Origin of the sequence: Bifidobacterium santillanense, from assembly GCF_018555385.1 — a bacterium.
Lineage (GTDB): Bacteria > Actinomycetota > Actinomycetes > Actinomycetales > Bifidobacteriaceae > Bifidobacterium > Bifidobacterium santillanense.
Map to the genome: position 1 here is coordinate 1 of NZ_JAFEJS010000001.1, position 230686 is coordinate 230686.

The window sequence follows — 230686 nt, forward strand, 5'->3', positions numbered from 1 at the left end:
CTCCACAAAAGCCTTGCGCCGCAAGGCCTCGCAGCCCATTGCGGACACACATTCTGGCCGGCCTTGAAAGTCCCGGCAACCACATTCAAACCAGCGAAACGCCAATCAGCACAAGGCCTCACAAGCCGAAACAGACACACATTTTGGCCTATAACCCGGAAGCGGCGAGGGGCGATGGCTCCCCTCGCTGAAGGGAAGCCGTCCGCGCATGTGGACCCGAGCGGAACTGCGTGTGGCGGCTCGGTGTCGCATGGCGCTTTATAGCTGTGGTAGCTTGTTGCGTGGTTTCCCCGAGGTGTTCGGGGGAGAGGGGAGAAGACCATGCAGCTGGCGTTGGAGAGCAACATGTTCTTCATGGGGGTGGAGTATCTCGCGGTGTTCTGCTGTGGACTGGTCGGAGGACTCGCGGCCGTGCACAAGGAGTACGACCTGTTCGCCATCCTCGTCACCGCGTGGCTGACCGCGTTGGGCGGCGGCGTGCTGCGTGACGTGCTGCTCGAGGTGCCGCCCGTCGGCATCACCGACCGGTGGTCCGTGATAGCCGCCCTCGTCTCGGGAATCGCCATCGCCGTGCTCCATCTCGAGGTCGACAAGCTCAAATGGTCGATGCTCACGCTCGACGCCTTGGCGTTGGGCCTGTTCGCCGTGATCGGCACGTCCAAGGCCATGTATCTGGGCTCCTCGGGCATGACGTCGGTCTTCCTCGGCATGGCCACGGCTCTGGGCGGCGGTCTCGTGCGCGACATGCTCCTCAACGACGTGCCGATGATCATCCGCGACAAGCACTGGTACGCCGTGCCCTCGGCAGTCGGATGCATCCTCGACGTCTTCGTGTGCAAGGGGCGCATGGCCGGGCTTCTCAACGTCGAGCAGGAGATCGCGCTCGATCTGGTCATCATCGCGCTGATCGTCGGCATGCGCCTGTCGTCGGTGATCTTCAACATCACGTTCCCCGGCGCGATGGAACGTCACAACGTCTACCTGCCCGGCGAGGCCCGATATCTCAGGCGTCCGGACATCACCCCGCACCGGTCGGGGCCTTCGACGGGAAGTCATGCCGGTGGGCGGGACCGTCGCGGCGACGGGAGCCGGGAGGACGAACACGTCTGATCCGTCCCGGAACGCGGGAGGCGCGGTCAGACGGTGTGCCCATGGTCCCGGTTCCGCATCGTCGGGTCGCTGCCGCCGGAAGACGGACACGCCCGGGCGGCCCCAGGCGCATCCGGGGAGGGGTTTATCCGCGCCGCGTGCTATCATCTACGTCTCGTATGTCCTTATAGCAAACGTCGTTTGGAGTTACATTGGCAAACATCAAGTCGCAGAAGAAGCGCGTCATCACCAACGAGAAGGCGCACCAGCGCAACGTGGCCGTCAAGTCCGCGCTGAAGACCGCGATCCGCAACACCCGCAAGGCCATCGAGTCCGGTGACAAGGCCGCCGCCGAGGCCGCCTTCAAGGTCGCCGCCCAGAAGCTCGACAAGGCCGCCGGCGCCGGCGTGATCCACAAGAACCAGGCCGCGAACCGCAAGTCCGGCCTCGCCGTCGCGATCAACGCCCTGTGATCATGAGTCGCCCGTAGACGGCGACGAATTCGCGTGAAGACCCCGTGAACCCGTTCGGTTCGCGGGGTCTTTCGCGTCGAGTACACTGGTTTCGTTTGACCTGAGTAAGTAGGAGGCACGTTCAGTGGTCAGCCCGCACAACCAGCCCGGTTCCACCGATCAGTCGTTGATTCGTAATTTCTGCATCATCGCGCACATCGACCACGGCAAGTCCACCGTGGCCGACCGCATCCTGCAGTTGAGCGGCATCGTGCCCGAACGCGAGATGCGCGACCGCTTCCTCGACCGCATGGACATCGAGCAGGAGCGCGGCATCACCATCAAGTCGCAGGCCGTACGCGTGCCGTGGACCTTCGACGGCACCGAGTACACGCTCGGCATGATCGACACCCCCGGCCACGTCGACTTCACCTACGAGGTGTCCCGTGCGCTGGCCGCATGCGAGGGCGCGGTCCTCCTCGTCGACGCCACGCAGGGCATCGAGGCGCAGACGCTGTCCAACCTGTACATGGCCATCGACCACAACCTCACCGTCATCCCGGTGCTCAACAAGATCGACCTGCCCTCCGCCGAACCGGAGAAGCACGCCGAGGAGATCGCGAACCTCATCGGCTGCGAGCCGAGTGATGTGCTGCGCGTCTCCGGCAAGACCGGCGAGGGCGTCGCCGACCTGCTCGACCGGATCGTCATGGAGGTGCCCGCGCCCCACGGCGATCCGGACGCCCCTGCGCGAGCGCTCATCTTCGACTCCGTGTACGACTCGTACCGCGGCATCGTCACCTACATCCGTATGGAGGACGGCGAGCTGCATGACCGCGAGAAGGTGCACATGATGGGCATCGGCATGACGCACGACCCCATCGAGATCGGCGTCATCAGCCCCGACATGACCCGCACCAAGGCGCTCGGCGCCGGCGAGGTCGGCTACATCATCACCGGCGCGAAGGACGTAAGCCAGTCCAAGGTCGGCGACACCCTGACCTCCGCCGTCCGCCCCGCCGCCGAGCCCCTGCCCGGATACCGCGACCCGAAGCCGATGGTGTACGCCGGTCTGTTCCCGATCGACAACGCCCAGTTCCCCGAACTGCGCGACGCTCTTGACAAGCTCAAGCTCAACGACGCCGCCCTCATCTACACCCCGGAGACGTCCGTCGCGCTGGGCTTCGGCTTCCGCTGCGGCTTCCTCGGCCTGCTGCACATGGAGATCGTCAACGAGCGACTCTCGCGCGAGTTCGGCCTCGACCTCATCCAGACCGCCCCGAACGTCACCTACGACGTGACCGCCGAGGACGGCTCCGAGCATCACGTCACCAACCCGAGCGAGTTCCCGGACGGCAAGATCAAGAAGATCGTCGAACCGATGGTCGCCGCCGACATCATCACCCCCAAGGAGTTCATCGGTGCGGTCATGGACCTGTGTCAGGACCATCGCGGACAGATGGGCACGATGGAGTACATCTCCACCGACCGCGTCGAGATGCACTACCGCATCCCGCTCGCCGAGATCGTCTTCGACTTCTTCGACCAGCTGAAGTCCCGCACCAAGGGCTACGCCTCGCTCGACTACCACGAGGACGGCGAGCAGTCCGCCGACCTCGTCAAGGTCGACATCCTCATCCAGGGCGAGAAGGTCGATGCGTTCAGCGCCATCGTGCACCGCGACAAGGCGTACTCGTACGGTGTGATGATGACGAAGAAGCTGCGCGAGCTCATCCCGCGCCAGCAGTTCGAGATCCCGATCCAGGCCGCGATCGGCTCGCGCATCATCGCCCGCGAGAACATCCGCGCCCTGCGCAAGGACGTGCTCGCCAAGTGCTACGGCGGCGACATCACCCGCAAGCGCAAGCTGCTCGAGAAGCAGAAGGCCGGCAAGAAGCGCATGAAGATGCTCGGCCACGTCGAGGTGCCGCAGGAGGCGTTCATCGCCGCCCTGTCCACCGGTGAGGACTCCAACGACCGCGACACCAAGGACAAGATCCGTGCCGCGCAGAAGACCGAAGGCTGATTGCATAAGGCTGAATTCACAACTTAGGCAGTTTTTTCGTTTCCTAGGCAGGTGCCGGTGGATAGCGGCGCCGGAATCATGGTTTCCTCATGTCGTTGACGGCAGGCACCTGCCTAGGAAATGCGGAATGTGCCTAGGAAATGCGGAAGGTATGCCCGAATGACCTACGAGCTCTACATCCATGTGCCGTTCTGCCTGCGGCGCTGCGGATACTGCGACTTCAACACCTATACGGCCGTGGACCTCGGCGCCGGCGCCTCTCGCGGCAACTACGCCAATATGGTCATCCGCGAGATGGGTCTCGTGCGTGAATGGCAGGAGACGCACGGCGTCGCCGAGCCACCGGTGGACACCGTGTTCTTCGGTGGCGGCACACCCACCATCCTGTCCGCGGACGACCTCGTCGCGATGCTTGACGCCATCCGTTCGACATGGGGCGTTGCGCCGGATGCCGAGATCACCACCGAGGCGAACCCGGACACCGTCAACGAGTACTACATCAACCGTCTGGCCGAAGGCGGCTTCACCCGCATCTCCTTCGGCATGCAGTCCGCCGTGCCGCATGTGCTGAAGACCCTCGACCGCACGCATACGCCCGAGAACGTCGTCGCCGGCGTCAAGGCGGCGGACAAGGCCGGACTGCGCTCCAGCGTCGACCTCATCTACGGCGCGCCGGGGGAAAGCCTCGACGACTGGCGCACCTCGGTGCGCACCGCTATCGACCTCGGCGTCAACCACATCTCCGCCTACGCCCTGACCGTCGAACCGACCACGAAGATGGGGCGTCGGATCGCCGCCGGCACGCTGCCCAGACCGGACGACGACGACGAGGCCGCCAAATACGAGATCGCCGACGACCTGCTCACGGCCGCCGGACTCTCATGGTACGAGGTCTCCAACTGGGCGAAGCCGGGATACGAGAGCCGGCACAACCTCGGCTACTGGAGGAACGTCGACTGGGCCGGTCTCGGTCCCGGCGCGCACTCGCACTACAACGCCGTCTCCTCCGGAGGCGACGCCGCGGCGCACGCCCTGCGCGCATGGGACATCGCCCACCCGCGTCTGTGGGGCGTCGCCCTCAACGAGGGCCGCATCCCGTGGGCGGGAAGCGAGGAGATCACCGCGGGGGAGAACCTCGAGGAGCTCATCATGCTCGGTCTGCGCATCCGCGAAGGCCTCGATCTGGACCGCATCAACCGAGTCATCGTCTCCGCGCGCGAATCGGACGGCTCCACCTCGCTGAGGCCCGTCGATGCCGCACGGCTGCGGCCGATGGCCGACGAGGGGCTCGTCGTCATCGAGACCGATTCCACGGGGCGCTCCCGCGTCGTCCCCACACGCAGGGGACGTCTGCTCAACGACGCCGTCATCGAACGCGTATTCGACCTCGCCGGCGTGTGAAGCACGATGACTTGCATTTTGCTAGGTACCTTGTATTATTTGCAAGGTGCCTAGCAAAATGTCGTGATGAAGGAGGCCGCGGCCATGCCGATGGACGACCGGGAACTGGTGGAACTGTTCCATGACGTGGCACGCGCCAGCCATCAGCGGGAGGTGCGCAGCAACGACGTTCTCGCGCATGGCAGCGGCCAGTCGCGCTGCCTGCTCACCCTCAGCGGTCTCGGACCGGTCAGCCAGCGTCGTCTCGCGGCGATCCTGGGCATACGATCGGCGTCGATGAGCGAACTGCTCGGCAAGATGGAGTCGCGCGGATGGGTCTCGCGCACCCCGCATCCCGAGGACGGGCGCACCTACATGGTCTCGCTCACGGGGGAGGGCATGGCCGAGGCGATGCGTCGGCGGTCCGCGGGCAACGACGCGTCCGGCGAACTGCTGGCGGCGCTCAGCGAGGATCAGCGGGAGCAATTCGGCGAGATCCTCACCGCAATCAGACGTCACTACCGCGAGCTCGACGAGCGTGGGGCCTAGTCCATCGTCGCGCAATGACCGGGACGGCCGGAGCCGATCCCATGACGTGCGATCGCACGACACCGGCATCACAGTGAATTCTCAGCAGGAAGAGACGTCTATCATGCGCAGCAACACCATGTCCACCGCGGAACCGGCCGCATTGAGCGACCGCCGACGCACGCTCATCTTCGTCAACATCATGCTCTCGTGCATCGCCACCACCGTCATGGCCACGGCGCTCACCACGGCCCTGCCGCCCATCGTGGCCGATCTGGGCGTCAGCATGCAGACCGGCCAGTGGCTCACCAGCGGCTATTCGCTCGCCATGGGCATCGTCATGCCTCTGACCGCGTTCCTCATCACCCGGTTCCCGACCAAGCCGCTGTACCTCGCCGGCGCCGCGTTGTTCATCGTCGGCTCGCTGATCTGCGTGGCGCCGGTGCCGTTCGCCGTCATCATGGTCGGCCGCGTCGTGCAGGCGTGCGGCAACGGACTGCTTATGGCGATGGCGCAGGTCGTGCTCATGACCATCTATCCGGACAGCCGAGGCACGATCATGGGTTGGTACGGGCTCGCGGTCGGCGTCACGCCGGTGATCGCGCCGACGTTGTCCGGACTGATGGTCGACGCGTTCGGCTGGCGGTCGGTCTTCTACCTGGTGGTCGGCGTGATGGCGGTGTCGCTGATCGCGGCGTGCCTCGTGTTCGACAACGTGCTGAGGACGTCGAGGCGCTCCTTCGACGTCCTGTCCTTCGCAGTGAGCATCGTCGCGTTCGGCGGCGTGACGCTCGGCATCGGCAACATCGGCTCCATGCCGTTCACGAGCATGGCGGTCCTGCCGCCGCTGGCGCTGGGCGTCGCGGCGTCCGTGTGGTTCGTGGCGCTGCAGCTCAGGCGCGAACGTCCGTTCCTCGACGTGCGCATCCTGCGCCGCCGCGGGTTCGCGCTGAGTGTGATCGGCAGCATGCTGCTGTACTTCGCGATGATGGGATCGTCGGTGATGCTGCCGCTGTACGTGCAGACCATCAAGGGCGGTTCGGCATCGATGGCCGGCCTGGTGAGCCTGCCCGGCTCGCTCGCCATGGCGGTCATCAGCCCGATGGCTGGCAGACTGTACGACCGGTTCGGCGTGCGGCGGCTGTTCCTCATCGGCGGCGTCTGTCTGACCGCCAGCAACCTGTGCATGGGGGTCCTGCCGCTGTCTGCCTCGATCTGGGCGGCCTCGGCGATCAACGTGGCGCGCTCGCTCGCGATCGGCTGCCTGATGATGCCGCTGGTCACCTGGGGCACCGGCGCCGCGGGGAAGGGGCGTCTCGCCGACGCGAACGCGCTGCTCACCGCGCTGCGCACCATCGCCGGCGCGATCGGCCAGGCCGTGTTCGTCGGGATGATGACCGCGCTGGCGGCGTCCGCGCACGCCGGCGGTATGACCATGGCGGCGGCGGACATGCACGGCCTGAACCTGACATATCTGGCCATGGGCGCGTGCGCTGTCCCGCTGATCGTCATCCCGCTGGTGTTCCTGCGCGGCGATGGTGAGCGTCGCGCGGCCTGACGGACCGCGGTACGTGGGCGGCCGTGACCATCACTCCACGCCGCCCAGCAGCGTGTGCGCGTAGGCATGGAGCTGCTCGCGGGTGAGCGTGTGGCCGCGCAGATACGCCCAGTCGAGGACGAGCATCACCGTATTCGCGTAATGGTCGGCGATGAGGTCGGCCGGCAGATCGAACCGATCGCGGTCGACGCAGGTGCGCATGATCTCGTGCGCCCGCCCCTCGATGAACATGTGCAGGCTGGAGAACAGCGGTCCCTCGGGCGGATTGTGCTCCAGTACCGCTCGCAGCAGCTCCGCGTTGGACTCCAGCAGATCGGCCATCGCGTCGAGCGCCGTGTCCACGCGATGCTCCGGTTCCGATGACGCCAGATCCGAGAGATTCGCCTGATCGGACAACGCCGTCCAACAGTAATTGAGCAGATCATCACGGTCCTCGAAGTAGTTGTAGAACGTGGCGCGCGGGTACCCGGCGCGCTCGCACAGCGCATTGACGCTGATGTCGGTGAACGACGTGGTCGCCAGCAGTCCGGTCGTCGCGTCGAAGAACGCATCGAGCGTGCGCTGCGCGCCCCTCGTGAGTTTGGCGTTGAGGTCCTTCTTCATGATTGTTCAGCATATCCCATCGTCCAGAATTTTGCAGTTGTCAAACTTTATGCTAATTTAGACAACTGTACAAACATGGACGTATGAAAAGGTAGAAATCATGACAAAGGACACGAAGACACCGTCGCTCGCCGAACCGCTGACCCTGCCCTGCGGGGTGACGGTCAGGAACCGGTTCTACAAATCCGCGATGAACGAGGCGCTCGCCGGCCGCGACTGCGCGCCGACCGAAGCCCACGTGCGCCTCTATCGTGCATGGGCGCAGGGAGGGGCCGGTGTGCTCGTCACTGGCAACGTGATGGTCGACCGCACCCAGCTCGGCGAGCCCGGCAACGTCGCCGTCGAGGACGAGCGCGACCTGAACATGCTGCGTCGATGGGCGGCGGCCGGCACCGGGAACGGCGCGCACTGCTGGATGCAGATCAACCACCCCGGCAGGCAGTCGCCCATCACCATCAATCCGCATCCGCTCGCCCCGAGCACCGGCAAGGTCGACGGCGACTACGGCAGGTTCTTCGCCGAGCCCACCGAGCTCACGTGCGAGCAGATCCGCGACATCGTCCGCCGGTTCGCCAACACCGCCCGTATCGCGAAGAAGGCGGGCTTCACCGGCGTGGAGATCCACGCGGCGCACGGCTACCTCATCAACCAGTTCCTCTCGCCGCTCGACAACCGGCGCACCGACGAATACGGCGGCGACATCGAGCACCGCGCCCGATTCCTGTTCGAGGTATTCGACGCGGTGCGCGAGGCCGTCGGCCCCGACTTCCCCGTGGCGGTCAAACTCAACTCGTCCGACGTGCCGATCGTCGTCAAGGTCAACGCGCGGGACGGCGTGCCGGGCGGCTTCAGCGAGGAGGAGTCCATCTGGGTCATGAAGCAGCTGGAACGGCGCGGCGTCGACCTCATCGATATCTCCGGCGGCACCTACGCCAAGCCGGTCATCCAGACCAACGGCGGCGCGGCCGAGGACCGCCGACGCGGCGTCTACTTCACCGACTTCGCCCGCCGGATCAAGGGCGAGCTGACCGTGCCGGTCGCCCTGACCGGCGGCTTCCGCAACGCGCGCGACATGGAACGGGCGCTCGACGAGGGCATCACACAGATGATCGGCATCGCGCGGCCGCTCGCGCTCGTACCCGACCTGCCGAACCGCATCATCCGCGACCGGTGGGACGGTTCCGTCGAACTGCCGCGCGTGACGACCGGCATCAAACCGCTCGACAAGGCGTTCGGCGGCATTCTCGTCATCAGCTGGTTCGAACTGCAGATGCGCCGCATCGCGCGCGGGCTCCGCCCCGACCCGCGCATCGGCGGCATGCGCGCGCTCCTGTTCGCCTTTGGGCAGCATGGTCCCGCGGCCCTCGCCCCGCGACGCCGCAAGGGGCGTCAGTGAGGCGACGGACCGTCCGTCATACATCTGATGATTCCGTCCCCGCCCTCACCACAGCACGTCGATGGGGGCGGTGGTCTTGTTGATCTCGATGATGCGGCAGATCTCCTCGGGCGTCTCCTTGCAGCCGCGGCGGATCCACAGCCAGATGATCGAGGAGACCGCCGAAACGAGGATCTCCATCGCGTAGTCGGCGGGGATGCCGTTGTATGAGGCCTGCGGGTCGGCGCCGAACCGCTTCGCCTGTGCGACGATCAGCTGCTTCAGCACCTTCTTGAGCTTGTCGTAGAGCTGCATGTCGTTGCCCGAACGGGAGACGGCGTTGAAGAACGCGTAGTCGTCGCGTACGTAGCGCAGCGCGGCGGAGATCGACTCGGCCTGGAAGGCGTCGCAGATGGCGCGCCCCGTGGCGCTCGACGTGATGCGTCCCTCCGGGTCGGCGTTGTCGATGAGGATCGTCGTCAGCTCCTCGATCGTGTCGTCGATGAGCTGCTGGCGCAGATCGAACTTGTCGAGGTAGTGCATGTAGAAGGTGCCGCGGTTGATGCCGGCCGTGCGCGCGAGGTCGCTCACCGTCATCGCGTCGAACCCCTTGGACTGCACCAGCGTCGTGAATGCCGCCTTGATCTTCGCCTCGGTCCTTGTGTTGCGTTTGCCGGCCATGGCCGATGCCTCCTTCGATGCCGTGTCTCGTTTCGTCATGCCTGCCACGATTATATCAACGTGTTGTTCGATTAACAGGCATAATCGCCACTTTCCGCCGATGTGTCCAAACTGAACGGAACGGGCGAAACCGTTCATTGACCGCCGTTTCGGCCTTTTCTACAATCGCAGGCAGTTAAATCAACATGTTGTTCATTATGAAAGGCAGTGACGATGGCGTACATCGAGATGATCCACAGTTTCAAGCGCTACCACATGGGCGACACCACGATCGTCGCCAACAACGATGTGAGCTTCGGCATCGAGAAGGGCGAGCTCGCCATCATCCTCGGCTCGTCCGGCGCCGGCAAATCGACCGTGCTCAACATCCTGGGCGGCATGGACGCCAACTCCGAGGGGCGGGTCGTCATCGACGGCAAGGACATCTCGAACTACACCGCCCGACAGCTCACCGACTACCGCCGCCACGACATCGGCTTCGTGTTCCAGTTCTACAACCTCGTCGCCAACCTCACCGCCAAGGAGAACGTCGAACTCGCCTCCGAGATCGTGCGCGACGCGCAGGACCCGGTGCAGGCGCTCGTCGACGTGGGGCTCAAGGACCGCATCGACAACTTCCCGGCGCAGCTCTCCGGCGGCGAGCAGCAGCGCGTCGCCATCGCGCGAGCCGTCGCCAAGAACCCCAAGATCCTGCTGTGCGACGAGCCGACCGGCGCGCTCGACTACAACACCGGCAAGCAGGTCCTGCGGATCCTGCAGGACCAGAGCCGCGTCAAGGGCGCGACCGTCGTCATCGTCACGCACAACTCGGCCATCGCGCCCATCGCCGACCGCGTCATCCACATGCACGACGCCCGCGTCAAATCCATCGAGACCAACGGGCATCCGATGGACATCGCGGATCTGGAGTGGTGAGCGAACATGACCGAACTCACCGACTTCACCGAACCGGCCGGAACGTCCGGACCGGACCGCCCGGTCTCCCGTACCCACGCCGCCGGGCGCACGCGCAACCGTCGTGGCGGACCGGTCCGCAAGCGCATGCTGTGGAAGGACATCCGCGTCACCCTCGCCAAATCGAAGGGCCGGTTCCTGTCGATCGTCAGCCTCATGACGCTCGGCTCGTTCGCGCTCGTCGGCCTGTTCGCCACCGGACCCGACATGCAGGCGACCGGCAGGGACTTCTACGGCGAGCACAACCTCGCCGACGTGACCGTCATCAGCGACTACGGTCTGAGCCGGGACGACCAGACGATCATCCGCTCGACCGAGGGCGTGCGCCAGGCCGAATTCGGCTACTTCAAGGACATCACCATCAAGGGCAGCAACCACAGTCTGCGCATCTACTCCAAACCCGACGCCGTCTCCAGATACCGCGTGATCGAAGGCCGACTGCCGGCCGAACCCGGCGAGATCGCGCTCGATTCCGCCGAACGCGACCGGTACGCGATCGACAGCACCGTCAACGTCACCGAACCGCCCGACATCGCCGGCGATACCATCCTCAGACGGACCGAATACACCGTGGTCGGCTTCGTCGACGCCAGCGAGATCGTCTCCGACCTCAACATGGGACAGTCCACGGCAGGCACCGGCGAACTCGACGGCTACGGTGTGGTCGTGCCGGCCACCTTCGACTCGGACGTGGCGATGATCGGCCGCGTGACCTTCGACGACACGAAGACGCTCGACTATTGGACGACCGACTACCGTGACCGGGTGCAGGCGCACAAGGAAGCGCTCGCCAAGCGTCTCGCCGGACGGCCCAAGGCGCGCGAGGCCTCCATCCGCGAGGACCGCCGCGCGCAGATCGACAAGGCGCAGGCCAAGGTCGACGACGCGAAACGGCAGCTTGCGGACTCCGAGCAGCAGCTCGCGGACGCGAAGACGCAGATCGAAGCCGCCAAGGACCGGATCACCCAGGGCGAACTCGACGCCGTCGACCAGGGATCGGCCGCCGCCGCGGAGCTCTCCGGCGCGCTCGCGCAGATCGCCGCCGCCGGCTCCCAGATCACCGCCGGGCAGACCCAGCTCATCGCCGGAACACAGCAGCTCGCGCAGGGCCAATCGCAGCTCGACTCGTCATGGCGGCAGCTCGCTCAAGCCAAGACGCAGCTCGACGCGGCACGCACCGTCCTCGAAACGGTCAAGCCGGTCCTCGACAGGACCGGCGCGCTCCTGACCCGCTGGGCGGCCAGCGGACTGACCGGCGGCGTATACGACACGGTCAACACCCAATACGACAAGGCCCTCGACGCCTACAACAATGCCGTCGCGCAATACAACACCCAGCTGAACGCCTACGACGCCGCCCTGAAGCAGTGGAACGACGGTGCCGCGCAGCTCGAGGAGGGCACGGAGGAATACCGGCGGAACGCGGCAGCGCTCGCCGAAGCCTCCCGTCAGCTCGCCGCCAAGCAGACCGAACTCGGCCAAGCCGTCTCCACCGCATCGTCCGGCGCATCATCCGGCAGCGCATCGTCCGGCGCCTCGCAGCTCATCCAAGGCCAACGCGACATCGACAAGGCCGAAGGGGAATACGAGGAGAAACTGCAGGAGTTCAACGACGCGAAACCCGCCGCCGAGAAGAAGATCAGGGATGCGGAGCACGACATCGCGCTCGCCCGCGAGAAGGTCGACACACTCGAGGTGCCCGCCTACTCGATCGACGGCCGGCGCGAGGGGCTCACGTCCAACGGCTACCGTGTGTACGAGATCATCGCGAACATCGTCGGCAAGCTCGCGATGATCTTCCCCGTGTTCCTCTACTTCGTGGCCGCGCTCGTCACGTTCTCCACGATGGGGCGCATGGTCGACGAGGAACGCGTCAACTCCGGCACCCTCAAGGCGCTCGGCTACGGCGATGCGGACATCCTCAAGAAGTTCACGGTCTACGGCTTCGCGGCGTCCACCGTCGGCACGATCCTCGGCGTCGCGGCCGGCCACACCGTCCTGCCGCTCATCGTCTACCACGCGTACAGCGACGGGTTCACCATGCCGGTCATCGAACTGAAGTTCCATCCGGTCGTCACCGCGGTCGCGTTCCTGCTCGCATGGGCGAGCTCCGTCGTGCCGGCCGTGCTCGCCGCCGCGCGCGAACTGAAGGACAAGCCGGCGGCGCTCCTGCTGCCCAAGCCCCCGGCGAACGGGTCGACGATCCTCCTCGAACGGTTCGGCTTCATCTGGAACCGGCTCAGCTTCACGCGCAAGGTCACCGCCCGCAACCTGTTCCGCTACAAGACGCGCGGCTTCATGACGATCTTCGGCGTGATGGGCGCGGTGTCGCTGCTCGTCGCCGGACTCGGCGTGCAGGGGTCGATCAACCAGATCAGCGAACGACAATTCGACGAGGTGATCCACTACGACATGATCGTCGCCGAGAAATCCGACGACAACGACGAGCAGCGCGCCGCCGTCGCCAAGGACATGGCCGACAAGGCCGTGGACCAGGCGATGTCGATCCGCTACGAGGAACTCACCAGGACCGCCGGCAGACAGGGCGACAAGCAGTCGATCACGCTGCTTGTCACCGACGACGCGTACAACCTCGGCGACTACGTGACCCTGCGTTCGCGCGTCGGGCACAAGCCGCAGATCCTCACCGACCGCGGCGCGGTCATCTCTGAGAGGATGGCCTCGATGCTCGGAGCGAAGACCGGCGACGTGATCCGCGTCACCGGCGAGGACGGCGCCGAACGTTCGGTGCGCGTCGACGGCGTGAGCGAGATGTACATCGGGCATCTCATGGTCATGTCGTCGGGCGGCTACGAGCACGTGTTCGGCGAGAGCTACCGGTCGAACGCGTACCTCGTGCGGCTCAAGGACGATTCGATCGAGAACGCCGAGCGGCAGGGCGCGCGGTTCATGGAGAACGACGGCGTCAGGGGAGTGGTGCAGAACACCACCATGAAGAACCAGGTCGCCACGATCGTCGACTCGCTCAACCAGATCATGGAGGTGCTCGTGCTCGTGGCCGGCATGCTCACCGTGGTCATCCTGTACAACCTCACCAACCTCAACGTGTCCGAACGCATCAGGGAGCTGTCGACCATCAAGGTGCTCGGCTTCCACTCGAACGAGACGACGATGTACATCTACCGCGAGACCATCGTCCTCTCCGCGCTCGGCATCCTCGCCGGATACGGCTTCGGTGCAGGGCTGCACCGGTACATCATCACCGAGGTTCCGCCGGACGAGGTCATGTTCGACCCCGCCCTCGGCTGGCCGGCGTTCGCGGCGCCCGCCGCACTCGTCGCCGCGGTGCTCTCCGCGCTCGGCGTGGTCGTCTACCGTCAGCTCAGGAACGTGGATATGCTCGCCGCCTTGAAGTCGGTGGAGTGAACGCCGGTCCGAAGTCGGCTGGGGAGTCCGGAGCCCGACCGCATCGGCGTCGACGGGCGACCATGCGGCCGGGATGTTGCCGATCACACATCTCATATGGTCCGACCCCAGCGCGTTCAGCGCGCCGGAGTCGGCGAGTTGCGTAAAATTGGGTCTTGACTTTTTGCTCGACTCGGTATATGGACAGCGAAACGTTCGTGACACACCGCGACGCTACGCTGTCAACAGCAACTGCCCAAGTGGCGCGGTTTTCGCGCGCCCGCTATCCAATTGAGGTGATTTCGGTGACATTCAAAGCCCCGCTTGATCTCACGGTCCATGCTCCGGACGGCATGTACGACCCTTCCAACGAGCATGACGCCTGCGGTGTGGGCATGGTCACCACGCTCAACAAGCGTCCGGAACACAAGATCGTCAAGGACGCCATCGAGGTGCTCGTCAACCTCGACCACCGCGGCGCCGTGGGCGCCGAGGAGAACACGGGCGACGGCGCCGGCATCCTCATGAGCATGCCGGACGAGTTCATGCGCGCCACCGTGCCCGCCGAACTGCCCGAGGCCGGCCACTACGCCGCCGGCATCGCATTCCTCGACCGCGACATCGAGACCTCCGGCCAGCAGGAGCAGGCCATCGCCAAGATCGTGCGCGAGGAGGGCCTCGAGGTCCTCGCATGGCGCGTCGTGCCGACCAACCCGGACGGCCTCGGACTGCAGGCGCTCGCCGCCATGCCGAGCTTCAAGACGCTCGTCGTGGCCGACCCGGAGGGCGGGCTGGCCGGTATCGAGCTGGACCGCAAGACCTTCCGCATCCGCAAGCGCGTCGAGCACGAGGTGGGCGTCTACTTCGCCTCCCTGTCCGCCCGCACCATCACCTACAAGGGCATGCTGACCACCATGCAGCTGACCCACTTCTTCCCGGATCTCGTGGACGAGAGCATGAAGGCCACCGTCGCCATCGTGCACTCCCGCTTCTCCACCAACACGTTCCCGAGCTGGCCGCTGGCCCAGCCGTTCCGTCTGCTCGCCCACAACGGCGAGATCAACACCATCCAGGGCAACCGCAACTGGCTGTCCGCCCGCGAGGGCCGCCTGAGCTCCGAGCTACTCGGCGAGTTCGAGCCGCTGCTGCCGATCACCACGCCCGGCTACTCCGACTCCGGCACCTTCGACGAGTGCCTCGAGCTGCTGCACCTCGCCGGCCGCTCCCTGCCGCACGCCATCTCGATGATGCTGCCGCCGGCATGGGAGAAGAACGACCAGCTTGACCCGGACCTCAAGGCCTTCTACGAGTACAACAACACGCTGATCGAGCCGTGGGACGGCCCGGCCGACATCGTCTTCACCGACGGCACCCAGGTCGGCGCGCTGCTCGACCGCAACGGCTTCCGCCCCGGCCGCTGGCAGCTCACCGACGACGGCTACCTCGTGCTCGCCTCCGAGGCGGGCGTCCTGCCTGAGATCGAGCAGGAGCACATCGTGTCCAAGGGCCGTCTCGAGCCGGGCAAGATGTTCCTCGTCGACACCGCCGAGGGCCGCATCATCCCGGACGAGGAGATCAAGAAGACCCTCGCCTCCCAGCACCCGTATCGCAAGTGGGTCGAGGGCAACTCCGTCGAGATGAGCGACCTGCCCGCCCGCGAGCACGTCAACCACTCCGGCCAGTCCGTCCAGCGCCGCCAGCGCGCCTTCGGCTACACCGAGGAGGACCTGAAGATCGTCCTCACCCCGATGGCCAACACCGGCAAGGAGCCGCTCGGCTCCATGGGCAACGACACCCCGCTGCCGGTGCTCTCCAAGCGTTCGCGCATGCTGTTCGACTACTTCCACCAGAAGTTCGCGCAGGTCACCAACCCGCCGCTCGACTGGGAGCGCGAGGAGATCGTCACCTGCCTCGAGTCCGCGATCGGCCCGGAGCCGAACCTGCTGACCGACTCCGAGCTGCACGCCAAGAAGATCCTCATCCCGCTGCCGGTCATCAACTCCGACGAGATGGCCCAGCTCAAGCGTCTCGACAAGGCGCGCATCCTCGGCGGCTACTACCGTCCGTACGTCGTCAAGGGCCTGTACCAGGTCGCCGGCGGCGGCGAGGCCCTCCAGCAGCGTCTTGACGAGATCTTCGCCGAGATCGACGAGGCGATCGACAACGGCAAGAACTTCATCGTGCTGTCCGACCGCGACTCCAACCACACGTGGGGCCCGATCCCGTCCCTGCTGCTCACCTCCGCCGTGCAGCACCACCTGCTGCGTCGCCACACCCGCACGCAGATCTCCATGGCCGTCGAGGCCGGTGACGTGCGCGAGATCCACCACGTGGCCCTCCTCATCGCCTACGGCGCGGCCTGCGTGAATCCGTACCTCGCGTTCGAGTCCGTCGAGAACCTCTCGCGCGAGGGCTACGTGAAGGTCGACCCGGCCACCGCCGTGAAGAACCTCACCAAGGCGCTCTCCGTCGGCGTGCTCAAGATCATGGCCAAGATGGGCGTCTCCACGATCATGAGCTACCGCGGCGCCCAGCTGTTCGAGGCCGTGGGCCTGAGCCAGGAGGTCGTCGACGAGTACTTCACCGGCACCACCACCCGCGTGGGCGGCGTCGGACTCGACGAGATCGCCGAGGAGGTCGCCTCCCGCCACCGAGTCGCCTACCCGAACCAGTGGACCGCCTCCCCGCACCGCAACCTGCGTACGGGCGGCATCTACAAGTGGCGTCGCACCGGTGAGGACCACCTCAACGACCCCGAGGCCATCTTCCTGCTGCAGCAGTCGACCCAGCGCGGCGACTACGACATGTTCAAGAAGTACTCGCACCACATCGACGACACCTCCAACCGTCTGATGACGCTGCGCGGTCTCATGAAGTTCACCAACGCCCGCAAGCCGATCGACATCTCCGAGGTCGAGCCGGCCTCCGAGATCGTCAAGCGCTTCTCCACCGGCGCGATGAGCTACGGCTCCATCTCCCAGGAGGCGCACGAGACGCTCGCCATCGCGATGAACCAGATCGGCGCGCGCTCCAACTCCGGCGAGGGCGGCGAGTCCGACGACCGCATCGAGGACCCGCTGCGCTACAGCCGCATCAAGCAGATCGCCTCGGCGCGATTCGGCGTCACCTCCGACTACCTGGTCCACGCCACCGACCTGCAGATCAAGCTCGCCCAGGGCGCCAAGCCGGGCGAGGGCGGCCACCTGCCGGGCGCCAAGGTCCCGCCGTGGATCGCCAAGGTCCGTCACGCCACCCCGGGCGTCGAGCTCATCTCCCCGCCGCCTCACCACGACATCTACTCCATCGAGGATCTCAAGCAGCTGATCAACGATGCGAAGATGGCGAATCCGAAGGCCCGCGTCCACGTCAAGCTCGTCTCCGAGTTCGGCGTCGGCACCATCGCGGCCGGCGTGGCCAAGTGCCATGCCGACGTGGTGCTGATCTCCGGCTACGACGGCGGCACCGGCGCGGCCCCGCTCAACGCGATCCGCCACGCGGGCACCCCGTGGGAGATCGGCCTGTCCGAGACGCAGCAGACTCTGATCCTCAACGGTCTGCGCTCCCGCATCGTCGTCCAGTGCGACGGCGAGCTCAAGACCGGCCGTGACGTCGTCATCGCCGCGCTGCTCGGCGCCGAGGAATTCGGCTTCGCGACCGCCGCGCTGATCGTCGAGGGCTGCGTCATGATGCGCGCCTGCCAGAAGAACACCTGCCCGCAGGGCATCGCCACCCAGGATCCGGAGCTCAGGGCCCGCTTCCGCGGCAAGCCCGAAAGCGTCGTGAACTTCTTCATGTTCATCGCCGAGGAGGTGCGCGAGATCCTCGCCCAGCTCGGCTTCCGCACGCTCGAGGAGGCCGTCGGCCACGTCGAGTGCCTGGATCAGGACGAGGCGATCAAGCGCTGGAAGTCCGACGGCATCGACCTGACCAACGTGCTCAAGCAGGCCGGTCCGGTCCCCGGCACCATCCTGCACAACACCGAGCCGCAGAACCACGAGCTGGAGAAGGCGCTCGACAACAAGCTCATCGAGCTCGCCGAGCCGGCACTCGACCACAAGGAGCCCGTGCGCATCGAGATGCCGATCCGCAACGTCAACCGCACGGTCGGCACGATGGTCGGCTACGAGATCACCCGCCGCTACGGCGCGCCCGGTCTGCCCGACGACACCATCGACATGACCCTGCACGGTTCCGGAGGCCAGTCCATCGGCGCGTTCATCCCGCGCGGCGAGACCATCCGCGTCTACGGCGAGGTCAACGACTACGCGGGCAAGGGCCTGTCCGGCGGTCGCCTCATCGTCCGCCCCGAGGCCGGAATCACCTTCGATCCGCATGAGGACGTCATCGCGGGCAACGTCACCGGCTTCGGCGCCACCTCCGGCGAGATGTTCGTCGCCGGCAAGGCGGGCGAGCGATTCGCCGTGCGCAACTCCGGCGCCACGTTCGTCGTCGAGGGAGTGGGCGACCACGGCTGCGAGTACATGACCGGCGGCACCGTCGTCGTGCTCGGCCCGACCGGCCGCAACTTCGGCGCCGGCTTCTCCGGAGGCAACACCTACGTGCTCGACCTCGACATGAAGCAGGTCAACCCGGAGGCCGTCGAATCCGGCGCGCTGCTCTTCGAGCCGCTCGACGCCGAAACCTCCGACCTCGTCAGGGGTCTGGTCAAGAAGCACGCCGAGGAGACCGGCTCCGCGTTCGCCGCGGGGCTGCTCGAGGACTGGGACGCGGCCGCCAAGCGCATCACGCACGTCGTGCCCAAGCACTTCCTCGCGATGACGAAGGCCATGACCGAGGCCGAAGCGGAACACATCGATTTCAATACGCCCGGCGCCTGGGAGCAGGTGTACGAGCACGTCATGGAAGGAGCGCGCTGAGATGGGCGACCCGAGAGGATTCCTGAAAGTCCGCACCCGTAGGGAGCTTGCGGAGCGTCCCGTCCAGGAGCGCATCAAGGACTGGTTCGACGTGCACGCCGAATCCGGCCTGCAGTCCTGGACCACCGAGCAGGCGGCCCGCTGCATGGACTGCGGCACCCCGTTCTGCATGACCGGCTGCCCGCTGGGCAACCTCATCCCGGAGTTCAACGATCTGGTCCGTCAGGAGCAGTGGGAGGACGCCTACCAGCGTTTGTCGCTGACCAACAACTTCCCGGAGGTCACCGGCCGCATCTGTCCGGCACTGTGCGAGCAGGCCTGCGTGCTGGGCATCCACCAGCCGCCGACGATGATCAAGAACGACGAGTGCACGATCATCGACCAGGCGTGGGACCTCGACTACGTCAAGCCGATGCCGCCGCAGCGTCTGACCGACCAGACCGTCGCCGTCGTCGGATCCGGCCCCGCCGGCCTCGCCGCCGCGCAGCAGCTCACGCGCGCCGGCCACACCGTCGTCGTCTACGAGAAGGACGACGCTCTGGGCGGCCTCATGCGCTACGGCATCCCGAACTTCAAGCTCGAGAAGACGCTCATCGACCGCCGCATCGAGCAGATGGAGGCCGAGGGCACCCGCTTCGAGACCAACGTCGAGATCGGCAAGGACATCAGCTGGGACGACCTGCGCGACCGTTACGACGCGGTCGTCGTCGCCATCGGCTCCCGCGTGCCGCGCGACATGAAGATCCCGGGCCGCGAGCTCGACGGCATCCACTTCGCCCTCGACTTCCTGCCCGACGCCACCCGCCGCATCTACGGCGTCAAGCCGGTCAACGACATCACCGCCAAGGACAAGCACGTCATCGTCATCGGCGGCGGCGACACCGGCTCCGACTGCCTCGGCACCTCGATCCGTCAGGGCGCGAAGGACGTCACCGTCCTGCAGATCATGCCGAAGGAGCCGACCGAGCGTCCGGACAACCAGCCGTGGCCGACCTTCGCCCGCACCTACCAGAAGACCACGTCGATGGCCGAGGGCGGCGAGTACCTGTACTCCACCGATTCGGTGAACTTCATCGGATCCGACGAGGAGCAGGAGCGCGTCCACATCGAGAACTCCACCACCGCGGAGGGCTTCGTCGCCGACGAGCACGGCCACGTGACCGGCCTCAAGGTCGTGTCCGTCGCCCCCGGCGAGAACGGTCCGTTCACCCGCCAGCCCGGCACCGAGCGCGTGCTGCCCGCCGACCTGGTCCTGATCTCCGTGGGCTTCCTGCACCCGGACACCGCCACCATCGTCGACCAGCTGCCCGTCGAACTCGACAAGCGCGGCAACATCGCCCGCAACGACAAGTTCGCCACCTCCCAGGACGGCGTCTTCGTGTGCGGCGACGCCGGCCGCGGCCAGAGCCTCGTCGTGTGGGCCATCGCCGAGGGCCGCTCCTGCGCGGCCGCCGTCGACGAGTACCTCTCCAGCGAGCACACGAGCGAGCTGCCGGCCCCGATCAAGGCCTCCGCCCGTCCGATGATGCTGCCCCGCTGAACGATCCGGTCCATCCGGACCGATGCACGGGGCGCGTAGCGTCACTTGCAACGGAGGGTTCCCTCCCGCGTATGCGGGGGAGAACCCTTCGTTTCCATATGTGATCCGTGCCGCCGTATGCCGCCGCCGATTGTCGGCGGATGATTACAGGAGATGCTCGCGCACGCAGATGCGAATCGCTTCGGCACGGCTGTGAACGCCCATCTTCCGATAGGCGTTGTTCATGTGCGTCTTGACCGTGCCCACGCTCATATGCATCAGACTCGCCGTGGCGGCCGTGGTGCGGCCCTTCAGATATTCGCGCAGTACGGCGATCTCCGTATCCGTCAGCATCATGCGTTGAAACGCCAGCGACCGCTCCTGCCACGTCGCGGCATGCTCGTTGCCCGTGATACGGCCGATCATCTGCACATACTCCTGAACCGCCGCCTCCTTGCGTATCACCGCATCCATGCCCGCCGCACTGAGCTCGTCGGAGGAGTGCATGAGCTGGAACGCGGTCATTCCCAGAATGCCGATCTCCGGGTGTGCGGAGTGCAGCTTCTCCGCCAGATCCCTGCCGTCCATGTCCGGCATCTGCAGGTCGGTCATCACCACACGCGGGCGCATGTCGGCGGTGTCACACAGCGACAGTGCCTCCCGCGCGGAGACGACGGTCCAGAGCACCCGCAGGGGAGTGGGACGGTCCCCGAACATCGTCTCCAGGGCGTGTGCCACCAGCGGATCGTTGTCCACTATGCCGATGGAGATGTAATCCGTTCCGTTCATGAATTCTCTCCATTGTCATGTCCGTGATTCGGCTCGTGGCCCGAATCGCCCGGTGCCGTCTGTCGGGGAATGAAGACGTACACGGACCACTCCCCGTCCTCTTTCCCGGTCGATATGGTTCCTCCGGCGTCGTGCAGTTCGCCGCGCAGCATCGTTAGTCCGCTTCCCGACGAGGTGATTCCGGCGTTCTCGACACCGTTTGCGGGACCGGCGTCGCGGCACGTGTTGGAGGAGATGACGGTCGTGCCGTCATCCGCGATCGACACGACGAGCGCATATTCGCCGGGACGGCCGTACTTGGCGATGTTGCCTCCGATCTCGCGTATGCACAGATTGAGTATCCGAGCGGTCCGACCGTCGATGCGCGTGGGGTCGCCGACGACCTGCGGTGTCCCGTAGAACCCCTGTTTGTCGAGTCGGCGTTTGATGAGTGTCAGGTTCCTGCCGAACTCCGGCGGCGCATCGGCGTCGCTCCCTGCGTCGTTGCTCCGTACGTCGCCGATCGTAGGATGTTCGTCGAGTTGATCCCTGACCGGCATGATGATCTGCTGCCTGATCTCCATGAGCGCGGATTCGAGTACGCCGATGATTTCCTCGAGGTCCTCGATCTCGTTGCGGCTTCGGAGCCTTGTGGCGAGGCTCCGGCTGCGGGAGACCGCGTAGACGAGGTCGTTGGCCACGGAGTCATGCAACACGTGCAGCATCTTCAATTGAGATTCGCGATGCCGCACCCGCTGCTCGGCGGCCACCTGTTCCCCCTGTGCCTGTGCGGCATACCGCATCAGTGTGCCGATCAGCCATGAGATCGCCATGGGCTCGAGCATGAACGTGATGCCCCGCAGTGGTTCGTTGGCCAGCAGGGTGCCGACCAACGACAGTATCTGGGTCAGTAGCACCGCCGGCAGTGCCGAGGCGTATCGCCCCCACCGTCGCCCCAGCAGAATGACCGCCAGCAGGAACGGATTGCATACCAGCCAGTAGGAATCGGCGCTCACGGCATACAGTACGGGGCAGAGCGCGGCGATGCCGAGACTCATCTGCAATGGCCATAACGGCAGCAGGGCGAGCAGCATGATCATCAGCGCGTTCTGCACATGCATGAGCGGGGTCAGTCCGACGCTGTTGACCCATTCGACGCATTCCGCTCCGATGCAGCAGACCGAGGCCACGATATAGAGCGCCTTCTCGAACCTCATCGGGTTCCTCAGCAGATCCTTCACGTTCTTCATCATCCTGCGGACATGATACTGCGCATACAGAGGGCCGAGGTGCCGTTCCACTCATGCGAATGGACAGTTCGATGGGTCAGGCGCTGGGGTAAAGTAGCACGCAGTGTCATTTCGCACAGAACGATAAGGAGTGGTTCCAATGCCGAATCGTGCAGAACGTCGCGCCAAGGCGAAGGCCGACCGCAGGGGAGTGCCGTCGCAGTACGACTCCACCCGTGGCCGCGGCCGCGCCGGAATGATCGATGAGTACCAGCTGCAGGAGCGTTCCCGCAGGCTGCAGGAGGGCGAGTCCCTCGGCCCGTGGAAGCCGACCGGCGGCAAGGTCGTCGAGTCCGACGTTACGCTGACCACGAACCCCGACTACAAGGATCCCAAGGCGTTCAAGGCGCCGCACTCCACGCGCCAGTGGTTCCGCGTGGGCAGCTGGACGCTGATCACGCTCGCGGTCATCGCGTTCTTCGTGGTCATGTGGCTGCCGAGCGCGATGCGCCCGATGTGGCTGGTCGCCACCGTCGCCGGCGTGTTCATCGTCGGCGTGGTGAGCCTGTTCTTCACCGCCGGCGATTCGAAGCACAACCCGAACCTCGACCAGAACGGCACGGCCGTCTGATCCGGTCGCGGACGACACGATTTTCTTGGAAGACGCACGACTCAGGTTGTGCGTTTTTCCGTATGTCGTGCCGTAGAGTGGGTATTGCTTGATTTTCCGTTCGGAAAGAGAGGTAGGAAACCAATGAAGGTTGACATTCTGACCCGCGAGTACCCGCCGCACGTCTACGGCGGCGCCGGCGTGCACGCCGAGCAGCTGTCCAAGGTGCTGGCCGAGCGCATCGACGTGACCGTGCGCGCCTTCGACGGCCCGCGCACCGAGGCCGACGTCCCGGCCATCCCGAACGCCGCCGAGGCGAAGGGCTCCCTGAAGGTCGTCGGCTACGACACCCCCGCCGAGCTCAAGGACGCCAACGGCGCGCTGAAGACCTTCGGCGTGGACCTGCAGATCGCCAACGACGTGGACGCCGACATCATCCACGCCCACACCTGGTACGCCTGCCTCGCCGGCTACATGGCCAAGATGCTGCACGGCACCCCGCTGGTCATCACGGCGCACAGCCTCGAGCCGTTCCGTCCGTGGAAGCGCGAGCAGCTCGGCGGCGGCTACAACCTGAGCTCCTGGGCAGAGAAGGACGCCTACGAGCACGCCGACCGCGTCATCGCCGTCTCCGGCGGCATGCGCAAGGACATCCTCACCGCCTACCCGAACCTCGATCCGGACAAGGTCGTCGTCGTGTACAACGGCATCACGATGTCCGAGTTCGCCACCCCGGCCGACGACGATCCGGGCTGGAAGGTCTTCGAGCGCTACAACATCGACCGCAGCAAGCCCACCCTGCTGTTCGTGGGCCGCATCACCCGCCAGAAGGGCCTGCCGTACCTGCTCAAGGCGCTGCACTTCGTCGACCCGGGCATCCAGATCGTCCTGTGCGCCGGCGCGCCCGACACCCCGGAGATCATGGAGGAGGTCAAGAACTCCTTCGCCGAGCTCGACAAGAAGCGCGGCAACATCGTCTGGATCGAGGAGATGCTGCCGAAGAACGAGCTGTCCGCGCTCGAGCACGGCTGCGACGCGTTCATCTGCCCGTCCATCTACGAGCCGCTCGGCATCGTCAACCTCGAGGCCATGGCCTGCGGCCTACCGGTCGTCGCCTCCGCCACCGGCGGCATCCCCGAGGTCGTCGTCGACGGCGAGACCGGCTTCCTGGTCCCGATCGACCAGCTGCACGACGGCACCGGCACCCCGACCGATCCCGACAAGTTCGTGCACGACATGGCCGACGCGATCAACAGGATCATGGCCGACCCCGAGCTGCGCAAGAAGATGGGGCAGGCCGGCTACGAGCGCGCCCGCGACGTCTTCAGCTGGGAGTCCATCGCCGACGAGACCGTCAAGGTCTACCAGTCGGTGCTCGACGAGCAGAAGTGACGATTCCGGTTCACCTCAGCCCGCTTTTCCCATTCGCCATCTGATCAACCCGGCTCCCCTCCGTCGAGGGGAGCCCTTCGTATTCCGTGAGGTTCCCCCATGAACGACAGCATCCAGTCCCCGTCACAGTCCGTCACCCCGTCCGACGACGTCGTACTCAAACTCGAGGACGTCGAATTCCGCCGCAACCGTCGCGTGATCATCGCCGACGTGAACCTGACCATCCGCGCGGGGGAGCGCTGGGTGCTGTTCGGCCCCAACGGCATCGGCAAGTCCACCGCCGTCGGCATGCTCGCCACGCGCACCTTCCCCTCCTGCGGACGCGTGTTCATCCTCGGCCATCAGCTCGGCAAATACGACGTGTTCAAACTGCGCACGCGCATCGGACTGGCCTCCGCCGATCTTGGCCGCCAGTTCCCCGAGTTCGAGGATCCGCTCGACGCGGTTGTCACGGGCCTGAGCGCCGTGACCGGACGCTGGCGCGACACCTACACCGAGGAGGAGTACGCGCGTGCCCGCGGACTGCTGCGCGACTTCCGCGTGAGCTACCTCGAAGGCAAGGAGATGTGGAGGCTCTCCGAGGGCGAACGCACCCGCGTGCTCATCGCGCGCGCGTTGATGGGCGACCCAGAACTGCTCATCATGGACGAGCCAACCACCGGCCTCGATCTGGGTGGACGCGAGCAGGTGATGCGCACGCTGAGCCGCATCGGCGAGGAGCGTTCCGACCGTGCGGTCGTGCTCGTCACGCACCGTCTGGAGGAGATTCCCGCCGGCTTCGACCACATCGCCATCATGGGCAGGAAGCCCATTCCTGTCGAGGACGCCACCGAGGAGGGTCTCGACTCCTCCGGCAACCCCGGTGCGGGCACCATCGTCTACACCGGTCCGCTCGAGGAGGGGCTGACGGACGAGCGTCTGTCCGACCTGTTCGGCATGCCGATCGAGGTCCAGCACGCCCACGGTCGCTGGTCCGCCTTCGCGGTGTGAGCGGAGGATTCCCGGCGATGTTCGCCGCGGCGATCTCTGCGATGGGCTGTCCGGACCGTACGTTCCGGACAGCCCTCGGTGCTTCTAGTACACGGAATAGCCGCCGTCGACCTGCAGGTTGGTGCCGGTGACGTACGAGGAGGCGTCGCTGGCGAGGAACAGCACGGCCGCGGCGATCTCCTCGTTGGTGCCGAATCGGCGCATCGGCACCGGTGCGGTCATCATGTCGTGTGCCTCGGGGACGATGCGTCCCTCGAAGATGCCGGACCACACGTATCCGGGCGAGACCGTGTTCGAGCGGATGCCGTACGGGGCCAGCGCGGCGGCGAGGTAGCGGGCATACTCGTAGATGCCGGCCTTGGAGGCGCCGTATGCGGCCACAGGCGAGGGGCCGCCGCCGATGAAGTTCGCGTTGTGTGCGGACAGCGACGACGTGAACACCAGGGAGCCGCCGTGGCCGTGCTCGCGCATGATGTGCTGCGCGATCCGCGCGGTCAGGTACGCGCCCGTCAGGTTGATGTCGATGGTCTTTTGCCACACCTCGTACGGTTCGTCGGCATCGTCGCCGGGCACGTTCACGCCGGCGTTGATGAACGCGACGTCCACCGTGCCGAGCCGCTCGATGAGCGACGTCTTCAGCATGTCGACCTGCTCCCGGTCCGACACGTCGCAGTAGAGCGGCACGACGTTCACGCCGTATCGCTCGGACAGTTCGGCGGCGAGCGGTTCGAGCGTCTCCCTGGTGCGAGGCAGGTCGACGATCGCCACGTCGGCGCCCGCCTCGGCCCATGCTGCCGCCACGTTGCGTCCGAGTCCGCCGGCGCCGCCGGTGACGAACCCCTTCTTCCCCTTCAGCGAGAACCGGTCCATGATGCGATGGTCCGGATCCTTCCACTGATCGAGCGGGTACTGGTCGAAGATCGAGTCGTCGGGCATGAGGTCCTCCATTCTGGATGGGACGGCATCGTCGCCGTCGTTGTCAGCGAGCCTATCACAGGAGACACGGTCGATTCGCGAGGACTCGCTCCTTCCCTCCGGTTCGCTGCGTGATACATGCATCGTCGGTGGAATATACTCTCGGGAGTGTAATCTGGAGTATTCCCATCGGGCGGATATGAGGAGTGCAGATGGCGGGAGCGTACGGTAATGAGACCATGAGGGGTGAGCGACGCTATCGCTTGCCATTCACGATTGGGGGACTATTCACTTCTCAGAGATGCATCCTCGCCTTGCTGTTTACAAGTGATGACGATCCGGATGGCGACGATTCCTCTCCAAGAAAACGGGGGAGCACGTTGTCCGGGTCCGGCAGCGAGCCATCGAGGTTCACAAGGGCGAGAGACTGCATACCGCTATCAAGGAATGCATCGACTGCGAGCGTGACCTTCCCATCAACCTCGATGACGGCATCCCTGTCGGCTATCTGCGTATGAGCAAGGCCGTACGCACCATCAAACCCATCGAAGCCAAACGTCCAATCTTGGACTTGGCCCGTCAACCCGCTGGAGGCATAAATTGACTGACGACTTGCATCTGACCGATCCTCTGACTGGATATATTATGCTGGGCGGGGAGCGTGAAGATGCAGTACCCGCAGTTCTTCGCGACACCGGAACGCGGATTGAACTCTCCGTGCCGTTTAGGGATATACGAACTGTTCCCGGATGTTGGTTCGTTTCCTCATGGAGAGATTCCAATGGTGGTCTAGTTGTCGGCAATCAAATTCCTGATTCGTTGCCGCATGAGCTGCTGTTCGTTTGCAATGCACGCAGTTTTGTGTTGGTGGGGTGTCGCAGCTCGGGTATGTCTATGTCTGTGGGCTTTGGCCCTGGTACTGGGAAAGTTATTCCTACGTATGTGGTTTGCGGTGGAAGGCATGGTCGCTATGCGGAAATAAATGGTTTGCGAACGCGGTGTTTGGATTCGGTTCGCTGGTTTGATTTATCATCAACATCGCTTCTTGTGACGAAAGATGAAGAAGGAAAATGTAAGAATGTGAAGGTTTGCTCTTCAGCAATTCCTCCTGTAGATATCGATAAGCAAGCAGGTTTGGTAATTCGTCCTGATTTTGAGGTAACTGAATCAGGTAAAACCGATTCAATTATTTCTCGTCAATCAGTTCTGATTGAGACAAAGAAGGATTGTGAGATGAAGTGGGAAGAGCATCTATCAGTTCACCATGCAATTAAAGATCTTATATCAATATCTGATTGGAATTCGCGAGAATTTACTGATATGTCAGTGATGAGATTGGATGATCCTAAATTAGTAATAGACGGTAAAATAGTTTATGAAGGGTGGTTCCCCGTTATTTCCTACTATCCGCTTGTACAAAGAAATGGGGTTGATAATATTCAAGATACTTTTATCTTTTCGTATCGTGATATAGGTATTTTTGGTATTAAAAAATGGTTGTCTCTTAGGCAGGCTTGCAGTCAAGGTATGACGTTACTATCTTATTTGGCTCGCGAACACCAACATCTTGCTTTGGAGACCTTGTCCATCCTTGTAGGAACGGCTCTTGAGTGTGTGGCTTGGTATGTTGCAACGACTGAGAGGGATGTTTATCTTTTTCAGAGAAACAAGAGAAATCGGATGTTGCGTTTTGTCTCTTATGAAAAAGCTCTTACTTGTGTAGTGGAAAAATTTGGAAGTTTCTTTCCTTTTAATGATTCAACTCGATGGAGATTTGAGGCTTGTAAAACTTTCATGGGCAATAAACATCCGGATGCGAAAAGTTCCGATTTTCAGACTATGTATCAAACCACTATGCAAAGTCTTATTATTCTACGAATGTGGCTAGGTATTCAACTTGGTGCAAATGTTGCGGAAATGAAGAAGAGGCTTTATCGGGATGAGATAGGTAAGAACATAAGGGATTTGCTTATTTGATGGAGTACGGCAGCTAAGGAAGAATGGGTGAAAAGATGAATTATCTATCCGGTGAATCCAAGAACGTTGAGTACAAAGTGGTGTTGCCGGATCGGAGCATCAAGTACACGAAGACGGCAGTGGCGTTCGCCAACGGTGAGGGCGGCCGCATCGTATTCGGCGTCGAGGACCAGACGCTCAACGTGGTCGGTGTGCCTGACGATCAGGTGTTCATCATCATGGACGCCATCTCCAACGCCATCGCCGACAGCTGCGAACCGCTCATCATCCCGGACATCTCCATGCGCGACATCGATGGCAAGACCGTCATTATCGCCGAGATCCTGCCCGGCGCCCAACGTCCGTACTTCATCAAGTCGATGGGACGCGAGCAGGGTACGTTCGTGCGTGTCGCCGGCACCACGCGGCAGGCCGACACGGCGACCATCAAGGAATTGCTGTTCGAGGGCAGCAACCGCAGCTTCGACCAGACCGTATGCCTTGGACTGGAGGCGACCAATGACGACATCACCGAATTGTGCGAGCGGATGACGACGGTCGCCAAAGCCAATGCGAAGTACGATGCCGGTCAGGTCAAGTCGGTGACCGTCAAGCAGCTCCAATCGTGGGGCGTGCTCGTCGAACGTGACGGCGAATTGAAGCCCACGAACGCGTACGCGATTCTGACCGGAACCAACGGTCCGGTGCGCTCCATCATCCAGTGCGGCGTGTTCAAGGGCTCCACCAAGGCCGTGTTCGTGGATCGGCGGGAGTTCACCGGTGTGCCGTGGGAACTCATCGAGCAGGCGTATCGGTACGTGCTGCGCAATATCCACATGGGAGCCCGGTTTGAAGGCGTGTACCGACAGGACGTATACGAAATCCCACCGGACGCAATCCGCGAGCTCATTGTCAATGCCGTTGTGCACCGCAGCTACATCGATCATTCCAGCATCCAGGTCGCCATCTACGATGATCGGCTCGAAATTACGTCGCCCGGACGGTTGCCGATGGGGCAGACCATCACGCGCATGAAGGAGGGATACTCGAAGATCCGCAACGAGGCGCTGGCCACTGCGTTCTCCTACATGCGTCTCATTGAACACTGGGGCAGCGGCATTCCGCGCATCATCGAGGAGGTACGTGAAGCGGGACTGCGCGAACCGGAGTTTCTCGGCGGTGATACCGACCTGCGCATCAACATCTACCGCAAGGCCGACGAGGCGGCGCGGGATGCCGGTGAAGCGGTGCCAGATGCCGCTGACACGGTTCGCGATACCGCTGGCGAGATGCCGGATGATCCTCAATCGGTTCGTGATAAGTTCGCGATAGATTCGCGATTGGTTCGCGATAGCATTGAATTAAGTGAGCAGGAACAACATGCCTATGCGTATGTCCGTGAGCATCGGGGGGTCCAATCGGATGAAATCGCTGCACTGCTGAATGTCGGCAAGCGGCAAGCGCAGAAGATTCTCACCGGTCTGGTGAACCGTGGATTGCTGCGTCGCATCGGTGCCGCGCGGTCCACCCGGTACGTCTGTGCAGACGGGGTCGCGGGAGAATGACTGATGACCGATTCGTACGTGTTGACCATACGGGGGTGGTGACGTTTTGCTGGACTTCGTTGTCCGGATGGTCGCTCGTCAGCGTATCGGATGTGTTCATGCGACGAGACCGAGTGGGATGCGCTTATCCATGATGTTCATTCTGTATTCGGTTGTGATGCGCTTGTCTCGCCGCATCGACGAGAACTCTCGCATGGCGTGAGGCCCGTACCGTCATGCGCGATGGCCGGTGGTGATTGGGGTGCGTCAGTGTATTATCGTGCGTTATGAGTGAGACCGAACCCAAGTTCCGTTACAACGCCGCTCTGGCGCAGGACATCGAAAACAAATGGCAGAAGAAGTGGGATGACGAGGGCACGTTCTGGGCCGCCAACGTCTCCGGTGATCTGAAGGACGGCAAGGGCCGCAACGCCGAGGGGCGCCCCTCCTACTTCGCGATGGACATGTTCCCCTACCCGTCCGGCAAGGGCCTGCACGTGGGCCACCCGCTCGGCTACCTCGCCTCCGACGTGGTCTCCCGCTACCACCGCATGAAGGGCGAGAACGTGCTGCACGCCATGGGCTACGACGCCTTCGGCCTGCCGGCCGAGCAGTACGCCGTCCAGACCGGCCAGCACCCGCGCATCACCACCGAGCAGAACATCGCCAACATGTCCCGCCAGCTGCACCGCATGGGCCTGAGCTTCGACAACCGCCGTTCGTTCGCCACCATCGACCCCGGCTACGTGCGCTGGACCCAGTGGATCTTCTCGCGCATCTACGAGTCCTGGTACGACGAGGACGCCACGAACCCGTCCGGCACGAAGGGCTCCGCCCGGCCGATCTCCAAGCTCGTCGCCAAGTTCGAGTCCGGCGAGAAGGCCATCCCGGGCCACGAGTCCGACGGCAAGGCGTGGGGCGACCTGACCGAGGCCGAGCAGCAGGACATCCTCAACGACTTCCGCCTCGCCTACATCTCCAAGTCCCCGGTCAACTGGTGCCCGGGCCTGGGCACGGTGCTCGCCAACGAGGAGGTCACCGCCGAGGGCAAGTCCGAGCGCGGCAACTTCCCGGTCTTCCAGCGCGAGCTGCGCCAGTGGTCGATGCGCATCACCAAGTACGGCCACCGCCTCATCGAGGACCTCGACGGCATCGACTGGCCGGAGAAGGTCAAGCTCATGCAGCGCAACTGGATCGGCGAGTCCCACGGCGCCTCCGTCCACTTCGAGGTCGACACCCCGAACGGCACGCGCGACATGGAGATCTACACCACCCGTCCCGACACCCTGTTCGGCACCACCTTCGCCGTCGTCTCCCCGGAGCACCACCTGCTCGAGGACGTGCCCGCCGAATGGCCGGCCGAGACCCCGGATGCCTGGAAGGGCGGCTACGCCACCCCGGTCGAGGCCGTCAAGGCCTACCGTCTGGCCGCCGAGTCGAAGACCGCGAAGGACCGCGTCGACGAGGCCGGCGAAAAGACCGGCCTGTTCACCGGCCTGTACGCGATCAACCCGATCACCGGCGCGAAGCTGCCGCTGTTCACCGCCGACTACGTCCTCATGGACTACGGCACCGGCGCGATCATGGCCGTGCCGGGCGGCGACCAGCGCGACTACGATTTCGCGACCAAGTTCGGTCTGCCGGTCATCTACACCGTCCAGCCGCTGCCGGAATCCGGTGACGACCTCGCCAACTACGAGGGCAAGGCGCCGTTCGTCTCCCACGACGGCATCGTCATCAACTCCAGTGTCGAGGCCACCAAGGCCAAGGGCGACGCCCTGAGCCTCAACGGCCTTCGCGTCGACGACGCCATCGCCAAGGTCAACGAGTGGCTCGAGTCCGCCGGTGTCGGCAAGGGCACCGTCTCCTACCGCCTGCGCGACTGGCTGTTCTCCCGCCAGCGCTACTGGGGCGAGCCGTTCCCGATCGTCTACGGCGAGGACGGCACCCCGCATCTGCTGCCGGACTCCGCGCTGCCGATCAACCTGCCCGACGTGCCGGACTACCAGCCGCGCACCTTCGATCCGATGGACGCCGAGTCCAACCCGGAGGCGCCGCTGAGCCGCAACGAGGACTGGGTCAAGGTCGAGCTCGATCTGGGCAACGGCGTGAAGACCTACTACCGCGACACCAACACGATGCCGAACTGGGCCGGCTCCTGCTGGTACTACATGCGCTACATCGACCCGACCGACACCAGGCACATGGTCGAGAAGGACGAGTTCGACTACTGGATGGGCCCGAAGCACAACAAGTACTCGGGCGCCGAGGGCGGTGTGGACCTGTACATCGGCGGCGTCGAGCATGCCGTGCTCCACCTGCTCTACTCCCGCTTCTGGCACAAGATCCTCTTCGATCTGGGCTACGTGGATTCGGCCGAGCCGTTCCACAAGCTGTTCAACCAGGGCATGATCCAGGCGTACGCCTACACCGACGACCGTGGCCAGTACGTGCCGGCCGACGAGGTCGTCGAGGGCCCCGCCGACGCCAACGGCGATCCGACGTTCACCTGGCACGGAGAGCACGCCAACCGCGAGTTCGGCAAGATGGGCAAGAGCCTCAAGAACATCATCACCCCGGACTACATGTACGAGAACTACGGCGCGGACACCTTCCGCCTGTACGAGATGAGCATGGGCCCGCTGGACGAGTCCCGCCCGTGGAACACGCGCAACGTGGTCGGCGGCATGCGCTTCCTGCAGCGTCTGTGGCGCAACGTCATCGACGAGGAGACCGGCGAGGCCCACGTGAGCGAGGACGCGCCGGACGCCAAGACCCTCAAGCTCCTGCACAACACGATCGCCGACGTGACCGTGGAGATGGAGAACATGCGTCCGAACACCGCCATCGCCAAGCTCATCGTGCTCAACAACCACCTGACCTCCCTGAAGGCCGTGCCGCGCGCCGCCGTCGAGCCGCTGATCCTCATGCTCGCCCCGATCGCGCCGCATATCTGCGAGGAGATGTGGTCCCGCCTCGGTCACGCGGAGTCGCTGTCCGCCGCTCCGTGGCCGGTCGCCGACGACAAGTACGTCGGCCAGGACACCGTCACCGCCGTCGTGCAGATCAAGGGCAAGGTGCGTGCCAAGCTCGAGGTCTCCCCGGACATCGACCCGGCCGAGCTCGAGAGGCTCGCGCTCGAGGCCGTCGCCGCGCGCCTGGGCGGCAAGGAGCCGCGCAAGGTCATCGTCAAGGCCCCGAAGATCGTGTCGATCGTACCGTCCGAGTGATGTTTCCGGACGGGGAATGTGAAGAAACCCGAGGGCTTCGTCCACATTCCCCGTCCGACTGGACTTCACGCCCATACCCGCCCACCGTGGTGGATATGGGCGTTCATCATATGAGGCCGGATGCCGATCCCCGGCCGTATCCGTACGACATTCCCGCGACTCCGCGACCGTCGATGGCCACGGTGCCGCTGCCTCCGCGACCATCGACGGCCGCGACCGGCATCATCGCCGCGAATCCGACGGCGGCCGACGACGAACCGGAGAGGGCCGGCATGGCCGGATCCTCAGTCCGGGCGCTGTCCGATCTGACGGGCGTACGCAGCGAGGACATGGACGACGATTTCGAACGTCGGGCGAAACACGGCAAGCCGAGGCTGAGACTCACCGCCACCCATGCGTTGGCGGCGGTCCTGATCATGACGTTCGTCACCTGCATGAGCCTGACACTGCTCATCCGGCAGTCGCTGAACTACGCGGCCCTCGAACGGGATCGCAGCGAGCAGTCGCTCACCGTGGATGACGGAACGTCGGGCGGCTCGACGGCCGGACCGGACGAATCGAACGGTGGCCGGACGACCCAATCACCGGACGGGCCGACCGACGACACCGGACGGACGGATGCGGACGGTTCGACGGATGGTTCACCGTCGGCCGGCTCGTCATCGGTCCCGGCTCCCGACCCGGCGGACACGCGCATCGACCTCAACACGGCCACACTGGAGGAACTCGACTCCGTCCCCGGCATCGGACCGGTCACGGCTCGGAAGATCCTCGAGCATCGCGAGCGGATCGGACGGTTCACCAGCGTCGACCAGCTGCTCGACGTGTCCGGCATCGGCGAGAAGACGCTCGAGAAGATACGCCCGGAGGTCAGGGTCTGATGCGCCGGCGAGACGCCGGGCCCCGCATCGAACGCGGCAGTCGGGACCATCGGCTCCTGCCTATCGCGGCGACGCTGTGGACGGCCTGTCTGGCGACGAACCGGCTGTTCGTCCTGCTCGCCGACGCGTCTTCGGGAAACGACGGCGAAACCGCGTGGGACATCCTCGCCGAATCATCGTGGCGGGAACCGGATGCTCTCCTCATCGCGGTCGCCATGCTGCTCGTCGCATGTGCCGCCGTCTGGCGGATATCGACGGCGCTCGTCCACATCGGCGTCGGACGGACGATCGTCACCGCGTGCGTGACCACGGCGCTGCTCGGCGCGTTGACGACGTGGGCCGTCTGCGCGACCACCTGGCATGATCCGGCCATGGCCAGGGCGCGGGAGGGATCCGGATACCTGAGCCTCGAGGGAACCGTCGTCGAACCGGTTCTGGTCTCATCCAACCGCAAGGCCGACTGTCAGGCGGAGATGCGCGTGCAGATCCTCGACGACGGACTCGTGCGCGTCCGTTCGAACGCCGACGTGCGCCTGTTCGCCTCGGGCGATGATTGCTCGCGCATCCATCGCGGCGCCGTTTACCGGGCGTCCGGCACGTTCGCCGAGGCCGTGATCGGCACGACCCCGCTATGGCTGACCGTGCACGGAGAGGACGGACTCGTCGTCTTGAAGGAACAGCCGTGGCCGGAACGATGTCGCGAACACATGCAGGAGTCCTTCTTCAGGGCCACGGAGGGACTGTCCGACCAGGGACGAGTGCTCGTGCCGGGACTGACGATGGGATTCCTCGGTCAGGACCATCCGTCGTCCTCGTACGATGCACGGCCGATCAACGACACCTACGCCAGCCAGCTCGAGGAACGGTTCCGCACGGCCGGAATAATGCACCTGATGGCCGTCTCCGGAGGGCATTTCGTCATCGTATCGGGGCTGATACGCCGGATATGCGCGCGGCTGCTCGTGCCGCGACGGATCGTCGCGGTGCTGATGGTCGGCTGCACGTCGCTGCTCGCCGCGCTGATGGCTCCCGGCGACAGCGTCTCGCGGGCGCTCGTCATGGGATGGATCGGCGCCGCCGCCCTGTATCTGGGCCGTCGGACTCAGGCGCTGAGCGCGCTGTGCGTGACCGTCATCGTCATGCTGCTGCTCGACCCGGCACTGGCGTGGAGCTACGGGTTCGCGTTGTCCTGCGCCTCCGTGCTCGGCATCGTGATGATGTCCCGGCCGATCTCGGGCGTGGCTGCGCTGATCCTGCCGGACCGGCTCGCCGACGCCGTCGCCATGACGATCGCCGCGCAGACGGCCACGCTGCCGATACAGGTGATGATGGAGCCGCAGCTGCCGTTGTGGTCGCTCGTCGCGAACGTCCTCGTCTCCCCAGTCGTGGACTTCGCCACCATGGCCGGGCTCGCGGGGCTCGCCGTCGCATGGGCGAACGTCGATGCGGCGGCGGTGCTCGCCTGGGTGGCCTCGTGGGGTACGCGCGTCATGGAGCGCGTCGCCATGTGGCTCGGCGGCGGCGAGCATGCGGTCGTGCCGTGGGCAGGGGGAGTGCGGGGCGCGATCCTGCTCGCGGCGATCGAGACCGCGGTCATCCTGACGATCGTGCGGATCGCGCGGCTCGCCGGCCCCTCGCGCGCGGAGCACGCGTTGCCGGGCGAGCCGTTCACCCGGAATCCGCGCAACCGTCTGCGCATATGGTGGGACGACACGATGCGCATGATGCGTGACCTCGACGCATACCGGGAGTGAGACGACGCGGCCGCCGCGGGACCGTCAGGCGAGCCTCCTCATCAACGACTCCACGTGCCCCTTCGCACGCACGTTGTAGCGGGCGAGTTCGATGCGCCCGTCCGTGCCGATCGCGAACGTGGAACGGATCACGCCCACATGCGTCCTGCCGTACAGCTTCTTCTCGCCGTATGCGGCGTAGCGCTTGTGTACCGTCAGATCGGGGTCGCTCAGCAGCGGGAACGTCAGGTGGTCGCGCTCGCGGAATCGCTCCAGCTTGGTGAGCGGGTCCTTGGAGACGCCCAGCACCGTGTAGCCGAGCGAGGCGAGGCGTGCGATGTTGTCGCGGAAGTCGCAGGCCTCGGTCGTGCATCCCGGGGTCATCGCCGCCGGATAGAAGTACAGGAGCACGCGTTCGCCCCGGCCGGTCAATGTGGACAGTGTGATTGTGGTCTTCTCGCCGTCGGTGTCGATCGCCGTCAGCGTGAAGTCGGGTGCAGGCTGGCCGGCCTCGAGCCGGACCGGCAGATCGTTCGCGGACGTGGTCTCATTGGGATTCGTTTCGCTCATACGGGACAATCGTAGTCGGTCGCGTCTCGCGTCGACCGTGTGGAACATGAAGCGGCACATCGCGCGCACCGGATTGCGATACAGTGGGATCCGGGGATTCGCGCGAGGAACGCACGAATCGGAGAACCGCGTATCCAAGGAGCCGACGATGCCGTTTGCCCATATCCCGATCACCACCAGGAGACAATGAGATGAAGGATGATCTGCATCTGTCCCTGCAGGCACGGTCCGTCTGGGGCAAGACGGACAGACAGAACGGGGACTACTGGCTGCCGCTGTACGTCCACATGGCCGACTCCCTCGCCGCGGCCGAGCGCATCTGGGACCATTGGGCGCCGGAGGGCACGAAGGACATCATTCGTCGCGATTGCGGCGGCGAAGAGAACGCGCGCATGGTGTATGCGTTCCTTGCCGGCATCCACGACATCGGCAAGGCGACGCCGATTTTCCAGAGCAAGCCCATCCGATTCGACCCGAACGCCGATCCCGCGGACAACACGCTCGCTTGGCTGCCCGAACGCGCGGGACTACCGGTCAGGACCGATTTCCGCCGAAAGAACGATCCTACGCATCCGGTCGCCGGACAGGTGATCCTCGAAAAGCATATGACCGACCGGTACGGATGGGATAACGACGTCGCTCGATCGTATGCCAGCGTGGTGGGAGGGCACCACGGCACCCCGCCGCCGGACAGCAGGGCCCTCAGGGACGCCGCTCTTGGAGAACCTGCGCGAATGGGCTGGGACGCCGCGTCGAACGGGGGTGACGATGGCATCGGTTGGCAAGCCGTCCAGACCGAACTAGTCGAATACGTCATGCGGATGGTCGGGCTGACCCGACTCGACATGGACCGCATGTCGAAGCGACGACTGAGCCCGCAGACCGAATCGCTGCTGACCGGACTGGTCATCATGGCCGACTGGATCGCCAGCAACAGCGACGACGACCTGTTCCCTCTCGTCCCAATCAACGGGTCGCTGGGGGATGGGCCGCTCGAGGACGGCAACGGCAACGATGTCCGCTCATGGAGGGGGTTGACGGCACGTGCGGAATCGGCGTGGCGACATCTGGGACTGTGCTCGCCGTGGAAGGCGCCCACGAACGATCTTGGACAGCTCGCCGATCCAAACGCATTGGGCGCGTGGTTCTCCTCCCGATTCCGCCTGCCGCAAGGCGCCTCCCCACGCCCGGTGCAACGTGAGGTCGCGCGTCTGGCCGCGACGGTGAACGAGCCGGGGCTGATGGTGATCGAGGCGCCCATGGGCGAGGGCAAGACCGAAGCCGCGCTCGCCGCCGCCGAGATTCTCGCGCAGCGCACCGGTCGCGGCGGCGTATGCATCGCACTGCCCACGATGGCCACCACCGATGCCATGTTCGGCAGGGTCCACGCCTGGCTGGATGCGTTGCCCCAGCCGGACGACGACATCGAGAAGACGATATGGCTCGCCCACGGCAAGGCGCAGCTCAACGAGGAGTTCAGAGGGGTGATCGCCGCCTCCCGCCGCGCGTTGTCGTCGGTCGACGTCGACGAATCGGTCCATGCGATGGAATCGGCGCGACGCAGCGTGAACCGGGTTCCGGTGGAATCGGTCGTGTCCAACTGGATGTGGGGACGGAAGAAGGGCGTACTGTCGAACTTCCTCATCTGCACCGTCGATCAGGTGTTGATGGGCTCCCTGCAGATGAAGCATGTGGTGCTGCGTCAGCTCGCGCTCGCCAACAAGGTGGTCGTCATCGACGAATGCCATGCCTACGACACCTACATGCAGGAGTATCTGAAGCGCATCCTCGAATGGTTGGGCGGATTCCGCGCGCCCGTGGTGCTGTTGTCCGCGACGTTGCCGGAATCGCAGCGTCGTGACATGGTCGACGCGTACATGCGTGGGCGTTCGGCAGCCGAATCGGTGAGGAGCGGTGCTGATGATGACTCCGCGGCGGATGGATCCCCCGAAGAGCAGAGCACGTTGCCGGCGTTCATGCGCAAATCCAGCAGGTTCTCGGGGAAGCGGAAGAGAACTCCCGCCCGGGGCGCTCATGACGTTGACCAGGTTCAGGGATACCCGTTGATCACCTACTCCGCAGGAGAGACGATGATGTCGCAGCCGTTGGAGCCTTCCGGACGGTCTCTGGACGTCTCATGCCGGTTGCGCGGCGATGACGATGCATCGCTGGTCGAGTTGCTTGATGAGCTGCTCGATGGCGGAGGATGCGTCGGCGTCATCTGCAGTACGGTGGACCGTGCGCAGCATGCCGCGACGCTGCTTCGGGAACGGTACGGCGACGGTGTGGCCCGACTGGCGCATTCCCGATTCGTGGACCTTGACCGTATGGACAACGAACGGGAACTACGTGACCTGTTGGGACCGCACAGCACCGTCGGCAACGGTCGTCGTCCCAGCCGATTGATCGTCGTCGGGACACAGGTGCTCGAGCAGTCGCTGGACGTCGATTTCGATGCGCTGGTCACCGACATCGCGCCCATCGATCTGGTGATGCAGCGGCTGGGCCGTGTGCACCGTCATCATCGTGGCGCAGACGAATGCGACCGACCGGTGCGACTGCGCGATGCGGTCTGTTATGTCCGGGGCATCGCATCCTGGACGGCGGATGGTCCCGAGTTCGACAGCGGTGTGAAGGCCGTCTACGAGGAGGCCTCCCTGATGGAATCGTTGGCGGTGATGGGACTGACGGATGGGGATTCGTCTCGGATGCTGCATCTTCCCGAAGACATCGCGAGCATGGTCCGTACTGCGTATGGCGATGCGGCTGCCGGATTGATTCCATCGGCCTGGCTTGAACGCTACGATGCCGCGGTGGGCAAGCGCGCACTGAACGGCGCCGAACAAAAAGACAAGGCCAGGTCGTACCTGCTGTGTTCGCTGAAGGACATGGCGGACAATGAGAAGACCCTGACCGGCTGGTTCGACAGGCACCAGATTGACGATGCGAATGACGACAAGGGACAACGTGCCGTGCGGGACACCCGGGAGACCGTCGAGGTCATGCTGCTGCGCGGTGATGATGGGGAAGCCGTGCGGCTGCTGCCATGGATCGGCGACGAGCATCATGGCGTCGACCTCGGCGATGCGGTTCCCGTCCATGAGACGCCATCCGATCGTCTCTCCATGGTCATGTCGCAGTGCTCCGTACGGTTGCCGGTCAGGATGAACGGCAGTGAGGGCATTGACTCTCTGATCGCCACGTTGGAGGACGGCTGCGGCGAGGAGACGATGATGTGGCAGGAATCGCCGTGGCTTGCCGGCAGGCTGGCCGTGATGCTGCGCGACGACGGGAGCGGGGGATTGCATGCGGAGATCAACGGTTTCGTGGTGAGGTATTCCAGGGAGGAGGGCCTGGTCGTGACGTCGGCGGATGAATAGGAGTCCTTGCTCGCGGGGATGATGGTGGTGTCCCCGTTTTGGGGATTCCGCCAGTTCGTGCACCGGGGCTGGAGGAGTCGTTTTTAAAGGTGTTCCCCGCATAGCTGTGGGGATGACCCTGTTGCGGTAGGAGGGTGCGTGGTGCTCCTCATTGTTGTGGGGATAGGAACTCACCCTCCAACTGCAACGTTGAGATTATAGATTTGTTTTGCTATCCTTTTCTGTAGGAGTTAAATCCTGCCGGCATCGGAGCCGGCGGAAAGGATGGGTATGAACGAAGACGTCAAACCCATATGGAACCTGATCGATAGACCATGGTTGCCATGCGTATGCGATGACGGGGGCGGCAAGTCGCTTTCCCTGCGTAACCTGTTCCATGAGGCGCCGCATATCCGGTCGTTCGCCGGCGACCTGCCGCAGCAGTCCGTCGCGTTGCTGCGTCTGGCGCTCGCCGTCCTATACCGGGCATACGCCCTGCGATACGACGGTGATATGAACGAGCGGGACCTGCGCGAGATGTGGTCGTACACATGGCAGCAGGGGCGGTTCGACACCGAGATCATCGACGAGTATCTCGACGGGTTCCATGACCGCTTCTATCTGATTCATCCGACCCGGCCGTTCTATCAGGTACCCGGGCTGTCCTACGCCGCGGGCAAGGACATGGACGCGGTCGGCGAGATGATCGCCGACGTGCCCAAACCGGACAAGTTCCTGTTCTCCATGCGTTCCCAGAAGGCCTTGGACGGCATCGACCTCGCCCAGGCCGCCAGATGGCTGGTCTTCCTTCAGGCGTTCGACACCGCCGGCATCAAATCCCCGGTCGTCGGCAACACGCATGTGAACAAGGGCAAGGTCTATGCGCCGAAGGGCGCGATCGGCACCGGTTGGCTGGGAGCCGTAGGTCCCGTGTTCGTCGAAGGCGGGAACCTGTTCGAGACGTTGATGCTGAACTGGTGCCTGTATGGCGGGCAGACGAGGATGTTCGGAGTTCCGGACGATCTGCCGCCATGGGAACTGGACGAACCGGCAGGAGACGATCTGGACATGCATCCGTCGCTGCATGGTCCGGTGGGCATGATGACGTTGCAATCCAGACGTATCCGATTGATCCCCGATGCCGATCGCACCCGCATCATCGGCCTCGTCGACTGCTACGGAGACATCGTCACTCCGATCAACAAGGACGACGTCGAGACCATGACCGCCTGGCGTGAGAGTCCGGCGCAGCAGAAGAAGCTGGGATTGTCCACGACGCCGCTGATGCCGGTGACCCATAATGCCGGTAGGGCGTTGTGGAGAGGGCTCGCCCCGATTCTCGAAGTGGATGGCGGCAAAGATCGACGTCCGGCCGTGATCCGATGGGTGGAGACACTGCAGGAGGCGAAAGTCCTCGAGAAGGACGCCCATATGCTGTCGCTGGGACTGTCCATCCATGCGCAGGGCATGACGTACGGCACCCAGAGCAGCGTCTACGAAACCGGCATTGATGACACGCTCGCGCTGGACATGGCATTCCTGCGCAAGGACTATCCGGCTATCGACGCCGTCACGAAGCTCGTCTCGGCGACGGATGATGCGGTGCGGGCGCTTGCGAACTACGTGCAGAACCTACGTGTGGTCGCCGGTGACAAATCCTCCGGAGGTCCGGCGCAGAGCGCCGCCGACCAGATCCGCGAGGAGACCTACGGCAGGCTCGACGGACTGTTCCGGGATCGAATCGCGGGATTCACTCCGGATGAGGACGTCGAATCATATGGCAATGCGTGGCGTGACGAGGTGTATCGAACGATCGTCGCCATCGGACGGAACTATGAGGATGATGACGACGTATCGGCGTTCTCCCAGCGCGATGCCGGACGAATGGGAACGATGAACGCCGACAGGGCGCGACGTCTGTTCTACGGCGCCCTCAACAAGGCACTGAAACGGTAAGGAGAAGCGACATGGGACGTTACTACTCACAGGACACGGCAAAGGCGCTTGCGGAATTCGTCGACAGAAAGATTCAGGGACTGCAGGATAAATACACCGGCAGGGACGGTGGCACTCCTGAATCCAGGGCGCGACTGGCGCGACTGCGACGCGGTTTGGATGGCGCGGAGCCGTCGTGGATGATGATCGGCGATGAACTGTTCACCGGATGGCCGGATTCCCTGCCGGATCCCGACGTTGCCGATGAGGAGATCCGTGCAGCCAAGGCCGCGTTGGAACTCTATGCCCTGCACCAGCAGTCCAGACGGGATCGCATGGCGCAGCGTCCGGGACAGGAGCCGAGCAAGCAGATGACGTTCGGAAGGGCGTGTCGTCTGATAGAGCCGCCCGACTCGGATTCAGGTCGAATGAATCCGGTGCTGTCCAAGCTCCGATTCATCGAGGGGGCTCCCGATTTCGACGGCGTTGTCAGAGGCATTCGCGGACTGGTCATGCTCATGCGCAGACCGGGGAAGCCGGTCTCCCTCAACTACCGTTCTCTGACGCGGGACCTGTACCGTCTGCAGTTCCCCGATTGCAGGGCACAGGTGTTCGAGCGCTGGAGTTCCGACTACTTCTCCGCCCCATCCACCCGGAACGATAACAACGTCTGACGGGGCGATCGAGTCGTTTCCCCAGTACCATGCGTCGTGAGACGACCCGCTGATTCCTCATCCCGTAATCGGGACATCAACACATCAACACTCATTCAAAGGAGAATCCATCATGTTCATCGACCTGTACGACCTGCAGAACGTTCCACCGAGCAACATCAACCGCGATGACACCGGCAGTCCGAAGGTGGCCCATTATGGCGGTGTGCTGCGCTCCCGCGTCTCCAGCCAGGCATGGAAGCGCGCCATGCGAGAGATGTTCCCGAGCCTGCTCGATAAGAGCAGACTCGGCGTGCGCACCAAGAACGCCATCGCCTTGATTCACGATGCCATCACGACCAAGCGCCCGGACCTCGATGAAGCCGCGGAAGATTTGGCGAAATGCGTATTGGGAGCCACCGGCGTCACGGTTGTGACGTCCGATCGTGCCGGCGCGGATAAGGGCACATCGGTCACGCAGTATCTGATCTTCATAGCGCGTAGGGAGATCGACGAGCTGACGGACATCGCCATCGCATGGCATGACGCCGGAACCGATATCGCGAAACCTAACGCCTCGATGAAGAAGGAGGTCGCCGCGGTCTTCCACGGCATCCAGGCCATCGACATCGCCCTGTTCGGGCGCATGCTCGCCGACGCCCCCAACCTCAACACCGATGCGTCGGCGCAGGTGGCGCACGCCATCTCGGTGGACCGAGTCACCCCGGAATACGACTACTTCACCGCCGTCGACGACTGCGCGTCCGACGACAACGCGGGTGCCGCGATGCTCGACACCATCGGATTCAACTCGTCGACCCTCTACCGCTACGCGACGCTGAACGTCGACTCCCTGCAGGAGCAGCTGCAGGACGCCTCCGCCACCGTCGAGGGAGCCGTCGCATTCGTCGAGGCGTTCATCCGATCCATGCCCACCGGCAAACAGAACACCTTCGCCAACCGTACCCTGCCCGGAACCTGCGTCGTGGCATTGCGCGAGACCCAGCCGGTCAACGTTGTCGACGCTTTTGAGGACCCGATCCGGTCCAAGGAAGGTGAATCCATCTCCCATCAGGCGGCGGTTCGCTTGGGCAGGAGGCTTGAGAACATCCAGTCGGCATACGGCGAGACGCCAGCCAAGGCATGGAACATCACCACCGACGGCCCAATCGAGGAGCTCGATGCCATCAGCGAGCACGTGTCCCTTCCGACTCTGAAGGACGAACTGAAGAACGCGCTCGCCCAGGCGCTCGCCGACGAGGGCTGACCGATGAGTGTTCTGCTGCTGCAACTCGCAGGGCCGTTACAATCATGGGGCGCATCCTCCCGGTTCATCCGCAGGGAGACCTGCACCGAACCCACCAAGAGCGGTGTACTCGGCATGCTTGCCTCGGCCCAAGGTCGAACCCGTGAGGATCCGATCGAGGATCTGCTGGGCTTGTCGTTCGGAGTGCGTGTCGAACAACGCGGTCGGGTCATCCGGGATTTTCAGACCGAGAAGTCGATGACCCGCAAACGTGGATCGAGGGACTACGACAAGGTCATGCCGCTGACCTACCGGTACTATCTCGCCGACGCCCGGTTCCTCGTGGCCGTCGGTGCGGAGAGCAGGGAGACGCTCGAGGCGTTGGACCATGCCATCCGTTCGCCCAAATGGCCACTGTATCTGGGGAGACGTTCCTGCCCGCCCGAGTATCCAGTCACCCTCGGCGTCCATGACGAGTACGCGGACGTACGACAGGCGTTGGAGAACGAATCGTGGAAGGCGTCGCCTTGGTATCGGCGTCGTTATCCGCATCCGCAATTGGAGATCGTCTGCGACGCCATCGAGGGGGAGCCCTCATCTGATCAGATGGATGCACCGGTGACGTTCAGCCAGCTCGGGAGACGGTACTCCGGTCGTGCCGTGCGTCGGTACCGTATCGACAATCCCGATACGAGAGCGGCCGAGACCGATGAACCGCCGTCTTTCGGGACGGTGGAAGACGATCCCATGAATTTCGCGTGAAGGATATTCCATGTACATTTCTCGAGTACCGTTGAATGTCGCGCGCGTCGGCGCGGTGCAGCTCATCGAGTCCCCGTATAGGATGCATGCCGCCGTCGAAGCGGCGTTCCCTCCGGATTCGGTCAGGGATGATGACGAAGGACGTATCCTGTGGCGTCTGGACTCACTGGACCAGGGACGGGGCATGTGGCTGTACGTTGTCAGCCCCGAGCCTCCCGACCTGACGCATGTCATCGAACAGGCCGGATGGCCGATGCGCATGGAATGGGAGAGCAAGGACTATACGCCGTTGCTGTCCCGCATCGCGGTCGGTCAATGCTGGCAGTTCCGTCTGCGCGCCAACCCCGTCCGCAGAGCGCGCGAGGACAAGGGACGGCGCCCCAAGGCCGATGCGTCGGCGATAGTAGGCAAACTACAGGGGCACGTCACAGCCAGCCAACAGGCGGAGTGGCTGATCGCCCGCGCTTCATCGCATGGGTTCGAAGTCATCGCCGATGATACGGGAGCCCCCTCCATGGTCGTCAAGCAGCGGCATAGGGAACGATTCGGCAGGAACGGAAAGACCGTCACGTTGAGCACCGCCGTGTTCGAGGGACAACTGCGCGTCACCGATGCGGATGAGTTCCGTCGCACCTTATGCCACGGGCTGGGACGGGCCAAGGGATTCGGATGCGGGCTGATGACGGTGACTCCCGTTCGTGAGGCATCGGCATGAGCACGATCCCCGGTTCGCGGCCTCCCGAGCTCGGCGAACTGGTCCGAGCCGAGGGCCGGCTGTCATTCGTCTACTTCGAGCACTGCAACGTCAATCGGGACGACAATGCCATCACCGTCTCGGACGTCACCGGTACCACTCACGTGCCGGCGGCAACCCTTGGCGTGCTGATGCTGGGGCCGGGAAGTACGGTCAGTCATCAGGCGATGACCGTGATAGGCGAGAATGGAGCGACTGTCATATGGGTCGGCGAACGGGGCGTGCGCATGTACGCCTTCGGCAAGCCGCTGACCCATTCATCGGCGCTGCTGCAGAATCAGGCCAGACTGGTGTCGAACACCCGGTCTCGACTTGCGGTGGCCCGCGCGATGTACCAGATGCGTTTCCCGGGCGAGGACGTGAGCCGTCTGACCATGCAGCAGCTGCGCGGTCGAGAAGGCGCGCGCATCCGACGCGTGTACCGCGAGTGTTCGGCACGCACCGGCGTCGACTGGGACAAGCGCACGTACGATCATGCCGACTTCGACGCGGGGACGGAGATCAACAAGGCACTGTCCGCGGCGCACACATGTCTGTACGGCATGGCCCATGCGGTCATCGTCGCGCTCGGATGTTCACCGGGATTGGGATTCGTGCACGTGGGACATGAGCGGTCGTTCGTCTACGATATCGCCGACCTGTACAAGGCGGAGCTCTCCATCCCCGTCGCATTCGAGACGGCCGCGATGCAGCCCGACGATATCGGCTCCGCCGTGAGACGCGCCATGCGGGATGCGGTCTACGATCTGTCCATCATGAAGCGCATGACCCGTGACATACGAATGCTGTTGCAGGGGGATGGCGGTGACGACGAGTCGGCCGAGATCGTCGATGTCGATCATGTCGGGCTCTGGGATGGGGGAGATGGGGAAGTTGCCGCCGGCGTCTCCTACGGTCTTGATGAGGCATACGACGTGGAGTGGTAGGAGAGAACCATGGTGGTGATTGTACTTACCGCTTGTCCGGTGGGACTGCGTGGCGACCTCACGCGATGGTTGCTGGAAATATCCGCTGGGGTGTTCGTCGGCCATGTGAGCGCCAAGGTGCGTGACCGTCTGTGGGAACGCATCGTCGGCATGGTAAAGGACGGTCGGGCCATCATGGTGTATTCCGCCCGCAACGAGCAGCATCTCGCATTCCGTGTGCATCGCTCTGATTGGAGACCGGTCGACTGCGAAGGTCTCGAGCTCATCACGAGGCCGGCTCCTGTTTCTGGAAGCCGTGCCGAGGAACCGAGGGGTTCCGCATCCGATGCCGATGCGTCGAGATCCTCGAACGGTGCCCGCCGTCGTGGCTGGAGCAACGCCAGCAAGTGGAGAAAAGCACGCCGCTACGGCTGATGACGCCAACATACGACCCCAATGAAACTGAATCAAAAAACCGATTCCCGTTTGCCATGTCTGTTGCAATTACTAGCCTTCCCAAGGTGTTCCCCGCTTACGCGGGGATGATCCCGTGACCGGCGTGGTGGAGAACGCGCCGACGCGGTGTTCCCCGCTTACGCGGGGATGATCCCCGGACAACACGCGGTTAGAACGGCTGATGTTGGTGTTCTCCGCTTACGCGGGGATGATCCCAGGCCGGCCCAATGCGGTCAATCCCGCGCCGTGTTCCCCGCTTACGCGGGGATGATCCCTGCTTATTCGTACAATCAGTCATCTAAGCGTTGTGTTCCCCGCTTACGCGGGGATGATCCCGGATAAGCCGTTATCTGTTACGCAATGCCGATGTGTTCCCCGCTTACGCGGGGATGATCCCCGATGGTCACGTCGTAGGTGACTCGAATCTTCGTGTTCTCCGCTTACGCGGGGATGATCCCGCTCGGACGGCAGCGACAAGGACGCCACGATGGTGTTCCCCGCTTACGCGGGGATGATCCCATCACCCCCAGCTTCACGAAGACCAACAAACAGTGTTCCCCGCTTACGCGGGGATGATCCCGCGCAGCCATGCGTGTAGGCGGATACCACGGTGTGTTCCCCGCTTACGCGGGGATGATCCCGACCGGCCGAGAAAGACCCTCGGGTTTGAAAGTGTTCCCCGCTTACGCGGGGATGATCCCCGTGAAGGCGAACCCCACATCCACGACCACCTGTGCTCCCCGCCCATGCGGGGATGATTCATCTACAATAACTGGGCTTTCACAATTGGAGCAGTGCTCCCCGCCCATCCAGATACGCGACCTTCGCCCTGAGGAACGCGATCTCCTCCTCGAGGATCTGCTCGCGCGTGGGGGCCGGCTTCGGTCTGGATCTCGCGCCCTTCGGCCTACCCTTCGGCTTCGGGTGCAGCGCCTCCGGGCCTCCCGCGCGGTACTCGCGGCACCAACGCTCCAACGGGGCGATGCTCGCGATCCCGTATCTGGCCATGACCTCGGCCTTCGTCAGGCCATGCTCCACATGGTCCCGCGCCGCCGCGAGCTTGGTCTCGTAGTCGTAGGTCCTGTTGCCCTTGCGTTCTCCCATGAGCGCCGCCTCCCCGCCGATCCGGTACAACAACACTCATCTTCCCGCGGTCGGCTGCGGCACACCAAGTCGTCCGGCGAGGGAACGATTCCCCGCACCCCGCCGGATCAGGTCGACAACGATCCGCATGAAATCATCACTGTAACGACGTCTGCGATCCCGTGACATGAGAAACCGCACCTCCGATCATCGAATCTGAATTACTTCAGTCCAACAATCGGGGTGCGGTTCAAACGCCTCAAATTAAGTGGATTGATTTGATAGCAAAAGAGCCTAGGTAGTGCTAGTACCTAGGCTCACTCATTCATCGATAATCCGGCGAAGACTCATAAGCAAGTCGTCTTTCGACTTGTACCTATGAATACCCGTCGGCAACCCATCGTCAAACAACCCACGTTCGAACCCGTCAAAGTCAGCGTCCGAACGTAGCACGGTATCCGTAGGCAGCGGAACCGGGAACTTATCCCAATCCACCGTCCCGAACACCGCATACTGATGCACGAACCGATTAACCTCAGTTCGCAGACGAACCCTATACCGTCGCCATACAAGACGTTCCAACCGTCGATACCGACGTTGAATCACCTCCGCACAACGACGCATCGCAAGATGCCCCATGAATCACACCGAAGCGAACTCACGGACAAGCGCGTGACGCATAACAGCATCGACGGAAACACCACGCCGCTTCGCCACAGCATCCAACATCGCCGACATGTCGGCACTCAAAGCAAACGTCCGATTAACCGGATCAGCCGGAGACACGTCGAACACAGGTCCCGAATACACCGGCCCCGCCGTACCACCGAAATCACCACGCTCGGCATCGTCCGCCCACTTGTCCAGCATGTCGTCAGTGACCACACGGCCACCCTTGGCAGTGAAAGCCATAACAAACCCCCCTTTTACAAAAGCCTTAACTCGTGCAGCACCTTGGGCGTGGCCTTCATGGCATGGAACACATGCCACCGGTCCGCTGCGTCCAGCACCGCGACCATTTCCAACAACCGACCTTGTTCGTCGTACCCCACTGCCACATACCGCAACGGGTCCGTTCCCTCGCGCGGCATGAACCGGACAACATCCGACCATGCCACCCGCACCGAATAATCGGACACATCGGGATGACGTTCATGGACCCGGGGATCGACGATAACATCGCCTAACGGCACGCCTCACCACCTTTCACTAGTAGTTTCCAGCGTATTCGCATGGACTGTGAACACGCTGTATCGTGCCCGACACCAGTCATGAAGACTGATGTGTCGGGCTTGACGGCATATCATGCCTACCGTCGGGCCACGCTTAGGGCACACACCTAACTACTCGTTAGTGTTTTCTTTCGGACCATCGTCCTCCAACAGCTTGCGAAGATTGGACACCCGTAACGCGTCACCGATCTTGACAGCCATTCCAAGTGACATGTTCTCAATCGGACGCGCCCCACGCTCCGTATCAGCAATACGACTGTATGGGACACCAGCCTTATCGGCCAGCTCGCGTTGCGTCCACCCTCGTTTCTGTCTTAATTCCCTTAAGCCCATGGTGTACCTCACTCTCTAGTGTGTACACCATTCTATTTGACAACATGTGGCTGGTTGCTATTAAGTGAGCCTAGGTACTAGCACTACCTAAGCTCTTTGCGGCGCCCGGATTCTCTTCATCGGCGACGAGGCGTCCGCGTCTGCGCGGTGATAATCCACACGCAGCGGGTAGGGTAGTGGGCATGAGCAATCTGCCCGAGATTTCGGAAACCGGCCTGACCGCCGACGAGGTCGATGCGCGCATCGCCGCGGGTGCGGTCAACAGGGTCAAGTCGTCGACGTCGCGTTCGGTCGGGGACATCGTGCGGGCCAACGTCTTCACGCTGTTCAACGGCATCATCCTCGCCGCGATGGTCATGGTCCTCGCCACCGGCTCCTGGAAGGACGCCGTGTTCGGGTTCGTGATCATCATCAACACCGGTATCGGCATCGTCACCGAGCTCAGGGCGAAGCACACGCTCGACAGGCTCTCCATCCTCGTCGCCTCCGACTACCTCGTACGGCGAGAAGGCCGCGACGTGGAGGTCCCGCACGACGGCATCGTCATGGACGACCTCCTGTGGATTCGCTCCGGCGAGCAGGTCCCCGCCGATGCCGACGTCGTCGCGAGCTGGGGACTGGAACTCGACGAGTCGATGCTCACCGGGGAATCCCGCACCGTGCGCAAGAAGGAGGGCGACGACGTCTACTCCGGCTCCACCGCTGTCTCGGGCATGGCCCTCGTGAAGGTGAGTGCGGTCGGCGCGCAATCCTATGCGGCCACGCTCACCGCGAAGGCCAAGGTATACAGGAAAACCGTGTCCGACCTCAACAAGGGCATCAACACCATCCTGAAGTTCATGACGTTCCTCGTCGTGCCGCTGTGCGTGCTGCTCATCCTCTCGCAGATCCGCACCGTTGGAGGATGGTCCGTCGCGATCGCGACCGGACAGTGGCGTCAGGCGGTCGTCTCCGCCGTGGCCGGCGTCGTGGGCATGATCCCCGAGGGGCTCGTGCTGCTCACCTCGCTCAACTTCGCGGTCGCCGCGATGCGACTCGCACGGCACGACACCCTCGTGCAGGAACTCGAATCCGTGGAGACGCTGGCACGCGTCGACTGTCTGAACCTCGACAAGACCGGCACCATCACCGACGGCGGCATCGCGTTCGACCGGATCGTCATGCTGGGGGAGAGCGGCGGACGGCAGTCCGCTGCTGAACACGAGATCCTGCAGGCACTCTACGATCTCGCGAACGAGGAACAGCCCAACGGCACCGGCAAAGCCGTTCTCGCCGGTCTCGGGGAGCGCGGATACGGGGCCGGGGCCATCGCCGTCCGCGTGCCATTCTCGTCCGCGCGCAAATGGAGCGCCATCGTACGAGCCGATTCCGCTTCAGGTCCCGCAAACGGCAGGGGCCGCGTCCCGAAGCGCGGAACCGTATGGTACATGGGTGCGCCGGAGGTCATCCTGTCCGCGATCGACGGAGACCATGCCGATGTCATCGATCAGGTCAACGCATACGCGAAGGCGGGGGACAGGGTCCTCCTCATCGCGCGTGCCGATTTCCCGGATGACGCCCCCGTGCACGCGGACGAAGGGCGACAGCCGCAGACATATTCGGACCGGTTCGTCGACTCGCCGTTCCTGAGCCAGGTCACCACACCCGTCGCACTCGTCCTGTGCTCCGAACGCATCCGCCCCGACGCGGAACGGACGCTCGCATGGTTCCGTGAACAGGGAGTGAGGTGTCGCATCATCTCCGGGGACAACCCAGTCACTGTCGGCGCCATCGCCCGCAAGGTCCGGCTCACCGGTGACCGCGAACCGTCGTATATGGATGCGCGCGAACTGCCCGACGACGTCAACGAACTCGGCCGTATTCTCGAGGATGTCGACGTCATCGGCCGCGTCCTGCCCGACCAGAAGAAGCTCATCGTCGACGCCCTGCACGCGCGTGACTACACGGTCGCGATGACCGGCGACGGCGTCAACGACGCGCTCGCCATCAAAGAGGCCGACCTCGGCATCGCGATGGGCAATGCGGCCCCCGCGACCAAGGCGGTGGCTCAGGTCGTGCTCGTCGACTCGAAGTTCAGCCATCTGCCGGATGTCGTGGCGCGCGGACGTCAGGTCATGGCCAACATGGAGCGCGTCGCAGGGCTCTTCCTCGTCAAGACCGTCTACTCCGCGCTGATCTCGCTTGGTGTGGTCCTCACACAGATCCCGTACCCGTATTTGCCCCGTCACATCACCTACATCGGCGCCCTGACGATCGGCATGCCGGCCTTCATCCTCGCACTCGCACCGAACACGCGCCGGTACATCCCCGGGTTCCTCGGACGCGTCGTACGCTTCGCCCTGCCCGGAGGCATCGCCACGGCGCTGTCCGTGCTGATTGCCGCATGGACCCTGCCCGGAATCATGGGATGGAACATCTTCGCCTCGACCGCGGACCTCGCGCGTCTGCGCGCCACCGAGGCGATCATCCTGTTCGTGATGGGCGTGTTCGTGCTCGCCCGCGTCGCCCGCCCCCTGAACGGCTGGCGCGGCGCGCTCGTCGCGGTCTTCGCTTCGGCCGGCGTCATCGGCATGCTCATCCCGTTCGTGTCGCGGTTCTTCGCCCTGATCATCCCGACCGGATCGACGCTCGTCGCCACCCTGATCGCCCTCGCCGGATCTGCCGTCATCTTCGCCGTGTGCCTGTTCGCCGTTCCGGCGCTGACCCACACGATGCTTGACCGCCGCCTTCATCGCTGAACCGAACCGATCGACTTCGGCGGCGAAAATCGCATATTGTCTCACGCCTCAAGCCGACACGCCAGAGGGAAAGTAACGTACCCGTACCATTCGAAGTGAATAATCAACGGCATCACAGCCGACTAATGATTTCGGAGGAAGTATGTCCGTACGTGACGACCAGCTGACGACGCTAAGCGTCGGCGGCAAGGACTTCGATTACTACAACATCGCCGATCTGAAGGGGATCGACCGCCTGCCCTACTCGCTGAAGGTGTTGGTGGAGAACCTCGTGCGCAACATCGACGGGGCCAACATCACCGACGAGCACGTCAGGGCGCTCCTCGACTGGGATCCGAACGCCCAGCCCAGCCACGAGATCCAGTTCACCCCGTCGCGCGTCGTCATGCAGGACTTCACCGGCGTGCCATGCATCGTGGACCTCGCCACCATGCGCGACGCCGTCAAGGACCTCGGGGGAGACCCCGAAGTCATCAACCCGCAGGTCCAGTCCGACATGGTCATCGACCACTCCGTGCAGATCGACAAGTACGGCGTCGCCGACGCGGTCGAACAGAACATGGACATCGAATACCAGCGCAACGGCGAACGCTACCAGTTCCTGCGCTGGGGCCAGCAGGCGTTCCGCAACTTCCGCGTCGTGCCTCCGGGAACCGGCATCATCCACCAGGTCAACATCGAGTATCTCGCCAAGGTCATCATGACCAAGACGGGGGAGCGTGGTCGTCAGCTCGCCTACCTCGACTCCTGCGTCGGCACCGACTCGCACACCACCACCGAAAACGGACTCGGCGTGCTCGGCTGGGGCGTCGGCGGCATCGAGGCCGAGGCCGCCATGCTCGGCCAGCCGATCTCCATGCTCGTGCCGCGCGTCGTCGGCTTCAAGCTCACCGGGTCCATCCCCGAGGGCGTCACCGCCACCGACGTGGTCCTGACCATCACCGACATGCTGCGCCAGCACGGCGTCGTCGGCAAGTTCGTCGAATTCTACGGCGAGGGCATCGCCTCCGTGCCGCTCGCCAACCGCGCCACCATCGGCAACATGAGCCCCGAATTCGGCTCCACCTGCGGCATCTTCCCGATCGACGACGTCACGCTCGACTACCTGCGCCTGACCGGCCGATCCGACGAGCAGGTCGCGCTCGTCGAGGCCTACGCCAAGGCCAACAAGCTGTGGGGCGACGCCAAGGACCCCAACTACGTCGAACCCGAATACTCCGAATACATGGAGCTTGACCTCGGCGACGTGGTGCCGTCCATCGCCGGACCGAAGCGTCCGCAGGACCGCATCAAACTGTCCGAGGCGAAGCGGATGTTCGAGAACACGCTGCCCGCATACGAGACCGAGAGGACCGTCCACGAATCCGTGCCGGTCTCCACCTCGTTCCGCGGCGACTTCGACCTCGACAACGGCGACGTGGCCATCGCCTCGATCACCTCCTGTACCAACACCTCCAACCCCTCCGTGATGATCGCCGCCGGTCTCATCGCCCGCAACGCGCACGCCCTCAGGCTCAAGCCCAAGCCGTGGGTCAAGACCTCCCTCGCCCCCGGCTCCCAGGTCGTCGCCGACTACCTCAAGGCCGCCGGGCTCCAGGACGACCTCGACGCGCTCGGCTATCAGCTCGTCGGCTTCGGCTGCGCCACCTGCATCGGCAACTCCGGACCGCTGCTGCCCGAGATCAGCGAGGCCATCAACGCCAACGACATGACCGTCACCGCGGTCCTGTCCGGCAACCGCAACTTCGAGGGACGCATCAGCCCCGACGTCAAGATGAACTACCTCGCCTCGCCGCCGCTCGTCATCGCCTACGCGCTCGCCGGCACGATGGACTTCGACTTCGAGACCCAGCCATTGGGCGTCGATCAGAACGGTAGGGACGTGTACCTCAAGGACATCTGGCCGACCAACGAAGAGGTTGCCGCCGTGGTGAACGGGACCGTCAACCGCGAGATGTTCCTCAAGGACTACGCCTCCGTGTTCGAGGGCGACCGCCGTTGGAAGGGACTCGACGTGCCCGAGGGCGAGCTGTTCGCCTGGGACCCGAAGTCCACCTACGTGCGCAAGCAGACGTTCTTCGACGGCATGAAGGCAACGCCCGATCCGGTCGCCGACATCCATGGCGCACGCGTGCTCGCCCTGCTCGGTGATTCCGTCACCACCGACCATATCTCCCCGGCGGGCGCGTTCAAGGCGTCCAGCCCGGCCGGAAAGTACCTGACCGAGCGTGGCGTCGAACCACGGAACTTCAACTCCTACGGCTCGCGTCGAGGCAACCACGAGATCATGGTGCGCGGCACGTTCGGCAACATCCGACTGCGCAACCAGCTGCTCGCCTCCATGGGCGAGGAGGTCACGCCCGGCGGATTCACCTACGACTTCACCACCGGCAAGCCGTCCACGATCTTCGACGCCTCGCTCAACTACAAGGCCGCGGGCACGCCGCTCGTGGTGCTGGCCGGCAAGGAATACGGCACCGGATCGTCGCGTGACTGGGCCGCGAAGGGCACGCTGATGCTCGGCGTCCGCGCGGTGATCACGGAGAGCTTCGAGCGCATCCATCGCTCCAACCTCATCGGCATGGGCGTGCTCCCGCTGCAGTTCCCCGAGGGCGAGTCCTACACGTCTCTGGGCCTCGACGGCACCGAGACCTACGACATCGCCGGCGTTGAACAGCTCAACGAGGGCGTGACCCCGAAGACGGTCCACGTCACCGCCACGCATCAGGACGGCTCCAAGACCGAGTTCGACGCAGTCGTGCGCATCGACACCCCCGGTGAGGCCGACTACTACCGCAACGGCGGCATCCTCCAGTACGTGCTGAGGAACCTCATGCGCAAGTGACGCTTACGTCCATACGGTCCATACGGTGCTTATCCTTGTGAGCCGCATAATGCGAGTGAGCGGATAATGAATGGATGGGCTGCGGACGGCCAATGGGATCTTTTTTCGTTGTCGTCCGCAGCCCATCCATGCTTCACTGGGTGCCGGCGTTTGATTTTCGGCATGAGCATCAGGACAGGCAGCGGGAAGAACGTTTCGCAAATCTATGTCTATTGTGATAGCCGCAGGGTCGCGATTGCCGTCGCCGCTGAGCTTCCGTTGCCAATGAAACCGAATCAAAATTAAGTTCTCCTCTGCCATGTCCTTTGCAATCATTAGCATTCCCAAGTGTGTTCCCCGCCTACGCGGGGATGATCCCAGGGCGAGCCCGCCGAACATGCCGTCCGACCAGTGTTCCCCGCCTACGCGGGGATGATCCCTGGAGGACGATGGGCACCGGCGCCGGCCTCGTGTGTTCCCCGCCTACGCGGGGATGATCCCCAACACGTACGGCGCGGAATATCGCCCGCCCGGTGTTCCCCGCCTACGCGGGGATGATCCCATCGCGCAGAAGGGCACACCGCTAGTACCGAAGTGTTCCCCGCCTACGCGGGGATGATCCCACGGCGATGTAGATGGCGGCGGCGTAGCGGGCGTGTTCCCCGCCTACGCGGGGATGATTCCTGCTCCGCACAGATACATGGCGGGCAGTCATTCTCGATGCTGCGTATCGCAGGCACCCAGAAAGCGTTTCGAGTGAAATTCGACGAAATCAAGACGGGTAGCGTTGCGGAACGGCGGCAGACGGCGCTTCGGCGGCTGTGCGGGGAAGTTCAGTCACAGTTGAGCGCTGACGGGAATTTATTCTATTCATGACATGTTCCAAGCAGGATTGGGAGCCGTGGCTATGAATTACGCGCAGATATCCCATTTCGGGCATGCGTGCAAGAACTACTTCGAGACAATCGGAGTCCGGGAGGGAGGGGCATTCGCGGAAATGACGGCCGCTCAGCTGACCGACGAGTATTCATGGGAGATAATGAAGCAGTATTTCCCCAACGCAACAGAAATGTTCGAAAAGATGGTTATGGAGGCACTGCATGGCCCTACCGTGGAGTAACGGTTTCGAAGGCCTACTCAATCGCTATTCGGATGTATTTCATGAGCCGTACTTCCATTTCGGCGAGGACTATTCAATGGACGAGAAGGAACTGACTGCCGATATCAAACATTGGCTTGATGCCGGACAACCAAGGCCTTGGGACGATTCTCCAGACGGATCTCTCGTCTAACATATTCTCAGCCATCCCGCATGTGGTGGTTTTGTGTTCCCGCCTACACGGGGATGATCACAACGCATTGCTGATATCGTCGATCGATGCCCACACATACGCCGCATCATCGGCCACTGTCCCGATTGCGGCCACGAGATTAACGCCGCCCGAAATGAGACCATCCGCCGATGCAACCACTGGGGACTGTCCCATTAAGTGTGCAACTGGTGGTTTGGTTATTGGTTCTCGCTGGCGGGCCAGCGGTCGGCGAAGGTGATGGCGAACGCGTTGAGCGCGGGTTTCCATCGTGCGGTCCATTTTATCTGGCCCTTGCCTGTCGGGTCCAATGACCTGGCGGTCAGATACAGGCACTTCAACGCGGCCCGCTCGTCGGGGAAGTGACCACGCGCCCTGATCGAACGGCGGAACCTCGCGTTGAGGCTCTCGATCGCGTTCGCCCGGGCGGATCACCCGGGATCTCCACGTCGTAGTCGAGGAACGGGACGTACCGGTCCCACGCGCCCATCCACAATCCCCGAATGGCCGGATACTTGCTGTCCCACTTGGCGAGCATCTCGTCTCGCGCCCGTTCCGCGGCCTTCTCGTTGACGGCGGTGTAGACGGGCTTCAGATCGCGTTTGAGCGCATCCCGGTCCTTCTTCGACGCGTACCTTAACGTGTTGCGCAGCAGATGGATGACGCAGGTCTGCACGACGGCGAGGGGCCAGGCCACCCCGACCGCGTCGGGGAGGCCCTTCAACCCATCGCAGACCAGGAAGAACACGTCCGCCACGCCCCGGTTCTTCAATTCGGTGAGCACCGCGAGCCGGTACTTCGAGCCCTCGGCCGCGGGCGAGCCCCAGATGTCCAGCACGTCCCGGTCGCCCTCCAGGTCCACTCCGATGGCCGCGTAGAACGCGCGGTTGGCGACCTGCCCGTCACGCACCTTGACCACGATCGCGTCGATGAACACGTCCGCGTACACGGCATCCAGGGGACGTGACGCCCACTCGTTCATCTCCGAGACGACCCGCTCGGTGATCCGGCTTATGGTTTCCTTGGAGACGGACGCGCCGTAGATCTGACTGAAATGGGCGCTGATCTCGCCCGTGGTCAGGCCCTTGACGTACAGGGAGAGCACCACCTCGTCCACATCGCCCAGGCGGCGCTGCCGTTTTCTGACGGCGACGGGGTCGAACGAGCCGTCCCGGTCGCGCGGCACCTCGATCGTGACCGGTCCGACCGCCTCCGTCGTCACGGTCTTGACGGTGGTGCCGTTGCGCGTGTTCGCGGCCCGGCCTTCCGCGCTTTTCTCGTGCTTTCCTCGGCCGAGGTGCTCGGTCATCTCCTCGTCGAGGGCGATCTCCGGCACGGTCTTGGTGAACTGCTTCAACAGGCCGTCGGGGCCGGTCAGGTCGAGTCCTTGCTCCTTGGCGCGGTGGATCATCTCCAACGCGAGTTCCCGCTCGGCCGTGGTTGATTCCGCGCCCTTGCGTTTACGGGGTTTCGCCGCGGCTTCCTTGCCGGCGGCAGTCTTCGCTGTCATGGTTTCCATTATCCCGGTCGGCATGCTCATCACAGGCTCCTTTCCCGCCGGCCTCACGACCGGCGATCAAAGCCAGTTACACACATTCCGAGACAGTCCCTTCGTTTTGCCGTCGGGGAGTCTGTGGATGATGGGGTTGTCCTCATTTTTTGGGGATGACCCTATGAAAATGGAAGGGTGTGTAGTGTTCCTCATTCTAGTGGGGATAAAAAACAAAACACAACCTTCCATATTCATGTTGAAATTTGTGAATCCACTACGTACAATGAGATGGAACGCTACGTCTCATCGATTCGGATTCGCGCCTCACCTAACTGTGCATATGTGCTCCGGATGAAGATGGGACTGACCAATCCGGCAAGGAGGACGGATATGATGAGGTATCCCAACCACTACACCTATCGACTTCGATGGTCCGATGAGGACGGGGAATACGTCGGTACGTGCGAGGAATTCCCTGGACTGTCCTGGCTGGACGGGTCGTCCTCGGCCGCTCTGGCTGGCATCCGCAAGGTCGTGGACGAAATCGTCATCTTAGACCATATGCAAATCCGAAAGCCAACATTGCGCAGATGGGAGGATTAGCCGATGAGGCTTGCATATCCAGCCGTTCTCATGCCGTTCGAGGACGAAAGCGACGGCTATGTCGTCCGTTTCCCCGACTTCGACAATGCCGTCACGGAAGGGCTCAATCTCGCCGATGCCCTGTATATGGCCCAGGACTTGGGCAACATTCTCGCGCTCGATGCTCTTGAAGCGGGCCAGGAGCTGCCCGAGGCGTCGTCATTGAACGATCTTCGGACCAAATCCGATGCGGACATCGTCACACTGGTTCTGCTGGATCCGACCGAGTATGCGAAGCGATTCGGAAACCATATGGTGACCAAGGAGGTCGAGGTCCCCGCTTGGCTGGCGACGTGGTCGGACAAGTACGGCATCGACTATTCGGATGTGCTGTGTCGACGACTGGAGGCCATGGCGCGGAGATTCAGTGATGCTCTCACGGACGACACCGACGGTGAGGCCGACGACCACAAGGCAAGTGGCAGTGCCTGACAAAATTGTGCACCGGGTGCCGTTCGAGCGGGCACTGCCGCCGCATCGTCGAGGATGACGAACATACGGTAGATGATGACCGGCGCCGTACGAACGTCATCGAGCTGCGTGAGTCGTAAGTGTTATGCGGTGAGGTGGTCGGGATGGCAGCCGGAGAATCATTGCTCCGGCCGCCATCCCGAACCAGGTCTCGCTCACTCCTCCACGGAGAGCACCTGACCCAGCGTGTGCGATTCTCCGGGGGAGAGGGTGATCAGGCGATCGCGGTTCGCGGCGGCCTCGACGCAGACGAAGCCGCGCCACTCGCCGTCCTCGAGGTCGCCGATCGCATTGCCCGCCTCCTCGCCGGGGTTCCACACGACCACCGCCTTCGCGCCGGGCGTGGCGACACGGATCGTGCGGTCCAGCGCATCGTCGCGCACGCGCAGACCGTCGTCGTTCCCGCGGTCATCCCCGGCGCTCGCGTCATCGGCCGAATCGCCGGTCAGATAGATGCGGTCCACCATCGAGCCGTCGAATCCGATCGGCCCGTCCTGCACACGCACCGGGAACCCGGGCAGCGTCGTATCCAGATACTCCGCGCCGTCAAGTCCGAGCACCTGTGCGCGCGCCACGTCGCCTACGTGCAGGTACGTGTGCAGGGCGGCCTCGTAGGAGAACGGCTCGTCGCCGTCGTTCGTGACGGTGAGCGCCATCGACAGCGAGTCGCCGACCGTCACATCGTACGTGGCGTGGAACCGCGGTTCGGGATTGCCGACGAACTGCGCGAGGATCGACGGGTCGATCTCGGAGGAGTCCATCGTGTAGCGCACGTGCGCGTCGTCGGACGATGCGGGGTCCGGCGTCCAGAAGCGTGTGCGTCCGAACCCGTGCTTCGGCTTCTTCGCGGGGGTGTCCTCGCCGGCCTCGGCGAGTGTCGGATCGTAGCCGGAGTTGAACCAGGGGAAGATGATCGGCACGCCGCCCCGGATGGCCTTGCCTTCCTGCAGATAGATCGTCCTCGGCTTCCAGACCACGTCCGGCATGCCGGACGGCGCCCAACGCAGCACGTGCGCGCCGTAGTCGCTGATCGATGCCGCGCCGTCCTCGTTGACGATGTCGCGGATCGCGAATGATGGTGTACCCATGGATCCTCCAAACTTCCTGGTTGATGAGTGCGCCGTACAATTATGCGCCGTACGTCGGCGCATTGTCCAACGGGTGTGGGGTGATGGGAGTCATGGCAAAACAGGCAGGGAACTCGGCGTTCCGCGTGGTGTTCGGCGGTGACGCGTACTTGAACGAACGAACCGCACGGGAGCTGTGCGACAAGGCGCTGAAGGACCGTCCGGATGCGGAGCTCATCGAACTGGACGCGGCCTCGGCCGACAGGTACGCCTTCGACGAGGCCGTCAGCCCGTCGCTGCTCGCCGAAACCGCCGTCGTGCGCGTGGACAACCTGCAGTCCGCCGACGAGAAGCTCGGCGAGGCCATGGTCGCATACGTGAGGGAGTCGAAGGACGACCCCAACGCCAGCATCGTCATCTGCCGCCACGAGGGAGGCAGCAAGGGAAAGCGACTGGCCGACCAGCTGTTCCGGGCCGGAGCGGTCAAGGAGGAGGTTCCGGATCTCAAGAAGCCGGAGGCCAAGCTCAACTTCGTGATCTCCCGCTTCGAACGTATGGGACGCCGCGTCGAACCGCTCGCCGCGCAGCAGCTGGTCGACGTGCTCGGCGAACGCACGGGCGAACTCGATGCGATGTGCCGCCAGCTGTGCTTCGACTTCGACGACGATCCGATCGGACTGAACCGGGTCAACCAGTACCTGACCGCCAACGCGCAGGTCACCGGGTTCGCCGTCGCCGACGCGGCCATGGAGGGGCGGACCGCCGACGCGATCGTCATGATGCGCTCCGCCGTCGAACAGGGCACGGCGCCGATCGCCCTGATCGGCGCGCTCGCGGCCAAACTGCGGAACGTGGCCAAGGCGTCCGCCGTCAAGACCGGCGCGATCTCCGCGTCCGAGGCCGGCATGCCGAGCTGGATGCTCAAACGCGTACGCCTCGGCGGATGGACGTCGCAGGGGCTGTCGAACTGCATCCGGACCCTCGCCTGGGCCGACGAGCAGAGCAAATCGAACGGCGGCGACCCGATGTACGCGCTCGAACGCAGCATCGAGACGATCGCCGCGAAGGGCCGTCGCTGACGAAGGACGACGGCGGACACGAACGAAAGCGAGGAGGAGAACGACATGAACGACACGACGGACGAGACGCGTACGTGGCGGATCGAGGTACCCACGGGGGAGGACATGCACGCGTTGGGCCGCCGCGTCGCGCATCTCGTGCGCGGCGGTGACGTGCTGCTGCTGTCCGGGCCGCTGGGCGCGGGCAAGACCACGTTCGCGCAGGGATTCGGCGAGGGACTCGGCATCGGCGAACCGATCGTCTCGCCCACGTTCACCATCGCCCGCGAACTCGACGGCCGATTCGCCGACGGGAGCCCCGCTCATCTCGTGCACGTGGACGCCTACCGTCTCGGCGGATCCGACTATGCGCCCGGTCAGGCCGCCGTCGACAGGCTCCTCGACGAACTGGAATCGCTGGGGCTCGACGAGGAGCTCGAGGACACGAGTGACGACACCGTCGTGCTCATGGAATGGGGCGAGCAGATGGTCGCCGCCCTCGCGCCCGAACGCCTCGAGATCCACATCGAGCGTCCGATCGACGTCGACGCCTCGGGAAGTCCGGCCGCGGCCCCAGATCCGGACGCCGAACTCACCGGCGACGGCACGCGCATCGTCACCCTCGTGCCGGTCGGCCCGCGCTGGGAGGGCTTCGCGCTGTAGACGATCCCTCCCGCTCCGGCCGTGGCATGCGCCAGTGGCGTTCGGTGTACACTCGCTAGAGGTCTAACGTGAGATTGACGGCGGGGCACGGGGTCGGACCGGTCCGCCCGCCGAGAGGTTCGGGAGGTTCCATGGGCTGCACATTGGTGATCGACACGTCATACGGTTCGACCGTCGGCGTACTGGGGCATGAGCCGATCGTCGAGACCGACTCGCGCACCCACGTGGAGCGTCTCCAAGTCAACATCGCCCGCGCCGTCTCCGATGCCGGATTCACGCCCGCCGACATCGAGACCATCGTCGTCGGCACCGGACCCGCACCGTTCACGGGCCTCAGAGCGGGCATCGTCACCGCCAAGGCGCTCGCCTTCGCCGCCGGCGCGAAGCTCATCGGTCAGGACATCCTCGAACCGCAGGCCGACCTTCTGTCCGGGATCATGACCGGCAACGGCGCGTTCGACGGTCTGGAGCTCCTCGCCGACGTGCCGCGCATCACGCCGGCGGGAGACGCCGTCACCCCCGACGACGCCCGTGAGATCGACCGCCACGTCACCCTGTGCGTCAACGATGCGAGACGCAGACAGCTGTACTTCACGCTCATCCACGGCACCACGTCCAACCCCGACGACGTGGCCGCGGCCGACCGCTGGATCGCCATGGACATCGACTATCCGGACGCCATCGTCGCCCGCGTCAACACCGCCCTCGCCGCACACGCCGCGGAACTGCCGGACGACGGGCGCTACATCGTGGATGTGATCGGCCACGGCGCCGCGAAATACGCCGCCCACTGGGAGGGATTCGGCGACGCTCTGGGCACCGTCGTGGACGGTTCGCTGCTCGATTGCGGCAGAGAGGGGCTCGCCATGTTCGCCGGTTGCGCGCTCGGACGCGAGACCCGCGGAGACAAGCCGCTGCCCGTCGAACCGCTCTACCTGCGCCGACCCGACGCGGAGGTGCCCGCGCCCCTCAAGCACGTCCTCGGCCACGAGGGCGCCACGCGCGGCGACGCGAAGGCACGACGATGACGGGGACGAACGCCACGCGCAGCGGGACGCCGGAGGAACGGCCCGCGCCCCTTACGGACGGTCTGCGCATCATCGGCATCGATGCGATCGATCGCGATGCGGTCGTCGACGCCATCGCCAGGCTCGAGAGGGAGCTCTTCGGACGCGGCGCATGGAGCGCGAACATGGTGCGTGAGGAACTCGATGCGCCCGCCCGCACGTACTACGCGTGCATCGACCGGAACGGCGACGACGGCGACGACATCGTCGGATACGCGGGATTCTGGTACGACGGCGACGACGCGGAGCTCATGACCATCGGCGTCGCCGAGTCGCATCGACGTCGCGGCATCGCGGCGCACCTGCTCGCGACGCTCGTCGACGAGGCCAAACGGCAGGGGGCCGCGCGCATGCTGCTCGAGGTGCGCGTCGACAACGATCCCGCGCTCGCGCTGTACGAACGCTTCGGCTTCGCCAGACTCGGACTGCGAAAGCGCTATTACCAGCCCGAGGGCATCGACGCCTACACGATGGCGCTTGATCTGGAGCCGCGCGTGGTCGGCTTCCGGTCGCCGTCCGAGACGGACGAGACGGACGCGAGCGGTCAACAGGAACTTCAGGAACGCAACGAACGGAAAGAGGACAACCGATGAGCGAACCCGTGGTGCTGGGCATCGAATCGACCTGCGACGAGACGGCTGCGGCCGTCGTGCGGGGACGCACGCTGATCTCCAACGTGGTCGCCTCCTCGATGGAGGAGCACGCGCGATACGGCGGCGTCATCCCCGAGATCGCCTCGCGCGCGCACGCCGAGGCATTCGTGCCGTGCGTCTCCAAGGCGCTCGCCGATGCGAACATGACGTTGTCCGACGTGGATGCGATCGCCGTGTCCGCCGGTCCGGGACTGGCCGGCTGCCTCGCCGTCGGCGTCTCCGGCGCCAAGGCCCTCGCATGGGCCTCCGGCAAGCCGCTCTACGGCATCAACCACGTGATCGGGCACATCGCCGTCACCCAGCTGCAGTTCGGCCCGTTCCCGGCCGATACGCTCGCCCTGATCGTCTCCGGCGGGCATACGTCGCTGCTGCATGTCGAGGATGTGGCGCGTCACATCGACGTGGTCGGCACCACGCTCGACGACGCGGCGGGGGAGTGCTTCGACAAGGTCGCGCGACTGCTCGGGTTCCCGTATCCGGGCGGTCCGCACATCGACCGTCACGCCCAGCATGGCAATCCGCACGCCATCAAGGTGCCGCAGGGCCTGACCCAGGGGCAGGCAGGCGCCAAGCATCCGTACGATTTCAGCTTCTCCGGAGTCAAGACCGCCGTCGCCCGGTGGGTGGAGGGCGAACAGGCGGCCGGACGCGAGATCCCGGTCGACGACGTGTGCGCGTCGCTCGCCGACTCCGTGGCGACCGTGCTCGCGAAGAAGGCCATGCGCGGCTGCCGCCAGTACGATTCGAACACGCTGATCGTCGGCGGCGGGTTCTCCGCGAACTCCCAGCTGCGCGCCAAACTGCTCGAGTTCGGCAGGTCCAACGGCGTCGAGGTGCGCATCCCCGAATTGAAGCTGTGCACCGACAACGGCGCGATGGTCGCCATGCTCGGCGTGAATCTCGTCGAGGCCGGGGTCGCCCCGAGCGCCCCCGACTTCGCAATCGATTCGGCGATGCCCCTGACCAAGGTGTCGATGTAGCCGATCGTTTCCGAAGGAGGATCTTTCGTCCGACGGGCGTCCACGCCGGGCGAAAAGCCTTGCGGCTGGCCGAGACACGCCGAATTTCCATTTTCGGTGATGTTCCTGTACAGTATCCGTCTTGTGCGAACGAGAGAGATCTTGTGAGCAAGCCATTCCTGCGTAGCTCAGTTGGCAGAGCATCCGACTGTTAATCGGACGGTCGCTGGTTCAAGCCCAGCCGCAGGAGCTTCTTCCGGTCGGGCGTGAGTCCGGTTGGTTGATAACTGAATATTCCTGCGTAGCTCAGTTGGCAGAGCATCCGACTGTTAATCGGACGGTCGCTGGTTCAAGCCCAGCCGCAGGAGCCCATCGAAAGCCGCTGGCGCATGCCCGCGGCTTTCTGCATGTCCGGGCGCAACGAAGCCGTTGCCGCAACCCCTCCGTGTGTCCGAACGGCGCGTCGTCCGCGGCGGCGCTAGCATCACAGGTAACGAACGGATGTACGGCAAGGAGGCCGGGATCATGGACGTGAGAATCATGAGGATAGAACGTGGCGTGTTCGCCGTGCTCCATGACGGCGTGGGGGCCGGCACGGTGCGCAAGCAGCGCTTCGGCATCAGACGCATGTGGCTGGCCGACGGAGCCAACGGCGCACAGGGCGTGTTCCCGTCGAAGAAGGTCGCCGCCGAGTGGCTGGTGCAGCGTGCCTGACGCGTCTGAACGGAGGGCCTCCCGCGAATGAACGTTGCGTGACCCATCCCGCCAACCCGTTCGCCAAGCGAACGCGGCTTGCGCATGTCGCCGTACGTGCCTATCGTGTTGCACTGTTGATTACACGGTCCAGGCCTGCCCATTGGTAACGCGGGCCCCGATAGCAAAGGACACATCATGGCGCAAAGCTCCATCTCCATCACGGTCAACGGCGAAGCGAAGGAGGTGGAAGCCACCACCACCGGCGTCGAGCTCTTCGCGGACGACAAGGACATCATCGCGGTCCGTCTCAACGGCGAACTGCGCGATCTGTACACCCCGCTCGCCGACGGCGACACGGTCGAGTCCGTCGCCCTCGATTCCGAGGACGGCCTCGGCATCATGCGCCACTCCGCGACGCACGTCATGGCTCAGGCCGTGCAGGAACTGTTCCCGAACGCCAAGCTCGGCGTCGGCCCGATCATCAAGGACGGCTTCTACTACGACTTCCAGGTTGACCAGCCCTTCACGCCGGACGATCTGAAGCAGATCGAGAAGCACATGCAGCGCATCATCAAGTCCTCCCAGTCGTTCCGCCGTCGTGTGGCGACCGAGGAGGAGGCCCTCGCCGAGGAGGCCGATCAGCCGTTCAAGATCGAGCTGATCCAGGACAAGGAGGCGCATCTCGACCCCTCCACCGCCACCGAGATCTCCGGCAAGGAGCTCAGCTTCTACGACAACGTCGACCGTGACGGCAACGTGGTGTGGAAGGACCTGTGCCGCGGACCCCACCTGCCGAACACCCGCTTCATCAAGGCGTTCAAGATCGAGCGTTCCGCCGCCGCCTACTGGCGCGGCAGCGAGAAGAACCCGACCATGCAGCGCATCTACGGCACCGCATGGGCCACCAAGGAGGACCTCAAGGCCTACCAGACCCGTCTGGAGGAGGCCGCCAAGCGCGATCACCGCAAGCTCGGCGCCGAGATGGATCTGTTCTCCTTCCCGGAGGAGATCGGACCGGGCCTGGCCGTCTTCCACCCGAAGGGCGCGGCCGTCATCAACGCGATGGAGGACTACTCCCGCGAGATGCACCGCAAGTACCACTACAGCTTCGTGCAGACCCCGCACATCACCAAGGGCGGCCTGTACGAGACCTCCGGCCACCTGCACTGGTACAAGGACTCCATGTACCCGGCGATGCGTCTGGACGAGGAGCGCGACGCCGACGGCAACATCACCAAGCAGGGCTTCGACTACTACCTCAAGCCGATGAACTGCCCGATGCACAACCTGATCTTCAAGTCCCGCCAGCGCTCCTACAAGGAGCTGCCGCTGCGACTGTTCGAGTTCGGCACCGTGTACCGCTACGAGAAGTCCGGCGAGGTCCACGGTCTGACCCGTGTGCGTGGCCTGACCCAGGACGATTCCCACATCTACTGCACCCGCGAGCAGATGAAGGGCGAGCTGACCAACCTGCTGACCTTCGTCCTGAAGGTCCTCAAGGACTTCGGCCTGAACGACTTCTACCTCGAGCTGTCCACCAAGGACGAGCACAAGTACGTCGGCTCCGACGAGATCTGGGAGGAGGCGACCAATACGCTCGCCGAGGTCGCCAAGGACTCCGGCTTGAGCCTCGTGGCCGATCCGGGCGGCGCCGCCTTCTACGGCCCGAAGATCTCCGTGCAGGCCCGCGACGCGATCGGCCGCACCTGGCAGGTGTCGACCATCCAGCTCGACTTCAACCTGCCCGAGCGCTTCAAGCTCGAGTACATCGCGGCCGACGGCACCCACCAGCGTCCGGTGATGATCCACCGCGCGCTGTTCGGCTCCATCGAGCGCTTCTTCGCCGTGCTGCTCGAGCACTACGCCGGCGCGTTCCCGGCGTGGCTCGCCCCGGTGCAGGTCCTCGGCGTCCCGGTCGCCGACGAGTTCGCCCCGCACCTGGCCGGCTTCGTCAAGAGCCTCGAGGACGAGATGGTCCGCTGTGAGATCGACTACTCCGACGACCGCTTCGGCAAGAAGATCCGCAACGCCTCCAAGTCCAAGGCGCCGTTCATCCTCATCGTCGGCGAGGAGGACATGAACAACAACGCGGTGAGCTTCCGCTTCCGCGACGGCAGCCAGCTCAACGGCGTCCCGGTCGACGAGGCCCGTGCGAAGATCCTCGAGGTCATCAAGAAGCGCGTCCAGGTCAACACGGCCGACGACTTCAAGGCCGCGACCGAGGACTGAACCTCCCCACGCCTCCCCATGCGGCGTGCGAGGCGCGCCGCGGCCGGTGCCGCTCCCGAACCGACGTGATTCGGCGTGACCGGCCGGCGTTCCCCGATGCGGGTTTTCCGCACCGGGGAACGCCGGTTGTCGGCGAACCGGCCTAAAATCGTCTCGTTTGTCAGTTATCCGTACATATAACCTGCTAGGAGCATTATGTCAGGTCATTCCAAGTGGGCGACCACCAAGCACAAGAAGGCCGCCATCGACGCCAAGCGCGGCAAGCTCTTCGCCAAGCTCATCAAGAACATCGAGATCGCGGCCCGCACCGGCGGCGGCGACCCGGACGGCAACCCGTCCCTGTACGACGCCATCTACAAGGCCAAGAAGGCCTCCATGCCGGCCGACAACATCAAGCGCGCCGTCAAGCGCGGCTCCGGTGAGGAAGCCGGCGGCGCCAACTACGAGGACATCGTCTACGAGGGCTACGCCCCCGCCGGCGTCGGCCTCATCATCGAGTGCCTGACCGACAACCGCAACCGCGCGGCCGCCGAGGTCCGTTCCACCCTGACCAAGGGCAACGGCTCCCTGGCCACCTCCGGTTCCGTCTCCTTCAACTTCGAGCGCAAGGGCCAGATCGAGGTCCCGTCCGAGGGCGTCGACTTCGACGACCTGTTCGAGAAGGCCGGCGACGCGGGCGCCGAGGACGTCGTCGACGACGGCGATGTCTTCACCGTGGTCACCGATCCGTCCGACCTGCACACCGTCCGCAAGGCCCTGCAGGATGCCGGCTTCGACTACGATTCCGCCGATATGGTCATGCGCCCGAAGAACGAGGTCGAGCTGACCCTCGAGGACGCGCGCAAGGTCTCCAAGCTCATCGACAACCTCGATGATCTGGACGACGTGCAGAACATCTACTCCAACTGGACCGCCTCCGATGAGGTCATGGCCCAGCTCGACGAGGAGTAAATCCTCGTGATCATCCTAGGCGTCGACCCCGGGCTCACACGCTGCGGGGTCGGCGTGATCGAAGCCGGCGCGCACCGCCGGCTTTCGTTTATCCACGTGGACGTCGTGCGCTCCTCGCCGGACGTCTCGCAGGATCTGCGACTGCTCGCCATCTACAACGGGCTGGTCGACAAGATCGAGACCTACGCGCCGGACGCCGTGTCCATCGAGCGCGTGTTCGCCCAGTCCAACCGCAACACCGTGCTCGGCACCGCGCAGGCCGCCGGCCTCGCCATGCTCGCCGCCGCGCAGCGCAACATCCCGGTCGCGCTGCATACGCCGACCGAGGCGAAGCTCGCCATCACCGGCAACGGCCAGGCGCAGAAGATCCAGGTCGAGCGCATGGTCACCCGCATCCTTAACCTGAACAGGATGCCCACGCCCGCCGATGCCGCCGACGCGCTGGCGCTGGCGATCTGCCACGCGCTGCGTCCGGCCGGCGCACTGCAGGGCGGGGAGCGCGAGGAGCACCTCACCCCGGCCCAACGGCAGTGGGCCGACGCCGCCAAGAAGGCGACGAAGCGGCGCATCAACGCCGATCGAGGCATGTGATACACTATCGAACAGTTGTTCGATAGGAGGTGTCGTGATCGGTTCGCTACACGGCATGGTAGAGACGGTGGACGCCTCGGCCATGCTCATCGAGGTCGGGGGAGTCGGGTACGAGGTGCGCATGCCCGCCGCCGACCTGTCGCGCGTCCATGGCGGCATGGAGACGAAGGTCTATACCTATCTCAACGTCTCGCAGGACGCGATCACGCTGTACGGGTTCCTCGAGCCCGCGGCAAAGCGCACGTTCCTGCAGCTGCTCAAGGTCTCCGGCATCGGTCCCAAGGTGGCGCTGTCGCTGCTGTCCACGTTGAATCCCACGCAGCTGGCCAAGGCCATCGCCGACAACGACGCGACCGCCCTCGCCAAGGCTCCGGGGCTTGGCAAGAAGGGTGCGCAGAAGATCATCCTCGAACTGAAGGGTTCCATCGATCTCGAAGCACTCGAGGAGACCGGCTCCGCGGTCACCACCGCCCGGCCCGAGGACAAGGGCGCGCTGCAGGTCGTCGAGGGGCTCATGTCCCTCGGCTGGCGCGAGCAGGACGCCGAACACGCGGTGCAGGTGGCCTGCGAGGCCAACGGCATCGCCACGCCGATCGCCGACGACGACGTGCCCAGGGTGCTGCGCCTCGCCCTGGCCTCGCTGGACAGGGGACGGTGATAGCGGCATATGAACGAACCGTACATCAACGGCGACTTCGCGCAGCCGGGAGGCAACGAGAACATCGGTGCGAACGAGGAGTCGCTGCGCATGGTTTCCTCGCAGCCGGTCGGCAACGAGCCGGTCAGCGACGAGGAGCTGCGTCCGCACGTCCTCGACGGATTCATCGGCCAGCCCCGGCTCAAGGCACAGCTCCAGCTGTTCCTCGACGCCGCGCGCAAGCGCGAGGTGCCGCCGGACCACATCCTGCTCGCCGGCCCTCCGGGACTGGGCAAGACCACGTTGGCGATGATCGTCGCCAACGAGCTCGGCGTGCCGATCCGCATCACCTCCGGTCCGGCCATCCAGCACGCGGGTGATCTCGCGTCGATCCTGAGCTCGCTGGACGCTGGGGAGGTGCTGTTCGTCGACGAGGTGCACCGTCTGCCGCGCGCCGCCGAGGAGCTGCTCTACATCGCGATGGAGGACTTCCGCGTCGACGTCATGGTCGGCAAGGGTCCCGGCGCATCGTCGATCCCGCTCACCCTGCCGCGCTTCACGATGATCGGCGCCACCACGCGCGAGGGCATGCTGCCATCGCCGCTGCGCGCCCGCTTCGGCTTCACCGCGCATCTCGACTTCTATCCGGTGGGGGAGCTGGAGAAGCTCGTCGAACGCTCGTCCGCGGTGCTCGGCGTCGCGCTCGACGAGGGCGCGTCGCATGAGCTCGCGTTGCGTTCGCGCGGCACGCCGCGTATCGCCAACCGTCTGCTGCGCCGCGTGCGTGATTGGGCGATCGTCCACGATCTGCCGTCGGTCGGTCCGGAGGATGTCAAGGAGGCCCTGGCGCTCTACCAGATCGACGCCGAAGGCCTCGACCGCCTCGACATCGCCGTGCTCAACGCCATCGTGCGCAACTTCAACGGCGGCCCCGTCGGCCTCAACACGCTCGCCGCGATGGTAGGCGAGGAGTCGGAGACCGTGGAGACCGTGTGCGAGCCGTATCTGGTGCGTGAGGGATTCCTCATCCGCACGCCCAAGGGCCGCGTCGCCACGGACAAGGCCTGGCGTCATCTCGGCATACGACCGGACGCCGACGGAGGGAAGTCCGATGTCAGCAAGCTTTTCTAAACTTGAGGTTTTGGACTAGTCATTTCCCGACCGGAAGGACCATTTTTCATGGATCAGATCGGATTTATCCTCCTGCTCGTCGTCGTCATGGGCGGCATGATGTGGTGGCAGTCGAAGAAGGCCAAGGAACAGCAGAAGAAGGTCAAGGACTTCCGCTCCAACCTGCAGCCCGGCACCGAGGTCATCACCATCGGCCAGATCATCGGCACGGTCGTCTCCGTGGACGAGCAGTACGAGGAGGTCGTCATCGACTCCGAGGGCTCGAAGCTGCGCGTCGGCTTCAACGCCATCTCCCGCGAGTACGTCCGTCCCGCGTACGTCTCCGACGACGAGGTGGACGAGAACGGCAACCCGCTGCCGAAGGATGATCAGGACGGCCAGAACGCCGAGGCCGAGTACGGCGAGGCCCAGGTGAACGTCGAGGAGTCCCTCGCCGCGAACAACGCCGAGACCGCCGGCGCCGCCGAGACCGAGAAGGAAGCCAAGTAACCCATGGCCGGCAGCGACATCACGATCAAGGACCTCGCCAAGGTCGGCGCCGAAGACGCCGAATACCTCGTCTCCCTGGTCCGCTCCATTCCGGGCTTCCCGAAGGAAGGCATCATCTTCCGCGACTTCATGCCGGTGCTGGCCGACGCCAGGGGCCTCGACGTGCTGATGCGCGCCCTCGAGGCGGCCCTGCCGCTGCCGGCCGACGAGTTCGACTCCATCGCCGGGCTCGAATCGCGCGGATTCCTGTTCGGCCCGGCGCTGGCCCACCATCTGGGCAAGGGATTCATCGCCATCCGCAAGGCGGGTAAGCTTCCGCCCGAGACGATCGGCGAGTCCTACGAGCTCGAATACGGCACCGCCACCGTCGAGATCGAGACCGCCGCGGTCGCACCCGGCGAACGGGTGCTCATCGTCGACGACCTCATCGCCACGGGCGGCACCGCCAAGGCGGGTGCAGACCTCATCGAGAAGGCCGGCGGCACGGTCGCCGGATTCAGCTTCGTCATGGGTCTCGACGGCCTCGACGGCCTCGACAGGCTCGGCGACGTCCCTGTGAGCACTCTGATCTCCATGCCGGCCTAGCCGACGGGATGATACGGGCGGACCACACAAAACGAAGAACGTAAGTTCAACCACACTACGGAAGAGCAATGGATCTTTACGAATACCAGGCGCGTCAGCTGCTCGAAGAACAGGGCATCCCCACGCCGAAAGCCATCTACGCACAGAACTCGCATGAAGTGGCCGAGGCCGCCGACCAGCTCGGCTACCCCTGCGTCGTCAAGGCCCAGGTCAAAATCGGCCACCGCGGCCAGGCCGGCGGCGTCAAGCTCGCCAAGAACCGCGACGAGGCCATCCTGGACTCCGAGGCCATCCTGCCGATGACCATCCACAAGCACAAGGTCAACGGCGTGCTCGTGGCCGAGGGCAAGAACATCCTGCACGAGTACTACGTGTCCATCTCCGTGGACCGCACCTCGCGCGACTACGACGTGCTCGCCACCGCCAACGGCGGCACCGAGGTCGAGGAGATCGCCAAGGAGCACCCCGAAGCGGTCAAGCGCCTGCACATCGAGGCCCTCGACGACTTCGACCTCGAGGCCGCGACCAAGATGGCCGAGAGCATCGGCTTCTATCACGCAGACGTCGATCAGGCTGCCCAGATCCTGCTCAAGATGTGGAAGTGCTTCAAGGAGAACGACGCCACGCTCGTCGAGATCAACCCGCTCGCCAAGATCGGCGATCCGGACGACGAATCCTCCAAGAGCCTGTGCGCGCTCGACGCGAAGATCTCCCTCGACGACAACGCCGCCTTCCGTCACGACGGATGGAAGCGCTTCTCCGATCCGCTGGCCAACGACGAGTTCGAGCGTCGCGCCAAGGACCACGGCCTGCACTATGTGCACCTCAAGGGCCAGGTCGGCGTCATCGGCAACGGCGCCGGTCTCGTGATGAGCTCCCTTGACGCCGTCTCCGGCGCCGGCGAGGAGCAGGGCACCGGCGTCAAGCCCGCCAACTTCCTCGACATCGGCGGCGGCGCCTCGGCCGAGGTCATGGCCGCCAGCCTCGAGATCGTGCTGTCCGACCCGCAGGTCGAGTCGGTGTTCATCAACGTGTACGGCGGCATCACCTCCTGCGAGCAGGTCGCCAAGGGCATCCTCGAGGCGGTCGACGCGCTCGGCGGCACCAAGCCGATCGTCGTGCGATTCGACGGCAACGCCGCGGCCGAGGGCCTCGCGATCCTCGCCGAATCGAACACCCCGAACGTGCACGTCGCGCAGACCATGGAAGAGGCCGCCAGCGAGGCCGCGCGCATCGCCGCGGCCGCCCAGAAGACCAAGGAGAACAACTGATGGTGCTGTTCATCGAAGACGACGCCCCCGTCATCGTGCAGGGCATGACCGGCCACCAGGGCATGACCCACACCGCACGCATGCTCAAGGCGGGCACCAACATCGTCGGCGGCGTCAACGCGCGCAAGGCCGGCCTCGACGTGACGTTCCCCGCCGCCAGGAACGGCGAGGACGCCACGGTCCACGTGTACGGCTCCTGCGCCGAGGCCCGCGAGGCCACCGGCGCCGAGGCGTCGGTCGTGTTCGTGCCGCCGCGCTTCGCCAGGGACGCGGTGGTCGAGGCCGTCGAGGCGGGCATCAAGCTCATCGTCGTCATCACCGAGGGCATCCCGGTCGCCGACTCCGCCTACTTCGTCGAACTCGCGCTGCGCAAGGGCGTGCGCATCGTCGGCCCCAACTGCCCGGGACTCATGACCCTCGCCTCCTCCGAGGAGACGCACGGCGTCAACCTCGGCATCATCCCCGACGGCATCGTCGGCCGCGGACCGCTGGGTCTGGTCTCCAAGTCCGGCACGCTCACCTACCAGCTGATGGGCGAGCTGAGCGACATCGGCTTCACCGCCTGCCTCGGTGCCGGCGGCGATCCGATCGTCGGCACCACGCTGCTCGAGGCCCTGCAGGCATTCGAGGCCGATCCGAACACCAAGGCCGTCATGATGATCGGCGAGATCGGCGGCAGCGCAGAACAGGACGCCGCCCAGTGGGCCGCCGAGCACATGACCAAGCCTGTCGTCGCGTACATCGCCGGCTTCACCGCCCCGGAGGGCAAGCAGATGGGCCACGCCGGCGCCATCGTCTCCGGCGGCAAGGGCACCGCCAAGGACAAGAAGGAGGCGCTCGAGGCCGTCGGCATCCGTGTCGGACGCACGCCCGGTCAGGCCGCCGACATCATGCGTGAGGTGCTCGCAGGTCTCCAGTGAAACTGAAACCAGGACGTCTCACCGCCATCATCAAGGGCGCCATCGCCTCCATCGGGGCGATGGCGCTCTATGCGATCTCGCTCGGCTGCTTCACCGCGCTGATGCTGCTGGTCATCTCGATGGAGGAGGGAGGGGAGAACCTGCCTTCCTCCGCGATCCGGCTGACCCAATCCATCATCCTGCTCAGCCAGGGCACCGGCTTCGTCATCGGCTCGGTCGATCTGACCATCACACCGTTGCTGCTCACCCTGCTGCTCATCCTGCTGATCGCCCAGTGCGTGCGCAAGGCCGGGGGAGACCTCATCAGCTGGGCCGTCGGCCTCGTCATATGGGTGGCCATCAATCTCATGTGCGCCGGCGGCGTTCCCGAGCTGATCGGCGGTTCGCCGCTGGCGATCATCGGTAAGACCGCATCGGTCTGGACCGTGGGCTTCCTCATCGGCGCCCTGCCCGGATCAGGCGTCATCGCAGCAGTGCGCGTCGCCGTCAGGGAACGCGTGAACAGACGTTTCTACGATTCCGTCCTGCTCGCCCTGCTGCTGACCGGAACCATGATCGCGGTGGCTCTTGTGGCCGGGCTCGTCGTCGTGATCGTGTGGATCGCGCGCGATTGGCAGGGCATGGCCACGCTGTTCGACATGGACGGCATGGAGAACGGCTCGCGCATCCTCACCACCGTCGCGTCGTGTGCATGGTTGCCGAACCTCATGATCTGGGCCGTCTCCTGGCTACTCGGCGCCGGATTCCATATCGGCGAGCTCGGTTCGTTCACCCTGTGGGTCGGACAGGCCGCGGGACTGCCGCCGCTGCCCGTGTTCGGGCTCATGCCCGAGGGCGTGGCCGATGACCGCGTCCGGTTGGGTCTGCAGTGCATCGTCCCCGCCATCTACGCGGTCATTGCGCTGCTCGCCATGTTGCTGCCCGGTCCGCTGAAGGTGCGCCCGGCGGCATTCGGCGACAAGGACGGCGTCAAATCCCTGATCGTCACCATGCTGTGCCATCTGGGCGCGTTCGTCGGATCCACCGTGGTCACGCTGGCGTTGTACGCCGGCGGCTTCGCCCTGTCGAACGGCGGTCTGGGCACGCAGCGCCTTGCCCATGTGGGAGTGGATGTCCTTCCCTCGCTGCAGGTGACGGCCCGTGCACTTGGATTCGGCCTGTTCGCGGCCTGGCTCGCCGTCACCGTGGTGTTGGCGGCCATTTACGGGATACACTGGATTGTCGAGTATCGGGCCGGGCGTCGTCCGTCGTCGCCCGCCGACGGCACTAAGGTGAAATCCGAGACGAAGGACTCCGGCAAGACGCGGGTCATGTCGCTGCGTTCCAAGGAACCCGACTCCCGTCCCAAGCCCAGATCGGCGGCCGGTTCGACCGGTCGCGGCAAGGATTCGGACCTGCCGGCCGGACCTGCCGGACCGGACAAGCCGTCGTCCGACGCGCCCGACGGCGAACGCAGGCCGCGCACCGTTCGCGGCGTCGAGGGCAAGGGCGGACGCGTCCCGCGCTCAGTTCGCGTCGTGCGTTCCGCCGGGGAACCCGTGAAGCCTGAACAACCATCAAAGGAGGAAAACAATGACAACAACCAACCGTCCGATTAAGAGGGCGCTGGTCTCCGTCTTCCATAAGGAAGGCATCGAGGTGCTTGCCGAGGCCTTCGTCAAAGCCGGCACCGAGGTCGTGTCCACCGGTTCGACCGCGAAGCGTCTGGCCGAGCTCGGCGTGCCCGTCACCGAGGTGAGCGAAGTCACCGGTTTCCCGGAGTGCCTCGACGGTCGCGTCAAGACCCTCGACCCGCACATCCACGCCGGCATCCTCGCCGACATGACCAACCCCGATCACGCTGCCCAGCTCGAGAAGTTCGGCATCAAGCCGTTCGATCTGGTCGTCGTGAACCTGTATCCGTTCGCCGACACCGTGCGCTCCGGCGCCGACGAGGCCGCGACGATCGAGAAGATCGACATCGGCGGCCCGTCCATGGTGCGCGGCGCCGCGAAGAACAGCGCCACCGTCGCCATCGTCACCGATCCGGCCGACTATGCGCTGGTTGCCGCCCGCGTCGAGAACGGCGAGGGCTTCTCCCTCGAGGAGCGCCGCTGGCTGGCCGGCAAGGCGTTCGCCCACACCGCCTCCTACGACGCGACGATCAACGAGTGGACCGCCAAGCACTGGCCCAAGCCCGCCACCATCGACGAGATCGATCGCGACGACGAGGACCAGCCGGTTAACGACGCCAAGTTCCCGGCCGCGTTCACCCGTACCTGGGACCGTGCGCACACGCTGCGCTACGGTGAGAACTCCCACCAGCAGGCCGCTCTGTACCTCGATCCGCTCGACCAGACCGGCTTCGCCCACGCCGAGCAGCTCGGCGGCAAGCCGATGAGCTACAACAACTACGTTGACGCTGACGCCGCCTGGCGTGCTGTGTGGGATCTCGCCCCCGCCATCGCCGTGGCCGTCGTCAAGCACAACAACCCGTGCGGCCTCGCCATCGGCGCGACCGCGGCCGAGGCCCATAAGAAGGCCCACGCCTGTGATCCGGTGAGCGCGTACGGCGGCGTCATCGCCTGCAACAGCACCGTCACCCTCGAGATGGCAGAAAGCGTGCGCCCGATCTTCACCGAAGTCATCGTGGCCCCGGCCTACGAGCCCGAGGCGCTCGAGCTGCTGCGGACCAAGAAGAAGAACCTGCGCATCCTCAAGGTGGCCGAGCCGCCGAAGGGCCACACGCAGTTCCGTCAGATCGACGGCGGTCTGCTCGTGCAGGACATGGATCTCATCAACGCCGTCGGCGATGATCCGGACTCCTGGAAGCTCGTCTCCGGCGAGCCGGCCGACGAGGATACCCTCAAGGACCTCGTGTTCGCCTGGCGCGCCATTCGCTGCGTCAAGTCAAATGCCATCCTGCTGGCCCACGATCAGGCCACGGTCGGCATCGGCATGGGCCAGGTCAACCGCGTGGACTCCTGCCACCTCGCGGTCGAGCGCGCCAACACGCTCGCCGACGGCGCCGATCGTGCCACCGGTTCCGTCGCCGCGTCCGACGCGTTCTTCCCGTTCGCGGACGGCGCCGAAACGCTGATGAACGCCGGCGTCAAGGCCATCGTCCAGCCCGGCGGCTCCATCCGCGACGAGGAGGTCATCGAGGCGGCCAAGAAGGCCGGCGTGACGATGTACCTGACCGGTACCCGTCACTTCTTCCACTGATCGATCGGCGAACGGGCTCGGATCAAGATGAAGAACCATCCCTACGTCTCCGAGGACCACGAAGGCAAGCCGTGGTTCGAATGGTGCGTCGCCGCGGCCGTGGTGCTCTCGGGCGTGGTCGCGGTCCTCGGATACACGATGGCCGCCACGGTGCTGATCTCCGTGACGGCCATCGTTACCGGGCTGCTGCGTCTCGCCATGCGTGAGCGCAGCCCATGGAAGGTGAGGTCAGTGGCGTTCGACGCCACCATCGGCATCTGCCTCGGACTCGGACTTCTCGTCCTCTACTTCAGCGGATACCTGCTGTGAACCGTCCGGATCATCGGACGACGCATCGGCCGTCGGTTCCCCATCGGAGCCGGCGGCCTCGTCGTATCCGCCCAGCTGAGCGGGATCGTCGCCCTTCTTCCTCGGTGCGTGGGCCATCTGCATGATGATCATCGCCAGCGCGACCAGGGCGGCGGCGAGGACCGGGCAGATCCAGAACACCCACAGCTGGCTCAGCGGTTCCACGGACAGGCTCTGGTTCTGGGAGACCAGGGCGATGCCGGTCGCACGGGCCGGGTTCAGCGCGGCGCCGGTCACCGGGAAGGTGACGGCGGCGGCAAGCGTGTAGGCGACGCCGGTGGCCGGGGCGTACTTCCTCGTGCCGTAGGTGGCCATCGCGACGCCCACGATGAGCAGACCGGCGACGACCTCGACGGCGATCGCCTGCGTGATGGAGAAGTTCAGACCGTACTGGTTGAGCGTCGTGTAGGACACGGAACCCTTGTCGAAGCCGTTGACCGCGGTCGTCAGCCACTGGGCCAGCGTCACGTTGCTCGAGGTGGGCAGCAGGAAGCGCACCAGCAGACCGGCCAGCGCCGCGCCGAGCGTCTGGAAGACGATGTACAGCACGCCGTCGACGATCCTCGTCCTGCCGGTGAGCATGGCCGCCACGGTCACGGCCGGGTTGAAGTGTCCGCCGGAGACCCAGCCGAGCGCGTACACGGCGGCGGCGTAGGCCAGACCGGTGCCGAGCGCGAGGTAGGCGAGGTTGACGGAGAAGATGATCGAGCCGAACGTGCTGAAGACATAGACGGCGAAGCAGATGAGGAAGGTGCCGATCAGCTCCGCTCCCACCCTAAGCGGCCACGGCTGCTCCTTCGTAACGGTTTCCTGTGATGTCATATCAATCCTTCGATAATCGGAGATACTGCGTGTCCCTGCCGGGGACCGCCCCGAGGACGCTGCCAGTCTAGCAGCGCCGCGGGTCGTGTCCGGAGTTTGGACCGGAGGTCACGATACACTATCAAGGTTGGAAATATACCCCTAGGCCACGTTGGGAGAACGATGCCAAACGCATATTCCCGCGCCAGAAAGGCGCATGAAGACAATCAGGAAGGCATTCGCCTTCAGAAGCTGCTCGCTCAGGCCGGATTCGGTTCCCGCCGCAAGTGCGAGCTCATGATCACCGAAGGCCGTGTCGAGGTGGACGGGGAACTCGTCACCGAGCTCGGCACCCGTGTCGATCCCCAGCGCCAGCAGATCCGCGTCGACGGATCGCGCGTGCGCATCAACAACAACCACGTCACCCTTGCGCTCAACAAGCCCAAGAAGGTTCTGTCCGCTATGGAGGATCCGAAGGGCCGCTACACGTTGCGTGACATCGTCGGCGACAAGTACGAGCGCATCTTCCACATGGGCCGTCTGGACTACGATTCGGAAGGCCTCATCCTCATGACGAACGACGGCGAGCTGAGCCAGCACGTCATGCACCCCAAGTACGAGGTTGAGAAGACCTACGTCGCCACGCTCGAGGGCAAGATCTCCGGCACCGTGTGCCGCCGTCTCGTCACCACCGGCGTGCAGCTGGACGACGGCTGGATCAAGCTCGACCACTGCGCGATCATCGATTCGAACCGCGACGCCACGATCGTCAAGGTCGTGCTCCACTCCGGCAAGAACCGCATCGTCCGCCGTATCTTCGGCTCCATCGGCTTCCCGGTCAAGCGCCTCGTGCGCACCCAGATCGGCCCGATCAAGCTCGGCGAGCTCAAGTCCGGCTCCTACCGCGTGCTGAGCCAGACCGAGGTCCGCGCCCTGTCCAAGGAGGTCGGCCTGTGATCCGCGTCGCCATCGACGGTCCCGCCGGCGTCGGCAAGTCCTCGACGTCGAAGGCGCTGGCCAAGTACTACGGCTTCGCCTACCTCGACACGGGCGCGATGTACCGCGCCTGCGCGTGGTGGTGCCTCAAGCAGGGCATCGACCTCGATGCCGCCGAGATCGACGAGCGCGTCGTCACCGAGACGGTCGGCGAGTTCTTCACCGGCGACCACTTTGACATCTCCGTCGACCCGGACAACCCGTCCGTGACCGCGGATGGCGAGGACATCTCCGAGGCGATCCGCTCCTCCGAGGTTTCCACGCACGTCTCCAAGGTGTCTGGCATCATCCCGGTGAGGAACGTCCTCATCGCGGCCCAGCGCGCCTACATCGCGCGCGAGGCGTCCGCCGACTCCTTCTCCGGCGGTCTCGGCGTCGTCGCGGAGGGCCGTGACATCACCACCGTCGTCGCCCCGGACGCCGAAGTGCGCGTGCTGCTGACCGCCCGCGAGGAGGTCCGCCAGGCGCGCCGCACCGGTCAGTCGGTCAAGGGTGTGGGCGCGGAGGACGTCGCCGCGCGCGACCGCATCGACTCGAAGACCACCAACTTCACGACCGCGGCCGACGGCGTCACCACCATCGACAACTCCGATCTGACCTTCGAGCAGACGTTCGACGCGCTCGTCGAACTCGTCGATGCGGCCATCGAGGAGCAGGAGTATGAGCGCTACGCCGCCAACCTCGAGGGCTACGACCTGGACGAGGGCGACGAGGCGCTGATCGGCCGCGACGGTCCCTCCGGGGCCTCCGACGGCCAGTCCGGCCCGAAGCAGGTCGGCGTGCTCGCCATCGTGGGTCGTCCGAACGTCGGCAAGTCGTCGCTCGTCAACCGCATCCTCGGCAAGCGCGTCGCCGTCGTCGAGGACACGCCCGGCGTCACGCGCGACCGCGTCAGCTACGACGCCGAATGGGCCGGCACCGACTTCAAGCTCGTCGACACCGGCGGCTGGGAGGTCGACGTCGAGGGCATCGACTCGGCCATCGCCTCGCAGGCCGAGGTTGCCGTGAACCTCGCCGACGCCGTCGTACTCGTCGTCGATGGCCAGGTCGGCCTGACCGATACGGACGAGCGCATCGTGCGCATGCTGCGCGCCTCCGGCAAGCCGGTCACGCTCGCCGTCAACAAGATCGACGACCGCGAGAGCGAATACCTGACCGCCGAGTTCTGGAAGCTCGGTCTGGGCGAGCCGCACTCGATCTCCGCCATGCACGGCAGGGGAGTGGGTGACCTGCTCGACGAGGCGCTCGACTCGCTGCGCAAGGCGAAGAAGACCTCCGGCTACCTCACGCCATACGGTCTGCGCCGCGTCGCGCTCGTCGGCCGCCCGAACGTCGGCAAGTCGTCGCTGCTCAACCAGCTCGCGCACGAGGAGCGCACGGTCGTCAACGATCTCGCTGGCACCACTCGCGATCCGGTCGACGAGATCATCGACATCGACGGCGAGGACTGGCTGTTCATCGACACGGCCGGCATCAAGCGTCGCCAGCACAAGCTGCAGGGCGCCGAGTACTACTCGTCGCTGCGTACGCAGGCCGCCATCGAACGATCCGAGCTCGCGCTCGTTCTGTTCGATGCATCCGTGCCGATCTCCGACCAGGACCTCAAGGTCATGAGCTCCGCCGTGGACGCGGGACGTGCCATCGTGCTCGTGTTCAACAAGTGGGACGCGATGGACGAGTTTGACAAGCAGCGTCTGGAACGTCTGTGGATGACCGAGTTCGACCGCGTCACCTGGGCCCAGCGCGTCAACCTGTCCGCCAAGACCGGCTGGCACACCAACCGTCTGGCCAAGGCCATGCGTGAGGCGCTGGAATCCTGGGACAAGCGCATCCCGACCGGCAAGCTCAACGCGTTCCTCGGCCAGCTGCAGTCCGCCCATCCGCATCCGCTGCGCGGCGGTAAGCAGCCCCGCATCCTGTTCGCCACGCAGGCCTCGACGCGCCCGCCGCGCTTTGTGATCTTCGCCACCGGCTTCCTCGAGCACGGCTACCGCCGCTACATCGAGCGTTCGCTGCGCGAGGAGTTCGGCTTCGAAGGCACGCCGATCCAGATCTCGGTGAACATCCGCGAGAAGAAGAAGCGCAAGTAGTCTCCCGCAGCAAGTCGGCTGTAACGCATGTCGGGGCCCGCACGGTTCGTGATGAACCGTGCGGGCCTCTGCGTCGCGTTTTGTGGTACAGCGTGCGTGTCGGACATGGGATCCGATGCCCCTGCCGTGCTTACTGCCGGAACTCGTCGCCGTCGAAATACCCGGCGATGTCGTTGCCGTCGATGATGAGCTGCGGCGCGATGGCCAGGGTGTGATGCGCGTCCTCGGTGCCGCAGTAGACCATGTCGTGTTCCAGGAGCCGCTCGTCGAAAAACATGCGTAGCCCGTCCAGGAACAGTGGTCCGACTGTGCCGACATCGTAGCTGGTGCGTTCCCTGACCAGTTCCGGCGAGGCCAAATGAATCTGATGGAGCCCCAGCGCTCGTCCGAGTCGGCGCCATTTCAGGTGACCTGTGGCGCAGGCCACGACGGCGAACACGCCCTCCTTCGCCTCGACGATGTAGGTGGCCGCCGCCTTGGTGATGTCGAACACCCGTGCGCCCGATTCCAGATCGACGATCGCGGTGTCGTGCGCGATGATCCGGGCCTGATCCGGGTGGTTCTCGGCGAACCGCCGTATCTGTTCGTAGGTGGCCATGCCCATGTTCCTTCGCTGTTATGGAAGATGCCGTCGTATGTGATTATCCTCCATGCGGGCGGATAAACCGTGTCGTGAATATGCGGAACACGCCGATTTGCGTTTTCCGATTCATCTGGTAAATTAATCCACTGTTGCGAAACGCAACATCGGACCATAGCGCAGTTTGGTAGCGCACTTGACTGGGGGTCAAGGGGTCGCGGGTTCAAATCCCGCTGGTCCGACCAAGAAGCCCGGAATTTCAACGATTTCGGGCTTTTTTGTTTGCGTCGATAATTGGTCTGGACACGATTGGACACGATGACCGAATCACCTCGGCTGCTCGCCTGCATGGACCACACATGAATCAGGAATCATTTGAGTCATGGGACGGTTCGGTGACGCATCTGACTGGGAAGGTGGGAAGTCGCGGGTTCGTCCTCGGCTGATTGGTTGTCTGTCGGATACTTCCGCGCGTTCCAGACCGACCCGGCGCACGGTGACGACACGCTCCGGCCGGGCATCACGACACGCGACTTTCTCGAACCATACCGTCTCGACGAGGAGCTGCGGACGCTTGTACTGCGTGGCACAGCGACGGTCGAGCTCGTCACACGTTCGCGGTTCGCGTACCTGATCGCCTCGAATGGAGGCGCGTACTCATACCTCGACATGGACGCCTACCAGCCGGCCCGCAACAGCAAGGTATGAGCACATTGCCGGTGTCCGCCCGGCTGAACTACGGGCCCATGCGCATGCGCCTGTACGACGCCGTATCCGAACTGAAGGTCATGAGCGTCGTCCTGCCCGGCGATTTGCAGGGCATCTACCGGTTCGCCGCCGACGTGATACGCGCGACTACCGGATGTGGCTGCATGAGCGCGGGTAAACGGAAAAGCCCCGGCGCGAGGCCGGGGCGGGAATCAGTCATCCAATTCCACGGGAACGTACAGATAGAGCCTATCGGTTGCGACGGGCTCGAACCATTTGGACCAGATGTGGTACTCGGGGTCGTCCTCGTCCACGCCCTCGTCGATGAAGCCGAGATCGGAGAACAAATGAACGCTCGCATGATTCGACGGGTCGATCTGCGTCAGCACGTACGGCTCCCGCCTGTGGCGGGCCGCGTCGTTCGCCATCCAACGCAGGACGCCGTCCAATAGGTAACGTCCCAGATGCCGCCCCCGTTCGGACGATGCGGTGGCGATGAACGAGATCGCGTAGCCGCTGGACTCCGGGGATGCGGGATCATAGCCGAACTCGCAGAATCCGACGACCGCCCCTCCCGCCTTGTCGCCGTACTGGAGGACGAGCCGGCACACGCCCGGCTCATCCCTGACACGCAGGTCACGGATGTAGCGCTGCACGTCCATCGCGTACTCCGGCGCTCCCGGAGGACAGCATGCGAAACGGCGCAGCGACAGCTGGTCGTCCGGCGTGCAGGGACGGCTAGTGACGATCGCTATCCTCAACCTCGTCGGCCTTTTTCTTCGCGAGTCGTGCGGAACGGTTCAGCATCGCGCGGTGCAGGCGCATCCATTTCGCGTCCACCGCGTTGCGGGGCTTCCCGTCGGCGGGCGGCGTGTACACCGGGATGGGCTTCACGCCGACATCGGTCATGGTCATGGCCGCCTCCTCTCGACGTTTTTCATCGGAAACTGAATATTTTATACGACACCGTGAGATGTCGCAAACCGTTCTTACCCACGATTCTCGTGGAGCCGTGGACAGAAGGAGTGTGACGGCATGGCAAATGTGACCAAGTATGTGACCAGCAAAGGCGAGGCGCGGTATCGGGTCCGTTACAGGAAGCCCGACGGCACGCAGACCGACAAGAGGGGCTTCAAACGCAAGATCGACGCGGTCAACTGGATGGCCGAGCACGTCGTGGTCGCCAAGGCGCAGGGCACCTACATCGACCCGCAGGACGGCAAGGCCACGGTCGGCGACCTCGCCGAGGCATGGCTCGCGAAGAAGAAGCTCTCCACGAAACCCAGCTACTACGACGACCTCGAGGGCGCGTGCCGCAAATATGTCACGCCCGAATGGGGCGGGGTCCCGGTGTCCGCCGTCACGCGCGAGGGCGTGCAGCGCTGGGTGGCGGACATCAGCCGCGGCCGGAGCACGCGGGACGAACGCGGCCGGGAGATCGTCCTGGCCAGACCGAAATCGGCGAGCGTGGTGCTCCGCGTCCACGGGGCCCTCGCCGGCATACTCGACGACGCGCTCGACGGACTGCTCCTGAGGGAGAACGTGGGCAAAATGTGGGCAAAGGAGATTTTCGAGGCGACGTAACCCAATCGGCAGTAGGGCTCACGGGACTTCGTTCCGCGGGTTCAAATCCCGCTGATCCGACCGGGAAGACCGGAATTTCAACGATTCCGGGCTTTTTTGTTTTGCGACACGCCGTGTCGGACACAACCGTGGACACAATGGGACACGCCGCCGCGACGCGCCGACCGGGGGTGCACCCCGCGCAGACGGGATGATGCGTACGGTCGGCGCGGCTCCGATCACTCGCCACAGACGACGAGTTCGCTGGCGACCATGCAGGTGGTGTCGTCGGTCAGTGCACCGTCCATCGCACGCTGGTTGAACAACTCGTCGACCCATGTCCTGTAGGCCGCGTAGTCCGGATCATCCGGCAGGGGACTGTGCGAATGCGAGTCCATGTAGGCCCGCCATGATTCGCGCGTATAGTGCATCGGATTGGCGAACGAACGGATTTCGGGATTGTGGAAGAACGCGGTCTTTGTGTCCTCGAAGTGCCGGATGCTGCCCGTGATGACGTCCCCGTGCCCGTCGCGCCGTTCGTTTCTCATCGCCGAATCGAAGGACGTGACGTTGTACAGCGAAACCAGCAGATACCGTCCGTTGCGCGCGATGCGGCGGCATTCGGCCGCGAAGGTCCCCGGATCGAACCAGTGCAGGGCCTGTGCGACGGTGATCACGTCCACGCTGCGAACCGGCAGACCGGTATGGTCGGCGGTGCCGGCGACGACCGTCACGTTGTCGAGTCCGTTCGTGCGGTCGATCAGCTCCGTACGCATGTTCCCGTCCGGTTCGACGGCGACCACCGGAAGGCCGAGTCCGGCCAGTTCGATGGTGAGCTTGCCCGTTCCGGCGCCTATGTCCGCGATCGTCATCTCGCCGTCGGCGGGCGATGTGAGGTCGCGTCGCATGAGTTCGCTGATATACCGGATCGCCGCGGTGGGATAGCCGGGTCGCCCCGCCGCGTATGCCTGCGCTTTGCCGTGAAATCTTGTGTTCCCCATGCTTCACAGCATAGGTGTCAATTTCGGCTGGTGTGTTCGTCGCAAGGACGCTGGCGTGTCCGTCTCGGTCATTCGTAGACGTGGATCATGTCTGCGGATACGGTCTGCGTGATCTGCTGCTGTAGCAATTGCAGGATGGTCGTCGCCATACGGTTGTCCTGATCAAGCATCAGAACGGCTTTGGTCTCGAGTCCGCATGTTCCTCTGTCGCCGCAGATCCACATAAGATATCCGGCGACGGCGTGGAGATTCGGATTGTTGCGTATCCAAGCTTCGTGTGCGATGCCTTCGGCTGCCGACATGATGCGTATTCCCATCGTTCTTTTTCTGGGAACATCCCGTTTTGCCCGTAGTATAGGACCTTAAGGAGGTTCCCGGTGGCAGCACAGGTTAAGTCGAAACAGCGCGTCGAAGAGCACGGTGAGGTCTTCACCAACGAGCGTGAGGTCAATGCCATGCTCGATATGGTTAACCGGGAGACTGAGCGCATCGATAGCCGTTTCCTCGAACCCGCGTGTGGCGATGGCAACTTCCTGTCCGAGGTTCTGCGCCGTAAACTCGCCGTGGTCGGCGAACGCTATGGCAAGAGCCAGCTGGAGTACGAGCGGTACACGTTCGTAGCTGTGTCTTCCATCTACGGCGTGGATATCATGGCGGACAACGTGGAGGAATGTCGTGAACGACTGTTCGGCATCGCGAAGGACGAATACGAGCGGCGCTTCAAGACCGAGTGCCGTTCCGAGGTGCTGGGTTCCATCCGGTATCTGCTCTCGAAGAACGTCCTGTGCGGTGACGCGCTGACCCTGACCGACAGCAAGGGCGAACCGATCGTGTTCCCCGAGTGGTCACTGGTGATGGGCAGCAAGGTCAAGCGCCGTGATTTCACGTTCGCCGCGTTGCTGAACGTTTCGACGCAGGAGCCGACGTTCGACATGCTGGACGAAATCGATGAGGACGAGATGGGCAAGATTATTCCCAAGCCCATCAAGGAGTATCCTCTGACGAGTTTTCTGGAGGTTGCCAAATATGAGTAGCCGACTGTATTTCGGTGACAAACCGTACAACCCGGACGTGCTTTCATGTCTGGCGAACCTGTCGAACGACGAGGTGTTCACCCCACCTGAAGTCGCCAACAAGATACTTGATTTGCTGCCCGAGAAAATCTGGTCCGACAGTTCGGTCACTTTCCTCGATCCGTTCACCAAGACGGGCGTGTTTCTGCGCGAGATTACTCGGCGTCTACTGATTGGGCTGGAGCCGGAGTTTCCGAACTTGCAGGAACGTATCAACCACATCCTGAACTATCAGATTTGGGGCATAGCCATCACTGAACTGACAGCGCTGTTGTCTCGTCGTACCCTGTACTGCTCGAAGAAAGCTAATGGCAAGTACTCTATTGACTCGCTGTTCGACGACCCTGATGGCCACATTAGGTACAAGGCTGGAGAACATCTATGGGCCGGAGATCGCTGCCATTTCTGCGGTGCATCGAAGCAGCAGTATGATCGCGACAGCGCACTCGAAAGCTACACGTACGAGTTCATCCATACGCCTTACCCGGAGAGGATTTTCAACAACATGCAGTTCGATGTCATCGTCGGCAACCCGCCTTATCAGCTCAGTGATGGTGGTTATGGTAAGAGTGCCGCCCCCATTTATCAGAAGTTTGTGGAACAGGCAAAGAAGCTGAATCCTCGCTATCTTTCTATGATTATTCCTTCCCGTTGGTTCTCCGGTGGACGTGGATTAGACGAGTTCCGCGCAGAGATGCTGTCCGATAAGCATATCCGCGAACTGACCGACTATGAGAGCTTCAAGGAAGTGTTTCCTGGAGTTGATCTTGCGGGCGGAGCATGCTACTTCCTCTGGGACCGAGACGATGAGGGTAGCTGCAAAATCGTCAATATCCGCGACGGAAAAAGAACAAAGGCCAATCGTTTTCTCGATGAGTTCCCTGTGTTTGTCCGAGACAATAAGGCTGTAGACATTATTCGTAGGATTCGATCCATTCATGAGGGGCGTTATTTGGATGACGTGGTATCGTCTTCCAAGCCCTTCGGACTGAGGACGTTTTACAAACCTACAAAGAGTGGCGTCCCTTGCCATTTTATTCAACGCATTGGTGATGGTTTCGCCAACCCAGAAGACGTGACGGACCAGTTCCAGTTGTTAAATAAGTGGAAATTGCTGATTCCTCGTTCTCCAATTGCGGGGCAGACCGATTTCTCCAAAGCTGTCAAGTTCTATTCCGATCAAAATACGGCAATCGTTCCTCCGGGGATGTGCTGCACGGAATCGTTCTTGGTTGCGTACGCTGCTGATTCGAAAGAAGAGGTATTAAGCTTCAAATCCTATCTATTCACGAAAGTTGCGCGTTTCTTGCTGCTGCAAGCGGTCGCTTCACAAGACGTGACGAAGAGGCGCTTTCTCTTCGTGCCGGATCTGGGTAAATATGACCACATTTTCACGGACAATGAACTTTGCTCGCATTTCGATTTAACGGACGAAGATTGGGAATACATCGATTCCCGCATCTCTGAAACCGATCAGGTGAAGTGAAGCATGGATAATTTCTTTCCTCTTCGCCCAGACGTTAATCCGACCATCTATGCCTACACGATTGACGCTCCGACTCATAAAGGACTATTGAAGGTCGGATATACCGGACGCGATGTCCCCACTCGCGTCAAGGAACAAGTAGGAACTGCTCACGTCAGTTGCAGAATCGTGCTGGAGGAAAGCGCGATGCGTGACGACGGATCCGCCTTCGATGACAACGCCGTGCACAAAATGCTGGCCCAGCAATTCCCTTGTGAATTTGGCGAGTGGTACCGCTGCTCGGTCGAGGACGTGAAGTGCGCCGTCGCGGCGGTGCGTGAACGCCGTGATTCTATGACGCAGCGCACACAGAGCTTTGGCATGAGACCGGAGCAGCGTGCGGCCGTGGAGAAGACGCAGGCGTTCTTCGCCCGATTCGAGAAGGACAACCCGGGTGTTCCGCCGCGTTTCCTGTGGAATGCGAAGATGCGCTTCGGTAAGACGTTCACCAGCTATGAGTTCGCCAAGGCACAGGGCTACAAGCGTGTGCTTGTGCTGACGTTCAAGCCGGCTGTGGAGAACTCGTGGCGTGAGGATCTGGAGTCGCACAAGGACTTCGCCGGCTGGCAGTTCATCTCCCGCGAGACTGAGCTCGACTACGAGCATGCAGACAAGAGTCGTCCCATCGTGTGCTTCGGCTCGTTCCAGGATTACCTGGGTAAGAACGAAATGGGTGGCATCAAGGCTCGTAACGAGTGGGTACACGAGGTCAACTGGGATCTGGTCATCTTCGACGAGTACCATTTCGGCGCTTGGCGTGATAGCGCTCGCGAATTGTTCGAGCAGGAGGACAAGCGCGAGCAGAGCGACAACATGAACTCGGTCGCTCAGATCATCGACGAGAGCTTCGAGCAGGGTGACACGGACTTCCTGCCCATCACTACGGGTGCGTATCTGTTCCTGTCTGGCACGCCGTTCCGTGCGATCGCCAATGGCGAGTTCATCGAGGAGCAGATTTTCAACTGGACGTACTCCGACGAGCAGCGGTCTAAGGAACGCTGGAAGCCGTCGGACGGCAAGAACCCGTACGAGTCGCTGCCGCGTATGGTGCTGATGACCTATCAGATGCCCGATCAGATTCGCGAAATCGCGTCGGACGGCGAGTTCGACGAGTTCGACTTGAACGAGTTCCTCGCTGCGAAGGGCGATGGCAAGGACGCCGAGTTCAAGCACCCCAGCGAGGTGCAAAAGTGGCTCGACCTGCTGCGCGGCGGGTTCGCCGAGACCACGGTGGACATGCTCAAGATGGGCGCGAAGAAACCGCCCATGCCGTACTCGGACTCTCGCCTGAAGAACATCCTGACGCACACGTTCTGGTTCATGCCCTCGGTCGCCTCGTGCTATGCGATGGCGAACATGCTGGCGCAACGTCAGAACGTGTTCTACCACGACTACACGGTGAACGTGTGCGCCGGCACCGCCGCGGGCATCGGCCTTGAGGCGTTGGGCCCGGTGCGTGAGTCGATGGCGGATTCGCTGGAATCGAAGACCATCACCCTGTCGTGCGGCAAGCTGACCACGGGCGTGACCGTCAAGCCGTGGACCGGCATACTCATGCTGCGTAACCTCAAGAGCCCGGAGACGTACTTCCAGGCGGCGTTCCGCGTGCAGTCGCCGTGGACCATCGACAACCCCGACGGCTTGCACCCTAACGAGACCGCAATCCTCAAGCGCGAGTGCTACGTGTTCGACTTCGCGCCTACACGAGCTCTGCGGCAGATCGCGGATTACAGCTGCTCGTTGCATCCCGACCAGACCATCTCGCCGGAGCAGAGCGTGGGCGAGTTCATCCACTTCCTTCCGGTGCTGGCCTATGACGGCAGCAGCATGAAGCAGGTCAACTCCACCGACGTGCTCGACATCGCGTCCTCCGGCACTTCGGCCACCCTGCTGGCGAAGCGTTGGGAAAGCGCGCTGCTCGTGAACGTGGATGACCTGACCCTGCGCAAGCTGATGAACAACCAGCGTGCCATGGACGCGCTCATGAGCATCGAGGGCTTCCGCAAGCTCAACGACGACTTGGAGAAGATCATCAACAAGTCCGAGCAGATCAAGGAGATGAAGAGCAAGGACGAGAAGCCCTCCAAGGAGGAGAAGAAGGAACTGCGCGAGGCGGAGAAGGAGACTAAGATCCTTCGTAAGCAGGTGCAGGAGAAGCTCATCAAGTTCGCCACGCGCATCCCGATCTTCATGTACCTGACCGACTACCGCGAGCAGACACTCAAGGATGTCATCACGAAGCTGGAGCCGGAGCTGTTCAAGAAGGTCACTGGCCTGACCAAGGATGATTTCGAGCTGCTGCTGAGCCTGAACGTGTTCAACCCGGCGCGCATGAACGATGCCGTGTACAAGTTCAAGCGCTACGAGGACGACAGTCTCTCGTACGCCGGCATCGACAAGCACGAACAGGATGCGCAGGTCGGCTTGTTCGACACCGCCATCCCAGCGCAAGAGTTCGAGGAGATGTGACCCGATATATGGGGAATCAGCAAAATATCTCAGGGCATCCTTCCGAAAATGCCCGGCTCATCCATTTTCGAGAGTCAGTGGATTTGTACGACAAATTCAAAACAATGTTGCTTGATTTTAATGGATCCATTCCGCTGGGTGCAGATACTCGTATTCAAGATGACCCGAAGGTAATGAAGCTTGCCTTACGGGCTGCTCTTTTGCGCAAGTACTGGGCCAAGAGGGAGGAACTGCGATTGGATAGGGTTATCGATGCGCTACAGCAGGTCCTCATTGATGCCGATTTGACGGAAAGCGATTATTGCCGAATCCTAAGTCAAATAAAGGTGTGGTTCTTTAGTCAATATCCTGAGGTTCAAGATGGAGTAAAAGCTGTTGATCACACCGGAAATGAAATAGAATATGAGGGGTCGCATGATCTTGTCCGCGAAGATTTATATGGGCTTCTTTTACACGGTGATTATCAGAAATGGCTTAACGCCAGCTCGTCTGGCTCTCTCAGCGCTATCGCCTTGGGTGCCGATGTGGAGGGGCTTGAAGCTCGTATTCACACCGTAAATACAATTCTCATCAAGCTTTTTGAGGAAGGACAGTTTGAACCTGATCTTGAAAGAATTGTCGCCGATACTCCATCGAGAAGAGCTCTGAAACTGTAACAATGTCATCGAATGAGAGAACAGTCACATGGGAAAAAATCTAGAAAAATACAAGCACCAGCTCATCGTGCTTGGCAATGGCTTCGATCTCGCGCAGGGGTTAAAGACCGGGTATGCGGACTATTTCAGGGACAAGTATGGCGACAATCCATCCATGGATTCGATGGACAACGCTTGGGACATGGTGCTGTTTGACCGCAAACTGCATAACCACAGCGAATGGGCGAATGTGGAACAGGCCATCCGGGAACAAGTCACAGAGCATGAGGCGTTAGCCCGGGTCAGGAAGGGGCTTGACAACCCCAATGTTCTGGATACGAGCAACCTGCTTGGAACCTATATCGCCAAGCGCATGACCTCGATGATTGACGAGGTTCAGACAGTCGGTTTTCTACAATCTTCAATCAATCATAAGAACACGGTTTATTTGCGGTTCATGCGCAAAGAATTGACATTGTTCGAGCATTCTCTGTACGCCTATCTGAAGAAAATAGTCAAGCAATCCCAGAACGATGATCCATGGCAGTACACGGTTTCCTCCGGTGGCTTGTATGAGAGCATCGCCGGAATGCCGGCGTTCAGCGATGCGAGTGTCTTGGAGAAGCATCACAACACCATTCTGACCTTCAACTACACGTCACCGTTCCAAAGGCGCAATGAAGGATATTTCCCCGGTCTTGATTCCGTCCGTTTTATTCACGGATCTCTTGCCCAGGGCGACATCATCATCGGAATCGACGCATTGAAGCAAGGGCCGCGGGGACAGCGTGCACTAATTGATGACGAGGACGTAATTCCCTTTACCAAGACATTCCGCACCTTGGAATCCACATCCCACTATGACGCGTTCAGCGATGTATTCGATAACGAGCCACCGGATTGTATCAAGTTCTTCGGGCACTCTCTATCCGAAGCTGACTATTCGTACTTCCAATCCATCTTCGACCACGTTGATTTATACGGGGGAACAACCGCGCTCATGTTCCTATACCGTCCCGATGGGAGGTATGACGGATCCGACCTGTATCTCAAGGTCACGAAGCTGATTAACAGGTACGGAGATACGCTCGACAACAAGGATCACGGTAAGAACCTCTTACATAAACTTATTCTGGAGAACCGCTTATCGATTAAGCGCGTGTACTAAGGACGGTCATGTTCCTCAGTCATTCCAGCTGCTTCAGCAGCTGGAATGATGCTCGTCATCGTGTCTGTGGCCCAGACACGATTCAGACACGATGCCCCCTGAAAACGGCGAAATCAGTGGCAATCAACGAATCTGGCGCGGGTAACAGAACCGGCATCATTGCAACGAAAACGCAACTAACGAAGCTCTCGAAAATCAGCGAATCAACCCCTCAAAATAGCAAGGGGTCGCGGGTTCAAATCCCGCTGGTCCGACGGTTTAGCCCGGAATTTCAACGATTCCGGGCTTTTTTGTTTACGTCGATAATTGGTCTGGACATGAGGGTTATAGGCCAAAATCTAGCATCTAAATTAGATGCTATTACTTTTCCGGTAAGGGGAACGTTCATTCCTCGTCGGTGACATGGGCCAAGGCGATGGATCCCAGGATGTTGAGTCTTGGGATGCCCAGCTCGTCGCATGCATGCAGGTCTAAAGCGGTAGCGACGGTTCCGTCTACTTGCTGGATGAGTGACGTGGTTTCCGGTAGAGGTCGTGCGCTGAGAACGATGGAGCTTTCCCGTACGAAACGTCGTTGCGGGAATCGTGCTATACGGTCTTGAACGTTCATGTGCCGTTGCTCGCGCAGCCATGTATCGGCCGATTCCACATCGGAGGATCCGTCGGAGGCCCCGTCGTATTCGAGTACTCGCGCCACGGCTCTCACGGCATTGGATCGTCCGAACTCGGTGTATGCGACGGTCGACGCCACATGGTCATCGCCATACCGTTCGGTCAGAATATCCCGTGCGGCGCGTGCAAGACCGGGTTCGGTCCGTAGGGTCAGTATCGGGAAGACTGGCTTCTTCTCGTTAATGAAACTTTGTGCCGTTACTCCTCGCTTCAGCGGGTTTACTTGTGTGATGCCCAACGCATAGCACACGAGGCTGGCGGCGGCGATCCCCTCGCCGGGCGTGAACGTGTGCCCCTCTTCCTGAAGACGATGCTTCACGTCGGCGACCGCCAGCAGGTATTCTTCCGCATTCACTAGCCGTATCGCATGAAGCTCATGCGCCACACGTTCCCTGACGTCGTCAGTCATGGAGACTCCCAGACGCCGCAACCCGTTTTCGGCCAGTTCTCGTATCGCGTCGTTCGCGGTTTTGCCCGGACCATAATCGCTGGTTGGCATCAACGAACCCGCAGGCTGCGGATGGAAATTCGCTTCGCATCTTTCGGCGATTCGCAGAGTGTTGTCGCACGCCTCAGGAATATCCGAGAACAGCTGCCTCATTTCCTCGCCGGACTTCAGATAGTATCCGTCCCCATCGAAGCGGAACCGATCCGGATCATCCCAGTGGCATTCGGATTCGATGCATAGACGCAACTCCTGAGTCATGCGATCAGCAGCTTTCGCATAATGTGCATCGGCAGTCGCCACGATTGGGGCATTCAGCTTGTCGGCGATCTCGAGCAGACCGGAACGTACTCGTCGCTCGATCTCCAACCCGTGATCCATGATTTCGATGAAAAAGCTATTGCGACCAAAGATGTCCTGCAATTCTCCGGCCATGCGCAGGGCGTCATCAAACTGGCCCAGTCGCAGCCGTGTCTGAATAGCTCCCGATGGACAGCCGGATCCGCAGATCAGACCCGTGGCATACTGTGCCAGCAGCTGCTGATCTACGCGCGGATATCGCCCGACTCTACCTTCAAGATTCGCGGCGGCCGACATGGCGAGCAGGTTCGACAGGCCTTCGTCTGTTTCCGCCCACAGGCTGAGATGGGTGAATCTCCCGTTGCCGCCCACGTCGTCGGGGTTTCTGCGTTCGCCCGGAGTCCGTTCCCATGAAATCGAAGATGCGTCACGGCGATCGGTTTCGGGGGTGACATACGCTTCCAGGCCGAGGACCGGTTTGATCCCCGTCTTTCGGCAGGCTTTCCAGAAGTCGAAGAGTCCGGACACACAACCATGATCAGTTAGACCGATAGCGGGTTGCCCCATGTTCGCCGCCGCCGTGACCAGCTCATCTACAGTCGAACCGCCGTCGGTCATCGAAAAAACACTGTGCACATGAAGATGCGCGAAATCGTCGACACTCATCATCGATATCCTTCCGTGCGAACGTATCGTATAGCTATTATCTCGTATCTCGTGTTATTGCGGAATTCCGACACATGTTTCCATGGAAAATGCGGACATCGGATGGAGGAGACCTGTTAGGTGGAGCCGGGCCGAACGTAACGCGTACGCCATATGTGCTGTGGCTGCGTGTGGTGATACCTGCGGATGCGCCGGCATCTCGGCGTTCCGTCCGGAAGTCGGGTAACCTGTAGGCCGTGACTGACGGAACCACACGAACCGCGCAAACGCTGAAGACCACGCGAGCGCGGAAGACCGGCAAACCGGCGCGGCCGGATAGGCCGGAGAAATACGAGCGCGGCACGCGTTCGTACACGATGTCGCACATCCGCGGCAAGGACACCTCGATCGAGGTGCTGGTGCGCAGCTACCTGTTCCGCCGCGGTCTGCGGTTCCGCAAGAACGACCGCCGCTATCCCGGGCACCCCGACGTGGTGCTGCCGAAATACCGCACGATCGTGTTCGTCAACGGCTGCTTCTGGCACATGCACGAGGGGTGTCCCCGCTGCTCGATGCCGAAGTCGAACGTGGAGTTCTGGACCGCGAAGCTGCTGCGCAACCGCGAGCGCGACGTCGCGCAGCGGGCCGAGCTCGCGGCGGCCGGGTGGCGCGTCATCGTCGTCTGGGAGTGCGAGTTGGCGAAGGCGGTGCGCGAGGATCGTCTCGCGCGTCTCTACGATCAGATCGTCGTCGGTGCCGACGCTGGTGCCGGCCCGGGCATGGATGCCGGTCCGGGTCCGTCGTCCGAGGAATCGGTGGGCCGGAACTGAGGGGCGCCGCGCATCTCCCGTCCGGCTGTGCGTCCGTCATCCGAACGGGGAAGACATGCAGGATGTCTTCCCGCATACCCCCTCCGGACGGCGTGTTCACGATTCCTTCACCCCCTATGTACCCCCGTTGCGCGGGAACGGGCGTGTTTCCACTAGACTGGACACCAGTTTCGAAAAGCGAAGGCCGCAAGGGCCGCAACCTCGCAACCTAAGGAGTACAAGAGTGTCCGACGTGTTCGACCTGTCCGCAGCCAAGATGCGCGACCACGGCATGAGCGAGATGGCCATCAACCAGTTCAGGCGGCTGTATGACGTCTGGCGCAACGAGGAGGCCTCGAGCTGGATCCGCGAATCGGACGTGGAGCCCCTCACCGGCGTGCCGAGCTTCCATGACGTCTACAAGACCATCGATCACGACAAGGCCATCGACGCCTTCTCCAAGACCGCGTTCCTCAAGCTCAACGGCGGACTCGGCACCTCGATGGGACTCGACTGCGCCAAGTCGCTGCTGCCGGTGCGCCGCCACAAGGCCAAGCAGATGCGGTTCATCGACATCATCCTCGGCCAGGTCATCACCGCGCGCACCCGTCTCGGCGTCGAGCTGCCGCTGACCCTGATGAACTCCTTCCGCACCTCCAAGGACACGATGAAGGTGCTGCACTACAATCGCAAGTTCCATCAGGAGAACATCCCGATGGAGATCATCCAGCACGTCGAGCCGAAGATCGATCTGGCCACCGGTGCGCCGGTCTCCTTCCCCGCGGATCCGGACCTCGAGTGGTGCCCGCCGGGACACGGCGATCTGTTCTCCACCATCTGGGAGTCGGGTCTGCTCGACAGGCTCGAGGAGAACGGCTTCAAGTACCTGTTCATCTCCAACTCGGACAACCTCGGCGCGCGCCCCTCGCGCACGCTGGCCCAGCACTTCGAGAACACCGGCGCCCCGTTCATGGTCGAGGTCGCCACGCGCACCTACGCCGACCGCAAGGGCGGCCACATCGTGCGCGACAAGAGGACGGGCCGTCTCATGCTGCGCGAGATGAGCCAGGTGCACGCCGACGACAAGGCCGACGCGCAGAACATCAGGAAGCACCCGTACTTCAACACGAACTCCATCTGGGTGCGCGTCGATGCGCTCAAGGCCAAGCTCGCCGAGTACGACGGCGTGCTGCCGCTGCCGGTCATCCGCAACCACAAGACCGTTGACCCCACGGATCCCGACTCCACGCCGGTGCTCCAGCTGGAGACCGCGATGGGCGCGGCCATCGGCCTGTTCGACGGCGCGATCTGCGTGCAGGTGGACCGCATGCGCTTCCTGCCGGTCAAGACCACCGACGACCTGTTCATCATGCGCTCCGACCGCTTCCACCTGACCGACACGTACGAGATGGAGGACGGCAACTACATCTTCCCGAACGTGACGCTCGACCCGCGCTACTACAAGAACATCCACGACTTCGACGAGCGCTTCCCGTACAACGTGCCGTCGCTGGCCGCGGCCAACTCGGTGACGATCGAGGGAGACTGGACCTTCGGCCGCGACGTCATCATGTTCGCCGACGCGAAGCTCGAGGACGAGGGCGAGCCCCGGTACGTGCCGAACGGCGAGTACGTCGGCCCCCAGGGCGTCGAACCCGACAACTGGATCTGATCGCCGTCCGCCGCCCGGTCAGCGTCGCTGGCGCGCCCCGTCCCGCACCAGGAACGACAGCGCGAACGCGAGCAGCGACACCGCCGTCGAGACCATGAACACCGCGTCGACCCCGTGCGCGAGGCCCGCCTCGGACGAGCCCGCCACGGAGGCCGGCAGCGTGTGCGTGGTCATCACCGTGAAGCAGATGGCGATGCCGATCGCGGCCATTGTCTGACGCAGCGTGTTGTTCATCGCCGTGCCGTGGGGGATGAGCGGACCGGTCAGCTGGTTCAGGGCCGTGGTGGTCAGCGGCATCAGGCAGAACGCCACGCCGGTCATCATCAGCGTGAAGAACAGGGCCGGCCACCATGCGGGCGTGTCGGCGCCCATGCGCGAGAGCATGAACGCCGAGAACGCGACCAATGCGATCGCCGGCGGCGCGATCCTGCGGATGCCGACGCGGTCGAAGAGGCGTCCGGCGACCGGATTGAAGACGCCCTCCGCGACGCCGCCGCCCATGAGCAGCAGGCCGGACTGCAGGGCGGTCATCCCCAGCGAATCCTGGATGTACATCGGCAGGATGTTCATCGTCGTGATGAACGTGACGAACACGAGCACCACGACGATCATGGGCAGCGTGAACATCGGTTTGGCGAAGACGCGGAAGTCGAGCATCGGGCGGCTCAGCCGCAGCTGACGGCCGATGAACAGGCACAGCGCGACGACTCCCACGACGAGCGACCCGAGCGTGTCCGGGGAGGTCCAACCGGACTGGCCGGCAAGGCTGAACCCGAGCAGCAGACCGCCGAATCCGAGCGTGGAGAGCGCGACCGATGCCACGTCGATGGTCGGATCGGTGGGCGTGGTCACGTCGCGCACGGTCGGGACGGCGACGGCCAGCACGACCACGGCGATGACGATGAGCGGGACGAACAGGAACCTCCACGGCAGGAAGTCGATGATGAACCCGGACATGGTCGGGCCCAGGGCCGGCGCGAACGCGATCACCAGTCCGAACCACCCCATCGCGGTGCCGCGGCGCTCCGGTGGGAACGTGACGAACAGGACCGTCTGCAGCAGCGGCATGAGAATGCCGGCGCCGGTGGCCTGCAGCACGCGTCCGGCCAGCAGCACCCAGAATCCGGGCGCCGCCACGCACACGAGTGTGCCGAACAGGAACATGCCGACCGCGTAGAGGAACAGCTGGCGCGTGGTGAACCTCTGGATGAGGAACGCGGTGATCGGGATCATGATGCCGTTGGTGAGCATGAACCCGGTGCTCAGCCACTGCGCCATGTTGCTGGTGATGCCGAACTCGCGCATGAGGTGCGGCAGCGCCGACGTCATCAGCGTCTGGTTGAGGATCGCGGTGAAGCTGCCCACCATCATCACGACGATCGGGATCAGGGAGACGGAGCGGCGCTGCGGCAGTGGCGTCCGTACGGACCGGTCGGACCGGGATGACTGGTTTTCGGGCGTGACGGAACTCATGGATGCCTCCGGATATCTCGCGTGTGGTGAAAGGAATATCCGGCCGATTTCGGTCGTCGCCGCATGTCCGCACGGAACGCGCGGATGCGATCCGCGGATTCGCGGGCCGCGGCGTCGTAGCCCCCGCCGGGTGTTGACGGTTGACCAGTCTATCGCCGCGGGGGACAAGATGCCCCGGCCCGGACGCTGCCGGGGGCGTCCCATGTACGTTTCGGTGTGTAAGGTCGGCTGGTATGAGTCAGCAGGGGACCCGCGCGCAGCGCCGCTTCGACCCGGAACGCAGGGAACGCATCATCGACGCCTGCCTCGACGTGATAGCCGAGCGCGGCGTCTCCGGCACGTCGCACCGCACGGTCGCGGCCGCCGCGGATGTGCCGCTCGGATCGATGACCTATCATTTCGACGGCATGTCGGACCTGCTGCATCAGGCGTTCGAACGGTTCGCGCAGCGCAGCATCGACGTGTTCGCCGACCGCATGCGGGGCGCGCGGAACGCCGACGAGGCGTGCGAGATCGTCGCCCGACACATCGAGGGCGATCTGCTCGTCACGCAGCGTGATCTCAACATCAACCTCGAGTTCTACACGCTCGCCGCGCGCGATCCCGCCTATCGAGACCTCACCGACCGGTGGATGCGCGCGTCCCTGACCGAATTGGAGCGGTTCTTCGATCCCGCCACCGCCCAGCTGATCGACGCGCTGATCGAGGGGCTCACCCTGCACCGCGCGCTGGGCGGCGGCCCGCGCGACCACGCCGTCATCCTCGATGGCGTGCGTCGCGCGGCGGGTGCGGCGTCCGCCACGCGCGCCGTCTCACCGTGATCCGCCCACCGTGCGGTACCCCGGGCCGCTCCTGTGCCGGACGGGTGCTATATTGCCCCGCGTGGCGATCGTCCGACGACACGCGGGCGGTCCCGGAGAAGTGAGGTATAGAAGGAGAGATACATGGCGGAGCGCGGCATACGTACCAGGGCGTTGCGGGCGGCGTTCCCGCTGACCGTGCCGATCGCGCTGGGATTCCTGTTCCTCGGTTGCTCGTACGGCATGCTCATGGGCGCCAAGGGGTTCTCGTTCATCTGGCCGATGTGCATGAGCGCGCTCATCTTCGCCGGATCGATGGAGTTCGTCACCGTGAACCTGCTGCTGTCCGCGTTCAACCCCGTGACGGCGTTCCTGCTCGCCCTGATGGTCAACGCGCGCCACCTGTTCTACGGTCTGTCGATGCTGGGCCGGTTCAAGGGACTCGGATGGAAGCGGGCGTATCTGATCTTCGGCATGTGCGACGAGACGTTCGCCATCAACTCCACCGCGCGCATCCCCGATGGCGTGGACCGGGGATGGTTCTACCTGTGGGTCACGCTCCTCAACCAGCTGTACTGGGTGGTCGGCGCCACGGTGGGCGGCCTCATCGGCGGTAACCTGCCGTTCGACACGGACGGCCTCGAATTCGTGCTGACGGCCCTGTTCCTCGTCATCTTCCTCGACCAGTGGGTCGGGGAGAGCGCCGGATGGCGCGGCCATGCCAGCGCCCTGATCGGCGTGCTCGCCTCGGCCGCCTGTCTGGCCGTCTTCGGTCCGGACGACTTCATGATCCCGTCGCTGATCGCGCTGATCATCCTGTTCGTCGCGCTGCGGCCGTGGCTCGACGAGCTCGCGCCGGACCGGAAGTCCGCCGACGTGCGGCACGGCGACGGACGGTGCGATGACGCGGACCATGCGGATGATGTGAGCGACGCGAAGGAGGAGACGCGATGACGATGACCGTGATCCAGGGGGTGCTCACCGTCGCGGCCGTGGCGATCGGCACGATGCTCACCCGCTTCCTGCCGTTCCTCGTGTTCCCCGAATCGAAGCGCCCGCCGCGCATCGTGGAGTACTTCGGCAGGGTCCTGCCGTACGCGATGACCGGCCTGCTCGTCGTCTACGCACTGCGCGACACCCCGATCACCACCGGCAGCCACGGCGCCCCCGAGCTCATCGCCTGTCTGGTGATCGTCGCCCTGCACCTGTGGCGGCGCAGCATGCTGCTCTCCATCGCCGGCGGCACGATCGTGTACATGCTGCTCATCCAGCTCGTGTTCTGAGAATCGGAAGCCCCAAGGATCGGGAAGAGAAAGGGAGGAGAGGTCGATGCGGCAATTCGACATCGTGCTCGGCCAGATGGTCGGCATGGCCGTGATGATGGCGGTCGGCTACATCTGCGTGAGGACCAGGGTGCTGGGCGAGGCCGCGCTGGGCGGCATCTGCTCGCTGATCCTCAAGGTCGGCATCCCGCTGCTCGTGTTCTCCAACGCCGTCGCCGGCACCACGCGCGCCGACCTCATCGGCTCCGACTCGATCATCGTGATGACTCTCGTCATGTACGGCCTGCTCATCGCCGTGTTCACCCTGCTGTCGATCGCGCTGCGTCTGAGGCGCGAACGCGGCCGCATGTTCCGCGGCTGTTTCGTGTTCGGCAACGCCGGCTTCATCGGGCTGCCGCTCGTCATCGCGCTGTTCCCGACCAAGGGCGCGCTCTACTTCGCGCTCATGTCGATCGTCGACCAGTTCCTGCTGTGGACGTATGGCGTGTGGACGTGCCGGAAGGTCGACGACCGTCAGACGAGCGCCGACGGGCGCCCGGCGCGCGGCTGGCTCGACCGGCTCGCCCCGCTCGTGAGCCCGGCCCTGATCGCCGTGGTGCTCGCCGTGGTCCTGATCCTCGCCGACGTGCGCGTGCCCGGGGTGGTGCTCGCCCCGCTGCAGAAGCTCGGCGGCGTCGCCTCGCCGCTGTCGATGGTGTATCTGGGCGGACTGTTCGCCCTGCGCGACTGGACGGGCGTGCTGCGCAAGTACGAACTGTACGTGGGTGTCCTCGCCAAGATGCTGGCGTTCCCGATCGGCTTCTACGCGCTGCTCACCTACGTGCCGCCGATGATCGGCCTGCCCGCCGCGAACCCCGATATGGTCCACATGATGACGCTCATCTCCGGCCTGCCGACGATGAGCACGATGGTCATGTTCGCCGAGCGCGAGCGCAACCAGCCCGAATACGCGATCGGCATGGTGCTCGTCACCACCCTGGCGAGCCTGTTCACCCTGACCGCCGTCTCGTTCCTCGTGTTCTGATCGTCCCTCCGCCCGTTTCTCCGTCGGACCGCGTCACCGGCGCGGTTTGCCGCCGTTCATGAACGCGGCGATGCGCCGGGTCAGTGCGCGCGGAAGCGCCCGCTCGGCGAACGCGCCCCATCTCGTGAACGAGCCGTGGTAGGCGAGGACGGCCCCGGCGTTCATCCTCCGGTACGCGTACAGCGCGAGCGCGCGGGCGCTCGCGGGCCGGGTCATCGTGAAGAAGTTCCGTCCGGACATGCGCGCCGCCTTCGCGAAGCCGGTGGACGTCGGCCCCGGACACACGCACGTGACCGTCACGCCGGTGCCGCGCAGCTCGTGGGCGACCGCCTCGGACAGGGACCGCACGAACGCCTTCGACGCGAAGTACATCGCCATGTACGGGCCGGCCATCATCGAGGCGACCGACGAGATGTTGAGGATCCTGCCGTGCCCGGCGTCGCGCATGTCGCGGCCGTACAGGTAGGTGAGCGTCGCCAGCGCCTCCATGTCGAGCCGCATCATCGTGCGCTGACGGCTCCAGTCGGCGTCGAGGTACGCCGTCCAGTCGCTGAATCCGGCGTTGTTGACCAGGACGTCGACGTCGAACCCGCGCGAACGGGTGAATTCGTGCAGGCGCTCCGGTGCGCCGTCCTCGCCCAGATCCGCCGCGAACACCGCCACATGCACGCCGCAGTCGCGTTCCAGCACCGACTTCACATGCTCCAGTCCCGTCTCGTCGCGTGCGGCGACCACCAGATCGTGGCCGTCGCGGGCCAGCAGCGTCGCCAGCTCACGGCCGATGCCGCCCGACGCGCCTGTCACCACAGCGTATGCCATTGCCTCCGCTCCCGTCTTCGTCGGCCGGTCGACGGCCGGACGAACATTGGATGAGTGCCATTGTACGTCCGGTCGGATGACGGTCCCGGCCGGGTCGCGTCGCCGTTCGCCGGGCACGATCGCCGGGAGATGAAACCCGGGCCTCGGTCGCGCGAGACCGGTATCATGAGGTGTTGGCTTTCAGGCCGTCAACGGCCGAAACAGGGGGAATGCGAAGATGAGTCGTCACTCGGAATCCGCGCGTGAGCGCCGCAGGAGGTCGGATTCAGTCCTCGCCGTCAGAATCGCCGCGTGCGCGGCGCTCGCGGTCGTCATGTGCGTCGCCGCGCTCGCATGGAGCGGCTACCGCGCCGACGACGCGGCACGGGTGCCGGAGTCCTCAGCCGTGGTCGAAACGGCGGCCGACCGGACCGTCGAATCCGGCTCGGCCCACGCCCTGACCCGCGCTAAGGTGCCGTCCGTCAACGCGAAACTGGCGCGCGAACGGTGGATGGACCCCACGGGCGGCGAGCAGCCCGACCTGTCCGGATACCGCGACCTGAGTGTCGAGGTCAGCATCGCCCGGCAGCGTGTGTACGTGAAGTCGGCCGGCAGGACCGTCTACACGATGATCGTGAGCACCGGCGCGGACGACACCACGCCGCGCGGCTCCTTCACGCTGGGCGTGCGCGGGGACCACTTCTACAACCCCGAGGAGCGGATGGGCGCCGACTACTGGGTGCGCATCCAGGGGCCGTATCTGTTCCACTCGGTGCCCACCGGCGAGCAGGCCGGCAGGTACCTCGAGGACGAGGCGGCCAAGCTCGGCCGTCCGGCCTCCCACGGATGCGTCCGACTGAGCGTCGCGGACGCGAAGTGGTTCTACGACCAGGTGCCCACCGGCACGCCGGTCACCATCGTCTGAACGCTCGGTGAACTTTTCCCGCGGGCTCCGCACCGGTGCCGGCGCGGGGCCCGCCGTTCGGCTACGCTGGTGCCGATACCGCACGACACCGGAAACGAGGCAACCGCATGAGCATGCCGCTCGATCTGTACGTGATCCGCCACGGCGAATCCGAGGCGAACGTCATCGTCAACGCCGGCAACAGAGGGGACAACTCCCTGTACACGCAGGACAACGTGACCGTGCCCGACCGGTCCTGGAGACTCACCGCGGTGGGACGCAAGCAAGCCGACTGCATCGGCCGGTGGCTGGTCGGCCAGCAGCAGCTGTTCGACCGGTACATGGTCTCCCCGTACGTGCGCACGCGCGAGACGGCCGCCACGATGGCGCTGCCCAAGGCCAAATGGGAGGAGAACCGAGTCATCCGCGAACGCTCCTGGGGCGAGATCAACACCATCACCAAGGACGAGTTCAAGACCAACTACGCGCGCAACTGGATGTTCAAGAACACGGACCCGCTGTACTGGCGGCCGCCGGCGGGGGAGTCCATCGCCGACGTCGCCGAGGACCGCGTGCACAACGTGCTCACGTCGCTCACGCGCAAGTCCGATCTGGGCAGCGTCGTCATGGTCACGCACGGCGACTTCATGCTCGCCCTGATGCTCACCATCGAGGACCTGTCCGACGAGGAGTTCCTCCACCGCGCGGACTCGCCCGACTGGGCGATCACCAACTGCACGTGCCTGCACTACACCAGACGCGACCCGGAGACCGGGCGCACGTCCAAGCGCGTGCGCTGGGAGCAGACCGCACGGCCCGTCCTCGACCCGCAGAGCGGCAAATGGGAGGTGAAGGTCTCCCCGTGGCGCGAGTTCAAACGCCCGTACCTGTCCAACGGCGATCTGGTGGACGTGGTGCAGGCCGTCGACCCGCATCTGCTCGAATATTACGGCAAGTCCGTCGGCCGGTGACCCGCCTGTGCCCTTGGGCGGCTACAATGGCTTCGAATCGCGGGGCGGTCGTATGCCCCCGCGTCGAGAGAAGCTAAGGAGAGTCTCACATGAGCACGCCCAAAGGCAACATCTTCCAATGGAAACTGCACGGCGACGGCAAGACGCTGCACCCCGGCGAGGTCGTCGAACCCGACGAGCGCCTGACCTGGGGCCGCACCGCGGGCATCGGCGCCCAGCATGTCGTCGCCATGTTCGGCGCGACGTTCCTCGTGCCGATCCTGACGGGCTTCGACCCGTCCACCACCCTGTTCTTCACCGCCCTGTCGACCGCGCTGTTCCTGCTCATCAACAGGAACGTGCTGCCGAGCTACCTGGGCTCCAGCTTCGGCTTCATCGCCCCGATCGCCGCGGTCACCACCGCGCACAAGGGCATCGCCGTCGCCAGCTTCGGCATCATGGTCACCGGTCTGCTGCTCGCCCTGATCGGCGTGGCCGTCCACTACGCCGGCTCCAAGTGGATCGACATCATCATGCCGCCGGTCGTCAACGGCGCCATCGTCGCGATCATCGGCTTCAACCTCGCGCCCAGCGTGTGGAACAACTTCAAGGCCGCGCCCGACACCGCGCTCGTCACCCTCGTGGCCGTGCTGCTGGTCGCCGTCCTGTTCCGCGGCCTCGCCGGACGACTCAACATCCTGCTCGGCGTGATCATCGGCTACGCGTACGCCTGCGCCCGCGGCCAGGTCGACTTCTCCGCCATCGGCAAGGCCTCCTGGCTCGGCCTGCCGCAGTTCCACACGCCGCAGGTCGACTTCTCCATCCTGCCGATGTTCCTGCCGGTCGTGCTCGTGCTCGTCGCCGAGAACGTCGGCCACGTCAAGTCCGTCGCGCAGATGACCGGCCGCGACTACGACAACCAGATGGGCACCGCCCTGTTCGCCGACGGCCTCGGCACCGCGATCGCCGGCTTCGGCGGCGGCTCGGGCACCACCACGTACGGCGAGAACATCGGCGTGATGGCCGCGACCAAGGTCTACTCGACCGCCGCCTACTGGTGCGCGTCCGGCTTCGCGCTGCTGCTGAGCCTGTGTCCGAAGTTCGGCGCGATCATCAACACGATCCCCGCCGGCGTGCTCGGCGGCGTGACCACGCTGCTCTACGGCATGATCGGCATGATGGGCATCCGCATCTGGGTCGAGAACAAGGTCAACTTCGACAAGCCGCTCAACATCATGGTCGCCGCGATCGTGATGATCATCGCCATCGGTCAGTTCGAGTTCGCGTTCAACGGCATCCAGTTCAACGGCATCGCCATCGGCACGATCGTGATCCTCGTCGCCTACCACGGCCTCAAGGCCATCGGCAAGGCCACCGGCACCATCGCCAAGGACGATCCGGACATCCTGTAGCCCGGAAGACGAGAGACGACCGAGGGGGAGCGGACCGACGAGGCCCGGCTCCCCCTCGGCCGGTTCTGGGCGACGCCCGCCGCGAGAGGATCACCGCCGGGCCCGGTACTCGCGCGGGGTGACGCCGAGACGCCGGCGGAACACGTTGATGAAGTAGCTCGACGACGAGAACCCGCATGCGCGTCCGATCTCCGCGACAGCGCCGTCCGTTTCGCACAGGAGCCGCTTGGCCTCCTCGATCCGACGGTCGGTCAGATACTCGTTCGGCGTGCGGCCCACGTAGCGTTTGAACAATGCGCAGCACCGGCTGCGGCTCACGGCGCCGGCCGCCGCGATGTCATCCAATCCCAGGGGCTCCGCGAACCGGCTCTGGACCATGCCGGTCATCTCCAGCACGACGATGCGGTTGCGCTGGTCCATCCCGTCCCGCCTGCCGCCGGAGGCACCGCCGGTCCCGTTCGTTCCGGTCCCGTCGCCCGCGCGCGCGTCGTCGTCCCCGGCATCCGTCCCCTCGTCCCCGCACGCCGGCCGGAAACGGTCCAGCACCCGGTCGTACAGGTCGATGGCGGTCATCACGGCCGGCAGGGGGTCAAGATCCGTGAGGTCATCCGCCCGATCGTGCTCCCGCCACGCCGATCCCATGCTCGGATGACGGTCGCCGCGCATCTGCGTGATGAGCCGGTCGACGCCCATCAGCACGTCGCGTTGCCATTCCACCTCGGGGGAGAGAAGCAGGAAGTCGTCCATATCCTGCGCGAATGCGCGTTCGCAGCGGACCCGTACCTGCGACGCGATCCCCTCGACGATCGATGGGCCGATCACCGCGCACGAGAACCAGGCGTCCCTTCTCTCCGGCGAGAACCCGTAGTGCAGACGGGACGAGTTGACCACCATGCCCTCGCCCGGACGCAGCAGCGTGACGCGGCCGTTGACGAAGTAGCGCATCTCGCCGCTGATCACGCGGACGAACTCCAGATCGCGATGCCAGTGGCAGGCGCACCGGTAGTCCGCGAAGATCGACAGCGCGTCGCGTCTCGCGTAGATCGGCAGTCCCGGTATCGCATACGGCACCCGCTCGGACAGATCCGACAGCACCGAGATCCGCTTCGTCCCCGGTTCCTCCGTATCTCCGCATCCGTGTGCCATGATCCGCTCCGCCTCCAGTCCCATCCCGTCGTCATCGCTCATCGCGCCGTCCCGCATGAAATACGATTTTACTATTCCTCGGCCCGTAAGCGATATGTCTCGGCCGGTGCGGACCCGCGACGCGGCATATTCTGTAATCAGCTTCCAGCTGCAGTGGACAAGCGAACGGATAACCAACAAATCGCACATGCCCTGCGGATGATTCCGACATCCGCTCCGGCATGCCATACCGCTAAGGAGCAATGATCGCGATGCGTAGCCACACGAACGGAACATCCCTGAACGTCCTGCTCTCCGCCGAGTACCAGACCCTGATCGACGACTTCTTCGCCGTCGCCCGCGGCTGGGTCGCCGAACACCTGGCCCACCCCGACGAGGAGAACTGGTTCGCGATGTGGTACCCGACCTCCGCCTCGCGGATCGCCTGACGCTCCGAACGGGCCGAAACCCAGCGTTTCCGGGCGAAACGCGCGTCCGTCCGGTTCGATAGCCTTGCCATGAGATCCAACCGCACCGGAATCCTATACGACCGGTGCAACGCAAGCAGGAGGTCATCATGGCGGATGCCGCGAACGGCAGGCACATCGCGATCGTCACCGGAAGCGCCCTCGGACTCGGCTACGAGCTGACCCGGCGCCTCATCGCCAAAGGCTGGTTCGTGGCCGGCATCGACTTCAACGCCGAACGCCAGGCCGCGCTCGCCGACGAATTCCCGGCCGATCAATACCGGGGCTTCGTCGGCGACGTGTCCGATGAGGCGTTCGCCCGGGAGTCCGTCGCCGAGATCGCGGGGCTCGGCCACATCGATCTGCTCATCAACAACGCCGGACAGCCCTCCTTCAAGAAGCCCACCGCCTACGAGGCCGCCGACGTCGACAAGTGCCTCAAGGGACTGAAGGGCATGATCCTGTGGAGCGTCGAGACCCTCAAGGCCGATGGCGAACGGGATCTCAAGATCGCGAACGTGATGAGCACCGCCGCCACGCGCGGCAATGCAAACGAGTCCGTCTACTGCGCCACCAAGTGGGGCGAGAAGGGCTACACGCAGAGTCTCAAGGCCGCCTACAAGGGGTCGAGCGTCAAGATCGTCGGCGTCTACCCGGGAGGCATCGACACCGCCTTCTACCGCGACAGCCACGACTACGTGTCCGAGGAGAAGCAGCACACGTTCATGGACCCCGGCCAGCTCGCCGACGTGATCCTGTTCAACCTCGTCAACGACGCGAACCTCACCGTCTCCGACATCCTCATCGAACGCAACTACGTCTGAGCCGGATCGGGCGGACGGCAGGGCGCGGCGGGAAGTAGCGGGCACGGGGTAATGTGGACGGGTTTGCGCGGGGATTGCCGCGCCTTGTCCACATGAAAGGCCACCGTGCCCACTGCATCCTTCGATTCCGATTCCGTCTTTCCCTCGTCGTCCGTGAGCGGCGACGACCGTACCGTCACCTTCGCCGAACTCGGCGTGCCCGGCCCGCTCCTGCGCGTGCTCGACGCCGACGGCAAGCGCGAGGCGTTCCCCATCCAGGCGGACACCCTGCCCGACTCCCTCGCGGGCCGCGACATCCTCGGCCGCGGCCGCACCGGCTCCGGCAAGACCCTCGCCTTCTGCATCCCGACCGCCGCGCGCCTCAACGAGGCCGCGTGGGAGCCCGGCATGCCGATGGCCGAGTACCGGCGCAACGTCAAGCACGTGCGTCGCGAGCGCCTCGCCGAACGCGAGGCCGGCGACTTCCTGCCGCATCCGCGCGGCCTGATCCTCGCGCCGACGCGCGAGCTCGCCAACCAGATCAACGACGTCATGCGTCCGCTCGCCCAGATGGCCGGCATGACCACCACCACCGTGTACGGCGGCGTCAAGCAGAACCGCCAGGTGCGCGACCTCATGGCCGGCGCCGACGTCGTGGTGGCCTGTCCGGGCCGTCTCGAGGATCTGCTGAACCAGCGTCTGCTCACCCTGTCCGACGTGGAGGTCGTGGTCCTCGACGAGGCCGACGAGATGGCCGACATGGGCTTCCTGCCGCAGGTGCGCCGTCTTCTCGAGCGTATCCCCGGGGACGCGCAGCACATGCTGTTCTCCGCCACGCTCGACCACGGCGTCGACGAGCTGGTGCGCGAGTTCCTCCACGATCCCAAGACGCACAGCGTCGACGACGTGAACGCCGAGCCCGATCTGATGACCCAGCACGTGTTCGAGGTCGAGAAGGCCGACAAGTTCGAGGTGGTCCGCCAGCTCGCCTCCGGCGTCGGGAGGCGCATCCTGTTCACCCGCACCAAGTTCCAGGCGAAGAAGCTCGCCAAGAGCCTGACGAACAGCGGCGTGCCGGCCGCGCAGCTGCACGGCAACCTCAACCAGAACCAGCGCGACCGCAATCTCGCCGCGTTCGAGGAGGGCGACGTGAACGTGCTGGTCGCCACCGACGTGGCGGCCCGCGGCATCGACGTGTCCGGCGTCGAGCTCGTCGTCCAGGTCGACCCGCCGGCCGACCCCAAGTCGTTCACGCACCGTTCGGGCCGCACCGCGCGCGCAGGACGCGCCGGCGACGTGGTCACGATCGTGCTGCCCTACGAGCGTCGCGAGGCCTCGCGCCTGCTGAAGGCCGCGGGCATCACGGTCAAGCCGGTCAAGGTGACCCACGCCTCCGACGAGGTCAGGGAGCTCATGGGGGAGAAGGCGCCGATCGTCAAGGACTGGAGCCTCGACGACACCCAGCCCGCCGGCGACCCGCGTCGCAACAAGGCCAAGGCCGCCAAGGCCAAGGCGGCGAAGGTGACGGGCGAGGACGAAGCCAAGGCCCTGGCCCACATGCCACGGCATTCGGCGGAGGACGCCGAGGAACGGGACGGGGCGAAGCGCGTCCGTCGGAACCGCCGCGGCGACGAAGGGAGCGCATCGAGCCGCCGCGACCGCGGGGCGAACGGAGGATCCGGCAAGCCGGCCCAGTCGATGAGGTCGGCCAAGTCGGCCAGATCAACCAAGTCCGGCAAGCGCATCCACCGCCGCGATGAGAACCGCATCGTCATCGACGAGCGTTCCGAGGCCGTCAAGCGCCATGAGCGCCGCATGGCCGCCAAGTACGGCGAGAGGAAGGACGACCGCCGTCATGGCGGTTCCGGAAACGCCCGCAGGAGCGGTGGCCGCCGCGGGCGCGTCCCGTTCCGTGGCCGCTGATCAGTAGCGGTAGAGCATCGTCCCCGCCGCGTCGCGGATCGAGAACGACGGCTTCGACTCGACGTCGAGCTCCACGGTGAGCCGGTCGGAGCCGTCCGCCGCGACCGTGCGGTAGACGAACCGCCTGTTCTCGAGCAGCACCTTCTCGGTGCGCGCGTCGAGCAGCCACGGATTGCGCCGGCGGATCGCGATGAGCGCCTGATGCATCCGGTACACGGGTTCGCCGAGCCGCGAGAGCCGATCGGGGGAGTCGGGGAACTTCGGCCTCACGTCGTCGTCGCCGCCGAAGCGCTGCTCCTTGACTCCCACGTACCCCTGCTCGTCGCCGTAGTAGATGCTCGGCACGCCGCCGACCGTCATCAGCACCGCCAGCGCCAGCGCGGCCTTGTCCGGACCGATCTGGGAGGCGATGCGCGTCACGTCGTGGTTGCCGATGAACGTCTGCGGCACGAACGCGTCGAGGAACGCGTTGTGGCGCGTGAGGTTCCAGTCGAGCTCGAAGAAGTTGTCGGTCTCGAGCGCATGCTGGATCGACTTCCACAGCTCGTACTGCGTGACCGAATCCATGCCCGACTCCTCGACGACAGCCGGATAGTCGCCGTGGATGACCTCGCCGAAGATCCACGTGTACGGGTGCGCCGCCCTCACGCGGGGCAGCACCTTCGCCCAGAATCCGGTCGGCACCGCGTACGCGGCGTCGAGACGCCATCCGGAGGCGCCGCGGTCGATCCAGTGGTTCATCACGCGCGCCACGTAGTCGACGGTCGCCTCGCTGTCATGGTCGAGGTCGACCAGGTCGTCGTGCCCCTCGAACACGCCCAACGTCGGGTTGCCGTCGGCGTCGCGCGTCGCCCGCACCAGTCCGCGCCACTGCCCGTCTTCGGGCGAGAGCGCGCCGTTCGCCTCGTCGATCGCGGCCCTGACGGCCGGATGCGAGCGGGAGACGTGGTTGAACACGCCGTCGAGGACGATGGACAGGCCCATGTCCCGGCAGGCCGCCGCCAGGCGGTCGAACGCCTCGTCGCCGCCGAGGCGCACGTCGACGTGCATGTGGTCGAGCGTGTCATAGCCGTGCGTGGCGGATTCGAAGATCGGCCCCAGCAGCAGTCCCGACGCTCCGAGATCGCGTACATAGCCGAGCCACGGGATCAGGGCGTCGAGCCCGCGCCCGTGGAACTCGCGCGGTCCCGAGGGGCGGATGTCGCATCCGCAGAACCCCAGAGGGTAGACGTGCCAGAAGATCCCGTGGCGGGCCCAATCGGGCATCGCGGCAACGCGGGCGAGGGTTCCTTCCATGACGCACCTCCAAGCGCATCGTAAATTGACATCATGTCTATTTTCATGTCCATTGTCGCACATCCGCGTCCGACATGCCCGCAGGGCCGGAGTGGTGTGGATGAAGGACACGATCGGCGCGGAGTCGGCTACGTAGTCGCGCATCGGTTACAATCGACCTGACGGTTTCCGCCCATCCTGCGAAGAAGAAGGTGATCGATCCCTTGGACGTGTCGTTGGCCCATTTCATCCAACAGATGCTCGCGAACCCGGCGCTGCTCGTGACGACGTTGCTGACGCTCGGCGTCATCTTCGTCAACGGCTGGACGGACGCGCCCAACGCCATCGCCACGTGCGTAACCACCCGCTGCATGCGCGTGCGGTCCGCGGTGATCATGGCGGCCGTGTTCAACTTCCTCGGCGTGTTCCTCATGACGCAGATCAACTCGTCGGTCGCCTCCACCATCAGCACGATGGTCGACTTCGGCGGCGACTCCCACGCCGCGCTGATCGCGTTGTGCGCCGCCCTGTTCTCGATCGTCGTCTACAGTGTCGGCGCCTCGACGCTCGGCATCCCCACCTCCGAAAGCCACAGCCTGATCGCGGGCCTGTCCGGCGCGGCGATCGCCATCCAGGGCGGCATCGCCGGCATCAACATGGGCGAATGGGTCAAGGTGCTCTACGGTCTGGTCGCCAGCCTCCTGCTCGGCTTCGCCGTCGGCTGGCTCGTGTGCAAGGCCGTGACCCTCGTATGCGCCGGCATCGACCGTCGCCGCACGGACGGCTTCTTCACCGGCGCGCAGATCGTCGGCGCCGCCGCGATGAGCTTCATGCACGGCGCCCAGGATGGCCAGAAGTTCATCGGTGTGCTGTTCCTCGGCATGGCCCTGAGCAACGGCCAGCCGTCGGTCGCCGGCGTGATCATCCCCGTGTGGCTGATGATCCTGTGCAGCACCATCATGGGCGTCGGCACCTCCGTCGGCGGCGAGAAGATCATCAAGTCCGTAGGCATGGACATGGTCCGTCTCGAGAAGTACCAGGGCTTCTCCGCCGACCTGTCCAGCGCGCTGTGCCTGCTGCTGATGACCGTGCTCGGCATCCCCGTCTCCACCACGCACACCAAGACCAGCGCCATCATGGGCGTGGGCGCCGTGCGCCGCCTGTCCGCCATCAACTTCGGCGTGGTGCGCGACATGATGCTCACCTGGGTGTTCACGTTCCCCGGCTGCGGCATCATCAGCTACGCGATGGCCAAGCTCTTCATGTTCGTCTTCTGACATCCGACACGCCCGTTCACAAGGAAAGGACAACACATCCCATGGCGAGGAAGAACGACTCCTTCTACTTCGACTCGTTCCGCGACAGCGCCGAGCACGCGTGCAGGGCCGCGCATCTGCTGTCGGACGTGATGCACGGCTTCGACCACGAGCGTCTGCGCGATCGCATGGAGGAGATGCACGGTATCGAACAGTCCGCCGACAAGATCCGCCACGGCCTCATGGACGAGCTGGTGACCGCGTTCATCACGCCGTTCGACCGCGAGGACATCGCCGAGCTGAGCCACGTCCTCGACGACGTGACCGATTCGATCGAGGGCGTGCTCGACCGCCTGTACTACGACAACGTCACCGACATGCGCGACGACGCGATCGAGATGGCCGACATGGTCGTGCGCGCCACGGAGCGCATCCGCGAGCTGGTCGACGAGCTGCCGCGCTTCAAGCGCTCCAGGACGCTGCGCGAGCTCGTGTTCGCCGTCAACACCATCGAGACCGACGCCGACCACGTGTTCATCAAGGCGATGAGGACGCTGCACACCACCTGCACCGATCCGCTGCAGGTCTTCGCCTGGCACGACGTGTACCGCCACCTGGAGCAGTGCTCCGACGACTGCGAACGCGTCGCCAACACCGTCGACAGCATCGTCATGAAGAACAGCTGACGGTCGGTGTAGTCGACGGACGATCTGCTCACTCGTAACGGTCGAGCAGGATGCGGCCGGCCCGTCGCAGCTCATCCCGGATCGACTCCGGCTCCAGCACCGTGATGTGGACGCCGCTGATGGTGTATTGCAGAGCCCACCAGGTCGTCGACCACGGGGTCGCTTTGACGGTCACTTCGTAGGCGTCGTCACCGACCTGTGTGGCCTGCGCGTCGGGAAACCAGTCGAACACCGGCTCGAGACCGCCTTCGACGCGCAACCTCACCGGTACCGCCGGCCCCGGTGAGGGATAGGGGCGTTCGTCCATGAACGCCGTGAGGTCGATCGGATCTCCGTTTTCGTCAGCGAAGCTGTCGAATGTGCGATTCAACGTGTGGTCGTCCACGTCGACCATCAGATCGCGGATGCGCTCGACGTGCAGATAGGCCAAATCATCGTATGGCTGCAGATGACAGATGAGGTAGTATTTCCCGTTCTTGTACCGCAGATCGTACGGGTCGGCCATATATTCCCTCGGATGACCGTCCGCTCCTAGTCGGGGCACGAGTTCGCCGTCGACGTCATACGTGCAGTAGTGGAAGCGGATTCCCCGCTCATGGGCAATGGCATCGTTCAGTCGTTCGATGTTGCTGAGGGACTCCCGATTGTAGTGCTTGGGAGTCATCAGCGGCCCGCGTATACCGAGCTGTCTGGAACGGCCGGCAAAGGCGTAGATCTTGGCGACAAGATCCTGCAGGTATGCCCCGTCCGAACGGGATAGCGCCGCGCCGTCGGCGAGCAGCCGCATCTGTGCTGTATCGAACACTGGTTCGATGTACCAGCCGGGACGCGGATCCGGACTCTCCGCATCCTTGAGTTCGCCGCGCTCGATGTGGCCGACCCCGCGTCCGAAAGGACGCATCTCCCTCAAGGCGTGCAGATGGCCCCTGACCGTCTTCACGGTGACGCCGAGCCGGTCGGCGATCCATGCGGCAGTGACCCCATGCTCGCGATCGGTGTTCTCGTCAAGCAATTCGAGGATGCCGATGACGATCTCCGACCGCACGGCGCCGTTGCGAGCCGAATCCCGTTCCATGGCCACATCCTTTCGCTATGTTCGGTCAAACCGCATCTGAAGCATGAAAACCGGTAGAAACCTACCTGCTCATTATATGTCCCTCGATACTGGCGATGTGGAGTTCATCCACTGGATCGGCGGATGACGGCTCTTGTCTCGGCCGGATTCCAATGGTCATGATGAATCGGAATGGGACGTAAGGAGATACGGATATGAGCGGGAACATCGATTCGGGAACCCTTCTTGATGGGGCCTTGACCTTCGACACCTTCGTGCCGGGCGACTGCAACAGGTTCGCCCGAACCGCGGCGCTCGCCGTGGCCGATGACTCCGGACAGTGCTTCAACCCGTTGTACATCTATGGCGGATCCGGCGTGGGCAAGACCCATCTGCTGCATGCGATCGGCAATTACGCCATTGCTCGGAATCCGACGTTGAAGGTCCGCTACGTCACCGCCGGTGACTTCTCCGAGGAGTTCGTCGAGGCGCAATCGCAGCGGCGAACGGCGGAATTCAGCCGTTGCTATCGCAACCTCGACATACTGCTCGTCGATGATGTTCAGTCACTGATCGGGGAGGACGACGCCTTGGAACAGTTCAGGCGCACGTTCTGCACGCTGTCTTGGGCGAATAAGAGCATCGTCGTCGCCTCCGACGTGGCGCCGTGGCGGTTGGACGTTTTCGGGTCCGACCTCGTCTCCCGTCTGCAGGCGGGACTTGCCGTCGATGTCAAAGCACCCGATCGCGACACCCTCGTCCGGATTCTCCGGATGTATGCCGTGCGAGGTGGCTGGAAGATTCCGGACGGGGTGTTCGATCTCATTGGCGCTTCCTGCGAGGTCCCCACGAACATGGACCGGTTCATGGAGTTGACGAGAACCACCCTGTTCGAGATGAAGGATCGGCTGAGGGGAATGAACGACTCCCTGAATGAGATAAGGGGAGCATTGCGGAACGTCGGGGGAGGCTCGTCGAAATATCGCGACATGTGATGTCCCACGATTCATCTTCGGGATGACGCATGCATCGTTGCATGCGGAAACGGTTCTTTCATCGGTGTCATCGTCGATGAAAGAACCGTGATTGCTCTGCTCAGTTGGCGTTCAGCCCGAAGGCCCTACTACCGAGCTTCTGCTTGTACACTCCTTCGAGTGCAATGACGTCCGTCATGGGCGTGGTCTTGTCAAGAATCCTGAGCACCGTGTACTGGAGAGCATGGTACCTGTCCGGATGTTCGGACATGAGATCATGCATCAGCTTGTTGCCGCCTTCTCCATTGGTGCTGGCGTATTCCGTCCATCTGCCCCACAGACCGTTCTCTCCGTAGGCGGAGCCGACGTACTGCTGGCCGCTCACCGTGTCCACCACGAGGTAGACGGCTGAGACCTGACTCATCGCATCGCGGTAGGCACTGTACAGTTCCGGATTGCCGATGATGTCGGACAGGTCGTCGAATGACAACAGGAGCTTGTCGAATCCCGGGAACTGCGGCTTGCGTTCCTCGATGGAGACGATACGCTTGTCGTTCGTGCCGTATTGAGCCCACTTGACATATGAACCGCCCCAATCGATGGTCAGACGGTTCTCGTACTCAGCAAGCAAATCGCATGGAACGAGACTGTACATCTCATCGCCGGGATTGAACTCCTGGCTCGGGTATCCGGCAGGTAGACCTGTCTCAAGCGGTTGTCTCCCCGTCAGCTTGTACAGTGCGGCAAAACGGGTCGTGCCTCCGGGCTCGCCCATGAACGTCATCCAATAGGACTTATCTCGTCCGATGAACGATTCGGACTGCATCCCGGTTCGCTCACGCAGATATCCAAGTCTTGCGAACCGTCCGACTCTGGCCACCGTATGGCGGATCAACACGACATCGTTCGGGTCGATGCCCGCGTTCCTCAGCAAATCAATGGTTCCCAGCGACATTGCATCCTCCTTTGGCTTCATGCTTTCAGGTAGATTCCATGATAATGGCCGCACCTATGGCGAGTAGAAAATTACCGGCGCCTGCAGTCGCGCAACGTTGGGCTCGGTCTGTTGGCAACGGATCGAGGGGATGGGATCGATCCTCCGGCCCGTTGCCAACATGCTGCGTATTCCCGTATGCCAGTCATCCGTTTCATGTCACTGCACGGCGTCAGCGGGTGCGCCGTCGATGTAGGGGCCGCCCTCCGCGCCGTCGATGACCCCGTTGCCGTTCTCGTCGACGGGGATGAACTCGCCCTGTGCGTTCGCGTTCTCGTAGCCGAACGGCAGATAGGCCATGCTACCGCCCATGAGCACGTAGATGTTGCTGCACGTGGTCAGCATGCCCGAGTTGCCTTCCGCGCACTGGTAGCTCGCGTACTTGTCGTAGCCGATCGCGTCGGACGGCGAGCCCATGTTGCGTAGCCCATAGCCGGGGCCGGGGACCGTATCATTCTGCGATGCTTGAGGAAGATCGGTCGAACCGGTTGATGATGATGACGATTCGGAACCGGTCGAACCGGTGGAGGAACCGGTCGAACCGGAAGAGGCATCCGATGATGCTCCGGCTGTGTTCGTTGAGTCTGATGACGTTGCGTCATCGGATGCCGCATCATGCCCACCGTCTGAAGAAGAGGAATCGGAATCCGTGTCGTCGGACGACTGATCCGTCTCATCGTATTGTGAATAGTCGTCCTTCGAACCGGATGCCGTCGTGGAATCCGCCGCATTGTTTGAGACGATCACCAATCCGTCGCACAGCAGTGCAACTCCCAACAGAACGCCGGCTGCGATCAGTAGCAGACGGGTTCTGCGTGCCTTCTCCCTATATTCGTCCATGACCGTCACCTATTGCCTCATATGTTGCAGATCGTCGCGCAGGCCGCGTAGCTCATTCGTCTGACGATGCGCCTCGAACGCCTGACCGACCTGCGCGGCCGCGGAGATCCGAAGCGCCGTCGTCTGCTTACGCGCCTCCTCGACCTTCATCCGTTCGAAATTCTCCATGCGCATCATGTGCGCATGCGACTCCCAGAGCGTGATCGCCGTATTGAAATCCGTCGCGCGACCACACAGCAGCAGCTCCAGCATGTACGCGTTCGCCTCTGCATTCCGACATGAGTTCGGAAACAGCAGACTGACCGGCCTGATGCTCTTGTTCGTTTCGGCGATCAGCTTCCGATCTTCATTCATGGCCTCAAGCGCCTTCGGGATCACCCCGTCCACATACCCCGCGTATTTTGCATATTGGGCGTGGGCCGAAAGCAGGGAGAGTCCACCGATCAGCACGCCTGCAACGAGTAGGACGATCTTCACGGACATGGGAAAATCGGTTTCGTCCGCGAATGCGACCACCAGCGCGTACACCGCCATGAAGATCGCGACGCACGACCATCCGACCGACCTCGAACGTGCCTTGTCCGCGGCTTTCAGAATCTCCTCTCCGGCCGCGATGTCGTCCTCCAGTTCGGCCAATCTCGCGTACCGGCGGTCCAACGGCTGCATGATCGCAACCAGTTGATCCTTAGACATCTCCGATAACTGCATCGGTGGTCATCAGCTCCTTTGTCATCCGGGAAATTTCATCATGCACCCCAAACGGGGACAGGTCGGCGATTGCCCATTCTTGATCAATCTTATAGAGGTCTTCGTGACCCCACACCTGCTTTCCCGGCGATTTGCGTCATGCCGCGTGCCCTGGCGACGTTGCCGAGGGCGACCTGCATGAGTGCCGGATCGTTGTATTCGGCGACGGCGTTCAGATAGGCAATGACGTCCCGCTCGCTCTCGAGGTATTCGCTGGTGTCGTAGTCGGTGAACTCGGTGCTCGTTGCCGTTGCTCCTTGTAGCCGTTGAGGATCATGCCCTGCGGTTGACCGTTGTTGGTTCGAATGGAATAGGCTCATGCGGGACGCGGTCAACGGGGTCACCGGTGCTCGCGGATCCATAGGATCGCGAGCTGGGTGCGGTTCGTTAGGCCCAGCTTGTCGAGAATCGCGCTCACACGGTTGCGCACGGTGCCCTCGCTCAGGAACAGTTTCGCCGCGATGTCGCGGTTGTCCAATCCCTCGGCGACGAGCGCGGCGATGTCGCGCTCGCGGTCGCTCAGCATCGCGTCCATCGCACCGTCCGCCTGGATGACGGACGCTGCGGCCGCATCGGAACCGGACGCGGTGGCGGAGGCGCCACCTCCACGTCCGACGGTACCGGCCGACGCCGCCGGCGCAGTGAGCTTGCCGAGCACGTCGGCGCCCAGCACCACCTGACCGGCCATGACCGCGTTGAGCGCGGGGACCACGGAGCCCACGTCCTGTTTGATGAGGTAGCCCCTCGCGCCCAGCGCCATCGCCCGGTCGATGTACGCCTTGTCCACGAACGTGGTGAGCACGAGGATGCGGGCGGCGGGATCCTTGGAGAGGATCTCGCGGGCCGCGTCGAGTCCGTCGCGCCCCGGCATCTGCACGTCGACGAGCAGCACGTCCGGCCTGCTCGAGGGCGACTCGAAGTACCGGCGCACGGTGGAGTCGCCGTCGTTCGCCGTCCACAGCACATCGGCCGTGCCCGTGGCCTCGAGGATCGTCGCCAGCGACTGGCAGACGATCGGATCGTCATCGGCTATCGCGATGCGCATCATGCGCCTCCGTTCGGTTTCATGATTCCGGCGTCGTTCCGCCCGGGGGAGACGGGTCGCGGCCGCGTATCCGGTTGCCGCGTGGTCGACCATGGCCCTTTGGGCACGGCGACGAACACGCGCCATCCGTCGCCGTACGGGCCGCACACCGACGTGCCGCCGACCGCCCGCACGCGTTCGGCGATGTCCGCGAGCCCCATGCCGCGCGGCGCCTCGCCCTCGGCCCGCGCGGCCTCCTCGTCCTCGTCGAGACGGGGGCCCGGATCGAGCACGACCAGCTGCCAGATCGCGGGGAAGTCGCGCAACGTGACCGTGGCGGAGCGCGCCCCGCTGTGCCGCGCCACGTTCGACAGGGACTCGCGGATCACCGTCGCGAGACATCGGGCGACCGGGGCCGGCGCGGAGGCGACGTCGCGCGTCAGCGCCACATCCAGACCGGACGACCCGCCGTCGAACGCATGGGCTGCCGCGTCGATCTGCGCCGCGAAATCGGTGCCGTCGTCCTCCAGATCGTGCACGGAGCGGCGCACCATCGTCATCGCGTCGTCCAACGTTCCGCCCAATTCGGCGAATCCGCGCGAGGCGACGGCGTCGCCGGTCGCGTCGGCCACGACCCCGCCCGCCTTCGCCTGCATGATCGCCCGCGTGAGCAGATGGCCGACGTTGTCGTGGATCTCGCGGGCGATGCGCGTGCGCTCGCCGAGCGTGGCGATGCGCACCGCGCGCGAACGCTCCTCGTCCATGTCGGCGATGCGCGTGCGGGCGCCGCGCGCGGACTCGCGGGCCCGGTCCCGCTCCATGCGCAGCGCCCGGCGCGACGCCGCGGCGACGTCGTCCGAGCGCCCCAACGCGAATCCGAGCCCCGCGCACAGGGCGGCCGTCAGCAGAAGGGACGGTGCGACGGACGCCTCCGGGCCTTCGACGCCCCGGAGATACGGGAGGTACGGGAGCGCGCATCGCAGCAGCGGGACGATCCACGCGAACCGGACGACGAGGCGGAGGACGGGGCGCATACCGTCGGGATGGACGCGCGCCGCGTCATAGGCGACCGTCGGCAGGAACAGACACCACCGCGGTTCGAACAGGGCCATCGCCACGTACGCGGCCGGCGGGACCCAGCCGGCGCCGGCCGCCGCCCCGCTCCCCAACCCGGGGGAGCGCAGCCACCCGGCGGACGCCGTCGCGCACACGGCCAGCAGCATGCCGGCCGTCATCGGCGCGTCACCCGCGACCGTCCACGGGGAGAACGCGTCGAGTACCGGGGCGGAAAGCGCCAGACACAAGGCGAACAACAGCGTCTTGACCGCCAGCTCGCGCATACCCGCCTCCCCTCGTGGTCTTCCCGAACACCTCCAGCTTAGTCCGCGCCGGCGCGCCGATGACAAATGTCACGCCCGCCCGCGCGGGAAGGTGACGTTCGTCGGTGGAACGGCGACGCCGCACGCAGGACAATGAGGACAACGGACGTGCACGACGCACGGGAAAGGGGAAACGGTCATGACGACACAGAACGGAACGACGGCCGGGCCGACGCCTCCGGCGGTCAAGGTCGACGGACTCGTCAAACGCTACGGCGACATGATCGCGCTCGACCACTTCGACCTCGAGGTGCGCCGGGGCGAGATCTTCGGCCTGCTCGGACCCAACGGCTCGGGCAAGACCACCGCCATCAACTGCATCCTCGCGCTGCTCACCTACGACTCGGGCGCCATACGCGTCTTCGGCGAGCCGATGACCCCCACCAGCTACGCGCTGAAGCGCCGCATCGGCATCGTGCCGCAGAACGTGGCCGTGTTCGACGAGCTCACCGTCGCCGAGAACATCGACTACTTCTGCTCCCTGTACGTGCCGAGAAAAGCCGAACGCGCGCCGCTGGTCGAGGAGGCCATCGACTTCGCCGGCCTGGGCGACTTCCGCAAATACCGCCCCCGCAAGCTCTCCGGCGGCCTGCTGCGGCGTCTCAACATCGCCTGCGGCATCGCCCACAGGCCCGACCTCATCTTCTTCGACGAGCCCACCGTGGCCGTCGACCCGCAGAGCCGCAACGCGATCCTCGAAGGCATCGAGAGGCTCAACCGGGCCGGCGCCACCGTCGTCTACACGAGCCACTACATGGAGGAGGTCGAGCGGATCTGCGACCGCATCCTCATCATGGACCACGGCCGGCACCTCGCGCTCGGCACCGCCGACGAGCTCAAGGCCATGATCGACACCGGCGAGCGCATCACCATCGAGACCCTCGACCTGGACGACCCGGCGCTCGCCGCCGTGCGCGCCCTGCCGTGCGTCATCGAGGCGACCTACGACGGCCGCGAACTCGACATACGCTGCCGCCGCGGCGAGCACAACCTCGTCGACCTCATCGGCGCGCTGCGCGAACGCGGCGCCAACATCGGACACCTCACCAGCCGGCCTCCCAGCCTCAACGACGTGTTCCTCGAACTGACCGGCAAGGCCCTCAGGGACTGACCCGCCGACCGGCACCGAAAGGAGGACACCATGTGGTCCACATTCGTCACGACCCTCAAAACCAATCTGAGAAACCGCAGCGCCCTGTTCTGGCTCATCGTCTTCCCCCTGGCGCTCTCGACCCTGTTCAACGGCATGCTCGCCGACCTGAACGAGGGATACGAGATCAAGGCCATCCCGCTGGCGGTCGTCCAGGACGCGAACTGGGACAAGGCCGACGGGGCGAAGGCCTTCGTCGACGTGCTGTCCGGGGAGAAACGCTCCTCGTCCGACTCCGGCGACGACGCCTTCGCCGGCGCCGGCGGCGACCGCACGAGACTGCTCGAGGCCGTCGACGCCGACACCCTCGACGAGGCCCGCACGGCGCTCGCCGACGGGAGGGCCGCCGGCTATCTGCGCGTCGACGGGCACGGGATGCTGTCCCTGACCCTGTCGCCCGCCACGGCGAGCGCGATCCGCGGCGGCGCGATGTCGACGGCGGGCGACTCCAACACGGCCATCACCGTGGCCGCGATCGACACCATGCTCAATCTGTACAACCGCACCGACGCCTCCGTCAGGGACCTGATCGCACGCCGCCCGCAGGCCGCGGCGAGCCGCGAGTTCTGGTCGTCCGTCGGCGACGTCGCCGGACTCACCCGGGAGACGAGCCTGACGAACGCCAAGCCGAACATGACCGCGCGATACTACTACGCGCTGCTCGGCATGGCCTGCCTGATGGCGATGGGCTACTCGATCTCCGCGGTCACCACGGCGCAGGCGAACCTGTCCGCGCTGGGCATCCGCCGCACGGTCGCGCCGCTGGGACGCGGCAGACAGCTCATCGCCGGATTCCTTGCCAGCTGGCTGTGCTCCGCGGCGAGCCTGACCGTCGCCCTCGCCTACATCCGCTACGTCTGCGGCATCCCGCTCGGCGGGCGCGAGCCGGCCGCGGTCGCCGCCGTCGCGGTCGCCTCGTTCACGGCCTGCGCGCTCGGCACGATGATCGGCGCGATCCCGAAGCTCCCGCACAGCGTCAAGATGGGACTGTCCAGCGCCATCCCCTGCACGCTGTCGCTCCTCTCCGGCCTGTACGGCCAGTTCGCGATGAACCTGAGCGACTGGATCACCCGCCACGCGCCCGTCCTCGCCCTCGTCAACCCCGCCCAGCAGGTGACGAACCTGTTCTACGACATCCTCTATTTCGACAGCTACCGTCCGTTCGCCGCGACCTGCGGGATCCTCATCGCCATGAGCGTCCTCTTCCTCGCCGCCGGCGTCATCATGCTGAAGGAGCAACGCTATGAACACCTGTAAGGCGACGCTGCGCATTCTCGTCGCGCACCGGCTCTACATCCTCATCTATCTGGTGCTCATCGGCGTCATGATGCTCTCCGTCGGAGGCTCCGCCCTGAGCGGGGCCGGCGACGACGCCGGCGACACCTACACGCCCGGCCGGGCGACGGTCGCCATCGTCGACCGCGACCGCGACCGCGGCGACATCGCCTCCGCGATGCGCTCGTACCTGGCCGAGGGCAACGACCTCGTCGACATCGACGACGACCCCGAAACCCTCCAGCAGGCCGTCGCCTCGAACTGGGTCGACCTCATCGTCATCATCCCCGACGGGTACGCCGACGGGCTGATCGCCTCCGTCACCACGGACGGCGCATCGGACGCCGACGCGGACGCGGCGAGGCCCCCCGAGGTCGAGACCGTCACCAGCTACACGTCCGGCGCCGGCTCGATGGCCTCCATGGGCGTCACCGGATTCCTGTCCATGACGCGCACCTCGCTCATCGGCGAGCACGTCGCCGTGGACTTCGCGAACGTCGCGAACGGCACCGATCTCTCGAACGGCGTGGAGGGCACGCTGACGGGACTGACCACGAGCGACCTGTCCGCCGCGGCGAAACGCGCGGGCGACCTCGTCCGCGACGACAAGGCGAACCCCGCGGTCCGCATCGACCACACGGGCGAATCCGCCGACGAGAACGAGGCCGAGGCCCGCGCCTCGCTCGCCGACGGGTTCGGCGGCATGATGAAGACCGTGCTCTATCCGATCTTCCTCGCCATGACCGTCTGCACGGCGCTGGTGATGGGCGTGTTCAACATCGGCGAGGTCCGACGGCGTCTGATCGCCTCGCCGCAGCGCTCCGCGGCGATGGGCATGCAGCGCATGGCCACCCTGTGCGCGTTCGCGCTGATCGTCGTGGCCGGCTACCTCGTCGCGGCCCTCGGGCTGATGCTCGCGGCGGGCCTTGACCCCATGCGTCTTCCGGCGCCGGGCGTCGCGATGACGGCCCTGTCGGCCTGCGTGTACGCGGTGATGACCGTCGCCTGCGGCTTCATGCTCGGCGAGACCGGCTGCAGCGACACGATGGCCAACGGCTTCGCGAACGTGTTCGGTCTGGTGCTGCTGTTCACCTCCGGCGCCACCTTCCCGCTGGACATGATCCCCGCGCCGATGCTCGCGATCGGCCGCATGCTGCCCGGCTGGTGGTACTGCATGTCCATCGACGACGCGCTCGGCATCGGCACCGCCGCGACCGGCGGCACAGACGTCGCCGGATGGGCCGGTTCCCTCGGGCTCGTCGCCCTGTTCGCGCTCGCGTTCACCTGCGTGGGGCTCGCCGTGGGGCGGATCAGGCGCTCCCGTCCGACGTCCGCGTCGGCCGACGTCACGCGTTTCGCCGAGGCGTGAACGGCGTCCGCCGGCCGATCGGCGGTGGGGTTCCTTCCTCTCAGTTGCCCTTGAGCCGGTATCGTTGGTCCGGGTCGTCGCGGAACCTCACCCGCGTGACCCGGCCCTCGCGTATCAGCTCGCGCATGCCGGAGGTCGCGGCCAGCGGGGTCAGATGCAGCTCGCGGATGATCTCCTTGATGCTCATCGCCGAATGACGCTCCAGCACCGTCATGATCGCGCGCGACACGTCCGCCGGCGATCCGAGATTCGCGGTGCGTCGCTTGGTGATCGTCATCGTGAACGTGTTGATGGTGTTGCGCGTCGTCGCCGGTTCGATGCCCGCCTCGCGCAGGCTCGCCGCTATCCGCTGGTAGCCGTCCCCGCCCGAGGGGTTGACGAATCCGCCGCCGGGGTAGGGGGTCGACTCGAGCAGCGTGAACAGGAACTGGTTGCGGGTCGAGACGAACGGGACGCCCGTCACCGGATGCGGGTTGGCGAGCACGTCATGCGTGACCGTGCCGAACAGGCCGCCCGGATTGGTGATCTCGATGCGGTCGGTGAACACGGTGATGCGCACCTGCGTGCCTCGCGCGTCGGGGGAGTAGTCGCGGTGGGTCAGGGCGTTCGCGATCGCCTCGCGCAGCACGATCGGCGGATAGTCGGGCTTCTTCGCGCCGATCCAGCGCATGAGCGAGTCGACCGCGTCGTCGATCATCACCGGGATCGAGCCGACCACGGTCCTCGAGGCGACGAGGCTCTCGTCGCCTCGGAACACGTCGTCGTGGCGCGTGCCCGGGAAGACCGCGATCGCGATCGACAGACGCGGGAAGAACTTCTGCGGATAGCGGCCCAACGCCAGCAGTCCCGCCAGCGTGGGGCGCAGCACGCCGCCGACGCCCGAGACCGGGACGTCGGAGTCGTCGTGGCGCAGCACGTCCAGATCGAGCAGCACGTCGGTGTCCGAGCGACCCGCGAACACGCGGGGATGCTGCTCGCGCACACGTCTCAGCATCCCCTCGACCAGGGCCGGGTCGAGGTCGTCCCTCGTCGCACCCGGAACGATGTCGAGATCGTAGGTGGGCTGCAGATGCTCCTCGATGAGCCGGTCCACCTCGTAGGCGGTCATGCGCCGGTCGCCGTCGCCGGTGCGGATGAACGAGCCGCCGTGGGGTCCGAGGGCCGTCGTGAAGCAGGGCTTGTCGCGCGGCAGCATCTCGTTGATGCGCGCGAACACGAGGTTCGCCCCCTCGAACGGACAGGTGACGATCACCGGCCTGACCACGGGGGTCATCTTCTCGCACGCCTGACTCAGCGCCTCCTGCATCGATCGGGCGTTGAACCCCTCGACCGGCGTGAACCCCTCCTTCTCCGACAGACCCAGGATGATCCAGCCGCCCGAGCCGTTCGAGAACGCGGAGAGCGTGTCGGTGATGGTCGAGGAGATCTTGCGCTTGCACTCCTTGACCTCGCACTGCTGCGTATCGTTGCCGATCAGACGCATCAGCTCGATCAGCTCGGTCATCTTCGCGGTGTAGTCATCGACCATGGCGGGCCTCCTTGCCACCATTGTGCCGTACCGCGCGTCCGCCCGCCAACGCCACGACCCTCCCGGACGCCCGGTTCACGGAAAGTTCATCTATAATTCTCGGGTCATAATTCAAGCTCATACCTCGCCGTTCGAAAGGGTGCCACAGCACATGCGACAGGGATTCGACAACGACAAGTACATCGGGATGCAGGCCGAGAGGATCCGCGAGCGCATCGCGCGTTTCGGCGGCAAGCTCTACCTCGAGTTCGGCGGCAAGCTCTTCGACGACTACCACGCCTCGCGCGTGCTGCCCGGCTTCGAACCGGACGTCAAGTTCCGCATGCTCTCCAGCCTCGTCGACGACGTGGAGATCGTCATCGCGGTCAACGCGAACCACATCGAGAAGGCCAAGACGCGCGGCGACCTGGGCATCACGTACGACGAGGACGTGCTGCGTCTGATCGACGTGTTCCGCTCGCGCGGCTTCCACGTCGGATCCGTCGTGCTCACCCAGTTCGCCGGACAGCCTGCGGCCGAGGCGTACCGTCGTCGTCTGGACCGTCTGGGCGTCACCTGCTACCTGCACTATCCGATCCCCGGGTACCCGCACGACATCGAGCGCATCGTCTCCGACGAGGGATACGGGCGCAACGACTACATCGAGACGACCCGGCCGCTCGTGGTCGTCACGGCGCCCGGCCCGGGCTCGGGTAAGCTCGCCACGTGCCTGTCGCAGCTCTACCACGAGCACAGGCGCGGCGTCGAGGCCGGGTACGCGAAGTACGAGACGTTCCCGATCTGGAACCTGCCGCTCAACCATCCGGTGAACATCGCGTACGAGGCGGCGACCGTCGACCTCGACGACGCGAACATCATCGACCCGTTCCACTTGGAGGCGCACGGCGAGACGACCGTCAACTACAACCGCGACGTGGAGGCCTTCCCGGTGCTCAAGGCCATGATGGACCGCATCATGGGGGAGAGCCCGTACCGGAGCCCCACCGACATGGGCGTCAACATGGCCGGATACGCGATCGTCGACGACGAGGCGTGCCGCGAGGCCGCGAACATGGAGATCGTGCGCCGCTACTTCACGGCCGCCGTGCGCTTCAGGCGCACCGGCGAGGGCGGGGAGCAGGCCGAGCGTCTGCGTTCGATCATGAAGAGGGCCGGCGTCGACGAGGACCTGTCCCCGGCGCGCGCGGCGGCCCTGCGCCGTGAAGAGGAGACCGGGGCCCCGGCCGGCGCGATGGTGTTGCCCGACGGTCGGGTCGTCACCGGCAAGACCGGCGTGCTGCTGGGAGCCGCGAGCGCGTTGCTGATGAACGCGCTCAAGGCCGTCACCGGCGTGGACGCCGATCTGCCCGTGATCGACGACGCCGCCATCGAGCCGATCTGCAGGCTCAAGACCGAGCACCTCAACAGCGTCAACCGCCGTCTGCATTCCGACGAGACGCTGATCGCGCTGTCCATCACGAGCGCGGGCGACGAGACCGCGGCCCGCGTGATCGCCGGACTCGAACGGCTGCGCGGATGCGACGCGTTCTTCTCGGTCATCATCTCGGACGCCGACGAGGCCCTCTACCGCAAGCTCGGCATCAACGTCTCCTGCGAACCCAAGTACGAGCGCATGAGCCTGTACCACAAGTGACATCCGCAGGATCGCCGAGGGCCGTCGTCCCGACCCGTCTCGTCGGGAAACGACGGCCCTCGCGCATATGCGATCGCGATGGTCGGTGACGGCCGCACCCGTCGGTCGTCGCCGACCATCGTCGGCTCTCAGTCCGCTTCCCTCTCGTCGAAGCTGATGGTGAGGGTGCGTCCCATGCCGCGGGCGAGGGCCTCGAGCGTCTTGAACGACGGGTTGATGTGCGCCTGCTCGATGCGCTGGATGGTGATGCGCGAGACGCCCGTCGCGTCGGCCAGCTGCTGCTGAGTCAGGCCGATCTCGTGCCGCGCCTTCAGGAGCGCCGCCCCCACCTCCGGGTAGATGCGCTCCCTGGAAGCCTGCTTCGCCGCCGTCCCGTCGGTCATGGTGCCTTTCCTTTCTGATGTATCGTCGATGGCGTTTCCTCGTCTCCATCATGCAACGGTCTGAGGCGCGACGCTCCGAGGGGCGTCCGGCGGCGGTTTCGCGGGCGGCGCAGGAAGATCGGGGGGATTCGGGTAGGGTGGACGGGTTGAATCCTCGCGGCCGTGCACGCGCATCCGTGCCCGGACGGCCGACTCCTATTCACATCAAGCAGTCAGGAGCATGCATGACCCAGACCCCTCCCATCCACGAGGGCCTCCTCGAACCGGGTGCCGTCAGAATCCACCGCGGCAAGCGCCGGCTCGTCGAATTCACCCATTCATCCACGCGCGCCACCATGCTCATGGTGTGCGCCGCGCTGGCCGCATTCGCCATCGAGAACACGCCCGCGCTGCCGTACTTCAACGAGTTCTGGCACTCGGTGCATCTGGCGTTCTCCGTCGGCTCGTTCCATGCGGACATCAGCCTCGAGCACTTCATCAACGATTTCCTCATGGCCCTGTTCTTCCTCATGGTCGGTCTGGAGATCAAGCACGAGATGCGCGCCGGTGAGCTCACCGACCCGCGCAGGGCCGTTCTGCCCATCGTCGCGGCGGCCGGCGGCGCCCTCATGCCAGCCCTCGTCTACCTCGCCGTCAACCGTGGGGGAGAGCACGCCGGCGGCTGGGGCGTGCCCATGGCCAACGACATCGCCTTCTGCCTGGGCCTGCTCGCACTGCTCGGCCGTCGCGTGCCTTCGGGGCTGCGAGCCTACCTGTCCACGCTCACCATCGCCGACGACATGATCGCCATCGGCGTGATCGCCCTGTTCTACACCGCCGACCTCGACCTGCCGTGGCTGATCGCCGCGTTGGCCGCGTTCGCGGTGCTCGTCGTGTTCAACCGTCTCCACATCCACGACCTGCCGCCCTATCTCGCGGTCGGGTTCGTCATGTGGGTGTGCGTGCTGTTCTCCGGCGTGCACGCCACGCTCGCCGGCGTGATGCTCGCCCTCGCCATCCCGGCGAGGTCGGAGATCAAACTCGACCGCGTGACCAGCTGGTTCGAGCACCGCGCCCGTTCGGCCGACGACCGCTACGATCCGGGCGAGCCCGACATCGCGCAGAAGGAGTACCTGCGCGAGGTGTACTCGATCCGCCGCGTCTCCAGCGCCACGATCCCGCCCACCATCCGCCTGGAGAAGGCGCTGCACACGTTCGTCTACTTCTTCGTCCTGCCGCTGTTCGCGTTCTCGAACGCCGGCGTGGTGCTCTCCGGCATGTCGTTCGGACAGGTCGTGACCAGTCCGGTCGCGATCGGCGTGTTCCTCGGCCTGCTCGTCGGCAAGCCGCTGGGCATCTTCCTGTCCACATGGGTCACGGTGCGCCTGGGCGTGTCCGGACTGCCGAAGGGCGTCGCCTGGGGGCACATCGCCGGCGTGTCCATGCTGGGCGGGGTCGGCTTCACGATGGCGATCTTCGTGACGAACCTGTCGTTCGTCGACGCGCAGACCGCGGCCGTCGCCAAGACCGCGATCCTCGCCGCGTCCATCGTCGCCGGCGCCATCGGCTTTCTCCTCCTGCGCAGGGAGGCGCTGAACGCCGAAGGCGAGTGACCCGCCCGGGGGGCAACGTTCCGGGCGCATACGCGAGGAGGGCGCGAACCCGTACGGTTCGCGCCCTCCTCGCGCATCCATGTTCGGTGAAACGGCCGGCGGCCACTTCCGCGCGAACGTCACTCGGCGGACTGCGGCGCCTCCTTCGGGGCGGACAGGAAGTGCTCCTCGCCCGGCAGGACGGCGTTGAGGATCACGGCGACGACGAACGCTACCGCGATGCAGTTCGAGGCGAAGATCTGCTGGAACAGGGCCGGGAACCGGTCGAAGATGTCGCTCACCTGCGTGAAGCCGATGCCGATGGTCAGCGAGAGCGCCGCGATCGTGATGTTGCGCTGCGTGAAGCCCGCCTCGGCGATCATCTGGAATCCGGAGAGGATGATGTTGCCGAACATCATGATCGTGCAGCCGCCGAGCACCGCCTGCGGCAGCGAGTTGAACACCTCGGCGATGGCCGGCACGAAGCTCGCCACCACGAGGATCAGACCGCCGGAGAGGATGACCTTGCGGTTGACGACCTTCGTCATCGCCACCAGACCGATGTTCTGCGCGAACGAGGTCAGCGGCAGGCAGCCGAACAGGCCGGAGACCGAGGAGATGAGGCCGTCGCCGGCGATCGCGCCCGCGGTCTCCTTCTCGGTGGGCAGACGGTTGAGACCCACCTTGGTCAGGGCGGCGGTGTCGCCGAGCACCTCGACCGAGGAGACGACGTACAGCAGCGCCAGGGAGATGATCGCGCCCGGATCGAACTCGGGCCTGAACGGCATGAACTGCGGCACGGAGACGATCGCGAGGTGCTGGAATCCGGAGAAGTCGACCTTGCCCATGAGAATGGCGGCCACATAGCCGACGACCAGACCGAAGAGCACGGACAGCTGCTTGGCGGTGCCCTTCATGAGCAGCTGGAACGCGAGGCACGCGACCAGCGAGATGAGACCCAGCGTGAGGTTCTGCCACGAGCCGAAGTCCTTCGCGCCCGAGCCGCCGCCGAACGAGGTCGCACCCACGTTGAGCAGCGAGAAGCCGATCGACGTGACGACGATCGCCGAGACGATCGGCGGCACGAACCGGCGCCAGTACTTCGCCGTCAGACCCAGCACCAGCTCCAGCAGACCGCCGACCAGGACCGCGCCGACGACCGCGCCGTAGCCCTTGTCCGCGCAGATCGCGACGGCGGCGGCCACGTACGTGAACGAGATGCCCGTGACCATCGGCAGACGCGAGCCGATGCGCCACGCGCCGTACAGCTGCAGGCAGGTGCCCAGACCCGCCACCAGAAGGCCGGCCTGGATGACGGCGGCCGACTGCGCGGCATCCATCTTCGCGGCCGAGGCGACGATGAAGATCGGGGCGAGGTTCGCGACGAACATCGCCATCACGTGCTGCAGGCCGAAGGGAATGCCCTTCCAGAAGGAGACCGGCGCGTCGAGGGAGGTCAGCGCCTCCATCGAGATGCCGGAGTTCTTGGTGTTCTTCTCCATTGGTTCCTCTCTTGGTTCTCTATTCATGAAAACGGCTCCCTCGCGAAAGGGAGCCGAGCGTGGAATCACGCCGAAAATCGGGATGCTCAGGCGCGGAACTCGATGTCGCCGGTCTCGGGGTCCATCGATTCGACGACGGCGAGCGAATCGACGTCGTAGCCGTCGGCGCGCAGCGCGTCGCCGCCGCCCTGGAAGCCCTTCTCGACGGCGATGCCGATGCCCTCGACCGTCGCGCCGGCCGCCTCGCACAGGTCGATCAGACCGCGCAGCGCCTTGCCGTTGGCGAGGAAGTCGTCGATGAGCAGCACGCGGTCGCCGGCGTTGAGGTACTTCTTCGCCACGATCACCGGGAACTCCTTCTGCTTGGTGAAGGAGTAGACGGTGGTGGAGTACTGGTCGCCGTCGAGGTTGATCGACTGCGCCTTCTTCGCGAACACCACCGGCACGCCGCCGAAATGCCGCGCGGCGACGCACGCGATGCCGATGCCGGAGGCCTCGATGGTGAGGATCTTCGTGATGGTCCTGCCTGCGAAATGCTCCGCCCAGGCCGCGCCCATGTGGTCGAACAGCGTCACATCGCACTGATGGTTCAGGAAGGCGTCCACCTTCAACACATTGCCGGGCTTGACGGTGCCCTCCTTGCGGATGCGCTCCTCGAGTTCCTTCATACAACCCCTTTGACGAATTGCGGGTAACGAATGGTTGAACCGTCAGTCTACGCCGTGTCGATGACCACGCCCGCGCCGCCCTCCCGATCCGACGACGGCATGTGGTAGACATGTATGGCCGAAATACGTTCCGGCACACATGCAGGACCATTGCAGGACTATCGAGGGGAGCAGCGTGCAGCAGGATCCGGATGTCATCGCAAGGAGCGCCGACGAGCTCGTGGGGGACCTCAACCCGCAGCAGTCGCAGGCCGTGCAGTACCGCGGACCCGCCCTGCTGATCGGCGCGGGCGCGGGATCGGGCAAGACCCGCGTGCTCACCCGCCGCATCGCCTGGATCCTCAGCCAGTTCGGCGCATGGCCCAGCCAGATCCTCGCCATCACGTTCACCAACAAGGCCGCCGCCGAGATGCGCGAACGCCTCCAGACCCTCATCGGCCCCGTGGCCCAGCGCATGTGGGTGTCCACCTTCCATTCCGCATGCGTGAGGATCCTCAGACGTGACGGCAAGGAGATCGGACTCAAGAACGGCTTCTCGATCTACGACTCCGCCGACTCCGAACGCCTCGTCAAGATCATCGCCACCGAATTCAACATCGACGTCAAACGCTACACGCCCCGCGCGATCCTCGCACGCATCTCCGACTACAAGAACCAGCTGATCGGATGGAAGACCCAGCTCGCCACGTACGCCCCGGACTTCAGGCCGGGCCAGCGCGGCTACAAGATCGGCACCGTCGGCGACATCGAGGCGCTGTACGCGGTCGTCTACGCCGAATACGAGCACCGGCTGGCGCTCGCCAACGCCGTCGACTTCGACGACCTCATCGTGCGCACCGTCGAACTGCTGCGCGAGCATCCCGAGGCCGCCGAATACTACCGCCACAAGTTCCGCTACATCCTCGTCGACGAGTACCAGGACACCAACCACGCGCAGTACGTGCTCGTGCGCGAGCTCGCCGGTGTCGACTCGCATGAGAGGGCGGAGTCCGACGCGGTCGCGGCCGGTCATCAGGGGCCCGCGTGGATCACCGTGGTCGGCGACTCCGACCAGTCGATCTACGCGTTCCGCGGTGCCGACATCCGCAACATCCAGGACTTCGAGCAGGACTTCCCGGACGCGAAGACCATCATGCTCGAGCAGAACTACCGCTCCACGCAGACCATCCTCGACGCGGCCAACGCGGTGATCGCCAACAACGAGGGGCGCAAGCCGAAGAAGCTGTGGACGGCCCTCGGCAAGGGCGAGCCGATCGTCGGATACGCGGCCGACAACGCCCAGCAGGAGGCCCAGTGGGTGGCCGGCGAGATCGCCCGGCTGCACGCCGAGGAATCCGTCGCCTACTCGGACATGGCCGTCATGTACCGAGCCAACGCGCAGTCACGCTCCCTCGAGGAGGCGCTCATCAACGCGGGGCTTCCGTACCAGCTGGTCGGCGGCACCAAGTTCTACGAGCGCCGCGAGATCAAGGACGCGATGGCCTATCTGCAGGCCATCGTCAACCCGGACGACGACGTGAACCTGCGCCGCATCCTCAACGTGCCCAAGCGCGGGCTCGGCGCGAGGGCCGAGGGCATCGTCCTCGACTACGCGCGCGCCCACGGCGCGAGCTTCTTCATGGGCCTGATGCACATGGACAAGATCGAGGGCATCCCCACCCGCACGCTCAACCAGCTGCACGCCTTCCGCGACCTGATGGCCGGCCTGTCCGCGTTCGCGCGCGCCAACGACTCCCATCCGAGCGAGATCGTCGCCGAGGTGCTCGACAAGTCCGGACTGCTGGACGAGTTGCGCAAATCCGCCGACCCGCAGGACGAATCGCGCATCGAGAACCTGTCGCAGCTGCAGTCCACCGCCGCCGAGTTCGAGCAGAAGACCCCCGACGCCACGCTCGCAGGCTTCCTCGAGACCACGGCGCTGGTCGCCGACTCCGACCAGCTGCCCGGCGAGCACGAGGACTCCGGCAAGGTCACGCTGATGACCCTGCACACCGCCAAGGGCCTCGAATACCCGGTGGTGTTCCTCACCGGCATGGAGCAGGGCACGTTCCCGCATTCGCGTTCGCTCGAGGACACGAGCGAACTGTCCGAGGAGCGTCGCCTCGCCTACGTGGGCATCACCCGTGCCAAGCGGCGTCTGTACGTCACGCGCGCCGCCGTGCGCAGCCAGTGGGGCAGAGCCGCGGAGATGCCTCCCAGCCAGTTCCTCGACGAGATCCCCGCCGATCTCATCGATTGGAAGCGCCTCGAGACCTCGGCCGACCGTCTGCGCTCCGACTGGGACGACGACGAGTTCGGCGGCTGGGACGACGACTTCTCATCCGGCCCGACCTTCGGCGGCTCCGGCTCGTCGTACGGTTCGTATGGATCACGGGGATCCTCGTACGGTTCGTCCGCGTACGGCGGTTCGTCCGCGTACGGCGGCTCGTCTTACGGATCATCCTCGTCCTATGGATCCGGTTCGCGTCGTTCCTCATACGGCGCGAACCGGTACGGCTCGTCCTCCTCGTACGGTTCGTCGTCGTACGGCTCCGGCTCGTCCGGCAGGTCCGGCTCGTCCCGTTCCGGCAAGGTCTCGACCCGTCGCGTCGCCCCCAAGGCGCCGGCCGGGTCGGCGCCCGCGTCCGCGCTCACGCAGGACAACGGCCTGAGCATCTCCGACTTCGCGATCGGTGACCGCATCACCCACGACCGCTACGGTCTGGGCAAGGTCGTCGACGTGCAGGACAAGGGCCGCAACTCGATCATCACCGTCGACTTCGGCTCCGCCGGCGTCAAGCGTCTGATGCTGCGGGTGGCGCCGATCGAGAAGCTCTGACGAGGAGCATCCGCCGTCGGTAGCAGAAAAACCGGGGAAGTCAAGACTTGTTTTTCGTGGGCGTATCTGCTCATAATGCGTGGCGTTTGTTGTCCGAACGCATAGCAGAGATAGAGAGAATCCCATGAAGCACAAGTTGATCGCGTCCGTGCCGGCCATCGTCCTGGGCGCCCTGATCGCCGTCGCTCCGCAGACCTTCGCGCACGCCTGCCAGGGCCACGGCACGCCCGGAGCATGCCACTACTCGCAGCAGGCCGCCACCGGCATCGGCGCGGCCATCCTCGTCCTCGGTGTGATCGCCCTGTTCGTCGACCCCAGGGTCCGCATCGGCCTCAACGTCGCCGTGATCGTCGACACCGTGCTGCTGCTCGCCGTGCCCACCGTCCTCATCGGCATCTGCAAGGGGACGATGATGCACTGCCGCATGGTCATGCTGCCCACGCTCGTCGTCCTCGGCGTGCTGGCCCTCGCATTCGCCGTCATCGGCATCCGTGTCGACTCGCGTGCGGCCTCCGCGTCCGCCGGCGGCGCGCGCTGAGCGGAAACCGGACCCGCATCATGACCTCCATCGTCATCACGGCGAGGACCCTTCCCCTGGAGAACCTCAGGCGCCGGCCCATGCGCACGGCGGCGCTCCTCGTCGTCGTCGCCGTGCTCGCCGTAGCGTTCTTCGGCGGCTCGATGCTCGGCATCAACCTCGGAAACGGCATGCGCAGCATGGAGCGCCGTCTCGGCGCCGACCTGATGGTCGTGCCCCAGAACACCGAGTCCAAGGCCGAGGCGCTGCTCACCGACGGCAGCCCCAGCACCTTCTATTTCACCAAGGAGATCGCGCATCGCATCGAGCGCGCCGACGGCATCGCGCAGGCGAGCGAGCAGACGTACATCGCCTCGCTCGCCGCCGCGTGCTGCGCCGAGAAGCTCCAGATCATCGGCTACGACCCCGCCACCGACTTCGTCATCGAACCGTGGATCGCATCCCAGTTCGACGGCGCGCTGGAGGACGGGCAGATGATCGCCGGCGCGAACGTCAACGTCTCCGCCGACGGCACCATCGAACTCTACGGCCGTGCATGGCCGGTCGTGGCGCAGCTGGCGGTCACCGGCACCAGCCTCGACAACTCCGTGTTCATCAACCAGGACACCGTGCCCGACATGGTCGAGGCGTCGGCGTCCGCCTCCAGGCGCGTCATGCCCGCCGAATACGCCGACAAGGCCGTCTCCACCGTCATGATCAAGGTGAAGGACGGCTACGAGCCGCAGACCGTCGCCGACTCGATCAAGAGCATCGACCCGAGTCTCGGGCGCCTCGGCTACGTGTATCCAGGCGGCGTGACCGCGGCGGCCAAGACCGCGCTCGGCACGCTCGTCGGATACGTCGTCGTGTTCGTGGCCGCGCTGTGGGCGATGGGCGTGATCGTGCTGCTGGCCGTGTTCGCCGCATCCGCCAACGAGCGCAAGCGCGAGTTCGCGTCGTTGCGCATCATGGGCGCGACGCGCGGCATGCTCTACGGCGTCATCGCCCGGGAATCGGCGATCGTCGGCCTCGCCGGCGGCGTGATCGGCGTGGCCGCCGCCTCCCTCGTGCTGTTCCCGTTCAGCGCGCTCATCGGCAGCCGGCTGGAGCTGCCGTATCTGCAGGCCGGCCCCCTCGTCGTGATCGGCGTGGCCGCGGCGTCGCTCGTCCTCTCCACGTTCGCCGGCACGTTCGCCTCGCTCGTCGCGATGCGCGGTCTCGCCCGGCCCGAGGCGTACCTCACGCTCAGACAGGGGGAGTGACATGGACGATCTGACCACGCATCTGCTGCACGTCGCCGATCTGACCAAGCGCTTCACGCGCCGCGGGGAGCCGTTCGACGCGGTCAGCCACGTCTCGTTCGACGTCGATCCGGGCGAGTTCGTCGCGATCGTCGGACGCTCCGGCAACGGCAAGAGCACGCTCATCAACATGATCGCCGGACTCGTGCGGCCCACGTCGGGACTCGTCGAGATCGACGGCGCCGTCGTGGCCGAGATGGGCGACCGCGACCTGTCGCTGCTGCGCAACCGCACCCTCGGGTTCGTCACGCAGAGCCAGACGCTGCTGTCCAACCTCACGGTGCTGGACAACGTCGTGTTCCCGGCGACGATGTTCCCGTCCGGACTGTCGGCTTCGGATGCTCCGGGCGCGACGGGCCCGGAGAACGAGGACTCCCTCGTCGACCGTGCGCTCGGACTGCTGCGCCGGCTCGGCGTCGAGGACCTCGCCGGCTGCCGTCCGCGCGAGCTGTCGGGAGGGGAGATGCGACGCGTGTCCATCGCCCGCGCGCTGATGAACTCGCCGAGGCTGCTGATCGCCGACGAGCCGACCGGCGACCTCGATCAGGAAAGCACCGGCATCGTGACCGGGATGCTGCGCGAACTCGCCGACGGCGGCACGGCCATCCTCATGGTCACGCACGATCCCGACGCCCTGAAGGTCGTCGACCGGGTGCACCGCATGGACGCCGGCAGACTGTCCGACGCGCTGTCCTCGATCTAGGTCCGGGGCTTGGGTGTATATTGGTCGATTGGTGTCTGCCGCAAAGCGGACATTATCTGGAGTCTTAGCCCGTCAACGGGTCGGCGGACGGAACGGGGATGCATTCCCCGGGAATCCGCTCGTGAGCGATCACGACGAAGCGTTGGAGAGGCCCGACTCAGCGTGGGGGACCGTCGTGGTCGTCCGCGTTCCGTTCAGATAACGACAGAAAGATAAAGGAATACATCATGACGAACGTTCAGCGTTCCCGCCGTCAGGTGCGCCTTTCCCGCGCCCTCGGCATCGCCCTAACCCCGAAGGCCCAGCGCATCTTCGAGAAGCGCCCGTACGCCCCGGGTGAGCACGGCCGCACCCGTCGTCGCACCGAGTCCGATTACGCCGTGCGTCTGCGCGAGAAGCAGCGTCTGCGCGCCCAGTACGGCGTGTCCGAGAAGCAGCTGCGCCGCGCCTACGAGGAGGCCACCCGCACCGCCGGCCAGACCGGTAACGCCATGCTGACCGACCTCGAGGTCCGTCTCGACAACCTGGTCCTGCGCGCCGGCTTCGCCCGCACCACCGCCCAGGCCCGTCAGTTCGTGACCCACCGTCACATCCTGGTCGACGGCAACATCGTGAACCGCCCGTCCTACCGCGTCAAGCCGGGCCAGACCATCCAGGTCAAGGCCAAGAGCCAGACCATGGTCCCGTTCCAGATCGCCGCCGAGGGCGTCCACCGCGACGTTCTGCCCGCGGTCCCGGGCTACCTGGACGTCAACCTGCCGTCCCTCAAGGCCACCCTGACCCGCAAGCCGGAGGCCGAGGAGGTCCCGGTGCAGGTCAACATCCAGTACGTGGTCGAGTTCTACGCCCGCTGATCCGGGCCCACTTCTGTATCAATTACAGTCAAGGACATACCGCTCAAACCCCGCGCTCCCATGGGACGCGGGGTTTCCGCGTTCTCGGGGCGCCATCGCGCGGCGGACGCGGCCGAGGTAGAGTGGACGCATGATTCTTCATCTGCATCTGGTCCGCCACGGGCAGACCACGTTCAACCGATACAACCGTCTGCAGGGATGGTGCAACGCGCCGCTGACCGAGGCCGGTCTCGCCGACGCCGACAAGGCCGGACGCAAGCTCGAGCACTACGACTTCGCCGCCGCCTACTGCTCCGATACCTCCCGCGCCCAGATCACCGCGGCCCGCATCCTCGACATCAACGAGGCCGCCGGCCATCCCCGTCCCGAGCTCGTCTCCGACATGCACTTCCGCGAGCAGTGCTACGGATACTTCGAGGGACAGGACATGTCCCTCGCGTGGACGGCGGCCGGCGGCCCCCACGGCGCCAGGAACTACAACGAGATCGTCGAGAAATTCGGTCTGGCCGCCACGCGCGACTTCCTCAAGGAGGCCGATCCCTTCCACGACGCCGAGTCCGACGAGGAGTACTGGACCCGAGTCGAGGGCGCGTTCGCGCTCATCGCCTCGAACCCGGCGCTGAAGGACGGCGACGACGTGCTGCAGATCTCGCACGGCAACACGCTGCTCAGCCTCGGCCACCGCTTCGGCGGCGACGACCTCGACCTGAGCGAGCGTCCCGCCAACGGCTCCGTCACGGACATCGACTTCGACACCTCCAAGCCGTTCTCCGAGGCGATCGCCATCGTGTCGTACGGCAAGTGATACCCTATTGCGAGTAACTGTGACATAGGAGGCTTTATGGGAGTTGGAGAGATCGCCGGTCTGGTGGCCGCCATCGCGTTCGCCGTGCTCGCCGGGTTCATGATCTATCCGCTGATCCGTCTGGGCAAGCTGTTCGACCAGATCGCCGAAACCGTCAAGGAGTCCGGCGAGCATGCCATCCCGGCGCTCGACGAGGGCGTCACCACCGTCAAGCAGGTCAACAAGTCGCTGGAGGACGTCAACAGGATCTCGGCGGCCGCCTCGACCACGGCCAACAACGTCGGCGCGCTGACCGACCTGTACGGCTCGTTCCTCGGCAGGCCGGTGATCAAGATCGCCTCGGCCGCGTACGCCCTGAAGTCCACCGCCGCCTCCTTCCTCTCCGAGCAGAAGAAGGGGGAGTGATGTTCAAACGCATCTTCTGGGTCGGTCTCGGCTTCGGTCTCGGCGTGATCGCCGTCTCCAAGGCCCAGGCCTACGTCAAGGCCAACACACCCGACGCCGCGCGCCAGTTCCTGCTCGGCCCGGACCAGGACAACGTCGCCGTGCGCACCCTGGCCGGACTGTTCGACGAGTTCAACGCCACGCGCAAGGCCCGCGAAAGCGAGCTCAACGAACGGTACTCGAAGGCCGGACGCTGAGCCCGCATTGAATCCGGCGGGCCGCCGCGCGGCCAAGCGCGGCCTCGTCCCGCAAACAATCACAGTCCTTCCTGGGCTTCACCATGCCCGCAAACACACACAAGGAGTTCCAACCGCTTATGCGCACTTCAGAAATCGCGAAGCGCTATCTCGATTACTTCGCCGCGCACGACCATCTGGTCGTCCCGTCGGCGTCGCTGATCTCGCCGAACCCGACCACGCTGTTCACCATCGCCGGCATGGTCCCGTTCATCCCGTACCTGATGGGCGAGCAGACCCCGCCGAAGCATCGCATGGCCTCCAACCAGAAGTGCGTGCGCACGCTCGACATCGACGAGGTCGGCAAGACCACCCGCCACGGCACCTTCTTCCAGATGCTCGGCAACTTCTCCTTCGGCGACTACTTCAAGGAGGAGGCCATCCACTATGCCTACGAGCTGCTGACCACCCCGCAGGACAAGGGCGGCTACGGCTTCGACCCGGAGAAGCTGTGGATGACCACCTTCACCGACGACGAGGAAGCCCGCTCGATGTGGAAGAACGAGGGCGTCGACCCCGAGCACATCCAGATCATGGGCATGGAGGACAACTTCTGGACCACCGGCGGCCCCGGCCCCGGCGGCCCGTGCTCCGAGATCTACGTCGACCGCGGCCCCGCCTTCGGCAAGGAGGGCGGCCCGATCGCCGACGAGAACCGCTACATCGAGATCTGGGATCTGGTCTTCGAGAACTACGAGGTCGACAACGTCAAGTCCAAGACGGACCTGCACATCGTCGGCGAGCTCGAGCACAAGAACATCGATACCGGCGCCGGTCTGGAGCGACTCGCCTATCTGATGCAGGGCAAGGGCAACATCTACGAGACCGACGAGGTCTACCCGGTCATCGAGGCCGCCGAGAAGCTCTCCGGCCGCAAGTACGGCGAGGACGAGGCGATGGACGTCAAGTTCCGCGTCGTGGCCGACCACGTGCGCTCCGCCCTGATGATCATGTCCGACGGCGTGCGTCCGTCCAACAACGGCCGCGGCTACGTGCTGCGCCGCCTGCTGCGCCGCACCATCGAGGCCATGCGCGTGCTGGGCGTCGAGGACGCCGTGCTGCCCACCCTCTTCCCGACCTCCAAGGCCGCGATGGAGCCCAGCTACCCGGAGCTCAACGACACCTTCCACGAGGTCTCCGAGTCCGCGTACGGCGAGGAGGACGCCTTCCGCCGCACACTGTCCGCCGGCATCGACATCCTCGACGTGGCCGTGAACAAGGCCAAGAAGGAGTCCGGCTCCAACGCCGTCGTCTCCGGCGACGACGCGTTCAAGCTGCACGACACCTACGGCTTCCCGATCGAGCTGACGCTCGAGATGGCCGCCGACCAGGGCGTCAAGGTCGACGAGGCCAAGTTCCGCGAGCTGATGGCCGAGCAGAAGAACCGCGCCCGCGCCGATGCGCTCAAGAAGCGCCACAACGTGGACCTGTCCGTCTACGACGACTTCAAGAAGACCCTCGTCAAGCCGATCGACTTCCTCGGCTACACCGACATGTCCGCCCGCGCCACCGTGCTCGGCATCATGCAGGAGGGCAAGGGCTCCGTCCCTGCCGTCACCGGCCCGGCCAACATCGAGGTCATCCTCGACCGCACCCCGTTCTACGCGGAGGCCGGCGGCCAGCTCGCCGACCAGGGCGAGATCCTGTCCGACGACGGTGCGGTGCTCGAGGTCGACGACGTGCAGAAGCCGATCAAGGACCTCATCGTCCACCAGTGCCGCCTGACCGAGGGCACGCTGGTCGTCGGCACGCAGGTCAACGCCAGCATCGATCTGGAACGCCGCGGCGCCATCGCCCGCTCGCACACCGCCACGCACATGGTGCACAAGGCGCTGCGCGAGGAGCTCGGCCCGCAGGCCACCCAGCGCGGCTCCGAGGACGCCCCGAACCGTCTGCGCTTCGACTTCCAGTGGTCCAGCGCCCCGACCAAGCAGATCATGAGCGCCGTCGAGGAGCGCGTCAACGACCGTCTGCGCGACAACCTCGTCGTCACCACCAAGGAGATGAAGTTCGACGACGCCATCGCCCTGGGCGCCATGCACCTGTTCGGCGAGAAGTACGGCGACATCGTGCGCGTCGTGTCCATCGGCGAGGACGGCTGGAGCCGCGAGCTGTGCGGCGGCACCCACGTCGACCACGTCGGCAAGATCGGCGCGATCAACATCATGTCCGAGTCCTCCATCGGCTCCGGCGTGCGCCGCGTCGACGCCGTGGTCGGTGCCGGCGCCTACGAGTACAACGCCCGCGAGCACGCGCTGGTCTCCCAGCTGAGCGACAAGCTCAACGCCCGTCCGGACGAGCTGGCCGAGCGCGTCAACGCGCTGCTCGCCAAGCTCAAGGAATCCGACCGTCGTCTCGCCGCCATGTACGAGGGCCAGCTGGCCGCCGCCGTGCCGGATCTCGTCAGGGCTGCCGATGCATCCTCGGCACCGGTGAAGGTCGCCGCGAAGAACGTCGGCCACTTCGGCTCCTTCGACGCGCTGCGCAAGACCGTCCTCGACGTGCGCTCCCGCCTCGGCGAGGAGTCCCCGGTCGTCGTGGCGCTGGCCGGCGTCAGCGCCGAGGACAAGCCGATGGTCGCCGTGGCCACCAACGAGGCCGCTCGCAAGCTCGGCATCAAGGCCGGCGATCTGGTCCGAGGAGCCTCCAAGATCCTCGGCGGCGGTGGCGGCGGCAAGCCGGACTTCGCCCAGGGCGGCGGCGCCGACGCGTCGAAGCTCGACGAGGCCGTCTCGGCGCTCGAACGCGAGGCGCTGAAGGGCTGAGCCGCTTGACCTGGCTTGGCATTGATTTGGGTGACGCCCGGGTCGGACTCGCGATGTCCGACCCGGAGCTCACCCTGGCTCATCCCATCGGCAACGTTCAGGTGTACGGGGATTCGTTCCGTGCACTTGATGATGTTATCGATATCATCGAAGACGAACACATCGATCGTGTCATCGTCGGTCTGCCGTTGCAATTGGACGGCACGGAAGGAAAGAGCGCCAAGAAGGCGCGCAGATGGGCGTCGAACCTCGCCAAACGCATCGGTCGTTTGATGGAGGACGGGGAAATCGAACTGGATTCGGCACCCGAGATAGAATTGCAGGATGAACGACTGACCACAGTCAGTGCGCATCGTCAATTGTACGATGCGAATGTCGCAGGCAGGAAGCACAGGCCTGTCGTCGACCAGCAATCCGCGGTCGTGATATTGCAGTCCGCGTTGGATCGCAACGAGCACTAGGGGAGAAGTGATGGCCGAGAGCTTCAACGATTTCTTCGAGGAGAACACCCAGTGGGTGTCGGGTAACGGCACGGCGCCGGCGGCCGAGCCGCCGCGTCCGCCGAAGTCGCGTCGCGAGATGCGCAAGAGGCGCAAGAACCACCGGCGCAAGCACACCGTCGTCGCGATCGTGATCCTGCTCGTCGTCGCCCTGATCGGCGCGGGCTGCTTCTTCGGCTACCGCCGCATCGCCGCGATCCGCGCGGTGAACGACTACAACGACCGCGTCTCCCAGGAGTACCCCGGCCCCGGCTCCGGGTCCGTTCTGTTCACGATCGACCAGGGCGAGGACTCGGTGTCCGTCGGCAAGCGGCTCGTCAAGGAGAAGATCGTCAAGTCCGCCGAGGCGTTCGCCTCCGCGGTCTCCGCCAACTCGGCCACGCTCTATCCGGGCACGTTCAAGCTCAAGCGGCACATGCGGTCCGCCGACGTCGTGGCCATCCTCTCCGACCAGACCAAGGCCACCGGATTCCTCGACGTCAAGTCCGGCGAACGCGTGTCCGACGTCATCAAGGCGGCGGCCAAGCTCAGCGGCATCGACGAAAGCGAGTTCGAGTCGGTAGTCGACGGCGGAGGCGAGGGCATCCTGCCCGACGAGGCGAACGGCAAGTTCGAGGGATGGCTCGAACCGGGACAGTACGACGTCAAGTCGAAGAAGTCCGCCTCCGACATCCTCAAGATGATGGTCGACCGCCGCATCGAGAAGCTCGATTCGCTGGACGCCCCCACGGGCAGCGAACGCGAGCGCATCCTCATCATCGCATCCATCGCCGAATCCGAGGTCAACTCGCAGGAGTACTACGGCAAGGTCACGCGCGTGATCCTCAACCGACTCGACAAGGACATGACCCTCGGCATGGACACGACGGTGGCCTACGGTCTGGGCATCAGCGCCAGCCAGCTGACCAACTCCCAGCTGGCGGACAAGTCCAACCCGTACAACACCCGCGTCAACAAGGGGCTGCCGCCCACGCCGATCTCGAACCCCGGCGACAACGCCCTCAAGGCCGCCATCGAACCGGAGGACGGCGACTGGCTCTACTTCGTGACCACCGACCTCGACACCGGCGAGACCAAGTTCACCGACAACGAGGCCGAGTTCAACAAGTTCGTCCAGGAGTACAAGACGAACAACAAGGACGCGAACTGACGCGCTACCAGACCTCCGCCGAGGGGAGTCCCGCAACGGGCATGTCGCCCGGCGGGGCTCCCCTCAGTCGTCTCGGGGCCGGCATTCCGCTTCCGAACCGGGGAGAAGGATGCCGGCCCGTCCGCCCTCTACAGCAGCACCGCGAACACCGCTCCTGCGGCGATCGCGGGAACGAACGGTGTCCTGCCCCTGTACCGCGTATGACGCTGCGGATCGAAACGTGTCCAGAACAGGATCCACACGAGCCCTGCAAGGCTCATCGCCACCCACCACGTGACGACGCTTCCCAATCCGTACATGCCGACCGCCAATCCGAGCGGCAGCATCGCGGTCACGTCCCCGAACCCCAGCGCCCCCGGTTTCGCCAGGGCGAGCAGCAGCTGGACGAACGCGCACAGCAGTGCGAACATCAGCGCCTGCAGCACCACGAAGAACTGGTTAGCGATCCCCGCCCACACGAGATCGGCGATCAGCTGCGCCAACGTGAACACGCCCACCCACGTGCGCGGCACGCGGCGCCGGCGCACGTCCTCGACGCTGAGGGCCAGGCAACAAATGAGACTCGGCAGACAATACAGGTACGGCATGTCTTAACATTAACCCCTAGTGAACACGCACAACGGCCCCGTATCCCGCGGGCGCGCGGGTGCCGTCACGCCCAGAGCGTAAAAGCTCGCCCCTGGGTGTGTCGGCTGCATGGACGGCGCCGGACAGGCGACGTCGGGAAGCGGCGACGCGGGACGGACGGCCGTGACCGAACCTGATGGAGGAGAACAGATATGTTGCGTTGGCAGACCGCGGGGGAGTCGCACGGCGAGGCGCTGGTGGCCATGATCGAGGGGCTTCCCGCGGGGGTCTCGGTCACCAGCGGCGATGTGGTGGACGCGCTGGCGCGCCGCCGTCTCGGCTACGGCCGCGGCGCCCGCATGAAGTTCGAGCAGGACAAGGTCCGTCTGCTTACGGGCGTGCGCCACGGCTCCACGCTCGGCGGCCCGATCGCCATCGAGATCGCCAACACCGAATGGCCGAAGTGGACCGAGGTCATGAGCGCCGATCCGCTCGACCACGACATCCCGCGCGAGGGCCGCAACGCGCCGCTGAGCCGTCCGCGTCCGGGCCACGCCGATCTGACCGGCATGCGCAAGTACGGCTTCGACGACGCCCGTCCGGTCCTCGAGCGCTCCAGCGCCCGCGAGACCGCGTCGCGCGTCGCGCTCGGCGCCGTGGCCGCGAGATTCCTCGAGCAGGCGTTCGGCATCCGCACCGTCGCTCATGTCATCTCCATCGGCGGCGCCGGCGTCGAGGACGCCGACAACGCGCCGCTGCCTACCCCCGACGACGTCGCCGCGCTCGACGCCTCCCCGGTACGCACGCTCGACAAGGCTGCGGAGGAGCGCATGGTCAGGCGCATCGACGAGATCAAGGCCAACGCCGACACCGTCGGCGGCGTCATCGAGGTCATCGCCTACGGCGTGCCCGCCGGCATCGGCACCTACGTGGAGTCCGACCGCCGTCTCGACGCGGCCCTCGCCTCCGCCGTCATGGGCATCCAGGCCATCAAGGGCGTGGAGATCGGCGACGGCTTCCTCGAGGCCGTGCGTCCCGGCTCCGCCGCGCACGACGAGATGGTGCCCGGCGAGGACGGCCGCATCACCCGCCTGACCAACCGCGCCGGCGGCATCGAGGGCGGCATGTCCAACGGCCAGCCCATCCGCGTACGCGCCGCGATGAAGCCGATCCCGTCCATCCCGCGCGCCCTGCGCACCGTGGACGTGGCCAACGGCGAGGCCGCGCAGGCCATCAACCAGCGTTCCGACTCCACCGCCGTGCCGGCCGCGGCCGTCGTGGCCGAGGCGATGGTGCGACTGACCCTCGCCAAGTACGCGCTCGAGAAGTTCGGCGGCGACAGCGTCGAGGAGACCCGTCGCAACTGCGAGAACTACCTCGCCTCCTGGCCGGAGCACATGCGTTGAGCCGTAATCGAAGCAACAGCAGCCGGGGCCGCGGTCGCGGTCGCCGCGTGAACGACGAGATCACAGACCGTCGCGCACGGGTGGGCGTCGACGTCACCGCCGACACCGGAACCTCCACGGTGCGTCGTCCGCGCGCCGTCATCATCGGCATGATGGGCGCGGGCAAGACCCGCGTCGGCAAGGAGGTCGCGCACATGATGCGCATCCCCTTCGCCGACGCCGACGTCGAGATCGAGCGCGAGGTCGGCATGAAGATCCCCGCGTACTTCGACAAGTACGGCGAACCCGCCTTCCGCGAGGTCGAGGCCGATCTGATCGCCGACTTCCTCGAGACCTTCGACGGCATCTTCTCCCTCGGCGGCGGCGCCCCGATGACACCGTCCACGCAGGTCGCATTGGCCGACTACATCTCCGCCGGCGGCCGCGTCGTCTACCTCGACGCGGACCCCGAGGAGGCCATGGAGCGCGCCAACCGCGGCGGCGGCCGTCCGATGCTCGCCGGCGACGCCAACGCCCGCTGGAAGAAGCTCTACAAACAACGCGATCCGGTGTTCCGCGAGGTCGCCAACGTGCTGGTGCATACGCGCCGGCAGACGCCGCAGGTCGCCGCGAGAAAGGTGATGGACATGATTTCCGAACGCAGCGTGCATGTGACCGGCACCGCCATCGAGCCCTACGACGTGGTCATCGGCGAGGGCACGATGAACCACGTCGCCGAGGTGTTCGGCGACAAGGTCTCCAAGGTGGCCCTGATCCACACGCAGCCGGTGCAGCGCCACTCCGACCGCGCCCGCGCCCTGCTGCGCCAGGCCGGCTACGAGGTCTCCGACATCGTCGTGCCGGACGCCGAGGCGGGCAAGACCGTCGAGGTCGCCAACGGCGTGTGGGAGCGCCTGGGAGACGAGGGCTTCACCCGCTCCGACGCGATCGTCGGCGTCGGCGGGGGAGCGGCCACCGATCTGGCCGGCTTCATCGCCGCCACATGGATGCGCGGCATCCGCTACGCCAACTGCCCGACATCGTTGCTGGCGATGGTCGACGCCTCCACCGGCGGCAAGACCGGCATCAACACCACGGCGGGCAAGAACCTCGTCGGCTCGTTCTACACGCCCGCCGGCGTGTTCGCCGACACGAAGACCCTGGCCTCGCTGCCCAACGACATCTTCATCGAGGGGCTCGGCGAGGTCGCGAAGTCCGGATTCATCGAGGACACCGAGATCCTGTCCATCCTCGAACGGCACGCGGCCGAGCTGCGCGCCTTCGATGGAGCGACGTTCCTCGGCTCCGGCCTCGAGGACGTCGTCTCCGAGCTCATCGAGCGCACGGTGACCGTCAAGGTCCACCACGTCTCCGCCGACCTCAAGGAGAAGGGCAAGCGCGAGTTCCTCAACTACGGACACACGCTCGCCCATGCCATCGAGAAGCTCGAGCACTTCCGCTGGCGCCATGGCAACGCGGTCGCCGTCGGCACCGTGTACGCGGCCGAACTGGCGAACATCCTCGGCTACATCGACCGCGATCTGGTCGACTACCACCGTTCGCTTCTGAATTCGCTGGGTCTGCCGACCTCGTGGAACGGCGGCTCGTTCGAGGACGTGCTCGCCCTGATGCACAAGGACAAGAAGGCGCGCGGCAACATGCTGCGCTTCGTCGTGCTCGAAGGCGGCCCCGGCCACGTCGTCCATCTGGAGAACCCGCCGGCGGACGCCGTCGAGGAGGCCTTCCGCCGCATCCAGCGCTAGCAGCGGAAGAGAAGCAGAAAAGAAGCAGCAAAGGAGACAACGCATGTCCACCAAAGTCATCGTCGTCAACGGCCCCAACCTCGGCCGTCTCGGCATCCGCCAGCCCGACGTCTACGGACGTCAGGACCTCGAGGAGCTGCGCCGCCTGTGCACCGGGTGGGGAGCCGAGCTCGGACTCGAGGTCGAGGTCCGCCAGACCGACGACGAATCCGAGATGGTCCACTGGATGCACCGGGCCGCCGACGAGAAGACCCCGATCGTCATGAACCCGGCCGCGTTCACCCACTACTCCTATGCGCTGGCCGACGCCGCGCACATGGTCGGCGACGCGGGCCTGCCGCTCATGGAGGTCCACATCTCCAACCCGTCCGCCCGCGACGAGTTCCGCAAGCGGTCGGTCATCTCGCCGGTCGCCACCGGCACCATCACTGGACTCGGCTTCTTCGGCTACAAGCTCGCGCTGGAGGCCGTCGCCCACATCGTCAACGGCTGATCTCCATCGTCCCGACCCGAGTCGGCCCGGGCCCCGTTGCCGCGATCGTTCATCCGCGGGAACGGGGCCCGTCGCGTCCTCTTTCCGGTCCCGTTCGCGTTCGGCTCGCGCCGATGCGATGAACACGCCGCGTCATATGCGGATGATAGTATGAAATTCCATGGTTAGAAGAACACATGGCAATTCCCAAGAGCACGTCACCAAGCACATCTTCGTCACCGGTGGCGTCGTTTCCTCCCTCGGCAAGGGCCTGACCGCTTCCTCCCTCGGCCGTCTGCTGCGTTCCCGCGGTCTGCATGTGCTGCAGCAGAAGCTCGATCCGTACATCAACGTCGATCCGGGCACGATGAACCCGTTCCAGCACGGTGAGGTGTACGTGACCGAGGACGGCGCCGAGACCGATCTCGACATCGGCCACTACGAGCGCTTCCTCGACGTCTTCCTGAGCCAGAAGGCCAACGTCACCACCGGCCAGATCTACCAGGAGGTGCTGCGCAAGGAGCGCGCCGGCGAGTACCTCGGCCAGTGCGTCCAGGTCATCCCGCACATCACCAACGAGATCAAGTCCCGTATGCGCGCCCAGGCGAGCGACGACGTCGACGTGATCATCACCGAGATCGGCGGCACCGTCGGCGACATCGAATCCCAGCCGTTCCTCGAGGCGGCCCGCGAGGTGCGCCGCGACCTCGGTAGCGACAACTGCATGTTCGTGCACGTCTCCCTCGTGCCGTACATCTCCGCCGCCCACGAGCTCAAGACCAAGCCGACCCAGCACTCCGTCATGATGCTGCGCCAGCTCGGAATCTCCCCGGACGCCCTCGTGCTGCGCTCCGACCGTCCGCTCAACCAGTCCATCAAGGACAAGATCTCCCTCATGTGCGACGTGGACGCCGAGGGCGTGGTCAACTGCGTGGACGCCAACAGCATCTACGACGTGCCGAAGATCCTGTTCGACGAGGGTCTCGACGCGTACGTCGTGCGTGAGCTCGGTCTGCCGTTCCACGACGTCGACTGGGACGAGTGGGAGGACCTGCTCGAGCGCGTCCACCACCCCAAGCACGAGGTCAACGTCGCGATCGTCGGCAAGTACATCGACCTGCCGGACGCGTACCTGTCCGTCACCGAGGCCATCAAGGCCGGCGGCTTCGCCAACTGGGCCAAGGTCAACGTCAAGTGGGTCGCGGCCGACCGCTGCGAGACCGAGGAGGGCGCGGCCGCCGCGCTCGACAACATCGACGGCATCGTGATCCCGGGCGGCTTCGGCATCCGCGGCATCGAAGGCAAGATCGGCGCCCTGAAGTTCGCGCGCGAGAACGGTCTGCCGGCCCTCGGCCTGTGCCTCGGCCTGCAGTCGATGGTCATCGAGTACGCGCGCCACGTGCTCGGCATCGAGGACGCCAACTCCACCGAGTTCGAGCCGGACTGCGCCAACCCGGTCATCGCCACGATGGAGGAGCAGAAGGACATCGTCGCCGGCCATGGCGACATGGGCCACACCATGCGCCTCGGCTCCTACCCGGCCGAGCTCGAGGAGGGCTCGCTGGTCGCCGAGCTGTACGGCACCACGCACGTCACCGAGCGCCACCGTCACCGCTACGAGGTCAACGTCGCGTACAAGGACCGTCTGCGCGAGGGCGGCCTGCGCATCTCCGGCCAGAGCCCGGACGGCGAGCTCACCGAGTTCGTCGAGCTGCCGCAGGAGGTCCACCCGTTCTACGTGGCCACCCAGGCGCACCCGGAGTTCAAGTCCCGCCCGACCAAGCCGCACCCGCTGTTCGCGGGCCTCGTCAAGGCCGCGCTCGACCACAAGGAGAACCGCTGAGTTCCCCGCGTCGTTGCCGACGGAGGCGTGAAGCCTGAATCGATGAGCACATGAAAAGGCGGTGGCATGACCGAAAGGTCGTGTCACCGCCTCCTCGTATGCGGTCTTCGTGCTCTGTCAGAACAGCATGTAGTTGCTCATCACCATGCCGATGAGATACAGCACGACGATGTGCGCGGGGTAGAAGACGTAGAAGAACCACTTCACATGCGGCCCGCGCTTGTGGTTGTACAAGAGCATGAACGGCAGCGCGAAGACCATCATCCACTGGTAGTTCACCGTGAATGGGGACTGGCCAAGGGCGAATTGCGAAATGCCCGCGTTCTTCAGCATGAAGTTGGCCACGTGATTGATGGGACCGTCGCCCATGACGACCGCGGTCAGTCGACTGGCGACGGGAAGAGCGGAGACCAGATATATGAGGGACATGCCGCCGAATGCGAGTGACGTGAGCAGTCTATTGTCATGAACGGCCCACAGGACAACGCCGATCGCGACATCGAGCCATCCTCCCTCGAGCCCTAGAACGGTGCCGCTCGCCGCCAACAGGACATAGAGAGTGAAATTCGCATCATAGGGCAGGGCATCTATGAAGTAGGCGGCGAAGATCATCACCACGCCGATGATGAGCTGCGCCGCGATGTAGATCGAGATGTTGCGTAGTCGTTCTCGTCCCGTGGGGGGGGGCGGATAGCAGGCAGATGATCAGGCTCATCTGGAACAGCGTGGCGAAGATGTTGTTGCCGATGGGATTGAGCATCACACCGCTGGAGAGGGGCGGCAGCAGGTAGGAGACCGCCTGTATGAGGGACATGCCCACGCTGGCGAGGTAGAGGCGCAGGAGGAATCGTTTGCGGTTGCTGGTGTACATGCAGCTCCATCCGATGAGGAAGAAGAAGATCGGCGCGGATAGTCTGCCGATCCAGTGCATCCACACCGGCATCTCCGGCAGGAACTCGGCCACATGGTCGATGAGCATCAACACGCAGGCCAGGATCTTCAACTGGAAACTGGTCATGCCACTTCGTATGGAGAGTTCGCCGTTCATGGAATCCGTCCTCCCTGCCGCATTGCACGCCTTGACGGGTTCCATTGTAATGAGCGCGAGGTCATCGCGAGCGGTGGATGCTCTTGGAGAGCCGGCGGGTGCGCCGCAGAGTCATCTCCCCGTCCACCGCGTCCGTACGGGCGATCCGACCCGCGTGGACCGCGTTACCAAACTCACGTTCGCATGTAGCCGACATACGGTGTCGATATGGAGATGAGGTGCGCCTTCTGCTAGATTTGCGTAGGAACTTATGTGAACGATTGGAGGCAGTGTACGGTGAGCGACACCCAAGCACCCAACGCCGCAGCTGACGTGGAGATGAGCCAGTACGTGGCCGACAGGTCCCGCGTCAATGAGGAGAAGATCAAACAGGACGACGAGATCATCCAGCAGTTCGGCGACTACAGCTACGGCTGGCATGATTCCGACGCGGCCGGCGAGGCCGCCAAGCGCGGCATCGACGAGAGCGTCGTGCGCGGCATCAGCGCCGACAAGGGCGAACCGGAGTGGATGCTCGACATGCGTCTGCGCGGCTACAAGGCCTTCCTCGAGAAGCCGATGCCCGAGTGGGGCGTCGACCTGACCGGCTTCAACGCCGATGATTTCAAATACTACGTCAAGCCGATCGACAAGCAGGCCAAGACGTGGGACGAGCTGCCCGACGACATCCGCAACACGTACGACCGCCTCGGCATCCCGGAGGCGGAGAAGAACCGTCTGGTCTCCGGCGTCGCCGCCCAGTACGAGTCCGAGGTCATCTACAACTCCATCCAGGAGGACCTGAAGAAGCAGGGTGTGATCTTCGTCGACACCGACACCGCCGTGCGCGAGTACCCCGATCTCGTTCGCAAGTACTTCGGCACCGTCGTGCCGCCGGAGGACAACAAGTTCGGCGCCCTCAACACCGCGGCCTGGTCCGGCGGCTCGTTCGTGTACGTGCCCAAGGGCGTCCACGTGGACATCCCGCTGCAGGCGTACTTCCGCATCAACACCCCGGCCATGGGCCAGTTCGAACGCACCCTGATCATCGCCGACGAAGGCTCCTACGTGCACTACGTCGAGGGCTGCACCGCCCCGATCTGGTCCGAGGACTCCCTGCACGCCGCCATCGTCGAGATCATCGTCGAGAAGCACGCCCGCGTGCGCTACACCACCGTGCAGAACTGGTCGAACAACGTCTACAACCTCGTCACCCAGCGCGCCTATGTGCGTGAGGGCGGCACGATGGAATGGGTCGACGGCAACATCGGCTCCAAGGCCACGATGAAGTACCCGGCCTGCATCCTCGCCGAGCCGTACGCGAAGGCCAGCACCATGTCGCTCGGCTTCGCCGGCAAGGGCCAGTATCAGGACACCGGCGCGAAGATGATCCACCTCGCCCCGCACACCTCGTCCACGATCGTCGCCAAGTCGATCTCCCGCGGCGGCGGACGCTCCGCGTACCGCGGCCTCGTCAAGATCGTCAAGGGCGCCGAGGGCTCCTCCAACTCTACCGTGTGCGATGCGCTGCTCGTCGACGACTTCAGCCGTTCCGACACGTACCCGCACGTGGACGTGCGCGAGGACGACGTCTCGATGGCGCACGAGGCCACCGTCTCCAAGATCTCCGAGGACCAGCTCTTCTACCTGATGAGCCGCGGCCTGTCCGAGGAGGAGGCGCAGGGCATGATCGTGCGCGGCTTCGTCGAGCCGATCAGCCGCGAGCTGCCGATGGAGTACGCGCTCGAACTCAACAGACTCGTCGAATTGCAGATGGAAGGATCGGTGGGCTGATTCCCATGGCGGAAAACAAAGCAGCAGAACTCAACATCCCCGTCGCGGATCCGAACGACCCGTACAAGGTGCCGGCGGCCATGCCGTCGAGCGCGGACCGCGCGCCCCGCTCGTTCGAGGTCGCCGCGTTCCCGGTGCCGGACCGCAAGCAGGAGGACTGGCGCTACACGCCGATTGACCGCATCGCCGAGTTCTTCGAGACGTTCACGCCGTCCGGCGAGACGCAGATCGAGGTCGGCATGATCGACGGCTCCCCGCTGGCCGACGGCGTCACCATCGAGCAGGTCAGGCTCGGCGAGGCCGAATCCGGCACCGTCTCCAAGCCGAACGATCGCGTCTCCGCCGTCGAATGGAACTCCGGCGCCACCGCGACCATCGTCAGGCTCGTGGGCGAGATCGACCAGCCCGTGCTCGTCAAGGTGCACGGCGCCGGCGAGGACCTCGACGCGTTCCATCTGGTCATCGTCGCCGCCGACAGGGCGCACGCGGACGTCGTCGTCGAGCACGACGGCGACGCGAGGCTCGCCGAGGGCGTCGAGATCACCACCGGCAAGGACTCCCACGTCTCCGCCACGTTCATTCAGGAGTGGGACCGCACCGCCAAGCACGTCGGCAACCACCGCATCCACGTCGGCGAGGGCGCGTCTCTGCGCCACTCCGTCGTCACCCTGGGCGGCGACGTCGTGCGCATCCGCATGGATCAGGACTTCGGCGGCGAGCAGGGCGAGCTCAACATGCTCGGCATCTACTTCGTCGACCCGGGCGAGCACATCGAGCACCGCACGATGGTGGTGCACAACCATCCCGACTGCAAGAGCCGCGTCGTCTACAAGGGCGCGCTCGACGGCAAGGGCGCGCACTCCACGTGGGTCGGCAACGCGCTGATCCAGCCGACCGCCCCCGGCACCGACTCCTACGAGCTCAACCGCAATCTGGTCCTCACCCCCGGCGCCATCGCCGACTCCGAGCCGAACCTCGAGATCGAGAACGGCAACATCATCGGCGCCGGCCATGCATCCTCCGTCGGCCGCTTCGACGACGAGGAGCTGTTCTACCTCGAATCCCGCGGCATCCCCGAGACCGAGGCGCGCAAGCTCGTCGTGCGCGGCTTCTTCGGCGAGCTCGTCGAGGAGATCGGCATCCCGGCCGTCTCCGACCACCTCATGAACGTGATCGACCGGCGACTGGCCCGCGGCGAAAGCGAGGCCATGGCGCAGGTGCTCGAAGACAAGTAACGAACGCAAGTTTTTAGGAGTAATCAATGTCCACTCTGGAAATCAAGGACCTGTACGTCCACGTCGAGACCAAGGAAGGCACCAAGCAGATCCTCAAGGGCGCCTCGCTGACCGTTCATTCAGGTGAGACCCACGCGATCATGGGCCCCAACGGCTCCGGCAAGTCCACCCTCGCCTACACGCTGGCCGGCCATCCCAAGTACGTGGTCGATTCCGGCGAGGCGCTGCTCGACGGTCAGGACATCCTCAAGATGACCCCGGACGAGCGTGCCAAGGCCGGCCTGTTCCTCGCCATGCAGTACCCGGTCGAGGTGCCGGGCGTGTCGATGACCAACTTCCTGCGCACCGCGAAGACCGAGATCGACGGCGAGGCGCCGTCCGTGCGTACGTGGGCGCGTGAGCTGTCCCAGGCGATGAAGCGCCTCAAGATGGACCCGAAGTTCGCCTCCCGCTCCGTCAACGAGGGCTTCTCCGGCGGCGAGAAGAAGCGTGCCGAGGTGCTGCAGCTCGAGCTGCTCAAGCCGAAGTTCGCCATCCTCGACGAGACCGACTCCGGCCTCGACGTCGACGCGCTGCGCATCGTGTCCGAGGGCGTCAACCGCGCCAAGGAGGCCAACCAGTTCGGCATCCTGATGGTCACGCACTACACGCGCATCCTCAAGTACATCAAGCCTGACATCGTGCACGTGTTCGCCGACGGCCACTTCGTCAAGACCGGCGGTCCGGAGCTGGCCGACGAGCTCGAGGAGAACGGCTACGACGCCTACCTGCCGGAGGGCGCGGACTCCGAGTCCGCCCTGGCCTGATTCGCCACCGTCGGGTAACCGCGTGGAATCGTGATCATCGACTCGCGACACACTCAAGGCCGTTCGGCCGAGCCTACGGTCGCGAATCGATGATCACGATTCCACGCTCGATTGCGTCGGACGTCGCGCAGCGACTTTGCGCAGGTAATCACACAAGGGGGATAGATGACAGATTTCGCAGCGATCAGGGATGAGTTCCCGATCCTCAAGCAGGAGATCCACGGGCACCCGCTCGTGTACCTCGATTCGGCGGCGACCTCGCAGAAGCCGGAACGCGTGATCGAGGCGGAGGCGGAGTTCTACCGCACGATCAACGCCGGCGTGCACCGCGGCGCCCACGAGCTCGCGGCCCGAAGCACGATGGCCTTCGAGGACGCGCGCGTCAAGGTCGCGCGTCTGGTCGGCGCCAACGCCGAGGAGGGCAACGAGGAGATCGTCGTCACCGGCGGCGCGACTGCGGGCCTCAACCTGCTCGCCACCGCGTTCGGCAACGCGTCGCTCGGCCGTGGGGGAGCGGCCGCGAAGCGCTTCGCCCTCAAGCCCGGCGACGAGATCGTCGTGTCCAAGGCGGAGCATCATTCCGTGCTGCTGCCGTTCCAGGAGCTCGCCTACCGCACCGGCGCCACGTTCAAGTGGATCGACCTGACCGAGGACGGCCGCGTGCGCACCGACAACCTCGACGAGGTCATCACCGAGCGCACCAAGGTCGTGGCCGTCACGCACGTGGGCAACACCACCGGCGCGATCACCGACATCGCCCCCATCGTGAGGCGCGCGCACGAGGTCGGGGCGGTCTTCATCCTCGACGCGTGCCAGTCCGTGCCGCATCTCAAGGTCGACTTCCATGCACTCGACGTGGACTTCGCCGCTTGGAGCGCGCACAAGATGTACGGTCCGACTGGCGTCGGCTTCCTGTACGGCCGCCGCGAACTGCTCGAGGCCCTGCCGCCGGCGAACTTCGGCGGATCGATGGTCGAACTCGCGTGGATGGACCAGCCGGCGCAGTACATGGAGCCGCCGGCGAGGTTCGAGGCCGGCACCCAGCCGGTCGCCCAGGTCGTGGCCGCAGGCGTCGCCGCCGAGTGGATGATGAACGTCGGACTCGAGAACATCGAGGCACACGAGAGGACCATCGCCGCGGAGCTGCTGAAGCTCGGCGACATCGACGGCATCCGTATCCTGGGCCCGCGTGAGAACGTGGACCGCATCGGCACCGTTGCGTTCGACGTGGCCGGGGTGCATCCGCACGACGTCGGCCAGTACATCGACGCACAGGGCATCGCCATCCGTGTCGGTCACCATTGCGCGCAGCCGGTCCATCGTCACTTCGGCCTGTACGCCTCGAACCGCGCATCGTCCGGCGTGTACAACACGGTCGAGGACGCGCAGGCGCTGGTCGAGGCCGCGAAGGGCATCAGGAAGTTCTTCGGGGTCTGACCGAATGTATGCGGTCCTGCGGGAATCCGCGCGAGGACCGTGGTCTCGGTCGCGATTCCAACGGAACGCGGAAACCGCCCTCCCCACAGGTCGTGGGGAGGGCGCTATATTGAGGAGATTATGAACGATTACGGCATGAGCGGCGACGACCTCGAACAGATGTATCAGGAGGTCATCCTGGAAGCGGCGAAGAACCCGCACGGCAAGGAGTCCTTCGCGGCGGACCTGACGAAGGAGCAAACGAGCGAATCCACGGGCGACACCGTGGTCCGCGCAACCCACGAGTACTGCACTCCCGGCGAATCCCATCAGTTCAACCCGACCTGCGGCGATGAGGCGACCGTGCACGTGGAGATCTCCGACGACGAGCCGTACACCATCAGGCGCGTCGTGTGGGACGGTCAGGGATGCTCCATCTCGCAGGCCAGCCTGTCCGTCATGGTCGATCTCGTGGACGGGCAGACCGTCGACAAGGCGATGGAGTTGGAGCGCACCTTCCACCGGCTCATGGAATCGCGCGGCAAGGGGCTGGATGATGAGGCGGCCGAGGAGAGCCTCGGCGACGGCATCGTGTTCCAGGGCGTGTCCAAGTACCCGATGCGCATCAAGTGCGCGCTGCTCGCGTGGGAGGGTCTCAAGGACTCCATCGCGAAGGCCTTGGCCGCCAAGCACTGAGCGAACGGCGGGTGACAACGCATGCGCGCCCGCGTAGAGTAGACACGTAACCCTTTTCGAGGTATGGAGTGACAATGAGCGATAACCTGGTGCCCGAACCGCAACCGACCGTGTTCGATGCGGTCAACGGCGTCCTACAGGACGAGGAGGCCGCACGTCGCGTGATGGCCAATCCGGCTCTGGCCAAGGGCTTCCCGAACGGACGCCCCGCCGAGTCGGCGGCGGCCGACGACGACATGTGCGCCTGCGGCCGTCACAAGAAGAGTGAATGCGGCCATGGCGACGAGCACGGAGACGACGCCGAGATCCCGCTGAAGTTCGTCGACGACATCGGCCGAGCCACCGCCGAGGACGTACGCGAGGCCCTCCATCAGGTCATCGACCCGGAGCTTGGCATCGACGTCATCGACCTCGGTCTGGTCTACGGCATCGAGATCGACGATCTGGGCCGCGCCATCATCACGATGACGTTGACCACGCCGGCGTGCCCGCTGACCGACCTCATCGAGGACGAGTGCGCAAGCACCCTCGCCGGTCTCGTCGAGGAGTTCCGCATCGACTGGACGTGGCAGCCGCGCTGGACGATGGACAAGATCACGCCCGAGGGTCGCGACCAGCTGGCCGCGCTGGGATTCAACTTCGAGAATCTGCCGCAGTACTGAGATCGGCGGCACCGGTTGCCGCCGAACGACGTCTCCGGTATCACCGATTCCTCGTCCGGCATCGAAAACGGGCTTCCCTCTTGTGATGAGGGAAGCCCGTTTTCGCTATGCGATTATGCGACGGGAGGATCAGTCGTCGACGACGGTGCCCTTCGGAACCACGGTGATACCCTCCGGAGTGACGGTGAAGCCGCGCGCAAGATCGTGCTCAGTGTCGATGCCGACGGTGGAGTTCTCGGTGAGGACCACGTTCTTGTCGAGGATCGCCTTGTAGACGCGGGCGCGACGGTTGACGATCACGCCGTCGAACAGGACGGAGTCCACGACCTGCGCCCACGAGTGGATGCGCACGTTCGGAGAGAGCACGGAGTGGTGCACCTCGCCGCCGGAGACGATCACGCCGGGGGAGACGATCGAATCGGTCGCATGGCCGAGACGGTCACGGCCGGCGTGCACGAACTTGGCCGGCGGCAGCGTGCCGGAGTTCGTGTAGATCGGCCAGGCCTGATTGTACAGATTGAACTCGGGCACGTAGGCGATCAGGTCCATGTGCGCATCGTAGAACTGCTTGATCGTACCGACGTCGCGCCAGTAGGCGTGGTCGGTCGGGGTGGCGCCCGGAATCTCGTTCGTGTTGAAGTCATACACGCCGGCCTCGCCGCGGGAGGCGAAGTACGGCGCGATGTCGCCGCCCATGTCGTGCTTCGTGTTCTCGTTCTTCTCGTCCTTGGCGAGCGCGTCGAACAGGGCGTCCGTGTTGGCCACGTAGTTGCCCATCGAGGCGAGGAAGGAGCCCGGATCGTCCGGCAGGCCGGCGCAGGTGTCCGGCTTCTCCAGGAAGCTCTTGATCTGGTTCGGGTGCTCCGGATCCACGTCGATCACGCCGAACTGGTTCGACTGCTCGATCGGCTGACGGATGCCGGCGACGGTGAACTCGGCGCCCGATTCGATGTGCTGCTGGACCATCTGGCCGAAGTCCATGCGGTAGACGTGGTCGGCGCCGACGATCACGACGATGTCCGGCTGGACGTCCTCGATGATGTTGATGGTCTGGTAGATGGCATCGGCGGAGCCGAGGTACCAGTGCTTGCCGAGGCGCTGCTGCGCCGGGACGGGGGAGACGTAGTTGCCCAGCAGCGAGGAGAAGCGCCACATCTGGGAGATGTGACGATCCAGCGAGTGGGACTTGTACTGGGTGAGCACGACGATATGGCGGTAGTCGGAGTTCACCAGGTTGGACAGCGGGAAGTCGATGAGGCGGAACACGCCGCCGAAGGGCACCGCCGGCTTCGCGCGATCACGGGTCAACGGCATCAGTCGGGTTCCCTCGCCGCCGGCCAACACGATCGATAGAATCTTCTGCTTGTTTTTGGCCATTATCTACGTTGCTCCTCTCAACAACTTCCAGCGCCTTTCAACGCCGCTCGGGGTCGTAAACCGGGCATCCTTGCCCCGGCTTCACACTGACAATGATGGCACAAAAACCGCGACACGCAAGCAACGCCGCTCCGCGCGTCCCGGCGTGTCCCGGCGCGTCGTCAGTGACGCACGTCACATATCGGGGTACATCGGGGATGTGCGGTTACGGGGGATGACGGGGTGCCGTCCCCGCGTGCGGCTACGCGCGATGCGGACGCGTAGCGTAGAAGGCGACCGCGCTGGAGGCGGCGACGTTGAGGGAGTCGACGCCGTGCGCCATCGGAATCTTCACAGTGAGGTCGGCGCGCGCGATGGTGTGGTGGGACAGACCGTCGCCCTCGGTGCCGAAGATGAGGGCCAGCCTGTCGATGTGGTCGGCCTCGGCCGGATCGTTGTCGAGTCGTCGGGTGAGTTCGTCGAGGCTGATCGAATCGTCCTCCAGCGCCATGGCCACGGTGGTGAAGCCGAGCTCCTTGAGCTCGTCGATGCCCTTGAACGGCCAGTAGTGTTTGTCCTCGCCGCCGATGCGGGTCCACGGGATCTGGAACACCGTGCCCATCGAGACGCGTGCGGCTCGGCGGTACAGGGGATCGCCGCAGGAGGGCGTGACCAGCACGGCGTCCACGTCGAGCGCCGCGGCCGAGCGCATCAGCGCACCCACGTTCGTATGGTCGACGATGTTCTCCATCACCGCGACCCTGGTCGCGCCGGCACACACCTGGGCGACGGAGGGCAGCGGCCACCGCCTCATGGCGGACAGGGCGCCGCGGTGCAGACGGTATCCGGTGAGTCGTTTCAGCTGATCGGGGGAGGCGACGTAGACCGGCACGTCCGGTCCCCAATGCTCGTCGATGTAGGAGAACTCGTCTCCCATGCCGTCGATCCACTGCTCCTCGACCAGCAGGGAGATCGGCTCCCGGCCGGCGGCCAACGCCCGGTCGATGACCTTGGGGGATTCGGCGATGAACAGGCCCTTGGCGGGCTCCAGACGGTTGCGCAGCTGGATCTCGGTGAGATTGACGTAGGCCGACACGCGTTCGTCGTCGATGGATTCAAGATGGACGAAGCGCATGGGGACTCCTTCGTGTGGGTTGCGGTGCTGTTCGGTGTCGCGCGGGTCAGACGTTTGCCGGCTGCGTGGACGGCGGCCTGTGGGAGCGTCTGCAAATACGAGAAAACCCCTTGTCTCCAAGGGGTTTATCTGTGCCCGAGACGGGACTTGAACCCGTACGCCTGTTAAAAATAGGCACTAGCACCTCAAGCTAGCGCGTCTACCATTCCGCCACCCGGGCAGGTGTCGCTGCATGGCAACGAGTGAATACTCTAGCATCGATTCGTCGGCGTGCAATCGTCGGCGTGTCGCGCTGGTGTTGATAGCCTTGGAGACATGACGAACGCTTTGTTTTTGCTGGATCCGGACCGCGACGACGTGCCGGTCAATTCCGACGAGTTCAACGCCGGGTGGCGGATCACCCTGCCCCAGTCCGTCAGGCGTCATGCCGTGCAGGCGATGAGGCTCAAGGACGGCGACGAGCTGCAGCTCTCCGACGGCAGGGGACTGCGCATCATCGCGCGTCTGACCGATGCCGACGCGGGATTGGCCGAGGTGAGGGACTTCGTGCGCGAGCCCGGGCCGACCACCCGTCTGGCGCTGGTGCAGGCCCTGGCCAAGACCGGTCATGACGAGCAGGCCGTCGACACGGCCACGCAGATCGGCGTCGACGAGGTCGTCCCCTGGCAGGCCGACCGGTCCATAGCCAAATGGAAGGCCGGACGCACGGACCGCAAATGGGACGCGGTCATCGCGGCGGCCACCGAGCAGTCCCGACGCGCATGGCGTCCGCAGCTGGGGGAGTGCGTCTCCTCCAAGCAGATCGTGTCGATGTGCCTGCGCGCCAACGTGCACGGCGATCTGGTCGTCGTGCTCCACCAGGATGCCACCGATACATGGGACTCCGTCGAATCGCTGGTGTCGGACATGTCGGAGCGGTGCCTCGCGGACGGCAGACCCCGTACCGTGTACGTGGTCGTCGGCCCCGAGGGCGGCATCAGCGAGGATGAGGTTGCCCGGTTCGTCGATGCCGGCGCGCACAGCGTCGTGCTCGGACGCAACATCCTGAGGGCCTCCACGGCCGGACCGGTCGCGCTCTCCCTGCTGAGCCGCGCGCTCGGACGGTACGCCTGACGCGGTAAGCTGGCACGAGAAACGAAGGAACCCCACAAGCAAGGAGCACGCATGAGCGAAGCCGATGACTGCCTGTTCTGCAAGATCATCGCCGGACAGATCCCCAGCAGCAAGGTCTACGAGGATGACACCACCTACGCCTTCAACGACATCAACCCGAAGGCCAAGATCCATGTGCTGATCGTGCCGAAGAAGCACTACGCGAACGTCGCCGAGCTGGCGGCCGCCGATCCGGCCGAACTCGCGCACATCGCCGAGGTCGCGCAGCACATCGCCGACGAGCGGTTCCACGGCGCGTTCCGCCTCGTGTTCAACACCGGCCTCGACGCCGGACAGACGGTCTTCCACGTGCACGCCCACGTGCTCACCGGCGAAGTGCTGGACGAGTAGGGAAAGGGCTCCGTGGCGACGACAACGCGAACCATCACCATTCCCACGCAGCTCGACCCGGTGGCCGTGCTCGGGCCGGTCGACGAGGTGATCCGCGAGGTGGAGCGAGCGTTCCCCGACCTGACGATCCTCGTCCGGGGCAACCGCGTGGCCATCGTCTCCAGATCCAAGCAGACCGAATCCGACGCCTCGAAGGCGGAGGACCTCGTCAACACGATCATCGAGGCGGCCCACACCGCTCCCATGGACGCGGACACCGTGCGCAGGATGATCGACCAGGACGTACTCGACAACCGCACCAGGGTCACGCATCCGGGACACGGACGCACCGTCGAGGCGCTGCAGCGCATGGAGTCGAACATCGCCCTGCGCTCCGGCTCCCCGGAGCGGCGCAAGCCCTCGGTGCCGGGCGTCATCACCTACGCGGCGGGCAACCCGGTGCGCGCCAAGACGGCCGGACAGGCAGCCTATGTGGCCGCCATCGAATCGCATACCATCACGTTCGGCATCGGACCGGCCGGCACCGGCAAGACGTATCTGGCGGTCGCCAAGGCCGTGCGCGCGTTCCAGGACAAGCAGGTGAGGCGCATCATCCTCACCCGTCCGGCGGTGGAGGCCGGCGAGAGCCTCGGCTTCCTGCCCGGTACGCTCAACGACAAGGTCGACCCCTACCTGCGCCCGCTGTACGACGCGCTGGGCGACATGCTCGGCGCCGACCAGATGAGGCGACTCATGGACGACGGCACCATCGAGGTGGCGCCGCTCGCCTACATGCGAGGACGCACCCTCAACGACGCGTACGTCATCCTCGACGAGGCGCAGAACACCACCGAGCAGCAGATGAAGATGTTCCTCACGCGTCTCGGATTCAACACGAAGATGGTCATCACCGGCGACATCACGCAGGTCGATCTGACCGTGCCGCGTTCGGGGCTCGCGACCATCGAGCGCATCCTCGACGGCATCTCGGACATCGCGTTCGTGCATCTGAACCCCGAGGACGTCGTGCGCCACCGACTGGTGGGACAGATCGTCGCGGCGTACGACAGGCACGACGCGATCGACGGCGACCACCGGCGCATCTCGCGCCGCCGCCGCGACGACGCCGGGGAGTCCGGTGCCGCAGGCGACATCAGCAACAGCGACAGCACGGACCGAAAGGAGCCCGCACCCGATGAGCGTTGACGTGTCCAATGAGACCGTATGGACGATCGAACCCAAGCTGTTCTCCGATCTGGGAGTGTGGGTACTCGATCAGATGCGCGTGAGCACGCAGTCCGACCTGACCATCCTGTTCGTCGATCCCGAGCCGATCGCCGAGATGCACGAGCACTGGATGAACCTCGAAGGCCCCACCGACGTGATGAGCTTCCCGATGGACGAGCTGCGCCCGGGCGACGGCAAGACCCTGATGGAGGGCGTCCTCGGCGACATCGTCATCTGCCCGTGGGTCGCGGCACAGCAGGCCGCCGCGGCCGGACACGGCGTGCTGCAGGAAATGATGCTCCTGACCATCCACGGCATCCTGCATCTGCTCGGCTACGACCATGTCAACCCCGATCAGGAGCGTCAGATGTTCGGCCTCCAGCGTCAGCTGCTGCTCACCTTCATCGCGGTGCGCCACGATCTGGGCGGACCCGTGGAACTGCCCGCCGGCAGCCCGGACGCGCTGGCCATCTACGACGCCGAGCACGGCGCCGGACGCCAGATCACGCGCTGACGCCGACCGCAGACATCCGCAAACACACGCACACGAACGGACAAAAGAAGGAAGAACGAACACCGATGGAGTATTCCCAACCGACCCTGATCGCCATAACCGCCGCGCTGGTGATAGTCGCGGCGCTGCTGGTCTGGCTGTCGCTGTCGCTCGCGGCCGCCGAGGGCGCGGTGGGACGCGTGACGAGGGCCAGTCTGAACAACCTCATCCTCGAGGTGCAGACCGACTCCGAGCTCACGCAGTTCTCCAGGATGAAGAAGATCGCCCGCATCCACCGGGTCCAGCGGCTGATCGCCAACCGCTACGCGGCTGCGGGGGCGTGCGCGTTCTTCCGCGTCACCTGCAACGTGCTCGTCGGCGTGCTCGTCGCCCTCGTCGCCTCCGTCTGGGGCGCCCCGGTATGGCTCGAGATCGTCGTCGGCATGGTCGTCGCCCTTGTCGTCGGCGTGGTCAGCGTCTTCGTGCGTCCGCGCGAGACGGGCGCCACCAAGCCGGTCGACATCATGATCGAGCATTCGCGCCTCGTCTCCGTCGCGGTCGCGATCACGCCGTTCACCCGCATCGGCGCCGCGCCCGACGGACGCCGCCGCTCGCAGGACCTCTCCGACGACGAGGAGCTTGAGAAGATCCAGCAGGAGCAGGGACGTGCCACCATCGACCGCCTCGTCGAGTCCAACGACTTCGACCCCGAGGTCTCGGAGATGCTGCGCAACGTGCTCACCCTCTCCGACACGCTGACGCGCGAGATCATGGTGCCGCGCACCGACATGATCTGCATCGAGAGGGACTCGACGCTCGAGGACATGCTCAAGCTGTGCTCGCGCTCGGGCTTCTCCCGCGTGCCGGTTATCGGCGAGGACGTCGACGACCTGATCGGCGTCGCCTACCTCAAGGACGCGGTCAGGGCCACCGCGTTCAATCCGGCCGCGATGACCCGCAAGGTCTCCTCGATCGTGCGTGACCCGATGCTCGTGCCCGAGTCCAAGCCCGTGGACGACCTGTTCCACGAGATGCAGCGCTCCCGCCAGCACGTGGCGGTCGTCGTCGACGAGTACGGCGGCATCGCGGGTCTGGTCACCATAGAGGACGCCATCGAGCAGATCGTCGGCGAGCTCGAGGACGAGCACGACCGCACCCAGCGCGAGGAGCCCGAGCAGATCGGCGACAAGAAATGGCGCATGCCCGCGCGCACGCCGATCGCCGACCTCGAGGAGCTGTTCGAGATCGACATCGACGAGGACGACGTCGACACCGTGTACGGTCTTCTGACCAAGCTGCTCGGCCGCGTGCCGATCGTCGGCGCCTCGGCCGTGACCCGAGGCCTGAGGCTCACCGCGGTCGACTCCGCCGGTCGCCGCAAGAAGGTGTCCACCATCGTCGTCGAGCCCGCCCACGTCGAGGGGCACGAGGAAGATGGCAAGGCCGGTGACGACGGCGATACGACCGCCGACGGCGAGCCCGCGCAGAACGCGTGAGGCGCATCGGACAGTCGCACAGACGTGAGACCCCGAGATTCGTGAATCCATGAGGAGTGACATGACCGAAGAAGCAACCGCCGCAACCGCAGACGAGCAGCCGTACCGTTCCGGCTTCGTGGCCGTCGTGGGACGACCGAACGTGGGCAAGTCCACGCTCATCAACGCGCTGATCGGCACGCAGATCGCCATCGCGTCCTCCCGGCCGGAGACCACACGCAAGGCCATCCGCGGCATCCTCACCACCGACAACGCGCAGCTCGTCCTCGTCGACACCCCCGGCATCCACCGCCCGCGCACGCTGCTCGGCCAGCGCCTGAACGACATCGTCGACGAGAGCCTGTCCGACGTGGACGAGGTGGCGTTCCTGCTGCCCGCCGATCAGGAGATCGGCCCGGGCGACAAGCGCATCCTGTCCCGTCTGCGCTCCGACTTCGCCATCAAGAAGGACGACGGCACGTTCGCGTGGAAGATCCCGCTGGTCGCCATCGTCACGAAGATCGACGAGCTCACGCGCGAGCAGCTGGTCGCCAAGCTCATCGAGATCAACGCCTTCGCCGACTTCGCGGACATCGTGCCGGTGAGCGCCCTCGAACGCGACAACCTCGACGAGGTCAGGAAGGTCCTCATCGAGCACACGCCCGAAGGCCCGCAGATGTACCCGGCCGAGCAGGTCAGCGAGGAGAGACCCGAGGAGACCATCGCCGAGCTCATCCGCGGCGCGTTCCTCGAACAGCTGGACGACGAGCTGCCCCATTCGCTGGCCGTCGTGGTCGATTCGATCGACTATCCGGAGGACAACGAGACCGGTCAGGCGTATGACGGCAAGGCCGAGGTGCATGTCTCGATCTACGTGGAGCGCGATTCCCAGAAGCCGATCATCATCGGCAGGGGAGCCTCTCATCTGACCGCCGTCAAGAAGAAGTTGCGCACCCCCGTCAACCGCATCGTCGGCTGCAAGGCGCGTCTTGACCTGCACGTCAAGGTCGCCAAGGGCTGGCAGTCCGATCCCAAGAAGCTCGAGCGCCTCGGTTTCTGATCGTCCGCGTCCATACGGCGAGGCGGTCTCCCGTTCGTGGGGAGACCGCCTCGTTCGTTTTCGCGCCGTCCGGCGTCACAGACCGGCGTCGGCCATAGTGATGTAGCCGGGATCGATGAGTGCTGTCTTGAGGTTGTAGGCGCTTACGGACAGCGGCTCCTCGGCGATGGTGTTCACCTTGGTCTTCGAGGAGGAGCCGGGCACGCGCTGTTTGGTGACGTATTTGAGATCCGCGGCCGATTCCTTGCGGTTGAGCCTCACCGTCACCTCGGCGATGTCCGCCGCGATGGCCTTGCGGTTCTCGAGTCCGGTCATCCACTGCTTGCCGTTGACGACCTGCGGCATCGTATCCACATAACCGCCGAATCCGGTGACGATCGGCCAGTCGGAGGCCGACTCGTCGGAGGACTGCGCGTCCGTCGAATCGCCGTTCGCGTCACTCGAGTCCGAGTCGTCCGTCTCGGGGGACTTCGCCGGGTCGGGCACGCTGCCGCGATGCAGGTCCTTTCTGCCGGTGATGTTGCCGACGATGCCGGAGATCGTGATCGACGGGTTGATGTCCGCGGCGGATCCCGTGTAGCCGAGCGCATCGAGTTCGTCGGTCACGACCGAGGCGACGTAGTCGTTCATCGCGATGATGCCGTCGATGCGCGTGCGTGTTTTGGCGCCGTCGGTCTTGGTCTGCGGAAGACGACGGTCCAGCTCGTCGCTGATGTCCTTCTTGTCCGAGACGGAGACCGTCACGTTGCGCCAATCGGAATCCTCGGTGGCCTTGGTGAGCAGACCGGACGGACTGTACGCCTTGCCCTGGCTGAAGTAGGGCTGCAGCACCTTCCACATGCCGGCGAATGCCTCGCGGGCGAACGCGTCGTCGGTTTCGGTCGTCTCGTCCGCACCGTCGGCGGAACCGGATGAGGAGGCGGAATCCGAACCGGATTCATCGGAGGCGGGGGAGCTGGGGATCAGCACCTCGATCGCCTTGGGGTTGTCCTTGCTGGCCTTGGCCAGATCGAGCTTGGCGACGAGCTTGGTGGCCTGGATCATGCCGATCTGCTCGGGGGTGGAGAAGCTCACGAACGCATCCGGCGAGAATCCGTCGACCCCGTTGGCGAGCAGGATGACGTGCATGCCGGCGTCGCGGGCGAGCTTCAGAGCGGAGTTGAGACGGTCGTAGGCGTTGCGTTCGGTGTCGTCCTCGTCGGATACGTCATTCGCGCCGTCGGAGGACGCATCCGACGAGGACGACGAATCCGACTTCGATGAGTCGGTCGGCGAGGATGAATCGTCCGTCGGTCGGGTGACGTAGTCGCCGTACTGCCGGGTGGAGGAGTCGGCCTCGACGACCGGTGCGACGATCAGCGTGGTACGGGACGGATCGGCGTCGCCGTTCGACGAGTCCGACGATCCGTCGTCCGCCGTCATGTGGTCGACGACCCAGTCCTGCACGTCGCGGCTCTGCTTGTCGAGACTGTCCGACGTGACCTTCTCGATCGCCCCCTTGCGCATGCCCTGCGCGACGAGCCGGTCCGTGATCTCGGGCGTGAGCTTCGCCCATTTGTTGAGCGGCGTGCGCTGGGAGATGGTGATGCCGTCGGACGGCGTGAAGATGGCCGCCGAACCGGCGCCGGTCCTGGTCGTGGAGGTCGTCGTGCCTCCATTTTGGGACGTCGCGGCGTCGTCGGAGGAGGACGAGCAGGCGCCGGAGGCGAACAGCAACGAAATTCCCGCCGCCATGGCGATCAGTCGTATTGCGATGGGGACGCGACTAGTGGCCATGGGGCGGGAATCCTTTCAATCGGCTGATGGTCTTCGCCCGATTGTAGTAGCCCTCCCTATGAAACGGGAATCACCGGGGCCGGATCACTCGGCGAGCGCCTTGGCGAGGTTCTCGTCGAGCGCGGTCATGAATCCCTCGGTGTCGAGCCACGGCTGGTCAGGGCCGATGAGCATGGCGAGATCCTTGGTCATCTGGCCGCCCTCGACCGTGTCGACGATGACCTTCTCCAGCGTCTCGGCGAAGTGGCGGACCTCCGGGGTGCCGTCGAGGTCGGCGCGGTGCTTGAGACCGCCGGTCCACGCGAAGATCGAGGCGATCGGGTTGGTGGAGGTCTTCTCGCCCTTGAGCCAGCGGCGGTAGTGGCGGGTCACGGTGCCGTGGGCGGCCTCGGCCTCGACGGTCTGGCCGTCGGGGGTCATGAGCACGGAGGTCATGAGGCCGAGAGAGCCGAAGCCCTGCGCCACGGAGTCGGACTGCACGTCGCCGTCGTAGTTCTTGCAGGCCCAGATGTATCCGCCGTGCCACTTGAGGGAGCTGGCGACCATGTCGTCGATGAGGCGGTGCTCGTAGGTCAGGCCCTCGGCCTCGAAGCGCTCCTTGTATTCGGTCTCGTAGATCTCGGCGAAGATGTCCTTGAACTGGCCGTCGTACGCCTTGAGGATCGTGTTCTTGGTGGACAGGTACACCGGGTAGTGGCGCATGAGGCCGTAGTTGAAGCAGGCGCGCGCGAAGCCCCTGATGGAGTCGTTGACGTTGTACTGCACCTGGGCGACGCCGCCGTCCTCGCCGTAGTCGTAGACCACGTGCTGGATCGGCTCGGAGCCGTCGGCGGGGGTGAACGTGACGGTCAGGCGGCCGGCGCCCGGGACCTTGAAGTCGGTGGCCTTGTACTGGTCGCCGAAGGCGTGTCGGGCGACGACGATCGGCTTGGTCCAGCCGGGCACGAGCCGCGGCACGTTGCTCATCACGATCGGCTCGCGGAAGATGGTGCCGCCGAGGATGTTGCGGATCGTGCCGTTGGGGGACTTCCACATCTTCTTGAGGCCGAACTCCTTGACACGCGCCTCGTCGGGGGTGATGGTGGCGCACTTGACGCCGACGTGCTCGCGCTTGATGGCGTTGGCCGCGTCGATGGTGACCTGGTCGTCGGTGGCGTCGCGGTTCTGGATGCCCAGATCGTAGTAGTCGAGGTCCACGTCGAGGTAGGGCAGGATCAGGCGGTCCTTGATGTCCTTCCAGATGACGCGGGTCATTTCGTCGCCGTCGAGTTCGACGACCTTTCCTTCGACCTTGATTTTGCCCATTGATTCCTCCCGGATTCCTGCCGGCATATGCCCGGATGCGTGTTTGAAAACGTGACCATTCATATATCATCCATGTAACGGCGAAGGTGGGCGTTCGAGTATGTGAGACGTCGCCGGAGGGACGCGCGCGCCGTCAAACCCGCGCATTATCCTCGGTAACCATGTCTCAGGAAATTGAAATCGGTTTGGGCAAGAAGGCCCGCTTGGCCTACTCGCTGGACGACGTCTCCATCGTTCCCTCCCGCAGGACCCGCGATCCGCAGGATGTCTCCACCTCCTGGCAGGTCGACGCCTATGAGTTCGACGTGCCGGTCATCGGCGCCCCGATGGATTCGGTGACGAGTCCGGCCACCGCCATCGCGATGGGCAGGCTCGGCGCCCTCGGCGTGCTCGATCTGGAGGGTCTGTGGACCCGCTACGACGATCCGACGCCGCTGCTGGAGGAGATCTCCGAGCTGCCGGCCGAGACCGCCACCAAGCGCATCCAGGAGATCTACGCGGAGCCGATCAAGGCGGAGCTCATCACGAAGCGTCTGCACGAGATCCGTGACGCCGGAGTCACCGTCGCCGGCGCGCTCTCCCCGCAGCGCACCCAGCAGTTCTATTCGACGGTGGTCGACGCGGGCGTCGATCTGTTCGTCATCCGAGGCACCGTCGTGTCCGCCGAGCACGTCTCGCAGGACCACGAGCCGCTCAACCTCAAGCAGTTCATCTACGATCTCGACGTGCCGGTCATCGTCGGTGGCGCGGCCAACTACACCGCCGCCCTGCACCTGATGCGTACTGGTGCCGCCGGTGTGCTCGTCGGATTCGGCGGCGGCGCGGTGTCCGCCACGCGCAACACCATCGGCGTCGAGGCTCCGATGGCCACCGCCATCGCCGATGTGGCCGAGGCCCGCCGCGACTACATGGACGAGTCCGGCGGCCGCTACGTGCAGCTCATCGCGGACGGCGGCATGGGCGACTCCGGCAGCTTCGTCAAGGCACTCGCCCTCGGCGCCGACGCCGTCATGCTCGGCGCTCCGCTGGCCCGCGCCACCGAGGCGCCGGGCAAGGGCAAGCACTGGGGCGCCGAGGCGCGTCACCAGACGCTGCCGCGCGGCTACCGCACCGATGTCGGCACCGTCGCGCCGCTCGAGCAGATCCTGTTCGGTCCGAGCCACACCGCAGACGGCACCACCAACTTCATCGGCGCCCTGCGCCGTGCGATGGCCTCCACCGGTTACGTCGACATCAAGAGCTTCCAGCGCTGCGGCGTGGTCGTCGCACCGTACAGCGGGCGTCGCTGACCATCGTCTCCATCCACCGGTTCATCCACAATGTCCGGTGCAGGACCCCGCGTCGTTGACGTGGGGTCCTTGTCGTGGTGAGCTGGAATGGTCGCCGACCGCGTTTACCGCGGCGGACGGCATGCCGGCGGCCGTGAGGCCTTCCGGCCGATGGATCGACGAGCGACCGATGGACGGCGAGGTGGCATGGCCATGGCGAATGCGGACGGCGATGGGCGCTGCGGCCCGAACAGCGAACGGGATGCATGGGAGACGGAGACCAGACGGAACGCCTATGCGCCGTCGGCCGCCGACGGAACCGGAGGTCGGCCGAGACTGACCGACCAGAACCTGCCCGTCTACGAGGGCGTGGTGCATGTGGAGCTCGGCGCCGAACCGGTGCCGTACCGGATCATCGCCACCGCCGACGACGTGATGGAGGAACGCGAGTTCCACGCCCTGGCGGTCTCCACATGCCGGGTGGCGTGCCTTGCCGCGGACGTGATCCGCGGCAAGCTCGCATCGTCCGCGCTCAAGCGGGCCGTCACCGCGCCGTGCCTCAAACGGCTTGAGACGCTGGCCTATCTGATCGACAACCAGATGAGACGCAACATCGAGCTGCGCGCGAGGATGCGCTACCTGCCGGTCATCCCGCATGATGTGTCGGGCATGCTCGTCAGCGAGACGAGCATGGAGATGGTCGTCAAGCTGAGCATCGGTGGGACGGTCTACTGGTCGACCATCAGACTCAAGCGCATCGGCTGCCGGTGGATGTGTGTCGTCGTGGACATGGGGTGAGCCGCGGCGGAGACAATGGGGGGAGCGCGGGTATAGACTGTGCCCTATGTTGCGTGAATACATCTCCGACCCCGAATATGTGACCAACGACGGCGACACCATCTTCTCGCTGCTCGCCGATAGGGCCGAATCCGACCCCGACGGCGACATCGCCGAATATCAGGATGACGGGCGCGTCTGGCACACCGTCTCCGCATCCGCGATGCTCGCGCGCGTGCGCGAGGTCGCCAAGGGCCTGATCGGACTGGGCGTGCGTCCGGGAACGATGGTCGCGATCTACTCCGCCACCTGCTACGAGTGGGGCGTCGTCGACTTCGCATGCGCCGCGATCGGCGCGGTGAGCGTGCCGATCTACGAGACCGATTCGGAGCGCCAGGCCGCGTCCATCATCGCGGACACGTCCCCGCTGATCGCGTTCGCCGGCGACCACCAGCACGCGCAGACGCTCGAACAGGTGCGGGGCGAGGTGGAGAGCCTCGAATACGTGTTCAACTTCAAGGCCGGCGGACTCGACGCGGTGGCCGACTTCGGCGCGCACGTCACCGACGGGGATCTCGACGAGGCCATCTCGCGGGTCAGGGCCGACGATATGACCACCATCGTCTACACCTCCGGTTCGACCGGCAAGCCGAAGGGCGCGATGCTCTCCAACCGCAACTTCACGCATATCGTCAAGAACGGATACATCATCCTCGACGACATGCTCTACGAACCGAACCGACTGCTGCTGTTCCTGCCGCTGGCGCACTGCTTCGCCCGCTACATCCAGTACGTCGCCATCGGCGGACACGGCGTCGTCGGGTACATCCCCGGGGCCAAGCACCTGCTCGCCGATCTGCGCTCGTTCAAGCCCACGTACCTGCTGGGCGTCCCCCGCGTGTTCGAGAAGGTCTACAACGCCGCCTCGCAGAAGGCCGGAAACGGCATCGCGGGCCGCATCTTCGCCGCCGCGTACAACCATTTCGTGGCATGGTCGCGCGACGAGCAGGACGGCAGGGGACACTCCCCGGTGGCGCGTCTGCAGCACACGTTCTTCATGAAGACGGTCGGCAAGTCCGTGCGGTCCGCGCTCGGCCCGAACCTCGCGTGGCTCGCCTGCGGCGGTGCACCCCTGAACGCCGATCTCGCGCACTTCTTCAACGGCATGGACGGCATCACCTTCATTCAGGGATACGGCATGACCGAAACGGCCGCCCCCATGCTCGTCAACTGGCAGGACGCCAACCGCGTCGGCTCGGTCGGCAAGCCCGGCCCCGGCATGGGCGTCAAGCAGGACGACGACGGGGAACTGCTGCTGACGGGGCCGAACGTGTTCCTCGGCTACTACCGCCAGCCCGAGCTCACCGCCGAGACCAAGACCGCCGACGGCTGGATCCGCACCGGCGATCTCGGCACCATCGACGACGACGGGTTCGTCTACATCACCGGACGCAAGAAGGACATCATCATCACGGCGGGCGGCAAGAACGTCAGCCCCGCGCCCATGGAGGAGATCATCAACACCTGCCCGATCGTCGGGCACGCGGTGGTCGTCGGCGACGGCAAGCCGTTCATCTCCGCCCTGATCGAGCTCGACGAGGAGATGACCCGCTCCTGGCTGGAGTCGCAGGGACTCGACCGCGACGCTCCGATGAGCGAGATCGCCTCCAACGACGCGGTGCGCGCGTTCGTGCAGCAGTACATCGATCAGGCTAATGCGAACGTCTCCCGTGCCGAGTCCGTGCGCAAGTTCGTCATCCTCGACGAGGAGTTCAGTCAGGACGCCGGCACGCTGACGCCGAGCCTGAAGGTCGTGCGCCCGAAGGTGCTCAAGAGGTACGACGACGTCATCGAGGGCGAGATCTACACGCCGAAGACCCCCTCCAAGCCGCTGCCCGCCACCGTGCGCATCCTCGACAGGACCACCGAATCGGTCAAGCAGGCCTCCGAGAACGTGAGTCCGAAGGTCCGTCAGGCCTACGAGCAGGCCAAGGCGAACGTGTCGGATTCGATTGCTAGCGTGTCGGAGAGGATCAAGCGCCAGCAGGACGAGGAGGGCGAGGAGCAGTCCTCCGAGGCCGCCGGCGAGTCCGTGGAGACCACCGCGCCGTCCGATCCCGTCGCGAACGACGGCGGGGCCGCGGTCGAGAAGAACAACGAGAAGAACGAGGAGAAGTAACCTTGGCCATTCGAGAGATCCGTGTCGTGCCCGATCCCGTACTGCGCACGCCCTGCGATGAGATCCGCGAGATCACGCCGTCCGTGCGCCGGCTCGTGGACGATCTGCTGGAGACCGTGGACGATCCCGGCCGCGCCGGACTGTCCGCCAACCAGATCGGCGTGAGCCTGAGGGCATTCTCCTACAACATCGACGGCAAGATCGGCTATGTCCTCAACCCGGTGCTCGAGGAGACCAGCGGCGAGCAGTACGGCGACGAGGGCTGCCTGTCCGTGCCCGGCCTGTGGTACAAGACGCGCCGCGCCGACTACGCGCGCGTGCGCGGTATCGATCTGGACGGCAAGGAGGTCGTGCTCGAGGGAACCGGCCTCATGGGCCGCATGCTCCAGCACGAGACCGACCACCTCGACGGGCACGTCTATCTGGACCGTCTCGAGAAGGAGGAGCGCCGCGCCGCGCTCAGGTACATGCGCGAGCACCAGAAGTAGGATCTCGGTCCCACTGATGCAGTATCGGGCTCCCCTCGACGAGGGGAGCCCTTGTCGTTCCGGCGTGTTACCCTGAACATTTGTGTGCCAACCGGCGAAGAACGCAGTCGCAGGCGTTCGGAGCCACCCAATATCGTCAACCGGCGCACCAAGAATTCGCGTCATGCTCGCGACGGCCCGTGTCGGTCGGCCCGAACCCGTGGAATGCGACGGGGGAGAGCTGCACTCGGGTGCGCATGGCCAGGCAATAACCGACAAGAAAGGTGTATCACCATGGCTCAGATCACTATGAGCGAAATGCTGAAGGCCGGCCTGCACTTCGGCCATCAGACCCGTCGCTGGAACCCGAAGATGAAGCAGTTCATCCTGACCCAGCGCAACGGCATCCACATCATCAACCTGTTCAAGTCGCTCGAGATGATCGACAAGGCGTACGACTTCATCAAGACCACCGTGGCCCACAACGGCACCGTGCTCTTCGTCGGCACCAAGAAGCAGGCTCAGGAGGCCGTCTCCGCCCAGGCCACCCGCGTGAACATGCCGTACGTCTCCGAGCGCTGGCTCGGCGGCATGCTGACCAACTTCCAGACTGTCTCCAAGCGCGTCGCCCGCCTCAAGGAGCTCGAGGAGATGGACTTCTCCGACGTGCACGGCTCCGGCCTGACCAAGAAGGAGCTGCTCCTGCTCGAGCGCGAGAAGGACAAGCTCGAGAAGCAGCTGGGCGGTATCCGCAACATGGGCCGCACCCCGTCCGCGATGTTCGTCGTCGACATCAACAAGGAGGCCCTGGCCGTCGAGGAGGCCCACAAGCTGGGCATCCCGGTCGTCGCCATCGTCGACACCAACACCGACCCGGAGTCCGTCGAGTACCCGATTCCGGCCAACGATGACGCCATCCGCGGCATCGAGCTGCTGACCACCCTGATGGCCGACGCCGTCGCCGACGGTCTGCTGGAGCGCTCCGGCAAGGCCGCCAAGGACGACTCCGAGTCCTCCGAGCAGCCGATGGCCGCTTGGGAGAAGGACCTGCTGGAGAACCAGTCCGAGGCCCCGGCCCAGTCCGCCGAAGGCGAAGCCAAGGCCGAGTGACCTTCTAGGGTCCCTTAGACGCTAGGATTGGAGGTGCAATCGGATTGCACCTCCTTTTCTAGGAGAACACAATCGAGTTTTTATCTCAAGGAGATAGTTTCATGGCAGCAATTACCGCCGCTCTGATCAAGCAGGTTCGTGAGGACACCGGCGCCGGCATGCTCGACGTCAAGAAGGCCCTGACCGAGGCCGACGGCGACGTCGCACGCGCCAAGGAGATCATCCGTGCCAAGGGCATCGCCGCCGCGGGCAAGCGTGAGGGCCGCAAGGCCCAGGAGGGCACCATCGCCTCCAAGGTCGTCGAGGCCGACGGCGTCGAGACCGGTTACGCGGTCGAGCTGAACTCCGAGACCGACTTCGTGGCCAAGACCCCGAAGTTCGTCGACTTCGCCGACACCATCCTCGGCTACGCCGTCGAGGCCGGCGCCGACTCCGCTGACGCCGTGCTGGCCGCCAAGGCCAGCGACGAGACCGTCAAGGAGGCCATCGAGGAGGCCGCCGCCCTGTTCGGCGAGCACGTCAAGGTCGGTCAGTTCGCGAAGATCTCCGGCGAGCACGTCGAGATCTACGCCCACAAGAAGTCCGTCGAGATGCCGCCGAGCATCGTCGCGATGATCGCCACCGACAAGGCCGGCGCCGCCGTCGCGCACGAGGCCGCCCTGCAGATCTCCGCGATGGGCGCCAAGTGGCTGACCCGCGAGGACGTCCCGGCCGAGGTCGTCGAGTCCGAGCGCCGCGTCGCCACCGAGAAGTCCCTCGCTGAGGGCAAGCCGGAGAAGATCGTCCCGAAGATCGTCGAGGGCCGTCTCAACGCCTTCTTCAAGGAGGTCGTCCTGCTCGAGCAGCCGTTCGTCAAGGATCCGTCCAAGACCGTCGGCAAGCTGTTCGAAGAGGTCGGCGGCAAGGCCCTGGCCTTCGCCCGCGTCGAGGTCGGCAAGGGCGAAGAGGACTGATTCCCTCTGAAGCCATCCGTTAGGTAGACAACGGTTGTCGATGGCCGTGTACCCTGTTGAGTTGATACGGGGTGCACGGCCATCGTTGTTGTGGGCGCGGCGATGGACATCGGTCCGCGCGGCGGACGCCACGAATGACGGGAATGCGACGAAGGATGCGGAAGGGGAAACCCGCGGAGAGGAGAGGGAACATGGACAGGTCGACAGGCGACGGCAGGGACACCGGGTGGGCGCGTCCGGGTCATGTCCCCGCCACGCGGGCCACGGCGGTGGGACTCGTCGCCATCCTGCTGTGGAGCATGATGACCGCGCTCGTGCGCATCGTCGCCGAGGCGTTCGGCGCCACCTTGGGATCGGCACTGATCTACACGGCCGGCGTGGTGCTGCTGCTCGTGTTCCACAGACCGGCCCCGATCGGGGCGTATCCGAAGCGGTATCTCGCCCTCGGCGGCGCGTTGTTCGTCTTCTACGAATCGTCCATCTCCCTGTCCATCGGTCTGGCGTCCGACGCCGCGCAATCGGTGGAGGTGAGCCTCGTCAACTATCTGTGGCCCACGATGATGGTGCTGCTCGCCGCCGGAGTCGCCAGGCCCAGGGTCGGGGGCGCCGTATGGAGGGCCCTGCCGGGGGCCGTCGTCGCCACGCTCGGCGTCGCCCTCGCGGTCGGCGGCAACAGCGGGCTTGACCCGGCCGCTGCCGCGGGACATATCGCGTCCAATCCACTGCCGTATCTGCTGGCGTTCCTCGGCGCGTTCGCATGGTCGGTGTATGCGGTCGTCACCCCGTCCATGTCCGGTGGACTCGACGGCACGTCGGTGTTCTTCCCCGGTGTGGCCGTCGCCCTGTGGATCATCCACTTCGCCTCCGGCGAGGGCTGGCCGGCCACGGCCCCCGGCCCCGTGGGCTGGCTCGCCGTCGTCGGTTGCGCGGCCGTCATCGCCGGCGGCTACGCCTGCTGGGGGTACGGCATCCTGCACGGCAGCCTCAATACGCTCGCCGTCGCCTCGTACGCCACGCCCGTGTTGTCGGTGGCGGCCAGCGCCCTGATCCTGGGGCTCTCGCTGTCCCTGCCGTTCTGGTGCGGCACGTTGTTCGTGGTGGCGGGATCGGCGCTCAACTGGTGGGCGTCTCACCGCCGGTGACGGTGTGGAACACGTCTGTCGCGAATTACGGATAACCTGTTAGACGGTAATTTTCGTGGGTTGCGGCCGCCACCGGTACCGAACCCGAGAGCGAAAGGTTGTGCTATGACTGGCAACGATGCAAACGACAAACCGCGCAGGGTCCTGCTCAAGCTGTCCGGCGAGGCGTTCGGCGGCGGCAAGGTGGGCATCGACACCAAGGTGATCCGTCGCATCGCCGAGGAGATCGTGCCGGCCGTGCGTCAGGGCGTGCAGGTCGCCATCGTCACCGGCGGCGGCAACTTCTTCCGCGGCGCCGAGCTTCAGCAGGCCGGCATCGACCGCTCCCGCGGCGACTACATGGGCATGCTCGGCACCGTGATGAACTGCCTGGCGCTGCAGGACTTCCTCGAGCAGGAGGGGCAGGCCACCCGTGTGCAGACCGCCATCACGATGGGACAGGTCGCCGAGCCGTACATCCCGCTCAAGGCCATCCGCCACCTCGAGAAGGGCCGCGTGGTGATCTTCGGCGCCGGCGCCGGCATGCCGTACTTCTCCACCGACACCGTCTCCATCCAGCGCTCCCTCGAGATCCACTGCGACGAGGTCGTCATGGGCAAGAACGGCGTCGACGGCGTCTACACCGCGGACCCGCGCAAGGATCCGAACGCCAAGCGCTTCGAGACCCTGAGCTACAACCGCGCGCTCGTCGACAACCTCGCCGTGATGGATGCCTCCGCGCTGTCCATGGCGCGCGACAACAAGAAGCGCATCCGCGTGTTCGGCCTCGAGGAGCCTGGCAACGTGACCCGCGCCCTGCTCGGCGAGGAGATCGGCACGCTCGTGTCCACCGCCGAATCGCGCGTGGCGGACTGAGCCGCGGGCCCGTCCGGCATCTACAATCGAAACCAACCGTTCGCTTCCGAAGCGTTCGCAGAAGAACAGCCCAAGCACAGCTAAAGCTAAGGAGAAACACATGGCAAACGTCATCGATCAGGCCAAGGAACAGATGGCCAAGACGGTGGAGAACACCAAGGAGAACTTCGCGGGCATCCGCACCGGCCGCGCCAACCCGGCCCTGCTCAACGGCATCATGGTCGACTACTACGGCGCCCCGACGCCGATCAAGGCCGTCGCCTCCATTGGCGTGCCGGAACCGCGCACCCTGTCCGTCACCCCGTTCGACGCCTCCCAGGCCGGCGCCGTCGAGAAGGCCATCCGTAACTCCGATCTCGGCGTCAGCCCGAACCGCGACGGCAACGTCATCCGCCTGACCATGCCGGAGCTCACCGAGGAGCGCCGCAAGGAGTACGTCAAACTCGCCAAGGGCAAGGCCGAGGACGGCAAAGTGGCCGTGCGCAACATCCGCCGCAAGACCAAGGAGAGCATCGACAAGTCCGTCAAGGACGGCGATATGGGCGAGGACGAGGGCGATCGTCTGCTCAAGGACCTCGACAAGGTCACCAAGTCCGTCACCGACGAGATCGATGCCCTGCTCGAGACCAAGCAGAAGGAGATCATGGAGGTCTGACCTCCGTCAATCATCATGGAACGCAACGAACAACTCCACGAAGAGGCCGAGGTCGCGCTCGACGAGATCAACAAGAAGACCGGGCGCAACATGCCCCAGGCGATCGGCACGGCCGTGCTGCTCATCGCCGTCATTCTCGCCGCACTGCTCATCAACATCGACCTGTTCGTGGCGTTGGTCGTCGTGTTCATGGTGCTGGCCCTGTGGGAGCTGCGCGTCGACTTCGCGACCGTCGGCCTGCATATCCCCGTGGTCATGCTGTGGCTGTGCTCGGCCGCGACGCTGTTCGCCGCCTACTATGCGCCGATGCACGTGGTGGCGATGGCCTTGTGCGCCATGGCGTCGATCATGCTCGTCGCCATGGCCGCGACGGCCAAGATGAGCTTCGGCAACCGGCTGTCGCTCGCCGTCGCGAACAAGCTGTCCAACACGGAGGCCGGCGCGCGCCTCGAATCGTCGTTCAACCACGACGGCGGCGAGCAGCATCATTCGCGACTGAGCCATGTGGCCGTCTCCGTGCTCACCGTGCTCTATATCCCGGTGCTCGCCTCCTGCATCATCGTCCCGCTGACCTTCCATGGGCATCCGGTCGCCCACGCGATCATGCTCGTGTTCCTGCCGGCGCTGTCCGACACCGGTGGCCTGTTCGCCGGCGCATGGCTCGGCAAACACAAGCTCTCCCCACGCATCTCCCCGAAGAAGAGCTGGGAGGGACTGGCCGGCTCGGTCCTCTTCGCGATGGCCGGCGCGTTCGCCGTCATGTTCTGCACGTACACGTCCGACGTGTGGGCCGCCAAATGGTGGGTCCCGGTCGTCGCCGGCGTGCTCGTCGGCGTGACCGGCACGTTCGGCGACCTGTGCGCCTCGATGATCAAGCGCGATCTCGGCATCAAGGACATGGGACACCTGCTCAAGGGCCACGGCGGCGTCATGGATCGCGTCGACTCGATCCTCATGGCCGCGCCGTTCACCTGCATCCTGTTGTGGTTCACCGGACTGTGACAGGCACCGCCGCCGTCCCGACCGCTCGGGGCGGCGTTTTTCGATTGATCCGAAACCGATGATCCGAAAGGAACGTCCAGACACCGATATGGCCATCGACGAACAGCTCAACGACAACGGCACGGCCCGCACGGCGCATGACGCGCCGGAGACGGGCATCACCCCGGGAGGCACCACCGGCGCCTTCCGCGACGTCCTGTCCAAGGACCACGCAAGGCGCGGCAAGCCGCCGCTGCACTTCGCCGACATGACCCCCGACGAGCGCATCGCCAAGGCCGGTGAACTGGGCCTGCCGAAATTCCGCGTCAAGCAGCTCGCCAACCACTACTATGGGCATTTCGACGTCAATGCGGCCGAGTTCACCGACTTCCCCGCCGCCAAGCGCGACGAGGCCGCCGCCGAGTTCTTCCCGGAGCTCATCCACGAGGTCACCCGTCAGGTCGCCGATCAGGGGGCCACCATCAAGACCCTGTGGCGCCTGTTCGACGGCTCGCACATCGAGTCCGTGCTCATGCGCTACCCGACCCGCACCACGCTGTGCATCTCCAGCCAGGTCGGCTGCGGCATGGGATGCCCGTTCTGCGCAACCGGCAAGCTGGGGCTCACGCGCAACATGTCCGCCGGCGAGATCCTCGAGCAGGTGCGCGTCGCCGCCCGCATGATGCGCGACGGCGAGGTCGCCGGCGGGCCGGGCAGGCTCAGCAACATCGTGTTCATGGGCATGGGCGAGCCGATGGGCAACTACAGGTCGGTACTCTCGGCCGTGCGCCAGATCTCCGCGATGCCGCCGGAGGGCTTCGGCATCTCCGCACGCAACATCACCGTATCCACCGTCGGCGTCGTCCCCGGCATCAGGAAGCTCACCGCCGAGGGCATCCCGGTTCGTCTCGCCGTCTCCCTGCACGCGCCGAGCGACGAGCTGCGCGACGAGCTCGTGCCGATGAACAAGCGCTTCAACACCACGCAGGTGCTCGACGCCGCGCACGACTACTTCCTCGCCTCCAAGCGGCGCGTGAGCATCGAATACGCGCTGATGCGAGGCATCAACGACCAGGCCGAGCACGCGCGTCTTCTCGCCAAGCGGCTCAACCACTACGGCGACAACTGGGCGCACGTCAACCCGATCCCGCTCAACCCGATCGAGGGTTCACGCTGGACCGCCTCCAAGCCGGAGGACGAGGCCCGGTTCCTGGAGATCTTGCATGCGGCGGGCATCACCGCCACGCTGCGCGATACGCGCGGCCAGGACATCGACGGCGCCTGCGGCCAGCTCGCCGCCAAGACCAAGGAGGCGTTCGAGCGTCGCGACGGCGCCGAGGGTTGACGTATCGGTCCGGCTTCGGCAGGCGATAAATGAGACGCCGACGACCGGACGTGACGTGACGCCGCTACTCTGAAACGGAAAGCAGAAAGCCTAGAACAGGGGAGTGCAAGTTATGTCGCTGGCGGTTCGAGTCATCCCGTGCCTGGACGTCGATGCCGGACGCGTGGTCAAGGGCGTCCATTTCGAGAATCTGAAGGACGCCGGCGACCCCGTCGAGCTTGCCGCCGAATACTACCGGCAGGGCGCCGACGAGCTCACCTTCCTCGACGTGACCGCCTCCAGCTCGCACCGTGGCACGATGATCGACGTGGTGTCCCGCACCGCCGAGCAGGTCTTCATCCCGATGACCGTCGGCGGCGGCGTGCGCACCCCCGAGGACGTCGACTCGCTGCTGCGCTGCGGTGCCGACAAGGTCGGCGTCAACACCGCCGCCATCAACGATCCGACGCTCATCAGCCGCGTCGCCGAGCGCTTCGGCAACCAGGTGCTGGTCCTTTCCGTCGACGCCCGCCGAGAAAAGGGCGAGCAGCACACCCAGTCCGGCTTCGAGGTCACCACCATGGGCGGCCGCAAGTCCACCGGCATCGACGCGATCTGGTGGGTCAAGCGAGCCGAGCAGCTCGGCGCCGGCGAGATCCTCCTCAACTCGATGGACGCCGACGGCACCAAGCAGGGCTTCGATCTGGAGATGATCCGCGCCGTGCGCAAGGAGGTCAAGATCCCGATCATCGCCTCCGGCGGTGCCGGCAAGGTCGAGGACTTCCCGCCCGCCATCGAGGCCGGCGCCGACGCGGTGCTCGCCGCTTCGGTCTTCCACTACGGGCTCATGACCATCGCCGACGTCAAGAACGAGCTCAGGCGCCACGGCTACACCGTGCGCTGACACGCGTCGGCGGACACCCGGCGAACGACGGACAAGGACACACAGACGGACCCGGATGAAGGCGGTCCGCAAAGGCAGAGTGCACAGATATGACAGACAACGAATACGACAACACGACCGAACTCGACCCGCGCATCGCGCAGCGTCTCAAACGCGACCCCAAGGGGCTCGTCGCCGCCGTCATCCAGCAGTATGACACGCGCGAGGTGCTCATGGTCGGCTACATGAACGACGAGGCTCTGCGTCGGACGCTCACCACCGGACGTGTGACCTTCTGGTCCCGCTCCCGTCAGGAGTACTGGCGCAAGGGCGATACCTCCGGCCACGTGCAGTACGTCAAGTCCGTCTCGCTCGATTGCGACGGCGACGCGCTGCTCGTCGAGGTCGATCAGGTCGGCGCCGCATGCCACACCGGCAGGCGCAGCTGCTTCCTCGAGGGAGGTCCTCTGCCGGTCGTCGTGGGGCACCGCACGCAGGAACAGAAGGAGGGAACCGATGAGTGAGCGCACGAACGAGCACGCCAACAGCGTCAAGGACCTGAACTGGGGCGACACGTGGCCCTCCCGCGAGGAGTTCCACCGTCTCGCCGACGAGGGCTACCGCGTCATCCCGATCGTGCGTCGCCTGCTCGCCGACTCGCTCACCCCGGTCGGCTTCTACGAGCGCCTCGCCAACGGCCGTTCCGGCACGTTCATCCTCGAATCCGCCGAATACGGCGGCACATGGAGCCGCTACAGCTTCATCGGCGTCAACTCGATGGCCCAGCTTCGCGCCGACAGGGACGGCAACGCCGACTGGCTCGGCACCGTACCCGCGGGCGTGCCCACCGAGGGCGACGTCGTCGAGGTCGCGCACGCCGCGCTCAAGGTCCTCAAGGCCCCGCACGTCGAGGGCCTGCCGAACCTCACCTCGGGGCTCGTCGGCACCGTCGGCTGGGACGCGATCCGCCATTGGGAGCCGACGCTTCGTGCCGAGGCGCCGGACGAGACCGGCCAGCCGCAGATGGTCCTCGCCCTCGCCACCGACATCGCCGTCGTCGACCACGTCTCCGGCTCCGTGTGGCTCATCGCCAACGCGGTCAACGTGGACGACAAGCCCACGCGTGCCGACATCGCCTACGATCAGGCCGTCGCCAGACTCGAGAGGATGCAGCTCAACGCCGCGACCCCCACTCCGGGGGAGGCGCGCGTCAACGCACTCGACCCGTCCCGCAGGCAGCCGCAGCTGCGCTTCCGCACCGAGAAGAGCCGCTACGAGCAGGCCGTCGAGGCCGCCAAGCGCCACATCGTCGACGGCGACGTGTTCCAGGTCGTCATCTCCCAGAGGCTCGACATCGATTCGCCCGCCGACCCGTTCGACGTCTACCGCGTGCTGCGCACCCTGAACCCAAGCCCGTACATGTACTTCATGGCGCTCACCGACGCCGAGGGCCGCGACTTCAACGTCATCGGCTCCAGCCCCGAGACGCTCATCAAGGTCGACAACGGCCACGCGATGACCTTCCCGATCGCCGGTTCCCGTCCGCGCGGCGCCACCCCCGAGGAGGACGCGAGGCTCGCCAAGGAGCTGCTCGCCGATCCGAAGGAACGCAGCGAGCACATCATGCTCGTCGATCTGGCCCGCAACGACCTGAGCAAGGTATGCGTCCCGCAGTCCGTCGAGGTCGTCTCCCTGATGGACATCAAGCGGTTCAGCCACATCATGCACATCTGCTCGACCGTCACCGGGCGCGTCGACCCGTCTCTGACCGCGTTCGACGTGTTCAAGTCCGCGTTCCCGGCCGGCACGCTCTCCGGCGCGCCCAAGCCGCGCGCGGTCGAGATCATCGACGAGCTGGAGGTCGCCGACCGCGGCATCTACGGCGGCACCGTCGGCTATTTCGACTTCTCCGGCAACCTCGACATGGCCATCGCCATCCGCACCGCGTTCCTGCGTGACCACGAGGCGAGCGTGCAGGCGGGCGCCGGCATCGTGCTCGACTCAGTGCCCGCCACCGAATGGCAGGAGACCCGCAACAAGGCCGAGGCCAGCGTCGAGGCCGTGCAGATCGCCGCGCAGCTCAAGGCGCTCTGATTCCGCCGCATCTCCCCGCACCGCACGTCCGTGTGTCTTGGGAACCGTCCTCCACCATGGGTGATTGATGGAGATTCCCGGGACACACGGACGTGCCGTTTCCGGACGGTCTACGGTGACGGAATGGGCATCGTCCGATGTCCGGTCCATGTCCGGGAACGGGGGAGCGGTATGGCGCGTCATGAGGGGAACGGTCCGCGGCGGAACGATGCGAAGCGCGCGATCTGCGCGGCGTTGGTGATCGTCCTGCTCGCCGCGTTCGTCGCCGGAGGAGTGTTCTCGATCCGGCAGCTGGGCGGCTTGCCCTGGGAGGCGATGGGGCGGGCCGTGGTCTCGACGGCGAAGGACGGCGGCCCGTCGGAATCGGACGGCACCGTGATGCCGCGGGCCGAGGTCGAGAAGGATTATCCGAAGGTCGTGAGTCCGGTCGACTACAACAGCAACGGAGCGGACGACTATACCGATATCGTCAAGGGCGCCCGCGCCGACGCCGAGGCGGCTCCCACGTATGACGATGGCTACTATCAGGGCGGCTATCCGCCGGACGACCGCGGCGCCTGCACCGACCTCGTCTGGCGCGCCTTCCGTGCCGCCGGATACGATCTCAAGGCGATGGTCGACGCGGACGTCGCCGCCGACCCTGCGAGCTACCACGCCGTCGCATCCAAGCCAGACCCGAACATCGACTTCCGTCGCACCGGCGTGCTCGACGTGTTCTTTGCCAAATACGGACAGTCGCTGACCCTCGACCCGGCCGACCACGAGGCGTGGCAGGGCGGCGACATCATCGTCTTCCGGCACGTCAAACACATCGGCGTCGTCTCGGACAAGCGCGACAGGAACGGCGTCGCCTACATCCTGCACAACATGGGGCAGCGGCAGCGCGAGAACGACTATCTCACGTTCCGCACGCACATGACCGTCACAGGACACTATCGCTTCGACGCCTCGAAGGTGCCGGAGTCCGTCCTCAAGGCGTGGCGCTGATCCCCGCTCAGGTCGTCTCCCTCGGCAGCAGTCGCCGCGTATACCATGTGAACAGGATCCCCGCCACGATCGCCGAGGTTGCGTCCGAGATCGGTTCGGCGACGAACACGCCCGTCGTGCCGAGCCCGAACCGGGGGAGCAGCAGCGCCAACGGCACCAGCAGGATGAGCTTGCGGAAGATCGCGAGGAACAGCGACGGCTTGGCCTGGCCCATGCCTACGAAGGCGCATTGCACCACGTTCTGAATGCCGAAGATGCCCATGCCGCACACGAAGTACGGCAGCGTACGCGACACCACGTCGATGATCGACGCATCCGACGTGAACAGCGAGGCGACGAATCCCGGGAAGATCGCGAGCAGCGTCGTCATCGTGCAGTTGATGGCGACCTGCACGACCATCGTGCCCGAATACGCGCGCCGCACACGGTCGTACAGCCCAGCACCGTAGTTGTAACCGATGATCGGCTGCACGCCCTGCGAAATGCCCTGCGAGAACACGAAGATCAGCTGCATGAGACTCGTCATGATGGTCATCGCGCCCACGTAGACGTCGCCGCCGTAATGTTGCAGCGAGGAGTTGAACACCACCTGGATCACCGATTCGGTGATCTGCATGATGAACGGCGAGACGCCGAGGAACAGCACCGGACCAAGCAGACGCGTGAGACGGATGTTGCGTTTGCCGAGCCGTATCGCGCTGGACGGCGAGACGAGGAAGCGGATGACCCATGCGGCGGACAGGCCCTGCGCGATGACGTTTGCCAACGCCGCGCCGCGCACGCCCATGCCGAGCGTGAAGATGAACAGCGGGTCGAGTGCCAGAGAGCTCAACGCGCCGATGGCCACCGAGCCCATCGCCACGAGCGCCTTGCCTTGGGCGGTGATGAACGTGTTGAGCCCCAACGCCAGCTGTACGAACAGCGTGCCCGACAGGTAGACGGCGAGGAAGTCGACCGCGTACGGCAGCGTCGCATCGCTCGCACCGAACAGGATGAGGATCGGCGTCTTGAACAGTTGGAGCAGCGTTGACAGCATGATCGCGATCGCGACGATCGCCGCCACTGACGTGCCGAGATAACGTTCCGCCTTGTCCCGGTCGCCGCGTCCCAGTTCGATCGAGGCGAGCGGTCCGCCGCCCATGCCGACGAGCATCGCGAACGCGGACACGGCCAGCGTGATCGGGAAGCACACGCCCACGCCGGTCATCGCGAGATCGCCCACGCCGGGGATGTGCGCGAGGAACAGCCGGTCGACGATCGTGTACAGCGCATTGCACGCCTGCGCCACCACCGCCGGGACCGCCAGCGACACCGCCAACCGTCCGATCGGCCTCGTACCGAGATCAGAGCCGTCCGTCGGCCGTTTGTTCGCCGGTGTCGTCTTCGGCGCCGTCTTCGATGGCGTCCGTGCCGTCATCCGTCCGCCTGTCTCTCGTTTCGTCACGAGGGGACATTGTATCTCCCCACGAGGGCGGGGCCGGCTCTCCGTGCGACGGGTGGAACCGTGTACCTGCAAAGTACGCCTGTACACTTGTGTGCAGTCGGTTTTCATCGATAGGGGAGAGGAACGGGTTATGTCGTTGACCACCGCGCAACGCGAGGCGACCATCCGCGAGTTCCATGAGAACCTGCGCCGTCTGCATCTGAGCGTCGAGGATGTCGCCAAGCACTTCGGCATCGACGCCTCGCGCATCGAGACCATCATCGATTTGAAGTCGGGCGTCCTCGAATACCCGTGGATCGTACGCGCCTATCTCCTCGACGAGGCCGCCGCCCGCGGCGTTGAACTCATACCGTTCACCGCGCTGCGCGGCGACCCGCACGACTACTGGTTCCTCGACGGTGCCATCATTGACCGGGGCGAACTCGACTGACCGGCGCGGGGATATCGACTACAGCCATCAACTGTCCGTATACAATGCGTGTGGAAGCGTATCCGACGAAAACGGAGGCATCATGGCGATTCAATCGACGATCACGCTGAACAACGGCACGGTCATCCCGCAGGTGGGACTGGGCGTGTTCCAGACCCCGGACGGCGAGACCACGGTGAATGCGGTCACGGCCGCGCTCGAGGCCGGATACCGCCACATCGACACGGCGATGATCTACGGCAACGAGGCGTCCGTGGGTGAGGGGCTGCGCCGTTCCGGCGTGCCGCGCGACGACGTGTTCGTGACGACCAAGCTGTGGAACGACGACATCCGGGCCCGCCGCGGCAGGGACGCCTTCGAGGAGAGCCTCGATCGTCTGGGCCTCGACTACGTGAACCTGTACCTCATCCACTGGCCGGCCGACGGCTGGAGCCAGGCGTGGGACGACCTGCAGGCGATCTACGCGACCGGACGCGCGAAGGCGATCGGCGTGAGCAACTTCGAGCGGCATCATCTGGAGGAGCTGCTCGCCCATACCGACGTCAAGCCCGCGGTCGACCAGATCGAATCCTCGCCGCAGTTCGCGAACCAGCAGCTCATCGACTTCGCGCACGCGCAGGGCATCGACGTGGAGGCGTGGAGCCCGCTCGGCGGCACCGGCGGCAACCTGCTCGCCGACCCGCAGCTCGCCGAGATCGGCGACAAGTACGGCAAGTCTGCCGCGCAGGTCGTGATCCGCTGGCACATCCAGCGCGGCGTCGTGGTCCTGCCGAAGTCCACGCATACCGAACGCATCCGCCAGAACATCGACGTGTTCGATTTCAACCTGACCGACGCCGACATGGCCGCGATTGACGCGATCGACACCGGCAAGCGCAACGGCGCCGACCCGGACCACTTCGACTTCTGACGGGGACGTTCCGTCGCATCGGCGAATCGGAGTGAGCCCGTGGAATGGGCGGGACGGTCGCGGAATACGGCGACACGTCGCCGCAGCTCACCGATGCCGACGGAACGTGTCGGTGAGTATGGCGACGCCGTCGATGCGCGTCCCGATGTTGGGGTCCTGCGCGCCGGTCTCCAGTTCGGGAACGTTCGGCGGCAGGATGATCCTCGCCCTGTCCCCGTACACCTGCAGCGTGCAGGGGCGCATGCGCGGGTCGATGCCCCGATCGCGGGCCAGACGCCTCATCAGCCGTTGCGACAATCGCAGCGCCCGGGGTGTGGGTTTCGCGTAGTCGCCCATGCGGTATCTGCCGGGCAGCTTGTCCGTCCAATCGGCATCGCGGTCGCTCCAGTACAGCAGATACGAGTGGACGCGGTCGGGCGGGGCGAACCTCAGGACGAGCACGTCGTTGGCGCACACCCGGTAGTGGGTGAAGTAGCCGAGATCGCCGCCGCTGAACGGGTCATGCCCGATGATCGGCGTGGACAGTGCGAGCCGGCGCAGGGGCACCCGGTCGGCATACGCCCGTCCGATCATGGCCCCGGTGATCATGCGCCCCGGTTCGGTGGGAAGACGACGTTGCCGCAGATCCTCGTACACGTCCTCCAGCATGTTGATGACCACGGTGAACAGCACCACGCCCAGCAGCACATAGACCCACTGCGGCACGGACGATCCCAGGAACATGATCAGCGCGAACAGCACGACGGCCAACGCGACGCTGGCGACGAGGCCGATGGCCACGGCGCGGTCGTGCCGCCGCACATCCGGCTGCGGATCATACGGCAGGGCGGTGATGGGCCAATCCCCGTTCCGGGGAGGATACTGGGCCCGCGGCGCGTATGGGATCGGCGGGATTGACGACGGATTCATGGAAGACACCTCGTTCGACGGGCTCACGGTCCATACCGACCCGCGGGCGGATTCTCCGGATTCCGGCGCGACGGCCGTTCCGCTTCCCCATGCTATTCCGTCGGCAGGGTATCCGCCATCTGTCATGCGATTGCTTGACACGATGTTGTCCGACTTGCCGAAGTACGCCAGCATATGACCATAGAGGCGGATCGCGGGTGATCGTCGGGAAGGCGCGCGTTATGGATGGGCGTGGGATATCGGTTCGGCTCTCGGTCTGGTTCGAGGACGTGAAATGGCGCATCGGGAATGGTCGTCGGATGACGTTGAATCGATGGTATCTGGTGCTGGCCGGCGTGCTGGTCGTATGGCTGGGCGTTGCGGAAACCCTGGCGATACCGGCGTATGGCGGATACGCGCGCGAGGTGTTCTCGAATCTGCTGTCCGGCGTGCGCCGCCGCATACGTCGCGTACTGCGCGACTGTGGATTGGCCCGCTGGTCGTAATCTCGGATCGGAGGATATTCCACCGGTATGAGACAACGGCTGGGAGTGGCCGGCGCGATGCTCGCCGACGCTCCAATACTGGTGCTGGACGAGCCGTTCAACGGATTGGACGTCGGGGGCACGACTCTGGCTGCATGATGCGTTGCGCCGCTGCGCCCTCGACGACAGAACCGTCATCCTGACCGCCCACGACATCGATGAACTGCAACGCATCGCCACCCATGTGCTGATCATCATGTCCGGCGTGCGGACAACTTATGGGGCTCTCGGACAGATCATCGCCGACAGCGGAGGAGAGGCGGGAACGATGTTCCGTTTCGCGTCCGATGCGGATGGGACACGAAAGACCGCGGCCATGAGGAACTGGACGGAGGAATCCGTCATGAACGAGCCCGGACTATACGTGCGTCGCATTCTGCTGTTCCTGCGCCATGTGATCTGCCGGTCGACATCCCTCGCGGCATGGCTGGGACTGCTCTGTCGTTCGCCGTGTTCGCCGCATTGACGGGTGTTTCCGTCCGACTCATGCTCTCATCTGGGTCCAAGGTTGATGGTCTTGCCGCGCTCGCGGGCATGGGGCCGAGCATCGCCGTAACCGGCGTTGTCGTGACGACGGTCGGCGGGCTTGTATCCACCGGCGTGTTCCGTCTCATCCTCGGTCCCGTCGTCCCCGAACGTTTCTGGCCCTCGTCGCTGTCCGTCTCGTTGATGTTGTGTCTGCCCGTGGCGTTGATGCTCACCGCACGCATGCTCATCGCCGCATCATTGTGTATGATCTTCGATTCGATAGGGGAAGGCGCTACCGTCTACATCGTCTTGTATTATCTGCCGCCCATCGTCGTGGCCAACCTGCCGGATCTGCGTATGCTGCATGAATGGCTGCCCTCCATCGCGGGCACCGCCATAGTGGAGAGCCAATCGGACATCAGCCCGATGTTGAGCGGGGTGATTGCCTTGGCGTATGTCGTAATCGCGGTCGTGCTTGCCGCGGCCTCGCTGAACCGGAGGGATGTCGGATGACTCCGTCAATGCGCCTCATCCGATTTGGGTCGGAATGACGGCGTCCAGCTGCCAGTTCCGGCCCTGCTTCGAGCGTACGGCGAGCGAGCCGCCGGCCTTTTCGATGAGGGCGCGATAGCGGTCGAGACCGCTGCCGAGGCCGAGTCCGACGTTATCCGCGTCGGCGACGCCGGTGGCCGGTTTGGTGGTGTCGCTTACGGCGACGTGGATGCCGTTCGCGTCGAAGCCGATGGAGAGCGCATACCATTCGCGCGGATCGGCGTGCTTGGCGATGTTCGCGTACAGTTCCGTCAGCAGGCCTGTCAGCAGCCGCATCGTGTCGTCGCCGAGCGGATGGGGGAGCTCGCCCAGAAGAGTGTCGCCGGTGAAGCCGAGCGTATCGAGCCGTGTCTCCTCGTCGTCGATTAGCGATCGCAGGTCGTTCCGCTGGGCTGCGACGGAGGCCCCGTCGGGAACCTCGGAGAGGACCGGCGCGGGAGTCGACTTCCACGATGCCGATGACTCCGGTCGTATCGACGCCGTTCCTGCCGATGACTCCGGTCGCATCGGCCGGAACGGGGACGGGCCGGGTCCGCGGTCCTCAAGCGAATCGATGACCGCGTGCGTATGGCTCATGGCGCGATCGGCCGCGTCGCGCAGGTCGCGGAGTCGCCGCCGGTATTCATGTTCGTCGGCGGGTTCGCCCTGGGCCTCGGCGCGGTCGATACGCAGGATGAGATAGGCGAGGTCGTTGCTGATGGTGTCGTGCAAATCGCGGGCCATGTCCTCGCGCTCCCTTTGTCGGCGCAGCAAATGCGCGTCGTGGTCACGCTGGCGCATCATGTGAAGCGATAGACCAGTCAGGAGCGGGAAACAGTAGAACGTGAGGCTCTGCACGGCGGTCACCATCACCTGCTCTTCATTGGATGTGAAGCCGAACAGACTGGAGACGAGCAACACGCCGGTCGCAATCGCACCGGACCACGTATCCAGATAGGCGAGGAATCCCGTGACGGCGATATTGACGGCGAGGGGCGCGACCATCGGCGCGCTCAACATCGACGCCTCGCCGGCGACAAGCGCCGCCCACAGGAACCAGGACGGGCGGAACATGCCGCCGATCAGACCGGCGAGCACAGCCGTCGCCATCGCGCATCCCCGCATGGTCATGACGTCGGGGGCGTGCGCCGCCACCGAGACCGCGTACTCCGCGACGACGGCCACGGCGAGCACCGCGCAGGACGTCGCGATGGCCGGATGGGCGAAGCGGGCAGCGAACCGATCGGCGAATCGAACAGCGAATCGACCGACGGCCCGTTCTACAGCAGATCGTATCGGGCGCATGCCTCCAGCACCTCCCTGCGGCTGGTCACGCCGAGCTTGTCGGCGGCGCGGTGCACGTACGTGAACACGCTGCCCTTGGCGATGCCGAGCCGGTCGGCGATCTCATCGGTGGTGAGCCGCCGCGCGTACAGGCGCAGAATGTCCCGCTCGCGAGGGGACAGGGAATCCTTCATGTCCTCGGACATCCTCGCCGGCACCGTACCGGACAATGATTCGTACGCCGATTGCGCGTCACGGAATCCGGCCGAAGCCTGCTCGGCGGTCGGCAACCCCAGGGCCGCCCGGCGTAGCGCCTCGGCGATGTCCGTTCCAAGACGTTCCTTCGCGAACAGTCCCTGCGCGCCGGAACGGATCGCCTCGTCCCGGTAGACGTCCACCGAATACGAGGTGACGCACACGATGCCCACACCACCGGTCCGGCGACGGATGCGCCGGCACACGTCCGCGCCCGTGACGCTGCCCAGCGCCATATCCAGCACGAGCACGTCGGGCCGCGTATTCACGTTGTGGCAGTGCTCGATCGCCACGGCGGGCGACCCCGTGCCCCACACGATGCGGAACCCGCGGGATACGGCCGCGATCATCGCGCACATCGCATCCAAGGCGAACGGATCGTTGTCCAGCACGCCTATGCTGATGGTCCCCGTCTCCTCGGTATCCGTCGTCCCATCATGTCCCATGCCGTCCACTGTAGCCTCGGATGCGTCGTGGCTTCCGATTCGACATTCCGAAATGCCCCGCACCTTGTTCGGCGCGGTCCGCGATGCCCGGACGATGTCAACCATAGTCGGCATGTCATGTGATTGCTTGACGTGAGGTTGCCTTCATCACGGGTCAGGTCCGATAATCAAATCAGGAACCGGATGCGCCGCGGGCCGCGATCGAGGACGATCGGGAACCGGGTGGACGGTCCGGGACGAATCGGGAAAGGAACCACTATGGAATCGACGTTCGCCATCATCGACATGCTGCCCACGTACGGGCTGCTGTGCTACGCCGTGCTCTCCGTATGTGTCGCGGTTGCATTCCGCACCCTGAATCGGACCGACGGGGAGCGCTGTCATCCGCGCGCGGCGGTCGTCGCGCTGCTGATCGGGTCGGCGGCGGTCGCTTTGTTCGCGTATGCGGCGTACGTCATCGCGATGCCGTACGCGCAGCCCGACATGGTCGATTTCTACCACACGTACCAGCCGGTCGTCCCGCTCTTCCTCACGGGTTGCTTCGCCGTGCAGTTCGTGTTCGGCGTCGCCGCGGCGACCGGCTGGCGTGGCCGTCGCAAGTGATGAATCGGGAGGAATCTCGCCATGAAAAAGCCCAGTCAGGAGAAGGACCCGACCGGAACGAATCCGGTGATCGAAGACTGCGCGAAGTCCCCGGCCGGATTTCGGCGTTTGCCCTTGAAGTGGTGGGAGCTTCTGACATACGTATTGATACTTGTGCTGGCATGTGTGTGCAGTGCGATCCAATCCGCTCAATGGGTGGTCGTCCCGCTTGTCGTAGCAGTCCTGCTGGTTCGGGTTACTCGAATACGCCTCGATAGAAGAAAGGCCACCATGAATCAGGAGATGGACTCGGCTACGGATCCGGTGGGCGAGGACCTTGCGCAGTCCCCGGCCAGCCGGTTCGCGGACTGGCTGAAATGGGGAGCCGTCTTCCTTGGTGCAGGCGTAGGTGCGTTTCTGGGTGTCGTCGCGTACGTGCGGCACTGGATCAGCTGACGAGTCCGGGTCGTTTTCGATCGCGCTTCTCGGATTTACCGGATGGCACATGGGGTTGTCCGCCGCTGAGTACGTGGTGGACAACCCCATGCCAATCGGCAATGCGAACTTCGGTCCTGGCGAACTCCGGAATGATGATCTTTCGTTGGCTGTGGCGGGGGGGTCGGTCGGACTGCCTGTGCGAGAGCGGGATTGTCCGGTTCCTGCGGGTGCACATGCGCCCTTGCTCGGAGAAACCGGGGGTGTCCGCGCGTACGGTGGTGTGGATCCGCGACTCTTGTATGTAGGACCGACCGGTTCGAGTAAACAGGGGCATGGGAACACGCGACGGACAGGACATGCGTCCTTCACCGCAAATAGTGGAAGCCCTTAATAATTGGCCATTTCAAGTTCGGGGCCCAAATCCTCGGTCTGGGTACGGCCGGTCTCGTGGAAGCCGATGTGGCGGTAGAAGCCTCGGGCGTTGTCGTTGAACGCCATGACCCACAGGGCGAGCCGGTCGTTGCCGACGGCCTTCATGCCGGCCTCGACCAGCGCACGCCCGACGCCCCGCCGATGGCATGATTCCAGCACATACAGCGAGGCGAGTTCGGCTGCATCCAATCGGTCGATCGGCGGACGCGGTGTGCCCAGCAGTTCGGCGAACCCGATGACATGATCGCCGTCGAGCGCGATCAGCGTCGCCTGTCCGCCGTCTCGTTGTTGGCGCTCGTAGGCGGATCGGGTGATTTTGAGCGCGAACTCGGGTGTGATCGCGTCGACGATCTCCTGCGGGATATGGTCTTGGTTGAGTTCGCGCCAGGTGCGGGACTGCACCTTGGCCTTCTCCTCGAAGTACTTCGGCTCGATGGGGACGATGCGGATGCTCATGCGGCCCATCATAGGCTTGGGTGTGCGGGGCGGCCGGTCCCGTCATCGAAGGACGGCATGGTGGGATGCGAGCTGTGCGCTGGCTCCCCTCAGCGAGGGGAGCCAGCGCCTGCGGATTCACAGTTCCGTCAGTTCCCAATGTTCGGGGCGCGGGATGCGACGGGTTGGGGTGACGCAGGCGAGGAGAAGCCCGACGGCCGCGCATCCGACGACCAGCACCATGACCGCACGGAACCCCAGTCCCGACGTCTGGAGCAGCCATCCGACCAATGCCGGCGTGAGCGCGCCGGGCACTCCGATCGTCGTCTCGAACACCGTCGAGACGCGGCCCTGCATGTCGTCGGGCGTACGGCCGAAGATGAATCCAAGCTCGCCCGCGTTCAGCGCGGGGAACAGCAGCGACGTGGCGGCCATGCAGGCGACGACCATCCCGTACGAGTCGGTGAACAGCAGCGGAATCATCGCCGCCGTGAGCACCGCGAACGTGAGGATGATGAGCCGTCCGGTCGGAATATGGTCGACCAGCCATCCGGCGGCGAGCGAACCGATCAGCGCCGAGACGCCCGTCGCGGTGCCGACCAGACCGATGAGAGCCGCGTCGGTGCCGCGTTCGGCCAGCATGATCTGCACGCCGACGATGCTCCCGTAGCAGGCGACGTTCACGACCGCGCCCTGCGCTATCGCCGCGAGGATGGTGCCGCGCGTCAGCGTCCACCGCCATCCCTCGACGAACTGCGCGAGGAACGACGAGACACGATCGGATCCGCGTCCCGGGGCACGGCCGTTCCCCTGTGCGCCGGCAGTCGGATTGGCTGCGGTCGTAGTCGCATCGGCGTCATCCGAGCCGCGAGTCCCCGCCGTGGCCAGTGCGCCGGCGACCGAGATACGAGGCGCGGCACCCGTGCCCACCGTATCATCCGCCGTGTGCCGGGGCAGTCTCACCGCCATGACGGCGGCGACCAGATACAGCACGGCGGACACGAGGAACGGGAACCATCCGACGATGCGGTAGAGCAGACCGCCGATGGCCCCACCGGACAGTTCCACGCAGGATTCGCGCGCCTCGCGGATGGCCTGCGCCTTGGCGAACCGGTCCATCGGCACCAATGATTTCAGCATCGCGTCGTTGGATGGTCCGAGCAGTCCGTTCATGACGGCGAACAGCACGACGATTGCCGCGAACAGGCCCGTGCCCATCGTCCCGGTCGCAAGCAGGAAGGTCGTCACGGCCGACAGCGCCCCGCCGATCAGCCCGAGCAGAATCATCAGACGACGACGATCATGCCGGTCGGTGATGGCTCCGCCGACGGACATGAGCGCGAGTCCGATCGTCGATTCGACGGTGACGAGCAGTCCGGCGACGAACGGCGAACCGGATATCGCGAGCCCGATCAGCGGGATGGCGAACGTGCGCAGGCTCACCGCGAACACGTCGGTGGTGTCGGCGGCGAACCAGTTGCGGTAGGCGGGGAGCCGCCACAACGAATGCGGCCGTCGGCCCGCGGAGGATGGGACGGCATCGGCCGTGGCGGGCGTATCCGTGGCGACGACGTTTGGCGTGGGGCAAAGGTCGAGGTCCGGCGAGGTGGCGGATCGTTCGGATGATGGATGGTCGTTGGCGTGCATGGCAAAGGCTCGTTTCATGATCGGCCCATGATTCCGTTCGCACGAAGGCGTATCGCCACCGCGCATCGACGCAGTGCCGAGCGATGGGATGCCAGTTCGGCGATGGGGAGGTTCCCGTGCGGATCATGGGTTTCGTTCCGGAATTTCGCATAAGAAGACATCGCGACCGCGTACTGCGGATCGCGACCCGTGGTAGTCGGACGGCTGAACTGCGCCGACGCGACTAGTCGTATGCGAAGGAGACCAGAACCTGATACATGAAGTACGTCCTTGACTGATTGTGGTTGAGACCCGCCGTCGGCGGCGGGATGCGGAATGAATCCAGTTTAGCAGTCGCAGCAGGCGAAGCGTCGCGCGAATCGCCGTTGCGGTCGCGGTGGAACGCTTATCGATGGACGAATCGGATTGGCCGATGCAGGACTCCCGTGCCATCGTCGGGAACGCCTATGCTTGTGTCCTGTGAAGGAAGATTCGACGACAACACCGCAGACCACCGACCAGTCGGCCGACGACGCCCGTCCGCCGCTCCTCATCGGCTCGCACCTGTCCACCGCGGGCGGATGGAAGGCGCTCATCAGACGCTCCCACGAGGAGGGCGGGACCGCGTTCGCGTTCTTCCCGCGCTCGCCGTACGGCAAACGCTCCAAGTCGCTCGATCCGGCGGGCGCCGTGGAGTTCGGCCGCACGATCAAGGCCGAGGGGTACGGTCCGCTGGTCGTCCACGCGCCGTACGTGTACAACCTCGCCGGCAAGGACCCGGCCAAACGCGCATTCGCGATCGACGCGCTCGTCGAGGATCTCACGCTGCTCGGCGCCATCCGCGCGGGCGGTCAGGAGACGTATCTCAACATCCATCCCGGCGCGCACGTGGGACAGGGCGTCGAAACCGGCTGCCGGCTCATCGCCGACGGGTTGAGCCACGTGTTCGAAGCGTTGTCCGGGAACGCCGACGCCCGTGTCGCCGCGTCCGGCACGTCCGACGCATCCGGCGACGGCGGCGTCATGATCCTGCTGGAGACGATGGCCGGCAAGGGCACCGAGTGCGGACGCACCTTCGAGGAGCTGCGCTCGATCATCGACGGCGTCGACGCCGCATTCCGCGACCGCATCGGCGTCACGTTCGACACCTGCCACGTGTTCGACGCCGGCTACGACCTCATCGGCGACTACGACGGAGTGATGCGTTCGCTCGACGAGGTCATCGGCTTCGACCGGGTCAGGGCCATCCATGCGAACGACTCGATGTTCGGGCTCGCCTCGCACAAGGACCGTCACGCCAACATCGGCGAGGGGAAGCTGGGGCTGCCGTTCTTCAAGCGTCTCGTCAACGACCCGCGCATGGCCAAGCTGCCGATGATCCTCGAGACCAAGGAACTCACCGAGACCACGCACCGCGAGGAGATCGTCCTGCTGCGCGGATTGCGGCGCTGACCGCCGGCATGACCGGGGGGGCGAGGCGCGCCGCATGACGACGGCCGGTGGATCGACGGCGGCTCCTTACCGCAGTGTCACGGTGAGCGATTGCTCCGCGGCCTCGGTGCCGGACCACCGGCCGGCGGAGCGTGACCAATCCATGCCGCACGCATGCACCGACCGCACGCCATACTCGTGGGCGTGCGCGACCAGCCACGTCGCGGCCTGCCAGCCCTGGCGTTTCATGTCCGATTCGGACAGCCCCGCGGGCAACGTGAACGTCAGCGTCATAGTGACCGTCGAGGATTGCCCGTCACCCGTCGCGCCGGATGAGCCGGACGAGGTGCTTGAGGAGTCCGACGATCCCGCATCGGATGTGGACGTCGAACCAGCGTCCGACCCCGATTCCGTATCGGAGCCGTCGCCCAACCCGAGCGAACGCACGATCTCGACCGAGGGGAACTGCCCGCGGAACGCCGTGACCAGCCCATCGGCATCGGGGGAGGTTTTCGTGTGGATCGAACAGGTGACTCCGGCCGCGACCTCGCCGGTCAGCGCGGACGCCCACGCCCGGGCCATGCCGTCCCACTGCGTGTACAGGTCGGGGTATCCGGAGCGCTGCACGGCCTGCGCGGCGTCCTCGACCGGAATCGTCTGCCAGTCGGCGACCTTCACCAACCCGTCGTAGAAGGCGTTCGTCGCGTACGACTCGTCCATGAGCTGTTCGACCGTGCCCCAACCCTGGCTCGGACGCTGCTGGAACAGGCCCACCGAATCGAGGTCGCCGTGGTCGAGGTTGACGAGTTTCGACTCCTGCATCGCCGTCGCGATCGCCACCGTGGCCGCATGGTCGGGCAGTCCCCGTTGGACGGCGACGGCGGCGATGAACGACGCGTTGCGCGTCTGCGTGAGACTCAGCGGATAGTTGCCGTCCGAGGTCGTCACCGTGCAGTAGTCGGCCGGTTTCGATACGGATTGCCTGACAGCTCCGGAGCGGGCCCACATGAACACGGCGACGGAGGCGAGCGCGACGAGACACACCGAGGCCGTGGCGCCGATGGCGATCGAGACGCCCCTTGACCGTGTGCCGTGCGTTCGTTGTCCGTTCATCGCGATTCCGTGAGCGCGACGCCGGCGTCTGCCATCTCCCGGCGCGCCGCGACGCCCAGCTCCTCGCTGACCGGCACGGTCAGATCCTCGAACACGGTGACCGGATAGCCGAGCCTTCGCGCGTCGAGCGCGGTCTCCTTGACGCAGTGCGATTCGGCGATGCCGACCACGTCCACCTCGTCCACGCCGGCGGCCTTCAACGCGTTGGCGAGCGTCCTGCCCGCCCCGAGCGCCGCATCCACCTCCGCCCGGCTTTGGATCGCATCGGTGTTGTCCTCGATGCCCTCGAACCCGGAGTAGGCGGCGGAATACTGGCCCTTCTTGAAGTGGTGCGCGATATCGAGCGCCCGGATCGCCGGGTGCAGCTCCGCGTTCGGCGTACCGGCCTTGCCGTGCACAGGCCATGTATCCACGAAGTCGGGCGTCGTCGACCAGTGCGCGCCCGGTTCGATGTGCCAGTCCTGCGTGGTGGCGATGTACGCGTACTCGTCGCGGTGCGCCCCCACATATTCCGCGATGCGTTCGGCTACCGCGTTGCCGCCGTCGATGCCGAGTTCGCCGCCCTCGCAGAACGTCGGCTGCACATCCACCACGATCAAGGCCTTGGTCATATCGTTCCCCTTTGTTCCATCGGTTCCGGTCGCTAACATGATATGACGCCGCGGCCCGGACGGGAAGGCCGGAAGTCCATCGGGCGGGCGGATACGGCTGCCGTCGTGCCGACGACCGTCGACGGCACGCAGCCGGATCAGAACAGTCGCATCGGCTCCTCGCGCCGGTACGGACGGATGAGCCCCGGTCCGTCGGAACCCGTCGACGTCGACAACGGCGAGGGGAGCGGTGCGACCTCGTGGAACCGCAGCATGCGGGACAATGCCGTCCCGTGTTCGCGCATGGGGGCGAGCAGATCGCCGCCGTCGATTCGGGAATCCAACCATGCGCCGGCCATGTCCGGCGGAACGAGCAGCGGCATGCGGTCGTGGACGCTCGCCGGGCCATCCACCGCGGGACAGGTGATGATCGTCGCGGTCAGCAGCCACGGACGGGACCCGTCCGGACGCCACCATGAATACAGGCCCGCCATCGCCAGCGGTGCGCCGTCGGGGGAGTGGAAGTAGAACGGATTCCTGCCCTTCCACTCGTAGTAGCCGGTCGCGGGGATGAGTGCGCGCATGGAGCGGACCGAGTCGGCGAACGTCGGCTTGTATCGCGCCGACTCCACGCGCGCGTTGTACGTCGGGTATCCGAGCGCGTCGCTCGGGCTCCATCGCGGCACGAGCGACCACCGCGCGCCGGTCAGGTGGCGGCCGCCGGCGGTATCCTTCGCCACGAGCGCGATGGACTGCATGGGCGCGATGTTGTACGAGGGGCGCGGCAGGCGGTCGCGGCGCACGCCGGCATCGGGAACGTCCAGCCACCGGGCGGCCGCGTCCCAATCCAGATCGAGCGCGAATCTCCTGCACATGTGCGGCTCCTTACCGGCGTCTTCGTCCGTCCCGCATCCCGTCCCGCGTGATGGACGGGATTATCGGCGTTCCCCCGATTCCGGGAATCGGTCCCGGACAATGCTCAATCGGTCCGGACCTCCCGCCCGGGATTCGCCTCCGGGCGGGAGGTCCGTCTCCAATGTCGTCGGTGTCGCGGTCGATAGGTCGCCCGCCGCGAGCCGGTCGCGGATCTCGGTCAGCAGCCGCACGGTCATCTCCTCGGGCGTCGGCTCGGCCTGCTCCTTCCGCGTCCGCTCGTCCTCCTCCTGCTTGAGTTTCGCTTTGACGAGCAGCGCCTCGGACATGTCGCGGAACTTGTTGATCGGCACGAGGATGCAGAAGTAGACGGCGACGGCGATGACGAGGAAGTTGAGCAGCGCGCCCAGCACGGCGCCGAACGAGATGGTGGCGCCGTTGAACGTGAACGCGAGCAGCCCGCTCATGTCCGGCTTGCCGAAGACCATCGCGATCATCGGGTTGATGACGTCGTCGACGATCGCGTTCACCACCGCGGTGACCGCGCCGCCCATGACCACGCCCACGGCCATGTCGATCATGTTGCCGCGGGAGATGAACTTCCTGAATCCGTCGATCATCGTCGTCTCCTTTCCCGTCATGCGGGTCCTACAGGCGGATGTCCGGCGCGGTCGCGGCGGGGCGTTCGTCGATGCCGCGCAGGCCCGCAACGTCCGAAGCGTAGAAGCGCTTGAGGTCATCGGAGAACTTCGCCAGACTCGGCTCGGACGAGTACAGCATGTGTCCGGCCGGGTAGTACGCGAATGCAACGTTGCCGCGCAACGGCTTCGGCAGCCCCAGATGGTCGATGTCGTATTCGGTCTGACCGAACGGGGTGCACAAATCGTACACGCCGTTGCCGATGAGCACCTTCAGCGTCGGCTGGTGGGCGATCGCGGCGGCGAGGTCCGGCACGACGTTCGGGAACGGGATGTTCCGACCCCAGGAGGACTTGGTCATCTCCGGCTGCCTGTGCCACCAGGTCCAGCCCTTGCCGGGTTCGGTCGCGTCCCAGTCGAAGTCGGCGAACCCGCGACGCTCCGGGGGGCGGTCCCACCCGAGTTCGTCCCTGAGATACGCGTTGGCGAGGCTCGAATACGCGGGGTCGAGGTAGGCGTCGTCGACGACGAACGTCTCCTCGTCGTTCATCCGGTCGAGGTCGTATCCGGCGACGCGGCCGTCGTAGCGTCCGACGATCTTCTCCTCGTCGCGCAGCAGCTCCTTGCGAAAGCGCATGTCGACGACGCGCAGGTCCGAGTCATAGACGTACTTCGCGTCCAGTCCGGTCAATTCGGCGTAGCGTTCGGCCACGCGGCGTCTGACGTCGTCGGGCAGGGACGCGCCGGCGGCCAGCGCGAGGCGCAGCGGGCCGTTGGCGAACGCGCGCGCCGTCTGGAGATGCTCGGCCGGGTCCACGCCCTTGCCGGCGCGGCCGTGGTACTGGGCGACCGAGGCGTAGGTCGGGAAATAGCCGACGTAGAACTGGTCGGACGTGTCGAGCGTGTAGGCGTAGTCGAGGATGTTCGAGATGAGCGTGAGACCGTTCAGGGCGACGCCGTCCTGCTGGAGCCGGTAGGCGAGCGCGGCGCCGCGCGTGGTGCCGTACGATTCGCCGAGCACGTACTTGGGGGAGTTCCAGCGGCGGTATCGGCTCGAGTAGGCGCGGATGAACGCGCTGAATCCGGCGACGTCGCCGTCGACCGACCACAGTTCCGGTTTGGCGGCGTCGAGGATTTCGGAGAATCCCGCGCCGGGCGCGTCGATGAACACCAGGTCGGAGACGGGCAGCAGCGTGTGCGGGTTGTCCTCCAGATGATAGGGTGCGGCGGGCACGGGCGCGGCGTTCGGCACGTCGATGCGCTTCGGCGCGATCGAGCCCATGAGCAGGAACGTGGTGGACGAGCCGGGGCCGCCGTTGAACACGTAGATGACCGGACGGGTGGGGTCGGACTTCCCGTCGGCGTCGAGCAGCTCGAAAGCGGTGAAGAAGACGCTCGCCGCGGGCTTCACCTTGGGGGTGTCGATGAGGATCGTGCCGACGGTGGCCGCGTAGTCGAACGCGCGTCCGTCGATCTCGATGGTGTGGCGTGTGGTCTTCTCATACGGTTCGGGCAGCTTCGCCGCATCGGACTTCGCCAGGTTTGCCGTCGCGCCCGGTTGCGCCACCTTGTCGTTCCTCTCGTCGTTCGCATCCGCCATGATGGTTCGTCCTTTCGTCCGCGTCGTTCGCATGTTCGCCCGATGCACGTCGCCGTCCACCGCGCCGTTGCCCACTATAGACGTGTCGGGTGCGGCCGACGCGGATATCAGATGAGGTCGTAGGGCATCCTCTTCCTGATCATCCAGAAGACGAGCGTCGCGAACAGGATCAGACCCGCATGCGGGATGTAGCTGGGGAAGCGGACGCAGCAGATCACGGCGAACCGCGCGGCGTAGAACGCGATGCGGCGCACGCCTTCGCGCGGGCGTGTCTCGCAGGTCATATGCGTGTAGCCACCACCGAGCGTACGGCCCCGCCGCATCCACGGGACGGCGATCTCGAAGACCGCGAGCATGAGCAACGTCATGATGGAGGACATATCGAGCGGATCGCCGCCGTCCGGGCCCGTTATCACGCCGAGTCCGCGGCCCGAGACGAGCGCGACCAGCGCGTCGCCCGCGACGGTCAGGGGCAGCGCGCACACGGTGGCGAGCCCGAAGTCGATGAGAAAAGCGACGAGCCGGCGCACGAACCCCGGATCCGTGACGGTCGTGGTGTCCGCCTCGCGCACCGGCAGGACGCGGTCGAGCAGCATCGCGCAGCCGTAGCCGGCGATGGCTCCGGCCGTGTTCCAGACGAGGTCGTCCACGTCGAACAGACGGTACGAGCAAGGGAACAGGCCGAGCAGTCCGGTCAACTGCAGCGTCTCCACCATGAGCGAGGCGAGGAATCCGGCGATGAACGTCGCGGCGAACGGCCACCGGAACACGCGCCTGGCGATGAAGCCGAGCGGCAGGAAGAACACCACGTTCATCGCGATCTGCATAATCGCGGTCAGGCCGTCCGCGCGGATGTCGCCGATGAACTGGAACGGGTTCAACTGCGGGAAGAGATGGTGGGTCGCGCAGTATGCGGCCGGATCGGACGGCATCGGATACAGCGTGAAGCACAGCAGTCCGAGCGCATACAGCACCGTGCCGTACGCGGACAGCGCGGCCGTGAAGCCGATGCGGTTATCGCGATGATAGAGCATCGCCAGCACCGGCACCGTAAGCATGAACGACACGACCGGCCACATGGCGACGGCCAGCAGGAACGGCGCCGAGAAATTCGCCAGAAACCCCATGAATCCTCTTTCCTTCTCCTTCGGAACGCCATCCACGATAGGAGCATCCGCCGCGCGCGATCATCGGCCGTCGGATTGAGATTCCCCGGGATATGCGGGGAGGAAGGGAGTCGGCTCATCCCCGGGGACGATGCGACGCAGCGCGATAATCGGCTTTATTTAGACGACATGGTGATGATAGTATTCTCCGATACGTTATATGAACACCGTGTCGTCTGAATTCTGAATAAAACCGTCACTCAGCTGGTGAGTCCCTGCGTGGGTTGGATGCGGGTGGCGTTGCGCGCAGGTACGGCCGAGGCGAGCAGTCCCGCGACGAGAACGACGAGGACGAACACGCCGATCTGCGTCCACGGCAGCTGCGTGGTGAATTGGCTGGTCATGCCACCAATCTGGGCTTTGACACCGGCGACACCGAGCGGCAGGCCGACGAGCAGCCCGATGATGGTGCCGATGACGGTCAGGGTCAACGCTTCGATGGCGATTTCCGCGTGGATGACGCCGCGTCTGGTGCCGAGGGCGCGCAGCATGCTGATCTCGCTGGTGCGTTCGATGACGGACAGCGCGAGCTGGTTGACCAGCCCGGTCAAGCTGATGATGATAGTGATGGCGAGCATCGCGTAGGAGAGCATGAGCAGCATGTTCAGCACGTTGAGGATGTCGTTGCTTTCGGCGATGCCTCCGCCGACCGTGGCGTTCGGATCAGACACGGCCAGCCGGTTGACCTGACTGGCGAGCTTGGCATGGTCGATGCCGGGCTTGGCCTTGAACCAGATCATGCTGGTCTTCAATGCCGGTTCGATGGCGTCAGTGTGCGGCAGCGCGTCGAGTTGGCCGTCGGTGATGATGACTGCGAGTTTCGGTGATTCGGTGAGCTGCGAGGCGTGCACCCTGACCGTGACGGGAACGCCCGCGACGGTGAGCGTGAGCATGTCGCCTTCCTTGATGCCGATGGTGCTCATGTAGCGCGGGTGGACGAGCGCGACCGGCATGCCGTTCTCCTCGCCGGCGCGCCACTGGTCATCTTCGGCGAAGATGGCGGCGGCCTTGTCGGGGATGACGTCGAGTATCCGGGGCGTGGCCTTGGCCCCGTCCGGCGCATGGTCGATGGCGATGGTGCGTACCGGGTAGGAGCCTCGTGCGTCGGTGATTTCATTGGCCTGCTGCAGGACCTTGTCGGAGAGCGTGCCGTTGTCCGGCGTGTAGAGGGCGGCGCTGACCGGATATCGGCGGTCGAGGTCGGCGTTGATGGTGGCGGTGCCGGTGGCCGCGGCCGAGGAGAGCGCGGCGATCAGGCTGATGCCGAATGCGACCGCGGTGACGGTGCTGCCCGCACGCCGCGCGTTCGCCGAGAGGCTTGCCGCAGCCAGTTTGCCCGCCAATCCGCATACGGACAAGCCCACACCGATGACGGGCATGAGCATCGCGACGAGTCCGGGCAATGCAAGCACGAGGCCAAGCGCCAAAGCAAGACCGCCGGCCAATGCAACGGGCATGTGGAAGCCGGCCGCTCCGACCCACAGCAACGCGACTCCGGCGATCGCGCACACTGCGCCGAACACGATGCACGAAACACCGCCGTTATGTGTCTTGCCACTCGTCTTCGCGTCGTTGTTGCCGTCGTCGGACTGCGCCGCTCCGTCCAATGCCTGGATAGGTGGGATGCGTGTGGCGTGGCGCACTGTCGTCCATGCGGTCAATACCGTGGCCAGAACCGTCAGCAGCAACGTTCCAGCCAGCAACATCGAGTTGGCGGCGAATCCACCGAACGCCTGACCCATCGCCACCATGGCCGCGTATCCGCCGCCTACACCGATCAGGGCTCCGATGATTGTTCCGGCTATGGAGGTGATCAGCGCTTCGGACAGCACGAGCGAACGAATGTTCGCGCGTCTGGCTCCGATCAGACGCAGCATGGCGATATCCCGCGTACGCTGCGCGATCAGCGTCCGATAAGTGCTGGAAATCACCATCATCGCGGCACACAGGGCGATGACCGCGAACACCGCCATGATCACGGTCAGCTGCGTGCTGCCGCCGGCCATCATCGCCGACGCCTGCCGGATCATCTCCGTGCCCGTGACCGCCGTGACGCCATCGGCCTTGGCCGCCGCCGCGAGACGCTTGGTAATCGAATCTATGTCGGAGGGGTCGTCGAGTTTGACGAACAATTCACCCGGCGTCGCGTCACCGAAGTACGACGGGTCGGCGTAGATTGCGTAATCGGTGCCGGTCATCGGCTTGAACCGCACATCATTAATGCCGCTGACCGTCACCACATGTTTCGTTCCGTCGGACGATTTCAACGTGACTCTATCTCCGACGCCCATGCCGAGCCTGTCCGCCGTGTCATGCGAGATGACGATCTGGTCGGCGGTCTTCGGCCAGTCTCCGGACTCCAATCCGAACCAGCGCAGGGACGGGTCGCGGGAGATGGAGTACACGTTCGCCGTGCCGCGCGCATCCGCGCCGTACGCGGTGACCGTGGCCGCGTAATACGGGGCCGTCGCCTTCACCTTGTCGCCGATGGCCGCCTTGGCGAGCACGTCCCCGGCCCATGAGGGTCGCAATGTCTTCGCGTCGGCGTCGCCGGGGTCGATGATGATGTCCACGGGCTTCAACGGTGCGGCCGTGACGGCGGCCATGCTCGCGGTGGAGGTGCCCTGGAACACGACCGTGCCCGTCAGCATCGCCGCCGACAGAACCACCGCCAGCAGCACGGCGAGCAGACGGGACGGGGAATGTGTGATCTGCGCCCACGCCACCCGGATCATCGCGCACCCTCCTTGCGGTCGGAACCCGGCACCGACCACCCTCCGTCGCCTGCGGCGACACCTCCCGCAGACGAAAGGGAGGGACCGGCGTCCTCTTCGAGCGCGTCCACCACGTCGGCGGCCGTCGGATGCGCGATGTCAGCCGCGATCGAACCGTCACGCACCACGAGGGCACGATCCGCGTAGGCGGCGGCGTTCGGATCATGCGTGACCATCACGATCGTCTGCCCGCGCCGCGACGCCATATCCCGCAATATCGCCAGCAGCTGGCGTGATGACCTCACATCCAGCGACCCGGTCGGCTCGTCCGCGAACACCACCGCGGGATTCCCAGCCAACGCACGGGTGACCGCCACGCGCTGCCGTTGCCCGCCGCTCATTTCCCGAGGCTTGTGGTCGAGCCGGTTCTCGATGCCCAGCTCGCGCGCGACCCCGCGTATGGTCTGCCGGTCGGGCCGCCTGCCGCACAATGTGAACGGCAGCTCGATATTCTGCTCCGCCGTCAGATACGGCAGCAGGTTGAAATCCTGGAAGATGAACCCGATCCGATCACGCCGCAGATCGGACAACGCGTCATCCGACAACGTCGAAATATCCACGCCGCCGATGACCACACGGCCGGAGGTCGGCGTATCCAATCCGGCGAGCAGATGCAGCAATGTGGTCTTGCCCGAACCGGACGGCCCCACGATTGCCGTGAACCTGCCTTGCTCGAACCGGGCCGTGATGCCCGCCACCGCAATCGTCTCGGCCGAGCCCGAGCCGTACGTCTTACGCACGTCGACCGCCTCGACGGCCGTCGGGCACGCACCCGCTCCGTCGTTTGTTCCTGATGTGCCTGTCATGCCAGTCCCTTCCTGTATTCCGAGGGGGATTCGATCGCCGACGCATCGAATCGCCCGTTCACGCAACCAACCTATTAGGGATGGAATCGCGCGGGTATCGTCCGGGCGAACCACGTTTCACCGGAATGGCACCGCGGTACGAGCTGCATGGTACTTGGGTATGAGATTCCGTGGGATGAAGAGCGGAAACCATCATTGCGAATCATGGCATCGGCCGGCCGACACGGGTAACGTCGCCGGTATGAAGGTTCGTGCGGAGGATGCGACTGCCCTGTTCGGCGTGCTGCTGTGCATGCTGTTCGGTGCGGCGGGCATGGGTGATTGGGTATGGGCGGGCGCGGCCGTCGCCTCCATCGTGTTCGCGCGGCGGCGGCCCATCGTATTCGCCGTATTGGCGGCCGTCGTTCCCGCTGCGTATACGACCATCTATGGCTCGTTCACGTTGATTGGCCAGCTCATGGCCGTAGCCGCCGCGTTCCCGTGCGGGGCAAGCCATATGAGACATTGCCGCCTGATCGGCCTGGCGTCGTGTCCGCTACCCGTCGTTGCGTTCGGCCTGCATCTGGCGATCGTTCGATCCTCGGATTGGACGATGCCCGTGGCCGGATTGCTCGCCGGCAGTCTGATGCTGGCGTCATGGCAGGCGGGCCGGCTCGACCGCGCCAAGGACATGAGGCTTGAGGCGGAGGAAGACCGTCGGATCATGGTCGAACGCGATGGTGACATGCGCGTCCGGATCGCCGTGCTGGAGGAACGCATGCGCATCAACCGCGAGATGCACGACATCCTCGCCCACACGCTCACCGGCATCACCGTTCAAGCCGAAAGCGGCAGAACGACCACCGCCGATTCCGCATCACGCACGGTGTTCGCGGACATCTCCCAAGCCTCGCGCGAAGCGGTCGTCGACCTGAGGGCTTTGCTTGCCGGAGATGCTGGCGACGATCGCCAGCCTGAGCCCACGCTCGACCAACTCGATCGGCTCATCGATGGATACCGGCGGCGCGGGCTGGCCGTCGACCTGCATGACGAACGCGACGGTCTACCACGCCTGCCTGCCGGTTTGTCCCACGCCGTGTATCGGGTGATCGAGGAATGTCTGACCAATGCGTTGCGCTACGCACGTCCCCGTTGCGTCGACATGACCATCACCATCACCGCCGACGGCATCCACCTGCATTGCGAGAACCCCTGCGTGTCCGATTCCGCGTCCGGCGGCGACGCCGACGGCAAGCCGGCCGGGAAGCGGGGACGGGGGCTTGACGGCATCATCTGGAGATGCGGACAATACGGCGGTCACGCTCGCAGCGCCTTGGAGGATGGCCTGTTCCAGGTCGACGCCGTCTGGCCGCTTCCGCAACGGGAACCATCATTCCCGACGCCGGGCGCCATGCCGAATACCGGGGATACCGGGAAGAAGGAGGGTACATGAGGAGTCCGAACGCGATCCATACCATCCGCGTGATGCTGGTCGACAACCAACCGCTGATATTGAGCGGACTCACGCGCATCATCGATACGCAGCTGGACATGACCGTCATCGCCACGGCCACGGACGGCGAAAACGCGGTACGTACAGCCCGACGGATCAAACCGGATGTGATGCTCATGGACGTGCGCATGCCCGGACTCGACGGTATCCAGGCCACGCGCGTCATCGCCCGCGATCTTCCGGAAATGCGCATCATCGGTCTGACCTCATACGACACCGACGCCTATGCCATCGGCATGTTCGACGCCGGAGCCAGCGGGTTCCTCCTCAAAAACAGCAGCGCCGAGCAACTCCTCGACGCCATCCGCGCCGCCGCCACGGGTAATGCGGTCATGGACTCGTCCATCATGGGCCGTCTCAACCAGCGGCTCGTTGCCACCGATTCCGCCCGGATGTCATCGTCATCGGCGTCATCGGCGGACGACAGTGAGACATCGGTCCGAAGGGACGATGGACTGCCCGATTTCACCAATCGGGAACGGGGCATCCTCGCCCGCATCGTCCAGGGAGACTCCAACGACCAGATCGCCGCACGACTCGGCATCAGCGTATCCACCGTCAAAACCCACATCGGCAACATCCTCAGGAAAACCGGCCAGACCAACCGCGTCCGTCTCATCGTCTGGGCCGCACGGCACCTTCAGGGAATGTGAGAGGTATGCGGTCGTGCTTCCACGTCAAGAGCGCGACGGATCCCGAACGGCCACCGTTGACGGGAGAGCGGCATCCGCATACATCACAGGTCGGTGTCGGCCTGTTGGTCGATGGTGAATTCGACGCCGGTGCCGTCCTTGCGGGGCGTCATGCTCACGTCGTGTCCGGCGTCGGGCAGATGCACGACCTGTCGTTCCCCAGTCTTGAGAAGCTGCACGAACGCGCGTTCGACCCTGACCATGTCCGGCATGACGCGGCGCAGTTCACTCATGGAGGTCCGGCCGTTGACTTGGGGCAGCCAGTCGGGGTGGCGCGCGGCGAGCAATCCGTTGAGGATGGCCGCCTCGGTCGCGTACAGTTCGCCCATCGCGTCGGCCATCGCGCAGGTCACGGCCAGCAGCGCCTCGACGTCGCCGCCGAGCATGGTGTCGGCCACGTTCGCGGCCAGTCCGGACAGCTCGGTCGTGAACTGGTCCTTGAGCGACGCGACCATTCCCAGGACCTGGTCCGGATCGTCCCAGTCGACCGGAGCGGCGGTCTCGTCGGGGGCCGGAATCAACGGGTCGTCGGACTGGCTGCTGGTGACGTCGTCGTGGAAGGTGAAACCCTGATCGCTCATGTGATGCTCCTTGTCCTTCTCATGACGGTAGTCGCCAGACATGTCCCGTCCCGCCGGTCGATCACTGGTCGAAGTTGCGGCCTATGCCGTATGCACGATACGAAATTCAAGCTGCTGGGGTCTCGTGCACGGTCGACGGTGTCACGTTCCTCGGCGGGATGTTGGGCTTGTACGGCATGTTCCGCCTGCACCGTCAGCGGATACGGGGACTCATTCCTGAGGATGAGTCACATATTCATCCTGGCGGTCGATGGAGATTTCACGCTGACGGGAACACTCTAGAGGTGTAGCGCTTCCTTTGGTTGCACATTGCTGCAACGCGCGGAGATTTTCAGGAAAGGTGAGCCATGCCAGCCATATCGACGACCAACCTCTCGATCGGGTACAAGAGCGTCCCGATCGTCAGTGACATCAACCTGCAGTTACGGACGGGCAGGATCATCTGTCTGCTCGGGGCGAACGGCGCGGGTAAAACCACGTTGATGAAGACGTTGCTCGGGCGGATCAAACCCGTGAGCGGGAACATCACGTACACCCGGACGAACATCAACGAGATGTCCGCGGCGATAGACCATCCAAGCTACTTTCCCTACCTGAGCGGCAGACGGAACGTCGAGGTCGCCTCCGCGTTCTGGGGACTGGACGTGGACCCGGAGTCGGCGTTGGATGAGGTGGGCATCAACCGCGCGGCGCATGGGCGTAAGGCGAAGGACTACTCGACGGGCATGAAGGAGCGCCTGGAGCTCTGCCTTGCCCTGCTGCCGCATCCGAGATTCCTGTTCCTTGACGAGCCGCAGAACGGCCTGGATCCCGATGGCATGATGTCCCTGTCCGAAACGCTTCGCGCCTATCGGGACAAGGGGAACTGCGTCGTGATCTCCACACATCTGCTCCATGAGATCCAGGGAGTCCCGGACGAATGCATCATGATTCGCCATGGCCGGGCCGTGCAGGTCACGGACCTGACCGGGGTGAACCTCGCGGATCTGTATCAGGGGAGGTAGGGGCTTGAGTGCCGTTTCTCCCATTCGCGCGTTGGTCGCCTATTACTGGAACGTATGGTATTTCCTCGCCGCGGTGTTCGGCGCCGTGGCGTCCCTCCTGCTGGGTTCGTGGATTTCTGGCGCGGCGAACGGAACCCCGATAGCCGGAGGGTATTGCGTCTATTTCACCGGCACCCAGCCGCTGATCTGTCTCTCGCTGCTCTTCGCGTGTGATGCCAGGGTTGCGAAGGCGCACTACGGGGGTCTGCCGCGCCAGGTGTATTTCGCATGGACGCCATGCTCGCTCAGAGCCGTATTCCGGGCTCTGATCCTGACCTCCGTGAACCTGTTTGGCGTATTGTGCTTCGATGCCATCATGGTTCTGGCGGGCGTCGAAATGCATCCGCACCTGTCCATCGTTCTGTGTTTCGTCGTTCTGCACAGCCTCTCGGTCTCCCTGCTCTACTCGATCATCGAGATCGCCGCCGACCCCAGGACCGCAGGGGTCGTCTCGGGCGTCCTGCTCTATCTGTGGATCATCCTGCCGGGCGATCTTCCAGACCATGCGAATCCCTACGTCGCGAATGCCCTGCGGGCCGTCGGATTGAATCTGAACGGCACCGTGATGTCGCCGGCGGAGATGGTGAGCCGACCGCCCATCGGCCCCATGATGGTCGTCGTCCCGATTGCGATGCTCGTTGTCGCCTATGTTCTGCTAAGCTGGTTCCGTTGCAAAGGAGCGGAAAGGAAATGAAGTCCCTATTGCGCATTGAGCGCGTGGCATTGATTCACTGGTCGACGCTCGCCTTCATGGCCGTCCTGTTTCTTCCGCTGTTCTTTTTGCGTTACGGGAACACCGGCGCGGTGGTGCAGTCGGCGATGGTGATGGCGCTTCCCATAGCCGCGACCGGTCTTGTCTTCTCCCATGCGAGGGTGCCCTGCTCGTACCGTTCCTTCAGTATCCATGACCGACTTCTGCTTCGCTTCAGTGTGAAATCGCTGTTGCTCGGCGTCGCGGTCAACGTCTGTCTGACCGTGCTGTATGGGCTTGCCATCGGATTCGTCGTCAATGAGACGCTTTCGTCGAGGACCGTCCTGATGCTCGTATTCGCCGCCGCCGTTCTTGCTTTGGTATGCTTCGTGCTGCGTCTTTGGGCCAGTTCCCTTGTCGCATGGAACATCGTCGCCTTCTTCATCGTCGCCGGGCTTACGGTGAGCTCCGGCGTGTTCGAAGACGCACCGCTCCTGTACGCCGTCATACCGACTACATGGGTATTGCGAGGGGTGGGATTCGCCGGTTATGTGATTCCGGTCGGCGTCGCCGTCGCCGTGATAAGCGCATGGCTGCTGCTGCGTGCCTGTACAGGTTCCCGATCCGTACTGGACCGTTCCTGACCGGCATGACTCGGCATATGGGGATGCGCCGTGTCGTCTTTGGATGACACGGCCTCGTCGGATTGGCGTTTCGCCGCACCCGGTGCCATCGATGGTCGGCGATGGGCGCGAACAGGGGAGTGGAACGCATGCCGCCGATATCTGCGACCATGATTGATTTTACTGATGTCTCCCCGAAAAATAACGGCCATCAGTGACTCCAAGCATGAAAGACGGCTCTTTCAGTCCCTGTATCATGAGGTTCACATCGTGAAAGCCGTGAAAGGAGTCGGGGATGAGCGTGGAGTACGCGCAGGAGACGGAGGAGCGGGGACGGGGCGACTCCCACCGTCCGCGACGCCGCGACGACGAGCGCACGGTCGCCGGCGGCCGCCGCATGATGCGCCGCGCCGACCGCGAGGTCACCGACCCCGACGTGATCGCCTCGATCATCGCCGGCTGCGACATCGTCGACGTCGCGTACACGGACGCCGAGGGATTGACCATCGTGCCGCTCAACTTCGGATACGAATACGATCGGGCCGACGGCCGTCTCGTCCTGTGGATGCACTCGGCGCGGCGCGGCCGCAAGCTCGACGCGGTCCGCGCCGCCGGCAACCGTCTGCCGGTCGCGTTCTCGATGCGCACGGACTGCGAGGTCGTCGCGGGGCGTACGGCGTGCGCCTGGGGCGAATCGTTCAAATCCATCGTCGGCAACGGCGTCGCCTCGATCGTCGACGACCTCGACGAATGCCGGCATGGACTGGAGCTGCTGATGGCCCATCAGGCGCATATACCGCACGTGGCGTTCACCGACGCTCAGATCAGGAGCGTGACGGTGTGGAAAATCGAGTCGGAGTACCTCACCGCCAAGATCCGCAGCATGCCCGCATCCCCGCACGGCGCGCATACGGGCGGTCCGCACCGCGCCGCGACCGGGGCCGACGCCGCATAGACGTCACGGAGGCCGGCGCCGGATGCGGATGGCGTCATGCGTCGTCGTCATACCGGTCAGGCCATCGCGACCCACGTCCGTCTATTCGCGCAGCCAGTCGATGATCCGCGGCACGCAGCATTCGGCGAAGCGGTCCACGTCGTCGACGGTGACGTAGGCGTGCGCGGTCAGACGCAGGTAGAGTTCACCGCCGAATTCGGTGACCGCTACCTCGGCTCCGAGCTCGTCGAGGATACGCGAACGGAATTCGGCGCACAGCGCGGCCGACTCGCGCGGCGTGCGCTCGCGTCCGAACCGCGGCAGCCGCACCAGACGCATGGCGGGGGAGGGAATCCGGACCGGGGACGAGCAGTCCTCGCCGGAGATCTCGCCCGCGGCCTGCGCCACGTGCCGTTCGGCGTAGTCGGCGAGCGCCGTCATGTACCGGCGGACCGCATCCCATCCCCACAGCCGGTCGATCTCGCGCCATGCATCGGGCGCTGCGATCGGGCCGCACAGGTCCTGCGTGCCCTGTTCGTCGAAGCGTTCCGGGAACGGACGGTCGTAGCCCCACGAGTCGATGAGCGGCCACAGGTCCTGTCCGTCGCGGCCGCCTGCGGGCGGCAGCACCAGCAGCGCGGTGCCGCGCGGCGCGCACGGGAACTTGTGGAAATTACCCATCCACCAGTCGGATGCGAGTCCGCCGATCGGGTCGTCGAGCTGTCCCGGGGCATGCGCGCCGTCGACGAGGATGCGGATGCCGCGCCGGTGCGCCTCGGCGGCGATGCGCTTCGCGGGGAGGAGCATCGCCGTGGCGGAGGTGATCTGGTCGACCACGATGAACGCGGTGCGGTCCGTCATGGCGGAGGTCACGATGTCGACGACCATGTCCCCGTCCGCGTCGATCGGCACGTGGACGGTCCTCAATGTCGCGCCGTCGCGACGGGCCATGCGGGCGGCGCCCTGGAGCACCGCGCCGTATCCGTGGTCGGTGACGAGGATCTCGCCGCCGCGCGGCACGTGGACGTTCGCGTAGACGACGCTGGCTCCGGCCGAGGCGTTCGGCACCCACGCCGCATGGTCGGCCGGGACGTTCAGGAATCCGGCGAGCTGCGCGCGCATGGACGCGATACGTTCGCCGACGTACGGGAACCAGCCGACGGGGTTCGTGTCGGCCCGGGCCTCGTATGCATTCTGCAGGGCGCGCGTACGGTTCGGCACGGCGCCGAACGAGCCGTGATTCAGATGGATGACCGACCGGTCCAGCGGCCATGCGTCGATCGCGGGGGAGCCGTCGGGCAGCGTGAGCGGCGCGGGGCGTTCCGGATGCTCGGGATCGGTGTCGTGCGGGTTCATGTCGTCTGCTCCCTTTCGTTCGTATCCTGTCCGCCGGCCCACGGTCGCGGCGGCGTCGCTACATCAGTGATTCGAATACATGGTATCCGCCGGATGCCGTGTCGTGGAGGATGATGAGCATCCCCGAGTCGGTGACCGTCCCGGGACGGCCCATGATGACGCGGCGGGGCTCCCTCGCCAGCGCCGCGACGTCGATGGAGGCTATGCCGTCCTTGGGATGCAGCGTCTCGATGCCCGCTTCGCTACAGGTCGCAGATGCGCGCGCCGAACGGCCAGAGCGCGAGCTTGGCCATCTTGAACGACTGGATGCCGAACGGGATGCCGATGATGGTGACGCAGTTGGCGATCCCCGCGATGAGGTAGCCGATCGCCATCCACGCGCCCGCCAGCACCACCCACACGAGGTTGGCGACCAGCGAGCCGGCTCCGCCGCCGTACCGCACGGTCCTGCCGAACGGCGTCAGCGTCAGTCCCGCCATCTTGAACGCCTGCAACCCCAGCGGGATGCCGACGATCGTGACGCACAGCGCCAGTCCCACGATCGCCCATCCGGCCGCGAGCGCAAGCCCGCCGAGCACCAGCCACAGGATATTGCCGATCAGTCTCATGTCTCCTCCGTTCGCACCGCCGCCGTTTCGGCATATCCGAGTCCCGGCCGGCATCGGGGCTTCCGTCCCTCGATCCCATTCTTCCATCTTTAATCCGCAGGCCGCCATCGGGGAATATCCCGATTCGTCCCTGAGAGGTGATGTTTGTACTATATGAGATACGGTACGAAACGGGTGGAGGCGTGATGGCGAACGGCAATCAACGGGGAACGTCGGTCAAGGCGGCGGTCGCGCGCACCCGCTGGCAGCGGCGCAAGAAGATCGCCACCCGCAGGACCATCCGCGACACCGCGCTGCGCCTGTTCGACGAATGCGGCTACGACAAGGTCACCATGCAGCGCATCGCCGACGAGGCGGGGATGTCCGCGATCACCGTGTTCCGGTATTTCCCGACCAAGGAGGACCTCGTCATCGGGTTCTCGGTCGACGGCGAGCCGTTCGTCGATCTGCGTCAGGAGATCGGGAGACATATGGACCCATCGCCGAGGGACTTCGTGCGCCGTGTAGCGCCGCAGGTACTCGGTTCGCTCGAATCGGAGCAGCTTGAGGGACTGGCGCTCAGGCTGCGGATCGTGCGGTCCAACGAGGCGTTGCTGTCGGCGCTGTACGCACGCGTCCCCAGGTGGACGGCGGCCGTCGCCGCCATATGGGAGGGGAAGGATGTCGTCGGCTTCGGGGAACCCGGTGTCGCGGATGGATCCGCGCCCTCCCCGTCCGTTCCGTCCGGGATCGCAGGTGACGATGGCGTCGCGGAGTTCTCCGTGCGCCTGTCCGTCTCCTGCATCATCGGCTGCGTCCTGGAGACGCTGCTTGAATGGTCGCGTCTGTGCGACGTCGGAGGCGACAGTTGCGACAAGGCGGACGTGCTCACGTCCGTTGTCTCCGATGCGATGGACACCGTACTGCGTTAGAGGCCGGCATCGCAGCCCAGACCGTGACGGAGGCACGCGGTGATGCTGGTGCCGATTGAGTATTTTTCATATGAAGTGAAGTTTCATTTAAATTAAAATCAGGCTCTCCCGAAGAGAGAAGATTGGCTTGTATTTTTCATCTGAAAGTGACTTTCATATGAAATATGCGGTAAACCATAAACATATGAAAGATGCATACATATGAGACGGCAAGCGACTCGTTCGGCGGATTCCCGGCCGATTCGGTCGAGGAGCGGTTCTCGTGGCATGGATGATGCATGGTCCGTGACTGATGCGCGTAGGCCGTGCGCATGAAGGCCTCCCGCGTCCGGAGGATGCTGCGAGAAGAAGTGGGTGGCGGTCTTGTCGAATGCCGCAGTGCGGTCGTACCGCCGGGAACGGCGATTTTCATCGTTGGGCCTGTCTAAACGCCGTGGGGAAGCGTCGAGTGGGAAGGTTTCTTCATCGCGGCAAAAGTTCGCGCATGCGTGGGAAAGCCTTTTCCGGCTTCCTGGCCGTCCGCTACGGCGGTTCGGGCATATGCGAACACATGCGGGATTCGTTCCCGGATGGAATAACGGAATCCGTCGCATGACGTTTCCGCATACCATTCGCTTGAGGAATCGGCGGAATTATCCATATGTAGGTGGATTGCATATGAAAGCGTCGAAGTCTTATATGAAAGTAGATTACCTATGAAACGACGGGTCTTCGCCGGAGTCCATGCGTCCCGGCTGCCGGGTCGTAGGAGGAGTGGAGCCGTGGCCACGGGAAGGTCGGCGATATAGGGAACGGCCGAGAGAATTCGAGGAGTCCGGAGACTCGACGAATCCACTCGACCGTCCGAGGGATTGTTCGATGGGCCTCGCCCGGAACCGTCACTTCGCGAACGGCTCGGACGCCTTGTCGAGCGCGTCGATCTCGTCGGACGCGAGGTCGAGGTCCACGGAGGCGAGCAGGGCCGGCAGCTGTTCGGGTGTGCGCGCCGAGGCGATCGGACCGGCGACCTGAGGACGGTGGCGCAGCCAGGCCAGCGCGACCGTGGCGATCGCGGCGCCGTGGGCCTTGGCGACCTCGTCCAACGCGTCGATCAGCGCGAAGCCGTCGGCGTTGAGGTAGTCGGCGACCATGCCCTGCCGCGCCTTGCCCTCGGCGTCGGCGGCGGAACGGTACTTGCCGGTGAGGAATCCGGCGGCCAGCGAGAAGTACGGGAACACGGCGAGGTTCTCGCGCTCCGCGACGGGTGCGAGCGTGCGCTCGTAGTTGCCGCGCGCCACGAGGTTGTAGTGCGGCTCCAACGCGACCGGCAGCGCGTAGCCGTGTTCGCGGGCGATGCGGAACCATTCCCCGATGCGATCGGCCGTGTAGTTGGACAGGCCGACCGCGCGGATCTTGCCCGCCCTGACGAGTTCGTCGAACGCGGCGGCCGTCTCCTCGAGCGGGGTCGTCTCGTCGTCGAAGTGCGCGTAGTAGAGGTCGATCTCGTCGACGCCGAGTCGCAGCAGCGACTCGTCCACGGCGGCGATCACGTTGTCGTGGGAGAGGCCCTTGTACTGCGGGTGCTCGCTGACCTTCGTGGCGACGACCACCTTGTCGCGGTTGGCGCGCACGGCCAGCCAGCGGCCGAGGATGATCTCGGACTCGCCGCCCGCGTTGCCCGGCGCCCACGCCGAGTACACGTCGGCCGTGTCGATGAAGTTGCCGCCCGCGTCGACGTACTCGTCGAGCACCCTGCGGCTGGTCGTCTCGTCGCTGGTCCAGCCGAATGTGTTGCCGCCCAATGCCAGCGGGAACACCTCCAGTTCGCTGTCGCCGATCCTGACTCGCTTGTCGCCCATATCGTCGTCCTTTCGACATGCGGATCGCTCCGCCGTTCGCGTGGGAGGGCGGCCCTCGCCGCCCGTGTCCACATCATTATGGCGCGCGGCCGCATGCGCCGTGACCCCGCCGTCATACACGCCGTCTATGACGGGGCATCGGTTCCCCGTATTCGGCACGAAATTCCGGCGGTCCGGATTCGGCACCGCCCGGCGCCGCGGGGGCGTTCAGATGAGGACGCCGTCGCAGTGGTCGATCTCGTGCTGGATGATCTCGGCGGTGAAGCCCTCGAACGCGGCGGTGACCTCGCGCCAGCGGCGCGTGCGGTAGGTCACGGTGATGCGCTCGTAGCGGACCGTCGGCCGTACGCCCCTGAGGGACAGGCACCCCTCCTCGGTCTCGTAGCGGCCGGAGCGTTCGACGATCGCGGGATTGAACATCGGCATGTTTCGTCCGGTCCCCTCGTCGTGGAAGACGATGACGCGTTTGGATTCGCCGATCATGTTCGCGGCCAGCCCCACGCACGAGTCGGCGTGCGCGGCGAGCGTGTCCAGAAGGTCGCGGGCGATGTCCGCGTCGGCCTCGGTCGCGGGCTCGGACGGGACGGCGAGGAACGTCTCGTCGGTGATGATCGGCTTCTGCATGGAATGTCCTTTCGTCGCGGGGGTGATGCGTCCAATCGTACCGGCGGTCTGCGCGGTCCCGCGCGGGACCGGTCCCGATAGGCATCCCGCAATCGCGAGATGATTCCGGACGCATGCGGGTTGTCACCCATGGGTGACAAAACCCGGACTCCTTGGGTGACAGTCCGCCCGCATGGGGCCGCGGGGCGTCTCGTCGGTGGTTTCCTTGTGGTCGTGGCCGTCGAGGTCGGCGGCGGAACGACAAAACCGAGGAGGACGATGATGGATGATGCGCGATGCGATACCCGGCGATGCGGGGATCGTCCGGCCGGGCCGTCGGACGCGGCGGTGCTGACGCGCGGTCTGGTCAAACGCTACGGGGACTTCCGCGCGGTCGACGGATTGGATCTGAACGTGCCGGCGCACGGCGTGTACGGGCTTCTGGGGCCGAACGGGGCCGGCAAGTCCACGACGATGAAGCTGCTGCTGGGACTGACCTCGGCGACAAGCGGCGACATGTGGATGCTGGGGGAGCGGGTCGACGGCCGGCATCGCCTGCAACCCGGGCGCGTGGGGTCGCTGATCGAGGGGCCGAGCTTCTACCCGGGACTGTCCGGTCCGGACAACTGCCGCATGATGGCCGACTATCTGAACCTGCCGCGTTCGTCCGTGCCCTCGGTCCTGCGGCAGGTGGGCCTGTCGGAGCACGGGGGCAAAAAGGCGAAGGAGTACTCGCTGGGCATGAAGCAGCGGCTCGGCATCGCGATGGCGTTGATCTCGCAGCCCGAATTGCTCCTGTTGGACGAGCCGACGAACGGGTTGGATGCGCAGGCCGTGGTCGAGGTGCGCGAGATGATCATGGCCCTGAGCCGCGAACGGGGCATCACGGTGATCGTCAGCTCGCACATCCTCTCCGAGATCGAGAAGATGGCGCCGGTCGTGGGCGTCATCGCCTCCGGGCGCCTGCTCTATCAGGGTTCGCTCGACAGCCTGCGTGATGAGGGACACATCGACCTGCGTGTCTCGGACCCCGAGCTTGCGGCGGCTACGCTCGACATGGAACGGATCGACCACCGGTGGCTGCCGGACAAGGACGGCGGCGTGCTGCGCCTGCCGGAACTGCCCGACCAGCGGATCGGCGGTCTGATAGCGCAGCTGGTCGCCCGGGGCGTCGCGGTCTACCGGGTCGCCTCCGAGCGCAGGACGCTGGAGCAGGCGTTCCTCGAATTGATCGAAAGCCCCCGGAGCCACGAGTCCGCGTCACGCCCGACGCGGGGCATGCCGATCGCCGGCGCCGTGCCGCCGGCCGCGGGACGGCCGGCGTTCGCCACGACGGACGGAGGCGCACGATGAGCGACATGATCGCGTACGGGGGAGCGATCCGCGCGTCCCATCCCCGCGCGAAAGGCGGCGACCCGCTTACCTTGGCCCGCTTGGAGCTGCTCAAGGTCCGCGGTTCGTCGTTCTGGTGGATGTGGCTGGGCATGCTTCTGCTGGTGTCGGCGTGGTTGGGCATGGCGTTCATGAAACGCGCCGGCGGCCCGGATCCCGCCCTGCGGTCGGTCGCGATGGCCGACGGCGAGGTCTACAGGATCGTGAGTCTGCTGGCCCCGATCCTGGCGGCCCTCCTGGCCAGCCGCATCGCCGTGCTGGACACCGCGGAGCGCATGAACGTGAAATGGCTGTCGCTCGGCCGGTCCGACACGGCTCGGTTCGTCGGCAAGCTGATCGTCGCCGGCACCGCCGTGGGACTGTGCTTCCTGACCCCGCTGCTGTGGGTGCCGTTCGCGGCCGGAGCCCTCGGCTTCACGACGGACGGTTCGTTCGCCGCGCTGGCGTGGACGCCGGCACTGACCGGATTCCTGTCCGCGATGGCCGTGAGCGCGATCCAGCTCGCACTCTCGATGACGATCGACCGGCAGGCCGTCGGATTGGGGGTCGGCGTGATCGCCGGCATGCTGGGCTCCGGACTGGATCCGATGGGCCGGCCCGTCCTGGGCTGGCTGTTCCCGGCCGGACTGAGCTCGGCCGCCAGCCCGTTCGTCCGTTCCGGTGCTGACGGCGTCCCGGCCATGCCGCTCGCCGCGCACCCGTGGAGGTGCGTCGTCGCGGCGGCCGTGGCATGCGTCGGCTGGACGCTGGTCTCGGCGGCGGCGGTCAAGGCGAAGGAGTCGAGACGATGACGTATGCGAACACGATCGATCCGATGACGGGCCCGTCGGCCGGGCCGGATCGGAACCACGCCGTGCCCCGCGCGTATGCGGCGGCGCGCCGCGGGCCATCCGTGCGTGCGGCGTTCCGGTGGGAGACGCGCAAGGCCGGCAACCTGTGGTACTGGATCGCGGTCGTCCTGTTCGACGCGATCGGCATGTTCAACGGGTGGAGCCAGTACGTCGACTACCGGGCGGAGTTCACCGAGCAGGGCGTGACCTGGGCGGCGGTCTGGGGGCAGGCGATCCTCCTGCCGAGCATGGTGTTCATGCCGATGCTGACGGCCGCGTTCGCCGCGCAGATCGAAGCCAACGAGCACCGCGGACGCAACTGGCGGCGGCTGAACGCCGTCGGCGCCGCGGACGTGGCCGTCGCCGGCAAGATGCTGCACGGCCTGACGGCCTCGCTCCTGACCGTCCTCGTGTTCGAGGCCGAGTTCATCCTCGTCGGCCGCCTCGCCGCCGGCTTCGATCTCGCGGACCTCGGCCCGTTCCTCATACGCGGCGTCCCCCTGACCCTGTCGGTGTGGGCGATCATGACCCTGACGCAGGCGGCGGGCGCGAAGGCGGAGTCGTTCGCCGGCACGATGAGCGTGATGATGCTCCTGACCATCGGCGGCTGCGCGTTGAGCATCGCCGCGCCGGCCGTCGCCCGGGCGTATCCGCTCGCCCTGATCACCGGCGCCTCCGCCGTGCGCGACCTCGCCGACGTCGCCGACCCCGTCTCCATGCTCGTCTCGACGATCGTCGCCGCGACATGGGTCGCGATCGGCGCCCTGCTCTTCCGCCGGCTCGCCCGGAGGGCCGTCTGAACACCCATCGCCGCGGCCGCGATACGCTTGCCGTCGGAGAACGACGGCTGCACGGAAGGAATCTCGACATGAAGGAGACATCGACGACGCGATCGGACACCGTATGGAACCGTCCGGCCGCGTTCTGGCGGTCGAACCCGGCCGCGCGCATGGCGATGCCGGTGCTGTGCCTGGTCTACGACGTGATGATGGTCACCCGGCTCGTGTTCGCCGGCAGTTCCGCCGATCCTGCCGCATGGGCGTTGACGCAGCGCGGCCGGTGGGGGCTGCCGCTGCTCGTCATCCTGTGCCTCGCCTCCGTCTCGGTACTGCCGCTGCGCACGCGGCGTCCGTTCGCGGTGCTGTGCTCGACATGCGCAACGTACCTGTGCGGATCGGCGTTCGCCGTGCAGCCGTATCTGTGGCCGCCGCTGTGCGTCGCCATGTACTGCTGCGCGGCGCTCGCCGACATGCCGCGCGCGTGCGCCGGCATCGTGCTGACGGCCGCGTCCCTGACGGCGGGCGCGTGGCTGTCGAACCCGTCCGTGGCCGGCGGCCTCGCCGCGACGATGCCGATGACGCTGCCCCTGGCGGCTGTCGTCTCGCTCGCGTCATGGTCGCGCGTCATGCGGACGCGTCGGGAGGACGCGGCGCGGATCGACGAGGCGAGGGCGAGGGCCGACGAGGCCGCGGCGCAACGCGACATGATGGAGGCGCGGGCGCGCCTGTCCGCCGAACTGCACGACAGCGTCGGACACGACCTGACGGCCATCATCGCGCTCGCCGAAGGGCTGAGGGCGGTCAACGGGGACGAGGCGCTGGACGAGGCGATCGACACGATCGCGACGCTCGGTCGTCAGGCGCTGGACGACACGAGAAGGGTGGCCCGCTCGCTCAACCCGGTGCGCCCCGCGGCGGCCGCGGGGGAGGCCGACGCCGGCGCGACGGGAGGGAAGCCGGCCGTCCACGGGTGGGATGACGTCGACCGGGTGCTGTCGACGGCGCGCGCGACCGGAATCACGGCCGTGCTGACCGAGACCGGCACGCGTCCGGCCGACGCGACGCAGGCGGACCTGTGCTTCACGGTCAGCCGCGAGGCGGTGACCAACGCGATGCGACACGGCCGCGACGTCACGTCGATCGTGGTGTCGTGGGACCATCATGCGGATGGTTCGATGACGGTCACGGTGCGCGATGACGGCGGGCGGCCGCATGGCTCCGGGGACGGCTCCCCCCGACCCGCCGCACGGGCGGTTCCCTCAGGGGAGGAGAGCCGGAACCATCATCATCCGTCTGACGGAGACGGGACCGGACTGGCGCGTCTGCGGGAACGCCTCGCACGGACCGGAGGCGCATTGGAGGCCGGGCCGTCGGACGACGGCGACGGTTGGACGTTGCGGGCGCAACTGCCCGTAACGATGAAAGGGGAACGATGAACGACGACGACCCCATCAGGGTGATGCTGGTCGACGACCAGCCGGCCACGAGACTCGGCTTCTCGATGATGATGAGCGTCGACCGGACGCTCAGGGTGGTCGCGCAGGCCGGCGACGGGCGGGAGGCGCTCGACCTGCTGCGCGCGATGCGCGACGAGGACCTGCCCGACGTGGTCCTCATGGACGTGCGCATGCCCGTCATGGACGGCATCGACGCCACGCGGCTCATCCGCGCGCGCTACCCGGGAACCCGGGTGCTCATCCTCACCACCTACGACGAGGACTCGTACGGCGGGCTCGACGCCGGCGCGAGCGGGTTCCTCCTCAAGGACGTGACCGCCGAGCAGCTGCGCCGCGCCGTCCACGCCGTGCACGACGGCGACGCGATCCTCACGCCGCGCCTCACCCGCGAGGTGCTCGAACACGGCGTGCCCCGCACGACGGGCGCCCCGGCCGCAGCCTCCGGTGCCGCGGGGTCGCCGGGCCGCGCGATGTTCGACGCTCTGACTCCGCGCGAACTCGACGTCGCCGCGCTCGTCGCCGAGGGTCTCACCAATGCGGAGATCGGCGAGCGTCTCATCATCCAACCCGACTCGGTCAAACGCACCGTCACGCGCGTCCTCGCCCGGCTCGGCATGCGCGACCGCGTGCAGATCGTCGTCGCTTGGTACAGGACCGGCATGCGCCACACGGTATGACACGCGGGACGGGGGACCGGACGGCATCCGAGACCCGACCGACGGCGTGCTGCGGACGCACTACAGTGGAGTCATGCTCGACCATCTGACGCTGCACGTGCGCGACATCGACCGTTCCGTCGCGTTCTACGCGAAGGCCCTCGCACCGCTCGGCTACGTCGTTAAGGCCCACCACGAGCCCACGCTCGGATTCGGCGTCGACGACGGCACCCCGCACTCCGACTTCTACCTGTCCCCGATGGGGGATCCCGCCGACCGAACCGATTCCGCCGGCCACGTCTCGGAGGCATCGACGGCATGCCCCGTCACGCACATCGCGTTCCTCGCCGTCGACGAGGATTCCGTACGCGCGTTCCACGCCGCGGCGCTCGCCGCCGGCGGACGCGACAACGGCGCGCCCGGCCCGCGCCCCTACCATCCCGGTTATTACTCCGCGTTCGTGCTCGACCCCGACGGCAACAACATCGAGGCCGTCACCGACTGGTCCGGCTGGTTCGGTCGCCCGGCACCACAGGAACATGAGAATCCGGAAGATGGAGGCTTGGATTCGAGAAGTATGTCCATCTCCAACACGGTGAAGACCACGGAATCCGATCTCAATGGCGACGGCCCTGTCACGGCACGCAGTCCATCCGCGCGGAAGATCAAGCTGTTCCGTTCCTTGTTCCGCGGGCGTGACGACGTATACGCTCACGGGTTCGTATCCAAGAAGACCGGTAAAACCGGATACGCGCCGGCGGCGTGGAACGAATGGAGTACCTTGCCGAACGGTAAACGCATCCCCACGCCGCCGGGACAGAAGCGCTACAAATCTCTGACCGACCGGGTGCTGCTCGATCACTTCACCAAACGGGACGATCGGCTCACTAACGTCGTCGGGCTTTATCCCCTGTCCCGAGAATCGAAGGTCTGGTTCCTCGTCATCGATTTCGATGGCGATGGCTGGCAGGATGAGATCAAGGTGGTCCGAGACGTCTGCGAACGGCACGGCATAGCGCCGGCAATAGAACGCTCGCGGTCCGGGAACGGCGGACACTTGTGGCTGTTTCTCTCCGAGAAGATGGACGCGGCGCAGGTACGTCGCATGGGGGACGCATTGCTGAATGAAGCGTCCGTTCTGACCCACATCAAGTTCCGATCCTACGACCGCATGTTCCCCAATCAGGATGTCCTGCCTGAGGGAGGATTCGGCAACCTGATCGCACTCCCACTGCAGCGCATGGCACGAGACAATGGCAACAGCGTCTTCGTCGGCGAACGATTTTTGCCATATCAGGATCAGTGGGCGTATCTCTCCTCGATCAAACGTATCACGCCAGAGCAGGTGCATGCCATCGCTGCTCTGGCGAAAACGGCGAACGACCCGCTGGGAGAGCCCGATGTCTCCGATGATTTCCCATCCCGGCCCTCCGGCACGTCGGAGAAGAATGATCATCGGCCATCGAGAGCCGTGGCGCATTCCCTTTCCGCAACGGATCTGCCACGGTCCGTCACCATCGTCGAACGGGGCATGCTCTCCGTTCCCAAAGACGGCATGACCCCAGCCGCGCTCAACGCGATACGCCGCCTCGCCGCGTTCTCCAACCCCGACTTCTACCGGGCCCAAGCCATGCGACAGCCCATCTACAACAAACCACGCATCATCTACCGCGGTGAGGAGACTGACGAAACTCTTCTCCTACCAAGAGGTTGCAAAGAGGCCCTGACCGCGCTGCTGGACCGTGTCGGGGCCACCGTGGACTATCACAACGAACGCAACCCAGGTGAACGGATACGGGTGGAATTCACAGGAACGCTTCGTGAACGCCAAAACGTTGCTGCACGAAGCATGCTGGCGCACGATGATGGCATACTCATCGCCCCGACGGGGTTCGGCAAAACCGTGATCGCGGCGGACCTTATCGCCGAGCGGAAAACCAACACGCTGATCATCCTGAGATCATCCGCACTGCTCGAACAATGGAGGGAACGGCTCGGACAATTCCTCGACATCACCGCCGCGCTGCCTCCCTTATTGACCGCAACCGGACGCGTCAGCCGGAGGAAACGACACGTCATCGGACAGATAGGAGCTGGACGCAACGAACCAAACGGCATCATCGACATCGCATTGTCGCAATCACTGTTCGACAGAGGCGACGTTCCCGGAGCCAAGCGCGTCAAGGACCTTATCGGACGTTACGGTATGATCATCTTCGACGAATGCCATCACGTGGCCTCCGTCGACACCGAAGCGATCGCACGTGCAACCGACGCCAAATACGTTTACGGATTCACCGGGACCCTGAAACGCGACGACGGCATGCAGCCCATCGTCACCATGCGATGCGGGCCGGTCCGCGACACCGTCGACGTCAACGAACACATGGAGACGCAGCGATTCTCCAGACGATACATACCGTGATTCACCCCAGTCAGCCTCGACCTCATCGAGCCATACACCTATCACGATTACCTTGAAGCCGCATGTGAAGACAAGGACCGCAATGACATGATTGTCGACGACGCCATGACGGTCATCAATGGGAACGGAACCCCACTGCTGCTCACCAAACGCATCGGACACGCGAAAGCACTCGCCGATGCCCTCCGGGAACGGGACTGCGACCATGTGATTCTCCTCTATGGCGCTGAAGCGAAGAAGGCCCGACACGACAAACTTGACCAGCTCAAGCATATTCCCGCGGAGGAAAGCCTCGCTGTCGTGGCGACAGGAAGCTACATCGGCGAAGGATTCGACTGCAAACGACTCGATACGCTCATACTCACAGCGCCCGTATCCGCGGAAACGGCGATCACCCAGTACCTCGGACGACTGCACCGAGATAATGACGGAAAACGGGAGGTGCGTGTCTACGACTACATCGACGTCGCCATCCCCATGGCTTCCAGTATGTACCGCAAGCGTTTGAAGACATACGTGGCGCAGGGGTACACGCCGATGATGCCGGACAGCAACGCCGATTCAATACGCCGGGCCAAGATGAAAGCCTTATCGGCACGCAAAAGCGCGCTTGCCGGAGCTGATGCACCGATCGAACACCATGAAGGGGATGAACCCATCCCCGTAATCAATGCGGACAGATTCCATACGGCATTCCGTAACGACATCAAGCGATGCCAACGGCGGATGACCATATGCGCCGGATACCTTACGCGCCATGCCATCGACCAATTGGCCGACGTGATTCTCGAAACAGCCGGCAGAGGGGTGACGATTGCCGTCAGCGTACGTATTTCACCCAAAACGACGGAAGCGTCACGCCTCCGGGCGGCGCACAACATGGATAGACTTCGTGCATTGGGGTGCACGGTGCAGGTCGTGGAAGCATGCAACGAGTTCGCCGTATTCGACGATGAACTCATCTGGTTCGGCACCATCGACTTATTGGGAACGCCCAAACCCGACGACCGCTCTCTACGATTCGCCAATACGGAGATCGCCGGGATGCTCATCGCAAGTACCGGCAAGAACGAAGGGAAAGGCCGAGCACAAGGAGGCGATCTTCACGCCATCCATCAGCTATGACCACGGATGGCCGATGTGATGGATGGAGGTTAGTACCGGGGATCGCATCCATAGATGTGCGCATTCCGTCCGGCGCGCGACGACAATGGAGACATGAGCAACGCACTGATCATCACTTCCAACCCCGAACACAACAGCCTCACCAACGCCGTCGGCAAAGCCTTCGCCGACGGCTACGCCGAACGGGGCGGCACCGCCGACGTCCTCGACCTGTACGAGGCCGGCTTCAACCCCGTCTACTCGTCCGCCGACCGCGCCCACTATCTGGGTCTCGGCCCGCTGCCGAAGGACGTGGCCGCCATCCAGGACCGTCTCGCCGCCGCCGACGCCATCGTCCTCGCCTTCCCCGTCTACTGGTACACGATGCCCGCCATGGTCAAGGGACTGTTCGACCGCGTCATCTGCCGCGGCTTCGCCTACAACGCCGACGGCACGCCCGGCGCGCTCGCCGGCAAGACGGTTCGCGTGATCCTCCTGACCGGCGGCACCGAGGACTGGTACGCGTCCGACGGGATCGGCGAGGCGCTCGACAACCAGATCCGCCGCCAGACGTTCATGAAGTACTGCGGCGTGGAGGACGTCGAGCTCGTCTACGTCGACGGCCTGTCGATGGGCGACGACGACCCGGCCAAGCGCGAGGCCGCCGCCCGTCACCTCGACCGCATCCGGGAGATGGGCGCCTCGCTCGCGTGAGCGCCGCCGTTTCCCCGTACCGCTTCATCCCGTCCGACCTCCCCGTCACCCGTAGGGGAGTCGGACGGGATTTCCTATGCCAAGGGGATGCCGTCGATTTCGGCGCGGAATCCGCGTTCCCCGTCCCGCGACAGGCGGAGACGCGCGCCCGTCGCGTCGCAGGCGGCGTCGGCGATGGACAGACCGAGTCCCACTCCGGAGACCGCGCTGATGCGGGAGTTCACGCCGCGGTGGAACGGCTGGACCAGCTCGTCCAGATCGTCCGGCAGTTGCTCGTCGGTGGTGTTCGCGACCGTCAGACGGATGCCATCGTCGTCGCGGGCAATCGCCACCGTGATCGAACCGCCGTCGTCCGTGTTGTGCATGACGGCGTTGCGGATGAGGTTGCCTACGGCGAGGCGCATCAGCGCCGGGTTCGCCTTCGCCGTGACCGCGGAATCGTCCTCGCCGTCCATGTCCGTCGTGACGGTGATGTTCCGGGATGCGATCCCGTCCTCCATGTCCGTCAGGGCGTCGCGCACGCATGCGGCGAGGTCCGTCCTTCCAGGCTGCGCGGTGACGTCGGCCATGTCGGCGGTCCCGGCGTCCTCGAGCTTGCCGTAGGCTCCGCTTTGGATGCGCGAGAGGGTCAGGAGCGCGCCGACCAGTTCGGCGCCGCGCCGGTTGGCGGCGAGCGCGCGGCGCACGGACGGCTCCACGTCTGAGGGGAAGCGCCCCTGTGCGAGGGGTGCGTCGAGGTTCGTTTCGACGGCGGCGATGGGCGTGCGCAGCTCGTGCGATGCGTTGGACACGAACCGTCGTTCCGCCTCGGAGGCGGCCTGGATGCGTTCGAGCATCCCGTTGATGGAGTCGCCGAGGCGCGTGACCTCGTCGTCGCCCCGCTTCACGTCGATGCGCGTGCCGAGGTCGGACGGGTCGAGCGCGGCGGTCTGGTCGCTGATGGATTTCAGACGTTTGGCCATGCGCGAGGTGACGATCCAGATGACGAGGATGCTGGCCGCTCCGAAGCACACGAAGATGATGGCGGCGCTGATGCGCAGCCCGTTGGCGACGGTGTCCTGGTTCCATACGGAGATGCCGTAGGGCGTGGTGATGGTGAACGATCCGTCGCCGCCCCAGTCGACGCGGTAGGGGTCGCCGTTGATCCGCCCGCTGGCGCTGCCCTCGTCCTTGCCTCCGCTCACGGAGCCGAGGAAGTCCGGGGCGTTCGCCCCCTGATGCGATCGGACCCATGCGTCGGGATCGGGGTTCGCGGACCATCCCTGCGAGAACAAGTAGTCGCCGTCGGCGGACGATGAGCCGTTCGCGTCGGACTTGTCCCCGTCCTGTCCGTTCTCGTAGGTGATGGTCATCGCGTAGGAGAACATGCCGTTGACGACGAGCGTCTGCACGAGGGTGGCCGATCCCAGGGCGATGAGGAACACGAGGCTGATGGCGAGCGTGAGCTTCGCGCGGAATGTTCTGGGACGGACCTTGTCGAACATGCGTGCGAACCATGCGGCGATGCGATGCCATGCGCGGAGGGGGAGACGGTCCGGCGTGCGGCTGCCGTCCGCGTCGGGGTCCGTTCCGTGTTCCATTGCGTCGATCCGGTCGTTCCTGTCGGTCATGCGAGCCGGTATCCTTCCCCTCGGGTGGAGACGATCAGGTCGCGGCCGCCGAGTTTGCGCCGCAGCGAGTACATGGTGGTCTTGATCGCGTCGGAGGGGTCGCCCAGACCGTCGCCGTCCCACACGCTCCGGTAGAGTTCGTCGACGCCGACGTAGCCGCCGTCGGCGCGCATGAGCTCCAGCAGCACGCCGTACTCCTTGGGGGTGAGTTTGACGAGCGTGCGCCCATGGTCGCGGAACACGAGCCGGCGCGTCGAATCGAGGGTGAGGTCGCCGCGCGTGAGGACCGCCTGCGTGGCGGAGCCCTTGCCGGCGCGGCGCTGCAGGGCGCGGATACGGGCGAGCAGCTCCGGGTAGGCGAACGGTTTGGTCAGATAGTCGTCGGCGCCCAGATCAAGCCCGCTGACCCGGTCGCTCACCTCGGCGGCCGCGGTGAGCATGATGACGGCGACGGGGATGCGGTTCGCGGCGATCGTCGCCATGACCGCGTCGCCGGAAAGGACCGGCAGGTCGCGGTCGAGCAGCACGATGTCGACGTCCGTGTCGGCGAGCGCCTGCAACGCCTCGACGCCGGTCGAAGCCACGCCGGTCGCGTACCCCTCGTACCGCAATGCGTCATCCAGCGCGGCGGACAGCTCGCGGTCGTCCTCGACCAGTATGCGCATGGTTCCTTGCTCCTTTCCGCGATTACTCCCCTTGAATCGGTTTCACCGACGGCTCCCCTCACGGAGGGGAGCCGATGTGTGGGCCCGGAACGGGGGAGCTCCCTTCCGTCATTGCCATTATCCTCCCGCCGCCAAGGTAAGGCGAGGGTAAGGGGGCCGCACACCCACGCGCCACCGCGGCCGGTGTTCGATGAAGATGGAAGGAGGAACGCATCATGATACGCATATCCGAAGGCGGACGCACCCGGTCGAGGACGACCATGCGTCTCATGGCCGTCATGACGGCGTCGGCGATGACGCTCGCGCTCGCCGCCTGCTCGTCGACCACCGCGACCGGGCAGGGGAACACGACGGGAGACTCCGGCGACGGGACCGTATCGTCGGCGCCCGGGAACACCGGGACGGACACCACGAACGGCTGCGCCGACGCCCCGGACGGGGCGGGCTGCGAAGCGGAGACGAGCTATCCGGTTACCACGGTCACGCGCCGGTTCGTCGCCTGCCTCGTCTCCAAGGGGTTCGACGCGCGCGTCGTGGGGGAGCGCAACGACCGGGTCGCGCTCCTGGAGATCGACGCGGCCGGCAACCCCAAGCAGCCCCGGCTCGTCGACAACGGCGACGGCACCCTCACCCGGGACTGGACCACCGACCCGAACCTGTACCCGAACATCATGTCCACAGGCACCATCAGCACGCTCAACGACGACTTCCCCTACGTCATCGCGCGCGACTCCGCCGACCTCGCCGGCTCCCCGTACGCGACCCAACAGCAGGACTACGCGGCATGCGAACAGGCCAACCCCGACTTCGCGCAAGGCGTGCAACGGTTCGACCCCGACGACGCGAACGCCCCACAGGAGGACAAGACGGCCGTGCTCGCCTTCGCCCGAGACGCCCGCGCCAAAGGCTTCGACTGGGTCGCCGACCCGACGGCCGACCGGCCGCTCGGCATCGTCATCCCCACCGACGTACCGGAGAGCGAGGTACGGCGCTTCCTCACGGAGTGCCAACCGGGCGACGCGCCGGTCGCCTACTCGTGGATCGGAGACTACCCGTACGACATCCACACCGTCATGCGCGAGTCGATCGACGCGCGCTGAGCCCGACGGACCACCGACCGCGTGTCCGCGTCGAGGAAACCCCGCATGCGCCCAAGGGCTCAACCGGCGCGGGCACGGGGCACGGAGACGGCGACAAGGCGGAAGGCCCCGGTAATCCGAAAGTAGGACGAAACGACACCGACACACCACGAACGCCACGGTTGGATAGACGTAACGGGGCACACGACACGCCAACCGACGCCCCACGAACGGGACGGCGCACAGCCCGCCCCACGCACCCAAGGAGGCATCCATGACCAACCGCACGAACCGAATCGCCGACAACACGACCGCAGCCCGGACGACGACACCCCTGCGACGCATCCTCGCCACGCTCGCCGCCGGCCTATGCCTCACCGCGCTCGCCGGCTGCACCTCGCCGTTCGCCACCGACACCGCCAACGGCTCCACCGAAACCGACGACGGCGACACCACCACACTCACCACCGACGCCACCGCCAAACGGTTCGTCGCATGCCTGACCGGCAAAGGCCTCGACGCACAAGCCGCCGCAGGACCCCCGACCCCTGACGCCAACGGCAAAACCAAAGCCCCCACCGTCAGGAACATGGTCGAACTACGCATGATCGACCGCTCCGGCAACCCCATCCAAACCAGCGGCGACGGCATGAGCGTCAGCACCGACGACACCACCCAGAAGCTCTACGCCAACGCCATGTACACCAGCCTCGAAGACAACACCGTCTGGGTCGCGTTCAAGGACTCCACCGCGCTCGCCGGCACCCCATACGAATCGAAACGCGCCGACTACGCCGACTGCGAGAAAACCAACCCCGACTTCACCCAACCCGCCCAGAACCTCACGGCCACCGGAACCACCATCACCGAAGACGACAAACGCTCCGCACTCGACTACGCCCGCAAAGCCCGCGCCAAAGGCTTCACCTGGGTCGCCGACCCGACCGGCGACGAACCCACCACGATCATCATCCCCAAAACCGTGGGGGAGAACGAACTCAAACGCTTCCTCAACGAATGCCCCATCGGCGACGCGCACATCGCCTACGGCTTCGACGGCACACCCGAGGAATTCGGCTACGACTACACCAAAACGATGAGCGAGGTCGACGGCTCGGCCACCTCATCCGTCACCGCCCAGTAGACGACGCGACACGCGCCGGCCCGACGCCCTCCCCAAGACGAAGGGCACGCACACGAAGGGAACCAGACATGACACGGACCGAAACACGCAGGATCGGACGGATATGCCGCGCCATCACCGCCGCCATCGCGCTCGCCGTCATCGCGGGGCTGGCCGCGGTGTGCGTCATCGCGAAACCGTGGACGCTCATCGGACGGATGACCGACACCGGTCGCACGGCGTCGGCCGCGAAAGTCGACGTGACCACCTTGCGCACCCAACCCGTCACCAAAGGCGTGCTCAACGCCGAGACACGGCTCGGAGGCACGCTCCAATACGACGACGCCTCCGACTTCCAACCGTCCACCGGAGTCATCACCCAGCTGCCCACGCCCGGCGCCGAAATCAACACCGGCCAGCAGGTGTATGAGATGGACGGCGTGCCCGTACCGCTTTTCCACGGCGCCCGCCCGTTCTGGCGCACCCTGCAGGTCGACGTGCCCGACGGGCCGGACGTGACCCAGCTGGAGGAGAACCTTCAGGAGCTCGGCTATTTCCGCGCCGCCCCCAACAGCCACTTCGACTGGCGCACCCGCGAGGCCGTGCGCCAGTGGCAGGCCAAGTCGCTGGGACTGAAAGGCGAGCAGATCACCGGCACGTTCGACCCGGGC

Annotated in this window: 204 protein-coding genes, 4 tRNA genes, 6 pseudogenes and 2 CRISPR repeat arrays (1 of these 216 cut by a window edge); of the genes and pseudogenes, 150 read left to right on the forward strand and 64 right to left on the reverse strand. The window is 65.0% G+C overall.

The genetic code is table 11. The features are described from left to right. Positions 1 to 321 precede the first annotated feature (321 nt). From JS528_RS00005 to JS528_RS00030, 6 genes are all read left to right on the forward strand, one after another. On the forward strand, positions 322 to 1110 hold the full coding sequence (locus JS528_RS00005; RefSeq protein ID WP_214357066.1) for a trimeric intracellular cation channel family protein: 789 nt from the start codon (positions 322 to 324) through the stop codon (positions 1108 to 1110). Between the two features lie 191 nt (positions 1111 to 1301). Further along, the gene (rpsT, locus tag JS528_RS00010) at positions 1302 to 1562 is read left to right on the forward strand and encodes a 30S ribosomal protein S20 (protein ID WP_214357067.1); all 261 of its coding nucleotides are present in this window, start codon (positions 1302 to 1304) and stop codon (positions 1560 to 1562) included. 124 nt (positions 1563 to 1686) lie between these two features. After that, positions 1687 to 3567: a translation elongation factor 4 gene (gene lepA, locus JS528_RS00015; RefSeq protein WP_214357068.1), complete on the forward strand. Its 1881-nt coding sequence runs from the start codon at positions 1687 to 1689 to the stop codon at positions 3565 to 3567. A 159-nt stretch (positions 3568 to 3726) separates the two neighbouring features. After that, positions 3727 to 4968: a radical SAM family heme chaperone HemW gene (gene hemW / locus JS528_RS00020; protein WP_214357069.1), complete on the forward strand. Its 1242-nt coding sequence runs from the start codon at positions 3727 to 3729 to the stop codon at positions 4966 to 4968. Between the two features lie 84 nt (positions 4969 to 5052). Then, complete coding sequence (locus tag JS528_RS00025; RefSeq protein ID WP_240541211.1) at positions 5053 to 5496, forward strand: MarR family winged helix-turn-helix transcriptional regulator; 444 nt, start codon at positions 5053 to 5055, stop codon at positions 5494 to 5496. A gap of 103 nt (positions 5497 to 5599) precedes the next feature. Further along, positions 5600 to 7033, forward strand: a complete 1434-nt coding sequence (locus JS528_RS00030) for a DHA2 family efflux MFS transporter permease subunit (RefSeq protein WP_214357070.1) — start codon at positions 5600 to 5602, stop codon at positions 7031 to 7033. Between the two features lie 30 nt (positions 7034 to 7063). On the opposite strand, the gene JS528_RS00035 is transcribed toward JS528_RS00030, so the two are convergent. Continuing rightward, positions 7064 to 7636, reverse strand: a complete 573-nt coding sequence (locus JS528_RS00035) for a TetR/AcrR family transcriptional regulator (protein WP_214357071.1) — start codon at positions 7634 to 7636, stop codon at positions 7064 to 7066. 100 nt (positions 7637 to 7736) lie between these two features. Between JS528_RS00035 and JS528_RS00040 the strand changes: the two genes are divergently transcribed. Then, a complete protein-coding gene (locus JS528_RS00040; protein ID WP_214357072.1) occupies positions 7737 to 9032 on the forward strand; it encodes an NADH:flavin oxidoreductase/NADH oxidase family protein in 1296 nt (431 codons plus the stop codon). A gap of 45 nt (positions 9033 to 9077) precedes the next feature. Here the strand turns inward: JS528_RS00040 and JS528_RS00045 are convergent, their stop codons facing one another. After that, on the reverse strand, positions 9078 to 9731 hold the full coding sequence (locus JS528_RS00045) for a TetR/AcrR family transcriptional regulator (protein ID WP_240541212.1): 654 nt from the start codon (positions 9729 to 9731) through the stop codon (positions 9078 to 9080). Positions 9732 to 9905: 174 nt separating this feature from the next. On the opposite strand from JS528_RS00045, the gene JS528_RS00050 reads away from it, so the two are divergent. From JS528_RS00050 to JS528_RS00065, 4 genes are all read left to right on the forward strand, one after another. Beyond that, entirely contained in the window at positions 9906 to 10607 is a 702-nt protein-coding gene (locus JS528_RS00050) for an ABC transporter ATP-binding protein (protein ID WP_214357073.1), read from the forward strand. A gap of 6 nt (positions 10608 to 10613) precedes the next feature. After that, entirely contained in the window at positions 10614 to 14033 is a 3420-nt protein-coding gene (locus tag JS528_RS00055) for an ABC transporter permease (protein ID WP_240541213.1), read from the forward strand. Between the two features lie 284 nt (positions 14034 to 14317). After that, positions 14318 to 18889: a glutamate synthase large subunit gene (gene gltB, locus JS528_RS00060; RefSeq protein WP_214357074.1), complete on the forward strand. Its 4572-nt coding sequence runs from the start codon at positions 14318 to 14320 to the stop codon at positions 18887 to 18889. A gap of 1 nt (position 18890) precedes the next feature. Next, entirely contained in the window at positions 18891 to 20429 is a 1539-nt protein-coding gene (locus JS528_RS00065) for a glutamate synthase subunit beta (RefSeq protein WP_214357075.1), read from the forward strand. Positions 20430 to 20573: 144 nt separating this feature from the next. Here the strand turns inward: JS528_RS00065 and JS528_RS00070 are convergent, their stop codons facing one another. Continuing rightward, on the reverse strand, positions 20574 to 21197 hold the full coding sequence (locus tag JS528_RS00070; protein WP_214357076.1) for a response regulator transcription factor: 624 nt from the start codon (positions 21195 to 21197) through the stop codon (positions 20574 to 20576). Beyond that, the gene (locus JS528_RS00075; RefSeq protein WP_214357077.1) at positions 21194 to 22429 is read right to left on the reverse strand and encodes a sensor histidine kinase; all 1236 of its coding nucleotides are present in this window, start codon (positions 22427 to 22429) and stop codon (positions 21194 to 21196) included. The genes JS528_RS00070 and JS528_RS00075 overlap by 4 nt, the downstream gene beginning before the upstream one ends. Before the next feature lie 136 nt (positions 22430 to 22565). On the opposite strand from JS528_RS00075, the gene JS528_RS00080 reads away from it, so the two are divergent. The 3 genes from JS528_RS00080 (at position 22566) to JS528_RS00090 (ending at position 25397) form a co-directional block, all read left to right on the forward strand. Beyond that, positions 22566 to 23036, forward strand: a complete 471-nt coding sequence (locus tag JS528_RS00080; protein ID WP_214357078.1) for a tripartite tricarboxylate transporter TctB family protein — start codon at positions 22566 to 22568, stop codon at positions 23034 to 23036. Between the two features lie 123 nt (positions 23037 to 23159). Then, entirely contained in the window at positions 23160 to 24407 is a 1248-nt protein-coding gene (glgA, locus tag JS528_RS00085) for a glycogen synthase (protein ID WP_214357079.1), read from the forward strand. A 99-nt stretch (positions 24408 to 24506) separates the two neighbouring features. Then, positions 24507 to 25397 (forward strand): ABC transporter ATP-binding protein, encoded by an 891-nt coding sequence (locus JS528_RS00090; protein ID WP_214357080.1) that lies wholly within the window; start codon positions 24507 to 24509, stop codon positions 25395 to 25397. Positions 25398 to 25481: 84 nt separating this feature from the next. Here the strand turns inward: JS528_RS00090 and JS528_RS00095 are convergent, their stop codons facing one another. After that, positions 25482 to 26333 carry an SDR family NAD(P)-dependent oxidoreductase gene (locus JS528_RS00095; RefSeq protein WP_240541214.1) on the reverse strand — a complete coding sequence of 284 codons (852 nt, stop codon included), beginning with the start codon at positions 26331 to 26333 and terminating at the stop codon, positions 25482 to 25484. 579 nt (positions 26334 to 26912) lie between these two features. On the opposite strand from JS528_RS00095, the gene JS528_RS00100 reads away from it, so the two are divergent. From JS528_RS00100 to JS528_RS00120, 5 genes are all read left to right on the forward strand, one after another. Further along, positions 26913 to 28289: an ApeA N-terminal domain 1-containing protein gene (locus JS528_RS00100; protein WP_214357082.1), complete on the forward strand. Its 1377-nt coding sequence runs from the start codon at positions 26913 to 26915 to the stop codon at positions 28287 to 28289. A 23-nt stretch (positions 28290 to 28312) separates the two neighbouring features. Continuing rightward, positions 28313 to 29833 (forward strand): ATP-binding protein, encoded by a 1521-nt coding sequence (locus tag JS528_RS00105; protein WP_240541215.1) that lies wholly within the window; start codon positions 28313 to 28315, stop codon positions 29831 to 29833. A gap of 266 nt (positions 29834 to 30099) precedes the next feature. Continuing rightward, positions 30100 to 33042, forward strand: coding sequence for a leucine--tRNA ligase (leuS, locus tag JS528_RS00110; RefSeq protein ID WP_214357083.1), 2943 nt, complete (start codon positions 30100 to 30102; stop codon positions 33040 to 33042). 173 nt (positions 33043 to 33215) lie between these two features. Continuing rightward, positions 33216 to 33923, forward strand: a complete 708-nt coding sequence (locus tag JS528_RS00115; RefSeq protein WP_214357084.1) for a ComEA family DNA-binding protein — start codon at positions 33216 to 33218, stop codon at positions 33921 to 33923. Next, the gene (locus JS528_RS00120) at positions 33923 to 35677 is read left to right on the forward strand and encodes a ComEC/Rec2 family competence protein (protein WP_240541216.1); all 1755 of its coding nucleotides are present in this window, start codon (positions 33923 to 33925) and stop codon (positions 35675 to 35677) included. Before JS528_RS00115 ends, JS528_RS00120 begins: the two co-directional genes overlap by 1 nt. A 24-nt stretch (positions 35678 to 35701) precedes the next feature. Here the strand turns inward: JS528_RS00120 and JS528_RS00125 are convergent, their stop codons facing one another. Then, positions 35702 to 36226, reverse strand: a complete 525-nt coding sequence (locus tag JS528_RS00125; protein WP_214357085.1) for a peroxiredoxin — start codon at positions 36224 to 36226, stop codon at positions 35702 to 35704. A gap of 191 nt (positions 36227 to 36417) precedes the next feature. On the opposite strand from JS528_RS00125, the gene JS528_RS00130 reads away from it, so the two are divergent. The 8 genes from JS528_RS00130 to cas2e all read left to right on the forward strand — a co-directional run bounded on the left by JS528_RS00130 (position 36418) and on the right by cas2e (position 46275). Beyond that, positions 36418 to 39606, forward strand: coding sequence for a CRISPR-associated endonuclease Cas3'' (locus tag JS528_RS00130; protein ID WP_214357086.1), 3189 nt, complete (start codon positions 36418 to 36420; stop codon positions 39604 to 39606). 270 nt (positions 39607 to 39876) lie between these two features. Next, complete coding sequence (gene casA / locus JS528_RS00135) at positions 39877 to 41541, forward strand: type I-E CRISPR-associated protein Cse1/CasA (protein ID WP_214357087.1); 1665 nt, start codon at positions 39877 to 39879, stop codon at positions 41539 to 41541. 11 nt (positions 41542 to 41552) lie between these two features. Further along, positions 41553 to 42194 (forward strand): type I-E CRISPR-associated protein Cse2/CasB, encoded by a 642-nt coding sequence (gene casB, locus JS528_RS00140; protein ID WP_214357088.1) that lies wholly within the window; start codon positions 41553 to 41555, stop codon positions 42192 to 42194. A gap of 112 nt (positions 42195 to 42306) precedes the next feature. Continuing rightward, on the forward strand, positions 42307 to 43440 hold the full coding sequence (gene cas7e, locus JS528_RS00145; RefSeq protein ID WP_214357089.1) for a type I-E CRISPR-associated protein Cas7/Cse4/CasC: 1134 nt from the start codon (positions 42307 to 42309) through the stop codon (positions 43438 to 43440). Between the two features lie 3 nt (positions 43441 to 43443). Then, positions 43444 to 44181 (forward strand): type I-E CRISPR-associated protein Cas5/CasD, encoded by a 738-nt coding sequence (gene cas5e, locus JS528_RS00150; protein WP_214357090.1) that lies wholly within the window; start codon positions 43444 to 43446, stop codon positions 44179 to 44181. A gap of 10 nt (positions 44182 to 44191) precedes the next feature. Further along, the gene (cas6e, locus tag JS528_RS00155) at positions 44192 to 44896 is read left to right on the forward strand and encodes a type I-E CRISPR-associated protein Cas6/Cse3/CasE (protein ID WP_214357091.1); all 705 of its coding nucleotides are present in this window, start codon (positions 44192 to 44194) and stop codon (positions 44894 to 44896) included. Beyond that, positions 44893 to 45861, forward strand: coding sequence for a type I-E CRISPR-associated endonuclease Cas1e (gene cas1e / locus JS528_RS00160; protein ID WP_214357092.1), 969 nt, complete (start codon positions 44893 to 44895; stop codon positions 45859 to 45861). Before cas6e ends, cas1e begins: the two co-directional genes overlap by 4 nt. Before the next feature lie 9 nt (positions 45862 to 45870). After that, the gene (gene cas2e / locus JS528_RS00165) at positions 45871 to 46275 is read left to right on the forward strand and encodes a type I-E CRISPR-associated endoribonuclease Cas2e (RefSeq protein WP_214357093.1); all 405 of its coding nucleotides are present in this window, start codon (positions 45871 to 45873) and stop codon (positions 46273 to 46275) included. An 86-nt stretch (positions 46276 to 46361) separates the two neighbouring features. Further along, a CRISPR array of direct repeats spans positions 46362 to 46997; the repeat unit is 29 nt; unit sequence GTGTTCCCCGCTTACGCGGGGATGATCCC. Between the two features lie 79 nt (positions 46998 to 47076). Here the strand turns inward: cas2e and JS528_RS00170 are convergent. The 4 genes and pseudogenes from JS528_RS00170 to JS528_RS00185 form a co-directional block, all read right to left on the reverse strand. Continuing rightward, positions 47077 to 47568, reverse strand: a pseudogene (locus tag JS528_RS00170) (transposase). Between the two features lie 453 nt (positions 47569 to 48021). Beyond that, positions 48022 to 48291, reverse strand: coding sequence for a toxin-antitoxin system antitoxin subunit (locus JS528_RS00175; RefSeq protein ID WP_214357094.1), 270 nt, complete (start codon positions 48289 to 48291; stop codon positions 48022 to 48024). 14 nt (positions 48292 to 48305) lie between these two features. Then, on the reverse strand, positions 48306 to 48572 hold the full coding sequence (locus JS528_RS00180; protein ID WP_214357095.1) for a hypothetical protein: 267 nt from the start codon (positions 48570 to 48572) through the stop codon (positions 48306 to 48308). A gap of 150 nt (positions 48573 to 48722) precedes the next feature. Further along, positions 48723 to 48944 (reverse strand): helix-turn-helix domain-containing protein, encoded by a 222-nt coding sequence (locus tag JS528_RS00185; RefSeq protein WP_214357523.1) that lies wholly within the window; start codon positions 48942 to 48944, stop codon positions 48723 to 48725. Between the two features lie 182 nt (positions 48945 to 49126). On the opposite strand from JS528_RS00185, the gene JS528_RS00190 reads away from it, so the two are divergent. Together JS528_RS00190 and acnA are read left to right on the forward strand one after the other, a co-directional pair. Beyond that, positions 49127 to 51682 carry an HAD-IC family P-type ATPase gene (locus JS528_RS00190; protein ID WP_214357096.1) on the forward strand — a complete coding sequence of 852 codons (2556 nt, stop codon included), beginning with the start codon at positions 49127 to 49129 and terminating at the stop codon, positions 51680 to 51682. A 142-nt stretch (positions 51683 to 51824) separates the two neighbouring features. Beyond that, positions 51825 to 54527: an aconitate hydratase AcnA gene (gene acnA, locus JS528_RS00195; RefSeq protein WP_214357097.1), complete on the forward strand. Its 2703-nt coding sequence runs from the start codon at positions 51825 to 51827 to the stop codon at positions 54525 to 54527. A 3-nt stretch (positions 54528 to 54530) separates the two neighbouring features. Here the strand turns inward: acnA and JS528_RS00200 are convergent, their stop codons facing one another. Beyond that, positions 54531 to 54827 (reverse strand): hypothetical protein, encoded by a 297-nt coding sequence (locus tag JS528_RS00200; protein ID WP_214357098.1) that lies wholly within the window; start codon positions 54825 to 54827, stop codon positions 54531 to 54533. A gap of 29 nt (positions 54828 to 54856) precedes the next feature. Further along, positions 54857 to 55190: a CRISPR direct-repeat array (repeat unit 29 nt; unit sequence GTGTTCCCCGCCTACGCGGGGATGATCCC). 826 nt (positions 55191 to 56016) lie between these two features. After that, a pseudogene (locus JS528_RS00205) lies at positions 56017 to 57326 on the reverse strand (IS256 family transposase). Between the two features lie 588 nt (positions 57327 to 57914). Here JS528_RS00205 and JS528_RS00210 point away from each other — a divergent pair. Next, positions 57915 to 58382 (forward strand): type II toxin-antitoxin system HicB family antitoxin, encoded by a 468-nt coding sequence (locus JS528_RS00210; protein WP_276312592.1) that lies wholly within the window; start codon positions 57915 to 57917, stop codon positions 58380 to 58382. 194 nt (positions 58383 to 58576) lie between these two features. Here JS528_RS00210 and JS528_RS00215 read toward each other — a convergent pair whose 3' ends face one another. After that, positions 58577 to 59509, reverse strand: coding sequence for a D-hexose-6-phosphate mutarotase (locus JS528_RS00215; RefSeq protein WP_214357100.1), 933 nt, complete (start codon positions 59507 to 59509; stop codon positions 58577 to 58579). 92 nt (positions 59510 to 59601) lie between these two features. Between JS528_RS00215 and holA the strand changes: the two genes are divergently transcribed. The 20 genes from holA (at position 59602) to JS528_RS00315 (ending at position 76901) form a co-directional block, all read left to right on the forward strand. Then, positions 59602 to 60567 (forward strand): DNA polymerase III subunit delta, encoded by a 966-nt coding sequence (gene holA, locus JS528_RS00220; RefSeq protein ID WP_214357101.1) that lies wholly within the window; start codon positions 59602 to 59604, stop codon positions 60565 to 60567. 45 nt (positions 60568 to 60612) lie between these two features. Then, a complete protein-coding gene (tsaE, locus tag JS528_RS00225) occupies positions 60613 to 61209 on the forward strand; it encodes a tRNA (adenosine(37)-N6)-threonylcarbamoyltransferase complex ATPase subunit type 1 TsaE (RefSeq protein ID WP_214357102.1) in 597 nt (198 codons plus the stop codon). Between the two features lie 131 nt (positions 61210 to 61340). Further along, positions 61341 to 62237: a tRNA (adenosine(37)-N6)-threonylcarbamoyltransferase complex dimerization subunit type 1 TsaB gene (gene tsaB, locus JS528_RS00230; RefSeq protein ID WP_214357103.1), complete on the forward strand. Its 897-nt coding sequence runs from the start codon at positions 61341 to 61343 to the stop codon at positions 62235 to 62237. Continuing rightward, a complete protein-coding gene (gene rimI, locus JS528_RS00235) occupies positions 62234 to 62869 on the forward strand; it encodes a ribosomal protein S18-alanine N-acetyltransferase (RefSeq protein WP_214357104.1) in 636 nt (211 codons plus the stop codon). The genes tsaB and rimI overlap by 4 nt, the downstream gene beginning before the upstream one ends. After that, the gene (gene tsaD / locus JS528_RS00240; protein WP_214357105.1) at positions 62866 to 63909 is read left to right on the forward strand and encodes a tRNA (adenosine(37)-N6)-threonylcarbamoyltransferase complex transferase subunit TsaD; all 1044 of its coding nucleotides are present in this window, start codon (positions 62866 to 62868) and stop codon (positions 63907 to 63909) included. The genes rimI and tsaD overlap by 4 nt, the downstream gene beginning before the upstream one ends. Before the next feature lie 156 nt (positions 63910 to 64065). After that, positions 64066 to 64138 (forward strand) — tRNA-Asn (locus JS528_RS00245). A 45-nt stretch (positions 64139 to 64183) separates the two neighbouring features. Further along, positions 64184 to 64256, forward strand: a tRNA-Asn gene (locus tag JS528_RS00250). 172 nt (positions 64257 to 64428) lie between these two features. Continuing rightward, positions 64429 to 64602 carry a hypothetical protein gene (locus JS528_RS00255; protein WP_214357106.1) on the forward strand — a complete coding sequence of 58 codons (174 nt, stop codon included), beginning with the start codon at positions 64429 to 64431 and terminating at the stop codon, positions 64600 to 64602. 177 nt (positions 64603 to 64779) lie between these two features. Beyond that, the gene (thrS, locus tag JS528_RS00260) at positions 64780 to 66813 is read left to right on the forward strand and encodes a threonine--tRNA ligase (protein ID WP_214357107.1); all 2034 of its coding nucleotides are present in this window, start codon (positions 64780 to 64782) and stop codon (positions 66811 to 66813) included. Positions 66814 to 67008: 195 nt separating this feature from the next. Continuing rightward, positions 67009 to 67764: a YebC/PmpR family DNA-binding transcriptional regulator gene (locus tag JS528_RS00265; RefSeq protein ID WP_214357108.1), complete on the forward strand. Its 756-nt coding sequence runs from the start codon at positions 67009 to 67011 to the stop codon at positions 67762 to 67764. A gap of 6 nt (positions 67765 to 67770) precedes the next feature. Continuing rightward, positions 67771 to 68355: a crossover junction endodeoxyribonuclease RuvC gene (ruvC, locus tag JS528_RS00270; protein WP_214357109.1), complete on the forward strand. Its 585-nt coding sequence runs from the start codon at positions 67771 to 67773 to the stop codon at positions 68353 to 68355. A gap of 34 nt (positions 68356 to 68389) precedes the next feature. Beyond that, the gene (gene ruvA / locus JS528_RS00275) at positions 68390 to 69013 is read left to right on the forward strand and encodes a Holliday junction branch migration protein RuvA (protein WP_214357110.1); all 624 of its coding nucleotides are present in this window, start codon (positions 68390 to 68392) and stop codon (positions 69011 to 69013) included. A 9-nt stretch (positions 69014 to 69022) separates the two neighbouring features. Then, positions 69023 to 70123: a Holliday junction branch migration DNA helicase RuvB gene (gene ruvB, locus JS528_RS00280; protein ID WP_214357111.1), complete on the forward strand. Its 1101-nt coding sequence runs from the start codon at positions 69023 to 69025 to the stop codon at positions 70121 to 70123. A 48-nt stretch (positions 70124 to 70171) separates the two neighbouring features. Further along, entirely contained in the window at positions 70172 to 70612 is a 441-nt protein-coding gene (locus tag JS528_RS00285) for a preprotein translocase subunit YajC (RefSeq protein ID WP_214357112.1), read from the forward strand. A gap of 3 nt (positions 70613 to 70615) precedes the next feature. Further along, entirely contained in the window at positions 70616 to 71197 is a 582-nt protein-coding gene (locus JS528_RS00290) for an adenine phosphoribosyltransferase (protein WP_214357113.1), read from the forward strand. A 68-nt stretch (positions 71198 to 71265) separates the two neighbouring features. Next, a complete protein-coding gene (sucC, locus tag JS528_RS00295) occupies positions 71266 to 72468 on the forward strand; it encodes an ADP-forming succinate--CoA ligase subunit beta (RefSeq protein ID WP_214357114.1) in 1203 nt (400 codons plus the stop codon). Next, a complete protein-coding gene (sucD, locus tag JS528_RS00300) occupies positions 72468 to 73388 on the forward strand; it encodes a succinate--CoA ligase subunit alpha (RefSeq protein ID WP_214357115.1) in 921 nt (306 codons plus the stop codon). The genes sucC and sucD overlap by 1 nt, the downstream gene beginning before the upstream one ends. Continuing rightward, a complete protein-coding gene (locus JS528_RS00305; protein ID WP_214357116.1) occupies positions 73385 to 74986 on the forward strand; it encodes a cell division protein PerM in 1602 nt (533 codons plus the stop codon). Before sucD ends, JS528_RS00305 begins: the two co-directional genes overlap by 4 nt. After that, a complete protein-coding gene (purH, locus tag JS528_RS00310) occupies positions 74961 to 76592 on the forward strand; it encodes a bifunctional phosphoribosylaminoimidazolecarboxamide formyltransferase/IMP cyclohydrolase (RefSeq protein WP_214357117.1) in 1632 nt (543 codons plus the stop codon). Before JS528_RS00305 ends, purH begins: the two co-directional genes overlap by 26 nt. Positions 76593 to 76619: 27 nt before the next feature. After that, positions 76620 to 76901: a DUF3017 domain-containing protein gene (locus JS528_RS00315; protein WP_214357118.1), complete on the forward strand. Its 282-nt coding sequence runs from the start codon at positions 76620 to 76622 to the stop codon at positions 76899 to 76901. Here JS528_RS00315 and JS528_RS00320 read toward each other — a convergent pair. After that, positions 76821 to 77762 carry an MIP/aquaporin family protein gene (locus JS528_RS00320; RefSeq protein ID WP_214357119.1) on the reverse strand — a complete coding sequence of 314 codons (942 nt, stop codon included), beginning with the start codon at positions 77760 to 77762 and terminating at the stop codon, positions 76821 to 76823. The two genes, JS528_RS00315 and JS528_RS00320, sit on opposite strands and share 81 nt — an antisense overlap. A 162-nt stretch (positions 77763 to 77924) precedes the next feature. Here JS528_RS00320 and JS528_RS00325 point away from each other — a divergent pair, with 162 nt between their 5' ends. Both JS528_RS00325 and der read left to right on the forward strand, forming a co-directional pair. Beyond that, the gene (locus JS528_RS00325; RefSeq protein WP_214357120.1) at positions 77925 to 78698 is read left to right on the forward strand and encodes a pseudouridine synthase; all 774 of its coding nucleotides are present in this window, start codon (positions 77925 to 77927) and stop codon (positions 78696 to 78698) included. Continuing rightward, positions 78695 to 80827, forward strand: coding sequence for a bifunctional cytidylate kinase/GTPase Der (gene der, locus JS528_RS00330; RefSeq protein ID WP_214357121.1), 2133 nt, complete (start codon positions 78695 to 78697; stop codon positions 80825 to 80827). Before JS528_RS00325 ends, der begins: the two co-directional genes overlap by 4 nt. Positions 80828 to 80957: 130 nt before the next feature. On the opposite strand, the gene JS528_RS00335 is transcribed toward der, so the two are convergent. After that, a complete protein-coding gene (locus tag JS528_RS00335) occupies positions 80958 to 81431 on the reverse strand; it encodes an aminoacyl-tRNA deacylase (RefSeq protein WP_214357122.1) in 474 nt (157 codons plus the stop codon). A 144-nt stretch (positions 81432 to 81575) separates the two neighbouring features. On the opposite strand from JS528_RS00335, the gene JS528_RS00340 reads away from it, so the two are divergent. Together JS528_RS00340 and JS528_RS00345 are read left to right on the forward strand one after the other, a co-directional pair. Then, positions 81576 to 81652 (forward strand) — tRNA-Pro (locus JS528_RS00340). A gap of 205 nt (positions 81653 to 81857) precedes the next feature. Further along, the gene (locus JS528_RS00345; protein ID WP_240541217.1) at positions 81858 to 82115 is read left to right on the forward strand and encodes an Abi family protein; all 258 of its coding nucleotides are present in this window, start codon (positions 81858 to 81860) and stop codon (positions 82113 to 82115) included. A 212-nt stretch (positions 82116 to 82327) separates the two neighbouring features. Here the strand turns inward: JS528_RS00345 and JS528_RS00350 are convergent, their stop codons facing one another. Together JS528_RS00350 and JS528_RS00355 are read right to left on the reverse strand one after the other, a co-directional pair. Next, positions 82328 to 82876 (reverse strand): GNAT family N-acetyltransferase, encoded by a 549-nt coding sequence (locus tag JS528_RS00350; protein ID WP_240541218.1) that lies wholly within the window; start codon positions 82874 to 82876, stop codon positions 82328 to 82330. Next, a complete protein-coding gene (locus JS528_RS00355; RefSeq protein WP_214357123.1) occupies positions 82854 to 83030 on the reverse strand; it encodes a hypothetical protein in 177 nt (58 codons plus the stop codon). The genes JS528_RS00350 and JS528_RS00355 overlap by 23 nt, the downstream gene beginning before the upstream one ends. Positions 83031 to 83150: 120 nt before the next feature. On the opposite strand from JS528_RS00355, the gene JS528_RS00360 reads away from it, so the two are divergent. After that, on the forward strand, positions 83151 to 83699 hold the full coding sequence (locus JS528_RS00360) for a tyrosine-type recombinase/integrase (protein ID WP_214357124.1): 549 nt from the start codon (positions 83151 to 83153) through the stop codon (positions 83697 to 83699). Between the two features lie 218 nt (positions 83700 to 83917). Here the strand turns inward: JS528_RS00360 and JS528_RS00365 are convergent, their stop codons facing one another. Together JS528_RS00365 and JS528_RS00370 are read right to left on the reverse strand one after the other, a co-directional pair. Continuing rightward, positions 83918 to 84586 carry a class I SAM-dependent methyltransferase gene (locus JS528_RS00365; protein ID WP_214357125.1) on the reverse strand — a complete coding sequence of 223 codons (669 nt, stop codon included), beginning with the start codon at positions 84584 to 84586 and terminating at the stop codon, positions 83918 to 83920. A 161-nt stretch (positions 84587 to 84747) separates the two neighbouring features. Beyond that, complete coding sequence (locus JS528_RS00370) at positions 84748 to 84996, reverse strand: hypothetical protein (RefSeq protein ID WP_214357126.1); 249 nt, start codon at positions 84994 to 84996, stop codon at positions 84748 to 84750. Positions 84997 to 85056: 60 nt separating this feature from the next. Here JS528_RS00370 and JS528_RS00375 point away from each other — a divergent pair, with 60 nt between their 5' ends. The 5 genes from JS528_RS00375 to JS528_RS00395 are packed head-to-tail and all read left to right on the forward strand — an operon-like array spanning position 85057 to position 91549. Next, on the forward strand, positions 85057 to 85713 hold the full coding sequence (locus tag JS528_RS00375; protein ID WP_214357127.1) for an SAM-dependent DNA methyltransferase: 657 nt from the start codon (positions 85057 to 85059) through the stop codon (positions 85711 to 85713). Further along, complete coding sequence (locus JS528_RS00380; protein WP_240541219.1) at positions 85706 to 87238, forward strand: Eco57I restriction-modification methylase domain-containing protein; 1533 nt, start codon at positions 85706 to 85708, stop codon at positions 87236 to 87238. The genes JS528_RS00375 and JS528_RS00380 overlap by 8 nt, the downstream gene beginning before the upstream one ends. A 3-nt stretch (positions 87239 to 87241) precedes the next feature. Next, the gene (locus tag JS528_RS00385; protein ID WP_214357128.1) at positions 87242 to 89746 is read left to right on the forward strand and encodes a DEAD/DEAH box helicase; all 2505 of its coding nucleotides are present in this window, start codon (positions 87242 to 87244) and stop codon (positions 89744 to 89746) included. An 8-nt stretch (positions 89747 to 89754) separates the two neighbouring features. Then, positions 89755 to 90402 carry a hypothetical protein gene (locus JS528_RS00390; protein WP_214357129.1) on the forward strand — a complete coding sequence of 216 codons (648 nt, stop codon included), beginning with the start codon at positions 89755 to 89757 and terminating at the stop codon, positions 90400 to 90402. Positions 90403 to 90430: 28 nt separating this feature from the next. Then, positions 90431 to 91549 (forward strand): AbiH family protein, encoded by a 1119-nt coding sequence (locus tag JS528_RS00395; RefSeq protein ID WP_214357130.1) that lies wholly within the window; start codon positions 90431 to 90433, stop codon positions 91547 to 91549. A 384-nt stretch (positions 91550 to 91933) separates the two neighbouring features. Here JS528_RS00395 and JS528_RS00400 read toward each other — a convergent pair whose 3' ends face one another. Further along, a complete protein-coding gene (locus JS528_RS00400; protein WP_214357131.1) occupies positions 91934 to 93634 on the reverse strand; it encodes a PHP domain-containing protein in 1701 nt (566 codons plus the stop codon). A 266-nt stretch (positions 93635 to 93900) separates the two neighbouring features. Here JS528_RS00400 and JS528_RS00405 point away from each other — a divergent pair, with 266 nt between their 5' ends. Together JS528_RS00405 and JS528_RS00410 are read left to right on the forward strand one after the other, a co-directional pair. Next, the gene (locus JS528_RS00405; protein WP_276312602.1) at positions 93901 to 94440 is read left to right on the forward strand and encodes a very short patch repair endonuclease; all 540 of its coding nucleotides are present in this window, start codon (positions 93901 to 93903) and stop codon (positions 94438 to 94440) included. Between the two features lie 256 nt (positions 94441 to 94696). Beyond that, entirely contained in the window at positions 94697 to 96091 is a 1395-nt protein-coding gene (locus JS528_RS00410) for a UTP--glucose-1-phosphate uridylyltransferase (protein ID WP_240541257.1), read from the forward strand. Positions 96092 to 96109: 18 nt separating this feature from the next. Here JS528_RS00410 and JS528_RS00415 read toward each other — a convergent pair whose 3' ends face one another. Next, on the reverse strand, positions 96110 to 97564 hold the full coding sequence (locus tag JS528_RS00415) for an MDR family MFS transporter (protein WP_214357133.1): 1455 nt from the start codon (positions 97562 to 97564) through the stop codon (positions 96110 to 96112). A gap of 233 nt (positions 97565 to 97797) precedes the next feature. Here JS528_RS00415 and JS528_RS00420 point away from each other — a divergent pair, with 233 nt between their 5' ends. From JS528_RS00420 to JS528_RS00435, 4 genes are all read left to right on the forward strand, one after another. After that, positions 97798 to 98385, forward strand: coding sequence for a TetR/AcrR family transcriptional regulator (locus JS528_RS00420; protein WP_214357134.1), 588 nt, complete (start codon positions 97798 to 97800; stop codon positions 98383 to 98385). A gap of 123 nt (positions 98386 to 98508) precedes the next feature. Continuing rightward, entirely contained in the window at positions 98509 to 99318 is an 810-nt protein-coding gene (locus JS528_RS00425; RefSeq protein WP_214357135.1) for an AzlC family ABC transporter permease, read from the forward strand. Further along, on the forward strand, positions 99315 to 99647 hold the full coding sequence (locus JS528_RS00430; RefSeq protein ID WP_214357136.1) for a branched-chain amino acid transporter permease: 333 nt from the start codon (positions 99315 to 99317) through the stop codon (positions 99645 to 99647). The genes JS528_RS00425 and JS528_RS00430 overlap by 4 nt, the downstream gene beginning before the upstream one ends. A gap of 46 nt (positions 99648 to 99693) precedes the next feature. Next, positions 99694 to 100671, forward strand: coding sequence for an AEC family transporter (locus JS528_RS00435; RefSeq protein WP_214357137.1), 978 nt, complete (start codon positions 99694 to 99696; stop codon positions 100669 to 100671). 33 nt (positions 100672 to 100704) lie between these two features. On the opposite strand, the gene JS528_RS00440 is transcribed toward JS528_RS00435, so the two are convergent. Continuing rightward, complete coding sequence (locus JS528_RS00440; protein ID WP_214357138.1) at positions 100705 to 101490, reverse strand: SDR family NAD(P)-dependent oxidoreductase; 786 nt, start codon at positions 101488 to 101490, stop codon at positions 100705 to 100707. 217 nt (positions 101491 to 101707) lie between these two features. Between JS528_RS00440 and JS528_RS00445 the strand changes: the two genes are divergently transcribed. From JS528_RS00445 to JS528_RS00455, 3 genes are all read left to right on the forward strand, one after another. Then, complete coding sequence (locus tag JS528_RS00445; protein ID WP_214357139.1) at positions 101708 to 102394, forward strand: L,D-transpeptidase; 687 nt, start codon at positions 101708 to 101710, stop codon at positions 102392 to 102394. A gap of 107 nt (positions 102395 to 102501) precedes the next feature. Then, on the forward strand, positions 102502 to 103344 hold the full coding sequence (locus tag JS528_RS00450) for a histidine phosphatase family protein (RefSeq protein ID WP_214357140.1): 843 nt from the start codon (positions 102502 to 102504) through the stop codon (positions 103342 to 103344). 89 nt (positions 103345 to 103433) lie between these two features. Further along, on the forward strand, positions 103434 to 104735 hold the full coding sequence (locus JS528_RS00455) for a uracil-xanthine permease family protein (RefSeq protein WP_214357141.1): 1302 nt from the start codon (positions 103434 to 103436) through the stop codon (positions 104733 to 104735). A gap of 90 nt (positions 104736 to 104825) precedes the next feature. Here the strand turns inward: JS528_RS00455 and JS528_RS00460 are convergent, their stop codons facing one another. Beyond that, positions 104826 to 105830: an AraC family transcriptional regulator gene (locus JS528_RS00460; RefSeq protein WP_338069752.1), complete on the reverse strand. Its 1005-nt coding sequence runs from the start codon at positions 105828 to 105830 to the stop codon at positions 104826 to 104828. 293 nt (positions 105831 to 106123) lie between these two features. Here JS528_RS00460 and JS528_RS00465 point away from each other — a divergent pair, with 293 nt between their 5' ends. The 3 genes from JS528_RS00465 to JS528_RS00475 all read left to right on the forward strand — a co-directional run bounded on the left by JS528_RS00465 (position 106124) and on the right by JS528_RS00475 (position 109053). Next, a complete protein-coding gene (locus tag JS528_RS00465) occupies positions 106124 to 106309 on the forward strand; it encodes a hypothetical protein (protein ID WP_214357143.1) in 186 nt (61 codons plus the stop codon). A gap of 128 nt (positions 106310 to 106437) precedes the next feature. After that, positions 106438 to 107151 carry an SDR family NAD(P)-dependent oxidoreductase gene (locus JS528_RS00470; protein ID WP_214357528.1) on the forward strand — a complete coding sequence of 238 codons (714 nt, stop codon included), beginning with the start codon at positions 106438 to 106440 and terminating at the stop codon, positions 107149 to 107151. 105 nt (positions 107152 to 107256) lie between these two features. Then, a complete protein-coding gene (locus JS528_RS00475) occupies positions 107257 to 109053 on the forward strand; it encodes a DEAD/DEAH box helicase (protein ID WP_214357144.1) in 1797 nt (598 codons plus the stop codon). Here JS528_RS00475 and JS528_RS00480 read toward each other — a convergent pair whose 3' ends face one another. Next, the gene (locus JS528_RS00480) at positions 109054 to 110319 is read right to left on the reverse strand and encodes an alpha-amylase family protein (RefSeq protein WP_214357529.1); all 1266 of its coding nucleotides are present in this window, start codon (positions 110317 to 110319) and stop codon (positions 109054 to 109056) included. It lies immediately after the preceding gene. A gap of 233 nt (positions 110320 to 110552) precedes the next feature. Here JS528_RS00480 and JS528_RS00485 point away from each other — a divergent pair, with 233 nt between their 5' ends. Together JS528_RS00485 and JS528_RS00490 are read left to right on the forward strand one after the other, a co-directional pair. Continuing rightward, positions 110553 to 111605: an inorganic phosphate transporter gene (locus JS528_RS00485; protein ID WP_214357145.1), complete on the forward strand. Its 1053-nt coding sequence runs from the start codon at positions 110553 to 110555 to the stop codon at positions 111603 to 111605. 41 nt (positions 111606 to 111646) lie between these two features. Continuing rightward, on the forward strand, positions 111647 to 112270 hold the full coding sequence (locus JS528_RS00490; RefSeq protein WP_214357146.1) for a DUF47 domain-containing protein: 624 nt from the start codon (positions 111647 to 111649) through the stop codon (positions 112268 to 112270). A 28-nt stretch (positions 112271 to 112298) separates the two neighbouring features. Here the strand turns inward: JS528_RS00490 and JS528_RS00495 are convergent, their stop codons facing one another. Continuing rightward, the gene (locus JS528_RS00495; protein WP_214357147.1) at positions 112299 to 113345 is read right to left on the reverse strand and encodes a helix-turn-helix transcriptional regulator; all 1047 of its coding nucleotides are present in this window, start codon (positions 113343 to 113345) and stop codon (positions 112299 to 112301) included. A gap of 194 nt (positions 113346 to 113539) precedes the next feature. On the opposite strand from JS528_RS00495, the gene JS528_RS00500 reads away from it, so the two are divergent. After that, entirely contained in the window at positions 113540 to 114319 is a 780-nt protein-coding gene (locus JS528_RS00500) for a DnaA/Hda family protein (RefSeq protein ID WP_214357148.1), read from the forward strand. 100 nt (positions 114320 to 114419) lie between these two features. Here the strand turns inward: JS528_RS00500 and JS528_RS00505 are convergent, their stop codons facing one another. From JS528_RS00505 to JS528_RS00530, 6 genes and pseudogenes are all read right to left on the reverse strand, one after another. After that, the gene (locus JS528_RS00505; RefSeq protein WP_214357149.1) at positions 114420 to 115253 is read right to left on the reverse strand and encodes a GIY-YIG nuclease family protein; all 834 of its coding nucleotides are present in this window, start codon (positions 115251 to 115253) and stop codon (positions 114420 to 114422) included. Positions 115254 to 115451: 198 nt separating this feature from the next. Beyond that, on the reverse strand, positions 115452 to 115709 hold the full coding sequence (locus tag JS528_RS00510; RefSeq protein ID WP_214357150.1) for a hypothetical protein: 258 nt from the start codon (positions 115707 to 115709) through the stop codon (positions 115452 to 115454). Between the two features lie 432 nt (positions 115710 to 116141). Continuing rightward, the gene (locus JS528_RS00515) at positions 116142 to 116840 is read right to left on the reverse strand and encodes a hypothetical protein (protein ID WP_214357151.1); all 699 of its coding nucleotides are present in this window, start codon (positions 116838 to 116840) and stop codon (positions 116142 to 116144) included. 107 nt (positions 116841 to 116947) lie between these two features. Continuing rightward, a pseudogene (locus tag JS528_RS11430) lies at positions 116948 to 117121 on the reverse strand (addiction module antidote protein); the annotation flags it as partial. A gap of 98 nt (positions 117122 to 117219) precedes the next feature. After that, the gene (locus JS528_RS00525) at positions 117220 to 117924 is read right to left on the reverse strand and encodes a response regulator transcription factor (RefSeq protein ID WP_214357531.1); all 705 of its coding nucleotides are present in this window, start codon (positions 117922 to 117924) and stop codon (positions 117220 to 117222) included. Next, the gene (locus JS528_RS00530; RefSeq protein ID WP_214357152.1) at positions 117924 to 119243 is read right to left on the reverse strand and encodes a sensor histidine kinase; all 1320 of its coding nucleotides are present in this window, start codon (positions 119241 to 119243) and stop codon (positions 117924 to 117926) included. The genes JS528_RS00525 and JS528_RS00530 overlap by 1 nt, the downstream gene beginning before the upstream one ends. A gap of 178 nt (positions 119244 to 119421) precedes the next feature. On the opposite strand from JS528_RS00530, the gene JS528_RS00535 reads away from it, so the two are divergent. From JS528_RS00535 to JS528_RS00545, 3 genes are read left to right on the forward strand one after another with little or no spacing between them, the layout of a single operon-like run. Next, positions 119422 to 120393 (forward strand): ABC transporter ATP-binding protein, encoded by a 972-nt coding sequence (locus JS528_RS00535; RefSeq protein ID WP_214357153.1) that lies wholly within the window; start codon positions 119422 to 119424, stop codon positions 120391 to 120393. A 30-nt stretch (positions 120394 to 120423) separates the two neighbouring features. Continuing rightward, complete coding sequence (locus JS528_RS00540) at positions 120424 to 121689, forward strand: ABC transporter permease (RefSeq protein WP_214357154.1); 1266 nt, start codon at positions 120424 to 120426, stop codon at positions 121687 to 121689. Then, entirely contained in the window at positions 121676 to 123076 is a 1401-nt protein-coding gene (locus JS528_RS00545; RefSeq protein WP_214357155.1) for an ABC transporter permease, read from the forward strand. Before JS528_RS00540 ends, JS528_RS00545 begins: the two co-directional genes overlap by 14 nt. Before the next feature lie 40 nt (positions 123077 to 123116). Here JS528_RS00545 and JS528_RS00550 read toward each other — a convergent pair whose 3' ends face one another. Then, positions 123117 to 124604, reverse strand: a complete 1488-nt coding sequence (locus tag JS528_RS00550) for an ATP-binding protein (protein WP_214357156.1) — start codon at positions 124602 to 124604, stop codon at positions 123117 to 123119. A 151-nt stretch (positions 124605 to 124755) separates the two neighbouring features. Between JS528_RS00550 and JS528_RS00555 the strand changes: the two genes are divergently transcribed. Further along, positions 124756 to 126237, forward strand: coding sequence for a DUF1846 domain-containing protein (locus JS528_RS00555; RefSeq protein WP_214357157.1), 1482 nt, complete (start codon positions 124756 to 124758; stop codon positions 126235 to 126237). A 128-nt stretch (positions 126238 to 126365) separates the two neighbouring features. Here JS528_RS00555 and JS528_RS00560 read toward each other — a convergent pair whose 3' ends face one another. Then, positions 126366 to 126620: a helix-turn-helix transcriptional regulator gene (locus JS528_RS00560; RefSeq protein ID WP_214357158.1), complete on the reverse strand. Its 255-nt coding sequence runs from the start codon at positions 126618 to 126620 to the stop codon at positions 126366 to 126368. A 224-nt stretch (positions 126621 to 126844) separates the two neighbouring features. On the opposite strand from JS528_RS00560, the gene nhaA reads away from it, so the two are divergent. Beyond that, entirely contained in the window at positions 126845 to 128212 is a 1368-nt protein-coding gene (gene nhaA, locus JS528_RS00565; protein WP_214357159.1) for a Na+/H+ antiporter NhaA, read from the forward strand. 119 nt (positions 128213 to 128331) lie between these two features. Here nhaA and JS528_RS00570 read toward each other — a convergent pair whose 3' ends face one another. Then, the gene (locus tag JS528_RS00570; RefSeq protein ID WP_214357160.1) at positions 128332 to 129693 is read right to left on the reverse strand and encodes a nucleobase:cation symporter-2 family protein; all 1362 of its coding nucleotides are present in this window, start codon (positions 129691 to 129693) and stop codon (positions 128332 to 128334) included. Between the two features lie 86 nt (positions 129694 to 129779). Then, complete coding sequence (locus tag JS528_RS00575) at positions 129780 to 130361, reverse strand: xanthine phosphoribosyltransferase (RefSeq protein WP_214357161.1); 582 nt, start codon at positions 130359 to 130361, stop codon at positions 129780 to 129782. 139 nt (positions 130362 to 130500) lie between these two features. Here JS528_RS00575 and JS528_RS00580 point away from each other — a divergent pair, with 139 nt between their 5' ends. The 11 genes from JS528_RS00580 to mltG all read left to right on the forward strand — a co-directional run bounded on the left by JS528_RS00580 (position 130501) and on the right by mltG (position 142454). Beyond that, complete coding sequence (locus tag JS528_RS00580) at positions 130501 to 133179, forward strand: ATP-dependent helicase (RefSeq protein ID WP_217626106.1); 2679 nt, start codon at positions 130501 to 130503, stop codon at positions 133177 to 133179. 124 nt (positions 133180 to 133303) lie between these two features. After that, a complete protein-coding gene (locus JS528_RS00585; RefSeq protein WP_214357163.1) occupies positions 133304 to 133717 on the forward strand; it encodes a DUF4418 family protein in 414 nt (137 codons plus the stop codon). 20 nt (positions 133718 to 133737) lie between these two features. Beyond that, the gene (locus JS528_RS00590) at positions 133738 to 134958 is read left to right on the forward strand and encodes an ABC transporter permease (protein ID WP_214357164.1); all 1221 of its coding nucleotides are present in this window, start codon (positions 133738 to 133740) and stop codon (positions 134956 to 134958) included. A 1-nt stretch (position 134959) separates the two neighbouring features. Beyond that, positions 134960 to 135700: an ABC transporter ATP-binding protein gene (locus JS528_RS00595; RefSeq protein ID WP_214357165.1), complete on the forward strand. Its 741-nt coding sequence runs from the start codon at positions 134960 to 134962 to the stop codon at positions 135698 to 135700. Between the two features lie 227 nt (positions 135701 to 135927). Further along, positions 135928 to 136554, forward strand: a complete 627-nt coding sequence (rpsD, locus tag JS528_RS00600) for a 30S ribosomal protein S4 (RefSeq protein WP_214357166.1) — start codon at positions 135928 to 135930, stop codon at positions 136552 to 136554. A gap of 130 nt (positions 136555 to 136684) precedes the next feature. Then, positions 136685 to 137359 (forward strand): histidine phosphatase family protein, encoded by a 675-nt coding sequence (locus JS528_RS00605; protein WP_214357167.1) that lies wholly within the window; start codon positions 136685 to 136687, stop codon positions 137357 to 137359. A 36-nt stretch (positions 137360 to 137395) separates the two neighbouring features. Further along, positions 137396 to 137764, forward strand: coding sequence for a DUF948 domain-containing protein (locus JS528_RS00610; RefSeq protein WP_214357168.1), 369 nt, complete (start codon positions 137396 to 137398; stop codon positions 137762 to 137764). Beyond that, positions 137764 to 138000 carry a hypothetical protein gene (locus tag JS528_RS00615; protein WP_214357169.1) on the forward strand — a complete coding sequence of 79 codons (237 nt, stop codon included), beginning with the start codon at positions 137764 to 137766 and terminating at the stop codon, positions 137998 to 138000. The genes JS528_RS00610 and JS528_RS00615 overlap by 1 nt, the downstream gene beginning before the upstream one ends. A gap of 119 nt (positions 138001 to 138119) precedes the next feature. Then, on the forward strand, positions 138120 to 140804 hold the full coding sequence (alaS, locus tag JS528_RS00620; protein ID WP_214357170.1) for an alanine--tRNA ligase: 2685 nt from the start codon (positions 138120 to 138122) through the stop codon (positions 140802 to 140804). Between the two features lie 5 nt (positions 140805 to 140809). Then, a complete protein-coding gene (gene ruvX / locus JS528_RS00625) occupies positions 140810 to 141265 on the forward strand; it encodes a Holliday junction resolvase RuvX (RefSeq protein ID WP_214357171.1) in 456 nt (151 codons plus the stop codon). Positions 141266 to 141275: 10 nt separating this feature from the next. Next, on the forward strand, positions 141276 to 142454 hold the full coding sequence (gene mltG, locus JS528_RS00630) for an endolytic transglycosylase MltG (RefSeq protein ID WP_214357172.1): 1179 nt from the start codon (positions 141276 to 141278) through the stop codon (positions 142452 to 142454). Between the two features lie 128 nt (positions 142455 to 142582). On the opposite strand, the gene JS528_RS00635 is transcribed toward mltG, so the two are convergent. Then, complete coding sequence (locus JS528_RS00635) at positions 142583 to 143041, reverse strand: prepilin peptidase (RefSeq protein ID WP_214357173.1); 459 nt, start codon at positions 143039 to 143041, stop codon at positions 142583 to 142585. A gap of 192 nt (positions 143042 to 143233) precedes the next feature. On the opposite strand from JS528_RS00635, the gene aroC reads away from it, so the two are divergent. From aroC to JS528_RS00655, 4 genes are all read left to right on the forward strand, one after another. Then, on the forward strand, positions 143234 to 144427 hold the full coding sequence (aroC, locus tag JS528_RS00640; protein WP_214357174.1) for a chorismate synthase: 1194 nt from the start codon (positions 143234 to 143236) through the stop codon (positions 144425 to 144427). Positions 144428 to 144546: 119 nt separating this feature from the next. Further along, positions 144547 to 146169, forward strand: coding sequence for a bifunctional shikimate kinase/3-dehydroquinate synthase (locus JS528_RS00645; RefSeq protein ID WP_214357532.1), 1623 nt, complete (start codon positions 144547 to 144549; stop codon positions 146167 to 146169). 43 nt (positions 146170 to 146212) lie between these two features. Further along, positions 146213 to 146662: a type II 3-dehydroquinate dehydratase gene (gene aroQ, locus JS528_RS00650; protein ID WP_214357175.1), complete on the forward strand. Its 450-nt coding sequence runs from the start codon at positions 146213 to 146215 to the stop codon at positions 146660 to 146662. A 160-nt stretch (positions 146663 to 146822) separates the two neighbouring features. After that, complete coding sequence (locus JS528_RS00655) at positions 146823 to 148484, forward strand: CTP synthase (RefSeq protein WP_214357176.1); 1662 nt, start codon at positions 146823 to 146825, stop codon at positions 148482 to 148484. Positions 148485 to 148601: 117 nt separating this feature from the next. On the opposite strand, the gene JS528_RS11685 is transcribed toward JS528_RS00655, so the two are convergent. Together JS528_RS11685 and JS528_RS11690 are read right to left on the reverse strand one after the other, a co-directional pair. Further along, positions 148602 to 149096, reverse strand: coding sequence for a TraX family protein (locus JS528_RS11685; RefSeq protein ID WP_214357177.1), 495 nt, complete (start codon positions 149094 to 149096; stop codon positions 148602 to 148604). Then, the gene (locus JS528_RS11690) at positions 149056 to 149532 is read right to left on the reverse strand and encodes a TraX family protein (RefSeq protein ID WP_214357178.1); all 477 of its coding nucleotides are present in this window, start codon (positions 149530 to 149532) and stop codon (positions 149056 to 149058) included. Before JS528_RS11690 ends, JS528_RS11685 begins: the two co-directional genes overlap by 41 nt. A 318-nt stretch (positions 149533 to 149850) precedes the next feature. On the opposite strand from JS528_RS11690, the gene sufB reads away from it, so the two are divergent. The 6 genes from sufB (at position 149851) to JS528_RS00695 (ending at position 156120) form a co-directional block, all read left to right on the forward strand. Then, on the forward strand, positions 149851 to 151305 hold the full coding sequence (gene sufB / locus JS528_RS00670) for a Fe-S cluster assembly protein SufB (protein ID WP_217626117.1): 1455 nt from the start codon (positions 149851 to 149853) through the stop codon (positions 151303 to 151305). A 5-nt stretch (positions 151306 to 151310) separates the two neighbouring features. Further along, a complete protein-coding gene (sufD, locus tag JS528_RS00675; protein WP_214357179.1) occupies positions 151311 to 152540 on the forward strand; it encodes a Fe-S cluster assembly protein SufD in 1230 nt (409 codons plus the stop codon). A 26-nt stretch (positions 152541 to 152566) separates the two neighbouring features. After that, positions 152567 to 153346: a Fe-S cluster assembly ATPase SufC gene (sufC, locus tag JS528_RS00680; protein ID WP_214357180.1), complete on the forward strand. Its 780-nt coding sequence runs from the start codon at positions 152567 to 152569 to the stop codon at positions 153344 to 153346. A gap of 165 nt (positions 153347 to 153511) precedes the next feature. Further along, positions 153512 to 154783 (forward strand): cysteine desulfurase, encoded by a 1272-nt coding sequence (locus JS528_RS00685; RefSeq protein WP_214357181.1) that lies wholly within the window; start codon positions 153512 to 153514, stop codon positions 154781 to 154783. A gap of 120 nt (positions 154784 to 154903) precedes the next feature. After that, positions 154904 to 155458, forward strand: a complete 555-nt coding sequence (gene sufU, locus JS528_RS00690) for a Fe-S cluster assembly sulfur transfer protein SufU (RefSeq protein WP_214357182.1) — start codon at positions 154904 to 154906, stop codon at positions 155456 to 155458. A gap of 74 nt (positions 155459 to 155532) precedes the next feature. Beyond that, positions 155533 to 156120: a metal-sulfur cluster assembly factor gene (locus JS528_RS00695; RefSeq protein WP_214357183.1), complete on the forward strand. Its 588-nt coding sequence runs from the start codon at positions 155533 to 155535 to the stop codon at positions 156118 to 156120. Positions 156121 to 156249: 129 nt separating this feature from the next. Here the strand turns inward: JS528_RS00695 and glgC are convergent, their stop codons facing one another. From glgC to JS528_RS00710, 3 genes are all read right to left on the reverse strand, one after another. Then, positions 156250 to 157497, reverse strand: coding sequence for a glucose-1-phosphate adenylyltransferase (gene glgC, locus JS528_RS00700; protein WP_214357184.1), 1248 nt, complete (start codon positions 157495 to 157497; stop codon positions 156250 to 156252). Positions 157498 to 157738: 241 nt separating this feature from the next. Further along, positions 157739 to 158611 (reverse strand): TrmH family RNA methyltransferase, encoded by an 873-nt coding sequence (locus JS528_RS00705; protein WP_214357185.1) that lies wholly within the window; start codon positions 158609 to 158611, stop codon positions 157739 to 157741. Positions 158612 to 158743: 132 nt separating this feature from the next. Then, positions 158744 to 158831, reverse strand: a tRNA-Leu gene (locus tag JS528_RS00710). A 95-nt stretch (positions 158832 to 158926) separates the two neighbouring features. Between JS528_RS00710 and JS528_RS00715 the strand changes: the two genes are divergently transcribed. The 6 genes from JS528_RS00715 to era all read left to right on the forward strand — a co-directional run bounded on the left by JS528_RS00715 (position 158927) and on the right by era (position 164348). Beyond that, positions 158927 to 159724 (forward strand): 16S rRNA (uracil(1498)-N(3))-methyltransferase, encoded by a 798-nt coding sequence (locus JS528_RS00715; protein ID WP_214357186.1) that lies wholly within the window; start codon positions 158927 to 158929, stop codon positions 159722 to 159724. Between the two features lie 51 nt (positions 159725 to 159775). Beyond that, on the forward strand, positions 159776 to 160114 hold the full coding sequence (locus JS528_RS00720) for a histidine triad nucleotide-binding protein (RefSeq protein ID WP_214357187.1): 339 nt from the start codon (positions 159776 to 159778) through the stop codon (positions 160112 to 160114). A 12-nt stretch (positions 160115 to 160126) separates the two neighbouring features. Further along, positions 160127 to 161299 carry a PhoH family protein gene (locus JS528_RS00725; protein ID WP_214357188.1) on the forward strand — a complete coding sequence of 391 codons (1173 nt, stop codon included), beginning with the start codon at positions 160127 to 160129 and terminating at the stop codon, positions 161297 to 161299. Continuing rightward, the gene (gene ybeY, locus JS528_RS00730) at positions 161289 to 161834 is read left to right on the forward strand and encodes an rRNA maturation RNase YbeY (RefSeq protein ID WP_214357189.1); all 546 of its coding nucleotides are present in this window, start codon (positions 161289 to 161291) and stop codon (positions 161832 to 161834) included. The genes JS528_RS00725 and ybeY overlap by 11 nt, the downstream gene beginning before the upstream one ends. A gap of 65 nt (positions 161835 to 161899) precedes the next feature. Beyond that, positions 161900 to 163309: a hemolysin family protein gene (locus JS528_RS00735; RefSeq protein ID WP_214357190.1), complete on the forward strand. Its 1410-nt coding sequence runs from the start codon at positions 161900 to 161902 to the stop codon at positions 163307 to 163309. A gap of 61 nt (positions 163310 to 163370) precedes the next feature. After that, on the forward strand, positions 163371 to 164348 hold the full coding sequence (gene era, locus JS528_RS00740; RefSeq protein WP_214357191.1) for a GTPase Era: 978 nt from the start codon (positions 163371 to 163373) through the stop codon (positions 164346 to 164348). A 75-nt stretch (positions 164349 to 164423) separates the two neighbouring features. Here the strand turns inward: era and JS528_RS00745 are convergent, their stop codons facing one another. Both JS528_RS00745 and JS528_RS00750 read right to left on the reverse strand, forming a co-directional pair. Further along, positions 164424 to 166124 (reverse strand): substrate-binding domain-containing protein, encoded by a 1701-nt coding sequence (locus tag JS528_RS00745; protein WP_214357192.1) that lies wholly within the window; start codon positions 166122 to 166124, stop codon positions 164424 to 164426. An 84-nt stretch (positions 166125 to 166208) separates the two neighbouring features. Further along, entirely contained in the window at positions 166209 to 167429 is a 1221-nt protein-coding gene (locus JS528_RS00750) for an NADP-dependent isocitrate dehydrogenase (protein ID WP_214357193.1), read from the reverse strand. 161 nt (positions 167430 to 167590) lie between these two features. Between JS528_RS00750 and JS528_RS00755 the strand changes: the two genes are divergently transcribed. The 15 genes from JS528_RS00755 to JS528_RS00825 all read left to right on the forward strand — a co-directional run bounded on the left by JS528_RS00755 (position 167591) and on the right by JS528_RS00825 (position 183104). Then, complete coding sequence (locus JS528_RS00755; protein WP_214357194.1) at positions 167591 to 168718, forward strand: GuaB3 family IMP dehydrogenase-related protein; 1128 nt, start codon at positions 167591 to 167593, stop codon at positions 168716 to 168718. A gap of 192 nt (positions 168719 to 168910) precedes the next feature. Further along, a complete protein-coding gene (locus JS528_RS00760) occupies positions 168911 to 169495 on the forward strand; it encodes an Rv3235 family protein (protein ID WP_214357195.1) in 585 nt (194 codons plus the stop codon). A gap of 46 nt (positions 169496 to 169541) precedes the next feature. After that, positions 169542 to 171653 carry an AMP-dependent synthetase/ligase gene (locus JS528_RS00765; RefSeq protein WP_214357196.1) on the forward strand — a complete coding sequence of 704 codons (2112 nt, stop codon included), beginning with the start codon at positions 169542 to 169544 and terminating at the stop codon, positions 171651 to 171653. Between the two features lie 2 nt (positions 171654 to 171655). After that, positions 171656 to 172141: a peptide deformylase gene (gene def, locus JS528_RS00770; protein WP_214357197.1), complete on the forward strand. Its 486-nt coding sequence runs from the start codon at positions 171656 to 171658 to the stop codon at positions 172139 to 172141. A 273-nt stretch (positions 172142 to 172414) separates the two neighbouring features. After that, positions 172415 to 173230 carry a 30S ribosomal protein S2 gene (rpsB, locus tag JS528_RS00775; protein ID WP_214357198.1) on the forward strand — a complete coding sequence of 272 codons (816 nt, stop codon included), beginning with the start codon at positions 172415 to 172417 and terminating at the stop codon, positions 173228 to 173230. A gap of 101 nt (positions 173231 to 173331) precedes the next feature. Further along, positions 173332 to 174183: a translation elongation factor Ts gene (gene tsf, locus JS528_RS00780; protein WP_214357199.1), complete on the forward strand. Its 852-nt coding sequence runs from the start codon at positions 173332 to 173334 to the stop codon at positions 174181 to 174183. 191 nt (positions 174184 to 174374) lie between these two features. Next, positions 174375 to 175325 carry an aromatic amino acid DMT transporter YddG gene (gene yddG, locus JS528_RS00785; RefSeq protein WP_214357200.1) on the forward strand — a complete coding sequence of 317 codons (951 nt, stop codon included), beginning with the start codon at positions 174375 to 174377 and terminating at the stop codon, positions 175323 to 175325. 105 nt (positions 175326 to 175430) lie between these two features. Beyond that, the gene (gene pyrH / locus JS528_RS00790; RefSeq protein ID WP_214357201.1) at positions 175431 to 176180 is read left to right on the forward strand and encodes a UMP kinase; all 750 of its coding nucleotides are present in this window, start codon (positions 175431 to 175433) and stop codon (positions 176178 to 176180) included. Positions 176181 to 176280: 100 nt separating this feature from the next. Continuing rightward, a complete protein-coding gene (gene frr / locus JS528_RS00795) occupies positions 176281 to 176835 on the forward strand; it encodes a ribosome recycling factor (protein WP_214357202.1) in 555 nt (184 codons plus the stop codon). Positions 176836 to 176850: 15 nt separating this feature from the next. After that, positions 176851 to 177837 carry a phosphatidate cytidylyltransferase gene (locus tag JS528_RS00800; RefSeq protein ID WP_214357203.1) on the forward strand — a complete coding sequence of 329 codons (987 nt, stop codon included), beginning with the start codon at positions 176851 to 176853 and terminating at the stop codon, positions 177835 to 177837. Positions 177838 to 177925: 88 nt separating this feature from the next. Further along, positions 177926 to 179161: a dual-specificity RNA methyltransferase RlmN gene (gene rlmN / locus JS528_RS00805; RefSeq protein WP_214357204.1), complete on the forward strand. Its 1236-nt coding sequence runs from the start codon at positions 177926 to 177928 to the stop codon at positions 179159 to 179161. Between the two features lie 112 nt (positions 179162 to 179273). Then, positions 179274 to 180044, forward strand: a complete 771-nt coding sequence (gene hisF / locus JS528_RS00810) for an imidazole glycerol phosphate synthase subunit HisF (RefSeq protein WP_214357205.1) — start codon at positions 179274 to 179276, stop codon at positions 180042 to 180044. Positions 180045 to 180133: 89 nt separating this feature from the next. After that, on the forward strand, positions 180134 to 180547 hold the full coding sequence (gene hisI, locus JS528_RS00815; protein ID WP_214357206.1) for a phosphoribosyl-AMP cyclohydrolase: 414 nt from the start codon (positions 180134 to 180136) through the stop codon (positions 180545 to 180547). Next, positions 180540 to 182117, forward strand: coding sequence for an anthranilate synthase component I (gene trpE, locus JS528_RS00820; RefSeq protein WP_214357207.1), 1578 nt, complete (start codon positions 180540 to 180542; stop codon positions 182115 to 182117). The genes hisI and trpE overlap by 8 nt, the downstream gene beginning before the upstream one ends. A gap of 171 nt (positions 182118 to 182288) precedes the next feature. Continuing rightward, the gene (locus JS528_RS00825; protein WP_214357208.1) at positions 182289 to 183104 is read left to right on the forward strand and encodes a DUF1287 domain-containing protein; all 816 of its coding nucleotides are present in this window, start codon (positions 182289 to 182291) and stop codon (positions 183102 to 183104) included. 7 nt (positions 183105 to 183111) lie between these two features. On the opposite strand, the gene JS528_RS00830 is transcribed toward JS528_RS00825, so the two are convergent. Next, complete coding sequence (locus JS528_RS00830) at positions 183112 to 184416, reverse strand: MATE family efflux transporter (protein ID WP_338069756.1); 1305 nt, start codon at positions 184414 to 184416, stop codon at positions 183112 to 183114. Between the two features lie 262 nt (positions 184417 to 184678). Here JS528_RS00830 and JS528_RS00835 point away from each other — a divergent pair, with 262 nt between their 5' ends. Next, positions 184679 to 184978, forward strand: a complete 300-nt coding sequence (locus JS528_RS00835) for a DUF2316 family protein (protein ID WP_214357210.1) — start codon at positions 184679 to 184681, stop codon at positions 184976 to 184978. Between the two features lie 82 nt (positions 184979 to 185060). Then, positions 185061 to 185888, forward strand: a complete 828-nt coding sequence (locus JS528_RS00840; RefSeq protein ID WP_214357211.1) for an aldo/keto reductase — start codon at positions 185061 to 185063, stop codon at positions 185886 to 185888. A gap of 87 nt (positions 185889 to 185975) precedes the next feature. On the opposite strand, the gene JS528_RS00845 is transcribed toward JS528_RS00840, so the two are convergent. Then, the gene (locus JS528_RS00845) at positions 185976 to 186689 is read right to left on the reverse strand and encodes a hypothetical protein (protein ID WP_214357212.1); all 714 of its coding nucleotides are present in this window, start codon (positions 186687 to 186689) and stop codon (positions 185976 to 185978) included. A 407-nt stretch (positions 186690 to 187096) separates the two neighbouring features. Here JS528_RS00845 and JS528_RS11440 point away from each other — a divergent pair, with 407 nt between their 5' ends. The 4 genes and pseudogenes from JS528_RS11440 (at position 187097) to JS528_RS00855 (ending at position 188302) form a co-directional block, all read left to right on the forward strand. After that, positions 187097 to 187282, forward strand: a complete 186-nt coding sequence (locus JS528_RS11440) for a hypothetical protein (RefSeq protein ID WP_240541222.1) — start codon at positions 187097 to 187099, stop codon at positions 187280 to 187282. A gap of 15 nt (positions 187283 to 187297) precedes the next feature. Next, positions 187298 to 187403: pseudogene (locus tag JS528_RS11445) on the forward strand (ATP-binding cassette domain-containing protein); the annotation flags it as partial. 21 nt (positions 187404 to 187424) lie between these two features. Next, a complete protein-coding gene (locus JS528_RS11450) occupies positions 187425 to 187787 on the forward strand; it encodes a hypothetical protein (protein ID WP_240541224.1) in 363 nt (120 codons plus the stop codon). After that, positions 187745 to 188302 (forward strand): hypothetical protein, encoded by a 558-nt coding sequence (locus tag JS528_RS00855; protein ID WP_240541225.1) that lies wholly within the window; start codon positions 187745 to 187747, stop codon positions 188300 to 188302. The genes JS528_RS11450 and JS528_RS00855 overlap by 43 nt, the downstream gene beginning before the upstream one ends. A gap of 15 nt (positions 188303 to 188317) precedes the next feature. Here JS528_RS00855 and JS528_RS00860 read toward each other — a convergent pair whose 3' ends face one another. Next, a complete protein-coding gene (locus JS528_RS00860) occupies positions 188318 to 189625 on the reverse strand; it encodes a histidine kinase (RefSeq protein WP_240541226.1) in 1308 nt (435 codons plus the stop codon). Continuing rightward, positions 189601 to 190305: a response regulator gene (locus JS528_RS00865; RefSeq protein ID WP_214357213.1), complete on the reverse strand. Its 705-nt coding sequence runs from the start codon at positions 190303 to 190305 to the stop codon at positions 189601 to 189603. Before JS528_RS00865 ends, JS528_RS00860 begins: the two co-directional genes overlap by 25 nt. A 258-nt stretch (positions 190306 to 190563) precedes the next feature. Between JS528_RS00865 and JS528_RS00870 the strand changes: the two genes are divergently transcribed. After that, positions 190564 to 190908, forward strand: a complete 345-nt coding sequence (locus JS528_RS00870; protein WP_214357214.1) for a hypothetical protein — start codon at positions 190564 to 190566, stop codon at positions 190906 to 190908. Between the two features lie 21 nt (positions 190909 to 190929). Then, positions 190930 to 191343: a hypothetical protein gene (locus JS528_RS00875; RefSeq protein ID WP_214357215.1), complete on the forward strand. Its 414-nt coding sequence runs from the start codon at positions 190930 to 190932 to the stop codon at positions 191341 to 191343. A gap of 369 nt (positions 191344 to 191712) precedes the next feature. Here the strand turns inward: JS528_RS00875 and JS528_RS00880 are convergent, their stop codons facing one another. Continuing rightward, the gene (locus tag JS528_RS00880) at positions 191713 to 192222 is read right to left on the reverse strand and encodes a GNAT family N-acetyltransferase (protein WP_214357534.1); all 510 of its coding nucleotides are present in this window, start codon (positions 192220 to 192222) and stop codon (positions 191713 to 191715) included. A 108-nt stretch (positions 192223 to 192330) separates the two neighbouring features. Beyond that, positions 192331 to 193857, reverse strand: coding sequence for an MFS transporter (locus tag JS528_RS00885; protein ID WP_214357216.1), 1527 nt, complete (start codon positions 193855 to 193857; stop codon positions 192331 to 192333). Between the two features lie 513 nt (positions 193858 to 194370). Between JS528_RS00885 and JS528_RS00890 the strand changes: the two genes are divergently transcribed. Continuing rightward, on the forward strand, positions 194371 to 195270 hold the full coding sequence (locus JS528_RS00890; RefSeq protein ID WP_214357535.1) for a deoxyribonuclease IV: 900 nt from the start codon (positions 194371 to 194373) through the stop codon (positions 195268 to 195270). Positions 195271 to 195336: 66 nt separating this feature from the next. Here the strand turns inward: JS528_RS00890 and JS528_RS00895 are convergent, their stop codons facing one another. The 8 genes and pseudogenes from JS528_RS00895 to JS528_RS00930 form a co-directional block, all read right to left on the reverse strand. Continuing rightward, positions 195337 to 196362 carry a cobalt transporter gene (locus JS528_RS00895; protein WP_240541227.1) on the reverse strand — a complete coding sequence of 342 codons (1026 nt, stop codon included), beginning with the start codon at positions 196360 to 196362 and terminating at the stop codon, positions 195337 to 195339. Next, the gene (locus JS528_RS00900) at positions 196359 to 196973 is read right to left on the reverse strand and encodes an isochorismatase family protein (protein WP_214357217.1); all 615 of its coding nucleotides are present in this window, start codon (positions 196971 to 196973) and stop codon (positions 196359 to 196361) included. Before JS528_RS00900 ends, JS528_RS00895 begins: the two co-directional genes overlap by 4 nt. 137 nt (positions 196974 to 197110) lie before the next feature. Next, positions 197111 to 197827, reverse strand: coding sequence for an SOS response-associated peptidase (locus JS528_RS00905; RefSeq protein ID WP_214357218.1), 717 nt, complete (start codon positions 197825 to 197827; stop codon positions 197111 to 197113). A gap of 195 nt (positions 197828 to 198022) precedes the next feature. Next, positions 198023 to 198445: pseudogene (gene mscL, locus JS528_RS00910) on the reverse strand (large conductance mechanosensitive channel protein MscL); the annotation flags it as partial. A gap of 28 nt (positions 198446 to 198473) precedes the next feature. Then, the gene (locus JS528_RS00915; RefSeq protein ID WP_214357219.1) at positions 198474 to 200063 is read right to left on the reverse strand and encodes a S10 family peptidase; all 1590 of its coding nucleotides are present in this window, start codon (positions 200061 to 200063) and stop codon (positions 198474 to 198476) included. A gap of 107 nt (positions 200064 to 200170) precedes the next feature. After that, positions 200171 to 201190, reverse strand: coding sequence for a VanZ family protein (locus JS528_RS00920; protein WP_214357220.1), 1020 nt, complete (start codon positions 201188 to 201190; stop codon positions 200171 to 200173). A gap of 239 nt (positions 201191 to 201429) precedes the next feature. Beyond that, positions 201430 to 203964, reverse strand: a complete 2535-nt coding sequence (locus JS528_RS00925; RefSeq protein WP_214357221.1) for an FtsX-like permease family protein — start codon at positions 203962 to 203964, stop codon at positions 201430 to 201432. Then, the gene (locus JS528_RS00930; protein WP_214357222.1) at positions 203961 to 204809 is read right to left on the reverse strand and encodes an ABC transporter ATP-binding protein; all 849 of its coding nucleotides are present in this window, start codon (positions 204807 to 204809) and stop codon (positions 203961 to 203963) included. Before JS528_RS00930 ends, JS528_RS00925 begins: the two co-directional genes overlap by 4 nt. Positions 204810 to 205050: 241 nt before the next feature. Between JS528_RS00930 and JS528_RS00935 the strand changes: the two genes are divergently transcribed. Together JS528_RS00935 and JS528_RS00940 are read left to right on the forward strand one after the other, a co-directional pair. Continuing rightward, positions 205051 to 206241: a sensor histidine kinase gene (locus JS528_RS00935; RefSeq protein ID WP_214357223.1), complete on the forward strand. Its 1191-nt coding sequence runs from the start codon at positions 205051 to 205053 to the stop codon at positions 206239 to 206241. Then, positions 206238 to 206954, forward strand: coding sequence for a response regulator transcription factor (locus tag JS528_RS00940; protein ID WP_214357224.1), 717 nt, complete (start codon positions 206238 to 206240; stop codon positions 206952 to 206954). The genes JS528_RS00935 and JS528_RS00940 overlap by 4 nt, the downstream gene beginning before the upstream one ends. Positions 206955 to 207037: 83 nt before the next feature. On the opposite strand, the gene JS528_RS00945 is transcribed toward JS528_RS00940, so the two are convergent. After that, the gene (locus JS528_RS00945) at positions 207038 to 207574 is read right to left on the reverse strand and encodes a hypothetical protein (protein WP_214357225.1); all 537 of its coding nucleotides are present in this window, start codon (positions 207572 to 207574) and stop codon (positions 207038 to 207040) included. A 347-nt stretch (positions 207575 to 207921) separates the two neighbouring features. Here JS528_RS00945 and JS528_RS00950 point away from each other — a divergent pair, with 347 nt between their 5' ends. The 4 genes from JS528_RS00950 to JS528_RS00965 all read left to right on the forward strand — a co-directional run bounded on the left by JS528_RS00950 (position 207922) and on the right by JS528_RS00965 (position 210886). Next, positions 207922 to 208578, forward strand: coding sequence for an ATP-binding cassette domain-containing protein (locus tag JS528_RS00950; protein ID WP_214357226.1), 657 nt, complete (start codon positions 207922 to 207924; stop codon positions 208576 to 208578). A gap of 4 nt (positions 208579 to 208582) precedes the next feature. Continuing rightward, on the forward strand, positions 208583 to 209311 hold the full coding sequence (locus JS528_RS00955; protein WP_214357227.1) for a hypothetical protein: 729 nt from the start codon (positions 208583 to 208585) through the stop codon (positions 209309 to 209311). Then, on the forward strand, positions 209308 to 209952 hold the full coding sequence (locus JS528_RS00960) for a cytochrome C oxidase subunit IV (RefSeq protein WP_214357228.1): 645 nt from the start codon (positions 209308 to 209310) through the stop codon (positions 209950 to 209952). Before JS528_RS00955 ends, JS528_RS00960 begins: the two co-directional genes overlap by 4 nt. Positions 209953 to 210226: 274 nt before the next feature. After that, positions 210227 to 210886 carry a pyridoxamine 5'-phosphate oxidase family protein gene (locus tag JS528_RS00965; RefSeq protein WP_214357229.1) on the forward strand — a complete coding sequence of 220 codons (660 nt, stop codon included), beginning with the start codon at positions 210227 to 210229 and terminating at the stop codon, positions 210884 to 210886. Between the two features lie 81 nt (positions 210887 to 210967). Here the strand turns inward: JS528_RS00965 and JS528_RS00970 are convergent, their stop codons facing one another. Then, positions 210968 to 212221 carry an aminotransferase class V-fold PLP-dependent enzyme gene (locus JS528_RS00970; RefSeq protein ID WP_214357230.1) on the reverse strand — a complete coding sequence of 418 codons (1254 nt, stop codon included), beginning with the start codon at positions 212219 to 212221 and terminating at the stop codon, positions 210968 to 210970. 242 nt (positions 212222 to 212463) lie between these two features. Then, positions 212464 to 212829 carry a YccF domain-containing protein gene (locus tag JS528_RS00975; protein WP_214357231.1) on the reverse strand — a complete coding sequence of 122 codons (366 nt, stop codon included), beginning with the start codon at positions 212827 to 212829 and terminating at the stop codon, positions 212464 to 212466. A gap of 185 nt (positions 212830 to 213014) precedes the next feature. Between JS528_RS00975 and JS528_RS00980 the strand changes: the two genes are divergently transcribed. Continuing rightward, entirely contained in the window at positions 213015 to 213740 is a 726-nt protein-coding gene (locus JS528_RS00980; protein ID WP_214357232.1) for a TetR/AcrR family transcriptional regulator, read from the forward strand. An 878-nt stretch (positions 213741 to 214618) separates the two neighbouring features. On the opposite strand, the gene JS528_RS00985 is transcribed toward JS528_RS00980, so the two are convergent. Next, complete coding sequence (locus JS528_RS00985) at positions 214619 to 215578, reverse strand: aldo/keto reductase (protein WP_214357233.1); 960 nt, start codon at positions 215576 to 215578, stop codon at positions 214619 to 214621. 207 nt (positions 215579 to 215785) lie between these two features. Beyond that, positions 215786 to 216202: a peptide deformylase gene (locus tag JS528_RS00990; protein WP_214357234.1), complete on the reverse strand. Its 417-nt coding sequence runs from the start codon at positions 216200 to 216202 to the stop codon at positions 215786 to 215788. A gap of 258 nt (positions 216203 to 216460) precedes the next feature. Here JS528_RS00990 and JS528_RS00995 point away from each other — a divergent pair, with 258 nt between their 5' ends. The 9 genes and pseudogenes from JS528_RS00995 to JS528_RS01030 all read left to right on the forward strand — a co-directional run bounded on the left by JS528_RS00995 (position 216461) and on the right by JS528_RS01030 (position 225538). After that, the gene (locus JS528_RS00995) at positions 216461 to 217534 is read left to right on the forward strand and encodes an ABC transporter ATP-binding protein (RefSeq protein WP_240541228.1); all 1074 of its coding nucleotides are present in this window, start codon (positions 216461 to 216463) and stop codon (positions 217532 to 217534) included. Beyond that, positions 217531 to 218364 carry an ABC transporter permease gene (locus JS528_RS01000; RefSeq protein WP_214357235.1) on the forward strand — a complete coding sequence of 278 codons (834 nt, stop codon included), beginning with the start codon at positions 217531 to 217533 and terminating at the stop codon, positions 218362 to 218364. The genes JS528_RS00995 and JS528_RS01000 overlap by 4 nt, the downstream gene beginning before the upstream one ends. After that, on the forward strand, positions 218361 to 219203 hold the full coding sequence (locus tag JS528_RS01005; protein ID WP_214357236.1) for an ABC-2 family transporter permease: 843 nt from the start codon (positions 218361 to 218363) through the stop codon (positions 219201 to 219203). Before JS528_RS01000 ends, JS528_RS01005 begins: the two co-directional genes overlap by 4 nt. A gap of 68 nt (positions 219204 to 219271) precedes the next feature. Further along, the gene (locus JS528_RS01010; protein WP_214357237.1) at positions 219272 to 220618 is read left to right on the forward strand and encodes a sensor histidine kinase; all 1347 of its coding nucleotides are present in this window, start codon (positions 219272 to 219274) and stop codon (positions 220616 to 220618) included. After that, positions 220615 to 221316 (forward strand): response regulator transcription factor, encoded by a 702-nt coding sequence (locus JS528_RS01015; protein ID WP_214357238.1) that lies wholly within the window; start codon positions 220615 to 220617, stop codon positions 221314 to 221316. The genes JS528_RS01010 and JS528_RS01015 overlap by 4 nt, the downstream gene beginning before the upstream one ends. Before the next feature lie 73 nt (positions 221317 to 221389). Then, positions 221390 to 221803 (forward strand): annotated as a pseudogene (locus JS528_RS11455) (VOC family protein); the annotation flags it as partial. Further along, positions 221780 to 223720 carry a TOTE conflict system archaeo-eukaryotic primase domain-containing protein gene (locus JS528_RS11760; RefSeq protein WP_420838169.1) on the forward strand — a complete coding sequence of 647 codons (1941 nt, stop codon included), beginning with the start codon at positions 221780 to 221782 and terminating at the stop codon, positions 223718 to 223720. The pseudogene JS528_RS11455 and the gene JS528_RS11760, both read left to right, overlap by 24 nt. Positions 223721 to 223807: 87 nt before the next feature. After that, complete coding sequence (locus tag JS528_RS01025; protein WP_214357240.1) at positions 223808 to 224845, forward strand: RNA helicase; 1038 nt, start codon at positions 223808 to 223810, stop codon at positions 224843 to 224845. Between the two features lie 93 nt (positions 224846 to 224938). Then, a complete protein-coding gene (locus JS528_RS01030) occupies positions 224939 to 225538 on the forward strand; it encodes an NAD(P)H-dependent oxidoreductase (RefSeq protein WP_214357241.1) in 600 nt (199 codons plus the stop codon). A 74-nt stretch (positions 225539 to 225612) separates the two neighbouring features. Here the strand turns inward: JS528_RS01030 and JS528_RS01035 are convergent, their stop codons facing one another. Further along, on the reverse strand, positions 225613 to 227148 hold the full coding sequence (locus JS528_RS01035) for a sensor histidine kinase (RefSeq protein ID WP_240541229.1): 1536 nt from the start codon (positions 227146 to 227148) through the stop codon (positions 225613 to 225615). After that, positions 227145 to 227813, reverse strand: coding sequence for a response regulator transcription factor (locus tag JS528_RS01040; RefSeq protein WP_214357242.1), 669 nt, complete (start codon positions 227811 to 227813; stop codon positions 227145 to 227147). The genes JS528_RS01035 and JS528_RS01040 overlap by 4 nt, the downstream gene beginning before the upstream one ends. Positions 227814 to 228028: 215 nt before the next feature. Here JS528_RS01040 and JS528_RS01045 point away from each other — a divergent pair, with 215 nt between their 5' ends. The 3 genes from JS528_RS01045 to JS528_RS01055 form a co-directional block, all read left to right on the forward strand. Continuing rightward, positions 228029 to 228913: a hypothetical protein gene (locus tag JS528_RS01045; RefSeq protein ID WP_214357243.1), complete on the forward strand. Its 885-nt coding sequence runs from the start codon at positions 228029 to 228031 to the stop codon at positions 228911 to 228913. A 253-nt stretch (positions 228914 to 229166) separates the two neighbouring features. Then, entirely contained in the window at positions 229167 to 230036 is an 870-nt protein-coding gene (locus JS528_RS01050) for a hypothetical protein (RefSeq protein ID WP_214357244.1), read from the forward strand. A gap of 68 nt (positions 230037 to 230104) precedes the next feature. Then, a protein-coding gene (locus JS528_RS01055) for a peptidoglycan-binding protein (RefSeq protein WP_214357245.1) crosses the window boundary here: on the forward strand, positions 230105 to 230686 show its 5' portion. It continues 552 nt past the right edge of the window; the window shows 582 of its 1134 coding nt (coding positions 1–582); its start codon is at positions 230105 to 230107; its stop codon lies off the right edge, out of view.

What these genes read in the sequence shown, in the direction of transcription:
- JS528_RS00070 (WP_214357076.1), bottom strand. Translation starts at nt 21,197, where the DNA reads ATGAACGGAACGGATTACATCTCCATCGGCATAGTGGACAACGATCCG.
- nhaA (WP_214357159.1), top strand. Translation starts at nt 126,845, where the DNA reads ATGACCCAGACCCCTCCCATCCACGAGGGCCTCCTCGAACCGGGTGCC.
- JS528_RS00635 (WP_214357173.1), bottom strand. Translation starts at nt 143,041, where the DNA reads ATGCCGTACCTGTATTGTCTGCCGAGTCTCATTTGTTGCCTGGCCCTC.
- tsaB (WP_214357103.1), top strand. Translation starts at nt 61,341, where the DNA reads ATGGGCTGCACATTGGTGATCGACACGTCATACGGTTCGACCGTCGGC.
- JS528_RS11690 (WP_214357178.1), bottom strand. Translation starts at nt 149,532, where the DNA reads ATGAACGGCGAACTCTCCATACGAAGTGGCATGACCAGTTTCCAGTTG.
- JS528_RS00430 (WP_214357136.1), top strand. Translation starts at nt 99,315, where the DNA reads ATGACGATGACCGTGATCCAGGGGGTGCTCACCGTCGCGGCCGTGGCG.
- JS528_RS01000 (WP_214357235.1), top strand. Translation starts at nt 217,531, where the DNA reads ATGAGCGACATGATCGCGTACGGGGGAGCGATCCGCGCGTCCCATCCC.
- JS528_RS00945 (WP_214357225.1), bottom strand. Translation starts at nt 207,574, where the DNA reads ATGAGCGATCAGGGTTTCACCTTCCACGACGACGTCACCAGCAGCCAG.
- JS528_RS00480 (WP_214357529.1), bottom strand. Translation starts at nt 110,319, where the DNA reads ATGCCCGATTGGGCCCGCCACGGGATCTTCTGGCACGTCTACCCTCTG.
- JS528_RS00985 (WP_214357233.1), bottom strand. Translation starts at nt 215,578, where the DNA reads ATGGGCGACAAGCGAGTCAGGATCGGCGACAGCGAACTGGAGGTGTTC.
- JS528_RS00870 (WP_214357214.1), top strand. Translation starts at nt 190,564, where the DNA reads ATGGAATCGACGTTCGCCATCATCGACATGCTGCCCACGTACGGGCTG.
- JS528_RS00760 (WP_214357195.1), top strand. Translation starts at nt 168,911, where the DNA reads ATGGCGAATGCGGACGGCGATGGGCGCTGCGGCCCGAACAGCGAACGG.
- JS528_RS00385 (WP_214357128.1), top strand. Translation starts at nt 87,242, where the DNA reads ATGGATAATTTCTTTCCTCTTCGCCCAGACGTTAATCCGACCATCTAT.
- JS528_RS00900 (WP_214357217.1), bottom strand. Translation starts at nt 196,973, where the DNA reads ATGACCAAGGCCTTGATCGTGGTGGATGTGCAGCCGACGTTCTGCGAG.
- JS528_RS00980 (WP_214357232.1), top strand. Translation starts at nt 213,015, where the DNA reads ATGGCGAACGGCAATCAACGGGGAACGTCGGTCAAGGCGGCGGTCGCG.
- JS528_RS00990 (WP_214357234.1), bottom strand. Translation starts at nt 216,202, where the DNA reads ATGCAGAAGCCGATCATCACCGACGAGACGTTCCTCGCCGTCCCGTCC.
- JS528_RS00750 (WP_214357193.1), bottom strand. Translation starts at nt 167,429, where the DNA reads ATGGGCAAAATCAAGGTCGAAGGAAAGGTCGTCGAACTCGACGGCGAC.
- JS528_RS00800 (WP_214357203.1), top strand. Translation starts at nt 176,851, where the DNA reads ATGGAACGCAACGAACAACTCCACGAAGAGGCCGAGGTCGCGCTCGAC.
- JS528_RS00215 (WP_214357100.1), bottom strand. Translation starts at nt 59,509, where the DNA reads ATGGGTACACCATCATTCGCGATCCGCGACATCGTCAACGAGGACGGC.
- JS528_RS00840 (WP_214357211.1), top strand. Translation starts at nt 185,061, where the DNA reads ATGGCGATTCAATCGACGATCACGCTGAACAACGGCACGGTCATCCCG.
- JS528_RS00685 (WP_214357181.1), top strand. Translation starts at nt 153,512, where the DNA reads ATGACAGATTTCGCAGCGATCAGGGATGAGTTCCCGATCCTCAAGCAG.
- JS528_RS00895 (WP_240541227.1), bottom strand. Translation starts at nt 196,362, where the DNA reads ATGAACGGACAACGAACGCACGGCACACGGTCAAGGGGCGTCTCGATC.
- JS528_RS00655 (WP_214357176.1), top strand. Translation starts at nt 146,823, where the DNA reads ATGGTTAGAAGAACACATGGCAATTCCCAAGAGCACGTCACCAAGCAC.
- JS528_RS00950 (WP_214357226.1), top strand. Translation starts at nt 207,922, where the DNA reads ATGCCAGCCATATCGACGACCAACCTCTCGATCGGGTACAAGAGCGTC.
- aroQ (WP_214357175.1), top strand. Translation starts at nt 146,213, where the DNA reads ATGTCCACCAAAGTCATCGTCGTCAACGGCCCCAACCTCGGCCGTCTC.
- JS528_RS00590 (WP_214357164.1), top strand. Translation starts at nt 133,738, where the DNA reads ATGACCTCCATCGTCATCACGGCGAGGACCCTTCCCCTGGAGAACCTC.
- tsf (WP_214357199.1), top strand. Translation starts at nt 173,332, where the DNA reads ATGGCAGCAATTACCGCCGCTCTGATCAAGCAGGTTCGTGAGGACACC.
- rpsD (WP_214357166.1), top strand. Translation starts at nt 135,928, where the DNA reads ATGACGAACGTTCAGCGTTCCCGCCGTCAGGTGCGCCTTTCCCGCGCC.
- cas1e (WP_214357092.1), top strand. Translation starts at nt 44,893, where the DNA reads ATGAGCACGATCCCCGGTTCGCGGCCTCCCGAGCTCGGCGAACTGGTC.
- JS528_RS00105 (WP_240541215.1), top strand. Translation starts at nt 28,313, where the DNA reads ATGGGTGAAAAGATGAATTATCTATCCGGTGAATCCAAGAACGTTGAG.
- JS528_RS00445 (WP_214357139.1), top strand. Translation starts at nt 101,708, where the DNA reads ATGAGTCGTCACTCGGAATCCGCGCGTGAGCGCCGCAGGAGGTCGGAT.
- JS528_RS00490 (WP_214357146.1), top strand. Translation starts at nt 111,647, where the DNA reads ATGGCGAGGAAGAACGACTCCTTCTACTTCGACTCGTTCCGCGACAGC.
- JS528_RS11440 (WP_240541222.1), top strand. Translation starts at nt 187,097, where the DNA reads ATGACGTTGAATCGATGGTATCTGGTGCTGGCCGGCGTGCTGGTCGTA.
- JS528_RS11685 (WP_214357177.1), bottom strand. Translation starts at nt 149,096, where the DNA reads ATGATCTTCGCCGCCTACTTCATAGATGCCCTGCCCTATGATGCGAAT.
- JS528_RS00315 (WP_214357118.1), top strand. Translation starts at nt 76,620, where the DNA reads ATGAAGAACCATCCCTACGTCTCCGAGGACCACGAAGGCAAGCCGTGG.
- JS528_RS00905 (WP_214357218.1), bottom strand. Translation starts at nt 197,827, where the DNA reads ATGTGCAGGAGATTCGCGCTCGATCTGGATTGGGACGCGGCCGCCCGG.
- JS528_RS00415 (WP_214357133.1), bottom strand. Translation starts at nt 97,564, where the DNA reads ATGAGTTCCGTCACGCCCGAAAACCAGTCATCCCGGTCCGACCGGTCC.
- JS528_RS00960 (WP_214357228.1), top strand. Translation starts at nt 209,308, where the DNA reads ATGAAGTCCCTATTGCGCATTGAGCGCGTGGCATTGATTCACTGGTCG.
- JS528_RS00125 (WP_214357085.1), bottom strand. Translation starts at nt 36,226, where the DNA reads ATGAGCGAAACGAATCCCAATGAGACCACGTCCGCGAACGATCTGCCG.
- hisI (WP_214357206.1), top strand. Translation starts at nt 180,134, where the DNA reads ATGACAGACAACGAATACGACAACACGACCGAACTCGACCCGCGCATC.
- JS528_RS00720 (WP_214357187.1), top strand. Translation starts at nt 159,776, where the DNA reads ATGAGCGAAGCCGATGACTGCCTGTTCTGCAAGATCATCGCCGGACAG.
- JS528_RS00335 (WP_214357122.1), bottom strand. Translation starts at nt 81,431, where the DNA reads ATGGGCATGGCCACCTACGAACAGATACGGCGGTTCGCCGAGAACCAC.
- rpsB (WP_214357198.1), top strand. Translation starts at nt 172,415, where the DNA reads ATGGCTCAGATCACTATGAGCGAAATGCTGAAGGCCGGCCTGCACTTC.
- JS528_RS00605 (WP_214357167.1), top strand. Translation starts at nt 136,685, where the DNA reads ATGATTCTTCATCTGCATCTGGTCCGCCACGGGCAGACCACGTTCAAC.
- JS528_RS00505 (WP_214357149.1), bottom strand. Translation starts at nt 115,253, where the DNA reads ATGTCGCTGGGAACCATTGATTTGCTGAGGAACGCGGGCATCGACCCG.
- ybeY (WP_214357189.1), top strand. Translation starts at nt 161,289, where the DNA reads ATGAGCGTTGACGTGTCCAATGAGACCGTATGGACGATCGAACCCAAG.
- JS528_RS00920 (WP_214357220.1), bottom strand. Translation starts at nt 201,190, where the DNA reads ATGGGGTTTCTGGCGAATTTCTCGGCGCCGTTCCTGCTGGCCGTCGCC.
- purH (WP_214357117.1), top strand. Translation starts at nt 74,961, where the DNA reads ATGACAACAACCAACCGTCCGATTAAGAGGGCGCTGGTCTCCGTCTTC.
- trpE (WP_214357207.1), top strand. Translation starts at nt 180,540, where the DNA reads ATGAGTGAGCGCACGAACGAGCACGCCAACAGCGTCAAGGACCTGAAC.
- JS528_RS00555 (WP_214357157.1), top strand. Translation starts at nt 124,756, where the DNA reads ATGCGACAGGGATTCGACAACGACAAGTACATCGGGATGCAGGCCGAG.
- JS528_RS00970 (WP_214357230.1), bottom strand. Translation starts at nt 212,221, where the DNA reads ATGAACCCGCACGACACCGATCCCGAGCATCCGGAACGCCCCGCGCCG.
- JS528_RS00935 (WP_214357223.1), top strand. Translation starts at nt 205,051, where the DNA reads ATGAAGGTTCGTGCGGAGGATGCGACTGCCCTGTTCGGCGTGCTGCTG.
- thrS (WP_214357107.1), top strand. Translation starts at nt 64,780, where the DNA reads ATGGCGCAAAGCTCCATCTCCATCACGGTCAACGGCGAAGCGAAGGAG.
- JS528_RS00825 (WP_214357208.1), top strand. Translation starts at nt 182,289, where the DNA reads ATGGCGCGTCATGAGGGGAACGGTCCGCGGCGGAACGATGCGAAGCGC.
- JS528_RS00290 (WP_214357113.1), top strand. Translation starts at nt 70,616, where the DNA reads ATGGCCGGCAGCGACATCACGATCAAGGACCTCGCCAAGGTCGGCGCC.
- JS528_RS00075 (WP_214357077.1), bottom strand. Translation starts at nt 22,429, where the DNA reads ATGATGAAGAACGTGAAGGATCTGCTGAGGAACCCGATGAGGTTCGAG.
- JS528_RS00615 (WP_214357169.1), top strand. Translation starts at nt 137,764, where the DNA reads ATGTTCAAACGCATCTTCTGGGTCGGTCTCGGCTTCGGTCTCGGCGTG.
- JS528_RS00875 (WP_214357215.1), top strand. Translation starts at nt 190,930, where the DNA reads ATGAAAAAGCCCAGTCAGGAGAAGGACCCGACCGGAACGAATCCGGTG.
- rlmN (WP_214357204.1), top strand. Translation starts at nt 177,926, where the DNA reads ATGGCCATCGACGAACAGCTCAACGACAACGGCACGGCCCGCACGGCG.
- JS528_RS00695 (WP_214357183.1), top strand. Translation starts at nt 155,533, where the DNA reads ATGAGCGATAACCTGGTGCCCGAACCGCAACCGACCGTGTTCGATGCG.
- JS528_RS00080 (WP_214357078.1), top strand. Translation starts at nt 22,566, where the DNA reads ATGCCGAATCGTGCAGAACGTCGCGCCAAGGCGAAGGCCGACCGCAGG.
- JS528_RS00455 (WP_214357141.1), top strand. Translation starts at nt 103,434, where the DNA reads ATGAGCACGCCCAAAGGCAACATCTTCCAATGGAAACTGCACGGCGAC.
- JS528_RS01030 (WP_214357241.1), top strand. Translation starts at nt 224,939, where the DNA reads ATGAGCAACGCACTGATCATCACTTCCAACCCCGAACACAACAGCCTC.
- JS528_RS00400 (WP_214357131.1), bottom strand. Translation starts at nt 93,634, where the DNA reads ATGATGAGTGTCGACGATTTCGCGCATCTTCATGTGCACAGTGTTTTT.
- JS528_RS00880 (WP_214357534.1), bottom strand. Translation starts at nt 192,222, where the DNA reads ATGGGCCGCATGAGCATCCGCATCGTCCCCATCGAGCCGAAGTACTTC.
- glgC (WP_214357184.1), bottom strand. Translation starts at nt 157,497, where the DNA reads ATGGCCAAAAACAAGCAGAAGATTCTATCGATCGTGTTGGCCGGCGGC.
- JS528_RS00380 (WP_240541219.1), top strand. Translation starts at nt 85,706, where the DNA reads ATGAGTAGCCGACTGTATTTCGGTGACAAACCGTACAACCCGGACGTG.
- JS528_RS00030 (WP_214357070.1), top strand. Translation starts at nt 5,600, where the DNA reads ATGCGCAGCAACACCATGTCCACCGCGGAACCGGCCGCATTGAGCGAC.
- JS528_RS00210 (WP_276312592.1), top strand. Translation starts at nt 57,915, where the DNA reads ATGAGGCTTGCATATCCAGCCGTTCTCATGCCGTTCGAGGACGAAAGC.
- JS528_RS01050 (WP_214357244.1), top strand. Translation starts at nt 229,167, where the DNA reads ATGACCAACCGCACGAACCGAATCGCCGACAACACGACCGCAGCCCGG.
- JS528_RS00055 (WP_240541213.1), top strand. Translation starts at nt 10,614, where the DNA reads ATGACCGAACTCACCGACTTCACCGAACCGGCCGGAACGTCCGGACCG.
- JS528_RS00440 (WP_214357138.1), bottom strand. Translation starts at nt 101,490, where the DNA reads ATGGCATACGCTGTGGTGACAGGCGCGTCGGGCGGCATCGGCCGTGAG.
- JS528_RS00035 (WP_214357071.1), bottom strand. Translation starts at nt 7,636, where the DNA reads ATGAAGAAGGACCTCAACGCCAAACTCACGAGGGGCGCGCAGCGCACG.
- JS528_RS00975 (WP_214357231.1), bottom strand. Translation starts at nt 212,829, where the DNA reads ATGAGACTGATCGGCAATATCCTGTGGCTGGTGCTCGGCGGGCTTGCG.
- JS528_RS00515 (WP_214357151.1), bottom strand. Translation starts at nt 116,840, where the DNA reads ATGCAGTTATCGGAGATGTCTAAGGATCAACTGGTTGCGATCATGCAG.
- cas2e (WP_214357093.1), top strand. Translation starts at nt 45,871, where the DNA reads ATGGTGGTGATTGTACTTACCGCTTGTCCGGTGGGACTGCGTGGCGAC.
- JS528_RS00560 (WP_214357158.1), bottom strand. Translation starts at nt 126,620, where the DNA reads ATGACCGACGGGACGGCGGCGAAGCAGGCTTCCAGGGAGCGCATCTAC.
- casA (WP_214357087.1), top strand. Translation starts at nt 39,877, where the DNA reads ATGAACGAAGACGTCAAACCCATATGGAACCTGATCGATAGACCATGG.
- JS528_RS00705 (WP_214357185.1), bottom strand. Translation starts at nt 158,611, where the DNA reads ATGCGCTTCGTCCATCTTGAATCCATCGACGACGAACGCGTGTCGGCC.
- JS528_RS00200 (WP_214357098.1), bottom strand. Translation starts at nt 54,827, where the DNA reads ATGGCAGAGGAGAACTTAATTTTGATTCGGTTTCATTGGCAACGGAAG.
- sufD (WP_214357179.1), top strand. Translation starts at nt 151,311, where the DNA reads ATGGCGGAAAACAAAGCAGCAGAACTCAACATCCCCGTCGCGGATCCG.
- JS528_RS00395 (WP_214357130.1), top strand. Translation starts at nt 90,431, where the DNA reads ATGGGAAAAAATCTAGAAAAATACAAGCACCAGCTCATCGTGCTTGGC.
- JS528_RS00265 (WP_214357108.1), top strand. Translation starts at nt 67,009, where the DNA reads ATGTCAGGTCATTCCAAGTGGGCGACCACCAAGCACAAGAAGGCCGCC.
- JS528_RS00045 (WP_240541212.1), bottom strand. Translation starts at nt 9,731, where the DNA reads ATGACGAAACGAGACACGGCATCGAAGGAGGCATCGGCCATGGCCGGC.
- JS528_RS00040 (WP_214357072.1), top strand. Translation starts at nt 7,737, where the DNA reads ATGACAAAGGACACGAAGACACCGTCGCTCGCCGAACCGCTGACCCTG.
- holA (WP_214357101.1), top strand. Translation starts at nt 59,602, where the DNA reads ATGGCAAAACAGGCAGGGAACTCGGCGTTCCGCGTGGTGTTCGGCGGT.
- JS528_RS01040 (WP_214357242.1), bottom strand. Translation starts at nt 227,813, where the DNA reads ATGCGCATACTGGTCGAGGACGACCGCGAGCTGTCCGCCGCGCTGGAT.
- JS528_RS00940 (WP_214357224.1), top strand. Translation starts at nt 206,238, where the DNA reads ATGAGGAGTCCGAACGCGATCCATACCATCCGCGTGATGCTGGTCGAC.
- sufU (WP_214357182.1), top strand. Translation starts at nt 154,904, where the DNA reads ATGAACGATTACGGCATGAGCGGCGACGACCTCGAACAGATGTATCAG.
- JS528_RS00965 (WP_214357229.1), top strand. Translation starts at nt 210,227, where the DNA reads ATGAGCGTGGAGTACGCGCAGGAGACGGAGGAGCGGGGACGGGGCGAC.
- JS528_RS00525 (WP_214357531.1), bottom strand. Translation starts at nt 117,924, where the DNA reads ATGCGCATCGCGATAGCCGATGACGATCCGATCGTCTGCCAGTCGCTG.
- JS528_RS00865 (WP_214357213.1), bottom strand. Translation starts at nt 190,305, where the DNA reads ATGGGACATGATGGGACGACGGATACCGAGGAGACGGGGACCATCAGC.
- cas7e (WP_214357089.1), top strand. Translation starts at nt 42,307, where the DNA reads ATGTTCATCGACCTGTACGACCTGCAGAACGTTCCACCGAGCAACATC.
- JS528_RS00995 (WP_240541228.1), top strand. Translation starts at nt 216,461, where the DNA reads ATGATGGATGATGCGCGATGCGATACCCGGCGATGCGGGGATCGTCCG.
- JS528_RS00755 (WP_214357194.1), top strand. Translation starts at nt 167,591, where the DNA reads ATGTCTCAGGAAATTGAAATCGGTTTGGGCAAGAAGGCCCGCTTGGCC.
- JS528_RS00065 (WP_214357075.1), top strand. Translation starts at nt 18,891, where the DNA reads ATGGGCGACCCGAGAGGATTCCTGAAAGTCCGCACCCGTAGGGAGCTT.
- acnA (WP_214357097.1), top strand. Translation starts at nt 51,825, where the DNA reads ATGTCCGTACGTGACGACCAGCTGACGACGCTAAGCGTCGGCGGCAAG.
- JS528_RS00915 (WP_214357219.1), bottom strand. Translation starts at nt 200,063, where the DNA reads ATGGCGGATGCGAACGACGAGAGGAACGACAAGGTGGCGCAACCGGGC.
- JS528_RS00595 (WP_214357165.1), top strand. Translation starts at nt 134,960, where the DNA reads ATGGACGATCTGACCACGCATCTGCTGCACGTCGCCGATCTGACCAAG.
- JS528_RS00530 (WP_214357152.1), bottom strand. Translation starts at nt 119,243, where the DNA reads ATGCGCGAGCTGGCGGTCAAGACGCTGTTGTTCGCCTTGTGTCTGGCG.
- sufC (WP_214357180.1), top strand. Translation starts at nt 152,567, where the DNA reads ATGTCCACTCTGGAAATCAAGGACCTGTACGTCCACGTCGAGACCAAG.
- JS528_RS00325 (WP_214357120.1), top strand. Translation starts at nt 77,925, where the DNA reads ATGCCAAACGCATATTCCCGCGCCAGAAAGGCGCATGAAGACAATCAG.
- pyrH (WP_214357201.1), top strand. Translation starts at nt 175,431, where the DNA reads ATGACTGGCAACGATGCAAACGACAAACCGCGCAGGGTCCTGCTCAAG.
- JS528_RS00360 (WP_214357124.1), top strand. Translation starts at nt 83,151, where the DNA reads ATGGCAAATGTGACCAAGTATGTGACCAGCAAAGGCGAGGCGCGGTAT.
- JS528_RS00765 (WP_214357196.1), top strand. Translation starts at nt 169,542, where the DNA reads ATGTTGCGTGAATACATCTCCGACCCCGAATATGTGACCAACGACGGC.
- hemW (WP_214357069.1), top strand. Translation starts at nt 3,727, where the DNA reads ATGACCTACGAGCTCTACATCCATGTGCCGTTCTGCCTGCGGCGCTGC.
- JS528_RS00930 (WP_214357222.1), bottom strand. Translation starts at nt 204,809, where the DNA reads ATGACAGGCACATCAGGAACAAACGACGGAGCGGGTGCGTGCCCGACG.
- JS528_RS00925 (WP_214357221.1), bottom strand. Translation starts at nt 203,964, where the DNA reads ATGATCCGGGTGGCGTGGGCGCAGATCACACATTCCCCGTCCCGTCTG.
- JS528_RS00370 (WP_214357126.1), bottom strand. Translation starts at nt 84,996, where the DNA reads ATGGGAATACGCATCATGTCGGCAGCCGAAGGCATCGCACACGAAGCT.
- JS528_RS01025 (WP_214357240.1), top strand. Translation starts at nt 223,808, where the DNA reads ATGATTGTCGACGACGCCATGACGGTCATCAATGGGAACGGAACCCCA.
- JS528_RS00535 (WP_214357153.1), top strand. Translation starts at nt 119,422, where the DNA reads ATGACGACACAGAACGGAACGACGGCCGGGCCGACGCCTCCGGCGGTC.
- JS528_RS00610 (WP_214357168.1), top strand. Translation starts at nt 137,396, where the DNA reads ATGGGAGTTGGAGAGATCGCCGGTCTGGTGGCCGCCATCGCGTTCGCC.
- frr (WP_214357202.1), top strand. Translation starts at nt 176,281, where the DNA reads ATGGCAAACGTCATCGATCAGGCCAAGGAACAGATGGCCAAGACGGTG.
- ruvB (WP_214357111.1), top strand. Translation starts at nt 69,023, where the DNA reads ATGAACGAACCGTACATCAACGGCGACTTCGCGCAGCCGGGAGGCAAC.
- JS528_RS00095 (WP_240541214.1), bottom strand. Translation starts at nt 26,333, where the DNA reads ATGCCCGACGACTCGATCTTCGACCAGTACCCGCTCGATCAGTGGAAG.
- era (WP_214357191.1), top strand. Translation starts at nt 163,371, where the DNA reads ATGACCGAAGAAGCAACCGCCGCAACCGCAGACGAGCAGCCGTACCGT.
- JS528_RS00580 (WP_217626106.1), top strand. Translation starts at nt 130,501, where the DNA reads ATGCAGGACCATTGCAGGACTATCGAGGGGAGCAGCGTGCAGCAGGAT.
- JS528_RS00410 (WP_240541257.1), top strand. Translation starts at nt 94,697, where the DNA reads ATGCGCGACCACGGCATGAGCGAGATGGCCATCAACCAGTTCAGGCGG.
- JS528_RS00860 (WP_240541226.1), bottom strand. Translation starts at nt 189,625, where the DNA reads ATGCGCCCGATACGATCTGCTGTAGAACGGGCCGTCGGTCGATTCGCT.
- cas5e (WP_214357090.1), top strand. Translation starts at nt 43,444, where the DNA reads ATGAGTGTTCTGCTGCTGCAACTCGCAGGGCCGTTACAATCATGGGGC.
- JS528_RS01015 (WP_214357238.1), top strand. Translation starts at nt 220,615, where the DNA reads ATGAACGACGACGACCCCATCAGGGTGATGCTGGTCGACGACCAGCCG.
- JS528_RS00885 (WP_214357216.1), bottom strand. Translation starts at nt 193,857, where the DNA reads ATGAAACGAGCCTTTGCCATGCACGCCAACGACCATCCATCATCCGAA.
- JS528_RS00435 (WP_214357137.1), top strand. Translation starts at nt 99,694, where the DNA reads ATGCGGCAATTCGACATCGTGCTCGGCCAGATGGTCGGCATGGCCGTG.
- sufB (WP_217626117.1), top strand. Translation starts at nt 149,851, where the DNA reads ATGAGCCAGTACGTGGCCGACAGGTCCCGCGTCAATGAGGAGAAGATC.
- JS528_RS00390 (WP_214357129.1), top strand. Translation starts at nt 89,755, where the DNA reads ATGGGGAATCAGCAAAATATCTCAGGGCATCCTTCCGAAAATGCCCGG.
- JS528_RS01045 (WP_214357243.1), top strand. Translation starts at nt 228,029, where the DNA reads ATGATACGCATATCCGAAGGCGGACGCACCCGGTCGAGGACGACCATG.
- alaS (WP_214357170.1), top strand. Translation starts at nt 138,120, where the DNA reads ATGCGCACTTCAGAAATCGCGAAGCGCTATCTCGATTACTTCGCCGCG.
- JS528_RS00470 (WP_214357528.1), top strand. Translation starts at nt 106,438, where the DNA reads ATGGCGGATGCCGCGAACGGCAGGCACATCGCGATCGTCACCGGAAGC.
- casB (WP_214357088.1), top strand. Translation starts at nt 41,553, where the DNA reads ATGGGACGTTACTACTCACAGGACACGGCAAAGGCGCTTGCGGAATTC.
- tsaE (WP_214357102.1), top strand. Translation starts at nt 60,613, where the DNA reads ATGAACGACACGACGGACGAGACGCGTACGTGGCGGATCGAGGTACCC.
- JS528_RS00550 (WP_214357156.1), bottom strand. Translation starts at nt 124,604, where the DNA reads ATGGTCGATGACTACACCGCGAAGATGACCGAGCTGATCGAGCTGATG.
- JS528_RS00320 (WP_214357119.1), bottom strand. Translation starts at nt 77,762, where the DNA reads ATGACATCACAGGAAACCGTTACGAAGGAGCAGCCGTGGCCGCTTAGG.
- JS528_RS00570 (WP_214357160.1), bottom strand. Translation starts at nt 129,693, where the DNA reads ATGGAGAAGAACACCAAGAACTCCGGCATCTCGATGGAGGCGCTGACC.
- yddG (WP_214357200.1), top strand. Translation starts at nt 174,375, where the DNA reads ATGGACAGGTCGACAGGCGACGGCAGGGACACCGGGTGGGCGCGTCCG.
- aroC (WP_214357174.1), top strand. Translation starts at nt 143,234, where the DNA reads ATGTTGCGTTGGCAGACCGCGGGGGAGTCGCACGGCGAGGCGCTGGTG.
- JS528_RS00185 (WP_214357523.1), bottom strand. Translation starts at nt 48,944, where the DNA reads ATGGGCTTAAGGGAATTAAGACAGAAACGAGGGTGGACGCAACGCGAG.
- JS528_RS00005 (WP_214357066.1), top strand. Translation starts at nt 322, where the DNA reads ATGCAGCTGGCGTTGGAGAGCAACATGTTCTTCATGGGGGTGGAGTAT.
- JS528_RS00115 (WP_214357084.1), top strand. Translation starts at nt 33,216, where the DNA reads ATGGCCACGGTGCCGCTGCCTCCGCGACCATCGACGGCCGCGACCGGC.
- JS528_RS00285 (WP_214357112.1), top strand. Translation starts at nt 70,172, where the DNA reads ATGGATCAGATCGGATTTATCCTCCTGCTCGTCGTCGTCATGGGCGGC.
- sucD (WP_214357115.1), top strand. Translation starts at nt 72,468, where the DNA reads ATGGTGCTGTTCATCGAAGACGACGCCCCCGTCATCGTGCAGGGCATG.
- tsaD (WP_214357105.1), top strand. Translation starts at nt 62,866, where the DNA reads ATGAGCGAACCCGTGGTGCTGGGCATCGAATCGACCTGCGACGAGACG.
- leuS (WP_214357083.1), top strand. Translation starts at nt 30,100, where the DNA reads ATGAGTGAGACCGAACCCAAGTTCCGTTACAACGCCGCTCTGGCGCAG.
- JS528_RS00025 (WP_240541211.1), top strand. Translation starts at nt 5,053, where the DNA reads ATGCCGATGGACGACCGGGAACTGGTGGAACTGTTCCATGACGTGGCA.
- cas6e (WP_214357091.1), top strand. Translation starts at nt 44,192, where the DNA reads ATGTACATTTCTCGAGTACCGTTGAATGTCGCGCGCGTCGGCGCGGTG.
- mltG (WP_214357172.1), top strand. Translation starts at nt 141,276, where the DNA reads ATGGCCGAGAGCTTCAACGATTTCTTCGAGGAGAACACCCAGTGGGTG.
- JS528_RS00510 (WP_214357150.1), bottom strand. Translation starts at nt 115,709, where the DNA reads ATGGGCTCGCCGTCCGACGCGATCGGCTACGACAAGTACGCGAGCTAC.
- hisF (WP_214357205.1), top strand. Translation starts at nt 179,274, where the DNA reads ATGTCGCTGGCGGTTCGAGTCATCCCGTGCCTGGACGTCGATGCCGGA.
- JS528_RS00465 (WP_214357143.1), top strand. Translation starts at nt 106,124, where the DNA reads ATGATCGCGATGCGTAGCCACACGAACGGAACATCCCTGAACGTCCTG.
- JS528_RS00540 (WP_214357154.1), top strand. Translation starts at nt 120,424, where the DNA reads ATGTGGTCCACATTCGTCACGACCCTCAAAACCAATCTGAGAAACCGC.
- JS528_RS00495 (WP_214357147.1), bottom strand. Translation starts at nt 113,345, where the DNA reads ATGGAACGGGATTCGGCTCGCAACGGCGCCGTGCGGTCGGAGATCGTC.
- glgA (WP_214357079.1), top strand. Translation starts at nt 23,160, where the DNA reads ATGAAGGTTGACATTCTGACCCGCGAGTACCCGCCGCACGTCTACGGC.
- JS528_RS00425 (WP_214357135.1), top strand. Translation starts at nt 98,509, where the DNA reads ATGGCGGAGCGCGGCATACGTACCAGGGCGTTGCGGGCGGCGTTCCCG.
- JS528_RS00130 (WP_214357086.1), top strand. Translation starts at nt 36,418, where the DNA reads ATGAAGGATGATCTGCATCTGTCCCTGCAGGCACGGTCCGTCTGGGGC.
- JS528_RS00735 (WP_214357190.1), top strand. Translation starts at nt 161,900, where the DNA reads ATGGAGTATTCCCAACCGACCCTGATCGCCATAACCGCCGCGCTGGTG.
- JS528_RS00255 (WP_214357106.1), top strand. Translation starts at nt 64,429, where the DNA reads ATGAGGATAGAACGTGGCGTGTTCGCCGTGCTCCATGACGGCGTGGGG.
- JS528_RS00715 (WP_214357186.1), top strand. Translation starts at nt 158,927, where the DNA reads ATGACGAACGCTTTGTTTTTGCTGGATCCGGACCGCGACGACGTGCCG.
- JS528_RS00745 (WP_214357192.1), bottom strand. Translation starts at nt 166,124, where the DNA reads ATGGCCACTAGTCGCGTCCCCATCGCAATACGACTGATCGCCATGGCG.
- JS528_RS00175 (WP_214357094.1), bottom strand. Translation starts at nt 48,291, where the DNA reads ATGGCTTTCACTGCCAAGGGTGGCCGTGTGGTCACTGACGACATGCTG.
- JS528_RS00855 (WP_240541225.1), top strand. Translation starts at nt 187,745, where the DNA reads ATGGCTGGGACTGCTCTGTCGTTCGCCGTGTTCGCCGCATTGACGGGT.
- JS528_RS01005 (WP_214357236.1), top strand. Translation starts at nt 218,361, where the DNA reads ATGACGTATGCGAACACGATCGATCCGATGACGGGCCCGTCGGCCGGG.
- JS528_RS00500 (WP_214357148.1), top strand. Translation starts at nt 113,540, where the DNA reads ATGAGCGGGAACATCGATTCGGGAACCCTTCTTGATGGGGCCTTGACC.
- JS528_RS00090 (WP_214357080.1), top strand. Translation starts at nt 24,507, where the DNA reads ATGAACGACAGCATCCAGTCCCCGTCACAGTCCGTCACCCCGTCCGAC.
- JS528_RS00355 (WP_214357123.1), bottom strand. Translation starts at nt 83,030, where the DNA reads ATGACCATGACCGATGTCGGCGTGAAGCCCATCCCGGTGTACACGCCG.
- JS528_RS01035 (WP_240541229.1), bottom strand. Translation starts at nt 227,148, where the DNA reads ATGACCGACAGGAACGACCGGATCGACGCAATGGAACACGGAACGGAC.
- JS528_RS01010 (WP_214357237.1), top strand. Translation starts at nt 219,272, where the DNA reads ATGAAGGAGACATCGACGACGCGATCGGACACCGTATGGAACCGTCCG.
- JS528_RS00835 (WP_214357210.1), top strand. Translation starts at nt 184,679, where the DNA reads ATGTCGTTGACCACCGCGCAACGCGAGGCGACCATCCGCGAGTTCCAT.
- JS528_RS00050 (WP_214357073.1), top strand. Translation starts at nt 9,906, where the DNA reads ATGGCGTACATCGAGATGATCCACAGTTTCAAGCGCTACCACATGGGC.
- JS528_RS00585 (WP_214357163.1), top strand. Translation starts at nt 133,304, where the DNA reads ATGAAGCACAAGTTGATCGCGTCCGTGCCGGCCATCGTCCTGGGCGCC.
- rimI (WP_214357104.1), top strand. Translation starts at nt 62,234, where the DNA reads ATGACGGGGACGAACGCCACGCGCAGCGGGACGCCGGAGGAACGGCCC.
- JS528_RS00120 (WP_240541216.1), top strand. Translation starts at nt 33,923, where the DNA reads ATGCGCCGGCGAGACGCCGGGCCCCGCATCGAACGCGGCAGTCGGGAC.
- JS528_RS00190 (WP_214357096.1), top strand. Translation starts at nt 49,127, where the DNA reads ATGAGCAATCTGCCCGAGATTTCGGAAACCGGCCTGACCGCCGACGAG.
- JS528_RS00450 (WP_214357140.1), top strand. Translation starts at nt 102,502, where the DNA reads ATGAGCATGCCGCTCGATCTGTACGTGATCCGCCACGGCGAATCCGAG.
- JS528_RS00575 (WP_214357161.1), bottom strand. Translation starts at nt 130,361, where the DNA reads ATGAAGGAACTCGAGGAGCGCATCCGCAAGGAGGGCACCGTCAAGCCC.
- JS528_RS00420 (WP_214357134.1), top strand. Translation starts at nt 97,798, where the DNA reads ATGAGTCAGCAGGGGACCCGCGCGCAGCGCCGCTTCGACCCGGAACGC.
- JS528_RS00365 (WP_214357125.1), bottom strand. Translation starts at nt 84,586, where the DNA reads ATGCGACGCGACCTCACATCGCCCGCCGACGGCGAGATGACGATCGCG.
- sucC (WP_214357114.1), top strand. Translation starts at nt 71,266, where the DNA reads ATGGATCTTTACGAATACCAGGCGCGTCAGCTGCTCGAAGAACAGGGC.
- JS528_RS00545 (WP_214357155.1), top strand. Translation starts at nt 121,676, where the DNA reads ATGAACACCTGTAAGGCGACGCTGCGCATTCTCGTCGCGCACCGGCTC.